The 230,686-nt window shown below is 73.3% G+C and carries 123 protein-coding genes and 10 pseudogenes (1 of these 133 cut by a window edge); 66 read left to right on the forward strand and 67 right to left on the reverse strand.

Annotated elements, in window-relative coordinates; genetic code table 11:
• The 3 genes from IAG44_RS38435 to IAG44_RS38445 form a co-directional block, all read right to left on the reverse strand.
• A protein-coding gene (locus IAG44_RS38435; protein WP_187751677.1) for a ThuA domain-containing protein crosses the window boundary here: on the reverse strand, nucleotides 1-1,282 show its 5' portion. 401 nt of this gene lie to the left of the window's left edge; the window shows 1,282 of its 1,683 coding nt (coding positions 1-1,282); its start codon is at nucleotides 1,280-1,282; the stop codon falls past the left edge of the window.
• Between the two features lie 12 nt (nucleotides 1,283-1,294).
• Nucleotides 1,295-4,099: a PQQ-dependent sugar dehydrogenase gene (locus tag IAG44_RS38440; protein ID WP_187751678.1), complete on the reverse strand. Its 2,805-nt coding sequence runs from the start codon at nucleotides 4,097-4,099 to the stop codon at nucleotides 1,295-1,297.
• Nucleotides 4,100-4,407: 308 nt separating this feature from the next.
• A complete protein-coding gene (locus tag IAG44_RS38445; RefSeq protein WP_187751679.1) occupies nucleotides 4,408-5,421 on the reverse strand; it encodes an ArsR/SmtB family transcription factor in 1,014 nt (337 codons plus the stop codon).
• 359 nt (nucleotides 5,422-5,780) lie between these two features.
• On the opposite strand from IAG44_RS38445, the gene IAG44_RS38450 reads away from it, so the two are divergent.
• On the forward strand, nucleotides 5,781-7,124 hold the full coding sequence (locus IAG44_RS38450) for a VldE C-terminal domain-containing protein (protein WP_187751680.1): 1,344 nt from the start codon (nucleotides 5,781-5,783) through the stop codon (nucleotides 7,122-7,124).
• A gap of 31 nt (nucleotides 7,125-7,155) precedes the next feature.
• Entirely contained in the window at nucleotides 7,156-8,547 is a 1,392-nt protein-coding gene (locus IAG44_RS38455) for a tachylectin-related carbohydrate-binding protein (RefSeq protein WP_187751681.1), read from the forward strand.
• 2 nt (nucleotides 8,548-8,549) lie between these two features.
• Here IAG44_RS38455 and IAG44_RS38460 read toward each other — a convergent pair whose 3' ends face one another.
• The 5 genes from IAG44_RS38460 to IAG44_RS38480 form a co-directional block, all read right to left on the reverse strand.
• Nucleotides 8,550-9,476, reverse strand: a complete 927-nt coding sequence (locus tag IAG44_RS38460; RefSeq protein WP_187751682.1) for a metal ABC transporter permease — start codon at nucleotides 9,474-9,476, stop codon at nucleotides 8,550-8,552.
• Entirely contained in the window at nucleotides 9,473-10,276 is an 804-nt protein-coding gene (locus IAG44_RS38465; RefSeq protein WP_425508550.1) for a metal ABC transporter ATP-binding protein, read from the reverse strand. Before IAG44_RS38465 ends, IAG44_RS38460 begins: the two co-directional genes overlap by 4 nt.
• 137 nt (nucleotides 10,277-10,413) lie before the next feature.
• Complete coding sequence (locus IAG44_RS38470; RefSeq protein WP_187751684.1) at nucleotides 10,414-11,352, reverse strand: metal ABC transporter solute-binding protein, Zn/Mn family; 939 nt, start codon at nucleotides 11,350-11,352, stop codon at nucleotides 10,414-10,416.
• A gap of 121 nt (nucleotides 11,353-11,473) precedes the next feature.
• On the reverse strand, nucleotides 11,474-11,911 hold the full coding sequence (locus IAG44_RS38475; RefSeq protein ID WP_187751685.1) for a Fur family transcriptional regulator: 438 nt from the start codon (nucleotides 11,909-11,911) through the stop codon (nucleotides 11,474-11,476).
• A 507-nt stretch (nucleotides 11,912-12,418) separates the two neighbouring features.
• A complete protein-coding gene (locus IAG44_RS38480) occupies nucleotides 12,419-13,258 on the reverse strand; it encodes a DUF1206 domain-containing protein (protein ID WP_187751686.1) in 840 nt (279 codons plus the stop codon).
• Between the two features lie 149 nt (nucleotides 13,259-13,407).
• Here IAG44_RS38480 and IAG44_RS38485 point away from each other — a divergent pair, with 149 nt between their 5' ends.
• From IAG44_RS38485 to IAG44_RS38495, 4 genes and pseudogenes are all read left to right on the forward strand, one after another.
• Complete coding sequence (locus IAG44_RS38485; RefSeq protein WP_187751687.1) at nucleotides 13,408-14,322, forward strand: Rieske (2Fe-2S) protein; 915 nt, start codon at nucleotides 13,408-13,410, stop codon at nucleotides 14,320-14,322.
• A 220-nt stretch (nucleotides 14,323-14,542) separates the two neighbouring features.
• Nucleotides 14,543-15,763, forward strand: coding sequence for a DUF418 domain-containing protein (locus IAG44_RS38490; RefSeq protein ID WP_187751688.1), 1,221 nt, complete (start codon nucleotides 14,543-14,545; stop codon nucleotides 15,761-15,763).
• A 143-nt stretch (nucleotides 15,764-15,906) separates the two neighbouring features.
• Nucleotides 15,907-16,050: pseudogene (locus IAG44_RS44390) on the forward strand (serine hydrolase); the annotation flags it as partial.
• 35 nt (nucleotides 16,051-16,085) lie between these two features.
• Nucleotides 16,086-16,598, forward strand: a complete 513-nt coding sequence (locus IAG44_RS38495) for a serine hydrolase (RefSeq protein ID WP_281404321.1) — start codon at nucleotides 16,086-16,088, stop codon at nucleotides 16,596-16,598.
• Here the strand turns inward: IAG44_RS38495 and IAG44_RS38500 are convergent.
• From IAG44_RS38500 to IAG44_RS38525, 6 genes and pseudogenes are all read right to left on the reverse strand, one after another.
• Entirely contained in the window at nucleotides 16,576-17,064 is a 489-nt protein-coding gene (locus IAG44_RS38500; RefSeq protein ID WP_187751689.1) for a LysE family translocator, read from the reverse strand. The genes IAG44_RS38495 and IAG44_RS38500 overlap by 23 nt on opposite strands.
• Nucleotides 17,065-17,184: 120 nt before the next feature.
• Nucleotides 17,185-19,491, reverse strand: coding sequence for a C40 family peptidase (locus tag IAG44_RS38505; RefSeq protein WP_187751690.1), 2,307 nt, complete (start codon nucleotides 19,489-19,491; stop codon nucleotides 17,185-17,187).
• 261 nt (nucleotides 19,492-19,752) lie between these two features.
• Nucleotides 19,753-20,259: pseudogene (locus IAG44_RS38510) on the reverse strand (SDR family NAD(P)-dependent oxidoreductase); the annotation flags it as partial.
• A complete protein-coding gene (locus IAG44_RS38515) occupies nucleotides 20,246-20,539 on the reverse strand; it encodes a putative quinol monooxygenase (protein WP_187751692.1) in 294 nt (97 codons plus the stop codon). The pseudogene IAG44_RS38510 and the gene IAG44_RS38515, both read right to left, overlap by 14 nt.
• Complete coding sequence (locus tag IAG44_RS38520; RefSeq protein ID WP_187751693.1) at nucleotides 20,536-23,076, reverse strand: glycoside hydrolase family 32 protein; 2,541 nt, start codon at nucleotides 23,074-23,076, stop codon at nucleotides 20,536-20,538. The genes IAG44_RS38515 and IAG44_RS38520 overlap by 4 nt, the downstream gene beginning before the upstream one ends.
• A gap of 203 nt (nucleotides 23,077-23,279) precedes the next feature.
• Complete coding sequence (locus tag IAG44_RS38525) at nucleotides 23,280-24,242, reverse strand: carbohydrate kinase family protein (RefSeq protein ID WP_187751694.1); 963 nt, start codon at nucleotides 24,240-24,242, stop codon at nucleotides 23,280-23,282.
• A 224-nt stretch (nucleotides 24,243-24,466) separates the two neighbouring features.
• Here IAG44_RS38525 and IAG44_RS38530 point away from each other — a divergent pair, with 224 nt between their 5' ends.
• From IAG44_RS38530 to IAG44_RS38545, 4 genes are all read left to right on the forward strand, one after another.
• Nucleotides 24,467-25,483 carry a sugar ABC transporter substrate-binding protein gene (locus tag IAG44_RS38530; RefSeq protein ID WP_187751695.1) on the forward strand — a complete coding sequence of 339 codons (1,017 nt, stop codon included), beginning with the start codon at nucleotides 24,467-24,469 and terminating at the stop codon, nucleotides 25,481-25,483.
• Nucleotides 25,484-25,566: 83 nt separating this feature from the next.
• Entirely contained in the window at nucleotides 25,567-26,580 is a 1,014-nt protein-coding gene (locus tag IAG44_RS38535) for an ABC transporter permease (RefSeq protein WP_187751696.1), read from the forward strand.
• Complete coding sequence (locus IAG44_RS38540; protein WP_187751697.1) at nucleotides 26,577-27,407, forward strand: ATP-binding cassette domain-containing protein; 831 nt, start codon at nucleotides 26,577-26,579, stop codon at nucleotides 27,405-27,407. Before IAG44_RS38535 ends, IAG44_RS38540 begins: the two co-directional genes overlap by 4 nt.
• A gap of 73 nt (nucleotides 27,408-27,480) precedes the next feature.
• On the forward strand, nucleotides 27,481-28,512 hold the full coding sequence (locus IAG44_RS38545; RefSeq protein WP_187751698.1) for a LacI family DNA-binding transcriptional regulator: 1,032 nt from the start codon (nucleotides 27,481-27,483) through the stop codon (nucleotides 28,510-28,512).
• On the opposite strand, the pseudogene IAG44_RS38550 reads toward IAG44_RS38545, so the two are convergent.
• Nucleotides 28,463-29,228 (reverse strand): annotated as a pseudogene (locus tag IAG44_RS38550) (helix-turn-helix domain-containing protein). The gene IAG44_RS38545 and the pseudogene IAG44_RS38550 overlap by 50 nt on opposite strands.
• A 144-nt stretch (nucleotides 29,229-29,372) precedes the next feature.
• Between IAG44_RS38550 and IAG44_RS38555 the strand changes: the two are divergent.
• From IAG44_RS38555 to IAG44_RS38565, 3 genes and pseudogenes are all read left to right on the forward strand, one after another.
• Nucleotides 29,373-30,052 (forward strand): annotated as a pseudogene (locus tag IAG44_RS38555) (SDR family oxidoreductase).
• A gap of 54 nt (nucleotides 30,053-30,106) precedes the next feature.
• Complete coding sequence (locus tag IAG44_RS38560) at nucleotides 30,107-30,712, forward strand: dihydrofolate reductase family protein (RefSeq protein WP_187751699.1); 606 nt, start codon at nucleotides 30,107-30,109, stop codon at nucleotides 30,710-30,712.
• A gap of 63 nt (nucleotides 30,713-30,775) precedes the next feature.
• Complete coding sequence (locus IAG44_RS38565) at nucleotides 30,776-31,522, forward strand: phosphotransferase family protein (RefSeq protein ID WP_187751700.1); 747 nt, start codon at nucleotides 30,776-30,778, stop codon at nucleotides 31,520-31,522.
• 21 nt (nucleotides 31,523-31,543) lie between these two features.
• On the opposite strand, the gene IAG44_RS38570 is transcribed toward IAG44_RS38565, so the two are convergent.
• A complete protein-coding gene (locus IAG44_RS38570) occupies nucleotides 31,544-31,975 on the reverse strand; it encodes a winged helix-turn-helix transcriptional regulator (protein ID WP_246562408.1) in 432 nt (143 codons plus the stop codon).
• A 100-nt stretch (nucleotides 31,976-32,075) separates the two neighbouring features.
• Between IAG44_RS38570 and IAG44_RS38575 the strand changes: the two genes are divergently transcribed.
• The 3 genes from IAG44_RS38575 (at nucleotide 32,076) to IAG44_RS38585 (ending at nucleotide 35,539) form a co-directional block, all read left to right on the forward strand.
• Nucleotides 32,076-32,942: an alpha/beta fold hydrolase gene (locus tag IAG44_RS38575; protein ID WP_187751701.1), complete on the forward strand. Its 867-nt coding sequence runs from the start codon at nucleotides 32,076-32,078 to the stop codon at nucleotides 32,940-32,942.
• A gap of 126 nt (nucleotides 32,943-33,068) precedes the next feature.
• Nucleotides 33,069-34,505 carry a carboxylesterase family protein gene (locus tag IAG44_RS38580; protein ID WP_187751702.1) on the forward strand — a complete coding sequence of 479 codons (1,437 nt, stop codon included), beginning with the start codon at nucleotides 33,069-33,071 and terminating at the stop codon, nucleotides 34,503-34,505.
• 26 nt (nucleotides 34,506-34,531) lie between these two features.
• Complete coding sequence (locus IAG44_RS38585; protein ID WP_187751703.1) at nucleotides 34,532-35,539, forward strand: alcohol dehydrogenase catalytic domain-containing protein; 1,008 nt, start codon at nucleotides 34,532-34,534, stop codon at nucleotides 35,537-35,539.
• 11 nt (nucleotides 35,540-35,550) lie between these two features.
• Here the strand turns inward: IAG44_RS38585 and IAG44_RS38590 are convergent, their stop codons facing one another.
• Nucleotides 35,551-36,486: a helix-turn-helix domain-containing protein gene (locus IAG44_RS38590; protein WP_246562409.1), complete on the reverse strand. Its 936-nt coding sequence runs from the start codon at nucleotides 36,484-36,486 to the stop codon at nucleotides 35,551-35,553.
• Nucleotides 36,487-36,621: 135 nt separating this feature from the next.
• Here IAG44_RS38590 and IAG44_RS38595 point away from each other — a divergent pair, with 135 nt between their 5' ends.
• The 7 genes from IAG44_RS38595 to IAG44_RS38625 all read left to right on the forward strand — a co-directional run bounded on the left by IAG44_RS38595 (nucleotide 36,622) and on the right by IAG44_RS38625 (nucleotide 42,958).
• The gene (locus IAG44_RS38595; protein WP_187751705.1) at nucleotides 36,622-37,014 is read left to right on the forward strand and encodes an MmcQ/YjbR family DNA-binding protein; all 393 of its coding nucleotides are present in this window, start codon (nucleotides 36,622-36,624) and stop codon (nucleotides 37,012-37,014) included.
• Between the two features lie 41 nt (nucleotides 37,015-37,055).
• Nucleotides 37,056-38,363, forward strand: a complete 1,308-nt coding sequence (locus IAG44_RS38600; protein ID WP_187751706.1) for a replication-associated recombination protein A — start codon at nucleotides 37,056-37,058, stop codon at nucleotides 38,361-38,363.
• Nucleotides 38,364-38,531: 168 nt separating this feature from the next.
• Nucleotides 38,532-39,452 carry a DUF4129 domain-containing protein gene (locus IAG44_RS38605; RefSeq protein ID WP_246562410.1) on the forward strand — a complete coding sequence of 307 codons (921 nt, stop codon included), beginning with the start codon at nucleotides 38,532-38,534 and terminating at the stop codon, nucleotides 39,450-39,452.
• A complete protein-coding gene (locus IAG44_RS38610) occupies nucleotides 39,449-39,985 on the forward strand; it encodes a hypothetical protein (RefSeq protein WP_187751708.1) in 537 nt (178 codons plus the stop codon). The genes IAG44_RS38605 and IAG44_RS38610 overlap by 4 nt, the downstream gene beginning before the upstream one ends.
• Before the next feature lie 53 nt (nucleotides 39,986-40,038).
• Nucleotides 40,039-41,046 (forward strand): AAA family ATPase, encoded by a 1,008-nt coding sequence (locus IAG44_RS38615; protein ID WP_187751709.1) that lies wholly within the window; start codon nucleotides 40,039-40,041, stop codon nucleotides 41,044-41,046.
• The gene (locus tag IAG44_RS38620; protein WP_187751710.1) at nucleotides 41,043-42,404 is read left to right on the forward strand and encodes a DUF58 domain-containing protein; all 1,362 of its coding nucleotides are present in this window, start codon (nucleotides 41,043-41,045) and stop codon (nucleotides 42,402-42,404) included. Before IAG44_RS38615 ends, IAG44_RS38620 begins: the two co-directional genes overlap by 4 nt.
• On the forward strand, nucleotides 42,401-42,958 hold the full coding sequence (locus IAG44_RS38625) for a hypothetical protein (protein WP_187751711.1): 558 nt from the start codon (nucleotides 42,401-42,403) through the stop codon (nucleotides 42,956-42,958). Before IAG44_RS38620 ends, IAG44_RS38625 begins: the two co-directional genes overlap by 4 nt.
• Nucleotides 42,959-42,975: 17 nt before the next feature.
• Here IAG44_RS38625 and IAG44_RS38630 read toward each other — a convergent pair whose 3' ends face one another.
• Together IAG44_RS38630 and IAG44_RS38635 are read right to left on the reverse strand one after the other, a co-directional pair.
• A complete protein-coding gene (locus tag IAG44_RS38630; RefSeq protein WP_187751712.1) occupies nucleotides 42,976-43,497 on the reverse strand; it encodes an SAM-dependent methyltransferase in 522 nt (173 codons plus the stop codon).
• A gap of 47 nt (nucleotides 43,498-43,544) precedes the next feature.
• A complete protein-coding gene (locus IAG44_RS38635; protein WP_187751713.1) occupies nucleotides 43,545-43,955 on the reverse strand; it encodes a Fur family transcriptional regulator in 411 nt (136 codons plus the stop codon).
• 270 nt (nucleotides 43,956-44,225) lie between these two features.
• Between IAG44_RS38635 and IAG44_RS38640 the strand changes: the two genes are divergently transcribed.
• The 8 genes from IAG44_RS38640 (at nucleotide 44,226) to IAG44_RS38675 (ending at nucleotide 55,899) form a co-directional block, all read left to right on the forward strand.
• Nucleotides 44,226-45,746 carry an ABC transporter substrate-binding protein gene (locus IAG44_RS38640; RefSeq protein WP_187751714.1) on the forward strand — a complete coding sequence of 507 codons (1,521 nt, stop codon included), beginning with the start codon at nucleotides 44,226-44,228 and terminating at the stop codon, nucleotides 45,744-45,746.
• Between the two features lie 5 nt (nucleotides 45,747-45,751).
• Nucleotides 45,752-46,744: an ABC transporter permease gene (locus IAG44_RS38645; protein WP_246562411.1), complete on the forward strand. Its 993-nt coding sequence runs from the start codon at nucleotides 45,752-45,754 to the stop codon at nucleotides 46,742-46,744.
• Nucleotides 46,741-49,191: an ABC transporter ATP-binding protein/permease gene (locus IAG44_RS38650; protein WP_187751715.1), complete on the forward strand. Its 2,451-nt coding sequence runs from the start codon at nucleotides 46,741-46,743 to the stop codon at nucleotides 49,189-49,191. The genes IAG44_RS38645 and IAG44_RS38650 overlap by 4 nt, the downstream gene beginning before the upstream one ends.
• Before the next feature lie 21 nt (nucleotides 49,192-49,212).
• The gene (locus tag IAG44_RS38655) at nucleotides 49,213-49,857 is read left to right on the forward strand and encodes a TetR/AcrR family transcriptional regulator (protein WP_187751716.1); all 645 of its coding nucleotides are present in this window, start codon (nucleotides 49,213-49,215) and stop codon (nucleotides 49,855-49,857) included.
• Between the two features lie 127 nt (nucleotides 49,858-49,984).
• On the forward strand, nucleotides 49,985-51,571 hold the full coding sequence (locus IAG44_RS38660; protein ID WP_187751717.1) for an MFS transporter: 1,587 nt from the start codon (nucleotides 49,985-49,987) through the stop codon (nucleotides 51,569-51,571).
• Nucleotides 51,558-52,334, forward strand: coding sequence for a class I SAM-dependent methyltransferase (locus tag IAG44_RS38665; RefSeq protein WP_187751718.1), 777 nt, complete (start codon nucleotides 51,558-51,560; stop codon nucleotides 52,332-52,334). The genes IAG44_RS38660 and IAG44_RS38665 overlap by 14 nt, the downstream gene beginning before the upstream one ends.
• On the forward strand, nucleotides 52,331-54,145 hold the full coding sequence (locus IAG44_RS38670; protein WP_187751719.1) for an ABC transporter ATP-binding protein: 1,815 nt from the start codon (nucleotides 52,331-52,333) through the stop codon (nucleotides 54,143-54,145). Before IAG44_RS38665 ends, IAG44_RS38670 begins: the two co-directional genes overlap by 4 nt.
• Complete coding sequence (locus IAG44_RS38675) at nucleotides 54,142-55,899, forward strand: ABC transporter ATP-binding protein (RefSeq protein WP_187751720.1); 1,758 nt, start codon at nucleotides 54,142-54,144, stop codon at nucleotides 55,897-55,899. Before IAG44_RS38670 ends, IAG44_RS38675 begins: the two co-directional genes overlap by 4 nt.
• Before the next feature lie 63 nt (nucleotides 55,900-55,962).
• On the opposite strand, the gene IAG44_RS38680 is transcribed toward IAG44_RS38675, so the two are convergent.
• Genes IAG44_RS38680 through IAG44_RS38710 form a run of 7 tightly spaced genes read right to left on the reverse strand, consistent with a single transcriptional unit; the run spans nucleotide 55,963 to nucleotide 75,852 of the window.
• Nucleotides 55,963-56,991: a methyltransferase gene (locus IAG44_RS38680; protein WP_187751721.1), complete on the reverse strand. Its 1,029-nt coding sequence runs from the start codon at nucleotides 56,989-56,991 to the stop codon at nucleotides 55,963-55,965.
• Nucleotides 56,992-57,035: 44 nt separating this feature from the next.
• Nucleotides 57,036-57,809: a thioesterase II family protein gene (locus IAG44_RS38685; protein WP_187751722.1), complete on the reverse strand. Its 774-nt coding sequence runs from the start codon at nucleotides 57,807-57,809 to the stop codon at nucleotides 57,036-57,038.
• The gene (locus IAG44_RS38690; RefSeq protein WP_187751723.1) at nucleotides 57,806-58,906 is read right to left on the reverse strand and encodes a cytochrome P450; all 1,101 of its coding nucleotides are present in this window, start codon (nucleotides 58,904-58,906) and stop codon (nucleotides 57,806-57,808) included. Before IAG44_RS38690 ends, IAG44_RS38685 begins: the two co-directional genes overlap by 4 nt.
• On the reverse strand, nucleotides 58,903-59,991 hold the full coding sequence (locus tag IAG44_RS38695; RefSeq protein WP_187751724.1) for a Gfo/Idh/MocA family oxidoreductase: 1,089 nt from the start codon (nucleotides 59,989-59,991) through the stop codon (nucleotides 58,903-58,905). The genes IAG44_RS38690 and IAG44_RS38695 overlap by 4 nt, the downstream gene beginning before the upstream one ends.
• Nucleotides 59,988-61,331, reverse strand: coding sequence for a saccharopine dehydrogenase NADP-binding domain-containing protein (locus IAG44_RS38700; RefSeq protein WP_187751725.1), 1,344 nt, complete (start codon nucleotides 61,329-61,331; stop codon nucleotides 59,988-59,990). The genes IAG44_RS38695 and IAG44_RS38700 overlap by 4 nt, the downstream gene beginning before the upstream one ends.
• Nucleotides 61,328-66,742 (reverse strand): non-ribosomal peptide synthetase, encoded by a 5,415-nt coding sequence (locus IAG44_RS38705; RefSeq protein WP_187751726.1) that lies wholly within the window; start codon nucleotides 66,740-66,742, stop codon nucleotides 61,328-61,330. Before IAG44_RS38705 ends, IAG44_RS38700 begins: the two co-directional genes overlap by 4 nt.
• Nucleotides 66,739-75,852: a non-ribosomal peptide synthetase gene (locus IAG44_RS38710; protein WP_187751727.1), complete on the reverse strand. Its 9,114-nt coding sequence runs from the start codon at nucleotides 75,850-75,852 to the stop codon at nucleotides 66,739-66,741. Before IAG44_RS38710 ends, IAG44_RS38705 begins: the two co-directional genes overlap by 4 nt.
• A 158-nt stretch (nucleotides 75,853-76,010) precedes the next feature.
• Between IAG44_RS38710 and IAG44_RS38715 the strand changes: the two genes are divergently transcribed.
• The 4 genes and pseudogenes from IAG44_RS38715 to IAG44_RS38730 all read left to right on the forward strand — a co-directional run bounded on the left by IAG44_RS38715 (nucleotide 76,011) and on the right by IAG44_RS38730 (nucleotide 80,939).
• A complete protein-coding gene (locus tag IAG44_RS38715; protein WP_281404322.1) occupies nucleotides 76,011-77,654 on the forward strand; it encodes a (2,3-dihydroxybenzoyl)adenylate synthase in 1,644 nt (547 codons plus the stop codon).
• Nucleotides 77,651-79,048 (forward strand): salicylate synthase, encoded by a 1,398-nt coding sequence (locus tag IAG44_RS38720; protein WP_187751729.1) that lies wholly within the window; start codon nucleotides 77,651-77,653, stop codon nucleotides 79,046-79,048. The genes IAG44_RS38715 and IAG44_RS38720 overlap by 4 nt, the downstream gene beginning before the upstream one ends.
• Nucleotides 79,049-79,971: 923 nt before the next feature.
• Nucleotides 79,972-80,579, forward strand: a pseudogene (locus tag IAG44_RS38725) (response regulator transcription factor).
• Nucleotides 80,580-80,726: 147 nt separating this feature from the next.
• Nucleotides 80,727-80,939 carry a peptidoglycan-binding domain-containing protein gene (locus IAG44_RS38730; protein WP_187751730.1) on the forward strand — a complete coding sequence of 71 codons (213 nt, stop codon included), beginning with the start codon at nucleotides 80,727-80,729 and terminating at the stop codon, nucleotides 80,937-80,939.
• Between the two features lie 359 nt (nucleotides 80,940-81,298).
• On the opposite strand, the gene IAG44_RS38735 is transcribed toward IAG44_RS38730, so the two are convergent.
• The 9 genes from IAG44_RS38735 to IAG44_RS38775 all read right to left on the reverse strand — a co-directional run bounded on the left by IAG44_RS38735 (nucleotide 81,299) and on the right by IAG44_RS38775 (nucleotide 93,617).
• Nucleotides 81,299-82,528, reverse strand: a complete 1,230-nt coding sequence (locus tag IAG44_RS38735) for a TIGR02679 family protein (protein ID WP_246562412.1) — start codon at nucleotides 82,526-82,528, stop codon at nucleotides 81,299-81,301.
• Nucleotides 82,525-86,613 (reverse strand): TIGR02680 family protein, encoded by a 4,089-nt coding sequence (locus IAG44_RS38740; RefSeq protein ID WP_187751732.1) that lies wholly within the window; start codon nucleotides 86,611-86,613, stop codon nucleotides 82,525-82,527. Before IAG44_RS38740 ends, IAG44_RS38735 begins: the two co-directional genes overlap by 4 nt.
• Entirely contained in the window at nucleotides 86,610-87,824 is a 1,215-nt protein-coding gene (locus IAG44_RS38745; RefSeq protein ID WP_187751733.1) for a TIGR02678 family protein, read from the reverse strand. The genes IAG44_RS38740 and IAG44_RS38745 overlap by 4 nt, the downstream gene beginning before the upstream one ends.
• On the reverse strand, nucleotides 87,821-89,368 hold the full coding sequence (locus IAG44_RS38750; protein ID WP_187751734.1) for a TIGR02677 family protein: 1,548 nt from the start codon (nucleotides 89,366-89,368) through the stop codon (nucleotides 87,821-87,823). The genes IAG44_RS38745 and IAG44_RS38750 overlap by 4 nt, the downstream gene beginning before the upstream one ends.
• A gap of 129 nt (nucleotides 89,369-89,497) precedes the next feature.
• The gene (locus IAG44_RS38755) at nucleotides 89,498-90,472 is read right to left on the reverse strand and encodes a polyprenyl synthetase family protein (protein WP_187751735.1); all 975 of its coding nucleotides are present in this window, start codon (nucleotides 90,470-90,472) and stop codon (nucleotides 89,498-89,500) included.
• 19 nt (nucleotides 90,473-90,491) lie between these two features.
• Nucleotides 90,492-91,388: a phytoene/squalene synthase family protein gene (locus tag IAG44_RS38760; protein WP_187751736.1), complete on the reverse strand. Its 897-nt coding sequence runs from the start codon at nucleotides 91,386-91,388 to the stop codon at nucleotides 90,492-90,494.
• 103 nt (nucleotides 91,389-91,491) lie between these two features.
• A complete protein-coding gene (locus tag IAG44_RS38765) occupies nucleotides 91,492-92,337 on the reverse strand; it encodes an ABC transporter permease (RefSeq protein ID WP_187751737.1) in 846 nt (281 codons plus the stop codon).
• The gene (locus IAG44_RS38770) at nucleotides 92,334-92,939 is read right to left on the reverse strand and encodes an ABC transporter ATP-binding protein (RefSeq protein WP_187751738.1); all 606 of its coding nucleotides are present in this window, start codon (nucleotides 92,937-92,939) and stop codon (nucleotides 92,334-92,336) included. Before IAG44_RS38770 ends, IAG44_RS38765 begins: the two co-directional genes overlap by 4 nt.
• 147 nt (nucleotides 92,940-93,086) lie before the next feature.
• The gene (locus IAG44_RS38775; protein WP_187751739.1) at nucleotides 93,087-93,617 is read right to left on the reverse strand and encodes a hypothetical protein; all 531 of its coding nucleotides are present in this window, start codon (nucleotides 93,615-93,617) and stop codon (nucleotides 93,087-93,089) included.
• A gap of 282 nt (nucleotides 93,618-93,899) precedes the next feature.
• On the opposite strand from IAG44_RS38775, the gene IAG44_RS38780 reads away from it, so the two are divergent.
• Entirely contained in the window at nucleotides 93,900-95,699 is a 1,800-nt protein-coding gene (locus IAG44_RS38780; protein ID WP_187751740.1) for a trypsin-like serine peptidase, read from the forward strand.
• A gap of 27 nt (nucleotides 95,700-95,726) precedes the next feature.
• Here the strand turns inward: IAG44_RS38780 and IAG44_RS43915 are convergent.
• The 3 pseudogenes from IAG44_RS43915 to IAG44_RS38790 form a co-directional block, all read right to left on the reverse strand.
• A pseudogene (locus IAG44_RS43915) lies at nucleotides 95,727-95,935 on the reverse strand (ATP-binding protein); the annotation flags it as partial.
• A pseudogene (locus IAG44_RS43920) lies at nucleotides 95,904-96,074 on the reverse strand (response regulator); the annotation flags it as partial. The pseudogenes IAG44_RS43920 and IAG44_RS43915, both read right to left, overlap by 32 nt.
• Before the next feature lie 191 nt (nucleotides 96,075-96,265).
• Nucleotides 96,266-96,882, reverse strand: a pseudogene (locus IAG44_RS38790) (FAD-dependent oxidoreductase); the annotation flags it as partial.
• 341 nt (nucleotides 96,883-97,223) lie between these two features.
• Between IAG44_RS38790 and IAG44_RS38795 the strand changes: the two are divergent.
• From IAG44_RS38795 to IAG44_RS38810, 4 genes are all read left to right on the forward strand, one after another.
• Nucleotides 97,224-98,048 carry a class I SAM-dependent methyltransferase gene (locus IAG44_RS38795; RefSeq protein ID WP_246562413.1) on the forward strand — a complete coding sequence of 275 codons (825 nt, stop codon included), beginning with the start codon at nucleotides 97,224-97,226 and terminating at the stop codon, nucleotides 98,046-98,048.
• A gap of 91 nt (nucleotides 98,049-98,139) precedes the next feature.
• Nucleotides 98,140-98,493: a hypothetical protein gene (locus IAG44_RS38800; protein WP_187751742.1), complete on the forward strand. Its 354-nt coding sequence runs from the start codon at nucleotides 98,140-98,142 to the stop codon at nucleotides 98,491-98,493.
• Between the two features lie 292 nt (nucleotides 98,494-98,785).
• A complete protein-coding gene (locus IAG44_RS38805; protein ID WP_187751743.1) occupies nucleotides 98,786-99,463 on the forward strand; it encodes a DUF998 domain-containing protein in 678 nt (225 codons plus the stop codon).
• A 496-nt stretch (nucleotides 99,464-99,959) separates the two neighbouring features.
• On the forward strand, nucleotides 99,960-101,063 hold the full coding sequence (locus IAG44_RS38810) for a hypothetical protein (protein ID WP_246562414.1): 1,104 nt from the start codon (nucleotides 99,960-99,962) through the stop codon (nucleotides 101,061-101,063).
• A gap of 28 nt (nucleotides 101,064-101,091) precedes the next feature.
• Here the strand turns inward: IAG44_RS38810 and IAG44_RS38815 are convergent, their stop codons facing one another.
• The gene (locus tag IAG44_RS38815) at nucleotides 101,092-101,835 is read right to left on the reverse strand and encodes an N-acetyltransferase (protein WP_187751744.1); all 744 of its coding nucleotides are present in this window, start codon (nucleotides 101,833-101,835) and stop codon (nucleotides 101,092-101,094) included.
• Complete coding sequence (locus IAG44_RS38820) at nucleotides 101,835-102,701, reverse strand: class I SAM-dependent methyltransferase (RefSeq protein WP_187751745.1); 867 nt, start codon at nucleotides 102,699-102,701, stop codon at nucleotides 101,835-101,837. The genes IAG44_RS38815 and IAG44_RS38820 overlap by 1 nt, the downstream gene beginning before the upstream one ends.
• A 162-nt stretch (nucleotides 102,702-102,863) precedes the next feature.
• Here IAG44_RS38820 and IAG44_RS38825 point away from each other — a divergent pair, with 162 nt between their 5' ends.
• A complete protein-coding gene (locus tag IAG44_RS38825) occupies nucleotides 102,864-104,330 on the forward strand; it encodes a N,N-dimethylformamidase beta subunit family domain-containing protein (RefSeq protein ID WP_187751746.1) in 1,467 nt (488 codons plus the stop codon).
• Here the strand turns inward: IAG44_RS38825 and IAG44_RS38830 are convergent.
• Together IAG44_RS38830 and IAG44_RS38835 are read right to left on the reverse strand one after the other, a co-directional pair.
• Entirely contained in the window at nucleotides 104,287-105,024 is a 738-nt protein-coding gene (locus IAG44_RS38830; RefSeq protein ID WP_246562415.1) for an HAD family hydrolase, read from the reverse strand. The two genes, IAG44_RS38825 and IAG44_RS38830, sit on opposite strands and share 44 nt — an antisense overlap.
• A gap of 6 nt (nucleotides 105,025-105,030) precedes the next feature.
• Nucleotides 105,031-106,218 carry a serine/threonine protein kinase gene (locus IAG44_RS38835; protein ID WP_246562416.1) on the reverse strand — a complete coding sequence of 396 codons (1,188 nt, stop codon included), beginning with the start codon at nucleotides 106,216-106,218 and terminating at the stop codon, nucleotides 105,031-105,033.
• A 312-nt stretch (nucleotides 106,219-106,530) separates the two neighbouring features.
• Here IAG44_RS38835 and IAG44_RS38840 point away from each other — a divergent pair, with 312 nt between their 5' ends.
• The 4 genes from IAG44_RS38840 to IAG44_RS38855 are packed head-to-tail and all read left to right on the forward strand — an operon-like array spanning nucleotide 106,531 to nucleotide 110,700.
• Complete coding sequence (locus IAG44_RS38840; RefSeq protein ID WP_187751747.1) at nucleotides 106,531-107,826, forward strand: extracellular solute-binding protein; 1,296 nt, start codon at nucleotides 106,531-106,533, stop codon at nucleotides 107,824-107,826.
• Complete coding sequence (locus tag IAG44_RS38845; RefSeq protein WP_187751748.1) at nucleotides 107,816-108,730, forward strand: carbohydrate ABC transporter permease; 915 nt, start codon at nucleotides 107,816-107,818, stop codon at nucleotides 108,728-108,730. Before IAG44_RS38840 ends, IAG44_RS38845 begins: the two co-directional genes overlap by 11 nt.
• A complete protein-coding gene (locus IAG44_RS38850; RefSeq protein WP_187751749.1) occupies nucleotides 108,727-109,557 on the forward strand; it encodes a carbohydrate ABC transporter permease in 831 nt (276 codons plus the stop codon). Before IAG44_RS38845 ends, IAG44_RS38850 begins: the two co-directional genes overlap by 4 nt.
• Nucleotides 109,558-109,602: 45 nt before the next feature.
• Nucleotides 109,603-110,700 carry a radical SAM protein gene (locus IAG44_RS38855; RefSeq protein ID WP_187751750.1) on the forward strand — a complete coding sequence of 366 codons (1,098 nt, stop codon included), beginning with the start codon at nucleotides 109,603-109,605 and terminating at the stop codon, nucleotides 110,698-110,700.
• On the opposite strand, the gene IAG44_RS38860 is transcribed toward IAG44_RS38855, so the two are convergent.
• Genes IAG44_RS38860 through IAG44_RS38870 form a run of 3 tightly spaced genes read right to left on the reverse strand, consistent with a single transcriptional unit; the run spans nucleotide 110,693 to nucleotide 113,360 of the window.
• Nucleotides 110,693-111,664 (reverse strand): mevalonate kinase family protein, encoded by a 972-nt coding sequence (locus IAG44_RS38860; protein ID WP_246562417.1) that lies wholly within the window; start codon nucleotides 111,662-111,664, stop codon nucleotides 110,693-110,695. The genes IAG44_RS38855 and IAG44_RS38860 overlap by 8 nt on opposite strands.
• A complete protein-coding gene (locus IAG44_RS38865; protein WP_246562418.1) occupies nucleotides 111,661-112,218 on the reverse strand; it encodes an NUDIX domain-containing protein in 558 nt (185 codons plus the stop codon). Before IAG44_RS38865 ends, IAG44_RS38860 begins: the two co-directional genes overlap by 4 nt.
• Complete coding sequence (locus tag IAG44_RS38870; protein WP_187751751.1) at nucleotides 112,215-113,360, reverse strand: NAD-dependent epimerase/dehydratase family protein; 1,146 nt, start codon at nucleotides 113,358-113,360, stop codon at nucleotides 112,215-112,217. Before IAG44_RS38870 ends, IAG44_RS38865 begins: the two co-directional genes overlap by 4 nt.
• A gap of 218 nt (nucleotides 113,361-113,578) precedes the next feature.
• On the opposite strand from IAG44_RS38870, the gene IAG44_RS38875 reads away from it, so the two are divergent.
• Nucleotides 113,579-115,225: an NAD(P)-dependent oxidoreductase gene (locus IAG44_RS38875; protein ID WP_187751752.1), complete on the forward strand. Its 1,647-nt coding sequence runs from the start codon at nucleotides 113,579-113,581 to the stop codon at nucleotides 115,223-115,225.
• Here the strand turns inward: IAG44_RS38875 and IAG44_RS38880 are convergent.
• From IAG44_RS38880 to IAG44_RS38930, 11 genes and pseudogenes are all read right to left on the reverse strand, one after another.
• Complete coding sequence (locus IAG44_RS38880) at nucleotides 115,195-116,799, reverse strand: FAD-binding oxidoreductase (protein ID WP_187751753.1); 1,605 nt, start codon at nucleotides 116,797-116,799, stop codon at nucleotides 115,195-115,197. The genes IAG44_RS38875 and IAG44_RS38880 overlap by 31 nt on opposite strands.
• Nucleotides 116,796-117,821, reverse strand: a complete 1,026-nt coding sequence (locus IAG44_RS38885) for a methyltransferase (RefSeq protein ID WP_187751754.1) — start codon at nucleotides 117,819-117,821, stop codon at nucleotides 116,796-116,798. Before IAG44_RS38885 ends, IAG44_RS38880 begins: the two co-directional genes overlap by 4 nt.
• A 26-nt stretch (nucleotides 117,822-117,847) precedes the next feature.
• Nucleotides 117,848-118,525: a class I SAM-dependent methyltransferase gene (locus IAG44_RS38890; protein ID WP_187751755.1), complete on the reverse strand. Its 678-nt coding sequence runs from the start codon at nucleotides 118,523-118,525 to the stop codon at nucleotides 117,848-117,850.
• 21 nt (nucleotides 118,526-118,546) lie between these two features.
• A complete protein-coding gene (locus IAG44_RS38895) occupies nucleotides 118,547-119,554 on the reverse strand; it encodes a methyltransferase (protein WP_187751756.1) in 1,008 nt (335 codons plus the stop codon).
• Nucleotides 119,555-119,664: 110 nt separating this feature from the next.
• The gene (locus IAG44_RS38900) at nucleotides 119,665-121,602 is read right to left on the reverse strand and encodes a helix-turn-helix transcriptional regulator (RefSeq protein ID WP_187751757.1); all 1,938 of its coding nucleotides are present in this window, start codon (nucleotides 121,600-121,602) and stop codon (nucleotides 119,665-119,667) included.
• Between the two features lie 341 nt (nucleotides 121,603-121,943).
• A complete protein-coding gene (locus IAG44_RS38905; RefSeq protein ID WP_187751758.1) occupies nucleotides 121,944-123,122 on the reverse strand; it encodes a cytochrome P450 in 1,179 nt (392 codons plus the stop codon).
• A gap of 24 nt (nucleotides 123,123-123,146) precedes the next feature.
• Nucleotides 123,147-124,373, reverse strand: coding sequence for a cytochrome P450 (locus tag IAG44_RS38910; RefSeq protein WP_187751759.1), 1,227 nt, complete (start codon nucleotides 124,371-124,373; stop codon nucleotides 123,147-123,149).
• Complete coding sequence (locus tag IAG44_RS38915) at nucleotides 124,370-126,481, reverse strand: type I polyketide synthase (protein WP_246562419.1); 2,112 nt, start codon at nucleotides 126,479-126,481, stop codon at nucleotides 124,370-124,372. Before IAG44_RS38915 ends, IAG44_RS38910 begins: the two co-directional genes overlap by 4 nt.
• Before the next feature lie 15 nt (nucleotides 126,482-126,496).
• Nucleotides 126,497-130,681, reverse strand: a pseudogene (locus IAG44_RS38920) (type I polyketide synthase); the annotation flags it as partial.
• A gap of 68 nt (nucleotides 130,682-130,749) precedes the next feature.
• Nucleotides 130,750-138,936 (reverse strand): type I polyketide synthase, encoded by an 8,187-nt coding sequence (locus tag IAG44_RS43925; RefSeq protein WP_187751761.1) that lies wholly within the window; start codon nucleotides 138,934-138,936, stop codon nucleotides 130,750-130,752.
• 17 nt (nucleotides 138,937-138,953) lie between these two features.
• Nucleotides 138,954-146,183 (reverse strand): type I polyketide synthase, encoded by a 7,230-nt coding sequence (locus IAG44_RS38930; RefSeq protein WP_187751762.1) that lies wholly within the window; start codon nucleotides 146,181-146,183, stop codon nucleotides 138,954-138,956.
• A gap of 210 nt (nucleotides 146,184-146,393) precedes the next feature.
• Between IAG44_RS38930 and IAG44_RS38935 the strand changes: the two genes are divergently transcribed.
• Genes IAG44_RS38935 through mhpA form a run of 3 tightly spaced genes read left to right on the forward strand, consistent with a single transcriptional unit; the run spans nucleotide 146,394 to nucleotide 150,093 of the window.
• Complete coding sequence (locus tag IAG44_RS38935) at nucleotides 146,394-147,380, forward strand: FkbO/Hyg5 family chorismatase (RefSeq protein ID WP_223006825.1); 987 nt, start codon at nucleotides 146,394-146,396, stop codon at nucleotides 147,378-147,380.
• A complete protein-coding gene (locus tag IAG44_RS38940; protein WP_187751764.1) occupies nucleotides 147,377-148,534 on the forward strand; it encodes a 3-deoxy-7-phosphoheptulonate synthase in 1,158 nt (385 codons plus the stop codon). The genes IAG44_RS38935 and IAG44_RS38940 overlap by 4 nt, the downstream gene beginning before the upstream one ends.
• Nucleotides 148,535-148,539: 5 nt before the next feature.
• Nucleotides 148,540-150,093, forward strand: coding sequence for a bifunctional 3-(3-hydroxy-phenyl)propionate/3-hydroxycinnamic acid hydroxylase MhpA (gene mhpA, locus IAG44_RS38945; RefSeq protein ID WP_187751765.1), 1,554 nt, complete (start codon nucleotides 148,540-148,542; stop codon nucleotides 150,091-150,093).
• Between the two features lie 44 nt (nucleotides 150,094-150,137).
• On the opposite strand, the gene IAG44_RS38950 is transcribed toward mhpA, so the two are convergent.
• Genes IAG44_RS38950 through IAG44_RS38960 form a run of 3 tightly spaced genes read right to left on the reverse strand, consistent with a single transcriptional unit; the run spans nucleotide 150,138 to nucleotide 153,745 of the window.
• Nucleotides 150,138-151,076, reverse strand: a complete 939-nt coding sequence (locus IAG44_RS38950; RefSeq protein WP_223006826.1) for a TIGR03619 family F420-dependent LLM class oxidoreductase — start codon at nucleotides 151,074-151,076, stop codon at nucleotides 150,138-150,140.
• 45 nt (nucleotides 151,077-151,121) lie between these two features.
• A complete protein-coding gene (locus tag IAG44_RS38955; RefSeq protein ID WP_187751766.1) occupies nucleotides 151,122-152,408 on the reverse strand; it encodes a cytochrome P450 in 1,287 nt (428 codons plus the stop codon).
• Between the two features lie 17 nt (nucleotides 152,409-152,425).
• Nucleotides 152,426-153,745 carry a glutamine synthetase family protein gene (locus IAG44_RS38960; RefSeq protein WP_425508551.1) on the reverse strand — a complete coding sequence of 440 codons (1,320 nt, stop codon included), beginning with the start codon at nucleotides 153,743-153,745 and terminating at the stop codon, nucleotides 152,426-152,428.
• A 195-nt stretch (nucleotides 153,746-153,940) separates the two neighbouring features.
• Between IAG44_RS38960 and IAG44_RS38965 the strand changes: the two genes are divergently transcribed.
• From IAG44_RS38965 to IAG44_RS39010, 10 genes are all read left to right on the forward strand, one after another.
• Complete coding sequence (locus tag IAG44_RS38965; protein WP_187751768.1) at nucleotides 153,941-154,129, forward strand: ferredoxin; 189 nt, start codon at nucleotides 153,941-153,943, stop codon at nucleotides 154,127-154,129.
• Nucleotides 154,130-154,131: 2 nt separating this feature from the next.
• On the forward strand, nucleotides 154,132-155,349 hold the full coding sequence (locus IAG44_RS38970) for an NAD(P)/FAD-dependent oxidoreductase (protein WP_187751769.1): 1,218 nt from the start codon (nucleotides 154,132-154,134) through the stop codon (nucleotides 155,347-155,349).
• 14 nt (nucleotides 155,350-155,363) lie between these two features.
• Nucleotides 155,364-156,176, forward strand: a complete 813-nt coding sequence (locus IAG44_RS38975; RefSeq protein WP_187751770.1) for an acetoacetate decarboxylase family protein — start codon at nucleotides 155,364-155,366, stop codon at nucleotides 156,174-156,176.
• Nucleotides 156,173-157,633: an aldehyde dehydrogenase gene (locus IAG44_RS38980; protein WP_187751771.1), complete on the forward strand. Its 1,461-nt coding sequence runs from the start codon at nucleotides 156,173-156,175 to the stop codon at nucleotides 157,631-157,633. Before IAG44_RS38975 ends, IAG44_RS38980 begins: the two co-directional genes overlap by 4 nt.
• Nucleotides 157,626-158,546, forward strand: coding sequence for a 3,4-dihydroxyphenylacetate 2,3-dioxygenase (locus IAG44_RS38985; RefSeq protein ID WP_187751772.1), 921 nt, complete (start codon nucleotides 157,626-157,628; stop codon nucleotides 158,544-158,546). The genes IAG44_RS38980 and IAG44_RS38985 overlap by 8 nt, the downstream gene beginning before the upstream one ends.
• On the forward strand, nucleotides 158,539-159,384 hold the full coding sequence (locus IAG44_RS38990) for a fumarylacetoacetate hydrolase family protein (protein ID WP_187751773.1): 846 nt from the start codon (nucleotides 158,539-158,541) through the stop codon (nucleotides 159,382-159,384). The genes IAG44_RS38985 and IAG44_RS38990 overlap by 8 nt, the downstream gene beginning before the upstream one ends.
• A gap of 48 nt (nucleotides 159,385-159,432) precedes the next feature.
• The gene (locus tag IAG44_RS38995; protein ID WP_187751774.1) at nucleotides 159,433-160,035 is read left to right on the forward strand and encodes a TetR/AcrR family transcriptional regulator; all 603 of its coding nucleotides are present in this window, start codon (nucleotides 159,433-159,435) and stop codon (nucleotides 160,033-160,035) included.
• A gap of 345 nt (nucleotides 160,036-160,380) precedes the next feature.
• Complete coding sequence (locus tag IAG44_RS39000; protein WP_187751775.1) at nucleotides 160,381-161,856, forward strand: APC family permease; 1,476 nt, start codon at nucleotides 160,381-160,383, stop codon at nucleotides 161,854-161,856.
• Nucleotides 161,850-163,340 (forward strand): aldehyde dehydrogenase, encoded by a 1,491-nt coding sequence (locus IAG44_RS39005; RefSeq protein WP_187751776.1) that lies wholly within the window; start codon nucleotides 161,850-161,852, stop codon nucleotides 163,338-163,340. The genes IAG44_RS39000 and IAG44_RS39005 overlap by 7 nt, the downstream gene beginning before the upstream one ends.
• Nucleotides 163,337-164,059 (forward strand): gamma-glutamyl-gamma-aminobutyrate hydrolase family protein, encoded by a 723-nt coding sequence (locus tag IAG44_RS39010; RefSeq protein WP_246562420.1) that lies wholly within the window; start codon nucleotides 163,337-163,339, stop codon nucleotides 164,057-164,059. Before IAG44_RS39005 ends, IAG44_RS39010 begins: the two co-directional genes overlap by 4 nt.
• 64 nt (nucleotides 164,060-164,123) lie before the next feature.
• On the opposite strand, the gene IAG44_RS39015 is transcribed toward IAG44_RS39010, so the two are convergent.
• The 7 genes from IAG44_RS39015 to IAG44_RS39040 form a co-directional block, all read right to left on the reverse strand.
• A complete protein-coding gene (locus IAG44_RS39015; RefSeq protein WP_187751777.1) occupies nucleotides 164,124-164,693 on the reverse strand; it encodes a MarR family winged helix-turn-helix transcriptional regulator in 570 nt (189 codons plus the stop codon).
• Nucleotides 164,694-164,815: 122 nt separating this feature from the next.
• Nucleotides 164,816-166,177: a polymer-forming cytoskeletal protein gene (locus IAG44_RS39020; protein ID WP_187751778.1), complete on the reverse strand. Its 1,362-nt coding sequence runs from the start codon at nucleotides 166,175-166,177 to the stop codon at nucleotides 164,816-164,818.
• Between the two features lie 38 nt (nucleotides 166,178-166,215).
• Nucleotides 166,216-169,995: a hypothetical protein gene (locus tag IAG44_RS39025; protein WP_187751779.1), complete on the reverse strand. Its 3,780-nt coding sequence runs from the start codon at nucleotides 169,993-169,995 to the stop codon at nucleotides 166,216-166,218.
• Nucleotides 169,992-172,385, reverse strand: a complete 2,394-nt coding sequence (locus IAG44_RS39030) for a hypothetical protein (RefSeq protein ID WP_187751780.1) — start codon at nucleotides 172,383-172,385, stop codon at nucleotides 169,992-169,994. The genes IAG44_RS39025 and IAG44_RS39030 overlap by 4 nt, the downstream gene beginning before the upstream one ends.
• A gap of 120 nt (nucleotides 172,386-172,505) precedes the next feature.
• Entirely contained in the window at nucleotides 172,506-176,504 is a 3,999-nt protein-coding gene (locus IAG44_RS39035) for a DUF6603 domain-containing protein (protein ID WP_187751781.1), read from the reverse strand.
• Between the two features lie 40 nt (nucleotides 176,505-176,544).
• Nucleotides 176,545-176,679 (reverse strand): hypothetical protein, encoded by a 135-nt coding sequence (locus IAG44_RS44395; RefSeq protein ID WP_281404323.1) that lies wholly within the window; start codon nucleotides 176,677-176,679, stop codon nucleotides 176,545-176,547.
• 527 nt (nucleotides 176,680-177,206) lie between these two features.
• Nucleotides 177,207-177,695 (reverse strand): MarR family winged helix-turn-helix transcriptional regulator, encoded by a 489-nt coding sequence (locus tag IAG44_RS39040; RefSeq protein WP_246562421.1) that lies wholly within the window; start codon nucleotides 177,693-177,695, stop codon nucleotides 177,207-177,209.
• Nucleotides 177,696-177,850: 155 nt separating this feature from the next.
• Here IAG44_RS39040 and IAG44_RS39045 point away from each other — a divergent pair, with 155 nt between their 5' ends.
• Entirely contained in the window at nucleotides 177,851-178,492 is a 642-nt protein-coding gene (locus IAG44_RS39045; RefSeq protein ID WP_187745414.1) for an FMN-dependent NADH-azoreductase, read from the forward strand.
• Nucleotides 178,493-178,638: 146 nt separating this feature from the next.
• Here IAG44_RS39045 and IAG44_RS39050 read toward each other — a convergent pair whose 3' ends face one another.
• Nucleotides 178,639-179,637: a quinone oxidoreductase family protein gene (locus IAG44_RS39050; RefSeq protein WP_187751782.1), complete on the reverse strand. Its 999-nt coding sequence runs from the start codon at nucleotides 179,635-179,637 to the stop codon at nucleotides 178,639-178,641.
• Between the two features lie 921 nt (nucleotides 179,638-180,558).
• Here IAG44_RS39050 and IAG44_RS43930 point away from each other — a divergent pair.
• The 6 genes and pseudogenes from IAG44_RS43930 to IAG44_RS39160 all read left to right on the forward strand — a co-directional run bounded on the left by IAG44_RS43930 (nucleotide 180,559) and on the right by IAG44_RS39160 (nucleotide 230,526).
• A complete protein-coding gene (locus tag IAG44_RS43930; protein ID WP_246562422.1) occupies nucleotides 180,559-199,404 on the forward strand; it encodes a type I polyketide synthase in 18,846 nt (6,281 codons plus the stop codon).
• A gap of 121 nt (nucleotides 199,405-199,525) precedes the next feature.
• Nucleotides 199,526-220,564: a type I polyketide synthase gene (locus IAG44_RS43935; protein ID WP_246562475.1), complete on the forward strand. Its 21,039-nt coding sequence runs from the start codon at nucleotides 199,526-199,528 to the stop codon at nucleotides 220,562-220,564.
• A 71-nt stretch (nucleotides 220,565-220,635) separates the two neighbouring features.
• A pseudogene (locus IAG44_RS39145) lies at nucleotides 220,636-226,839 on the forward strand (type I polyketide synthase); the annotation flags it as partial.
• 95 nt (nucleotides 226,840-226,934) lie between these two features.
• Complete coding sequence (locus tag IAG44_RS39150; RefSeq protein ID WP_187751784.1) at nucleotides 226,935-228,341, forward strand: NAD(P)/FAD-dependent oxidoreductase; 1,407 nt, start codon at nucleotides 226,935-226,937, stop codon at nucleotides 228,339-228,341.
• Between the two features lie 21 nt (nucleotides 228,342-228,362).
• Nucleotides 228,363-229,598, forward strand: coding sequence for a cytochrome P450 family protein (locus IAG44_RS39155; protein ID WP_187751785.1), 1,236 nt, complete (start codon nucleotides 228,363-228,365; stop codon nucleotides 229,596-229,598).
• Between the two features lie 118 nt (nucleotides 229,599-229,716).
• Nucleotides 229,717-230,526, forward strand: a complete 810-nt coding sequence (locus IAG44_RS39160) for an AfsR/SARP family transcriptional regulator (RefSeq protein WP_187751786.1) — start codon at nucleotides 229,717-229,719, stop codon at nucleotides 230,524-230,526.
• The last annotated feature ends 160 nt before the right edge of the window (nucleotides 230,527-230,686 follow it).

Consider the following 230,686-nt stretch of genomic DNA (forward strand, 5'->3'; position numbering starts at 1 on the left):
ACACCTCGTCGCCGTCGCCGTGGTTCTGGATGCCGATGTGCCCGGAGGCCAGGGAGCGCGCGGGGTCGGTGTTGGTGAAGTCGTTGATCTTGACGCCGTTCAGGAACACCTGCACGCGTTCGCCCTCCACCAGCGCCTCGAAGGTGTTCCACTCGTCCGGAGGGTTGAGCGCGGCGTCACGGGCGGCGGTGTCCGGCGCCTTGAAGCCGTAGATCGCGCCGGTGGTGCGGTCCGGGGTGTCCGTGGCGTCGATCTGGATCTCGTGCCCCTGGGCGAGCGCCGCGTTCGGATCGGAGCCGGGCGGGAAGCCGAGGACCACCCCGGAGTTGGCGTCCCCGGTCATCCGCCAGTCCAGCTTCAGCGAGTAGGAGCGGAACTCCTTGGCGCTGTACCAGAGCATGCCGAGCCCGCTGTACGCGATCAGGGTGCCGTCGCTGTTGGTGAACCCGCCCGGACCGGCCTGCGACCAGCCGGTGGTGGCGCCGTTGTAGAGGGGCGTGTACCCGTTCTCCGGACGGCAGTCCGCGTCGGCCCGGCCCGCCGTGTACCGGATGCCGCCGAGCACCATCGACCGGACGCCCGGCTCGCTGTAGCTCGCCTGGGTGTGGCCGCTGCCGGTGTAGAAGGAACGGCCGCCCTGGACCGTCTTGCACCAGGTGTGCGGATGGTCGGCCCCCATCCTGCCGCCGGAGTACGTCGACTCGTCCAGAGTGGCCAGCACCCGGGCACTCGACCGCGCGTTGGTCCGGAAGTCGTACCACTCGTCGGTGCGCACCCAGGACGGCCCGAGGTGCTGGGTGGCCGGGTGCGCCCGGTTCTCGACCCGGACGGTGGCCTGCTGGACGGCCGGGTGCGAGGCGAAGTACGCGCCGACCAACTCGCCGTAGAACGGCCAGTCGTACTCGGTGTCGGCGGCCGAGTGGACGCCGACGTACCCGCCGCCGCCCCGGACGTAGGACTCGAACGCGCTCTGCTGGGCGGCGTTCAGCACATCTCCGGTGGTGTTGAGGAACACCACCGTCTCGTACTGGGCCAGGTTCGCGGTGGTGAACTGCGCCGAGTCCTCCGTCGCGGTCACCGTGAAGGAGTTCGCCGCCCCCAGTTCCCGGATCATCCGGATGCCGGCCGGGATGGAGTCGTGCCGGAAACCGGCGGTCTTGGAGAACACCAGGACGTCGTAGGGCGCGTCGGCTCCGCTGGCCGGCGGGCCGGCGCCGAACGCGACGACGGCGAGTGCGGCGACGGCGGCGCCGAGCAGGCGCCGGGTGAACGAGCGTTTCATCTCTGCGGCCTCCTAGGACAGCGTCCACTTCTGGTTGGTACCGCCGTTGCAGCTCCAGATGATCAGACGGGTGCCGTCGGCGGAGGCGGCGCCCTCGGCGTCCAGGCATTTGGCGCCGCCGCGGATGGTGCCGTCGCCCTGCACGGACCAGTTCTGCGCGGCGGAGCCGTTGCAGGTCTCCAGCTGGACCCGGGTGCCGTCGGCCGTGCCGCCGCCGGCGGTCGCCATGCACTTGTCCAGCGCCCGCAGCGTGCTCCCGCTGACCGTCCACTTCTGGTTGGCGCCGCCGTCGCAGGTCCACAGCCGGATCGTCGTGCCGTCGGCGACGTCGACGCACTTGCCGCCGATCCCGGTGAGCTGCTTGCCGCCGCCGCTCGCCGGTGCGCCGAACGTGAACGCGTCGACGTCGAACAGGAAGCCGCTGCCGCCGGAGAACGTCAGATACAGCGTCACGGTGCCGGACGGGACGTTCGTGAGCGCGGTGGAGACCTCCGTGAAGGTGTCCCACCCGCCGGTCACCGGCACGGCGACCGAGCCGATCACGGGTCCGGTCGGCGAACCGGTCCGCACGGACAGCGTGCCGCCCGCGCCGCCGGACGACACCCGCGCGCTGAACCGGGTTTCCCCGCCGAGCGCGTAGGTCTGGAACGCGATCCAGTCGCCGTTGTGGATGTCGCCGACGGTCCGCCCGCCCTCGGCGGCGGCCTTGTCGAACAGGGCCGTGCCCGACTGGGAGGTGCGGTGCTCGGCCTGCCGGTGACGGGGTTGCAGGGTGTGCTGCGTGTGCGTGGTCAGCGCCGGCTGACCGCCCCCGCCGAGGTCGGTGTACTCGGCGTCGAACACCGCGAACAGGTTCGCCGCCGTGTCGTGCTCGCCGTCCGCGGGGATCGCCAGGGTTCCCGAGCACCCGGTGCGCGAGGTGATCTGGTGGCCGTGGTCGTCGTGGCCCAGGATGTAGGTCAGCTTCACCCGGGCGCAGTCGATCGTGCCGTCCTCCGGGTCGGACACGGTGATCGTGTACGGCACGGTGTCACCGAAGGCGAACAGGGCGCCGTGGGGCGGGGTGTTGAGGGTGACCGTGGGGGCGGTGTTGCCGACCGTGACCGTCACGGTGGCGGTCGCGGTGCGGCCGGCCGGGTCGGTCACCGTGAGCGTGGCGGTGTAGCGGCCGTTGGCCGTGTAGGTGTGGCTCGGGTCGGCCGAGGAGGACGTGGCGCCGTCGCCGAAGTCCCAGCGGTAGGTGAGCGCGCCGCCCTCCGGGTCCGAGGAGCCGGACGAGGAGAAGCCGACCGTCAGCGGCGCGAGCCCGGAGGTACGGTCCGCGCCGGCCCGCGCGGTCGGCGCCCGGTTGCCGACCGGGTTGTACTCGATGCGGTACAGCGCGGACTCCGCGTTGCCGCTGCCCCAGCCGGTCCCGTAGTCCAGCACGTACAGGGCGCCGTCCGGGCCGAACGCGGTGTCCATGATCTGGGTGCCGCGCCACGGGAAGTCGTTGATCTGCCCGGCCGACCCGTCGGCGTTGACGTCGGCCACCTTCAGCCAGCGCCTGCCGAACTCGGAGAGGAACACGTGCCCGTCCAGCGCGGCGGGGAACTTGACCGTCGACGGGTTCGCCGCGTCGTAGCGGTACACCACACCGCCCATGGGCGACTCGGACCCGCAACCGAACGGCGCGAACGAGCAGTTGTCGTAGTTGATCCACGCCGGACGGGCGGCGGGCAACTGGGTCAGCCCGGTGTTGCGGGGCGAGTTGTTGACCGGCGCGGCGCAGTTGAACCGGCCCCCGGACGGCCCGGACGGGAACGTGTAGTCGACGTACGTCTCCGCCGTGGTGTTCTTGCCCATGCAGTAGGGCCAGCCGTAGTTCCCGGCCGAGGCGATCCGGTTGAACTCCACCTGCCCGGCGGGGCCGCGGCTGTCGCTGGCCGTGCCCGCGTCCGGCCCGTAGTCGCCCAGGTAGAGGACGCCGGTGGCCTTGTCCACGCCGAACCGGAACGGGTTGCGCAGGCCCATCGCGTAGATCTCCGGCCGGGTCTTGGCGGTCCCCGGCGGGAACAGGTTGCCCGCCGGGATCGCGTACGTCCCGTCGGCGTTCACCTTGATGCGCAGCACCTTGCCGCGCAGGTCGTTGGTGTTGGCGGCGCTGCGCTGCGAGTCGTAGGCCGGGTTGCGGTTCGCGCGCTCGTCGAGGGGCGCGTAGCCGTCCGAGGCGAACGGGTTCGTGTCGTCGCCCGTGGACAGATAGAGGTTGCCGGCCGCGTCGAAGTCGATGTCCCCGCCGACGTGACAGCAGATGCCACGGCTGGTCGGCACGTCCAGCACCGTCACCTGGCTGGCCGTGTTCAGCGTGAAGTCGGCGCGCAGGGTGAACCGGGACAGCCGGTTCACGCCGTTCCACGCGGAGAAGTCGGTTCCGTTGTCCGGTGCGTCACCGCCCGGGGTGGACAGCGGGGGCGCGTAGTACAGGTAGATGAACCGGTTGGTGGCGAACCCCGGGTCCACCGCGACGCCTTGCAGGCCCTCCTCGTCGTGCGTGTAGACCGGCAGGGTGCCGATCACACTGGTGACCCCGTCGGCGGTGGTGCGGCGCAGCGCCCCGCCCCGCGCGGTGTGCAGCACCGAGCGGTCCGGCAGCACGGCCAGCGACATCGGTTCGCCGACCTCTCCGACGCCCCGGGCCAGCTCGACCTGCTGGAAGTCCACGGGGTTCACCGCGTGCGCCGACGCGGGCGAGGGGGCGACGAACGCCGGTACGACGAGGGTCGCGGCGATCAGCACGGCCACCGCGATCAGTCTTCTCACGATCAGTCTTTTCATGACCTCGGCTCCGTCATGAGTGTGGGGTGGTGGGGCTGGTTCAGGGCTGGTTCGCGCCGCTGCTGGTGCGTGGGACAACCCCACGCACACCTCTCCTGGGAGCGCTCCCATCGACCGTTCGTCGTCCTCGACAGCCCGGTGCGGCAGAAGAAGGAGGTCGTTGCGTGGTGCCTGCCGTCGTCACCGCGGCCAGGTGACGTGTTCGGCATGTATGCGACTCATACGACGCGGCTCAATGCGCCAAATCCTTATCGTAGCCTGATTTGATCGAGGTCAGTCAAGAGTGGTGACGGCTTGATGTATGCGACTCATCTGTGGATCTCGGGCGGAGCTGTACGATTTTTCGGCGCGTCGGCACGCAGCAGCGCGGCCCCGAGCGGGGTGAGGGTGTGGAGCACGGACTCGGCGTGCCGGCGGCTGACGAGGAGACCGGCGTCGCGCAGCGCGGCGGAATGCCGGCTCGCGGACGGCGCCGAGACCCCTGCCGCGCGGGCGAGTTCACCGGTGGTGGCGCCCAGGGCCGCCGAGCGCAGGACGGCGGCACGGGTACGGCCGAGCAGCGCCGCCAGCGGTGCGCCGGAGCCGAAGTCCCCCGGGAGCTTGGCGGGTTCGTGGTGGAGCGCGTACAGCAGGACGGGTTCCAGGGCGCTGTCGCCGTAGCTGACCGGACTTCCCCAGCAGAAGTACGACGGGATCAGTTGCAGGCCACGGCCGTCGAGAGGGAAGTCGCGGTCCTCGGGATAGGCCGTGCGCAGGACGGGACGGCGCCACTCGAACGTGGGCCCCAGGTTCTGGAGGACGCCCTCGGCTCCGTGGTCGAGCACGGCACGCGCACGCACGGACCGCTCCGCGTCGATGCGAGCCTGGACGCGGTCGCCGTACGGGGCGATGGCGAGGTCGTAGTAGGCGCGTATCGCCTGGACGAGTTCTGCGCGCAGGTCCGTATCGGCCAGGCGGGGTGCCCATGCCGGGGCGCCGCCGGCGCGGTCCAGCATGTCCACCTCGTCCAGGATCCGCTGTCTCGGCGTGGCCAGGATCGCCTCCAGCCCGGCGTCGAGACCCTGGGCCGCCTCCGGCGGGGTGAGGAAGTCGGGGAAATAGGTCGCGCGGGGGACCAGCGGCAATAAGAGCGCGCGCAACGTGCGCCCGAACCCCGCGGAGTGCAGCCGGGAGCGGACGGCGCGATGCCAGTCGGCGTACGCCCAGCGTCCCCGGCGGGACTGGAGCCGGTACAGGCTCGCGCAGATCTCCCACAACGGGTGCGGGGCGGACGCGATACGGGTCCGCACCAAGTCGGCATCGGTGAAGTGAATACGGAGCATTTGATTCCCCCTGTACGGCCTGGGTTTTTTCGCTGGAACAAAAAAGCCTGGTCGACCATGTTCGCGTCAGCGATGCTCATGCTCGACGCGGTGTGAGGAGCGCAGATCCCGTCGTATACCGGACAGTTCGCCCCGCCGCGCCGACCCTACACGCAACTCGAACCGGGGGAGATTTCCATGCGCGATCGCGTAGCCGCGATGTCCGAAACCGTGGCGGAGTAGCGAACTGACCGGCATGCCCTCCCGGAAAACCCGACCGAAGGAACGCCGTGTTCAGAACGAGAACAAGACCCCAGGCGGACGCGTCACCGACCCCATCGAGCCGGCGGCGTCCGGTCACCGCGCTGAGAGCTTGGACGGTGGGGCTCGTCGTCGCCCTGACGACGATCCTCGCCGCGACACCCGCGACGGCCGCACCGTCCACCCCGGACTTCGGGCCGACCATCGACGCCTACGCCGCCAACGACCCCCAGGACACCTGCGATCCGACCGTCAAACCGGGCACCCTCGGTCTCCGGAACCTGCTCAACGAGGCATACGGCACCCACACGTCCTACTTCACCCGCGCCTGCGACGACGGCGGCCCGAGCGAGCACAAAGAAGGCCGCGCGCTGGACTACATGCTCAACTACAACAACTCCGGCGATCGCGCCGTCGCCGACGACATCCTCACCTGGCTGCTGAAGACCGACAAGTACGGCAACAAGCACGCCAACGCCCGCCGACTCGGCATCATGTACCTGATCTGGAACGACCGGATCTGGTCGTCGAGCCGAGCCGACGAAGGCTGGCGGGAGTACAGCGGCGAAAGTTCGCACCGGGACCACATCCACTTCAGCCTCAGCTGGGCCGGCGCCAGCCAGCAGACAAGCTGGTGGCAGTGGGAGGACCCCGGAAGAACCACCCACAGCGTGACAGGCGACTCGTTCACCGACCTCCTGGCGACGAAGCCCGACGGCACGATGTGGCTCTACTCCAACAACTTCCTGCGCGACGACGGCATCCCCTACGCCAGCAACCGCCAGATCGGCCACGGCTGGAACATCTACGACCGCACCATCCCGGCGGACGTGACGGGTGACGGCTTCACGGACCTCCTGGCGTTGAAGCCGGACGGCACGATGTGGCTGTATGCCAACAACTTCGTGCGGGACGATGGTGTGCCGTACGGCAGTGGTCGTCAGATCGGTCACGGCTGGAACATCTACGACCGGATCATCGCGGCGGATGCGACGGGTGACGGCTTTACGGACCTGGTCGCTCTGAAGCCGGACGGCACGATGTGGCTCTACGCCAACAACTTTGTCCGTGATGACGGTGTTCCGTATGGGAGTGGTCGTCAGATCGGCCGTGGCTGGAACATTTTCGACCGCATTATCGCGGCGGATGCGACGGGCGATGGGTTTACGGATCTGGTGGCGTTGAAGCCGGACGGCACGATGTGGTTGTACTCCAACAATTTCGTGCGTGACGACGGGATTCCCTACGGGAGTAACCGTCAGATCGGCCATGGTTGGAACATTTTCGACCGCATTATCGCGGCGGATGCGACGGGTGACGGCTTTACGGACCTGGTCGCCCTGAAGCCGGACGGAACGATGTGGCTCTACTCCAACAACTTCGTCCGTGACGACGGCATCCCCTACGGCAGCAACCGTCAGATCGGTCACGGCTGGAACATCTTCGAGCGCATCGACGCCTGACGCCGCCCTCCTCACGACTGCTGGAGCAACCGTGCGACCTTTCCGCGTCCCGCCACTGGCCGGACTCCTCGCGACCTTACTTCTCACGGCATCGGCCCTGTTGACCTTCTCCGCCCCGGCGCAGGCCGCCGACACCGTCCCCTGTGACCCCAACGGCACCACCGCCGCCGACGCCGCCATGGCCGACCAGCTCAACAGCCGGCTGACCGGCAGCATGCGCGGCCAGATGAACGCCTACCGCGTCTCCTGCGCCCGGGTCGTCATCGCGACCGTCAAGAGCCGTGACATGCCGGTCCGCGCCGCCCAGATCGCCGTGACCACCACCATCGTCGAGTCCACCATCCGCAACCTCACCTACGGCGACCGCGACAGCGTCGGGCTCTTCCAACAGAGACCCAGCCAGGGATGGGGGACCGTCGAGCAGATCCTCAACCCCGTCTACGCGACCAACCGGTTCCTCGGCAAGATGCTCCAATTCGACTGGCGCAACGACCCGATCGGACAGATCTGCCAGCAAGTCCAAGTCTCCGCTTACCCCACGCGGTATGACGACGCGACCCCGGACGGCGTCGCCATCGCGAACGCCGTATGGTCGATGGCCAGCCCCGAACCCGAAACCCCCGGCTACAGCGTGACGGGTGACTCGTTCACCGATCTGGTGGCGACGAAGTCCGACGGCACGATGTGGCTCTACGCCAACAACTTCGTCCGTGACGACGGCATTCCCTATGGGAGCAACCGTCAGATCGGCCGTGGCTGGAACATCTACGACCGCACTGTCGCGGCGGACGCGACCGGTGACGGCTTCACGGACCTCCTGGCGTTGAAGCCGGACGGCACGATGTGGTTGTACTCCAACAATTTCGTCCGTGATGACGGGATTCCGTACGGGAGCGGCCGTCAGATTGGCCATGGCTGGAACGTCTACGACCGGATCATCGCGGCGGATGCGACAGGCGACGGCTTTACGGATCTGGTCGCTCTGAAGCCGGACGGCACGATGTGGCTGTATGCCAACAACTTCGTGCGGGACGACGGGATTCCGTACGGGAGTGGTCGTCAGATCGGCCACGGTTGGAACATCTACGACCGCATCATCGCGGCGGACGCGACGGGCGATGGGTTCACGGATCTGGTCGCCCTGAAGCCGGACGGCACGATGTGGCTCTACTCCAACAATTTCGTCCGTGACGACGGCATCCCCTACGGGAGCAACCGCCAGATCGGCCACGGTTGGAACATCTACGACCGCATCATCGCGGCGGACGCGACCGGCGACGGGTTCACCGACCTGGCTGCCCTGAAGCCGGACGGCACGATGTGGTTGTACTCCAACAACTTCGTGCGTGACGACGGTGTGCCCTACGGCAGCAGCCGTCAGATCGGTCACGGCTGGAACATCTTCGACCGCATCATCGCCTGACGTCACCCCAGGGTGCCGACCGCGCTCGCAGCGGTCGGCACCTTTCTCAGGCGGGCCGGGGGAACCGCTGTGCGGGTTGCCCAGCGGCGGGTGCGGTAGGTGCCGGCGAGGCGGGAGAGGGCGTAGATGGCGAACGAGATGGTGGTGACGTAGGGGCTGATGGGGATGGAGCTGCCCAGGGCCAGGAGGATGCCGCCCTCGATGGAGACCACGGCGAACACCACGCTGAGCAGCGGCAGCAGGACCGGCGAGGCGGTGACGCGGGCGGCGGCCGCGGCGGGGGTGACGACGAGGGTGAGGACCAGCAGCGCGCCGACGACCTGAACCGACAGCGCCACCGCGAGCCCGAGGACGAGCATGAAGGCGAGCGACAGCCCCCGGACCGGCACACCGCGGGCCGCGGCGACGTCCGGATCGGCGCTGGCGAACGTCAACGGCCGCCACATCACCACCAGCGCGACGAGGACGACCGCGGACGTGCCGAGCAGCCAGGCCATCTGCGGGGTGTCGACGGCGACGATCTGACCGGTCAGCAGACCGAACTTGTTCGCCGCCCGGCCCTTGTAGAGGGCGAGGAAGAGCACACCGAGGCCCAGGCCGAACGGCATGAGGATGCCGATCGCCGAGTTGCGGTCCCGGGCCCGCGCCCCGAGGACACCGATCGCGCCGGCCGCGAGCAGCGAGCCCACGATCGAGCCCGCCACGATGTTCGTGCCCAGGAGCAGCGCGGCCGAGGCGCCGGCGAAGGACAGCTCGCTGATGCCGTGCACCGCGAAGGGCAGGTCGCGCATGATGACGAAGACGCCGGCCAGGCCGCCGATCAGGCCGAGCGCGGCACCGGCGATCAGGGAGTTGCGGACCAGGGCAAGGAGTTCGCCGTAGTTGTCGAAGGCGAAGATCTGGTGCCAGACGCCGTCGGCGAACGTCATGGGCGTACTCCTTCCCGCTCGTCGGCGTGGTGGGGCGGGCCGGCCGGTTCGTCGGGCACGCCGACGACCACCACCCGGCCGCGCACGCGCACGACGTCGATCTGGGTGCCGTAGAGGTGGGACAGCGACTCGGAGTTGAGCACGTCGCCCGGGGTCCCGACGCGGTGACCGCCCGGCGCCAGGTACAGCACCCGGTCGACGAGGTCGAGCACGGGGTTGATCTCGTGGGTGACGAAGACGACCGCCGTGCCGTGGGCGCGGCGCGCGTCGATCAGTTCGGTGACGGCCCGCTGGTGATGCAGGTCGAGGGAGACCAGCGGTTCGTCGCAGAGCAGGACGCGGGGATCGGTGGCCAACGCCTGGCCGATGCGCACGCGTTGACGCTCACCGCCGGACAGCATGCCGAGCGGGACGTCCGCGTAGGCCGAGGCGCCGACCTCCGCCAGGATCTCGTCCACCCAGCGGCGGACGGCGGCCGTGCGCAGCCGGGGTCCGAAGCGGTGCCCGTCGATGCCGAAGCGGACCAGGTCACGGGCGCGCAGCAGCGCCTGCGCGGACAGCTCCGCCTGCTGGGGGACGTACCCGAGGTGCCGGGCGGCCTCGCGCGGGGCGCGGCCGAGGACGGTCAGCGTTCCGGCGGACAGGGGCTGGCGGCCCAGCAGGGCGCGGACCAGGCTGCTCTTGCCCGATCCGTTCGGCCCGAGCACGGCCAGGAACTCGCCCGGCCGCACGTCGAGTTCGAGGTCCTGCCAGACCGTGCGCGCGCCGTAGGACAGGGCCGCGCCGCGCAGACTGATCACCGGGGCGGAGCCGGGGCGCTCGACCTCTTCCTGAGGTGCCTGAGGCACGGAGCCCTGAGGTGCCTGGGGCACGGAACCCTGACGGGCCTGGGGCACGGAACGGCGGGCCCGGGGCGCGGAGGCCATGGCCGGGGGCCTCACTTGTCCAGCGCGCTCGCGAGCGCGTCGACGTTGTCGGTCATCCAGGTCAGGTAGTCCTTGCCGGCGGGCAGGGTCTCGGTGACGGGCACGACGGGGATGCCCGCCGCCTTGGCCGCGTCCTCGGTCTTCTCGGTCTGCGGTCCGGAGGTCTGCGCGTTGTAGACCAGAGCCTTGACCTGCTTGCCGCTGTAGAGCGCCAGGGTCTCCTGAAGGATCTTCGGGGAGACGTCGTCGCCCTCCTCGATCGCCTCGCTGAACTCCCCGGGCGTCTTGTTCACCAGACCGCTCGCCTCGGTCATGTAGAGCGGCACGGGTTCGGTGATCCCGATGGCCTCGCCGGCGTGCTTCTTCTTGATGTCCGCCTCCTTCGCCTCCAGCGCGGCGAGCTTTCCCTTGAAGGCCGCGGCGTTCTTGGTGAAGACGGTGGCGTCCGCCGAGTCGGCCTTGCCCAGCGCCGAGGCGATCCGGTCGGCGATCTTGGCGACGGCGGGGAAGTCGTACCAGACGTGCTCGTTCAGCTCGCCGCCCTTGGGCGCGGTGTGGCCGGAGACCTTGACGGCGTCGATGACCTCGGCGGAGGAGTTGCCGCCGCTCTTGAGCATGCGGCCCACGAAGTCGTCGTAGCCGCCGCCGTTCTCGATGACGACCTTCGCCTTCGACAGGGACAGCTGGTTCTGGGTGTTGGCCTCGTAGGAGTGCGGGTCCTGGTCGGGGTTGCTCATGATCGACGTGATGTCGATCTTGTCGCCGCCTATCCGCCCGGCGATGTCGCCGTAGACGTTGGTGGAGGCGACGACCTCGACCTTCGGTGAGGAGGCGGCGCCCTGCGCGGTGTGCGCGCTGTTGTCGGAGCCGGACGAGTTGCCGCAGCCCGTCAGGAGGGCCAGGGAAGCGCCGGCGAGCAGCGCCAGGCGCCGGGACGGGGACGAGGGCATGGGTTTTCCTCCACGACAGGTCGCAACGGGGTGTGTGACCCTCACGCTAGATGAAAACGAATGTCACAACCGTGGCTGAATCCGATTGATGTGAAAACCCTTGCCAAGGCTTGACGCCCCGCTAAGCGTGCGACGCCCGCCCCTGCGGCCGGCAGCGGTCGCAGATCCCCGTCAGCTCCACGGTGTGCTCCAGCTCGGCGAAACCGGTGGCCGCGGCGACGTCGTCGGCCCAGCGCTCGACGGCCTCCGCCTCCACCGCCAGGCTGAGGCCGCAGTCGCGGCAGACGAGATAGTGCCGGTGCCCGTCCGCGGGCCGGGGCCGGTACAGGCGCTCCCCGGTCCGCTCCCGCACGACGTCCACGTGCCCGTCCCGCTCCAGCATCCGCAGGGTCCGGTACACCGTGGTCAGCCCCACCGTGGCCCCGGCGGCGGTCAGTGCCGCGTGCAACTCCCGCGCGGAGACGAAGCCGTGGCGGCCGTGCAGCGCCTGGAGGACGGCGGCCCGCTGCCGGGTCGACCGCCAGTCCGGCGGGCGCTCGCTCGTCGGCACACCGTGCATGACACCTGCCTCTCGCGTCACTGGGGGGACGTCACAGGCTAATTGAACATGAATTCCATGACTACTGGCGTCCGCGCAGCGAGAGGCCGCCGGAGCGGTTCACGACATCGTCCGGGACGGAACGCCGTACGTACGGACCCGGCCGTCCCGCCGGGCGACCGCCACCCAACTCCCGCGCCGGACGGAGCTGTTGCCGCGGACGTTCGGCGGTGGAGTACCACAGCGCCACGGTCCCGTCCGCAGCCACGGCCGGCGATCAGCCGCCCGGTTCGCGGACGGTCGTCCGGCCGTCGGCGCGCCGCCACAGGGCGTAACCCGTCGGGCCCGGTTGCCACCAAGTGGCGTGCGGCGGGGGCGAGTTCGACGCTGAGTGCGCCACCGGGCAGTTCCAGGCGGCCGATCACCGCGCCCATCGCCGCGTCGAGGACCGTCACGGTGATGCCGGCCTCGCCGACTCGTTCTCGATGACCGCGATCCTCAGGCCGCGGTTCATGCGGTGAGGGGGAGTCAGACGTCGCGCCAGCGGGCGTTGGCGCAGGAGAAGACGCCGAAGGCGATGAGGCCGGTGGCGATCAGGGCCAGGAGCCAGGGGCCCGCCGGGGTGTCGGCGAAGGTCCGCAGGGTGTTGTCGACGCCCTTGGCTCTGCCGGGCCGGTGTTCGACGGACGCGGTGATCGCGAAGCCGCCCGCGGTGGCGAAGACGATGCCGCGGGCGGTGCCGCCGAACACGCCGAAGGCGGAGACGACGTGCCGCGTCCGGCGGGACATCTCCGCCGTCCTGAGGTGCTTCTCGAACCTGCGCCGCAGCGCCCGGACGGCGATCCACAGGCCCGCGGCGGTCACCGCGGCACCGGCGGTGCCGACGATCCACTGCCCGCCGGGCCAGTCCAGCGCCTTCGCCGTGACGTCCTGGGAGCGCCGGTCGGAACTGCCGCCGCCGCTGCCCTCGTCCCCGGCCGCGTAGGAGAGCACGGAGTACGCGACGAAGCCGTAGAACAGGCAACGGCCCGCGGCCGTCGCCCTCTTGCCCGGCTTGTTCCCGTCGGGGCCGGCCTGCCCGAAGGCGGCCTCCGACAGCCGCCACAGGGCCATCCCGGCCAGGGCGGCCCCGAGCAGCCACAACAGCGCCGTCCCGAAGGGCTTCTCGGCGATCTCGGCGACCGCGCCGCCCCGGTCGGCCTGGCCGCTCCCGCCGGAGAAGGCGATCCGCAGGGAGAGGACGCCGATCAGCGCGTAGAGGACTCCGCGGGCGACGAAACCCGCGCGGGCCGCCGCCGCGACCGCCTTGCTGTTCGCCGCGCGACGGGCCTGCCGCTGCCCGCGCGCCGTTGCCGATCCGGTAGCCATGCTCCACCGGATGCCCTCTCAGGGCGAAGCCATCCCAGGCCGTGGCCCGCCGTTCCCGGGGCAGGCCGCGCTGCCGGCGTTCCGCACGGCACCGCGTCGAGCCGGTACGCGAGACGTTTGCCGCAGGCCGGGCGGGAGAACCGGGAGCCATGACAACCGCCCTCAAGTCATCCTCACCGACCGCCCGCCGCGTCGCGCCCCGGCTGTGGAGCCAGTGCCTCGGCGCACTGGAGCGGGTGGAGAACGCCGAAGCGCTCGACCGTGTCGCGGCGCCCCTGCGGAAGGCCGTACGCGCCCTGCCCCTCGGCCCGCTCCGCGACGTGCTCCACGGCCGCCGGCTCGGCCATCCGCTCCACCCGGTCCTGGTGCAGGTCCCGATGGGCGCCTGGCTGTCGTCCGTCGTCCTGGACTTCGTGCCCGGCGCGGGACGGCCCGCCCGGGTGCTCGTGGGCGTGGGCACGCTGACGGCGCTCCCCGCCGCGCTGGCCGGCTGGACGGACTGGGCGCAGCAGGGCGAGCGGGAGATGCGTACCGGCCTGGTGCACGCGGCGGCCAACGTCGGCGCCGTGACGCTGTTCGGCGCGTCGTTCGCGGTGCGCGGACGCCGCCCGGTGGCCGGCCGTTGCCTCGGCGCGGGCGGTCTGGCCTGTGCCGGCGTCGGCGGCTTCATCGGCGGCCACCTCGCCTACCGGCAGGGCGCGGGTGCCAACAAGGCCGCGTCCGTCGTCCACCTGGTCGAGCCCGGCTGGCACCCGGTCGGCCCGGTGGCCCGCCTCACGCCCGGAAAGCCCGAACACCGCATGCTCGGCGAGGTGCCCCTGCTCGTGGTGCGCGGCGAGGACGGCACCGTCCACGCGCTCGCCGACCGGTGCAGCCACCTCTCCGGATCGCTGTCCTCGGGCGACGTCCACGACGGCTGCGTGACCTGTCCCTGGCACGGCAGCGAGTTCCGGCTGTCCGACGGCGCCGTGGTGCGCGGGCCCGCGACCGCGCCACAGCCGCGCTTCGAGACCCGGATCGAACCGGACGGCGTCCTCGCCGTCCGGCTGCCGGGGGCGGGGTGAGCCGGAGAGGGCTTCGAGGGAGCCGGTTGGTCGTCGACCTGCGCACATTCCCCCGGCGGGCTCGTGGCCCTGCCGGGTGAGGAGCGGTGCGAACGCCTACATCCGCCACATCCTGCGCGGACAGCAGGACCGCGTACTCCCGCCCGGTGGGGCTGGCCCCACTACGGACTGTCGGGTGTACCGGTTCGTGTCACGGCGTCGGCGTTCCTAGCGTTCTCGCATGACGAAAACGCTGCGACCGCACTCTCCGCCCCGGTTACTGGATGTCGACGCGCTGCGAGGGTTCGCGTTGTTCGGGATCCTTGTCGTGAACCTTCCGTTCTTCGCGTCGGGTTACCCGTTCCACCTTGTCGCGGATCCGGCGCACGGGTCGTGGCTGGACGACACCGTGGAGTTCGGGGTCCGGCTGCTGTTCGAGATGAAGTTCTACCTGCTGTTCTCGTTCCTGTTCGGGTACAGCTTCACCTTGCAACTGGCCTCCGCGGAAAGAGCGGGCGCGAACTTCAGCGCGCGGTTCGTCCGCCGGCTCGGTGGGCTGTTCGTGCTCGGTGGTCTGCACGCGGTGCTGCTGTTCCACGGCGACATCCTGGCCACGTACGCGCTGCTGGGCCTCGTGCTGCTCGCCGTGCACCGGATCCGGCCGAGGACCGCGCTCATCTCTGCGGGGGTGATCTTCGGGGTCATGGCGACCGCGATAGCCGTGGCCGCGCTGTCCGGCGTCGAGCTGGTCACCGACCAGGGCGCCGCGCTCGCCGACGGCCGCGCGTCGACCGACGCGCTCGACGGCGGCCTGGGTTCGGTGATCGGCGAGCATGTGCGCTCGTTGCCGACGATGGCCGGCAGCCTCGCCGTGCAGGGGCCCCTCGCGCTGGCCGCGTTCTTCGTCGGACTGGCCGCGGGGCGACGGGAGTTGCTGGCGGACGGGATCGGCAGGCACGGCGTCGCGCTGCGCAGGCTGGAGTGGGTCGGGTACCCGGTCGGGCTCGCCGGCGCGCTGGTGTTCGCGATCGGCGGCGGCACCGTGGGGCTGGCCGGGGTGGCGGTCACCATCCTGACCGCGCCCCTGCTGACCGGCGCCTATGTGGCGACCCTGCTGCGGGTGTTCGCCACCCCGCGCGGCGGCCGGCTGGCACGGGTGCTCGCGCCGGCCGGGCGGATGGCGCTGTCGAACTATCTCGGTCAGTCCTTGCTGGGGGTGCTGATCTTCACCGGCGCAGGACTCGGGCTGACCGGGGACACGCCGCCGGCGCTCGTGCCGGTCGTCGCCGTCGGGATCTTCGCGGCCCAGCTGGAGCTGAGCCGGCGCTGGCTCGCGCGGTACCGGTACGGGCCGGTCGAATGGGTGCTGCGGGCCGTCACGAACGCGGAGCTTCCCCGGATGCGACGCCGCGCGCCGGAAACGGCGCTGTCCTCTCCGCCGGGGGAGCCTCGGCATCCATAGGGGGACAGCCCTCAGCAAGGCGCAACCTGAACAGAGAAAGGGCATGAGTGGAGAAGGCACCGGCGAAGCAGAGGCCGACCGATCCGCTCCAGCGGCAGGTGGACGCGATCCACGACACCGGGGCCGTCGGTGTGCACGCCGAGGTGACGTCACCGTCCGCACGGCACCGCGCGTCCGCGGGGACGGCCGCGGTGAACGCCACGAGGCCGATGCCGCAGGACGGCAGGTTCCGGATCGGCAGTGCCACCAAGACCTTCACCGCCACGGTCGTGCTGCAACTCGTCGGCGAGGGACGGATGTCCCTGGAGGACACCGTCGAACGGTGGCTGCCGGCGTGGTCCGGGGCAACGGCAACGACGGCGGCCGGGTCACCGTGCGGGAGCTGGGGCGGCTGGCGATGCGGCACCCTCCCGAGTTCTCCCCGCCGGGCGCCGGCTGGTCGTGCTCCAACACCAACTACGTCCTCGCCGCGATGATCGTCCACAAGGTCACGGGACGGAGCTGGGCACGCGAGACGCGCGACCGGATCATCCGCCCCCTGGGCCTGAGGCACACCAGCACACCCGGCGTCTCCGCGTCCGTCCCGCTCCCGCACGCCCAGAGCTACGCCGCGTTCGGCACCGACACCGGCACCGACGTCACAGAACTCGACGCGATGACGACCACCGTTGCCGTACCCGAACTGGGCGTGAAGTACGGACACGGAACCCGAACCGCCACCGTGTACGTCGCCAGCGACCCCGGCCGACACACCCAGCGAGCCATGACCACACTCGTGGGCCGGGAACTGTGCCGAGCAGCCGTAGGACCGCCTACGCCTCCCTGGCGAGGCTGACGCAGAAGAGGCACAGGGCGAGTCCGGCACTCGCGTCGAACGCCCTGCGGACCGGCCGTCGTTCGAGCCAGAACCTCAGAGATCCGACGAGACCCACGACCAGCAGCAACCAGAGCGTGCCGAGGAACGGCACGGTCCAGGCGTGGGCCAGCCAGGCGGTCCACGGCGCGTCCTGGCCGACGAACTGAGGAAGCAACGAGAGGTAGAAGACCAGGATCTTCGGGTTGGTCGCGTTGCAGAGGAAGCCCCGGCGGTAGGCGATCCACGGCGATGGCCGTGATACCTCGTGCGCGCCGATGTCCGCGTAGTGCCCGCGAACCGCGCTGCGCAGGGATGCGAAGGCCAGCCATGCCAAATAGGCGACGCCGGCCCACTTGACGGCGAGGAACAGTGGCTGGACGCGGACGACCACGCTCGCCACTCCGGCCGTCACCAGCAGTCCTTGCAGAACCGCGGCCGAACTCACACCGAGCGTGGTGGCCGCGCCGTACCTCCGCCCGCGGCACCCAGATCCACACGCGGACGCCCGCTTCTCGAAAGGAGCGGGCGTCCGGGTGTCGTTACGTCACCGTGCGGAGGGCACCGGTCAGGCCCGGGTCTCCGGGTCCAGGGCCGGGGGCCTGGTGCAGTCGATGACTCGGTCCAGCCAGGCCGGGCCCTTGAGGTAGATGTTGCTGATCCATGCCTTGTAGTCCGGCAGGTAGGACCAGACGTCGTTCGTGATGCCTTCCGCCGTCACGGACTGGGCGTGCTTCTGGCAGCCGATCCTGACCGGGGTGGGGCCGTTGAAGGTGTTCTTCACGTCCGACGTGGTGTTGGGGTGGGAGTGGGTGTTCACGCCCGTGCCCCACGTGCTGAACATGCCGTCGGCGCCCGCGCTGGTGCCGCCGCCCGTGCCGGTGTCGGGGTCGAGGGCCGGGGGCCGGGTGCAGTCCATGACGCCGTCCAGCCAGGCCGCGCCCTTGAGGTAGATGTTGCTGATCCAGGCGCTGTAGTCGGGGAGGTAGGACCAGACGTCGTTGGTGATGCCTTCCGCCGTCACGGACTGGGCGTGCTTCTGGCAGCCGATCTTCACCGGGGTGGGGCCGCTGAAGGTGTTCTTGACGTCCGAGGTGGTGTTGGGGTGGGCGTGGGTGTTCACGTCGGTGCCCCAGGTGCTGTTGGAGCCGGTCGAGGTGCCGCCGCCGCAGTCCGGCACGCCGTCCAGCCAGGCCGCGCCCTTGACGAAGATGTTGCTCACCCAGCCGCCGACGTCGGGCAGGTGCGACCAGGCGTCGTTGGTGATGCCCTCGGCCGTCACCGACTCGGCGTGCTTCTGGCAGTCGATGTGGATCGCGGTCGGCGCGGAGAACGTGGTGACCAGCGAGCCCGAACGCGACGGCGTGGAGCGGACGTTCACACTGGTGCCCCAGGTGGAGTGCTCCCCGGAGCCCGTGGCACCGCCGCAGTCGGGCACCCCGTCCAGCCAGTAGCCGCCCTTGACGTAGATGTTGCTGATCCAGCCGCCCAGGTCGGGCAGGTGGGACCAGACGTCGTTGGTGATGCCCTCGGCGGTGACCGACTCGGCGTGCTTCTGGCAGTCGATGTTGACGGCCGTCGGACCGGGGAAGGTGGTGACCACCGAGCCCGAACGGGCCGGTGCGGAGCGGACGTTGATCCCGGTGCCCCACGTCACGTGGTTGCCGGAGCCCATGCCGCCCATGAACCGCAGCCCGCCCGCGTAGTCGGTCATGTCATGGCTGTTGAGGTCCGAGACCATCACGTGGGTGTCGGACTCGCGCGCCTCGACGATCTTCCCCGCACCGAGGTAGATGGCGACGTGGTGCACGGACCGCCGGCCGAAGAACACGAGGTCACCGGGGCTGAGCGCCGAGGTGTCGGTGCCCAGCCGCTGCCCCGGCAGGCTGAAGATGCCGGCGGCCGTGGTGTTGCCCATGACGTCGTAGCCGACCGCCTGCGACCACGCCCACCGCACCAGACCCGAACAGTCGAAGCCCTTGCGGTACGGATCGTTCTTGCTGCGCACGGGGTCCGACTGGTCGACGAAGCCGTACGAGGCCCCGGGTGAGCCGCCGTGACCGCCGCCCCAGCTGTACCAGGTGCCCGCCGCGACCTGCGAACAGGCGGCGTCGATCGCCCGGTTCGCGGCCGGGGAGACCGCCGTGCCGTGCGCCGCGCAGCCCCACGTGTTCGGCCCGTCCGGCGCGCCGTACTGCCACGGCCAGTAGATGTGCCCCATCTCGCAGGGGATGTAGGCGTTCCGTGACAGGTCGACGGGGTAGCGGCACTGCGTGTCGAGGTGGTCGAGGAAGCCGTCCGGATAGGCCCACTGGTGCCACTCGCCGTGGGTTATCCCGTACGACAGGTTCTTCGCGTACTGGTCCCAGATGATGTCGGCGACGGGGGAGTTGTAGGTGAGCCATTCGCTCAGGCTCCACGGCCCGTCCGCCCGGACGTGCAGCACGAGCGCGCTGTCCGTGCGCTCGATCCAGAACACGATGGTGCGGCCCGCGCCCTCGGAGTGGCCCGGCAGTGACACCAGCCGGAACCCGGTGGTGTAGACGTCGGTGGCCTGGACCGGGTTCGAGGTGCCCAGGTACGTGAGCATGCACTTCGCGCCGGGCTTGATCGGGCCCTTGCAGTCGGTGTCGAAGGGGAAGTACTGGGCGAACCGCCACTCGGCCATCGCGGCGACCTGCCAAGCCGCGGGTTCGGCGGAGCCCTTGTCGACGGAGGCGAGGGTGTACGTGAGTTCGTGCGCGTCGTCCGCGCGGGCGGGACTGCTGCCGGTGAACAGCAGGGTGCCGACGGCCATGATGAGGCCGGCGGCGAGGGCCAGGGCACGCTGCCACATGGGCGGGCTGCCCGGCGCCCGTGAGACCTGTTCGGTCATGTCACTCCTTGGTCAAGGGATGCGCGCGCCGGTGGCGGAATATCGACCCCCGATTGACCGGAAACGCGCGCACGGATCATAACGTTGTCGGCTCACGGTCAAAGTGAACGCTGGGTGAGGTCTCCTGACAGGCGGGATAAATCACCCGAGGAGTGTCAAATCGCCCTGTTTTCCTGACGGTTCATCCGGCGGCGAAGCACGCCAGACGGGGGTGGTGCACGAGCCGGACGCCCCCGCCCCCACCCCCGTCACCGGCCTCAGCGCGCGGGTCAGGCCGATGACGCCGTGCTTGGAGGCATGGTGGGCGGCACGCTCGGGCAGCCCGACGAGCCCGCCCAGCGACGAACAGTTGACGATCGCCCCGCTGCCCTGCTCCCGTATCTGCCGCAGCTCGTGCTTCGTCGCCGCCCAGACACCGCGCAGGTTGACGCCGTTGACCCGGTCGAAGGAGTCCGCGCTCTCGTCGGCCGCGTCGGACGGCGGCACCTGGATGCCGGCGTTGCCGAACGCCATGTCCAGCCGGCCGAACTCCGTCACCGCGCGCCGCACCGCCGCCTCCACCTGCCGCTCGTCCGTGACATCGCAGGCGACGCCGATCTCCTCGGCCGCCTCGCGGACGGCGTCCTCGTCACGGTCGACGAGCACGACGGCGGCGCCGGAGCCGGCGAACGCACGGGCGCCGGCCAGACCCATGCCGGAGGCGGCACCGGTGACCAGGGCGACCTGCCCGGAGTACGCGGCCGACGGCCCTCGCTCATGCCGTCGGATCGAGGAACGTCAGGACGGAGGCGTCCTCCTCGATGAGTGGGGCGAGGGTGGTGTTGAACGGGGGGCCGTAGGGGGCCTGGAGGTGGGTCTGGAAGGCGGCCTCGTCGCGGTAGACCTCGAAGATCCAGTAGGCGCGGGGGTTGGTTGCCTTGGTGTAGACGTCGAAGGTGAGGTTGCCGGGTTCCTCGCGGACCTTGCGGGCGTAGTCGCCGATGAGGCGGGCGACCTCGTCCTGGGCGCCTTCGCGGGCGGTGAACTCGGCGAGGAGTGTCTTCGTCACGGTGCGGTGTCCTTGTCGTGGGTGGGGGCGAGGTGCCAGACGGTGGCCCGGTCCAGGTGCGCCGAACCGTTCTCGGCGAAGACCTGGACCCCGTGGCTGTCGGGGTCGGGGAAGATCTGGTCGGTGATGACGGCCTCGCCGCTGCCACCGAAGACCTCGACGGACGACCAGTCGACCAGGATCCGCAGCGTGACCGTGCCGTTCACCGGTTTCAGCGGCGCGGTCTGGACGCCGGGAAAGCTGCCGTCGAAGTCCACGGCGCCGGAGCGGGTGCGGTCGACGTACAGCTCCTGCGCCGCGGTGTCGTAGCCGATGACGGTCTCCTCACCCAGGGAACCCGGGGAGCCCGTGCGCACCTTGATCCCGAACCGTTCGGCGTCCCTGAGGGAGAAGGTGGCCTCGATGTCGAGCGCCTTGCCCTCGGCACCGGGCCCGGCCAGCGCCCGCGACGTGTTCGTCACGGTGCCGGGGGCCGCGGTGACCGGGGAGGGCAGGCGCAGGGACTTCACGCCGTCCACCGGTTCGCTGGTCAGCCGGACACGGCCGTCGACGGTCCGCAGGGCCATCTGCCGGGGAACGCTCTGCGCACCCCGCCAGGGCGAGGTGGGGGTCGCGCCGGCGTAGTCCCAGTTGCTCATCCAGCCGATCATGTACCGCTTGCCGTCCGGGGCGTTCTCCCAGGAGACGGCCGCGTAGTAGTCCTTGCCGTGGTCGGCCCAGCCGGCGCGCTCCAGGACGGAACGGGCGGGGGCGTCGGCTTCGGTGAACCGGTCGGCGAGGACGTGACCCCAGCCGCCGGTGTTCAGGTCGACGAGCTGGATCCGCGCCTGCCTGCCGAGGTAGGGCCGGGTGTCGAAGGAGGCCCAGTCCAGCGCCTCGCTGCCGGAACCGGTGGCCGTGCGCACGACCTGGCCGTCGACGACCAGATTGACGGCCGTCTCCTGCGCGCCGGGCCGGGCCCGGACGTCGGACAGCGCGATCTGGTCGGCGTTGAGGTGACCCCAGCTCCCGGTGTTGTCGTCGACGACCCTGATCCGCGCCTTCCTGCCGGCGAGGTCACGGACGTCCCAGGAGGCCGGCTCCAGGGCCTCGGCGTTCTTGCCGGTGGCGCTGCGCACGACCTGGCCGTCGACGAGGAGTTCGAGCGCGGTGGGGTGCGCGGAGCCGGAGGGGTGGTCGCCGCCGCCGACGAGGAAGTTGACGTACGCCTTGTCGAGGGTGAACTCGGGCGAGGTGAGGGTCCCGGTGGCGGCGTCCCCGGCGCGGAAGGTGTTGACCAGGCCGCCGCCCTGGAAGCCGGTGACCTGCTGCTGGCCGGGCAGGGTGCCGCCGGCCGGCGCCGACCCGAACGCGTCGCCGGTCGCCGTCCAGTCGCCGTAGGTGCCGCCGTCGAAGTCGGCGAGGATCCGGCCGGGCCGGTGCGGGTGCCGGCCGCCGCCGACCTTGAAGTTCAGGTAGGGGCTGCGCACGGTGAACGGCGGCGAGGTGAGCGTGCCGGTGGCGGCGTCCCCGGAGTGGAAGCTGTTGGCGAGGCCCCGGCCGTCGAAGCCGGTGACGGTCTGCTGCCCGTCGAGCGTCCCGGCCGCCGGCCCCGGGCCGAACGCGGTCCCCGTGGCCGTCCACGCACCGAAGTCACCGCCCTCGAAGTCCTGGACGACGGTCCCGGCGGGCGGGGTGTAGATGCCGTCGTCGGCGGCGGTGAACGTCCTGCCGTCGAAGTCGCCGACGAAGTACTGGGCCGCCGAACCGCCCGCGATGCCACCGGGGTTGAGGTTGACGACCAGGACCCACTTGACGTTGTCCGGGTTCCCGTCGACGGCGAGCGGGAACAGGTCGGGGCACTCCCACACCCCGCCCGTCGCGCCGGCCGGGCCGAACTCGCTGAGCTGCGTCCAGTCCTTGAGATTCTTGGAGGTGTAGAACCGCACCTTGTGCTCGGCGGACAGCGAGACCGTCATCAGCCAGCTCCGGGTCGGCGCGTACCACTGGACCTTGGGGTCGCGGAAGTCCTTCGAGCCGATGTCGAGGACGGGATTGCCCGGGTACTTGGTCCAGGTCCGGCCCCGGTCGGTGCTGTAGGCGAGGGCCTGGGACTGGACGCCGGTGGTTTTGTCGTGGCGCGTGTAGACCGCGACCATGGGCGGGTTCTCGGCGGTGCCGAGACCGGAGGTGTTGTGCTCGTCGACGACGGCGCCGCCGGAGAAGACCATCTCCTTGTCGTCGTGCGACAGGGCGAGCGGCAGCTCCTGCCAGTGGACGAGGTCCGTGCTCACCGCGTGGCCCCAGGACATGTCGCCCCACACGTCGCCGCTCGGGTTGTACTGGTAGAAGAGGTGGTACTCGCCCTGGTAGTACACGAGGCCGTTGGGGTCGTTCATCCAGTTCTGCCGCGGCGTGAAGTGGAACTGGGGCCGGTAGGTCTCCGCGTACGGCGCGGTAGCGGCCGCCGCGGACTGCGGGGCGAGCAGCGCGCAGACGGCCGCCGCCGAGGCGACCGTCCGTATACGGGCACGCCGGGAAACACGTCCAGAGCTCATGGCGACTCCTGTGCTGCGGGCTCCGGGCAGCGCGGCCTGCGGCGGGCGGCCCGACGATGTGACGCCCCGGCCCACGATGTCGTCCACACCGCCGGCCGGAGAACATGTCAGCGATGACTTGTGTCAACGCTGACATCGAGTGGCCCGATGATGGACGCCGGCCGGCGGGCGAGTCAACGGTCCGGACGGGATTCGCCCGGCGGTCAGGTGTGATCGGCCGCCGCGAGCGGCGTCACCTGCTCGCGCCACGGCGGGTTCGGGCCGGCGACCGAGCAGGTCAGGGCCGCCACCCGCGCCGCGAACCGGCAGGCTTCCGCGACCTCGTCGAGGCGCAGAGCGGTGAGCCGGCCGCCGAGAAGCCCACGGGCGCCGAGGTGGTGCAACAGCCCGGCGGTGAACGAGTCACCCGCGCCCACCGTGTCGACGACCCGCGTCGCCACCGCAGGCACCGCCACCCGCTCGCCGTCCAGCGAGGCCAGAGCACCACCGGCGCCGCGCGTGAGCACGACCAGCCGCACCCCCGCCGCGTGCCACACGTCGCACGCCTCCTCCGGCGCGGTGCCCGGCAGGAGGAGGTTCAGGTCGTCCTCGCTGAGGCGCAGGACGTCGGCGAGGGAGCACCAGTGGGCCAGCCGGGCGCGGTAGACGTCCGCACGCACCAGCAGGGGCCGGACGTTGGGGTCGATGCTGACGGTGGCCGCCGCCGAGGCCCGCCCCAGGAACTCCTCCACCGCCGCCGCGCCGGGCTCCCTGACCAGGGCCAGCGAGCCGGTGTGCAGGCACGATGTGCCGGACAGGTCGACTCCCGCCAGCTCGCGCGCGGTCCACTGCCAGTCGGCCGTGTTCTGCGCGTGGAAGGAGAACGCCGCCTGCCCCTGGGCGTCCAGTTCGGCCACCGCCAGCGTGCTGGGCTCGGCGGCCTCGACGGCGTCCGAGAGGTCGACGCCGGACGCCTCCAGGCGGGCGCGGAACAGGCGGCCGAAGACGTCGCCGGACAGGCGTGCGAGGAAGCGGGAGCGGGTGCCGAGGCGGGCCAGGGCCACCGCCGTGTTCGCCGGTCCGCCGCCCGGCAGGACCCGCAGGGCGAGTTCGTGCGCGGCGCTCGCGGGCTCGGTGAAGGCGTCGGCGACGCACTCTCCCAGAACGGTGATCTGGCGCGGGCTCATGGGCAGCTCTTCTCTCGGAGCGGTACGGAAGGACCGGACGCGGCGCGGTCGGCGGCAGCGGGGGCGTTGCCGATTTGTGACGGGCGCAAGGCATTGACGTTGCCGGGAGACGGAGTCCATCATCCTCGCCATGCGGTGTCAACGATGACATAAGTCAGCGCTGACACCGGGGGTGGCCTGCCCGCACCCTGCCCTGTGCCGCCCGCTATCCACAGGAGTCGTTCATGTCTCGCAGCACGCGTCCGTCCTCCTCCCTCCTCAGGGCCGCCGCCGTCACGGGCGTCGCGGCCCTGACCCTGACCGCCTGCGGCTCCGGCTCCGGAACGGGCTCGTCCAGCGCCGGTTCGGGCGAGATCAAGGTCGGCCTGATCACCAAGACCGACACCAACCCGTTCTTCGTGAAGATGAAGGAGGGCGCCGAGAAGGCCGCGCAGTCCGAAGGCGTCCAACTCATGACCGCCGCCGGCAAGTTCGACGGCGACAACGCCGGCCAGATCACCGCCGTCGAGAACATGGTCGCCGCCGGGGTGAAGGGCATCCTGATCACCCCCAGCGACTCCAAGGCCATCGTGCCCGCGCTCGCCAAGGCCAAGGCCAAGGGCGTCCTGGTGATCGCCCTCGACACCCCGACCGAGCCGCAGAACGCCGTCGACGCCCTCTTCGCCACCGACAACGTCAAGGCCGGACAGCTGATCGGCGAGTACGCCAAGGCCGCCATGACCGGCAAGGCCGCGAAGATCGCCACCCTCGACCTCGCGCCGGGCGTCTCCGTCGGCGTCCAGCGGCACGACGGCTTCCTGAAGGGCTTCGGCGCCACCGACAAGGACGTCGTCTGCGCCCAGGACACCGGCGGCGACCAGGCCAAGGGCCAGACCGCCATGGAGAACTGCCTCCAGAAGGAGCCCGGCATCAACGTCGTCTACACCATCAACGAACCGGCCGCGCTCGGCGCCTACACCGCGCTCAAGGCCAAGGGCCGGGAGAAGGACGTACTGATCGTCTCCGTCGACGGCGGCTGCACCGGCACCCAGGCGGTCAAGGACGGCAAGATCGCCGCGACCTCCCAGCAGTACCCGCTGAAGATGGCCACCGAGGGCGTCAAGGCGGTCGTGACGGACGCCAAGGGCGGCAAGAAGTCCGGCGGGTACATCGACACCGGCGTCACCCTGATCACCGACAAGGCGCAGACCGGCGTCACCTCCAAGGACACGGCGTTCGGCCTGGAGAACTGCTGGGGCTGAGCCCACCCGCCGTCCCCGCTCAAGGGGACGGCGGCCCCTCGCCCCTGCCGGTACGGAACTCTGTCTCCCGACAAGGACTTCGCATGACCGCCACGTCCACACCACCCTCGCCCCCGGCACCGTACGCCGACCTCAAGGCGCCGACCACGGCCCGCCGACTGCTCACCCAGCCGACCACCGGCCCCCTCGCCGCCCTGCTGCTGGCCTGCGTCTACTTCTCCTTCTCCACCGACCAGTTCCTCACCGGTGGGAACTTCTCGCTGATCGTGCAGCAGGTCATGGTGGTCGGCGTCCTCGCCATCGGGCAGACCCTGATCATCCTCACCGCCGGCATCGACCTGTCGTGCGGCGCCGTGATGGCGTTCGGCAGCATCGTGATCGCCAAGACGGCCGCACAGGGCTCGCTGTCCCCGCTGCTCGCGATCGCGCTGGGCCTGGTGGTCTGCGGCGGCTTCGGCCTCCTCAACGGCCTGCTGGTGCAGAAGATCCCGCTGCCGCCGTTCATCGTGACCCTCGGCATGCTCAACGTGGCGTTCGCCCTGACCCACATCTACTCCGAGGAACAGACGGTCACCAACCTGCCCGGACCGCTGACCGCCCTCGGCGAGACCTTCCCGCTCGGCCGCACCGACATCACCTACGGCTCCCTGGTCACCATCGCCCTGTTCCTCCTCGTCGCCTACGCGCTGAGCAACACCGGCTGGGGCCGCCACGTCTACGCCCTCGGCAACAGCCCGGAAGCGGCCCGGCTCAACGGCATCCGCACCTCCCGCCTCACCATCGGCATCTACACCGTCGCCGGACTGCTCTACGGCATCGCCGCCCTCCTCCTCATCTCCCGCACCGGGGTCGGCGACCCGCAGGCCGGCCAGACCGACAACCTCGACAGCATCACCGCCGTGGTCCTCGGCGGGACCAGCCTCTTCGGCGGCCGGGGCTCGGTCGTCGGCACGTTCATCGGCGTCCTCATCGTCGGCGTCTTCCGCAACGGGCTCCAGCTGATGGGCGTCGCCTCCATCTACCAGACGCTGATCACCGGGGTCCTGGTGATCCTCGCGGTGACCGTCGACCAGATCTCCCGGAAGAAGGCCCGATGAGCACCACGCCCACCCCCGTGCTCCAGGCCCGCGGCCTCGTCAAGCGCTACGGCCAGGTCACCGCCATCGACGGCGCCGACTTCGACCTGCTGCCCGGCGAGGTCCTGGCCGTCATCGGCGACAACGGCGCCGGCAAGACCAGCCTCATCAAGGCCCTCACCGGCGCACTCACCCCCGACGCCGGCGAGATCCGGCTCAACGGCGAGGTCATCCAGTTCTCCGGCCCGCAGAGCGCCCGCGCCCACGGCATCGAGACCGTCTACCAGGACCTCGCCGTCGCGGCCTCCATGGACATCGCCTCGAACATGTTCCTCGGCCGGGAACTGCGCCGCCCCGGCGTCCTCGGCAGCGTCTTCCGCATGCTCGACAAGAAACGGATGCGGCAGGAGGCCGCCGAGCACATGGCCGACCTGAAGATCGGGCTGCGCTCGCTGACCCAGTCGGTCGAGACCCTGTCCGGCGGACAGCGCCAGGCCGTGGCGGTCGCCCGCTCCGTCGCCTGGGCGAGCAGCGTCGTCGTCATGGACGAACCCACCGCCGCCCTCGGCGTCAAGGAGTCGGGACAGGTCCTCGACCTCATCCGGCGGGTCCGCGACAAGGGCATGCCGGTCGTCCTGATCAGCCACAACATGCCGCACGTCTTCGAGATCGCCGACCGCGTCCACGTCCACCGCCTCGGCCGGCGGGCCGCCGTCCTCAAGCCCGCCGACCACTCGATGGCCGAGGTCGTCGCCATCATGACCGGCGCACTCACCGTCGACGCCGCCGGAGGTACCGTCGTCGCGGACTCCGAGGCCGCCAGGGCCGCGGGGGTCCAGGCCACCTGACACCACCTTCGGCACGTCCGCGTTCCGGCCGAGGCCGAGGCCGGAACCGACGAGCAAGGAGACCGTTTCCTCCATGGCAGCGAACCGCCGCCCCACCCTGGCCGACGTCGCCCGCGAGGTGGGCGTCAGCGCCAAGACCGTCTCCCGCGTCCTCAACGAGGACGGGCCCGCCTCCGCGCGGACCCGGGAACAGGTACTCGCCGCCGTGGCCCGGCTGGGCTTCCAACCGAACCTCATGGCGCGCAACATCCGCGTCGGCGGACCCGACACCACCGTCGGACTCGTCATCCCCGACCTCGGCAACCCCTTCTTCGGCGCCGTCGCCCGAGGCATCGAGGACACGGTCGGGGTGCGCGGCCTGACCCTCCTCATGGGCTCATCGGCCGACGACCCCGACCGCGAACGCGCCCTGACGGACAAGTTCCTCGCCCGCCGGATCAGCATCCTCATGGTCGTGCCGTCCGTCGGCGCGAGCCACGCCCACCTCAAGTCCCACCGCGACGCCGGACTGCCCGTCGTCTTCCTCGACCGGCCCGGCGCGGGACTGACCGCCGACAGCGTCGTCAGCACCAACCGCACGGGCGCGCACGACGGCGTCGCCCACCTCGTCGCCCACGGACACCGGCGCATCGCCTTCGTCGGCGACCTGCCGACCCGCCTCTACACCCGCCGCGAGCGGCTGGCCGGCTACCGCGAGGCCCTGCGCGAGGCCGGCCTCCCGGACGACCCCGCCCTGATCACCAACGCCCACGACCAGCACGGCGCCTCGGCGGCCACCGCCCGGCTGCTGGAGCGGGCCGACCCGCCCACGGCCCTCTTCGCCGGCAACAACATCGCCGCGCTCGGCATCGTCACCGAACTCGCCCGCAGCAGACGTAAGGACGTCGCCGTCGTCGCCTTCGACGACGTGCCCCTCGCCGAAGCCCTCGAACCCGCCCTCACCGTCGTCGCCCAGAACCCCGAGGAGATCGGCAGAGCCGCCGCGGCCACCGCCCTCGCCCGCCTCGACGGCGACCGCTCCCGCGCCCGCACCGTCACCGTCCCCACCCGGTTGATCAGCCGGGGGTCGGGGGAACAGCGGCTCGCCGCACGGCACGGGGCATGACGTCCCCTGATCCCGGGCCCTCGGCGGCGCTCAGGTCCTGGGCCCCGATGACGGACAGCAGCTCCAACCGCTCGGCCCCCGGGCTCCCCGGCGGCGCGGTGAACCACAGCAGGCGCTGGCGGCCGTCCTCGCTGAGCAGGTTGTGGCAGTCGAGTGCGATGACGCCGAGCGTGGGGTGGACGATCCTCTTGTGGTCCGTGCGGCGCACCGCGACGTCGTGGGTGTCCCAGAGGGCCGCGAACTCCGGGCTGCGGCGGCGCAGCACGGCGACCGTCCTCGTGACCTCCGGGTCCCGGCCGCGCCGGGCGGCCACTGCCTGGAGGTCGGCCACGAACACCCGGGAGTGGTGCGGGTGGTCCTCGGACGGGTACCTCTCGCGCGGGGACCGGCCGAGCAGGTTTCGGGCCAGGTCGTTCTCCACCAGCGTCTCGTGCAGGTCGGTGATGACCCGTGCCGGGGTGTCGGGCAGCCGGTCCAGGAGCCCGAACAGCGCGGGCGAGGGCGGCCAGGGTCTGGGCCGAGGGCTGCACGCCGTGCTTCCTGCTGCCGTGCTCCAGCTCGGTGTAGTAGTCGGCCGACAGCCCCGCCAACTGGGCGACCTCCTCGCGGCGCAGCCCGGGAACACGCCGGCGCGGACCCTGGGGGAGACCGACGTCGGCGGGGCGGATGCGGTCGCGCCGAGTCCTGAGGAAGGCGCCGAGTGCTCGAAGGTCCACCCCTCCATGGTCGCGCGCACGCCGGGCCGTATCCAGGGGTGGGCAGCCCCTGGGTAGACACAGCCCTGGCTGGGGGCGGGCGACCGGACGATCGTCGAGGACGCAACAAGCACGACCTGATCGCATCCACCACAGGAGTCAGCCATGCCCACCTTCGGAACCGAAGCCCCGGACCGTGTCGCGATCGTCACCGGCGGCTCGCGCGGCATCGGCCGCCGAACCGTCGCCCGGCTGGCCGCCGACGCCGGCGTCCGGGCGATCGCGGTGCGCGCCGACGTCGCCGACGAACACGCCGTCGCGGCGCTGTTCGACACGGCCGAGGCGGAGTTCGGCGGTGTCGACGTCGTCGTCCACGCGGCCGGGCGGGTGCACACGGCGCCGATCGCCGAGCTGGACCTCGCCGTCCTGGACGAGCTGCACCGCACCAACATCCGGGGCACCTTCGTCGTCGTCCAGCAGGCCGCCCGCCGGGTGCGCCCCGGCGGTGCGATCGTGACGTTCTCCACGTCCGTGGTCGGGCTGGCCTTCCCGGACTACGCGCGTACTCCGCGAGCAAGGGCGCGGTCGAGGCGCTGACGCCGATCCTGGCCCGGGAGCTGCGGGGCCGGGACGTCACCGCCAACGCCGTCGCACCCGGCCCCACGGCCACCGACCTCTTCCTGGCCGGCAAGGACGAGGAGACCATCGCCCGTCTGGCCGCCCAGCCCCCGCTGGAACGCCTCGGCACCCCCTCCGACATCGCCGAGGTCGTCGCGTTCCTGGCGTCCCCGGCCGGCCACTGGATCAACGGACAGGTCGTCCGCGCCAACGGCGGGATCGTCTGAGCCGATGAGTTCCCGGGAGTCGGACGGTCTACCTGTCGACGAAGGGAGCGCACCATGCGCAAGGTCATCATCTGTACGTTTCTGACGCTGGACGGCGTGATGCAGGCGCCGGGCGGTCCGGACGAGGACACGCGGAGCGGCTTCGAGCACGGCGGCTGGCAGAAGCCGGTGAGCGACGACGAGGTCGGCGCGGCCATCGCCGGCTGGTACGAGGACTCCGACGCGATGCTGCTCGGCCGCAGGACGTACGAGATCTTCGCGTCGTACTGGCCGACCGCCGACCCCGGCAACCCGTTCACCGACCGGATGAACGGCATGCGCAAGTACGTGGCGTCCAGGACCCTCACGTCCGTCGACTGGCAGAACTCCGCGCTGCTGGAAGGGGACGTCGTCGACGCGGTGCGCGCGCTGAAGGCGTCCGACGGCGGCGACCTCAACGTCGTCGGCAGCGGCGACCTCGCCCAGACCCTCATGCGGCACGACCTCGTCGACGAGTACCGCCTGACCGTCCACCCGGTGATCATCGGCACGGGCAAACGCCTCTTCGCCGACGGAGCGATCCCCACCGGCCTTGAGCCGGTCAGCGTCTCGACGACGAAGGGCGGCACCGTCGTCGGCGTCTACCGCCCGAACGGCAAGCCCGGCTACGGCAGTTACTAGGCGCGGGGTCGCGCGCGGTAAACCCGGCGACGCCGGCGACCGGGCCCGGGATACTGGGCGCCCATGAACGAGGTCAAGGTCGTCGTCGCCCACTCCGAGCGGGCGACGCTGCGTGTCGGTGACGTGTTCCTGAAGGTGGACGCCGATCAGGCGCGGATCGACGTCGAGTTCGAGGCGATGTCCCTCGCGCCGGTGCCGACCGCGGAGGTGCTGTGGCGCAAGCCGTCCGTACTCGCGACCGCCGCGCTCCCGGGCACGACGCTCGGGCGTCTCGGCGGGCCGGTGACCGGTTCGCCGGCGGCATGGGCCGCGGCGGGCGCCGCCATCCGCAAGCTGCACGACGCACCGCTGCCGCCGTGGCCCGGCCGGGCCGGCCGCAGCATCGACGCGCTGACGACGGAACTCGACGACGCGTGCGAGTCCCTGGTGACCAACGGCCTCCTGCCCGCCGACCTGGTCACCCGCAACCGCCGGATCGCCGAGGCCGCGCTGCGACCGTGGACCCCGGCGTTCACGCACGGCGACCTCCAGATCGCGCACGTCTTCCTCGACGGCGACGAGGTCACCGGCATCATCGACTGGTCCGAGGCGGGCCAGGGGGACGCCCTGTACGACCTCGCCACCTTCTCCCTCGGCCACGAGGAGCACCTTGACGACCTCCTCGCCGGCTACGGCACCGACGTCGACCTCGACGTGATCCACGCGTGGTCGTCGCTGCGCAGCCTGCTGGCGGTACGCCCGCTGATCGAGCAGGGCTTCGACCCCTTCGCACCGGGCTGCGAGGTCGACGTGCTGAGATCCCGGATGTGACCGAGCGCGGAACCGGCCCGCCTACCCCTCGTCGGTCTCCTGGTCGGCGGCTTCGTTGGCGCGGTCGATCTCGGCCATGTGCTCCTCCGCCCAGGTCCGCAGCCCCGCGAGGGCGGCTTCCAGGGACAGGCCGAGGCCGGTGAGCCGGTAGAAGACGCGTGGCGGCACGGTGGGTTCGACCCGGCGTGACACGAGCCCGTCGCGGGTCAGGCCGCGCAGTGTCACGGACAGCATCTTCTGGGAGACGCCGGGCATCCGGCGTCTCAGTTCCGCGAAGCGCACCTCGTCCGGTGCGGCGTCGGCGAGTGTCTTGACGGCCATGGACGTCCACTTCGTGCCGATGCGGTCCAGCAACTGCCGCGTCGGGCAATGGGGGTCGAACAGGTCGCCGCGCACCCCGCGACCGGCGGCGCGGGCTCCTTGGCCGGCGGCGCGGGCTTCTCGGGCGGTCACCTGTGGCTCACCACCTTCCCTGAAAGTGCCGTCTAGGAAGCGGCGGGACGGTTACCTATCGTTTGCTGGTCACCAATGGTAACCATCTGAAGGAGCCGCCATGCCCGTCACCACCGCGCACCCGCACCACCTCCGCCGGATCAGGGCGAACGGCGTCCACCTCAACGTCGCGATCGCCGGGGACGGCCCCGCGGTCCTCCTGCTGCACGGCTTCCCGCACACCTGGCAGCTCTGGAGCGGCATCATGGGCCGGCTCGCCGGGCGGTACCGGGTCATCGCCCCGGACCTGAGAGGCTGCGGCGCCAGCGAACGTGCCACCGAGGGGTACGACGCGGGCACTCTCGCCGCCGACGCCGCGGCGCTGCTCGACGCGCTCGGCGAGCCCTCGGCGGCGGTGGTCGGTATCGACGCGGGTGTCGCCCCCGCCGTCCTGCTCGCGCTGCGCCGGCCCGGCCTCGTCCGGCGCCTGGTCGTGATGGAGGCGCTGCTCGGCCGGCTGCCCGGAGCGGAGGACGCCGTCGCGGGCGGTACCCCGTGGTGGTTCGGGTTCCATGCCGTCCCCGGCCTCGCCGAGACCGTCCTGGCCGGCAACGAGGCCCCGTATGTCGACTGGTTCCTCGATTCGGGGACGCTCGGGCGGGGAGTGCCCGACGACATCCGTGCCGCCTTCGTCCACGCGTACACCGGGAGCGAGGCCCTGCGCTGCGCGTTCTCCTTCTACCGGGCCCTGCCCACCAGCGCGCGGCAGATCCAGGACGCCGTCGCGACGGCCCGGCTGACCATGCCCACCATGGCCGTCGGCGCGCACCCCGTCGGCACCGGGCTCGCACACCAACTCGGTCCCCTCACCGACGACTTGGTCGGACACCAGCTCCAGGACTGCGGCCACATCATCCCCCTCGACCGCCCCGACGCGTTGCTCGCGCTCCTCACTCCTTTCCTCGCCGCAGATCCAGATGTCCCCTGACGACCACCAGGTGTCCGCCCTCGGCGCGCCGGTGCGCCCGGATCGAGCCCATGATGAATGAGTGCCGTGGTGCTCACCGTCCGTGAGGTCTGTGCGGCTGCTCGTACCGCTCCGAAGGGATCCGCCATGACCGCTGCCGTGCCCGAGGCCCCGACCGCACCAGGGGTGCGGTCCTGGTGGGGGATCCCGTATGCCACCGCAGAGCGGTACCGCCGTCCCGTGGTAGCGGACTTCGATGCGGACCGCCCTTACGACCGGAAGGGTGTCGTCTCCGTCCAGCCCGACAGCGGGGACTGGCTGGAGGCGGACAGTGGGATGGGGGAGGACTGCCTCAACCTGAATGTGTGGGCTCCCGAGGAGCCGGCCGGGGAAGCTCTGCCGGTGGCCGTCTACATCCATGGCGGCGGTTTCGAGTACGGCGCCAACACGCAGATCACGTCGAACGCCTCCGGCCTCGCCGCGACGGGGCGTGTGGTGGGTGTGTCGATCAACTACCGGCTCGGCGCCTTGGGCGCGGTGTCGCTGTCGCAGTACGGCGGCGCGCTCGCCGAGGCCAGCAACCTGTGCCTGCAGGACGTCATCGCCGCGCTGGCCTGGATCAAGCGGAACATCGCCCACTTCGGCGGCGACCCCGACGACGTCACCGTCTACGGCCACAGCGCCGGCGCCTTCTCCACCTTCGGGCTGCTCGGCGCACCGGCGGCCAACGGCCTGTACCGGCGCCTGGCCGGATTCTCCGGAGGACCTTCGCGCATCCAGCCCGCCTGGTGGGCGGAGGAGCACGCGCACCGGTTCGTCACCGAACTCGGCGTCGCGGACACCCCCGAGAAGCTCCTCGGTCTCGACACGGCCGCGCTGGTGGCAGCCCTGCACAAGGTCACCCCGACCGACATCGGCGTCCGCGGCGGCATGCTGGGCACGAGCATCGGCGTCGTCCTGGACGCCGGACAGCCCGGCGCGGTGCTGCGCGCCCACCCCATGGACGTCCTGGCCTCCGGCACGCACCGGGACGTCGACATCCTGCTCAGCGCGGGCAGCGACGAGATGGGCTGGTGGGTGGCCAACGACCTCGACCGCTTCGACCCGCACACCGTCGAGGCCGTCACCGACGAGATCGCCGGCTGGCGCATCCCCCGCACCCGCGCCCGGAAGATCGTCGACGCCTACGACCGGGACGGCCGCACCCCGGCCGAGGTCCGCGCCGCGTACCTGACGGACTACGCCTTCGCCGTGCCCGCCGCCCGGAGCGCTTTGGCCCACGCCGCCGCGGGCGGCAACGCCCACCTCCTCCTGATCGGCCCGGCGCAGGGCGCGCCCGCCGTGCACGGCACCGAGATGTACGCCCTCGTCGGCCAGGAGCGGCCCGGCCGCAGCGCCGAACAGGCCGAGCGCGACACCCGGATCCGCGACATCGTGCTCGACTTCGCCACCGGCGCACGGACCCGGCTGTGGCCCGCCGTCATCGACCGCCCCGACGCGGAAGGCGTCGGCGACCTCCCCCTCGACGCCGGCGCGCACTACCGGGCCGTCCTCGACCGGTACGAGGGCATCGCCCGCCCCTGACCGCCGACGAAGACAAGGAGCTGGACATGAGCCACCCCACAGCAGCGACGACCATGCGGGCCGTCGTCATCACCCGCCCCGGCGGCCTCGACGCCCTGGAGATCAAGGACGTGCCGGTACCGGCACGCAAACCCGGCTGGGTGCGGATTCGGGTGAAGGCGTTCGGCGTCAACGAATCCGAAGTCACCACCCGCAAGGGCGAGTCGGACGCCGAGGTCACCTACCCGCGCGTGCCCGGCATCGAGGGCGTCGGCGTGGTCGACGAGGCCGACGAGGACAGCGGGCTGCGGCCGGGCCGGCAGGTGGCGACCATGATGGGCGGCATGGGCCGCTCCTTCGACGGCGCCTACGCCCAGTACGTCACCGTCCCGGCCGGGCAGGTCATCCCGTTCGACACCGGCCTGCCCTGGGATGTGGTCGGCGCCCTGCCGGAGATGTTCCAGACCGCGTACGGGTCCCTCGTCACCGGTCTCGACCTGCGGGCGGGGCAGACGCTGCTGATCCGTGGCGGCACCTCCACGGTCGGCCTGACCGCGGCCACCGTCGCGAAGGACCTCGGTGTCACCGTGCTGTCCACCACCCGGCGCCCGGACCGGGCCGGGGACCTGCGGGCCGTGGGCGTCGACCACCCCCTCGTCGACGACGGCGCCCTCGCCGACCAGGTGCGCGAACTGGTGCCCGGCGGTGTCGACGCCGCGCTGGAGCTGGTGGGCTGCTCGGTCCTCGCCGACACCCTGCGCAGCGTCCGCCGGCACGGCACCGTCTGCTTCACCGGAGCCCTGGCCGACCAGTGGACGATCCCCGACTTCTCCCCGTTCATGATCCCCGGCGGGGTGCGGCTGACCAGTTACGCGGGCGAGGCCGCCGACCTGCCGGCCGACGTCTTCGCACGTCAGCTCCAGGCCATCGCGGACGGGCGCCTCAAGGTGCCGGTCGCCAAGGTTTACCGGGGTCTGGAGCAGGTCGGGGACGCCCATGCCGGCGTCGAGTCCGGTGCCACTCCGGGCAAGCACGTCGTCGTGCTGGAGGAGTGAGGAGCGGGCCCTTACGGCGTCGGCGTGCGCTCACGGGCCGCGAACGCGGTCGGCGTGAGACCCGTGCGGTCACGGAAGAAGCGGCCGAAGTTCGCCGGGTCGGTGAAGCCGAGGTGAGCGGCCACGGCTCGCGCCTCCCACCGCGCGGTCCCCAGCAGACGCCGGGCTTCGAGCAGCCGCCGCTCGTCGATGAGTTCCCGCACCCCTTTGCCGGTGGCGTCCCGGGTGGCGCGGCTGAGGGTGCGGACCGAGCGGCCGAGCAGTTCGGCGTAGTCCGCGGCCTGGTGCAGCTCGCGGAAGTGCAGCTCCAGGGCGTCCGTGAACCTCCTGTACGTGTCGCCGCGGCCCGTGCCGGCCGTCGCCGCGTCGACGGGGGTGATGCCGGGGGCGTCGGCGAGGCGCAGCAGGAGCGATTCGAGGAGGCTGCGGCGCAGGGCGTGGTGGATGTCGAGGGGGCGGCGTCCGAGGGCGCGGTGTTCGTCGAGGAGCTGGAGGGCCGTCTGCTGGAGCCAGACGCTGTCCTCGGGGTGCGGGCTGAGCACGGCGGGGGCGTCGTGGGCGGTGAGCGGTGCGAGGAGGCGGGCGGTGTCGGGTCGCAGCACGTCCGGCTCGAACAGGATGAACGGGCCGCGCGCGGCGCCCGGCGGATGCCAGCACTGGGCGTGCCCGGGGCGCACCCACAGCCACTGGCCGGGGGTAATGGTCCGCGTGACGTGGTCGACGTCGTGCCGCAGTTCGCCCTCGGTGACCGCGATGAGGTAGTGGAAGGTGGCGCGGCCCGGCCGGGGAGGGTTCCACGGCCAGTCGTCGTGCTGGACGAAGAAGTCCTCGACGGTGCTCACCTCAAGGCCGTACGGGGTGCCGACCGGGGGCTGGAAACCGTACAGCGGGACCGCGTCCGGTCCGGTCTTGCCGCGTGGGCTCGGGTGTCGCTTGTCGACCATCACGTGTCCGCAGCCTACCGGGCTTGCCGCCGGCTTCGGAGGAAGGATGGGACGTGCCCCCGAGCCCCCCGAGCCCCCCGAGCTCCCGAGCTCTTCGAGCCTTTTGACGCCGCAGCCCCTCACGGAAGACGCCCCCCGATGAACGGACCGACCGAGGCACCCGGCCGCCCCGCCGGAGACCAACTCCAGGACACCGCCCGCCGAACGGCCCTCGCCCTGCCCGGAACGGACCACGGCCACCCGTTCACGGAACACCTGGACGTCTACAAGGTCGCCGGCAAGGTGTTCCTGATCGTCACCGACGACCCGGACGAGCAGATCATCACCGTCAAGTGCACCCCCGAACACGCCCGTGTCCTCGTGCACGGCCACCCCTCGATCACCCCGGGCCGCTACCTCGACAAACGCCACTGGATCTCCCTCGGACCAGGCCCCGGCATCACCGAGCGCCTGATCACCGACGCCGTCGAGGACTCCTACGACCTGGTCGTAGAGCGGCTGCCGAAGCACGACCGCCCCGGCACTCGGTGAACGTCACGCCCCCTGACCCCGCACCCTGAGAAGACAGACCGATGGAACCGACCCTCCCCCTCTTCGACGAGGAGCCCGCCCGCCCCCTGGCCGACCGCCTCCGCCCGACCCGGCTGGAAGACGTCGTCGGCCAGGACCACCTCCTCGCCCCGGACGCCCCACTGGGCCGCATGGCCGCCCAGCGCCGCCTCAGCTCCGCCATCCTGTGGGGCCCACCCGGCGTCGGAAAGACCACCATCGCCCGCCTCCTCGCGGACAGCGGCGACCTGGCCTTCGAACCGGTGTCGGCCACCTTCTCCGGCGTCGCCGAACTACGGAAGATCTTCACGGCCGCACAAAGCCGACGCGGCATCGGCCGAGGCACCCTCCTGTTCGTCGACGAGATCCACCGCTTCAACCGCGCCCAGCAGGACAGCTTCCTGCCCTACGTCGAGGACGGCACGATCACCCTGGTCGGCGCCACCACCGAGAACCCGAGCTTCGAACTCAACGGCGCCCTCCTCTCCCGCACCCAGGTCCTCGTCCTCAAACGCCTCGACGAAGCCGCCCTGACCACCCTCCTCGACCGCGCCGAACACCTCACCGGCCACCGCCTGCCCCTGGACGACGACGCCCGCCGCGCCCTCATCGCCATGGCCGACGGCGACGGCCGCTACCTCCTCAACACGGCCGAACAACTCCAGACCCTCCCGGACACCGGCACCCCCCTCGACACCACCGCGCTCGCCCACCACATCCAGCAGCGCGCCCCGCTGTACGACAAGACGCAGGAGGGCCACTACAACCTGATCTCCGCCCTCCACAAGTCGATGCGCGGCTCCGACCCGGACGCGGCCCTGTACTGGCTGGCCCGCATGCTCGACGGCGGCGAGGACCCCCTGTTCATCGCCCGCCGCCTGGTCCGCTTCGCGAACGAGGACGTCGGCATGGCCGACCCGCACGCCGTCCAACAGGCCCTCGCCGCCTGGGACGTCTACGAGCGACTGGGCTCCCCCGAGGGCGAGTTGGCGATCGCCCAAGCCGTCGTCCACCTCGCCACCGCCCCCAAGTCCATCGCCGTCTACCGCGGCTTCAACGCCGCCCACCGCGCCGCCCGCCGCACCGGCTCCCTCATGCCACCCGCCCACATCCTCAACGCCCCGACCCGGCTGATGAAGAACCTCGGCTACGGCAAGGACTACCAGTACGACCCCGACACCCCCGACGGCTTCTCCGGCGCCGACTACTTCCCCGACACCATGGACCGCGAGACCTACTACCAGCCCACCCGCAACGGCTACGAAGCCCAGATCACCGAACGGCTGCGGCAGTGGGGTGCTCTACGGGCGCGCAGACAGAACAACACCTGATGGCCGAGCTTTGATGAGGAGCCGGTCCTGCTGGCCGAGATCCCCGTCGACCACGTCACTCGCCGCGAACAGGGCCGCACCGGTGTGCGAAGCTGATGATCACATGGGAGGGGTGTGGCAGTGGGGCGGGAAGGTACGGAGGGCGGGCGACGGCGGACGATCGGCGCCGTGCAGGCCGCGTCAGCGGTGTTCGTGGTGGGTGGAGTGGCCCTGGGCGCACTGCTGTTGCGCCCCGGCACGGGACTGTGGTCCGAGGGACGGGGCCCGCTCGGCGGCAACCCCGTCGTCGTGATCGGCCTCGCCCTGCTGTCGCTCCTCGGCGGATTGGCGCTGCGCGAGAAGTACCGGGGACAGATCGCCGCCGCCGGGGAACTCACCCCGGTGGAACAGCGGATGGTCGACGGCGTGAGCCGGATCCTGCCGGCCGCGACGGTGGCCGTCCCCCTGCTCGTCCTGGTCCTGCACCGGTTCTCGTCCGGCAGCGACCGCAAACGCGGTCACGCGCCATTGCCGCTTCCCAGCCCGCGGCAGGACCCGGTCATCACCCCGCCACCCGCACAGCGCGCCGGGGACGCCGACCACGGCATGGACCTCGGGCTGACGCGCATCCTGCTCGTTCTCGGCATCGCCCTGCTCGTCGTGGCCGTCGTGATCGCGGGCTTGCGTCTGTGGCGGCACCTGACCCGCCCGCCGGAGCCCGAGACCACGGCGACGTACGCGACGCTCGACGACGGACAGGAACGCCTGGCCCAGGCCGTGGACTCGGGGCGCCGCGCCCTCCTGGACGGCACCGACGCCCGTGCGGCCGTCATCGCCTGCTACGCCGCCATGGAACAGTCGCTCGCCGGCTCCGGCGTCACCCGGCGTGCCTCGGACAGCCCGCAGGACCTGCTGGAGCGGGCCGTCGCCGACGGCCTGCCCACGGGGGAGGCCGCCGCCGCGCTCACCGCGCTGTTCCGCGAGGCCCGCTACTCCACGCACCCGATGGACGGCGGCCACCGCGACCGGGCCGCGTCCGCGCTCGCCGAGATCGCCGACGGCCTGCGCGCGCGAACGCCGGGACCCGAAGCCGTGACGGGCACCTCGTGAAGGCGCCCGCCCGGATCCGGGCCCTCGTCGACTCCGCGTCGGGCAGGCCCGGTTCGGTCCGCCACTCGCTGGCCGTCCTGGGCGTCGTCGCGGTCGCGAGCACCGTGCTGCTCGCCCTGGCCGACGGCGTCGCCGCTGCCGCCACCGGACTCGCCCTCTGCACCGCCGTCGCGCTGGTCCTGGGCCGGTATGCGGCGGGCGGCGCCGCCCAGGACAGCGGCTACCGCAAGCCGGTGCGCCTGCTGGACAGCCGGCCGCCGGCCCTCGGCGGGTGGCAGCGCATCGTGGCCGACAGCTTCGCGGACGACGGCGAGGCGCACTTCGCCACCGTCATGCGGCCGCAGTTGCAGCGGCTGTTCGCCGCCCGGCTGGCCCAGCGGCACGGCGTGGCGATGTACCGGAACCCGGGCCGGGCCCGGTCACTGGTCGGTGCCGAGCTGTGGCCGTGGATCGACCCCGGGGCGACCGCTCCGCGGTCCACGCTCCCCGAGCCCGTCCTGCGTTCCCTGCTCGACCGTCTCGAAACCCTGTGACCAGCGGCGTCGCAGCCCGCGCGTCCCGACCCCTGCCCCGTGAGGAACCGACCGTGACCAGCCCGCACCCCGCTCCGGACCACGCCACCCTGACGCCCCGGCAAGCGGGCGAACGGGCCGCGGCCGTGCTCGACGAGATCCGCACCGCCGTGATCGGCGACCCGCAGCCGCCGACCCTGGTGATGCTCGGCATCCTCGCCGGCGGCCACGTCCTCATCGAGGACCTGCCAGGACTCGGCAAGACGCTGCTGGCACGCTCCTTCGCCACCACCCTCGGCCTTGACTTCCGCCGCATCCAGTTCACCCCCGACCTGCTGCCCTCCGACGTCACCGGAGCCCCGTTCTACGACCAGCGCACCGCCGACATGGTCTTCAGGCCCGGACCGGTCTTCACCCACCTGCTGCTCGCCGACGAGATCAACCGCACCCCGCCCAAGACCCAGGCCGCGCTGCTGGAGGCGATGGCCGAGTCCCAGGTGACCATCGACGGAAGCACCCGGCCGCTGCCGGAGCCCTTCGTGGTCGTCGCCACCGCCAACCCCATCGAGTACGAGGGCACGTACAGCCTGCCCGAGGCCCAGCTCGACCGGTTCCTGCTGCGGGTCCGCATGGGCTACCTGGCGGCGTCCGAGGAGGCCGGCATGCTGCGCGCCCGGGTCGACCGGGCGACGCCCGAGCCGGTGCTGCGCACGCTCAGCGGACCGGACGAGGTGCTGGCCATGCGGGCCGCCGTCGAACGCGTCGAGGTGGACGACGACCTGCTGGACTACGTCGTCGCGCTGGTCCGTGCCACCCGCGATCATCCGCACATCCAGGTCGGCGCCTCCCCGCGCGGGGGCCTGGCCCTGGTGCAGCTCGCCCGCGCCCGCGCCGTCCTGGACCTGCGGGACTACGCGACCCCGGAGGACGTCAAGTCCGTGGCGGTGCCGGCCCTCGCGCACCGCGTCACCCTCAAACCGGAGCTGTGGGTCCGGCAGATCGACGGCGACGACGTGATCCGCGAGATCGCGCAGTCCGTGCCCGCCCCGCAGACGCTGCCGCGCACGCCGGTCGCGTCATGACAGAGCCTGTGCCGGCCCGCAGAGCGGCCGCCGCCGTTCGACGGGCTCTGGACGGCCGCAACGGCGTGACCGGCCATGAGGTGGCTGCCCAACCTCCTCCGCCGCCTCCGCCCGGCCGGCGCGCCGGTGAACGCGCCCTGCGGTGGGGCACGCTGGCCGTCGTCGCGCTGGTCGCCGCCCTGGTCACCGGGCGCCCCTGGGTGCTCGCTCTCGCCGTCACGCCCCTGGTGCTGCTCGCCCTCGCCCTGCCGAGCGGGCCGCGCCCGACGGAGGTGACGGCCGAGACCGAGGTGGAGCCGCGACGGTGCTTCGAGGGCGAACAGGTGACGGTGCGGATCACGCTGGCCTACGACGGCGCACCCGCCCGCCTGGACCCCGGCATCACCCTCGGCCACGGGATCCGCCTCGACCACCTCGCGGCCGGCCCGCACCGCGTCGACCTCGTCCTGACCGCGCGGCGCTGGGGCCGCTGGACGCTCGGCACGGTCGACGTCGACGTCTACGACGCCGGCGGGCTGACCCGGCGCACCGTGCGCGCCGACCTCGGTGAGATCGCCGTCTTCCCGCTGCCCGAACACGCCGCCCTGACGCCCATTCCGGTCCGGCTGCCGCAACGGCTCGGCGAGCACACCGCCGCGCAGCGCGGCGAGGGCGTCGAGGTCACCGGCGTGCACCCGTACGCGCGCGGCGAACGGCAGCGGCGGATCCACTGGCCGGCCACCACCCGCCGCGGCACCTTGCAGGTCCACCAGTTCGCGGCGGAGCGCACCGCCGACACCGTGGTGCTGCTGGACGTGCTCACCGACCTGGTCGACCCGGCCGGCGGCACGTCCTCGCTCGACGAGACCTTCCGGGCCGCCGCCGGACTGGTCCGCGCCTACCTGCGCACCCACGACCGGGTCGGCGTCGTGTCGATCGGCGGCGCGACCCGCTGGCTGCGACCCGGCAGCGGCCACGGGTACTTCTACCGCCTCGTCGAGAGCGTGCTGGAGGTCCGCAAGGACCGCGCCTACCGCACGGAAGGACTCGGCCCGCTCCCACCGCCCGCACTGCCCGCGGGGGCGCTGGTGTACGTCATCACGCCGCTGACCGACCAGCGGATCTTCGACGTCCTGCACCAGGTGCGCTCACGGGCCAACCCGATGGTCGTGGTCGAGATCCCCGCCGGCGAACCGGTCCTGGAACCCGGCGACACCGCAGGCGAACTCGCGCTGCGGCTGTGGCGGGCCGACCGCGAGGCCATGCGCTTCGCCCTGACGGAACGTGGCATCGCCGTCGTCGCCCACCGCCCCGGCGACACCCTCGACCTCACCCTCGCGCCGCTGCTGCGCACCCGCGTCCACGGGGGAACCCGATGACCTCCACCCCCGCCCTGATCGTCGGACGTCTCACCTCCCGCCTCACCGACCGCCTGCTCGGCACGGCCCTCGCCGTCGCCGCCTGCGACCCGCCGACCGCCCTGCACGCACCCCTGCTGACCAAGCTGTTCGTCGTGGGCGCGGCGGCGGCCGCGTGGTGGGCCGCCCCGATGGTCGACGCCCGCCCCGCCTCGACGTCCATGCGCTGGTGGACCGTCGCGGCCCGCCGCAGGACGACCGTGCTCCCGGCCGCGGCGATCGCGGTCGCCGCGGTCACCGACCCCGCGCCCTGGCTGACCGTCTGCATCGCCGCCCTGCTGCCCGCCTACCTGCTCGTCACCGACCCGTGGACCGCCGGCGCCACCGCCCCACCCGGCCGCCCGCGGGCGACCCCCGCCCTGGCGGCCACCGCCGCGACCGCGGTGGTCCTGCTCGCCGCCGGGGCGCCGCTCGCGGACACCTCCTGGTCCCGGCTACCCGCCTCCCTCGCCGTCACCGCGACCGTGCTCTGCCTGACACTGGCACTCCGCACCCGCCGCACCCCGCCCGGCTGACCGGGCGGGTCCGCCGCTCACTTCTTGCGGGCGACGCCCACGCCGACGGTGGGCTCGTCCCGGATGCGCATCGTGTCGTCGGGGTGCCAGTGGATGGAGGTGCCGCCGGTGCGGTAGATGGCGTCGACGCGCTGGGCGATCTCGGGGTTTTCCATGATGACCTGGGAGAGCATCAGGTGGCTTCCCGGTGCGAGGGGTTCGAGGAGTTCGCGGATGATCTGGTGGGGGTGTTGTTCGTCGGGGACGAAGTGGAGGATCGCGACGAGGCAGAGCGCGATGGGCTGGGTGAAGTCCAGGTGTTCGCGGGCGTGGGCGAGGATCCGGTCGGGGTCGCGGAAGCCGGCGTGCAGGTAGGCGAGATGGCCTTCGGGGGTGCCGTGCAGGAGGGCTTGGGCGTGGCGCAGGACGATGGCCCTCGCACTCAGGTAGCGGGTCGCCCGGTGCATGAACTCGCAGTTGGTCCGCGTGATCTTCTTGGCGCGGGGGAGGAGTCGCATGACTTTCTCGGCGGCGGCGTAGTGGCCTTCCCGTCGAGGCACGAGTCCTGGATGCGGGCCGAGTGCGGGACGCTGGTGTCGATTTCGGGTCAGCTCACGGCGGGCTGGCACCCGGTGCAGACGCCGGTGAGTTCCACGGTGTGCTCGACCGCCGCGAACCCGGAGTCGGCGGCGATCCGTCCGGCCCATTCCTCGACGACGTCGGAGTCGACGGCGCGGCTGAGGCCGCAGGTGCGGCAGATGAGGTAGTGGCGGTGGGTGCTGTCGGGCCGCCATCGGTAGAGCCGTTCACCGGCGCCGGGTTGGGCGACGTCGACCGCGTCCGCGGCCTCCAGGTCGCGCAGCCCCCGGTAGACGGTGGTCAGCCCGATGCGGATGCCGTCGGCGGTCATGCGGGCGTGGAGGTCCTGCGCGGAGACGAAGTCGCGGCAGTTCGCCAGGGCTTCGAGGAGGGCCAACCGCTGCCGGGTGGGCCGTTGTTGGGTGGTTGGGACGCTCACAACCGGGTTCACCCCCAGCGCTGTGCCGGATCGCGGACCCCCTCACCGTAGATGAAAGTGAAAACCATGTCCATGATGACGGTGTGTCACGCGCCTGGCGCGCGAGGGTGACGCGGAACCGCTATTGAAAATGATTGTCGATATGGCTAGGGTCATATACGTCGTATACCCGCGGACGTCGTTCCGTCTGGGTCTGGAACGTGATCAGGGGAAGAGAGCGACGCAGTGATAACTCGGCGTGGCGTACTGCGCGGTGTCACGGGGGCGGCGATGGGGATCGCCGCGGGTGGGGCGTTGGCCGCCTGCGGAGGCGGGGACGAGGCACCCGCCGCCGCGGGGGCGTCGGCCACCCCACGCAAGGGCGGAAGACTGAAGGCCGCGTTCATCGGGGGGAGCGCGGAGTCCACGGACCCCACGCTCGCCGCGAACGTCGGCATCGACTACGTGCGGGCCCGCCTCGTGTGGGACACGCTCGGCGAACTGGACGGCGGCAAGGCGGTGTGGCGGCTCGCGGAGTCCGTCGAGCCCAACGCCGACGCGACCAGGTGGACCGTCCGCGTCAGGAAGGGCGTGACCTTCAGCGACGGCCGCCGACTCACCGCGAAGGACGTGCTGTTCAGCCTCCGCACCCTGGTGGAGAAGCGCAGTCCGCAGGGCGGGTTCATGACCCACCTCGACCTGAAGAACGCCCGGGTGAAGGACGAGCGGACCGTCGAACTGCCCCTCACCATGCCCGACGGCTTCTTCGACCTCGCCCTCGCGCACTCGATGTTCGTCTTCCCCGACGGCACCAAGGACCTGGCCAAGGCCGTGGGCAGCGGCCCGTACACGCTGAAGAAGTGGCAGGCGGGCCGCAGCGGCGTCCTCGTCCCGCGCGCGGACTACTGGGACGGCGACCAGGGCGGCCCGTACCTGGACGAGCTGGAGCTGGTGTCCGTCACGGACGCCGCCGCCCGCCTCAGCGGCCTCAAGTCCGGCCAGTTCGGCTACGCGGGCGGCCTCGGCCTCACCGCCGTCCGCACCGAGCGCGACAACGGCGCGCTGCGCATCGAACTGCCGCCGAAGGACCTCTGGGTCGACCTCACCCTCACCATGAACCGCGCCCTGAAGCCGTTCACCGACGAACGCGTCGTACGGGCCGTGAAGCTGGCGCTCGACCGCGAGTCGCTGGTGCGGACGGTGACCCTCGGTCAGGGCGAGGTCGGCAACGACCTGGTGGGCGCGCACCAGCCGTACTTCGACACCGGCATCGCGCAGACCCCGCACGACCCCGAGCAGGCCAAGAGGCTGCTCGCCGAGGCCGGGGCGGACGGGCTGGCGGTCACCATCCGCACCAGCGACTACGACTACGGCACCGAGGAGAGCGCCGCCGCCGTCGTGCCGATGCTCGCCAAGGCCGGCATCAAGGCCGGCCTCGACAAGGTGCCCGCCGCCGACTACTACAGCGACTTCAGGACCATCCTCGCCACCCCGCTCCAGACCGCCGCCTACCACCCCAACCCGCTGCCCCTGATGATCCGCACGTACTACGGATCCACGGCACCCTTCCCGCTCACCGGGACCAAGGACGCGGCACAGGCGGACCCGCTCATCGCGGCCATGAACCGCGCGACGGACGAGAAGGAACGCGCGGCACGGGTGGCGGACGTCCAGGAGTACCTGCACGAGCACGGCGGCGACGCCCTGTTCGCACGGGTGCCGACGGTGTCCGGGGCGGCCAAGGCCACGCACGGCGTCAAGCCGCGCGGATACGCCGACTACCCCAGCCTGCGGGACGCGTTCGTCGAATGAGCCGGATGAGCCGCATGAGCCGGATGAGCCGCGTGAAGAGCGTGCGGCGGATGCTGCCGAGGCCCGTACGCAGGATCGCCGGAGCCCTGCTGGTGCTGGCGGCGGTCTCGGTGCTGGTGTTCGCCGCCACCGAGGCCGCACCCGGCGACGCCGCCACCGCCCGGCTCGGCCCCGGCGCGGACGCCGCCCAGGTCGCGGGGCTACGGGCCGAACTCGGCCTGGACCGCCCCGCGCCCGTCCGGTACCTCGACTGGCTCGGGCACGCGGTGCGCGGCGACTTCGGCGTCAGCTACGCCAGCGGACGGCCGGTGGCCGACGTGGTGGCCGACCGGCTCGGCAACTCGCTCGTCCTGGGGGTGGCGGCACTGGCCGTGCTGGTGCCGCTCGCCGTCGGACTCGGCCTGTGGACCGGCCTGCGGGCCGGGCGGCGCGGTGACCGGCTGGTCTCCGGGACGGCACTGGGGCTGGCCGCCGTCCCGGAGTTCGTCACCGGGGCCGTGCTGATGCTGGTGTTCGCGGCCGGGCTGGGATGGCTGCCCGCCGTCTCACTGCTCGGCGCGGGGCAAGGGCCGCTGGACCAGCCGGCCGTGCTGGTGCTGCCCGTCCTCACCCTGGTGTCCGTGTGCCTCGCGCAGAACCTCCGGCTCGTCCGGGCCGGCGTCGCGGAGGCGGCCCGGTCCGAGGCGGTGGAGGCGGCGCGGCTCAACGGGGTGCCCGAGCGGAGGGTCGCCCTGCGGCTCGTGCTGCCCGCCGGACTCGGGCCCGCCGTGCCGATGCTGGCCCGCTCGGCGACCTACCTTCTGGGCGGAGCCCTCGTCGCCGAGTCCCTGTTCGGCTATCCGGGCCTCGCCGCGCTCCTGGTCGACGCCACCGCCTCCCGGGACGTCCCCGTCGTCCAGGCCGTCGCCCTGCTCGGCGCCGCGCTCGCCGTGACCGCCAACCTCGCCGCCGACCTCGCCGTCCCGCTCCTCGACCCTGTGCAGAGGCACCCGCGATGACCCTCACGTCCGTACACGTACCCACGGACACCGGCCCTTTGACGGCCGGAGGCCGGGGCGGCGAGCGGCGGTGGCGTGGCCGGGCCGCACTGGCCGTCCTGCTGCTGGTGTGCGCCGTGGCGCTGCTCGGGCCGCTGTTCGCGCCGCACGCCGTCACCGAACCGGTGGACATCCCGTACGCGCCCACGAGCGGCCGAGCACCGCTGGGCACCGACAAGCTCGGGTCCGACGTCCTCAGCCGCCTGCTGTCCGGCGGAGGCTCCCTGGTGCTGACCGGGCTCGCGGTGACCGCCGCGGTGTGCGCCCTCGGGGCGGCGGCGGGCATGACGGCCGCGTACCTCCGGGGGTGGACGGACACCCTCGTCCTCAGGACCGCCGACGTCCTGCTCGGGCTGCCCGCGTTCCTGCTGCTGAGCGTCGTGGTCGTGGCGACCGGGCGCGGCACGGCCGGTGTCGCGGTCGCGGCGGGGCTGATCCTGCTGCCCGAGACGGTCCGGGTGGTGCGGGCGGCGACCCTGCGGATCCTCGGCCAGGACTACGTGGAGGTCGCCGTCGCACGCGGCGAGCGCCCGGCGTCCGTACTGGGGCGGGAGGTCCTGCCCAACCTCGCCCCCGTGCTGGCCGCCGACGCCGGGATCCGCTTCCTGGGCGCGGTGACCGTCGTCGCCACCGCCTCCTTCCTCGGCTACGGGCCCCAACCCCCGGCCGCCGACTGGGGGTTGATGGTCATGGAGAACCGCGACGGCCTGACCCTGCAACCCCTCGCCGTCCTCACGCCCGTCCTGCTCCTCCTGCTCCTGCTGCTGTCCACGAACCTCCTGCTGGACGCCGTCTTCTCGGGGCCGCGGGTGAAGGCGGCCGGACGCCGTGCGCCGGCCCCGGAAGCGCCGGGCCCGGCGGGCGCGCTGCTCGCCGTGCGGGCGCTGCGCGTCGAGACCGAGGACGGACATGCCGTGCTGGACGCGGTGGACCTGGACCTCGGGCCCGGCGAACTCCTCGCCGTGGTGGGCGAGTCGGGCAGCGGCAAGTCCACGCTGGCCCGTGCCGTCCTGGGGCAGGTGGCGGCCGGGCTACGGCACGCGGGCGGCGAGGTGTGGCTCGACGGGCGGGGCGTGCTGCGGCTGGACGAGAGGGAGGTGCGCAAGCTGCGGGCGTCCGTGTGCGGATACGTGGCCCAGGACCCGCGCACCGCGCTCTCGCCGCACCTGCGGGTGGACGCCCAGATCACCGAGGTGCTGCGGGCCCGCCAGGTGCCGAAGGCTCAGTGGCCCGAGGAGGTCGAGCGGTCGCTGCGGCTCGCGGGCCTCGGGCCCGGGTTCGTACGGCGCCGGCCGCACCGGCTGTCCGGCGGCCAGCGGCAGCGGGTGGCACTGGCGGTCGCGCTCGCCGGACGGCCGCGCCTGCTGGTCCTGGACGAACCGACCAGCGCCCTCGACACCGTCACGGCGGCGGCCTTCCTCACCGACCTGACCCGCCTGCGCCGCGAGACCGGCACGGCGGTCCTGCTCGTGTCGCACGACCTCGGCGCCGTCGCCACGGTGGCGGACCGGGTGGTGGTCGTGGAGCGCGGGAGGATCGCCGCACATGCACTGAGCGCTCCGGAGCCGGCGCCGACGCCGGTCGAGGACGGCCCGCCGCCCGCGTCCGAGCCGCTGCTCACCGCGAACGGCGTCCGGCTGCTCCGGCCCGCCCCGGTCCTGGACGGTGTGTCACTGACCCTGGGACCGGGCGACTGCCTGACCGTCGTCGGCCCCTCCGGCAGCGGAAAGTCCACGCTGCTCCGCTGCCTGGCGGGGCTGGAACGGCCGACGGGCGGGGACGTCCACCTCGACGGCCGGCCGCTGGCCCCGGACGTGCGCGACCGGAGCCGGCGCCAGCGGCTGCGGGTGCAACTCGTGCCCCAGGACCCGTACGGGTCACTCAACCCCCGCCACACCGTGGCCACGATCGTCGGCCGGCCGTTGCGGCTGCGCGGCGGAATACCGACGGAGGCTCAACCGCGCGAGGTGGAACGGCTGCTGGGCCTCGTCGGTCTTGACCCGGAACTCGCCGGACGGCAGCCCCAAGCCCTGTCGGGCGGCCAGCGGCAGCGGGTCGCGCTGGCGCGGGCCCTCGCGGCGGGCCCCGACGTGCTGCTGTGCGACGAGGTGACCAGCGCCCTCGACCCGTCCGTGGCGGCCGGCATCACCGCCCTGATCGCCCGGCTGCGCCGCGAACTCGGCCTCGCCGTCGTCATGGTGACCCACGACCTGTCGGTCGCCGCCCGACTCGGCGGACACGTCGCCGTCCTCGACGGCGGACTGATCCGCGAGACCGGCCCGGCGGGCCAGGTGCTGCGCCACCCGGAACACGCGGTGACACGCGCCCTGATCGCGGCCGTGCCACGACAGACCGCCGAGCCGAGACCCGCCGACGCGGCGAAGGGGACCGGGGGAGAGGACCGATGACGGCGAAACTAGGGTGGCCGCATGCCGAGCACGACGACCGACAACAGCGGACAGCGGCCCCGCACCGGGCTGAACCGGGCGGTCGTCGTCACGACCGGACGCCGGGTGGCACAGGCGGAGGGCCTGTCCGCGGTCACCCTGCGCCGGGTGGCGGCCGAACTCGGCGTGACCGCCATGGCCCTGTACCGGCACGTCGGCGACAAGCGCGAACTGCTCGTCGCGATGCTCGACGACGTGGCCGAGCAACTGGTCCTGCCGGACAGTACGGGACCGGCGCGGGAGCGGCTGGTCCTGGCGTTCCGCGCCCTGCACGACCATCTGACGGCCGAGCCGTGGGTGGTGGAAGTGCTGCGGGGCGGCGAGCTGTTCGGGCCGCGCGCGGCACGGTTCGTCGAACACGTACTGGCGCTCCTGGCGGAGGCCGGACTCGGGGACGAGCAGGCGGCGGACGCCTACTGGGCGCTGTGGTGGTACACCTACGGCCACCTGTCGTACCTGCCCGCCCTGCGGCCCGAGGGCCTGCCCGCCCGGCAGGAACTCATGGCCAGGGTCCGCATGGCCGAGCACCCCCGGCTGGGAGCACTGCTGTCCCGGCCGCCGCGCGAGGGCGCGGAGACCGAGGCGTTCGTACGGGGCCTGCGGGCCCTGCTGCGGGGCCTGCTGTGACCACCGAACCTGTGTGATCCGCCCGCGCGCGTGCGGCGGATCCCCCGGACCGCACGCCTGAACGGGCTGTGGTCCGACCCTTTGTATACCTCGTATACCCGTGTCCTGAGCAGGGAGTTTGCTGACCATGACCGAGGACATACCCGGCGGGCGGGGAGGCGAGCGCGGCAACGGCTGGCTGCTCGCCGTGACCTCGCTCGCCGCGGTCCTGATGACGCTCGACATCACCGTCGTCAACGTCGCCCTACCCCAGATCGCCACCGACCTCGACGCCGGACTGACCGGCCTGCAATGGGTGGTGAACGCCTACACCCTCGTCTTCGCCGCGCTCCTGCTGCCCGCCGGCGCGCTCTCCGACCGGACGGGCCGGCGCCGGATGTTCGCCGCCGGGGTCGCCGTGTTCACCGCCGCGTCGGCCGGCTGCGGCGCCGCGCCCGGCGTCGGGACGCTGATCGCCTGCCGGGCGCTCCAGGGCCTGGGCGGGGCGCTGGTGATGTCCACCGCGCTCGCCCTCATCGCCGGCGCCTACGAAGGGCGCCGCCGGCAGTCGGCGATCGGCATGTTCTCGGCGGCGGGCGGCGCCGCGGCCGCCCTCGGCCCGCTGGTGGGCGGAGTGGTCGTCGAGGGAATGGACTGGCGCTGGATCTTCTACATCAACCTTCCCGTCGGCCTGTTGATCCTGGCCGCGACCGCGCTGAAGGTGACCGAGACCCAGGGGCAGGCCGGACCGCCGCCCGCCGGACGGTTCGACCTCGTCGGGCTGCTGCTCGCCGCCGGGGCGCTCCTCGGCGTCAACTACGGCTTGGTCACCGGCCCTTCGGAGGGCTGGACGGACGCTTCCGCGCTGGTGCCGCTCGTGGGCGGGGCGCTGCTGGTGCCCGCCTTCGTGGCGTGGGAGGCCCGGCGCGGTGACGCGGCCCTGTTCGACGTGCGGCTGCTGCGGGTGCCGTCCTTCACCGGCGCGATCGTGCTCAGCTTCGTGTGCCGGGTCGTCAGCTTCGGCGTCCTGCCGTTCCTGATCCTGTGGCTGTCGGGGATGCTCGGGCACAGCCCGCTGCAGACCGGTCTGAGGCTGCTCGCGATGACGGCGTTCATCATGCTGGTCGCCCCGTTCAGCGGGCTCTTCCTCAAGGCGCTGCCGATGCGGGCCGTGATGGCGCTCGGCACGGCGATCACGGCCGTCGGACTGCTGACCATGGCCCGGGTCGGCCCCGACGACTCCTGGCTGGTGATGCTGCCGGGGCTCGTCCTGCTCGGCATCGGCGGGGCGATCGCCTTCCCGCCGCTGATGGGGATCGCCGTCGGCGTCGTACCGCCGCAGCGGGCCGGGATGGCGTCCGGCATGACCAACACGTTCTTCCCGCTCGGCACCGCGACCGGCGTCGCCGTGTTCGGCGTGGTGTTCAGCTCGCGGATCGGCGGCGACCTGGACGACGCGCGCCTCGCCGCGCTCCAGGTGCCCGCCGGGTCCCGGCAGGCGGTGCGGGACGCGGTGGAGGCCGGGCAGTTCGGGCAGGTGGAGCGGATGCTCCCGGCGGCGGCACGGGAACCGGTGCTGGACGCGGCCCGGACCGCCTTCACCGGCGGGCTCGCGCAGATCTGCGCGGTCGCCGCGGCGGTCAGCCTGTTCGCCGCCGTCGCCTCCTGGGTGCTGATCCGCGAGAAGGACCAGCTGACGGCGGGCGCGAAGGAGCCGTCGGATGCCGCTGCCTGACACGAAGCCACAGATGGCGGGGCCTGACCCGGCGTACGACGTCTACGGCGGCGCCGCCGAGTTCTACGACCTGCTCGCCGCCCCCGCCTGGGCGCGCCTCGGACCGCTGCTGGACCGGGCGCTGGCCGGCGTGGACCCGGACGCAGGGCCGCTGCTCGACCTCGGCGCGGGCACCGGCCTGTCCGTCGCGGCCGCCGTGCGGGCCCTGCCCGACGTGCGGGTCATCGCCGTGGAGCCGTCCGCCGGGATGCGCGTCGCGCTCTCCACCCGGCTCGCCTGCACCCCCGGCCTCGCCGACCGGGTCACCGTGGTCGCGGGCACCCTGGACGACGCGGAGCTGCCGCCCCGCCTGTGCGCGAGCGTCGTGCTCGGCGTCGTCGGCCACCTCGACGCCGCCGGGCGCGCCGCGCTGTGGCGGTTGCTCGCCGAACGCCTCGCCCCCGGCGCCCCCGCCGTCGTCGACGTCCTGGACCGCACCGCGCCCCCGACCCGGGCCCCGCTGCGGCTCGCGACCCGCCGCGTCGGGACGCTGACGTACGAGTCGTGGAGCGAGGGCGCCGACGACGGCTGGACCCTCACCTACCGCGTCCGGCACGGCGACACCCTCCTGCGCGCACACACGGTGCCGCTGCCCTGGTCCGGCATCGGCGTCGACGCGCTCGCGCGCGAGGCGGCTACAGCCGGCCTCGACTGCACTCAACCGGCCCCCGACTTCGCGGTTCTGCGTTCCCGGGCCCCCCGACAACTTACGGAGTCACCATGACCGGCGCGGCTCTCGCGGACACGCGAGAGGACACCCCCGACCACCCCGGCAGCCCCACCCCGGCCGCCGGACCCGAGGCCGCCGGGAAGCCGCCCGGCCTCGGTGACCTGCTCGCTCCCGTGCGCGGACGGCTCCTCGGCGCGGTCGTCGCCCAGGCCGCCGCCGCGGTCTGCTCGATGGTCCCGTTCATCGCGGTCGCCGAACTGGCCCGTGCCCTCCTCGCCCCCGGCGGCCCGGACGAGGGCCGCGCCTGGGCGGCGGCCTGGACAGCCGTCGCCGCCCTGGTCGCGCGGCTGGTGCTCTACACCGTCGCCGGCACCCTCACCCACTACGCGGACGCCGACCTCCAGCTCGGCCTGCGCCGCCGCATCGCCCGCCACCTCGGGCGGCTGCCGCTCGGCTGGTTCACCGAGAACAGCTCCGGCGAGGTCAAGAAGGCCGCCGGGGACGACATCTCCACGCTGCACCACCTGGTGGCGCACACCGCGCTGGAGGTCACCGCCGCCGTCGTGGCCCCGCTGACCGCCCTCGGCTACCTCCTCACCGTCGACTGGCGCCTCGCCCTGGTCGCCCTGCTGCCGCTGCTGCTCGGCTTCTGGTTCTTCAAGCAGGCCATGTCCGGCGGAGAGGAGGTCACGGGCCGGTTCTTCGCCTCGATGGGACGCGTCGACGCGGCCGTCGTCGAGTTCGTGCACGGCATCACCGTCGTCAAGGCGTACGGCCGCACCGCCCGCGCCCACCGCGCCTACGACGACGCGGCCGACGACTTCGCCGTCTTCTTCCGCGACTGGATCATGAGCACGACGCGGGCGAGCAGCGCCGCCGGTTTCGCCCTGTCGGGCCCGGCCGCGCTGCTCGTCGCGACCGCGGCGGGCACCCTCTTCGTCACCCAGGGCTGGGCCGACGCCGTCGACATCGTGCCGTTCGTGCTGCTCGGCCCGGCCCTCACCGGCTCGGTGATGGGGCTCGCCCAGTCCGGGCACGCCGTCCAGGGCGGCATGGAGAGCGCCCGCCGCCTCCACGCCCTGCTGGCCACCCCGCCCCTGCCCGAGGCACCCGCGCCCCGGCCCCTCGGACAGGCCGGCCTGGTCGAGCTGTCCGGCGTCCGCTTCGGCTACGACGACACGACCGAGGTCCTGGCCGGCATCGACCTGACCCTGCGGCCCGGCACCGTCACGGCGCTGGTGGGCGCGTCCGGCTCCGGGAAGTCCACCCTGGCCCGGCTCGTGCCCCGCTTCTGGGACGTCACGGACGGCTCGGTGCGGATCGGCGGCACCGACGTGCGCGAACTCGACCCGGCCGAGCTGTACCGGCAGGTGTCCTTCGTCTTCCAGGACCCCCACCTGCTGCGCACCACCGTCCGCGACAACATCCGGCTCGCCAGGCCCGACGCCGACGACACGGCGGTCGAGGCCGCCGCGCGCTCCGCGCAGATCCACGAGCGGATCCTGCGGCTGCCGCGCGGCTACGACTCCGTGATCGGCGACGACGCCGTCCTCTCCGGCGGCGAGTCCCAACGCCTCGCCGTGGCACGGGCGTTGCTCGCCGACGCGCCCGTCCTCGTCCTCGACGAGGCGACGTCCTTCGCCGACCCGGAGTCCGAGGCGGCCGTCCAGCAGGCGCTGTCGGCCCTGACGGCCGGCCGCACGCTGCTGGTGATCGCCCACCGGCTCGCGACCGTGCAGGGCGCCGACCACATCGTCGTCCTGGACGAGGGCCGCGCGGCCGAACAGGGCACTCATGACGAGCTGTTGAGGCTCGGTGGCCGCTACGCCCGGATGTGGGCGTTGCAGAAGGGAGAGGCGCGATGACCGCGCTGCTGATCCGCGTACTGGGCCGGGAGCAGGCGGAGGGGCTGCGCCGCGTCGCCGCCTGGGCGGTGCTCGCCGCCGTCCTCCAGGGCGTGGCCTACGCCCTGCTCGTCCCGCTCCTCACCCGCCTCCTCGGCGACACCCCGGCCGACGCCTGGCCCTGGGTCGCCGCCCTCGTCGTGGCCACCGCCGGCTACGGGGCCACCGCGTTCACCGCGACCGTGCGCGGCAACCGCTTCAGCGCCGACCTCGGACGCACCCTCCACCACCGCGTCGGCGACCAGGTCGCCGGGCTGCCGCTCGGCTGGTTCCACGGCGAACGCACCGGTGAGCTGGGCCAGTTGGCGAGCCAGGGTGTGGTGCAGGTGATGAACGCGGCGGCGAACCTGCTGCGTCCGCTGTGCAACGCCTTCGTCACCCCGGCCGTCGTCGTCCTCGCCACCTTCGCCTTCGACTGGCGGCTCGCGCTGGTCATGCTCGTGGCCGCGCCGGTCGTCGCCCTCGCGTATCGCTGGTCGGGGCGGCTGATGGGGCAGGTGGACCGGCAGGCGCACGCCGCGTCCGCCGAGACCGCCGGCCGGCTCGTGGAGTTCGCCCGCCACCAGCCCGCCCTGCGCGCCTTCGGCCGCACCGCCGAGGACCACGAACTCCTCGACGCCGCCCTGCGCGAGCAGCGCGCGCAGGCCCGCGCCGCCGTCCGGATCGGGGTCCCCGGCATCGCGGGGTTCGCGCTCGCCGTCCAGCTCTGTTTCACCGCCGTGCTGCTGCTCGGTACGGTCCTCGCGGTCGACGGGTCGGTGCCGGCGGGCGAGCTGATCGCCGTGCTCGTTCTCGCCGTGCGCTTCGTCGAACCCCTGGGTGCGGCGGCCGAGTTGGGGGGCTCGCTGCGGATGGCGCGCGGCACGCTGGAGCGGCTGGAGCAGGTCTTCGCCGCGGAGGCGCTGCCGCAGCCGGCCACGCCGGCGCCGCTCCCTCCGGGGGGCGACGGGCACGGCATCGAACTCGACGCGGTCCGCTTCGGATACGGCGAGGGCGACGGCGAGGGGGCCCTCGTCCTCGACGGGCTCGACCTGCGGGTCCCCGCCGGGCGGACCGTCGCGCTGGTCGGCCCCTCCGGCTCCGGCAAGACCACGGTGACGCGGCTGATCGCCCGCTTCTGGGACGTCACCGGGGGAGCGGTGCGGGTCGGCGGCACCGACGTGCGCGACCTGACCACCGACCAGCTGATGTCCAAGCTCGCCGTCGTCTTCCAGGACGTGTACCTCTTCGCGGGCTCCATCGACGACAACATCCGCGCCGGCCGCGAGGACGCCACCGACGACGAGGTACGGGCCGCAGGCCGGCTCGCCCGCGTCGACGAGATCGCCGAACGCCTGCCCGACGGCTGGGCCTCCCCCGTCGGCGAGGGCGGCGCCGCCCTGTCCGGCGGCGAACGCCAACGCATCTCCCTCGCCCGCGCCCTCCTCAAGCAGGCCCCCATCGTCCTGCTCGACGAGGCGACCTCGGCACTGGACGCCGAGAACGATGCAGCCGTCCAACAGGCCCTGTCCGCCCTCACCGCCGACCGCACGGTCCTGGTCGTCGCCCACCGCCTCGACACCATCCGCGACGCCGACCTCATCGCCTTCCTGGAGGCCGGCCGGATCGTCGAACAGGGCACCCACGAGGAACTGCTCGAACTCGACGGACGGTACGCACGGTTCTGGGCGGAGCGGGAGCGGGCTCGGGGGTGGAGGCTGGCGGCGAGTTCCTGAGACGGGAAGACGGGAGAGGGGCGGCACGGTTCAGTACCGTGCCGCCCCTCTCCCGCAGGCGTTTCACTCGGCCGGTGCGCAGCTCACCAGGTGGATGCCTGTCCCGGTGACCCGGCGGCCGGTCACGCGCAGGCCGGCCTGTGCGATGACCTCGTCCAGTTGCCCAGGCGTGCGTTCGCGGCCGCCGAACAGGACCAGGAGCCGCAGGTCCATCGCGGCGGCCACGTCGGCGCGGCGGCCCTCGGTGACGAGGTTCTCGACGATCAGGATCCGGCCGGCGCCCGCGCGGGCGGCTTCCGCGCAGCGGCTCAGGATGCGGACGGCCTCGTCGTCGCTCCAGTCGTGCAGGACCCAGGTGAGGAGGTACAGGTCGGCTCCGGCGGGCAGGGGGTCGAAGAAGCTGCCGGGGTGGACGGAGGCGCGGTCCGCGAGACCGGCGGAGGCCAGGGACCGGCGTCCCTGTTCGGCCGCCTCCGGCAGGTCGAGGAGCGTGCCGCGCAGTCCGGGGCGGGCGGTGAGCAGCCGGGCCAGCAGGGATGCCGAGCCGCCGCCGACGTCGATGACGTGGCCGGTCTCGGGCCACGGGTGGGCGGCGATCACCTCGGGTGCGGCGAACGTGGTGTGCGCGGCCATCAAGTCGGCGTAGGAACGGGCGAGCCCGGGGTCGTCCAGGGTGTCCTGCCACAGCGAGCGGCCGTGCATGACGGGGTAGGCGGGCTCGCCGGTGCGCACGGTGTGCAGGAGGCCGCCGAACGCCTGGTCCATGCGCCCGCCCATGCCGTCCAGGTCGAACCAGGCGCGCAGCCCGAACGGTCCGCTGTCCCTGAGGAGTTCGGCCGCCGGGGTCAGCGCGTACGTGTCCGGCGCCGGCTCGGCGAAGACGCCGCGGCCGGTCAGCACCCGCAGCAGGCGGCGCAGCGCGTCGGCGTCGGCGCCCGCGGCCCGCGCGAGGCCGGGCAGCCGGGTGTGACCGGCGGCGATGCGGTCGGCCAGGCGCAGGGTGGCCGCCACCCTGATCGCCCAGGGCGTGACGAGGTCGGCCAGGGCGGTCAGGTCGACGCGCGCCGGGGCGGCTTGCGGAAGGGTGGTCATGTCACTCCAGTTCCAGCTTCGACAGCGGATTCAGATCAGAGGGGTCAGGGGAGTACCGGGTGGGCCACGGGCGGCGCCACATCGCACGCCGCGAGGACGGCGGTGACGACCTGCCGGGCCTGCGGGACGAGGTAGAAGTGGCCGCCGGGCAGCACCCGGCCGGTGAACGCGCCCGACGTGGCGGTGCGCCAGGCGGCGAGGTCCGCCTCCGTGGCCTTGCCGTCGCGGTCGCCGGTGAAGGCGCCGAGCGGACAGCGCAGCCGGGCCCCGGTGTCCGGGCGGTAGGTCTCGATCAGGCGGTAGTCGGCCCGCACGGACGGCAGGAGGACGGCCCTGATCTCCGGCTCGTCGAGCAGGTCGGCGTGCGTGCCGCCGAGGTGGCGCAGTTCGGCGGCGAGGCCGTCGTCGTCGCGCAGGTGCACGTCCTCCGAGCGCTGCCGGCCCGGACCGGGCCGTCCGGAGACGAAGACGTGCCGGGGGCCGGGCCCGGACGCCTCAAGGCGCAGCGCGGTCTCCCACGCGACGGCGGCGCCCATGCTGTGCCCGAACAGGACGAGGTCCCGGTCCGGCCGGTCGGCCCGCAGCACGGCGGCGACGGCGCCCGCCAGTTCGTCCATGGTCTCGGCCGGGGGCTCCCCGAGCCGGTCCTGACGGCCGGGGTACTGCACGGCGACGAGTTCCACGCCGGGCGGCAGCAGCCGGGCCCACGGGGTGTAGAACGCGGCGGCGCCGCCCGCGTGCGGGAAGCACACGAGGGAGACGCGGGCCGCCGGGCGGGGCAGCGGGCGGCGCAGCCAGCGGGCGGTGGTGACGGTCACGGAAGCTCCACGTGGACGGGAAGTGCGGCGGGCCCGCGGCTCATGAAGTCGCCGGCGCGGCGGAAACGGAAGCCCGGGGCGAGCCGCAGCCCCGGCTGACGCTCGATCAACACCTCGGCGGCGACCCGGAGTTGGAGCCGGGTGAGGGCGGCGCCGAGGCAGGCGTGCGGGCCCTTGCCGAAGGCGAGATGGGCGCGCGGCCCGGGACGGCCGGGCCGGAACGCGTCGGCGTCCTCACCCCACCGCTCCGGGTCGCGGTTGGCGGAGGCGACGACGGCGATCAACCGCTGCCCGGCCCGCACCGGCGTGCCCGCGAGGACGCCGTCGCGGGTCGCGGTGCGCATCTGCCACAGCGCGGGCGGGTCGAGGCGCAGCGACTCCTCGACCGCGTCCGGCAGCCCTTCGGCCCGCCAGTGGTCCTCGCCCAGGAGCCGCAGCACCAGATTGCCCAGCGCCAGACGGAGGTTGGGCACCCCGGCGACGATCAGGAAGTGCAGGAAGGTGACGGCCTCCTCCCGGTCCACCTGCCCCAGCACGCCCGCCAGGGCGGGCCCGTCGACGGCCCGGCGCGCCCACCGCTCGAACGCCGGCCACTCGGGGTGCGCCCGCTGCCCCAGCAGATCGGTGAAGGCGCCTGCCCAGCGGTCGTAGTCCGCCGCGTCCGCGTCCCGAACCCCGCAGAAGGCGGCCAGCACGGCACGGGGGAGTGGCGCGGTGAACGCGGTGACGAGGTCCGCGCCCGGCTCCAACCGGTCGGCCAGCACAGCGGCTTGCTCCCGGACCACGGGCTCCAGCGCCTCCACCACCCGGCGCCCGAAGGCGGGGGAGAGGAGGCGCCGCAGGCGGGTGTGGTCGGGCGGATCGAGCTGGGACAGCGCCAGGTGCCGCTCCTCGGCGACGGAGGTGTTGTTGCGCCGGCTCGACCACATCTCGGGGTCGGCCAGCACCGCCCGGACGTCCGCGTCCCGGACGACCACGTGCCAGCCGGGCAGCGGAGTCGACACCGGCAGCTCACGGCGCAGCGCGGCCAGGCGCGGATACGGGTCGTCGGTGTGGCTCAGGTCGAGGGGGTTGAAGAGGGGAACGGTACTGGTCACAGCCCCTCCCGGCGCACGGCCGCGACCAGGTCGGGCGCGGTGACGGGCTCGGGCGCGGGCCGCCGCACCAGCTCCGGGTAGCCGAGGCGCGCGGTGAGGTCCTGCCAGATCTGGCTGAGGGTGAGGTGGTACTGGCCCGCGCGCATCGGGTCCTCGCCCGACGCGGCGGCGTCCACCATGGCCCGCAGGGCGCGCCGTACGCCGTCCGGCCACACCTCGGCGTACACCTCGCGGTGCGTGGGCGCCTCGGCGGGGCCGACGGGCTGCACGCTGGGCAGGTGCACCAGGCGGTGGGCCTCGGTGTCGAAGTCCAGCTCGCCGTCGTCCCCGCGCGGGGCGGGCAGTGCCGGGCTCCACAGGACCGGGCCGTGCGTACTGGCCAGGGACAGCGTGCCGCCGGTGAAGCCGAGGGTGGCGCGGTGCAGGAGGTGGGTGTGGTTGTCGGGGTCCTCCGGGTCGAGCTGGTTGAGCACGCGCAGCGTGACGGGGACACCGGCGAGGCTGCCCTCCAGGGTGCGGAAGGGGCCGCCGCCGGAGGGGGTGGGGTCGGTCAGCCGCCAGGGGCGCAGTCCGCCGAGCGCCTGGCCGAGGATGTCGATCAGGTCGTAGGAGACGTGGATGGCGCAGGACGCCTCCGCGTACAACAGCTCCTGCCGCTCGGCGAGATGGCGGGCGGCGGCGAGGAAACGGCGTACGGGGGCGAGGTGCGGATAGAAGGTGTTGAGCCGGTACTGGACGCCGTGCCGGCGGGCGGTGCGCAGGCACGCGGCCAGCTCCACCTGGTGGATCGGGTGCTCGTGCAGCACGTGCACACCCCGCTCCATGAGGTGCCGGGCCAGGGCGGAGCCCTCACCGCCGCCGACCCCGTTGGGCACCACCACGCAGGCCAGGTCGGCGAGTTCGGGCACCTGGTCGGGGTCGGTGAGCAGGGGGACGCCGTAGCGCTCGGCGCACGCCTTGGAGCGGGCGCTGCCACGGCCCAGGACGCCGGTGAGGCGGAGCGGGAAGTCCGACTCCCCGGGATTCTGGAAGGCGCTGAGGTAGACGCGGCCGAAACCGGTGCCGCAGACGACGACTCGGGTCACAGGATTCCTTCTTCGACGGGGAGTTCGGCGGGCGGCGCGTCCAGCAGCCGCAGCCCGGTCACGGCGGGTGCGCCGGCGATCCGACGCAGGACCCGGCCGGGATCGGGGAGCTGCGCGAAGTGCAGCCGGCCGGGCGGGAGTTCACCACGCAGGACGGCGAAGGCCGCGTGCGCTGCGGCCGTTCCGGTGAGCGCGGAGGAGTCGGTGCCGGTGAGCACGAGACTCCGCCCGTCCAGCTCGCAGGTCACCGCCTGGTACGGCGTGCGTCCCGCGAGGTCGGTGAGGGAGGCGCGGGACAGCTCGGCCGCCGCGTCGTCGACGCTCAGCCCCGGCGGCAGCCCCGCGCGGTACCGGTCCAGTACCGCGCGGGTGTGCTCGCCGCCGAACACCGTGTACCAGCGCACCTCACCGAACCCGTACCGCCCGGCGACCGCCACGGCCTCCTCCGTCAGATACGGGATCGCCGTCACGGCGCCCGGGAAGTACGGCAGCCGGACGTCACGCTCGACCGCCAGCGCCCCCGCCACCCGGCGCCCGCCCCGCCAGACGGCGGTGACCTCACCACCGGGCCGGGCGAGCCGGTCCATGAAGTCCCGGGCGGCGGCGGGCGGGAAGTGGGGGAACCCACCGACACGCACGGTGAGCGTCGAGCCGGCCGCGCGGTCGGGACGGGGCCCGGACTGCCCTGGGCGGGGGCGGCCCCCGGACCCGGCCGACGCCCCCCGCACGCCATCGAGCCGACCCTCCGAAGCGACCGCCTCCACCACGCCGCCGAGACCACCGGCACGGACGCCTGCACCGGCACTGCCACCGACGCCTGCACCGCTCCCGGCACCGACGCCGCCGACACCGCTCCCGGCACCGGCACTGCCGTCGACACCGCTCCCGGCGTCGGCGGCCTCAGCCACCAGCACCCCCGGCGCCAACCCCGCCAGCCCCGGCATGAGCCCCGCCCCGATCACCGCCGTCCGCCACCGCAACAACCGCTCGTACGGCGCCGGTTCGGCCAGCTCGTCCGTGTCGTTGACGTCGACCACGTCCGCGCCCGCCGCGAGGGCGGCCGACGCCACCAGGTGACCGGTCGCCCGGACCGGCCCGGTGGCGTTGACGACGACCCGGCACTCGGCGCAGAAGGCGCCCAGGGCGCGAGCGTCGCCCACCTCCACCGGGTCCGGCCACAGCTCCACTCCCGCAGGCAACGCCCGCTGCGGCGGGCGCCGTACGCCGGCCCGGACCGGCCCGACGCCGAGCCGCAGCAGCTCGTCCAGCACCGCCCGGCCCACCGCCCCGGCCGCGCCGACGACGCCGACGGCGACCGGGGCGGTGCGGCCGCGGTTCACGGGGTGTCCCCGGCCGCCGCGGCGGCGACCTGGCCGACGTGCGGGGCGCGCAGGCAGCTGAAGTGGTCGCCGTCGACGTCGACCACCGTCAGATCACCGAGGCACACCTCGCGCCACAGCTCGTCCGCCTCCTGCCCGAACCCGGCGAGGAACCGCAGCCGCCCGCGCGGCTGGACGAGGGTGATGTCGCCCGCGTAGGGCTCGACGGTGTGCAGCGAGGCGGCGGCGAAGGCGTGCCGGAACACCCGGTACAGGCCCGGGACCTGGCCCGCGTCGCCCTCCCCGCCCGCGCCCAGCGTGCGGCCGATCGCCGCGAGCCGGTCCGCCTGCGGTACCTCGGCCAGGGCCCGCATCCGGCGGGCCACGGCCTCCAGCCGGGGTTCACCGCGCAGCGCGGCGAAGGCACCGGCCGGCACCCGGCCCGGCGTGGCGTCGAGGACCGCGCGCAGCGCCGCGCCCAGCTCCTGTTCGTCGTCGGGGTATCCGGCGGCCACCGGGTCCGCGCCGAGCACCCGCGCGAAGGCGTGCTCGATCAGCAGCTCGTCCTCGCAGACGAACGCGGGCGGGCTGCTGCTGACCACCGTCAACCGCTCGACGTACGCGCCGTTCTCGGTGAGCTGGCGGGCGATCTCGGTGGCGAGCTGGCCGCCGAGGCAGTAGCCGGTGAGCCGGAACCGGCCGGCCCCGGTCGCCGTCAGCCGCCGCACGTGCTCGGCCGCCAGCCGCTCCACGAACCCGTCCTCCGGGATGCCGGCGCAGGCGTCCGCGTCCCCCACGGCGAGCCCGACGAGCGGCCCGTGCGCGGTGAGTCCGGCGGCCAGTTCCCGGTAGGGGGCCATGGTGCCGATGCCCTCGTGCACCAGCACCTGGAGCACTCCGGCGTCGGGGGCGTCGCCGAGCGGGACCAGCGCGCTGACCGAGCCGCCGGCGCCGGTGTCGTCGGAGGCGTCCGCGCCGCGCAGGAGGCGGGCCAGGTCGGCGATCGTCGGACGGTTCAGCAACTCCCGCAGCAGCGTGTCGAACTGCTGGTCCGCCGCCTGGGGAACCTCCTCGATCAGCCGCGCCGACAACTGGGCGAGGATCAGCGAGTCGGCGCCGAGGTCGAAGAGGCTGGTCGTGCCCGGCACGGCGGCCACGCCGAGCGCCCGCGCCGCGACGTCGGCCAGCCGCTGCTCCAACTCGTCGCCGGGCCGGTCCGATTCGGCTCCGGCGCTGCTCGTCCGCGTCCGCTGGTCGGCGAGCCGGGCCGCCCAGGACGTGAGCGACTTGCGGTCCACCTTCCCGTTCGGGGTGAGCGGCAGCTCGTCGACGACGTGCAGGGCGGCGGGCAGCATGTAGACCGGCAGGCGCGACCCGAGATGGTCGTCGACGCCGTCCGGGTCGAGGGGCGCGCGGTCCGTCTTGAAGCGGACGGCGAAGGCGTGCTGGCCCAGCGGTTCGAGCGCGTGTCCCGGCTGCGGCAGGCACAGCTCGGCCTGTCCGCCCGCCTCCGTGAAGAGCCGCGCCCACTGCTCGCGCGTGACGAAGGTCTGGTCGGTGGCGTCCGTGTGCCGCAGGTCCTCCGCGCCGGTCATCATGAACGCCTGCGAGATCAGGATCTCGTAGTGCTCCCGGGTCGGCTCGGTGACCAGCAGCAGCCCGCCGGGGGTGAGCAGGGAACGCAGCGCGGCCAGGGCGTCCGCCGTGTCACGGGCGTTGTTCAGGACGCCCGCGCACACCACCACGTCGAAGGAGTTCGGGGCCAGACCCTGGTCGAACGGGTCGCCGTCCACGTCGTACAGCCCGTACCGCAGCCGGGGATCGGCGCCGAACCGCTCGCGCGCCTTGTCCAGGAAGAACGGGCTCAGGTCGGTGAACAGCCACTCCACCGGCAGCCCCTCCAGCGCGGCCAGCGCGCCGGCCGTGCTCGCGCCGGTCCCCGCGCCCACTTCGAGCACCCGCAGCGGACGTCCGGCCGGGCGGGCCTCGGCCTCGGCGCGCAGGGCCTCGGCGAGGACGCGGTTGAGGTAGGCGGACATCACGTTCTCGCGGTAGGCCGCGTCGGCGGTCTCCAGCCGGGCGCCGGGGAAGAGCAGGTCGACGGCGGCGATCTCGTCGTCCATCAGGGCGCCCAGCCGGTCGGCGTGGGAGCGGAGGTAGTCCAGCAGCTCCCGGGGCCCCAGGTCGTCGCTCCACAGGGCGGCGATCCGGTCCCAGGCGGCGCCGGGCGACGGGGGCTCGGCGCCGGCGAGGCGGTAGCGCCCGCTGTCCGGCTCCCGCTCCAGCAGGCCCTCCGCATGGAGCACGCGCAGCCAGCGCCGCATCAGACGCCGGTGGCGCGGCGCGGCGGCAGCAGCCGCCACCTCCTTTGCCGTGTGGGCGGTGTCCGGCCCCGTGAACAGGCCGCGCTCCCGCAGCGCGCCCAGCATCGACGCCAGCGACGCCGCGTCGAGGAGCCGGGCGAACTCGGCGATCCGCTCGGGATCGGCCACGGTGTCCTCCACCGCCTGGGCCCGCTGCGCCAGGGCATCCGCCGGCGCGCCGGCCCGGCCGGGCGTGGTGCGGGCGGGCTCCGCGAAGGCGACCAGCCTGCGGTCGAGCGGATCGTCTCCGACGGCCAGCACGGCAGCCGCGCCGACCGCCTCGTGGTCGGTCAACGCCGCCTCGATCTCGGCGAGTTCGATGCGATGCCCGCGGATCTTGACCTGTCCGTCCTCACGGCCGAGGAATTCGAGGTCGCCACTGGGCAGGTACCGCCCCAGGTCACCCGTGCGGTACAGCCGCTCCCCGGTGACAGGGTGGGTGACGAAACGGCGCTCCGTGGTCTCCGCGTCCCCGTGGTAGCCGAGCGCGAGACCGGCACCGCCGATGCACAGCTCGCCCGGCACCCAGTCCGGCCGGGGCCTGAACGTCTCGTCCAGGACGTGGAAGGTCTGGTTGGCGAGCGGCCGCCCGTACAGGATGCTCGGACGGTCCGGGTCGACGGGCTCCTCGATGGGGTGGTGGACGGACCAGATCGCCGCCTCGGTGGCCCCGCCCAGGCTGATCAGCCGCAGCCCCGGCAGCAGCGCCCGCACCCGGTCCGGCAGCCGCACGGGGATCCAGTCGCCGGACAGCAGGCCGAGCCGCAGCGCGCCGAGCCCGGCGACGTCGTCCGCGCCCGCCGTCGACGCCAGGTAGTCGTGGAGCATCTGCAACTGCGCGGGCACCGAGTTCCACAGGGTCACCCGGTGGCGGGCCGCCAACTCGGCCCAGTGCGAGGGGTCGCCGCGGCGCTCCGGGTCCGGCAGTACCAGGGCGCCGCCGTGGGCGAGCGGGCCGAACACGTCGTACACGGACAGGTCGAAGCCGAGCTGCGCGAGCCCGAGCACCCGGTCGTCCGGGCCGACGCCGAAGCGGTCGTCGATGTCGGCGACGGTGTTCAGCGCGGCCCGGTGGGAGACCACGACGCCCTTGGGCTCGCCCGTCGAACCGGAGGTGTAGATGATGTACGCCGGGTCGTCCGGGTCCACCGGCCGGGGCTCGACGGCGTCCGAGGGTTCCAGCGCGTCCACGTCGATCGACGGCAGCCCGTACGCGTCACCGAGCCGGCCTTGCGTGAGGACGGCCACCGCCCCGCTGGACGCGAGCACCCGCGCCCGCCGGGCCGGCGGATGGACGGTGTCGACCGGCACGTACACACAGCCCGCGTGCAGCGCGCCGAGCACGGCCGGAATCTGCTCCCAGCCCTTGTCCATCACGACGGCCACCCGGTCGCCCGGCGCGACCCCGGCCTCCCGCAGCCGGCCGGCCACCGCGTGGGCGTACCCGGCGAGTTCGGCGCAGGTGAGGGTGCGGTCCGGCGCGATGAGCGCCGTCCGGCCGGCGTGCGCGTCCAGGGCGGCGAACACCCGCTCGTGCAGCAGCCCTTGGGGCAGCGGGCGCGCGGTCGCGTTCACCTCGGCGCGCCGGGCCGCCTGCGCGGCGGGCAGCGCCACCGGGTCGGCGGCGGTCCACGGGGCGTCGGAGCCGGCCAGCTCCCGGACGAGGGCGGCGAACGCGGCGAAGGCGTCGTCGGCCAGCCCGTCCGGCAGGACGCCCTCACGGACGTCCCAGCCGAGGAGCACCTCGCCGCCGGACTCCATGACCTGGCAGTCGATCCACACCTGCGGGGTCTGCGTGACGCCGTACACGACCCGCCCCGGGCCGCTTTCCGGCGCCTGCGTCCCCTGGAGGGTGCTGGTGAACACGACCGGCATCAGCGCGGGCGCCGAGCGGCGGCCCGCCTCGCGCAGCACGTCGACGCCGGAGAACAGGCCGTGGTCGAGGTCGTCGAAGAGCCGGGCGCCCAGAGCGCGCGCCCGCTCGGTGAAGGGGGCCGCGGGGTCCGGTTCGACGGCCAGCAGGGTGACGGAGGTGAAGTCGCCGACGACCCGGTCGATGTCGGGGTGCACGGGCCGCTTGGCGAACACCGGCAGGTTGAGCGTGAAGCGCGGCTTGGCGCTCCACCGGCCGATGACCTCGGCGTAGGCGGCCAGGAGCACGGTCGACACGGTCAGGTCGTGGGTGGCGGCCCGGCGCCGCAGTGCCGCCGCCTCGTCGGAGGCCAGCCGGTCCGCCAGCCGGCGGAACCGCACCGCGCCGCCCGGCTCCTCGGCCAGGACCGGGAGTTCGGGCGCGGGCGGCAGCGTGTCGAGCCGGTCCAGCCAGTACGCCCGGTCCCGGGCCCAGCGGGCGCTGTCGCGCAGCCGCCGCTCCGCGAGCACGTGGTCGCGGAAGGAGACGGGCACGGGCACCAGCGGCCGGTCCGGGTCCGTGCACAACTGCTCCAGCTCGCCCAGCAGTCGCTGCACCCCGGAGAAGTCGGTGACGAGCAGGTCGACGGACAGGTGCACCAGCAGCCGCTCGGGGGAGTGGGTGATCCGCACGTCGAACAGCGGCCAGACCGCCGGGTCGTAGGTGCGCTGCGCCAGCTCCCCGCGTATGCGCTCGGCCTCGTCCGCCCGCGCCACGGGCACCGCGTACGGCGGCAGGTCCTTGAGCACCTGCTGCCCCTCGGGGTGGTACACGGTGCGCAGCGCGTCGTGCCGCTCGACCAGCACCCGCCAGGCGTCCGCCGCCCGCTCGGGCGCGACGGTCCCCGGCAGCTCGTACTCCAGGTAGGCGTGGCAGCCGATCCCGCCGTACGCGAACGCGTCCGTGCGGCCCAGCAGGTACGACGACTGCACCTCGGTCAGCGGGAACGGCAGGTGCCGTCCGTCGGGATCGGGGACGACGGGCTCGGCGAACGGGTCGCGCAGATGGGCGAGGACCGCGTCCCGGCCGTCGCGCAGGCGCTCGCGCAGGGCGTCGGTGAGGGCGCCCTGCGGTGCCCGGAAGCGGAGCCTGCCGTCCTCCTCCCACAACTCGACTCCGGCGGCGGTCAGTTCCGACACCAGCTCGGCGGCGCTCACAGTTCTCCTTCTTCCCACGTCCGGTGGGTGGTTTCGGTGGTCTTGCGGGTGTCGTCGACGGCGGCGGCGAGCGCGGCGACGGTCGGGGCGGTGAAGAACGCCCGCAGCGGTACCTCCACGCCGGTGCGCTCGCGCAGCCGGGCGATGAGGCGGGTGGCCAGCAGGCTGTCGCCGCCGGCCGCGAAGAAGCCCTCGTCACGTCCGGCGGGGGGCTGGAGCAGCCCGGTCCAGAGGGCGGCGACGAGTTCTTCGGTGGGGCCCTCGGGCGGGCCTCCGGGATCGGTGCCGGTCGCCTGGGTCGCGGGACGGTCGCCTTCGCGGGCCGAGGCTTCGAGCCCCGTGCCTTCGAGGCCCGTGTTGAGGATCAGCGCGTCCCAGTCGTCCGCCCCCGCCAGCTCCGCCAGCAGGCTCGACTGCCGGTCGGCGAGGGCCCCGGGCAACTCCTCGGGCAGCAGCCCGACGACCGCGTCCCAGGTGAGGCGCAGCCCCTCGGCGTCCTCCATCACCTGGTGGTCCAGCCACACCTGCGGGGTCTGGGACACCGCCCAGTGCGGCGGGGTCAGCAGCCGGGCCCGGTCGTCGTCGATGCCGAGGGCACTGGTGAACACCACGGGCATGGCCGCCGCCCGCGCACCTTGTTCCAGGGCGAGCCGGCGCATCACCCAGACGGCGGAGACCGACCGGTGGTCGAGGTCGTTCCACAGCCTGGCCTGGAGTCCGCGCAGCCGCGCGAGCCAGGACTCGCCGGTCCGTGGGTGGTGGGCGGCGAGCAGCAGCGAGGTGAAGTCGCCGGCGATGCGGTTGATGTGCGGGTGGATCTCCTGCCGGTCGAACAGGGTGAGGTTGACGGTGAGTTCGGGGCTCTCGGCGTGCTCGCCCAGGGCCTCGGCGTAGACGGCGAGCAGGAGCACGGAGGGCGTGACGCCGTAGGCGCGGGCCTGTTCCCGCAGCCGTTCCCACACGTCCTTCGGGAGGTGGGTGGCCCGGCGTTCGAACCGGGGACGGCCGACCTCCGACGGGTCGCGCACCAGCGGCAGCCGGGGCGCCGGCGGCAGCGACGGCAGCCGCTCACTCCAGTACGCCTGATCGGCCGCCAGCGTCTTGGGAGAGGGCCGGGCGGAGGCGAGGTAGTCGCGGAACGTCACGTCCAGCGGCGGGAGTTCGGCGTCCGGGTCCTCGCACAGCTGCCGCAGCTCGGTGAAGACGATCATCATGCTGAGGCCGTCCAGGATCAGGTTGTCGAGGCTGACCCCGATCCGGACCCTGCCCTCGCCGTACCGCACGGCCCGGACGTCGAACAGGGGCCAGCGGGCGGGGTCGAGGGTCTGGTGGGACATCTCCTCCCGCATCACCGCGAGCTGGTCCTCGCCCTCGGCGACCGGGATCGTGAACTCCGGCACCTCGGCGAGGACCTGCTGCCGCCCCTCCTCGTCGAAGACGGCCCGCAGCATCGGATGCCGCTCGATCAGCCGCCGCCAGGCCCGCTCGACGACGGCGACGTCCGTGCCCTCCTCGTCGGTCTCGCTGTAGTAGTGCGAGCCGACCCCACCCAGGTCGAGGCGGTCGGTGCGCCCGATCCAGTACGCCTGCTGCACGTCCGTCGCGGGGAACGGGTCGTGCGCGTGCTCCGGATCGGGGACGAGCACGGGCGCCCGTTCCTCGACGCCGAGGGTGAGGGTGGCCGCGTAGTCCTTGAGCACGGGACGGGTGAACAGGGCGGCGATGCGCGCCCCTTCGACGCCGGCCTCGCGCAGCCGGGCCACGAGACGGGTCGCGAGCAGGCTGTCGCCGCCGAGGGCGAAGAAGTCGTCCTCCCGGCCGACCTGTCCGGCGCCGAGGAGGTCGCTCCAGGCGGCGGCGAGGAGCTGTTCCGCCGCGCCGGCGGGCCGCTCGCCGCGTTCGGGCGCGGTGTCGAGTCCGGCCGCCCGGTCGGCGAGCGCGGTGCGGTCCACCTTGCCGTTGGCCGTCAGCGGCAGGCCCTCGGGCAGCGGCACGAGCGCGGAGGGCACGGCGTGCGCGGGCAGGTGGTCCGCGAGCCGCCGCTCCACCTCGACGATGTCCAGTTCGCCGTCGGGCACGAGGAACGCGGTCAGCCGCTGCTGTCCGCGCGGACCCGTCGCGACGGTGACGGCGCGGGCCACGCCCGGCTGGGCGAGCAGCGCCGCGTCGACCTCGCCGAGTTCGGTGCGGTGACCGCGGATCTTGAGCTGGTGGTCGCGCCGGCCCAGGAACTCCAGGAGCCCGCCGGGACGGTAGCGGCCCAGGTCGCCGGTGCGGTACCAGCGTCCCCCGTCGTGCGTGACGAACCGGTCGGCCGTGCGCTCCGGGTCACCCCGGTAGCCGGTGGCCACGCCGGCGCCGCCGATCCACAGCTCGCCCGGCACCCAGTCGGGGCAGTCCTCGCCGTGCGGGCCCGCGACCCGGAACCGCTGGGCGCGCAGCGGGGTGCCGTACGGCACCGAGGGCCAGCCGCGCGGGGCGCCGGCCGTGGCGTCGAAGTGGTTGGACCAGATCGCCGCCTCGGTGGCGCCGCCCATGGCGATCAGCCGGCAGCCGTCCCCGGACGCCTCGGCGAGCCGGGCGGGCAGGTCGAGCGGCACCCAGTCCCCGGAGACCAGCGCGAGCCGCAGCCGGGGCGGGGCCTGCCCGGCGGAGGCGGTCAGGAGCATGTCGAGGAGCATCGGGACGGTGTTCCAGACGGTGACGTCGTGACGCGCGGTCAGATCGCGCCACCGCTGGGCGTCCCGGCGCTCGTCCTCGCCGACCAGCACCAGCGCGCCGCCCGCGCCGAGGAGCCCGAACACGTCGTAGACGGACAGGTCGAAGTCCAGCGCGGAGACCGCCAGCACCCGGTCGCCGGGTCCGACGCCGTGCCGTGCGGTGATGTCGTCGACGGTGTTGGCCGCCGCCCGGTGGGTCACCTCGACGCCCTTGGGCTCACCGGTGGAGCCCGAGGTGAAGATGACGTACGCGCAGGAGTCCGGGTCGGCCGCGACGGGTGCCGCGAGCGGCGCCGGCAGCTCCCCGGCGAGGAGTTCGGCGTCGACCACGCAGCGGGCGCGCGACGCGTGCAGCACGCGGGCGCGGCGCACCGGCGGCTGGTCGACACCGACCGGCACATAGGCGGCGCCCGCCGCCAGCACGCCCAGGACGGCGGCGATCTGGTCCGGCCCCTTGGGCAGCGACACGGCCACCGTGTCGCCGGGCTCGATCCCGCGCTCGCGCAGCGCGGCGGCGATCCGCAGGGCGTGCGCGCTCAGCTCGCCGCGCGTCGCCGCGCCGTCCTCGCCCCACAGCAGCGCGGGGGCGTCAGGCTCGGCGGCGGCCCGCTCGAAGAACGGCACGTGCAGGGCGTGTCCGTCGCCCGGGAGCCCCGTCGCGTTGGCCTCGTCGCGGACCGCCCGCTGCCCGGCGGGCAGCAGTTCGGGGCGCGGCGCCTGCCAGTCGCCGTCGGCGAGACGGTCGAGGAGCCGGCCGAACGCGTCGGCCATCGTCTCGACCAGCCCCTCGGGGAACAGGTCGCGCACCGCGTCCCACTGGTGGCGCAGCGATCCGCCCCGGCCCTCGTAGACCTGGAGGTCCAGCCACACCTGCGGGGTCTGGCTCACGCCCCACACCCGGGGCGGGAAGCCGTCGGGCGCGTCCATGGACACGCCGTCGTCGACGCCGAGGGCGCTGGTGAACACCACGGGGACGGTCGCGTCCCGCTCACCGCGCGTCCGGGCCAGCTCGCGCATCACCCACACCGCCGACACCGAGCGGTGGTCGAGGTCGCGCCACAGCCGCTCCTGCAGGCCGCGCACCCGGGTCAGCCAGCTCTCGCCGGGCTCCGGGTGGTGGGCGGCGAGCAGCAGGGACGTGAAGTCGCCGAGCACCCGGTTGATGTGCGGGTGCACCTCCTGCCGGTCGAACAGGGTGAGGTTGACGGTCAGTTCAGGGCCCTCGCTCCACGCGCCCAGCACCTCCGCGTACGCGGCGAGGAGCAGCGTGGACGGGGTGATGCCGTGCTCGCGCGCCCGTTCCTTCAGCCGCGTCCAGCGCTCGGCCGTCAGCTCGCCGGGCGTGCGCGTGAACCGGGGCCGGTCGAGCAGGGCCGGATCCCGCGCGAGCGGCAGGCGGGGCGCCGGCGGCAGCGACGGCAGCCGTTCGAGCCAGTAGGCCCGGTCCGCCTCCAGCGCCTCGGGCGCCGGCCGCACCGAGGTGAGGTAGTCGCGGAACGTCAGCTCCACCGGCGGGAGTTCGGCGTCGGGGTCGGCGTACAGGGTGCCCAGTTCGGTGAAGACGGTCATCATGCTGAGGCCGTCCAGGATCAGGTTGTCGAGGCTGACGCCGATCCGGGTGCGGTCGTCGCCGTGGCGTACGGCCCGGACGTCGAACAGGGGCCAGCGGGCGGGGTCGAGGACCTGGTGGGACATGTCCTCGCGCAGGGCGGCGAGCTGTTCCTCGCCTTCCGCCACGGGGATGGTGAACTCCGGTACCTCGGCGAGGACGTGCTGCCGGCCTTCCTCGTCGAAGACGGCCCGCAGCATCGGATGCCGGTCGATCAGCCGCCGCCAGGCCCGCTCCAGACGGGGGAGGTCGACCGCGACGCCGTCGAACTCCGAGTAGTAGTGGGAGCCGACCCCGCCGAGCCGCATCTCGCCGGCCCGGCCCAGCCAGTACGCCCGCTGCACGTCGGTGGCCGGGAACGGCTCGTGGGCGCGCTCCGGGTCGGCGGCGAGCCGGGTCTCCGGCCCGCTCTCGCCCAGGGTGAGCGTGCCGGCGTAGTCCTTGAGGACGGGACGGGTGAACAGGGCGGCGATCCTCGCGCCGCGCACCCCGCGCTCGCCGAGCCGGTGCAGCATGCGGGTGGCGAGCAGGCTGTCGCCGCCGAGGGCGAAGAAGTCGTCCTCCCGGTGCACGGCCTGGACGCCCAGCAGCTCCCGCCACACCTCGGCGACGCGTTCCTCGACCCCCGGCGCGGGCCGGGTCCCGGACGTCGGGGCCGCCTCGGCCCGGCCGGTGTGCCGGGCGAGCAGGTCGCGGACGGCACGCCGGTCCACCTTGCCGTTCGCGGTCAGCGGCATGAGCGGCAGGACGACCAGCCGGTCGGGAACCATGTACGAGGGGAGCAGCCCGGCGACCGCGTCCCGGACCGCGCCCGGCTCGCACGGCGCGGCCCGTGGGTCGCGCACCGCCCGGATGAGCAGCGCCGGTTCCTGGTCGCGTACGGCGGTGTCCGCGTCGGTGAACCCGTGGGCGCGCAGCAGTTGCTCCCACGCCGGGGCCGGCAGCAGGGGGCTGCCGGCGGCCCGCCGGGCGGGGTCGGCGTCCGCGAAGGCCCGGGTCGGCAGGGCGGCGCAGATCAGGCCGAGCGGCGGCAGGGCGCCCTGTTCGACGGCGAGCAGCAGCCCGCCGGGCGCCAGCAGGGCCGCCGCCTGGGCGACTCCGGCGGCCGGGTCGTCGAAGGCGTGCAGCGAGCCGAGGGCGAGGACGGCGTCGAACGCCCCGGGCAGGTGGTCGGGCAGCACGCCGTGCGGGAGGGCCTGGTAGCGGACCGGATGTCCGGCCAGCCGCTCGCGCGCCCGGTCGAGCAGGGTGGCGGACGTGTCGAGGAGGGTGAACTCGACGGCGTCGTCCGCGAGTTGGCGTATCACCCGCTGTGCGCCGAGGCCGCCGCGCGCTCCGACGACCGCGACCCGGGGCGCACGCCCCAGCTCCCGCGCGAGCCCTCGCAGGGCGTCGGCACAGTCCTCGGCGGCCGGCGCGCTCGCGGGCAGCGCGTCCAGGGCCGCTTCCGGGGCAAGGACGGGATCGTCGAGGAGTTCGAGCGGGTCGCGTTCGCCGGTGAGCATGGCCCGCAGGTCGGGCAGGTGCAGCAGGAGACGGTCGAGGACGGGTTCGAGGCGGGTTCCGGCGACGCGCCGTGCCACGGCCTGCTCGTCGGCGTCGGCCGGCGCGGTGCGTCCGTGGCGGCCCAGCCAGTCCCGCCAGAGGTCCCTGACCCCGCGCATCCGCGCGTCCGGTCGCAGGCCGGGGGTGAGGATCCGGCCGAGGACGTGGGCGACGACCTCCGTCTCCAGCGGATCCGGGCGCGCGGCCGACACCGAGGTCCGCACGCCCGCGTCGGCCGGCTCGGTCGCGCGCGTCGCGGGCGCGCAGGCGGCCACGAGCATGTGCCGCTCACCGCCGGTGACCGCCGCGACCGCCCGGCCCACTCCGGGCGCCCGCTCCAGCGCGGCCTCGACCTCGCCCAGCTCCACCCGGTGACCGCGCAGCTTGACCTGCGAGTCGGCGCGGCCCAGGAACTCGACGACGGCACCCGGCCGGTAGCGCGCGAGGTCACCGGTGCGGTACCAGCGTCCGCCCTCGTGCGTCACGAACCGGTCGGCCGTGCGCTCCGGGTCGCCCAGATAGCCGTCGGCCACCCCGGCGCCGCCGATCCACAGCTCGCCCGGCACCCAGTCGGGGCAGTCCCGGTCCCGGGCGTCGACGACGCGACAGCGCACGTTGCGCAGGGGAGTGCCGTACGGGATCGCGGCCCAGTCCTGCGGCACCGCCCCGCCGGTGATCTCGCACACCGTGGAGTGGATCGCCGTCTCCGTGGTGCCGCCGAGCGCGACGAACCGGCAGCCGGGCGCCCGTCCGGCGAGCCGGCCCGGCAGGTCGACGCCCACCCAGTCGCCGCCCAGCAGGACGACGCGCAGCCCGGCGAGCCCGTCCCCGCCGCTGCTCAGCAGCATGTCGAGGACGGAGGGCACGCAGTTGAGGACGGTGACGCGGTGCCGGGCCATCAGCGCGTGCCAGCGTGCCGCGTCCCGGCGCTCCTCCTCTCCGACGAGGACCACCGCGCCACCGGCGGAGAGCGGTCCGAAGAGGTCGTAGACGGACAGGTCGAAGTCGAGCGCGGACAGCGCGAACGTGCGGTCGCCCTCGCCGATGCCGAAGCGCTGGTCGAGGTCGTCGACCGTGTTGCGGGCGGCGCGGTGCGGGACGACGACGCCCTTGGGCTCGCCGGTCGACCCGGAGGTGAAGATGACGTACGCCGGATCGCCGTCCGCCACCGTCACCGCCTCCTTGACCGGCGCGTGCGCCGACGCGGCGGACACGGTCAGTGCCGCCACGCCGTCGGGCAGCGGCTCGGCGGCCTCGTGCACGAACGCGGCACGGACACCGGCCGTGCGCAGGACGCGGTCGCGGCGGGCCGGCGGATGGGCGGACCCGACCGGCACATAGGCGGCGCCCGTGACCAGGCAGCCGAGGACGGCGGCGATCTGGTCGGGCCCCTTGGGCAGGCAGACCGCGACCCGGTCGCCCGGTCCGACGGCGTGCGCGGCGAGGGCGGCGGCGATCCGCCGGGCCCGGTCGGCGAGTTCGCCGTACGACAGAGAGTCGCCCTCGCCCCACAGCAGCGCGGGCCGATCGGGCTCGCGGTCGGCGCGGTGCAGGAAGTCCTCGTGGAGGAGCAGCCCGGTGCGCGGGCCGTCCGTGTCGTTGGCCCGCGCGCGGGCCGCCCGCTGGTCGTCCGGCAGCAGGTCCGGGACGGGCTCGCGCCACGGGGTGTCGGACGCCGCGAGCCGGTCGACGAGCGTGCGGTACGCGGCGAACATCGCGTCCAGCATCCCGTCGGGGAACGCCTGCTCCAGCGCGTCCCAGTTGACGAGGAGCCCGCCGTCCAGCTCGGTGACCTGGGCGTCGAGCCACACCTGGGGGCCCTGGGAGATGATCCACACGGGCCGTCCGAAGCAGGCGCGCACGTCCTCGGAGAACAGCTCGCCCAGGTTCAGGGCGCTGGTGAACACGACGGGTGCGAGGACCCGTCCGCCGTCGGGCTGGGCCCGGTTGAGGTCGCGCAGGACCTCGACGCCGGAGTAGGAGGCGTGGGCGGCGTCGTCGAGGAACCGTTCCTGCGTGGCGCGGGCCCGGTCCTGGAAGGAGGCGGTGCCGCAGACGTCGGCGGCGAGCAGGACGGATCCGGTGAAGTCGCCGACGAGCAGGGGCACGTCGGGGTGCAGCGGTTCGCGGTCGAACAGGGGCACGTTGAGGAGGAAGCGCTGCTCGGCGCTCCAGGCCGCGAGGACCTCGCAGTAGGCGGCGGCCAGCGCCATGGCCGGGGTGACGCCGTGCCGGTGGGCGCGGGCGAACAGGGCCTCGCGCTGCTCGGGCGGCAGCCAGTGGTGGCGCCGGGTGACGCGGGGGTGCTCCGCCGTCGACGCGCCGGGCAGGACGGGCAGGGCGGGGGCGCCGGGCAGGTCCGGCAGGCGGGCGGCCCACCAGGCGGCGTCCCGCCTCAGGTCGCGCGCCCGGTCGGCGGAGGCGGCGCGGTCGGCGAGGTAGCGGCGGTAGCTGTAGCCGATGGGGGAGAGGGGGCCGGTGCCGCGGTAGAGCGTGGCCAGGTCGGCGAGCAGGACCCGCAGGCTGAGCGCGTCGGCGGCGAGCATGTCGAGGTTGAGGTGCGTACGGGTGCGGCCGTCCGGCAGCAGGGACAGCTGGACGTCGAAGACCTCGCCGTCGCCGACCCGCAGCATGCGGTGCGACAACTCGTCGCGCAGCCGCTCCAGCCGCCGGGCGGCCTCGTCCTCGGGCAGTGCGCGGAGGTCGTGCACGCGCAGTCCCGGCCACTCGGCGGCGGTGGGGGTGTGCTGGCGGCCGTCGTCGCCGAACACGGCACGCAGTTGCGCGTGCCGGGCGAGCAGGGCGCGTACGGCCTGCTCCAGGCGCCGCGGGTCGACGCCCTCGCCGTCGAACTCGTTGTAGAAGTGCGCGGCGACACCGCCGAGTTGGTGTTCCTTGCCGCGCCCGACCCAGTAGGCGTGCTGCATCAGCGCCAGGTCGAAGGGCGAGGTCTCGTCGGCGGATATCTCAGGGGCCGGGGCGGCGGCGGGGGTGACGTCGTCGGTACATCGCTCGGCGGCGAGCGCGCTCCAGGCGTGCAGGGTGGGTGTGCGGGCGAGTTCGGCGAACGTCAGGCGGATGCCGTCCCGGCGCAGGGCGCCGGCCACGGTCATCAGGCGGATGGAGTCGAGCCCCTGCTCGATGAGGTTGTCGCCCGCGTCGACGTGCTCGGCGTCGGGGCCGAGCCAGTCGGTGAGCAGCGGGCGGATCGATCGCAGCGGATCGCGTTGTGACACTTCGTTACCAGCCTTGCCTGTGGGGTGCCCGGGAGGCCGGGACGGCGCGGATACGGAGCGATGGCATCCAGTTATTGAAAATGGTATTCATTTCCTACAATACTTTCGGGGCCGGGAACAAGTCCCCGGCGAGAACGTCACAGAAGGGATGGATCCACGTGCTCGACGGCTGTACGCCCTGGCCCGATGAACTCGCCGCCCGCTACCGGGCATCCGGCCACTGGCGAGGGGAAACGTTCGACCGGCTGCTGCGCGCCTGGGCCCGCGCCCACCCGCACCGCACCGCCCTCGTCCACCGCGAACGGCGGCTGAGCTACGCCGGTCTTGAGGCCGCCGCCGACCGTGTCGCGCGCAGGCTCGCCGGGCTCGGGATCGCGGCCGGGGACCGGGTGGTCCTCCAACTGCCCAACATCCCCGAGTTCTTCGCCGTGTTCTTCGCCCTCCAGCGGCTCGGCGCCGTGCCCGTCCTGGCGCTCCCGCTGCACCGGCGCAGCGAGATCGTCCACCTGTGCCGGCTGTCCGAGGCCGTGGCGTACGTCGTCCCGGACGTCCACCAGGGCTTCGACCACCGGGAGTTGGCCGCCGAGGCGCTGAAGGAGGCCCCCGGCCTGCGGCACGTCCTGGTCGTGGGCGACCCGGGCCCCCACACCCCGCTCGACGGGCCCGGCACCGACGTGCCCGCCGGCCCCGACGACCCCTCGGACGTGGCGCTGCTGCTCGTCTCCGGCGGCACCACCGGCCTGCCCAAGCTGATCCCGCGCACCCACGACGACTACGCGTACAACGTCCGCGCGAGCGCCGAGACGTGCCGCTTCGGACCGGACACCGTCTACCTCGCCGCGCTGCCCGTCGCCCACAACTTCGCGCTCGGCTGCCCCGGCGTCCTCGGCGCCCTGCACGCGGGCGGCACGGCGGTCCTCACCGACGAACCCGACCCCGACGCCGCCTTCGCCCTCATGGAACGCGAACGCGTGACCGCGACCGCCCTGGTGCCCCCGACCGCCCGCATCTGGGCGGCGGCGACCGAATGGGCCGAGGCGGACCTCACCGCGCTGCGGCTCCTCCAGGTCGGCGGCGCCCGCCTGCTGCCCGAGCACGCCCAGCAGGTGCGCGACGCCTTCGGCCCCGTCCTCCAGCAGGTGTTCGGCATGGCCGAGGGCCTGCTCAACTACACCGAACCCGACGCCCCGCAGGACGTCGTCCTGCACACACAGGGCCGCCCGCTGTCCCTGGACGACGAGATCCGCGTCGTCGACGAGCACGACCGCGACGTCCCGCCCGGCACGACCGGACGGCTCCTCACCCGCGGCCCCTACACCCTGCGCGGCTACTACCGCGCCGACGAGCACAACGCCACCGCCTTCACCGCCGACGGCTACTACCGCACCGGCGACCTCGTACGGCGCACCCCCACCGGCCATCTGGTCGTGGAGGGCCGCGTGAAGGAGCAGATCAACCGCGGGGGCGACAAGGTGGCCGCCGCCGAGGTCGAGGAACAGCTCGCGCACCACCCGGCGGTCCTCGACACGGCCGTCGTGCCCGTCCCCGACGACCTGCTCGGCGAACGCACCTGCGCGTTCGTCGTCCCCAGGCCCGGCGCCACCGCGCCCGGCAGGAACGAGGCCGCCGCCTTCCTCCGCGAACGCGGCCTGGCCCCGTACAAGGTCCCCGACCGGATCGAGACGCTCGACGCCCTCCCGGTGACGGCCGTCGGCAAGACCGACAAGAAGGCACTGACGGAACTCGCCCGCAAGCTCGCCGCCGGAGGTTCGGCGCGCAAGGAAGGGAACCCCCGCTCATGACCAGCCCCACCACGATCGCCGGTACGTCCTGGGAGGGCTGGGCCGAAGCCCTGCCCCCGTCGTGTCCCGAGCACGTCGTCGAATCCCCCGCCGACCCGGCGGAGGCCGCCGTGCGCCTCGCCGGCTCCGGCCTCGGCGGCGAGTACGTCGTCTACGAACGGGCCGGGACCTGGACCTACGCCGCCGCTCCCGCCGCGACGCTCACCCTGGACGCCGAGTCGGTCGTCGCACGCTGCGGGAACCAGGCGGTGGTCCAGCCCCTCGGCGCGGCGCCGCTGGAGCAGGTCGCCGAGGCCCTGGCCCGGCTGCCGCACCAGGACTGGCGGGTGTACGGCTGGGCCGCCTTCGAACTCGCCCACCTCCTGCACGCCGACACCGGGAACCCCGGGGACGCCCCCCTGCTCCACCTCATGCTGCCGGCCATAGAGGTCACCCTCACCCCGGGCACGGCACGCATCCGGACGGCCGACCCGGAACACCTGCCGCTCCTCGCCAAAGCCCTGGCCGGTTCCACGAGTTCGGCCGGCACGGGGCTCACCGACGCGGAGAACCTGGTGCGGTCCGCGCCGGGCCCCTACCGGCACGCCGTCGCCCGCACCGTGGCCGACATCCAGGCCGGGCTCGTCCAGAAGACCGTGCTCTCCCGCCCCCTGCCCCTCCCCTCGGCCCCCGATCTGGGCGCCACCTACCTCACGGGCCGCCGCGCCAACACCCCCGCCCGGTCCTTCCTGCTCGACCTGGGCGGCTGGCGGGCGGCGGGCTTCAGCCCCGAGACCGTCGTCGAGGTCGAGGCGGCCGGCCGCCGCGTCTCCACCCAGCCGCTCGCCGGCACCAGAGCCCTCGGCACGAACGCCGAGGACACCGCGCGGCTGCGCGCCGAACTCCTCGGCGACCCCAAGGAGATCCACGAACACGCGCTCTCCGTGCGCCTCGCCGTCGACGAACTCACCGCGATCTGCCGCCCGGGCACGGTCGTCGTCGAGGACTTCATGACGGTCCTGGAACGCGGATCGGTCCAGCACCTCGCGTCCCGCGCCGCCGGACAGCTCGCCGAGGACCGCAGCCCGTGGGACGCGTTCGCCGCGCTGTTCCCCGCCATCACCGCCACCGGCTGCCCGAAACCCGAGGCCCTGCGCACCATCAGCCGCCACGAGAGCGAACCGCGCGGGCTGTACGCCGGAGCCGTGTTCACCGCCGACGCCGCCGGCTCCCTCGACGCGGCACTCGTCCTGCGCACGGTCTTCGAACGCGACGGCCGCGGCTGGCTGCGCGCGGGCGCCGGGATCATGGGCCAGTCGACCCCCGAGCGCGAATGGGAGGAGACCTGCGAAAAACTCCGCAGCGTCGCCCCGCACCTGCACCTGCGCCCGGAGACACCGCCCGCGCAACCATGACGAACGCCGGGCCGGTCCGGTGTCTACGGGGACGAGGCTGATCGTCACGACGGTCGGCAGGAAGCCGGAGGCGGTCCGCGCGGTGAGGGCGGCCGGCAGCACGATCAGCACCGGCCAGGCCGCGCCGTTCTCCCGCCTCCTCGCTCCCGGCCGCCGCGCTCCTCCTGCCCCCCCGGACGCCGGCCCCCGCCGCACCCACCTTCCGAACAGTGACCCTCGGTGGACGTGCGCCCGCCCGGCCCCCCGCTGAGGGAGGACCGGGCGGGCGCTTCGGTCACGTCGGGCGGTTACCCGGCGACGACCGTCCCCGTCAGCGGTGCGTACCACGTCGATCTTGAGCTTGGTGCCGTCACCGCCGTTCCAGCAGCGGGCGTTGACGCCGAGTGTGCTGCTGCGCGGGACGAAGTCCTGCGTGGCACTTGGTGGGCTTGTGGCTCTTCGGGCCCCAGACCAGGTGCCAGCTCGCCTTCGCGGCGGAAGCCTCGGTCTGCGAGGTGGCGCCGCTACCGCGAGCCCGGTGCCCAGCGCCACGGTGGCCGTCGCCAGGGCGAGGCTCTTTCGTGCCGTCATCGTGTCGAATCCTTTCCCGGACCACGGCCGGGTTCCCCCGTCGGGCCCCCGTGTCGACCGTGTCCGCGCGGCGCCCCGGGCCGCGTCCGGCAGCGGGTTGAACTCCCCGCAGGCCCGCGGCGGTAGGCGCCTGGTTCCTGCGTCTTTCGCGGTACCGCGGGAGTTTGACGTCCCGCCACCCGCCCCGCGGTTACGCTGCGGCAATGCGGATCCGTCCCCCGGTCCGGGCCGGCCCGGCAGCCGACGCGCTGATCGCCGCGGCGCTCGCCGGCGTGGCCGTGCTCCTCGGGCAGGAAGCGGCTGACTCTGCCCACCTCCGCGCAGGCCGCGGGCGAAGGGGGAGACGCATCGGGATGACCAGGGTGCTCGTCGTCGACGACCAGTTCCTGATCCGCGCCGGACTGGTGGGGCTGCTGCGCGCGGCACCCGGCATCGAGGTGGTCGGCGAGGCGGGCGACGGCGAGGAGGCCATCGCCCTGGCCGCACGGACCCGTCCCGACGTGATCCTCATGGACATCCGGATGCCCGGCATGAGCGGCGTCGCGGCCACCGAGAGGATCCTCGCCGACGCGCCGGACCCGCCGCCCCGCGTCCTCGTCCTGACCACCTTCGACCTGGACGAGTACGTCTACGGCGCCCTGCGCGCCGGCGGGGGAGACGCGCTCTTCGCGCCCAGCGTCACGCGCCGCCTGGTCGAGGCGTTCGCCCAACGGGCCGCGCACACCGGACGGACGAACCCCCGCCCGATCTGGGCGCGTTGACCGCGCGCGAGGTGGAGGTGCTGCGGCTGACCGCCAGAGGGCTGTCCAACCTGGAGATCGCCGGTGAACTGTTCATCAGCGAGGCGACCGTCAAGACGCACCTCAACCGCACGATGACCAAACTGGACCTGGGGAGCAGGGCGCAGGCCGTGGTGGTGGCGTACGAGACGGGGTTGGTGACTCCACGGGGCGCGCGCTGACGGGGGCACTGCTGCGTACGCGGGGTTCCGGCACCGCCCACCGCGTCGGGGGCGACCGCGCTGACCGCCGTCCCGGCGACGGCCGCGCCCACGGCGACCCAGGCCGACCAGGGGAACCAGGCGTGGTACTGCGGGTACGACAACCGGGTGACGCCGCCCACCATCCGGCAGGGGAACAGCGGCAACACCGTCCGTGAGGCCCAGTGCCTGCTGGTGTTCCGGGGCTACAGCGTGGGTCCGTCCGGCATCGACGGGATCATCGGCCCCATCACCTGGAACCGGCTGCGCAACGGCTGCCGACGACCACGAGGACCGCCGACCTCCTTCCGCGAGGGGGGTCGGTTTCGCAGAGGAAGGTGAGCCATGACCGCATCGGCCCGCCGCAAGAACGTGTACGCGATGGCGGCCCTGCTGGCCGTGACGACGACGGCCGGCCTGACCGGGGCGGATCCGGCCGGGGCGGCCCCTCCTACGGCGGCGAACGTCACGCACGCCGAACCCGCCCAGTGCCCGTACACCGGGAACCATCCCGTCCTCGGACCGGGGACGAGCGTCAGCCCTCCGGCGCTGCGGCACCTGTACTGCCTGCTGGGGGCGTGGGGGTACGAACTCCCGCCGTTGGACGGGATCTACGGCCCGCGCCTGGCCGCCATCGTCAGGTCGGAGACATGGGACGCGCTGCACGCGGTGCCCGAGAACTCATGCGTGATACCTCGTCGTCACGGTGCGAGGTCGGACAGAAGGGCGTCCAGGACGGTCTCCTCCTCGATGCGCAGGCCGAGTTCGCGGAGGGCCGGTGCGAGGGCCGGGTCCCACGGGGCGTCGGTGGGGGTGCCGGTCAGGGGTGGGGCCAGTGGGACGGCGGCGGCCGCGGCGCGGTAGTCGGCGGTGGTGTAGCGCCAGGGGCTCCAGGGGACGTGGCGCAGCAGGGTGCCGGCGATGCGCAGGCCGCCCCAGTCGAAATCGCCGTGGTAGCGGAGCCGGGATCCCCGGGCGTGGAGGTGGCGCAGCAGGGTGAGGGCGGCGGCTGAGGGCTGGCCCTGGAGGCAGACGAGGGGTGGGCAGAGGGGGCCGTGGAGGTCGGCGGCGGTCGCGAGGACGGCGGGGTTCTCGCAGACGTGGACGACCGCCGGTGCCGTGCTCGGCGGGGTGCGGGTGAGCTGGCGCAGGGTCAGGACGGCCGGCTCGCCCGCGTCGGTCGTCCAGTCGAGCGCGGGCGTGCCGCGCAGGCCGAGGGTGAGGACGGTCGAGGAGAGCGCGTCCCGCAGCAGACCGGCCGACGCCCACGCCTCACGGCGCCACTCGGCACCGGACCCGTCCGGGAAACCGGTGAGGGCACGGACGCCGGAGTGGACGAGTGTGGCGAGCGGGGTCCCGTCGTCGAGGGCGTGGGCGTCGCCGAGGAGGTCGGCGGCGAAGGCGGACAGGGACACGGCCGGGACGGCGGGCAGGGCCCGCAGGACGGTCACGGCGTCGGCGAGGAGGGCCCGCGCCGCCGGCGGGGTGCGCGCGAGGCGGCGGACGAGGCCGTCCCCGCGCAACCGGCCGGCCCAGTCCGCGAGTTCGGGCGGGAGCGCGGCGAGCGGCGCGTACGCGTCCTGCCAGGCGCTCGCCTCCCGGGCGCGGACGTCGGCGAGGCGGGGGACGGGGCCGGTGAGGGCGGTCACGGCCGGGGCGAGCCCGCCGGGGCTGATGCCGGAGCGGCGCAGGACGGCGTCCACCGCGTCCAGACGCACGGTCAGCGACCGTCCGGCGCCCGGGGCCCGGCCCAACAGGCGCTCGGCGGCGGCCCGTTCGGCGGCGGAGGGCGCGGCCAGGGTGACCGGCCCGGTGAGGGGTTCGTCCCGCTCCATGCGACGGCGTACGCGCTCGACGAGCCAGCCGAGCCCGGGGTCGCCCAGCAGGCGGCCGAGCCGGACGCGGTCGACACCCGGGCCGGGCGCGCTCACGCCCACAACCGGTCCTGGCCGGGACCGGCGTCCTCGAAGACCGCCGGCCGGTGCTCCGGTTCGGTGCCGCGCAGGCGCTCGGTCCCGTCCCACTCCCAGCGGGTCACCAGGACCGCCGCGATCTCGTCGACGCGGGAGAGCTGGGCGATGGCGATCCCGGGGACCTGCGGATAGCAGGCCCACTCGCGCTCGGACGTCATCACCACGTCCAGGTCGAAGGCGTGCAGCAGGCCCAGGCACTTGGCGCGCGAGTCGTCGTCCACGCCCGCGAACGCCTCGTCGAGGGTGACCAGGCGCGGGGCGTCGGGGGCGGCGGTGGCGTAGTGGGAGGAGGCGGCGGCGAACAGCGGGACGGACATGGCGAGGACGCGTTCCCCGCCGGAGGCCGGTCCGGTGGCCGGGACCCAGGTGCCGTGCTGGTCGCGCTCGACGCCGAACTCGTGCCAGGCGCGGTAGTCGAGCGCCGCGGTGAGGACGTCCAGCCAGCCGCCCGCCGCGTCGTCGCTCTGCCGGCGGGCGATCTCGGCCTGAAGGAACTCCCCGACCTCCGCCCGCTCCTCGGGCGCCCACGCGTCCGCCGACTGCCGCAGCCGCTTGCGCGCCTGGGCAAGACCCGCCGGCGCCTTGCGCGAAGGACGCCACACCAGCCGCAGCCGCATCCCGGTGGACGTGGGCCGCTCCTCCAGCTCGGCGTTCATCGCCGCCACCTGCCGCTCGGCCGCCTGGATCAGCTCCTGCAAGGTCCCCGCGACCTCCGTCAGCAGGTGGGTCTCCAGGATCTCGCGTTCGTGCGCGGACAGGATGCGCGCCAGCTCCGACACCTCCGTGGCGAGCGCCCCGGCCAGTTCGGGAACCGTCCGCCGGCGGCCCTGGTAGACGATGTCGACGACCATGCCGTCCTCCACCATGGTCGCGGCGGCGGTGTGGCCGCCGCGCGAGAGGGCGTCCTGGAGCTTCTTGTACTCCTCGCTGAGCCGTTTCTGCACCCGCTCCCAGGCGCCGTCGGAGTCGTCGGTGGCCGAGAGCCGCGCCTCGACGCTCCGGGCGAGCGCGATCGCCGGGGTCGCCGCCCACGGGCCGCCGTCCAGCGCGGGTACGGCCGTCTCGGGCAGGGCGACGGCCAGCAGACCGGTGCCCGCGAACCGCTGGAGCGCGGCGACGGCCTCCGCGCGGGAGGCCGCGGCCTCGCGCACGCTGTGCTCCAACTGCTCGATACGGCCCTCGGCATGGCCGACACGGCGGCCGGCGGCGGTGTGCTCCTCGCGCGCGCGGCGCTGCTCGCGCTCGCACGTGACCAGCGCCTCGGCGGTGGCGGCCAGCAGCCGCTCCAGTTCGGCGACGGCGGTGCCGACCGTGGCCCGCAACGTGGTGTGCCGTTCGTCGGCGGCGGTCGCGAGCCGGGCCGACTCCTCGGCCCGCAGGGCGAGTTCGGCCACCCGCGCGCCCGCGCGCTCAGCCTCCGCGCGCTCGTCGGCCACGGCCCGCCCGGCGTCGGCGCGCTCACGCAGCGCGGGCCACAGGGCGGCGAGGACGGCGGTGTAGTCGCCCAACGCCCGGCGCACGGCCGCGAGTTCCGTCCGGTCGGCGGGCAGGTTCACGGCGGCGGCCGTGTCGGTGAGTTCGACGGCGGCCTCGGCATCGAGGCCGGTCGCCGCCGCGAGTTCCGCAGCGCGTTCGTCCTGGCGTGCGCGGGCCCGGTGAGCGGCCTCGGCGGCGGCCGACGCCAGCGCGTGCGCGTGCCGCAGGGCGGCGTCGTCGGGGACGGCGGCCAGCTCGGCGTCCAGGGTGCGCCGACGCCGGGCCACCTCGGCGCGCTCGGCCGCCACCGCGTCCAACTGGCCCGCCAGCGTGCCGAGTTCATCGCGCAGGACGGCGATCCGGGCCCGGCGCGCCTCCTCGCGGGCCCCCTCACCGACGTACGCGGCGGACGGCTTCGACCAGCTGCCGGTCAGCGCGCCGACACGGAAGCGGCCGTCCACCGCCACCCACGTGTCGCCGAAATCGCCGGAGCCGAGGCCGATGGCCGCCAGGAGACGGGCCACCGTCCGCTCGCCGACCGCCGCGGCCCGTGGATCACCGTGGTCCACGGCCGGACGCAGCACCTCGGCGAGGGTGATCCCGGGGAGCGGATCGCCCGGCGACAGCAGCACGTCGTGTCCCTGCGCGCGCAGCGCGGTGCCGTCCGGGCACACCCAGGCGTCCAGCAGCCCGGACGCCTCCAACGCCGCCTCCAGGCCCGCGCGTTCACCGGCGCCGACCTGGTCGCGGAAGTCGACCAGACGCCACAGCGGCGCCCCGGGAACACCGTCGCGGACACCGGGAGTACGCGTGCGGGGTGCCGTGGGACCGGGCTGGCCGCCCGCCTCCAGACCGGCCAGCTCGCGCGCGGCCTCGGCGCGCCGGGCGTCCAGGTCGGACAGCCGCCGGCCGAGGACGGCCGCCTCGTCGGCCAGGTGCGCGGCGCGGGAGCGATGGGCGTCGGCGGTGTGCACGTGCGCGGGGGAGGGGCCGCGCAGGTGCGTGACCCAGTCCTGGAGGTCGTCAAGGAGGCCCGCCGGGTCGGCGGGCGCCAACTCCGTGCAGACCGCGAGGTGTTCGCGTAGCGCGGTGAGGAGTTCCCGGCCCGCCTCGGCGGCGGCGGACTCCGCCTCGGCCTGCCGCGCGGCGGTGTGCCCGGCCTCCGTCTGCGCCTCGTCCAGCCGACGGGCGGCGGCGCGCCGTTCGGCGGCGGCCTCCTCGGCACGCGCCGTCAGCTCCTCGACGTGGTCGAGGGTGCGCTGCCTGCGCGCCACCGACTCCCCGGCCGCGCGCCGCAGTTCGGGCTCCGGCGCGCCCTCGGTGCGCAGGTCACCGTCGAGGCGGGCGGCCGAGGCCGCCTTCCGCGCCTGGCCGAGCGTGTCCGCGACCTGCTCCTCGGCCGCCGTCAGCCGCCGTCCGGCCGTCCCGAAGCGGCCCAGGGCACGGGTGTGCGCCTGGGCGGCCTGCTCCCGGTCCCCCTCGGCGCGGCGCAGCTCACCGGCCGTACGGCGGGCCTCGGCCGCCGCCTGCTCCAGCTCCCGGGCACTGCGCATCTGCGGACCCTCACGCAGCGCGGCGTCCTGCGCCGTGAGGCGCGTGGCGCTCTCCTCCAACTCGGCGATCCGCCCGGCGATCAGCTCCCGCTCCTGCTCGGCCTGCGTGCGGTCGGCCTGGGCCTGGGTGAGGTCGCGGCCCAACTGCTCGTAGCGGGCGTGCTCGTGACGGGGCAGCCGGGCGCGGCGGCGGGCGGCGACCCGGGCGTAACGGCGGTAGTGGTCCAGGAACGCGGAGGCCGCCCGCTCGGCCTCGGTCGCCGCCCGCAGCTCCTCCTTCTCCTCGTCCAGGGACCGGAACGCCTCGGCCACGTCCGCGATCACCGCCTGGTCCATCGGCGGCAGCGCCTCGGTCAGGGCACGCGACAGCGCCGCCTCGTTGGGCCGCTTCGACAACTGCGGCTGGCGCAGCTGCACGAGCAGGTCCACCAGGGCCGCGTACCGGCGCTCACCCAGCCCGAACAGGGCCTCGTCCACCGCCCGGCGGTACGCCGTGGCCGTGTCGTACACCATGCCGCGCCCGGCGACCGCCTCCGCGAGCCGGTCGCGCGAGAGCGCGGTGCCGGTGGCGTCGAGCAGGCTGAGGTCAGCGCCGATCCGCTGGTCGGTGACGGCGTACCAGTGGCGGGCGATACCGCGCCCCTCCACCGCCTTCAGACCGCAGGCAAGCGTGAGGAAGTGGTCGCGTCCGTCGGCCTCGTCGCGGCGGCCGAACTCGATCCAGGTGTAGCCGAGCCGTTCGGAGTGCGGATGCTGCCCGCCCAGCAGCAGGTTCCACTCCATGCGCTTGCCCGGGTCCGCGTCCGGCTCCACCCGCCGCGCGGACAGGTCACCGTCCAGCAGGAACGGCAGGGTCAGCGCGAGGACCTTCGACTTGCCGGTGCCGTTGTTGCCCCGCAGCAGCAGCCTGCCGTCGCGGAACCAGAACTCCTCGGTGTCGTAGTAGAAGAGGTCGACCAGTCCGATGCGCAGCGGACGCCACCGGCCGGGCGCGGGAGGGGGCAGGACGGTCACTGCTGCTGCGCCTTTCGCGGAGATTCCTTGACGACGGTCTCGCCGACCGCGTACCGGGCCAGCGCCGGCAGCGGGGCGACGCCCCCGGGGACGACGGCGACCAGACCGAGCGCGGTCAGCTTGGCCAGCGCCAGCTCGACCAACTCGCCCTCGGCTCCCGGCTGCCGGGCGTTCTTGGACCAGAACCCGCCGTGCTCCACGGCCAGTTCCCGCACCCGGGACTCCAACTCCTCGCGGCTCACGGTGCTGTCGGAGGCGGCGAGGTGTTCGGCGAGCAGCAGCGTGACGTGACCGTGCGTGCCCTGCTCGGGCATCCGGACGTCGGTCAGGTCGTCCATCGGGTCGACCATGGCGATCCCCTCGGCCCGCACCTCCGCGACCAGCCCGGTCAGTTCGGTGATCCGGGCGGCGATGAAGGCCCGCTGCCGGGTCAGGTAGGCCAGCTCCTCGTCGGTGAGTTCGGCGTAGTACAGCACCGGATCGTCCAGCAGACGCCGGGTCAGCCGCTGGCGGATGGCGCGGAAGCGCAGTTCGTCGCTGTCCAGGGCGCTCTCGGCGGTCAGTTCGGCCAGCCGCTCCTCGAAACCCTCGGCGGTGATCAGGGACGGGCCGCGACGGGCGGCCAGCAGACCGGCCAGGACGCGGCGCCGCACGTCGTAGAGGACGTCGCCGGCCCCGCTGACGTAGGCGTCCTCGTCGCCGGCCACCCGCCGCAGCACCCCGTGGCGCAGGAGGAGGCGGACCACCGCCGCCAGATCGAGGCGTTCGTCGCGCCGCTCCAGCGTGAACGCGATACCGGCGGCGGCGAGATGGGGATCGGCGGCGTCCAGGACCACCTGCTCGGCGAGCCGGCCGAGCGCGATCTGCGCCTCACCCCGCTCCAGCGCGGCCAGCGCCAGGCACAGCAGCACATAGCGGCGCCGGGTGAAGGGGACGCGGGCACGGGACGCCTCGCGCGCCGGATGCGTGGCGTCGGCCAGGGTGCCGGGCGTCCGGCCCAGCCGGGCCGCCTCCGCGTCCACCCGCAGCGGCCAGCCGGTGTTGCGGTCGAACCAGTCGCGCAGGTCACCGGCGTGCCGGCGCACCAGCCGGAACTCGTCCGCCTGCGGACCGTCCGCGAGCAGCAGCGGCTCCTTCAGCAGGGCGCGGGCGGCCTTGTGGAACTCGGCGGTGCGCCGGCCCTCCAGCACCTCGCCCAGCGACGCGGTCATCGCCGGCCTTCCGCGGGGGTGATCTCGACGGTGTGGTCGGGGCCGCGGAAGACACCGCCGGGGGTGCGGATCTCGGCCGTCGTCCCGTCGGACAGGGCGGTGAGCCGGATCTCCATCGTGCCGTCGTTGCTGGTCGCGGTGGTCGTCCTCGTGTCGGGCCGCCAGGTGGCGAGGGCGTCGCCGAGCAGTTGGAGGAAGAGGCGGAAGGCGAGCGGGTCCAGTTCGCCGAGCGCGGACAGCCGGGTCGTGCCGCCGGTCGCGAGGCGGGCTCGGGCCGCCGCTATCTCCTCCGTCTGGCGCGCGGCGATCTCGGCGAGGTGGCGCCGCTGCGCGGAACGGTCCTGCACCCGGCGGGCCTTGCCGCGCCGCTCGTAGCTGCCGGTGCGGCGCAACTGGGGGCTGATCCGCAGCGGTTCGGCGCCGGCCCAGGAGGTGGACGCGGGCACCGGGCGGGCCGTGCGCCCATCGAGGGTGGCGGCGTCGACGGTGAGGTGACGCGCCGGGTACAGCCCGAACGCCGCCCGCCACAGACGGTGGCGCGCCGCGTCGTCGGGGGCCTCGGCGAACCAGCGGGCCAGGGCGCGGAAGTCCGCCGAGCGGTCCGAACGTCCGGCCCGCCGCTCGTTCAACTGCCGGACCACCGCCAGGAGTTGCGGGATCGCCCCGAGGGCGCGGCCCCGCAGCAGCCTCGCCTGCGACTCGCGGCCGTCCGCCGACACGAACCAGGCGGCGAGCCCCGACCACTTCGCCGTCCACCGCTCGTACGCCCGCGCCTCGGCGCTGTCGGCCTCGTCCGGAGCGGCGTCGGCCGCCTCCCGGGCCGCCGCGAGACGCAGCAGCGCGCCGACCCGGTCGTCGTCCTCCAACTCGCCGATGAGCGCCGCGATCCGCCCGCCCAAGGTGATCAGGTCCTGGATGAACCGCTCCAGGTACTGGATCAGCCGGTCCTTGTAGGCGAGGAACACCTCGATGTCCACGTCGTGCAGGTCGATCGTGCGCTGGAGGGACCCCATGAACGCGCGCGCGTTCTCCGCCAGTGCCTCGAAGCGGGCGGTCAGCGTGGACAGCGCCAGGTGCGCCTTCGCCGCGTCCGGCTCCTCGGCGATCACCACGAGGGTTTTGAGCTGCGTGACGATGTCGTGCAGGGCCACCGCCTGGAGCGCGCCGCGCCGCCCCAGCGCCTCGTCGTACACCGACAGCGCCTGCTCCGCCGCCTCCCCGGCCCGGGTGAGCTGGTAGATGAAACGCTTGCGGTAGAAGTCCTCCACCGCCGTGACCCGTGACGTGTCCGGATCCGCCCGCAGGTTCCCCCATCCGACCAGGCGGTCGAGGGCGGTGGCCACGGCGTCCGGGTCGGCCGGGCGGTGCTCCGGCGCCAGCGCCGCATACACGTCCTCCGGCCGCAGGTGCACCGCGAAGCGCTCCTTGGCCACGAGGAACGCGCTCATCACCCGGCGGTAGAGGGGGGCGTTGGGCGCGGTGAGGTGGGCGAAAGGGGCGTATCCGGTTGCGGTGCGCGGGGGTTCGGGAGGCGTCGACGTCATCGTCCGTGCATTCTCCCTTACGCGTTCACCGGTCCCGTAGCTGTGGTCATATTGTCACTCACGGCGATCTGGGGTCCGGCTCGTGCTGGGGGGAGTTGAGGCGGCCACCGCGCCGGTCCCCGTCCCCGCTCAGTACTGACGGTCGGCTGCTGACGTGGCCAGTTCGGCGAGCCGGGTGGAGCGGGGCAGGCCGGTGAGCTCGGCGCGTGCCTGTTCGGCGCAGGTGGATGCCATCCGGGCCGCCTTGGCGAGAGCGCCGGTCCGGGTCAGCACGGCGAGGATGTCCCGGTGCGCGGTGACGGGGTCGGTGCCGCCGTGGAACAGGGCGGTGAGGCGGTCGCGGTCGGTTTCGTCGGCGGCCTCGTAGGCGAGCAGGACGGGCAGGGTGGGCTGGAGGTTGGCGACGTCGCTGATGGCCGTCTTGCCGGTGATCCGGTCCTCGGCGGTGTAGGGGAGCAGGTCGTCACGGATCTGGAAGGCCATGCCGAGCTGTTCTCCGTACCGGCGCAGGGCCTGGTGCTGCCGCGGGGGCGCTCCGGCGAGGATCGCCCCGGCCTGGCAGGCGGCGCCGGTCAGCGCGGCGGTCTTGGCCCGCATGACGTCCAGGACGGTCGGTACTCCGCAGGTCAGGTCGCCGCGGATCTCGGTCTCGCGCATGAGGCCCTGGCACATGTGCCGCAGGGCGTCGACGGTGACGCGCGCCGCGTGCAGTACGGGCTCGGCGGGTCCGCAGGAGAGGAGGGCCGCGAGTCCGGCCATCGACAGTCCGTCGCCCGCCACCAGGGCTTCGGCCAGGCCGTACTGTTCGATGGTGGAGGCGCGCCCGCGACGCACCGGGTCCTGGTCGATGATGTCGTCGTGGACGAGGCTGGCGACATGGAGGCATTCGATGCCGGCGGCGAAGGCCAGCACCTGGTCGGCGGTGCCGCCGACGGATTCGGCCGACTCCATGCACAGGACGGGGCGCAGGAGCTTGCCCGTCGGGAACAGCGCGTCCAGGCAGGCTAACTCCAGCAGGCTGTCCCCGCTGCCCACCCGGCGCAGCAACTCGGCTTCCAGGAGCGGGATGTGTGTGCCGTCGGCTGAGGTCACGGCTACGGACATGACGGGTTCCTTTCGATGGTCAGCAGGGGATGACGGCGTGCATGACGGGGCGCCACACGTCGAGGAAGTGGCCCAGGGGCGGTTGGACCGGCCGGTGCAGCACGTCCTGTCCCGCGGCCGGGACACCGGCCGCGAGCAGCATGAAGTGCTTGCTCACCGCGCGGGTGAAGGGGCCGACGGGGGTGCGGTCCAGTTCAGCGGCCAGGGCGGGCAGCCGGTCGGTGACGCGCGCGGCCTCGAACGCGACGAGGTCGGCCATGGGCGGTGTCCACCGCTTCGCCTTGACGTCCTCGGGGCGCACCCCGAACCGGTCGAGATCCTCCAGCGGGAGGTACAGGCGGCCGTCGTCGAGGTCCTGCGACAGGTCGCACAGTACGTCGGCCAGCTGGCACAGTTCGGTGAACTCGCGCACCAGCGGCCGCACTTCGGAGAGTTCGGTACCGGCCATGGCCCACATGACGCCGTAGAACGTGCCGGCGCCGACCTGCACGGACCACCGGCACAGTTCCGCGTACGTGGCGAAGTCACGGAAGTCGACGTCGCGCCGCATCCCGGTGAACATGTCCTCGATCAGGGACAGCGGCATGCCCAAGGTCCGGTAGGTGTGCGCGGTCGCGTGCAGGACGGGATCGTGGGAGCCCTCGGCGCCGAATGCGGCCCAGGTGGCCTCCGTGAACTCGGCGAGCCGACGCCGGCGGTCCTCCGCCGGCCCGGTGTCCGCACAGGCGTCGGCACGGTACCCATGCGCCGTCAGCGCCGCCACATGAGGCCGTGCCGCTGCGGGCGTGATGCGCAGCGCGGCCCAGCCGGCGCGCCCTCCGTCCAGACCGGATGCCTCTCGCGCGCACACCATGTAGCAGTGCCGAAGGACGGGATCGGTGATTCCCGCCGCGTCCAGCCATCGCCTCACCAGCATCTGTGAACTCGTTTCCGCTCGACCGGCTCCCTTCCGGGGCCAGGGATTTGCTGCGCGTGCGTTCCTGCCGGGGCTCTTGTGAGCCGTCGCGCCGGGGCGTCGCTCAGCGGGGTGTCGACATGGTCCGGGCCGCGGGGCGCGCGGTTCGTCGGTGCCTGGGCGGCCACGGCGGACGCCAGGGTCGCCGTGCGGTCAGGGCGTCTTTGGTGCGGCGGTGGAAGGCGAGCAGGCCCAGGAGCGCGGCGCCGGCGAACCACAGGATCTGGACGGCCAGATCGCCGGGCAGGGGCCGGTGGGTGAAGCCCGCGGCGGTGGCGGCCTGCATCGTGCCGTAGGTGGGCAGGAACCGCACGGCCGCGCTCTTCGTGCCGCCGCCGGCCAGGGGACTTTGCAGGCCGACGTCGACGAGGCTGGTCATGACCAGGGCGAACATGCCCTCCACCTCCCGGCGCAGCAGGGAGCCGAAGACGACGCCGAGCGCGCCGTAGGTCATGGCTCCGCAGAACAGGGCCGCGGCGAGCTGCACAGGCTGGCGCGGGCTCCAGGCCGCGCAGATCACCGCGGTGGCGTAGACGGCGATGCTGCCGGAAGCCAGGGTCAACGACGTGGTCTTGGCCAGGACGAGATGGACGCGGGGGTAGCCGGCCATGGCCAGGCGGCGGTCGAAGCGTCCGCCGTTGAACGTGACGGCGAACATCATGAACCCGGTGATCAGGGTGACGGCGTTGAGGGCACCGGTGATCTGCGTGATCTGGTTGCCGGCCGGTGCCAGGAGCCGGCCGGTCGCGCGCAGCCTGAAGGTCACGTGCTGGCTGGGGATGACGGCGTGCGCCAGGCTGATCCAGGACGGGATGAACAGGGCGACCAGGACCATCGCGAGCCTGTTGCGGGCGTGCTCGATCAGGTCGAAGCGGGCCGCTGTCACGTACAGACGCAGGTGCCGCTTCACGCCGGCACCCCCGTTACCGGGTGCAGAAGGCCGACCTCAAGTCGCCATAACTCGTCCAGGCGTTCGGCGTCGTAGGCCAGGTGCGAGACGACCAGCACGGAGCGGCCCGCGTCCCGTAACCGTGCCGCCAAGTCCCAGAAACGCCGGTAGGTGTCCCAGTCGAAACCCTGGTAGGGCTCGTCCAGCAGCAGCACCTGAGGGTCATGCATCAACGCCAGCGTCAGGTTCAGTTTCTGACGGGTCCCTCCACTGAGCCGGCCGGCCCGCTCGTCGGCGTACTCCGTCAACCGCAGCACCTCCATGACCTCCTCCGCGTGCCGCAGATCCGACAGCCCCAGCGCCGCACGGAAGAACTGCAGGTGCTGCCGCACGGTCAGGGCGTCGTTGAGCACCACGTCCTGCGGGCAGTAGCCGAAACGGCCCTGATGACGGACCGTGCCCCCTAACGGGCGTAACTCACCGGACAGGATCTTCAACAGCGTCGACTTCCCCGCACCGTTCTCCCCGACGATCCCGGCCAGCACCCCGGGCCGCAGATCAAGGTCCAAGCCCCGCAGGACCTCCCGACGTCCGTACGCGTGACGCACATCCCGAACCTCCACTGCACCCCCAGGCCCGAAGACGGCGGCACGCTCCGACTGCTGACCACTCGCCTTCACCGCAAGGCTAGGCACCACGCACGCCCGAAGCCGGGGCAAGATCGCCGATTAGCCCGTCCGAGTGAAGGCCGCGTCGTAAACCGCGCTCGGTCAGAACGGTCTCGTCTGGTTCGACATCACTCTTCTTGACAGCTCTTCGTTCAGAAGCAGTGACTCGACATTCCCCGGAATTTCCGTACCACCGTGCAGGGCGAGGGAATCCCAGTCGTCGGCGTCGGTGACTCCCCGGTAGTCGCACACGAGCGCGAGGGTGGGCGTCGACACCTCGGACACGGCCGCCACGACGGCGGATTCGAACGTCCGGGCCTCTTCGGCGGTCAAGCCGTCCAGCCAGAACGTCTGGACTTCGCAGCCGAACGGTTGGTACTCGTACGAGGCGACGACATTGGTGTCGGCCGAGAACCACCAATTGATGGTGACGGACGGAATCCTGAGTCTGATGACCAGATCAAGTACTTTGAAATCAAGGGGAACATCATCACCGTCGACGTTGATCACACTCATCGCCTTGGTGGTCGGGTGCGCCAGAGTGACGCCGTACCGACCGAAAACAGCCACCTGGTCGGAAAGCACCGACTCGGCGCCCCTCTCCCGGTACCAGCGAATGAATCCGTCTCCCACGTTTACCTCTTCGGTAGATTGCCGCCGTGGCGAAGCAGCCTCCGACCGTACCTCTTCGGCTGCGTCTTGTCCCAGGTGAAAGGGGCGAGCGTCCAGGGTCTCGGGGTACAGCTTTGGGGCATGGGTGACGGCACATCCACGGCCCCCCATACTGCTGACTGAATGTCAGCTCGCGACGATTTACCGCTTTCTTGGCGCGAGTTGACCGGAATCGAAGGTTGGGTGGATAGCGTCGCGGTGTTTGTCGTTCGGTGTGGTCCTTGAGATGAGAAGACGGTCCTCTTGCGTTTCAGACATGGATGGCTGTCGGTTGTGGTGCTCGGGCTGAGTGCGGGCACGCTGGGCGCCGGTCCGGCATCCGCCGCCTCAGGACCGAGCCTGCGTGAGGAGGAGCGGTACTGGACGGCGGACCGCATGGTTGACGCCGTTCCCGCGGAAGCCGCGCCGCATGCCGTTCCGTACACCCTCGACGGCAAGACCGCCGTCCGGACGCCCCCGGCCGGTACCCCCGACCCCGAGCACTTCGCGGGGCACCCGACGGTCGGGACGTTCTTCTTCGACAGCAGACCGCTGGGCGGCAGGAGCACGTTCTGCACGGGGGGCGTAGTCCACACGGCGGCCAAGGACATCGTCCTGACGGCCGGTCACTGTGCGCTCGGCATGGTGAAGGCCACGCACCGGATCTTCGTGCCGAAGTACGTCAGCGGTAAGCCGGCGACCGCGCAGCCTTACGGGGTCTTCCCGGTGACGCGGCTGTACATCGACCCCCGGTACGAGGCGAACACCAAGAAGCCCGTCTCCGACCTCGATCTGGCGTTCGCGCAGGCGGGTCCCGACGGCCGGGGCAGGAAGATGGAGGACGTCACGGGGGCGCTGACGTTCACCCCGTCCACCGGATACACGCGCAAGGTCACCGTCCTCGGCTATCCCAGCGCCGACAGCGTCAACCCGCAGCACGCTCCCATCCGTTGCCCCGTCGTCACCACACGGCTCGCGGGGTTCGCCCAGCTGAGCATGGCCTGCACCGGCTTCTACGGCGGCGTTTCCGGCGGACCCTGGATCGAGAACTACGACCCCGCTCACGGAACCGGCAAGGTCATCGGCATCACCGGCGGCTACAACGGCGGCGGCAACGACACCGACGACCACTGGGTGAGCTACGCCCCGCTCTTCGGCAAGGACGCCAAGGCCCTCTTCGACGACGCCGCCGCCCACCGTGCGGTGAGCCCGAGGCCGCCGTACCAGCCGCCGACGTCCACCCCGCAGCCGCTCGTCTTCACCCGCGCCACCTGGAAGCACGCGGTGGGGATGACGGCGGGCTACTACACGGGCGGCTCCCGCCACATGGACCTGATCGTGCGCTGGGACGACGGTGAGGTCACCCTCTACCAGGGCGGCAACGACCCCGCGCACCCCTTCGTCGCCGAGTCCCGGCTCGCGGCGAGCAAGAGCATCTGGACCAAGGCCGTCTCCATGACGACCGTCAACACCGGCGGGACGACGGACGGACTGGCCGTGCGCTGGACCGACGGCGAGATGACTCTCTACCCCGGCGTCGACACCAAGGGCTTCCACGACGAGCGCCAACTCGCCCCACCTGGCACCGCTTTGTGGCGTGACAACGCCCGCCTGATGACCGGCGGACGCTTCACACCCGACGGCAACCGCGACGACCTCCTCGTCACCTTCAAGGACGGCCACGTCTCCCTCTTCACCGCCCTCACCGCGAACGGCCTGCGCAAGCAGACACCGATCACCCCCACCAACACCGTCTGGCCCCACGCCGGCCAGCTGACCACCGGCTCCTTCACCGGCGGTCCCACGGATGACGTCCTCGTCCGCTGGAGCGACGGCGAAACCACCCTCTACCCCGCCCTCACCGCCGGCAGCCTGCCTCCCGAAACCCAGCTCCGCCCCGCCAACTCCCCCTGGAAGGACGCCGCTGTCGTCACGGCGGGCGCCTTCACCGCCGACACCAGCGCCGACGACGTCCTCGTCCGCTGGAGCGACGGCCGGCTCAGCCTGTTCACGGACGTCGACGGCAACGGCCTTCACACCGAGACACCCCTCACCGCGAAGTGAGGGGTGAGCACGTTGGGTTGAAGCGCGTCACACGGGAGCGGGGACCCGGGGCAGGCGGAGTCGGAAGCAGGCGCCGAGGGTCTGGGGGTGAGGGTGAGGGTGCCCTGGTTGCGGTGGGCCAGGTCGCGGGCGATGGCGAGGCCGAGGCCGGTGCCGCCGTCTTCGCGGGAGCGGGCGTCGTCGAGGCGGACGGCGTTGTCGAGGAGGTTGCGCAGGAGGCGTTCGTGTTCGTCGGGCGCAGACCTTGTAGCCGTTGAGGCCGGGCAGCATCAGGTCCAGGACGACGAGGGAGTAATCGCCGGTCCGGGCCGTCCACAGATCCTGGCGTCCGTCATGGGCGAGGTCCACCTCGTCTTCGACCACGAGAATGCGCATGCGGTGCAGCCTCGCACAGCCCCGGACCGCCTCCCTGACCGTCCGGTCAGGTTGGATCAGCGGCCGGTCAACGAGGTCCGGGCACGCCCGGGGGGTTCCGCCGCCGCGACCGGGGTGGTTTCCGCCGCCGTCCCCGCCCGCCGGCACGCGCCGGGCCCGGCGAAAGCCGTGGTCGTCGTCGCGCCCCTGGCGCTGACCGTCGCGGTGAGTTCCGGGGCCCAGCCGTCGAGCTCCCGCGCGATGCGCGCGGTCGCGGCGGAGGGGGCGGAGAAGTCGACGGTGGCGAACCAGTCCTCCGGTCTGGACAGTGCGACGTAGGCGTGCAGCGTGGCACCGTTCTCCCGGTGAGCGGAGATCTCCTTGCCCGGCGAGGGCGCGAGCATCGACCCGTCGCCGACCACGCGTGACGCGCCGGCGTGCCGGGTGTCGGCGTCGAACAGGTACGTCTCGACGAACGAGGTGCCGGTGTACTCGGGTGTGGCGTCGGAGAGCTGGGGACGCACCCGTGACCAGGAGCCGTCCGCGCCGACCAGCAGACTTGTCACGGCGGCGGTGCCGTCGGCGAACCGGACCTCATGCGGCCCTCGCCGAGGGCACGGGTGCCGATCACCTTGTGCCCCCATCGGAGGGTGCCGTCGTGTTCGACGAGCCGCATCGCCTGGCGGCCTTCGAGGACGATCGCGCGGAACTCGTCCATGAGACCGGCGGACTCGAGGGCGAGCTGCCCGTTGTGGTCGTGGATGTCGAGCATCCCGCCCTGCGCGGGTGCGGCCGGGGAGGAGCCGGCCTCGTAGACCGTGACCGGGATCAGGACCCCGAGTGATCTCCGGCGGCCGTCGCCGAGACGGTGTCAGGACCCGCTTACAGACCGTCGACATCGGACCGACCCTCCCCGACGGACGACCGCCAGCCGGCCGACAGCGTGTCACGCCGCTTCTCCTCTTATCGCTCTCTCTGCCTATTGCTCCTCCTCGGTGGGTCCGTCGCACGGGTCGCGTGTGCGCGCCGACCGTCATGAGGTCCCGGCCTAGGCTCCGCTCCGCGCTCGTCGTCTTCGCCTCGATGACACCCCCCGACAGCGCCGGAGCAGGCCAGGCAGCAGGGCCCGGCGGGCTTCGGACGAGCTGTCAGTACCGAGAATCCCCCCCCGTGACGGAGTTGCCCGTGTCCCCGTACCTCTTCGACAACTCGGCCCCGCAGGGGGCTGATCGTTTCGCCGCCCTGGAGGCGGCCTACGACGCCGTCTCGCGGCGACAACTGGAACTCACCGGTCTCGCCGCCGGCTGGCGCTGCCTGGAGGTCGGCGGGGGCGGTGGCTCGCTGGGGAGTTGGCTGGGGGAGCGGGTGGGGCCGGGCGGCGAGGTGACCGTCACCGATCTGGATCTGCGCTGGGCCGTCCGGGGCGAGCGGCCGGACCAGGTGCGTCTGATGCGGCACGACATCGTCCGCGACCCGCTCCCCGAGGGCGCCTACGACCTTGTCCACGCCCGGCTGGTGCTGATGCATCTCCCGGACCGGCACCAGGTGTTGAACCGGCTCGTGACGGCCCTGCGTCCCGGTGGGTGGCTGGTGCTGGAGGACTTCGACTGCACGCCTGTGCGCGTCCTCAGCGACCCGGGTGGCGGCGCGGGACCGCTCTTCGAGAAGGTCCACGGGGCGGTGATGCGCCTCCTCGCCGGGGCCGGAACCGACCTCGGCTGGGGACGGCACGCACGCGGAGCGATGGCCAAGGTCGGCCTGACGGATCTCACGGAGTCGGAACACACGGAGGAGTGGCACGGCGGGGGCACCGAGATCTCCCTGCACCGCCACAACGTCGCCCAGACCACCGACCGTCTGACGTCCGACGAGGGCATCTCACCCGACGAACTGGCCCGCTTCGACACGCTGTTGGAGAATCCGTCCTTCGCCGTCAGCGCCTACCCGCTGATCAGCGTGCGAGGCCGCCGCCCACACCGGATGCTGTGCGTCTGATGACGCGTCCGGCCCGCTCCGGCCGGAACGAGGGGGAGCAGGCCCTCGCGGGCGGGACCCCGGCTGAGCCACGGCTCGCGGACGGGGCCAGGTGGACCTCGGGCAGGTCGAGCGGACCCTCGGCGGGGCCCCGATCGACGGCCGGCGGGCCCATGGGTGGGCCGCGTTCGAACTGGGCGCCGCGCTCACCGGCGCCGACCCGGGCACGCTGCTGCGGCTGGTCGCGCCGATGGACGAGGTCCTTGCCCGGTTCACGGACCCGGGCACCTGGCGGACACGGCCCGGCTCCCGCGCGCCGCCGACGGCGGTGCGGCCCCGGCACCGGCCGGGCGGATCGCGCTGCCTCTGGACGACACCGGCGACTACCGCACCACGGCGGAGGCGGATCCTTGCCCAACGAGCCGGAGTTGTGCTCGGAGCGCAAAACACCCGTCGCATCCGGTGACGAGGTGCGGGGCGGTCATCAGCTCCAGACCGGTCACGGTGGTCGATCCGCGCGGCACCATCACCCGGGCCCGGTTCGACGAGGTGGCCCTGCGGCAGTGCCACCGGTTGGAGCGCGTGGAGCACGTCCACACGGCGGCGCTACTTGTGATGACACGCGTTCCGCGGACTCCTGTTCCCCGACCGCGGTAGGGGGTCTGCCCCACCCTTTCCAGGGGGCTTGTCGGAGTGCTTGGGGCCGGCGCCGCATGATCATCTGTTCCCACGTCATTCGTGTGGTGAAAGGTGGACAGGTGAGAGTCCGGATCGGGTACTCGGCATGGATCGTCGGCGTGGTGCAGTTCTTCGTCATCCACCTGATCGTCGAGTCGGCGTGGGCCAGGCCGTACAGCTGGGCGCGGAACAACATCAGCGACCTGGGCAACGTGCACTGCGCTGTGCAGCCGGATCCTGAGCCGCGGTACATCTGTTCCCCCGAGCACGGCCTGATGAATGTCTCGTTCGTCGCGCTGGGAGCGCTGCTCGTCGTCGGTGCCGCCCTGACCGGTAGTGCCCTTTGGCGCCGGGGACGGGCCGCTGCCGTGGCGCGGATGCTGCTCGCCGCTGCCGGCGTGGGATTCGTGCTGGCCGGGCTGGCACCGGCGGACGCCGACGAGAACCTGCACATCCTGGGTGCCCTCTTCGTCATGGCGGCGGGCAACATCGGCCTCGTCGTGGCGGGGTCCGGCCTGGCGGAACACCTGCCGGCCACCCTGCGGTGGGGCACCAGCCTGCTGGGAGTCACCGCGCTCACGGCCTTCGGACTGTTCCTCTCCCACCACTACCTCGGCCTGGGCATGGGAGGCATGGAACGGGTCGCCGCCCTTCCCCTCCTGGTCTGGGCGCTTGCCGTCGGCGCCCATGGCCTCGTCCGGCGGGCGGGCCGTATGCGGGAGACGGTACCGGCGGGGCGTCTCAGCCACGCCGGTTGAGAGCCCTCGGCCGCAGGGGGAGCGGAGTCTGGCCGGAAGGGGCCGTCACCGGGTGCGGGGGTCTGCCGTTCACTTCTCGCAGGAGGGGGCGGACGAGAGGTGCAGCCGGTGCAGCGGTCTTCGCGGTATGTCCTGGTCGTCGCCGCGGCGGGCGTTTGTGGGCTTGCGGTGGCGGCGGTGCATGGGTTCACCTCGTTGCCGTTTGCCATGCTCGTGTACGTCGATGCGGTGGCCGGGTTCTGTTGGCTCGTCAGTGTCGTTCTGCTGATGCCGGGCCGGAGGGACAGGGAGGGGGCCGGCGAGGGGGTGGCGGGGCGCCGGCAGCAGCGTGCCGTGCGGTACGTCGACGACGGTGACGCGCTCGGCCGGTCCCGGTGGGGTCGGCACGGGCGTTGATTCGGCCAAACTCCCTTTACCGCGAGGTGAGTTGGGGTGTGCTCTGGGACGATGGCCGACGAGCAGCCCCGTCGAGGAACGTCGAGGAACGGAGTCCCGGGTGACGGATCGGCGTGTGAGTTCGGCCGTCATGACGCACCCCGTGCGCCTCGACCAGGCGAAGGACCTGATGGCCCGGCTGCGGCTCGACCGTCTGGCTCTCGACCCGGATCCGGAGGGCCCGCCCTCCGCCCTGCGCACCGCCCTGGTCGCCTGGTCGTCGGCGGGGAAGGGGGCCGGTCATCACCTGGTCGTGCAGGACGACATCGACGCGCCCGCCGAACTGGTGGAGATCGTCGCGCGGGCAGCCGACCGCTTCCCCGACGAGGCACTGGTCTTCTACACCAACTGGCACGCCCGCAACGGCGCGGCCTCCCGTCTCGCGGCGCTGGCCGGTGCCGCCTGGGTGCGGGCCGTCCCCGACGAGTTCACGCCCTCGCTGGCCGTGTGCCTGCCGGCCGAGACCGCCGTCGCGTTCCGCGACTTCGCCCGCGACAGCGACGAACGCCACGACGACGAACTGTTCTCCGTGTTCTTCCGGGGCCGGGGCCAGGGGCGGATGGGCCTGCTCGCCGTGCCGAACATCGTCGAGCACATCGGCACCAGCAGCATCAACGGCCACGCCACGCAGGGCATCCGGCTCGCCGTGTGCCCGACCTCGGCCGCCGACGCCGCGCCGCTGCTCGCGCGGGGCCGTGTCCTGGAGGACCCGGGGTGGGTCCCGTACATGCGCTACGGGGAGGGCTACATCCGGCTGGCCGGCCAGGAGCTGCGCCCTGACGGCGGACGCGGCCACCTGCGCTGGCGCGAGGCCCTGCCGGACACGGGGCTGACGGAGGAACTGGTCGACACCGCCAAGGACGCGCACCTGCCGCAGCCCCTCGCGGCGGAGGTCGCCCGCACGTTCGGCAGGCCCTTCGCCGAGGAACTGTGGACTCACTGCCTGCTGCTCGGCCGGCAGGCCGCCCATGCGGCCCGCCGTCTCGGCGGGGCCCCGGACGATGTGCCCGCCGACGCCCTCGACCGGTTGCGGGACTCCGCCGTCACCACCGCGGGCCCCGCCGGACTCCCGCCCGAACGCCGCCCCGAGGCGGGACCGGACGAGGTCCACGCGATGAAGGAGCTGGCCTGGAGCGCGGTCCGAGCGGGCGGACAACTCCCGTGAACCGACACCCGCGTACCGACCCCGCGAACTAGACCTTGTGGACGATCCACACCGCCGGCTCCCAGTACGCCCCCCGGTCGAGAGAGCGGTCCACCCGCAGCGGCGCGAGGCCGCCGGGGAACACGTACTCCCCGTCCTCCGGGAACGCGAGGCCCGTCCACTCCTCCCACTCGGCGACCGTCCCCGTGATCCGCGAGGAGTGCGCGGAGGCCGCCGCGACCGCGCCGCCCGCACCGACCTGCGTGCGGATCCACGGGTCGAACGGGGTCCCGTCGTCGCGGGTCCACGCCGTGTACCGGTCGATCGGCGTCAGGGCGTAGCGGTCCTTCCAGGTGGGCCGCACCGGGACCAGGACCGCGCCGAGCCCGGCGCGGCGGGCGGTGCCTGTCATCGCGTCCAGCAGCACCTTCGACAGGCCCCGGCCCTGGTGGTCCTCGGCCACCTCGATGCCGAGGGCGACGAGCGCGCCCGGTGCGCGGCCGGCGTCGCGGTCGGCGAAGGCCCGCGCGATCGAGTCGTCGAGGCCGGGGCCCAGGTCCGGTGCGGTGCCGTCCCAGGTGCGGGGCAGGGAGCGGCCCGCGCCGGCGATCACGTCGCGTTCGTCGTCGTACAGGAGGAACTGGAACTCCGGGAAATCCGTGAACAGCCGGTTCCAGTAGTCGCCGTTGATGTCGCCGTGCAGGTTGTACTCGGGGACCACGCCGGCGAACCGCTCGGGGACGCGGTCCCACAGGCCGGGCCGCTCCGAGTGCCGGACCAGGGCCAGGGCCATCAGCGCTCCCCGGGTTCGGCGGGGACCTCGACGTCCCAGACGACGACGATCGGCAGGCCGTCCCAGGCGGCGCGGGCCGCGTCCGCGATGACCTCCTCGTAACCGCCGGGCGCGAGACGCCCGTTGAACAGCGGCTCGTGGCAGGCCCGCACCCGCAGCCCCGCCGCGTGGAACGCCGCGAGATAGCTGCTCGGCAGATGGACGTGGTTGCGGACGAAGGCCAGCTCGGAGCCGCTGACGAAGTGGCACTGCCCCTGGAGGGCGATCACGAACGGGTGCATGTCCGTGACGACGATCCGCCCGCCCGGCCGCACCACCCGCGCCAACTCCGCGACGCCCGGGGTGAGGTCGGGCAGATGGGTCATGGCCAGCGAGCAGATCGCCAGGTCGACGCTGTCGTCGTCGAGCGGCAGCCGCTCCAGGTGCCCGGCGCGCAGCTCGGCCCGCGGGGCGTGCGCGCGGGCCTTGTCCAGCATCTGCGGGGACTGGTCCACGCCGATGACACGGTGCCCGCGCCCGAGGAGCGCCCGGGTCTGGCGCCCGGTGCCGCAGGCGGCGTCGAGGGCGACCCCGGGCGCGATGCCGTCGAGGATCTGGGCGACGACCGGTTCCTCCACCTCGATGTACGAGCTGGGCAGCGAGTCGTACACCGCCGACCAGGCCGCGTACCCCTGCGCGGCGTCGAGTTCGCTGACGGCGGCGCCGCCGTCCGGCAGTTTCTCCTCGCCCGGCTCGGCGAGCGCGAAACGCCGGATGTCCGCGACGCGCTCCCGGACGAAGGTCTCGTCGCCGTCCACGGCGTTGCGCAGGAGCGCCAGCCCCTGGATTCCCAGCACCAGTTCCCGTACGCGGAATTCACCGCTCATGCGAACCCCTCACCGATGTCACGCCGTCACTGTCGGATTCCGCACTACCCACCGGGGTGGCCCGGAATACGGAATCCCGTCCCGGCGGCCGAAAAAGGGTTCCGAATGGCCGGTTGGCGGCGCCGTTGCCGGACACACCGGTGACTGCCTAGCGTGAACGGCATGATCGAAGGATATGCGGGACGGGAAAGTGTCACCCTGGGCGGCGAGTTGACCTTGCACATATCGACCGACGCGCCCGGATTCCGGCTCCGTTTCTACCGGCTCGGCGACACGCTGGATCTTGTCGGGGAGAGCGGCGAATTCCCGGGAACCCTTCACCCGGCGCCCGCGCATCCCGACGGCACACCCGGCCGTGCCTCGCCCTGCGACGACTGGGACTGGCCACCGCTCACCCTTCCCGTCCCGGACGGGTGGACGCCGGGAATCCACCTGGTCGAATTCGTGGAGTGCGACGAGAACATGGCCCCGCCGCCCCTGGACCTCGCGCACCTCGAAGGGCCCGCGCGGGAGTTCTTCGTCGTGCGCCCCCGCGTCCCCGGCAGCCGCTCCCGCGTCCTCTACAAGAAGTCCACCTTCACCCGGCACGCCTACAACCGCGCCGACGGCCCCGGCCCGGAGCGTGCCGCCAGCCTCTACGACCACCCCGTCCACCGGCCCGGCGGGGCGGGTGAACCCCGAGGTCACAAGGTCAGCTTCCACCGGCCCGGCGGAGTGATCGACCTCGCCTACTGGGACGCCCCGTTCATCGGCTGGCTGGAGCGGCACGGCTACCGCGTCGAGTACGCCACCGACCTCGACCTGCACGAGGACCCCGCCCTGCTCGCCTCCTACGACCTGCTGCTCAGCGTCGGCCACGACGAGTACTGGAGCGAGCGGATGCGCGAGCACGCGCGGGCGTTCGTCCGCGCCGGCGGGAACATCATGTTCCTCAGCGCCAACACCTGCTGGTGGCGCGTGCACCTCACGGACGGCGACACCGCGTTCGTCTCCGACACGGACCACCACGTCGGCGAGGAACACCCGCACCTGCCCGCCGCCGACCAATGGTGGACGCCCGCACCCGACGGCGTGGGAAATCCCGAGAATTCCCTCACCGGAGTGAGTTTCCGGAACGGCGGAATGTGGGCGGCCACCGAATGGCCCGGCGACCGCCCTCGCACCGGATACACCGTCCAGCACGCGGACCACTGGATATACGAGGGCACCGGATTACGCGACGGAAGCGGCGGAGAAACGCCGGACCGGCTCGGTGCGGGAACTCCTCTCATCGGGTACGAGTGCGACGGCGCCGCCTATGCTCTCGACGACACCGGAATAGCCTGGGCCACCGGCGAGGACGGAACCCCGGACGATTTCCTCATCCTCGGAATTCACGTCCTCGAACCGGTGCACGAGGATTTCCACCACCCCCGGTGGGGGCACTGGAACACGGTGGTGCGTGAACCGGGCATCACCAGCCCCCGCGCCGCCACCATGGGCCTGCACACCGCGCCGGGCCCCGTCGGCGGCACCGTCTTCACCGCCGGCACCACCGACTGGCCCGTGGTCTGCGGCCGTGAACAGGACCCGGCCGTCGTCCGGGTCACCCGCAACCTCCTCGACCGTCTGGGCCGTCGCCGCCGATAAGTTCCCGCAGCCCGGCGATCCGCGCCGCCCCCCGAGGCAGGGGCGGCGCGATCCCGTCCACGGCCCGGTCCGGGCGCCACAGGTGCACCGCCCGCATGCCCGCCGCCAGCGGACCGAGCACGTCGGGCACCCACATGTCGCCGACGAACAGCACCCGTGACGCGCCCAGGCCGCACCGGTCGAGCACCGCGCGGTAGATCAGCGGATGCGGCTTGCGCGCCCCCGTCCGCGCGGACCCCACCACCACGTCGACCACGTCACCGAGGCCCACCTCGGTGAGGCGGTCCTCCAGGTCCCAGAACCAGTTGGAGCACACCCCGACGAGCAGCCCGCGCCGGCGCAGCGCCGCCAGCGACTCCCGGGCGTCCGCGAAGAGCGCGAGCCGCACCGCCTTCATCGCCCGGTCGAGGTCCGCGACGAGCGCGTCCAGCGCCTCCTCCGGCACCCCGCAGGACCGCGCCCTGCGCCGCAGCCGCTCGTGCTCCCAGGCCACGTACGCTCTCTCGTCGGCCGAGTGCGCCGTGTGCTCCTCGCCCTCGGCGGGGCCGACCGACCACTGGTCGCCCCACCGCAGGCCCTGGGCGGCGAGCCCCCGGCGCGCGAACACCCCCTGATGGTCCGGCGGCAACGGCTCGACCATCCGCACTAGCGTCCCGTAGAAGTCGAGGACGACCGCCTCGACCCCGTCCGGCACCACCGCCTAGAACCGGCCGTACCGGCGCGGGAAGTAGTCCTCCAGGGTGCCGTCGCGTTCGATGTCGACGGTCGCGCAGTGCAGGCCGCCGCCGAACGGGCCCACCGCGCGGAACGGCACCGGCACGATCTCGAAGCCGTAGGAGGAGAGCTGTTCGGCGAGGCGCACCTCCTTCTCCTCCACGCACAGCGTGTTCGCGTCGAGGTTCAGCATGTTCCCGGCGAGCCAGGGACTGCAGAACGACAGCTTGGGCGGGTGGTCCCAGCTCGCGGGCTGCACGGCCTCGACGATCTCCCAGTCGTTCAGCTGGAAGAACTCCATCAGCTCGGCGTCCGCGAGTCGTTCGCCGCAGTGCAGGACCAGGCCGGGACGCAGCGGCACCCAGGTGGCGTCGATGTGCAGCGGATGGGTGTTGGTGGAGGTCACCGCGTGCACCCGGTGGTCCGGGAAGTGGCGGCGCAGCCAGTCGTAGCCGCCGCGGTTGGTCACGAACGACAACTGGACGAAGAGGTCCTTGCCGAACCGGGCGACGTCCGCCGCGTCGAACAGGGGCTCCGCCTCGGTGAGCACCAGGTCGTAGTCGCGGACCCGGGCCAGCTGGGTCTCGGTGGGCAGGTCGTTGTAGGTGTCCCAGAACCCCGCCTTGTACGAGGCGTCCGTCAGTCTCGGCTTCGGCGCGGCCTCCCAGCGCATCCGGGGGTCGGCCTCGAAGAGCCGCTGGAGCACCGGCCGGTAGCAGAGGTATTCGAACCAGCGGCTGCGGTACGACATGGTCGCTTCGAGGACTTCGTTGCCGACGGTGAGCAGCAGGTCACGCGGCGGCATGCAGCCGAACATCGACTCGTGCGTCCACTCCGGGGTGGAGACGGATCGCGTGAAGTCCACGGGCGTCGGGCGGTCGACGCGGATGCCGCGCCGGCGCAGCAGGTCCGCGAAGTCGTCGAGCTGCTGGTCGGCCTCGGCCACCATGTCCGCCGGCATCGGGCCGTAGGTGCCCAGCGGGAAGCCGTCGTCGGGATAGTCCCGGCGCACCGCGTGCTCGGGCGCCTGCACCACCGTGCCCTCGGCCCGGCCGACGATCACATGCCGCAGCGGGTCCCAGCCGTTCCACGCGTTGACCCGCACGGGCCGCTCGGCGGCGGGGGAGTGGGGGGCGGAGCTGTCGTGTGCGGGAGCCGTCCTCTGCTCGGTCACGTACAAACCCTTCGATGGGGGACGTGGAGTACCGCAGGGGTCAACCTGCGGTCGGAAACCCGTCACCGTCAAGAGCGACTTGGCCGCTAACCAGGTGGTTTGCGCCAGGGTGGCCAGTGCGCGGCCCCACCACCGCCGCCCCCGGCGGCAACGGCGCAGGCCGGGCCGGGAGCGTTCACCCTTGCGGGTGACACGAACCGGCGTCTTCCGGCCGAAACCTCGCGCATCGGCGCGGATCCGCGACCGGCGGGGTAAGGACTTGACCGTCCCCGAAGGCCCGTCCACCCCGCCGCGTCCCACTCGGAGGAACCCATGAGACCGCGCCTGCCACGCCGTTCCGCTCTCCTGGGCGCCCTCCTGCTCGCCGTGGCCGGTTGCGGCTCGGGTACGGACGACGGGCCGGGCGGACAGACGGGCGGCGGCGGAAAGCTGACGGTGTGGCTGACCGTGGACGCCCGCGAGAGCTGGCCCGAGCTGGTCGCCTCCGCCAACAGCCGCTTCACACGGGCGCACCCCGGCGTCAAGGTCGACGTCCAGTACCAGCAGTGGACGACGAAGAACCAGAAGCTCGACGCCGTCCTCGCCGGCCGCAAGGTGCCCGACGTCGTCGAGATGGGCAACAGCGAGACCACCAACTACCTCGTCAACGGCGCCTTCGCCCCCCTGGACCCGAAGACCTTCGACCGGTCCGGGCAGTGGCTGCCCGCCCTCGCCGACGCCTGCCGCCTCGACGGCCGGACCTACTGCGTGCCCTACTACGCCGGAGCCCGCGTCGGCATCTACCGCACCGACTACTTCCAGGACGCCGGCCTCACCCGCGCCCCCCGCACCTACCCGGAGCTGATCTCCGCCCTCGACCGGCTCAAGGCCCGCTACGCACCCGAAGACCCCGGCTTCTCCGCCCTCTACCTCCCCGGCCGCTACTGGTCCGCCGCCATGGCCTTCGTCAAGGACGCCGGCGGCGAACTCGCGGTCGAGAAGGACGGCCGCTGGCAGGGCGCGCTCTCCTCACCGAAATCCGTCGCCGGGCTCACCACCTGGAAGAAACTCATCGACGACTACTACGTCGGCGACCGGGCGAAGGACAACGGCGACCAGCCGGCCGTCGTCGGACAGGGCAAGGTCGGCGTCTTCTACGGCAACACCTGGGAGGCGGGCGCCGCCGCCGACGCCAGGTCCGGCGGCGATCCACGCCTCAAGGACAAGTTCGCCACCTTCGCCTTCCCCGGACCGTCCGGCGAACCGCTCCCGCCCTTCCTCGGCGGGTCCACCCTGGCCGTCCCGGTGAAATCGGACCGCCAGGAACTGGCCGCCGACTGGATCCGCGTCTTCACCGACCGCACGTCGCAGCAGCAGCTCATCGCCGCCGACACCCTCCCCAACAACACCGTCCAGCTCGCCGACGTCGCCACGGACGGCGACAACGGACCGGCCGCCCAGGCCGCCGCCCGCGGCTGGGTCACCCCCCTCGCCCCCGGCTGGACCTCGGTGGAGAAGTCCAACATCCTGCCCGAGACGCTGGAACGCATCGCCACCGGCAAGGCGTCCGTCGAGGAGGCCGCCCGCGAGGCGGACCGCAGGATCGACGCAGTGATCAATGAGCGGTGATCCGGGCGCGCGCCGGCGCCGCCCCCTGCTGCCGTACCTGCTGATCGCCCCCAGCTTCCTCGCCCTCCTGGCCGTCCTCGGCTACCCCCTGGCCGACATGGTGACCCTGTCGTTCCAGGACATGACCCGCAAGGAGCTGTTCAGCGGCGAACAGCCGCCCTGGGCGGGGCTCGAACAGTTCCGCACGATTCTCAGCGACGGGTTCTTCTGGACGGTCGTCGCCCGCACCGCCGCGTTCACCGCCGTCTGCGTGACCCTCACCATGGCCTGCGGCCTGCTCGTCGCCCTGCTGATGCGGGGCACCTCGCCCTGGGTGCGGGCGGTCATCGCCGCGGTGCTCGTCGCCGTGTGGGCCATGCCGGTGATGGTCGCGGCGGCCGTCTTCCGCTGGCTCTTCGACGCCGACTACGGCGTCGTCAACTGGCTGCTCAGCCGGCTGCCCGGCGTCGACCTCGCCCGGCACAACTGGTTCACCGACCCCTGGCAGGGCTTCGCCGTCATCACCGCCGTCGTCGTCTGGGGCGCCCTGCCGTTCGCCGCGGTCAGCCTGCACGCGGCGCTCACCCAGATCCCGCCCGAACTGGAGGAGGCCGCCCGCATCGACGGGGCCCGGCCCGCGCAGGTCTTCCGGTACGTCACCTTTCCCGCCGTCAAACCCGTCTTCGTGACGGTCACCACCCTGATGGCGATCTGGGACTTCGGTGTCTTCAACCAGATCTGGCTCATGCGCGGCGGCCAGCCCGAACGCGAGTACTACCTGCTCGGCGTGTACTCGTTCATCGAGTCGTTCGCCGTCAACCGCTACAGCACCGGCGCCGCGATCGCCCTGGTCACCATCGTCCTGCTGCTCGGCGGGGCCGTGGTGTACCTGCGGCAGATGTTCCGGCTCGGGGAGGTGGAATGAGGCCCCCGAAACGACGTGGCCGGCGCCTCGACGCCCTCGGCCTCCTCGTCGCCGCCGTCCTCGGCTTCCCCGTCTACTGGATGGTCCTCACCGCGTTCCGGCCGGCCACCGACATCCTCAGCCTGCCGCCCGAGTTCTGGCCGAGCGACCCCACCCTCGCGAACTTCACCCGCGCCATGGGCACCGAGACGTTCTGGGCCAACGCCCGCTCCAGCGCCGTCATCGGCCTGGGCACCGTCGCCGTCTCGCTGCTGGTCGGCACGCTCGCCGCGTTCGCCCTCGCCCGCTTCCGGTTCGCCGGGCGCAAGGCGTTCGTCGTCGTCATCCTGACCGTGCAGATGATCCCGCTCGCCGCCCTCGTCATCCCCGTCTACCTGCTCCTCAACGACGCCGGCCTCACCGACAGCCTCGTCGGCGTGATCATCGTCTATCTCGTCTTCACGCTGCCGTTCGCCGTGTGGATGCTGCAGGGCTTCATCGCGGCGATCCCCGTCGAGCTGGAGGAGGCGGCGATGGTCGACGGCTGCGGGCGGCTCGGCGCGTTCGTCCGCGTCGTCCTGCCGCTGCTCGGCCCCGGGCTCGTCGCCACCTCCGTCTTCGCGATGGTGCAGGCGTGGAACGAGTACGTCCTCGTCTACGTCCTGCTCTCCACCCCGGAGAAGCAGACCCTCAGCATCTGGCTGGTCTCCTTCCAGACCAGCTTCGGCACCGACTACGGCGGCCTGATGGCCGGCGCCACCCTGACCGCGCTGCCCGTCGTCGTGTTCTTCCTGGCCGTCCACCGCAAGATCGCCGCGGGGCTCGCCGTCGGAGCGGTCAAGGGCTGACCGCCACCGGCGCGAGCCACCGCCCACCACCCACAGGAGAGCCCCGTGACGTACGACCGCCTCGACCTCGTCGCCAAGCTCTACCAGCCCTCCGGCTGGCCCCGGATCCTCGAAGCCGCCTCCGGCTCGCCCACCGGCGCCCCGCTCGTCGTGGACCTCGACCCCACCACCTTCTGCGACCTCGCCTGCCCCGAGTGCATCAGCGGACGCCTCCTCAACCAGGGCCGCTTCACGCCCGACCGGCTGGCCGCCCTCGCCCGGGAACTCGTCGACCTGTCCGTGCGGGCCGTCGTCCTCATCGGCGGCGGGGAACCCCTCGCCCACCGCGGCACCCGCGGCGTCTTACGCATCCTCGGCGAGGCGGGCCTGGCCGTCGGCGTCGTCACCAATGGGACGATGATCCGGCAGAACCTCGCCGAACTCGCCCGGTACGCGTCCTGGGTCCGCGTCTCCGTCGACGCCGGCACCGCCGGGACCTACGGCAGGTTCCGCCCCGACCGCAAGGGCCACAGCGTCTTCGACAAGGTCATCGCGAACATGCGGCTGCTCGCCGCCGAGAAGACCGGCGCCCTCGGCTACTCCTTCCTCGTCATGTCCCGCGAGGAACCCGACGGCACCACCGTCACCAACCACCACGAAGTGCTGCGCGCCGCCGAACTCGCCCACGACATCGGCTGCGACTACTTCGAGACCAAGGCGATGTTCGACGACGACCACCACATCGTCCAGGTGCCCCGCGCCACCCTCGACTCCGTCGACCGGCAGCTCGCCGAGGCCGCCCGCCTGCAGAGCGACCGCTTCCACCTGGTGAACTCCTCCACCCTCACCGCGCTGCGCGGCCACACCGGACCCGTCCAGCCCAAGGCGTACCACCGCTGCCGGGTCACCGAACTGCGCACCCTCGTCACCCCGTCCGGCGTGTACGTGTGCTCCTACCACCGCGGCAACCCGCTCGCCCGGATCGGCGACGCCGTCACCGACGACCTCGCCACCATCTGGCGCACGTCCGACCGAGGCATCGTCGACCCGAGCCGGGACTGCCGGTTCCACTGCGCGCGCCACCGCACCAACCTGGAGCTGGAGCACATCGGCGAGGGAGCCGGCGCGAGGCCGCTCACCGAGGACTACGACCCCTTCATCTGACCTCCACCACCGGCACCGGCTCCCTCCTGACGCCGGACGCCGCCGTGGTCGGGATCACCCGGGCCGCCGGATGCGACACGCCCAGCGCCCGCGCCAGCCGCGCCACCGTCTCCCGCACCTGGGCCGCCGCGCACACCCCGACCAGCGAACCGCCCCCGCCCGCTCCGCTGAGCTTCAGCGGCAGACCGGCCTCGCGCAACGCGACCTCCCGCAGCTCCTCCAGGAGCGGCGTCGACATCCGCTGGTGGTCCCGCATGGCCGCGTGCCCGTCCGCCATCGCCGCCCCGAGCGCCGCCAGATCCCGGCCGCGCAGCGCCTCCCACACCCGCCCCGACACCTCGTCGGCCGCGGCCCGATAGGCCGCCAGCACCGGATCCCCGGCCGCGAGCTGCGCCCGCACGTCCCGGATGTGGTGCCCGGTGTCCTTGCGCGTCCCCGAGTCCACGACGACCACCGCCCACTCGCCGGGAAACTCCAGCCGCTCCCGGACGACGGGCAGCCCCGTCTCACGCCCCTCCAACAGCAGCGCCCCGCCCTGCACGACCGCCAGATGATCCATGCCGCCCCCGTGGAACACGGCGAACTCGAACTCGTACGCCCACCGCGTCAACGTGGCGTCAGAAACCCGCCGCCCCTGCACCGCGGCGTCCGTGAACGCCCGGAACAGCGCCACGATCCGCGCCGTCGACGACGACAGACCGCTCGCGGCGGGCGCCTCACTGCGCACCGTGACGGCCGGCGGACCCTCGTCCAGCGCGGGCACCCGCGCCCGCAGGAACGCCCACACCTCCTCCTCCCAACCGCCGCCTTCTCCGCCGGAAGCGGGCTCCGCCACCACCTCCACGGTCGTCATCAGCCCCAACGCGAGACTCACCGAGCGACCCCCGCCGAGCCAGTCCAGATCCTCACCGGACAGACACGCCCGACAGGGCACCACCGCACGTACCGGATCTATGGCGTTCACCGTGCTTGGAACCTTCCTTCCGCGCGGAACCTCTCGAACAGGGACAGCACCACCGCCGTCGGCGGGTGCAGGGGGTGGGGCGGGGTGGCGAGCGGGGCGAAGCGGGCCTGGCGGACCTCGTCGGCGCCGGGGGCGAGGGTGCCGGTCCAGCGCCGGGCGACGAAGCACAGGGCGAAGCAGTGGGTGACGTCGCCGTTCGGGTACGTCAGGGTGTGCACGCCCGGGTCGGAGAGCGAGGCGAACGCCTCCAGGTCCTCGCGCGCCACCCGCAGCCCCGTCTCCTCAAGGAGTTCGCGCGCGGCGGCGTCGGCGAAGTCGCCGTCCTCCTCGCAGGCCCCGGCCGGCAGCTCCCACACGCCCGAGTCGGCGCGCTGCTGGAAGAGGCCGCGCCCCGAGCCGTCCAGCAGCAGCACCTGCGCCCCGGGCACGAGGAGTTTGCGGGAGCCGACCCGCTGCCGCAGCGACCAGATGTAGGAACCGGCGTAACCCATCGCGTACGTCTCACCCTCGCCGTGGTCCGGCCCCGCGGGGCCCTTCGGCGCGCAGCCTGTCACGCCCCGTGCGTCTGCCGGGCGAACCAGCGGGGCGTGGCGTCCGGCGTCTCCAGGAGCCACCGCACGTACCGTTCGACGCCCTTCTCGACCGGGATCCGGGCCTGCCAGCGCAGCAGGTCGCGGCAGCGCTCGGTGGCGGCGTACCCGCCCAGCGGGTCCCCCTCGGGGCGTGGAGTGACGATTCTGCGCGCGCCCGGGAAGTACGGGGCGATCAGATCGGCCACCTCGCGGACCGACGTCGGCCGGCCGGTGCCGACGTTGACCGTCCGCCCCGCCATCCGCTCCTCCGTCAGCGCGAGCGCGGTCGCCTCGGCGATGTCGTCGACGTGCACCAGGTCACGGACCTGGACCCCGCCGCCGTTGAGCCGCATCGGCCGGCCAAGACGCGCCTGGAGCGACAGCCAGGGCACCATCCACGAGTGGCTGTCCGGCTTGGGGATCTGCGGCTCGCCGTACACGGAGAAGTAGCGCACCACCGCGTACTCCGTCCGCGCGGACGCGCCCAGCATCAGCCGGGTCTGGTGCTCCGCCCACAGCTTCGAGTTGGCGTACACGGACATCGGGAACAGCGGCTGGTCCTCGTGGAACGCCTGCGGCCCCTCGACGCCGGGCAGCCCGTCCCCGTACACGGACGCCGAGGACACCAGCACGAGTCTTCGCACCGGGAAGCGGGCCGTCTGTTCGAGGACCACCTGGGTGCCCTCGACGTTGGAACGGAACGCGAGGTCGGGGCGCCGGGTGCAGGCGGCGACGTCCGCGTAGGCGGCGGCGTGGACGACGAAGTCCGCGTTACGCAGCAGCGGTCCGACGGTCCCGGCGTCGCGGACGTCGCCGACGACCAGCCGGGCGCCGGCGCGGGCCACCCCGAAGGTCTCGTGACCGGACTCGGGGTAGGCGTCCATACGGTCCAGGACGGTGACGGTGGCGCCGGTGGCGTGCAGCAGCGCGACGAGTCTGCTGCCGACGAGGCCGGCGCCGCCGGTGACGACGACGCGGGTGCCGCGGAGTTTGTCCAACCGGGTGTGGACGCTGTCCTCGGTGGGCTCGGCCTCGGTCTCGACGGGGGTGGGGGCGTCCGTGGCGGGTGGGCCGGTCGTGGTGGTCCGGGCGGTGGCGGCGGTCGCGTGAGGTGGCACGGGCATGGCTGCCTCTTTCCTGGTCCGGGGGGAGAGGAACGCGGTGTACGGGCCCTGGCGCGCCGGCCCTCAGCATCCACGGACCCCTCACCGGCCTGCCAGAGGGCCATTTCGGCACTCTTGCGGGGCTACACCACCACCCGTACTGTCCAAAACCGGCTGGCGGACACGGGTGCCCGACGCCGTCCGGGACGGCTCGGAGCACGTCGGGGCGAGGAGGATGAATGGCGCGGCAGCGGCTGAGCGCGGTGGTCATGACCCATCCCCGACGCCGCGAGGCGGCCGAGAAGCTGGCCCTGAGCGCGCCCGACGGCCTCTTACGGGTCGTCATGGACCCCGATCCCACCGGCACTCCGTCGGTTCTGCGCACCGCGCTCGCCGCGTGGTCGGCCGTCGAGGACGGCGCCACACATCAACTCGTCATCCAGGACGACATGGTGTTGTCCGAATCCTTCTACGAGAGGGTGCGGTCCGCGATCGAGGCCCGGCCGGACGCGGCCCTCGCCCTCTTCGCCCTCTGGGACTCCAGGAACGGAGCCGCCGTCAGGATGGGCGCCCTCGCGGGCGCGCGCTGGGCCGGCGCCGTCAACGAGTACTTCCCGTGCGTGGCCATCGTGCTGCCCCGCGCCCACGCCGAGGGCTTCGCCGCCTACGGCCGCACCCGGCTCGGCGGCTGGCCCGACGACATCCTGATGCACCGCTACCTGCGCGACCACGGCGTGCCCCGCTACGTCGCGATCCCCAACCTCACCGAGCACGAGGACCGCGGCTCGATCTCCGGCAACGCCTTCCGCGGCCCGCGCCGCTCGGTCTGCTTCCTCCCGGACGACCTGCCCGGCGACGAGGCACGGACCCTCACCGGCCTGACCGTGCTGCCGTTCTTCAAACACGGCGTCGCGCAGTGTGCTGTCCGCGTACCCGGTCCCGGCCCCGAGCACTGGTTGCACCTCGACACCGAGCAGTACCTCGAGGGTGCCGGGCTGCCGCGTGCCTTGCTGCGCCCACCCGGCAGTGGCCCGGCGGAGCCGGATGTGCGAGGGACGTGGCTGACGGCGCTGGCCATGGGGTACGAGGCGGCTCGCATCGGCCTCATGGCGCCGCCTTCGGCGTCCGGCGCGTACGCCGAGGCTCTGGCGACGATCGGGCCGGGCGGCATCAGCAACACCGCCACCGAGGAGCACATCGCACGCCGCCGCGAACCCCTCGTCGAGGTGGCGCGCCGCGCGCTCGACGCCGGACGCGAAGTCGCTGGGCGACGCCCCCGTCCCCACCCCCGCCGGCCCGGCGGTCTCGTATGGCGGGGCGCGGACACCCCCCTCGGCGAACACCTCGCCCGCCGCCTGGCCGACCTGCACGAACCGTCGGACGCCGTGATCGACCTGACCCCCCTCCGCTCCGCCGCCCCCTCGCTGACCATCCGGCCGCACGGCTCACCCACCCCGTACACCCTGAACGTCGGCGAGGTCTACGGCCCCGGCTGCTCGCACCTCACCCCCATCGGCCGCCTGGTCTGGGACGCCCTGCGCAGCCATCCCCTCACCGTCGAGGGCGACCCCGACTCCGAGGTGCACGCCGTCCACGTCCACGACCTGGCCGACGCCATCGCCGCCGTGCTCCACACCCGGCCGGACACCCACACCCTCACCGCCGGCCCCGGCAAACCGTCCACGGCAGCCGACCTCGCCCGGTCCGTCCACGACGCCGTCCGCCCCGTCCCGATCCTGACCGCCCCCCGATCCCACCCCGGTTGGCACACCCCACCCGACCACCCACGCCCTCCCGGCTGGACCCCGTCGACCGGCCTGGCCCGCGGACTCCACGCCTTCGCCCAGTGGCTCGCCTACGAGGGAATCCTGCTCGCCCCGAACTGACCACCTGGCGACGGCGGCAACGGTTCGATGCTCATCCGGTGGCGGAAGAAATTGTGCGGGTCCCAGTGGGTCTTCACCCGTCGGAGCCGGTCGTAGTTGTCCTTGTAGTAGAGGGTCGACCACGGCACACCGGACCGGTTGAGCCGGGGGTCGAGCATGTCGGAGTCGGCGTAGTTGACGTAGCAGCCGTCGGTGGAGTCGTCGGGGACGGGCGCGCCGCCGGTCCTCGCGAACAGCTGGGTGAAGATGTCCCGGCCCCAGGCCATGTTCGCGTCGTCGGTGCGGGGGTCGACCCACCAGTTCTCGATGCGCATCTTCATCACGGAGTCGCGCTGCGCCGAGGCGGTCTCGTCGGAGCCCACGGCGTTGATCCGGCCGCCGAACGGCATCAGCATGACGATCGCGCCGGGGCTGTGGGTGTCGGGTCTGGTCAGGTTGCGGTACAGGGCGGTCCGCTGGTCGGAGGTGAAACCCCGGCGGAGGTACGCGGACTTCGTGATGCCTCGCACGGACGGGATCGGCTGGTTGCCGATCACGGTGGTCACGTGCCGGGTGGCCTGGAGCCACGCCAGTTCCTCGACGGCGTCGAGCACCTGGGGCGAACCGGCGAGCGCGGTGCCCTCGAAGACGTCGGACAGGAATCCTCGCAGCAGCCCGGCCGCGTCGGGCAGCGCGGCGTCGACCTGGCTGAGCAGGGCCACGGGGCCGCTGGCGCGGTGGTTGAGCACCAGGATGCTGGACAGCTCCGCGCCGCGTGAGCCCGGCCGGCTGTTCGCCTCGTTCCAGGCACCGTAGTTGGCGACGAGCCGGTCGAAGTCGGCCTCGGTGAGCTGGTCCCAGGGCACGGCGCACTGGCCGAGCAGCACCCTGCTGGGCGGGGCCACCAGCAGCTTCGACGGGTCGGTGCCGCCGCGGCCCGGTGTCCGGAACCAGTAGCGCGTGACGACACCGAAGTTGCCGCCGCCCCCACCGGTGTGCGCCCACCACAGATCCCGGTGCGGGTCGTCGGGCTCGCGGGTGGCGACGACCGCGGCCACCTCGCCGTCCGCGGCGACGTGGACGACCTCGACGGCGTACAGGTGGTCGACGGTCAGCCCGAGGGTGCGGGAGAGCATGCCGTAACCGCCGCCGCACACGTGTCCGCCGACGCCGACGGAGTAGCAGATACCACCGGGGATCGTCACGCCCCAGTGCCGGTAGAGCCGTTCGTAGACGTTGAGGAGCAGGGCGCCGCTCGACACCATGAACGCCTGCCGGTCCGCGTCGAACGCGATCTCGTCCAGTTGTGAGAGGTCCAGGACCACCTCGACCTCGGGGTTGTAGACGAAGTCCTCGACGCAGTGGCCGCCGCTGCGCAGGGAGACCCGCTTTCCGGCTGCGAAGGCGTCGCGGACGGCGGCCACCGCGTCCTCGGTGGAGGTGATCAGCCGGATCATTTCCGGTTTGCCGACGAACCGCTGGTTCGTGCCGGACGTCAGGTCCGGGTAGCGAGGGTCGTCCGGGGTGACGATCACCGCGCGGTCCGTGGAGTCGCTGTGCATGATGGCGAACAGTCCTTGTCGGGTAGTGGTCATTTCCGGCCGGTGATCATGGACACCGAGCCGGCCAGGTGCTCGACCCGCAGGTCGTGGAAGCCGGCGTCGGCAAGCCAGCGCCGGCCGTCCGCGCCGGTGTAGTCGGAGCCGCCCGGGGTCTCGATGAGCATGTGCAGGCTCACCAGCAGCGGCAGTGGGTCGCCGCTGCGGTCGTCGTCGATCAGCGCCTCCCGCAGGATCACCGTGCCGCCCGTGGGCAGCGCCTCGTGGGCCTTGCGCAGCAGCATCCGGCGGGTGGGCACGTCCCAGTCGTGCAGGACATGGCCGAAGGACAGCACGTCCGCCCGGGGCAGCGGGTCGGTGAAGAAGTCGCCCTCGGTGAACGCGATCCGGTCGGTGAGACCGGCGGCGCCGACCGCGTCCGTGAACCGCGGTCCGACCTGCGGCAGATCGAAGCCGACGGCGGTGAGGTGGGGGTGGCGTCCGAGCAGCCGGATCAGGAAGGCGCCTTCCGAGCAGCCGATGTCGGCGACGGTGGTGTGCCGCGCCCACGGGAAGCGCTCGGCCAGGGCGAGCGTGGGCCCGAGCGACATGCTCGACTGCATCTGCTGGAACCGTCGTACCCGGTCCGGGTCGTCGTAGATCGCCTCGAACGGGTCGGTGGTGGAGTCCTTGCCGTTGTTCTGCGGCTTGCCGGTGCGCAGCGCGTCCGTGAGCGTCTGCCAGGCGGGATACCACTCGGTGCCGGCGAACTCGAAGAAGTGCCCGAGGTAGCTGTCCGGGCGGGCGCGGTCCAGGTGCAGCGCGGCGATCGGCGTGTTGTCGTAGACGCCGTCCTCGCGCGCCAGCACCCCGAGGGCCACCAGGGCGTCGAGGAAGTCCAGCGAGCCCCGGCCGTGCAGGCCGAGACGGGACGCCAGTTCGCCGGCCGGGGCCGGCCCGCGTGCGGCCAGGTCGGTGCTGACGCCCAGCTCGACCGCCGAGAAGAGCACTTTGGACGCCCAGAACCCCATGCCGAGGCGGATCAGTGCGGGGGCGTCCAGGCCGGTCGTGTCGCCCATGGTGGTTCCTCTCCTGTCGGCGGTGGTCACTTGGCCGTGCCGCTGAACAGCGCCATGCAGCCGCGGACCTCGAGGGTGAAGTCGGCGAAGATCTCCGACAGGAGCCCGGCCAGGTCGGTCAGGCTGTCCTGCTGGTTGTGGAAGATCCCGTCCTGGTTCAGCCGGCGGAGCTTGTACCGCGCCTGCGGCCGGTGCGGGACGCCCTGGCCGAGCACCGTGCAGCCGACGGCCCTGCCACCGGGACGCAGCGCGTACGCGGCGTTGTCCAGCACGCCGCGCTTGGCCGGCAGGTCACCCGGGACGCAGTGCAGCACGAGGTTCAGCCCGACCGAGTCGGCCGAGTTCTCCTCGATGCCGGCGTCCGCGAGCGGGTCGAGCGCGTTGGCCAGCACGGTCCGCGGCGCGTACCTGGCGAGCCGGTGCGCGCTGAACCTGAGCGTGTTCTCGTTGAGGTCGAGCAGGGTCAGCTCCGGCCGCGGGACCGGGAAGGCGGCCCGGTCGGGGCAGTGGCCGGAGCCGACGCCGATCTCCAGGTGGCGCGGGCCGAGCGCGGCCTGGTACCGGCGCAGGATCTCGTCGTGGTGACAGCCCCACACCCAGCGGGTGTTCGCGGGTATCAGCCGGTCGTACTTGCGCAGCAAGCGGTCGTCGTACCGCGCCGCGCCCGCCGCGACATCGTCCGCCACGGCCGTCGGATCGGACATCGGTGATCCCTCCAGTGGTGTTCAGACCGCGGTGGCGTGCACGGCGAAGAACCCGGCCGCCCCGGGGAGTTCCTGGAAGCCGGTGACGGTGAAGCCGCCGTCCGACAGCAGGCTCCGGTACTCGGCCCGGGTGCGCTCGCGCCCGCCCAGGTTGACGAGCATCGTGAGGTCGTTCAGGTACGAGGCGGTGGCGGCGCCCGCAGTGGCCCGGTCGGGCAGCACCGGAGCGATGATCATCAGCCGGTTGCCGGGCCGCATCGCGGCCCGGCAGCGGGCCACGATCCGCGCACAGTGCGCGTCGTCCCAGTCGTGCAGGATGTTCTTGAGCAGATAGAGGTCGCCGGTGGCGGGCACCTCTTCGAAGAAGTCGCCGTGCCGCACGCTCGCCCGGTCGGCGACGCCCGCGGCCCGCAGGGTCCGCTCCGCTTCGGTGGCGCCCTGGGCGGTGTCGAAGACCGTGCCGCGCAGGTGCGGGTGACGGCCCAGTACCGCCGCCACCAGCGTGCCGTCACCGCCGCCGACGTCGACCACTTCGGTGGCCGAACCGAAGTCGACGTGCGCGAGCAGCGCGGGCACCAGCGTCCGGCTGGCCTGGCCCATCGCCGCGTTGAACCGGGCGTGGTCCTCGGGGTGCCGCTCCAGGTAGCCGAAGAGTCCGGTGCCCATGAACGCGTCGAAGGCCGGCGCACCCGTCCGCACGCTGTGTGTCATGCCCCGGGAGCCTTGCCACAGGCCCTCGTCGCCGAAGACCGCCGCGGCCTGGCCGTAGGAGTCGGGTGCGTCGTCCCGCAGCAGTGCCCCCGCCTCGGTCAGCGCGAAGCAGTCCTGTTTGTTCTCGGTCAGCAGGCTCAGCGACACCAGGGCCCGCAGCAGTCGCCGGGTGGCGGCCGGGTCGGTGCCGGCCGCCTCCGCTATCTCCTCGCAGGGCCGTGGTACGTCGGTGATGTGGTCGGCGATTTTGAGCTTCGCCGTGGCGGTCACCGCGGCGGAAATGGTGTTCCCCCACACCATGCCGAGCAAGAGGTGCATCGGTGCTGAGTTCTCGTGTTCCGTGGACACCGCCGGTCTCCCGCTTGTCTGTCGGTCGGTTGGTGTCGTGCCAGACGAAACTACAATCCGGGGTGCGGTGTTCCGTACCCCTATACGAGATCCGCCACCCCAGTAATTTCGGTCGGCAGTTCATCGCGGCGGCTTATTCCGAGTTTGCGATAAGCATGGGTCAGATGCTGTTCCACCGTGCTACGGGTGATGTGCAGTTTGCGTGCGATTTCCGGATTGGTGTAGTCCTGTGCGGCGAGCGCGACGACGCGTCGTTCTCCGGTCGTGAGGGTGGCCATGGCGGGATGCGCGACCGGGGCGGGGACGACCGTGCGCGGAGTGCTCGTCAACTTCTCGTAGAGCCCCGTCGCCCCGCAGTCCCGAGCCAGCTTCGCCGCTTTGTGATGGAGCGCCCAGGACCGGCGGTGCCTGCGCAGCTGCGATTCGACCAGGCTCAGATCGGCGATCGCGTAGGCCAGTTCCAACCGGTCACCGCACTGCTCCAGAAGCTCGATGGCCTCGTGCAGGATCTGCCGGCGCTGCTCCGGCCGGCTCACCGCGGCGAGTTGCCGCAGCGCCGCGCCCCGGGTGCGCGCGTCGCTGTTGCCGAGCCTGGTCAGCTGGTCGGCGACCAGCCGGCGGGCCGCCGTCACGTTGCCCTTCCGCAGCCAGGCCCGCGCCGCGCCCAGCCGCCACGCCTCCAGCCCCGGCACGTCCATGCCCCACGCGGCCATCAGCTCACCGCAGAGCAGATAGTCGGCCAGCGCCTCGTCCGCGCGGCCCACGGCGAGCAGATGTCCGCCGCGCGCGGCGAGGTAGTGCACGCCGTACCGGGTCTCGAACAGGGCGTCCGGCACGGGCTGGGCGAGGTGGTAGGCGGCGGCGGTGTGGTCGCCGACGGCCGTGGCGGCCGCCACCCGGACGCTGAGCGGCGCGCCGATCAGCGCGCCCCACCCCGCCGGCGAAAGCCCCTCGAAAGACCGTTCCGCCAGGTCGGCGGCGGTGGCCAGCTCGCCCCGCCGCAACGCGAGCAGCGCCGCCGACGACTGGAGCAGGGCGCGGAGCGTGGCGCACTCGGACGCCGCCACCGCCTCCAGCAGCCGGCCCGACCACACCGTGGCGCGGGACAGCTCGTCGCTGTAGGTGAGCACGTCCAGCGCCACCAGCGCCGTACCGAACGCGGTGCGGTTGCGCAGCCGCGGGTGGATCGTCTCCAGCAGTTGTCCGGCCTCCGTCACGGCCCTGTCGTGCCCGCCGCGGGTGAGCACCTCGGCCAGCGTGCGGGCGCCGCTCACCATCCGGCCCGCGGTGCCGAGCGGCGGGGCGGCCGACGGCAGGCCCGCGGGGCGGATCACGCCCGGGTAGGTGGTGGCGATCCAGGACATGGCGAAGCGCTGGTAGTCGCTGCCGTCGTCGGCCGTGGACCGCAAGCGGACCGTCAGTTCGGTCGCCTCGGCGGTGCGGCCGTGCCAGAGCAGCTGCTTGACCAGCATCGTCAGCCCGAGCGGGGCGATGTCGCCCTGGCGGGCACGGTCCATCAGCTCGGGCAGGTGACGCAGCGTGCGCTCCGGGTTCCGGGACCACTCGGTGTCCGCGAGTTTGGCCCGTAGCCTGGATTTCGGCACCGCGTCCAGGTGGAACATCTGCGCCCGGCGCAGGTATGCCACGGCGAGTTCGAGATCGTCCTCGCCCAGTGCGGCCTCGGCGGCGCGCTCCAGCACCGCCGCGGCCCACGGTAAGTCCGTGTCGTCGCCGCCACCGGCGCGCAGCAGATGCGCCGCGACGACACCGTCGGGCTCGCCCCGCTCGTAAAGGGCCTCGGCCACGCGCAACCGCAGCACGCGGTACCAGACGGAGTGCAGGGAGGCCAGCACGGCGGAGCGGGCCGCCGGGTCGTCGAACCGGCCGTGCCTGATGAGGCCGTCGTGGGTCAGCAGGGTCAGTGTGCTGTTCACGAACTCCGGCGCGAGCCGCGTGACCTCGGCGATCAGCTCCACGGAGGTGTCCTCGTCGTCGAGCAGCGCCACCACGCCGGCCACGGCCGCCCGGTCGGGATCGACCAGCCAGACGGTTGGCCGGTCGGAGGGGGGCGGCGGCCCGGAGTCCTGGCCGACACAGGTCAGGTGCCGGCCTCTGGTCGTCTGCTCGATATTTTCGCTACCGACTTCAATTTCCGCCCGAACTGATGACACACGGGAATTAAGCATGTGACTCCGAACCTGTTTGCACAGTTTTCTTCGGAAGGCCGGTGAAAAGGCCGTATGGCGCGAAAGGCACTACCCGAAACTATCCCCCGTGTCATATAGATTGACATAGAAATGATTGGAAAGGGAAGCGGATCCCGAAAGGGCATCGACGACTGCCCGAGAGGGCCCTCCCCTCACCACGCGACGGGCAGGCTGTTCAGCCCGCGCAGCCGCATGCCGGTGTTCCACCGCAGTTCCCCGGGCGCCGCCGCGATCCGCAAGCCGGGCAGCCGGTCCAGCAGCACCGTCAGCCCCACCTCGAGCTCCATCTGCGCCAGCGGCGCGCCGAGACAGCGGTGGATGCCGTGGCTGAAGCCGAGGTGGGTGGCCTCGTCGCGGTGGAAGTTCAGCTCATGGGGATCCGTGAACACCCGCGGGTCCAGGTTGGCCGCCGCCAGCACCGGAATCACCCGCTCTCCGGCCCGCACCAGCACCCCGGACAGTTCGACGTCCTCGGTGGCGTAGCGGGGGAACTGCGCGAACGCGGCCAGCGGGACCACCCGCAGCAGTTCCTCGACCGCGCCCCGCACCAGCGACCGGTCGGCCAGCAGGTCGGCCCACCGGTCCCGGGTGAGCAGGGTGTAGACGAAGTTGGCGAGCTGCCGCGCGGTCGTCTCGTAGCCGGCGATCACCAGGAACACCGCCATGCGCACCAGTTCCGGCTCGGTGAGCCGGCCGTCGGCCTGCGCGGCCACCATCATGCCGAGCAGGTCGTCGGCCGGATGCCGCCTGCGGTGGTCGAGCAGTTCGGCCATCTGCCGCTTGATGTCGGCGAAGTGCCGCCGGCCCCGCTCCGGAGAGAGCGCGGTGTCGGACATGAAGGCGTCGGCGTTGACCTGGAACGCCGGCCGCTCACCGGCCGGCACCCCCAGCAACTCGCCGATCACCTCGATCGGCAGCGGCTTGCCGAAGTCCGACAGCAGGTCGGCGGGCGCGCCACGGTCCACGAACTCGGTCACCAGCCGGTCGGCGATCTTACGGGTCCGCTCGCGCAGTTCCTCGGCACGCCGGATGGTGAAGGCGCCGGCCACCACCCGGCGGACACGTGTGTGGTCGGGCGGGTCCATGCTGAGAATGCCGTCGTCGATCACCTCCGGCGTGCGGCGCGGCTCGTCCTCGCCGCTGGCGAGCCTCCGGCTGAACCGGGGGTCGGCCAGCACCAGCTTCACGTCCTCGTAGCGGGTGAGCAGCCAGGCGGGGCTGCCGTAGGGCATGCGGACCCGGGTCACCGGATCGTCGCTCTGCAACGCGAGGTAGCGCGGGTCCAGGTCCAGCCGCTCGGGTTCGCCGAACGGGTACGGGGTTTCCGTCATGGTCACTGCTCCTCGGTGGAGTCGTTACGGGATCTCGCAGCGCAGCGAGGTGATGCCGTGCAGGAAGTTGCTGCGCAGATAGACCGGATCGCCGACCCGGATGCCGGGCACCCGGCGCAGCAGCTCACCGAACAGCGCCGTGAGCTGGATACGGGCGACCATGGCGCCGAAGCAGTGGTGGGGCCCTCCGCCGCCGAACCCCACATGCGGGTTGGGGGAGCGGCTGAGGTCGAACGCCGTCGCGTCGGCGAACACCCGCTCGTCCCGGTTGCCCGACAGATAGAACATGACCACCTTGTCCCCGGCCGGGATCTTCGCGCCGCCCAGCTCGACGTCACGGGTGGCGGTCCTGCGGAACGTCAGCACGGGGGAGGCCCAGCGGACGAACTCCTCGACGGCCGTCCTGGCCCGGTTCCCGAAGTCCGCCGCCAGCCACTCGCGTTGGGCCGGGAACTCGGTGAGCGCCAGCATGGCGTGGCTGATGGTGTTGCGGGTGGTGTCGAAACCCGCGGTCACCACCAGGCTGAAGAACGCGCCGATCTCCGCGTCGGTCAGCCGCTCGCCGTCGATCTCGGCCTGCACCAGGCTCGTCATCAGGTCGTCCTCGGGACGGGCGCGGCGCGCCGCGGCCAGCTCCCGGCCGGTCCCGACGACGAAGTCGACCGCCTCCGCCACCACCGCCATCGGGTCGCGGCCCTGGGACACCGAGGGTTCGTGCACCGAGAGCGGCACGTCGGCGGCGGTGGCCAGGGCGTCGTGGAGTTCCTGGGGGACGCCCATCATCTCGGCGACGGTCCAGACCGGCAGTACGCGCGAGACCTCGGCGACGAAGTCGCAGTCCCCCGTCCGGATCAGGTCGTCCACGATGCGCCGGGCCTGGTTCTCGATCTGGCCCTGGACGAGGGCGAGCCGCCTGGGGGTGAAGGCGGCGAGCACCAGCCGGCGCAGCTGGGCGTGGCGCGGGTCGTCCATCGCGATGAACGACTGGTTGGCCCGCAGGATCTCCGGTGGGAAGTCGTCGAGCAGCATGCCCTGGCCGGAGCAGAAGGTGGCCGGGTCCCGGCTGACGGTGAGGATGTCCTCGTGCCGGACGACCGCCCAGAAGCCGTCCCCCACCCGGTCGGACAGGACGCCGGCCTCGGGCAGGACCGGGTGCCGGCGCACCGGCTGCCGCCGCAGTTCACGGAACGTCTCCTCCTGCCGGGCCGCGGTGCCGGCCCAGAACTCGCCGGTGAACGGTGTGTCGGTCATACCGGCACCTCGTCTTCCCGCCCGAGCCAGAACGCCTGCCGTTCGAACGCGTAGGTGGGCAGCGAGACCGTCCGGGCGTCGAGACCAGCGAACGCCGCGCGCCAGTCCACCTCGACCCCGTGGGTGTGGGCCACGGCGAGCGCGTCGAGCACGCGGCCGTGCCGGTGGGCCGAAACGACGACGGTGTCGGTGTCGGCGTCGGTGTCGGCGAGCGCACCGACGACCGGGTCGGGGCCGAACTCCACGACGAGGCAGTCGCCCAGCCCGGCCGACTCCCGCAGCCAGCGTTCGGGGTCGAACGCGTCCGGTGGGATCGACCCGTCGTCGGCCATGCGGTGGCCGATCACGGCGGCCGGCCTGACCCCGCAGGCGAGCCAGGACCGGGCGAGGTCCGCCATCCGCGTCACCTCGGCGTCCGGAAAGGCGAAGACGACCTTGCGCCGGGCCGCCCGCGCCCACACCGCTCCGGGCCGGCCGTCGGCCAGCGCCGCCAGCCCGCGGCGCAGCTCCTCGGCCGTGTCGCCGAGCACGGCCGCCCGTACCGGGAACACCGTGCGGGTCGTCGCCAGCGACCACCCGACGTCCTTGGCGGTGTGCCGGTCCGTCAGATGCTCCAGCAGACGGCGGGCCTGGCGCCGCAGCGCCCGAGGCGTACGGGCCGACAGCACCCAGGGCACCGGGTGGTCGGCTCCCGCGGGCGGCTCCTGCACCGGCGGGGCCTGCTCGAGGATCGTGTGGACGTTGGTGCCGCTCACCCCGAACGCGGACACCCCGGCGCGACGGGGCCGCCCGGTCTCCGGCCAGGGCGCCGCCTCCGCGACCAGACGCACGGCGCCGTCGCCCCAGTCCACCTGGTCGGTCGGCCGGTCCGCGTACCGGGTCGGCGGCAGGGTGGCGTGCCGCAGCGCGAGGACGGTCTTCATCAGCCCGGCCATACCGGCCGCGACCTGCGGATGGCCGATGTTGGCCTTCACGGACCCGAGCCACAGCGGCCGTTCACGCCGCGCGCCGTAGGCGGCGACGAGCGCCCCCGCCTCGATGGTGTCGCCGAGCGGTGTGCCGGTGCCGTGCCCCTCGACGAGGTCGACCTGCGCGGGCGACAGCCTCGCGTCGGCCAGCGCCTTGCGGATCATGCGGCGCTGCGACGAGCCGTTCGGCGAGGTCAGGCCGTTGCTGGCGCCGTCGTGGTTGACCGCGCTGCCCCGCACCACGGCCAGCACCTCATGTCCGTGGCGCAGCGCGTCGGACAGCCGCTCCACGACGAACACCCCGACCCCGTCGGCCCAGCCCGCCCCGTCGGCCACGGCGGAGAAGGACTTGCAGCGGCCGTCCGGGGCCATCGCGCCGTGCCGGCTGTACTCGAGGAAGATCGCCGCGTCGGCCATCACGGTCGCCGCGCCGACCAGCGCCAGCGAGCAGTCCCGCTGCCACAACGACTGCCGGGCCATGTGCAGCGCGACCGGCCCGGAGGCACAGGCCGCGTCGAGAGCGAGGCTCGGTCCCTCAAGGCCGAGGGTGTACGAGACACGGCCGGCGGCGACGCTGGTGATCGCCCCGGTCATCCGGTGGTCGGCGCCGCCGTCGGGAAACGCCTCGGCGGCGCTGCCGTACGGCTGGTGGGCCACCCCGAGGAAGACACCGGTGTCGGTGCCCCGCAGCGACGTCGGATCGATGCGGGCGTTCTCCACCGCCTCCCAGCAGGTTTCCAGCAGCAACCGCTGCTGCGGGTCGATCATCTCCGCCTCGGCCGGCCCGATGCCGAAGAACTCGGCGTCGAACAGGTCGGCGTCGGGCAGGAAACCACCGGCCCGCACATAGGTACGTCCCTCGACGCCGGGCGTCGGGTCGTGCAGGCCGTCGATGTCCCAGCCGCGATTGCGCGGGAACTCCGTGAGCGCGTCCCCCCTTTCCATGATCAGTCGCCACAGCTCGTCCGGGGTGGACACCCCGCCGGGCCAGCGGCAGCCCATACCGATGATCGCCACCGGCTCGCGTGCCTCCGACTCCAGCTCGCGCATCCTCGCGGTGGCGGCCTGAAGGTCGCCGGTCACCCGCTTCAGATACGCCCGGAGCCGGTCCTCCGTGCTTGCCGCGCTTGTGCTCTCCATGGGCTTACCTCCCGGTCACAGTTCCGCGTCGAAGCCGTCGATGAGGGTGAACAGCTCCTCGTCGGTGGCCGCCTGCACGTCGGCCCGGTCCACCGCCGTCGGGGCGGCCAGGGCGGACGCGAGCGTGCGCAGACGGTCGACCACGCCGGGCCGTTCGGCGTCGTCGAGCTCCGCCAACAGGGCGTCGAGCCGGTCCAGTTCGGCGTACACCGAGTCGGCCGGCCGGTGCGGTGGCGGGGCGAGTTCCGCGTGCAGGTACTCGGCGAGGGCGACGACGTTCGGCTGGTCGAAAACCACGCTGACGGGCAGCGTCAGGCCGGTGGCCGCGTTCAGCCGGTTGCGCAGCTCGACCGCGAGCAGTGAGTCGAGCCCCAGCTCCCGGAAGGCCCGCGCGGGGTCGACCTCGACCGTCGAGGTGTGTCCGAGCACGGCGGCGATCCTCGTCTGGACCAGCTCGATCAACGCCTGCCGCGCGTCGGCGTCGCTGAGCCCGGCCAGCAGTTCCTTCCCGTCCTCGCCCGGGGTGACCCGCGCGCGGATCAGCCCCGTCAGCAGCGCGGGTACGCGCTCGGGCGTGGCGGTCCGGTCGACCGCCAGCAGGACGGCCTCGGGGCCGGCGCTCCCCAGCAGCTCGGCCTTGCGTTCCGTGCTCAGCGGGACCGTGCCGGACCGGCCGTCGTCCCCGAAGATCACCACCCGCGCGGGCAGGCCGTCCGCCGCCCGGTGTCCCGCGAGCGCCGTGAGGAAGGCCGCGCCGCTCGCCGTCGCGGCCTCCCCGATGCCCGGCAGCAGCGCGGAGAGCGGGCAGGCGAGCAGGAACAGCGCCGGTTCGAGGCCGAGGGTCAGTTCGTGCAGGCGCCAGGCGGGCTCGATCGCCGCGCGAACGGCCTCGCCGAACCCCTCGGCGGTGAGAGCGCTGAGGACCCCGTCGGACACCCGCCCCATCGTGTACACGACGCCGGTCAACGGCCGGGACAGCCCCGCGACGGTCTCCGCCAGCCGCTCGACGTCGGTCACCTCGGTGAGGTGCCGCGCGCCGCGCGCCCGCACATGGTCAAGGAGCGCCGGCTCCGGCGTGCCGACCACGAGGACGGTGCCGGCCGGGTCGAGCACCGTGTCGTCGGCGGTGCCCGGGGCCACCGGTTCGAGGCGGGGCACCAGCACCTTCCCGTCGCGGACGGTCACCTCCGGCTCGCCGCAGGCGATCGCCGCTCGCGCCGCCTCGGCGACGTCGTCGCCGTCCACCCCGTCCAGCAGCACGATCCGGTCCGGATTCTCCTCCTGCGCCGCGCGTACCAGGCCCCGCACGGCGGCGGACGCCGGGTCGGTGCCACCGGTGGTGGCCACGACGAGGCGGGCGCCGTCCCGTGGCCGGCCGGTGAGCCATTCCTGTACGCCGGCGAGGACCCGGCCGGCCATGGCGCAGGCGCGGTCGACCGGCTCGCCCGGTTCGGTGCGGGCCGTCAGCACGGTGACGTCGTCCGGCCCCGGGGCGCCGCGACGAGCCGGTACCCACCGGAGCGCGAAGGCCGATTCGAGCACCGGGGCGGCGGCGGTGAGCACCGGAGAGTCGAGCCAGTAGTGCTCGCGCTGGAAGGCGTAGGTCGGGACGGGCACCGCGCTCGCCCCCGGCAGCGTGCCGCCCCAGTCGACGGCGACACCGCTCACGTACAGTTCCGCGGCCGAGGTGAGCAGCCGCCTCATGGACCCGTCGTCGCGGCGGAGCGTCCCGGTCATGGTCACGTCGTGGGCGGCCGCCGTCACCGGGGTCAGCACCGGGTGGGTCGAGACCTCGACGAGGACCCGGTGGCCGGACGCGACCAGGCGGTCCGCCGCCTCGGCGAAACGGACCGGCTCGCGCAGGTTGCGGTACCAGTACTTCTCCGTCAGCTCCGGCCCGTGGAGCCATTCGCCGGTCACCGTGGACAGCATCGGCACCTCGGCGTCCTGGGCCGCCACCTCGCCCAGCTCGACCATGAGCCGGTCCCGTATCTCCTCGATCTGCGGTGAGTGGGAGGCGTAGCGGACGGGCAACACCGTGGCCTGGACGTCGCGTTCCTTGTAGTGGGCCACGACGCCCTCCACCGCGTCCGTCGGCCCGGCGATCGTCACCACCGCCGGCCCGTTGACCGCCGCCACCGTCACCCCGGGCGGCAGCGACGCCTCGACCTCCTCGGCCGGCAGGCGGACCGACGCCATCGACGCGCTCCCGGCCAGCGTGCTCAGGACCCGGCTGCGTACGGCGACGATCCGCGCCGCGTCCGCCAGCGTCAGAGCCCCGGCCACGCACGCCGCCGCGATCTCCCCCTGGGAGTGCCCCACCACAGCCGTCGGTGTGACGCCGAGAGCGCGCCACACCTGCGTCAGCGACACCATCATCGCGAACAGCGCGGGCTGCACCACGTCGTCCCGGTCCAGCGACGGCGCCCCTTCGGCGCCCCTGACCACGTCCAGGACCGACCAGCCGCACCAGGGCGCCAGCGCCTCGTCGCAGCGGGACATCCACTCGGCGAACACCTCGGACGTCGCCAGCAACTCCCGGCCCATACCCGCCCACTGGCCGCCCTGGCCGGGATACACGAACACGACGCCCGCCCCGGCCGGACCTGCCTTGCCCCGCACCACGTTCGGCGACTCGTCGAACCAGGCCGTCGGCGGCTCGGCCGTACCGATCACCACCGCGCGGTGTTCGAACGCCGTGCGGGACATCAGTGAGTAGGCGACGTCGCTGGGCCGTAGTTCATGATGCTCGGTCAGGAAGTCCGTGAGTTTCGATGCCTGTGCGCGTAGTGCCTCGGGTGTTTTCGCGGACAGCAGCCAGGGCACGACGGCCGGTTCGGCGCCCTCCCTGTCGTGCTGTGGTGAGGGTGGTGGTTCTTCGATGATGACGTGGGCGTTGGTGCCGCTGACTCCGAACGAGGACACTCCGGCCCGGCGTGGTCGTCCGGTCGTCGGCCAGGGGATGTTCTCGGTGAGCAGTTCCACCGAGCCTTGTGACCAGTCCACGTGGGGGGATGGTTCGTCGATGTGCAGTGTGCGGGGGAGGACCTGGTGGGTGAATGCCATCAGCATCTTGACCACTCCGGCGACTCCGGCCGCCGCTTGGGTGTGCCCGATGTTCGACTTCACGGACCCCAGACGCAATGGCGTCGAACGGCCCTGCCCGTAGGTGGCCAGCAGTGCTTGGGCCTCGATCGGATCGCCCAGGGTCGTCCCCGTGCCGTGGGCCTCCACTACGTCGATCTCGTCCGGCTTGAGTCCGGCGTCGGCCAACGCCTCCCAGATCACCCGCTGTTGGGCGGGGCCACTCGGTGCGGTCAGTCCGTTGGAGGCGCCGTCCTGGTTGATCGCCGTTCCCCGGACCACCCCGAGGATCCTGCGGCCGGCCCGGACCGCGTCCGACAACCGCTCCACCAGCAGCACACCGACGCCCTCGGCCCAGCCGACACCGTCCGCGCCCGCGCCGAACGCCTTGCACCGGCCGTCGGGGGACAGACCGCGCTGGCGGCTGAACTCGACGAACGTCATCGGTGTCGACATCACCGCCGCACCGCCGACCAGGGCCATGTCGCACTCGCCGGACCGCAGGGAGCGCACGGCCAGGTGCAGCGCCACCAGGGAGGAGGAGCAGGCCGTGTCCACGGTCAGCGCCGGGCCCTCAAGACCCAGCAGGTAGGCCACCCGCCCCGATGCCACGCTGCCCGCACCGCCCGCGGCGAGCAGACCCTCGACGTCCTCGGGGGTGGGCGAGAGACGGGTGACGTGGTCCAGGTACATCAGCCCCGTGTAGGTGCCGGTGCGGCTGCCGCGCAGCGAGAGCGGGTCGATGCCCGCGGATTCGACCGCCTCCCACGACACCTCAAGCAACAACCGCTGCTGCGGATCCATCCCCAACGCCTCACGCGGACCGACCCCGAAGAACCCCGCGTCGAAGAAACCCGCCTCATGCAGGAACCCCCCTTCCCGCGCATACGACCGACCACGGCGATCCGGATCCTCGTCGAACAGACCGGCCAGATCCCAGCCACGGTCCACCGGGAACCCCGACACCACGTCCCGGCCCTCCGACACCACCCCCCACAACCCCTCCGCGCTCTCCACCCCGCCCGGATAACGGCACCCCACCCCCACGATCGCCACCGGCTCGTGCCGGTCGGCTTCGGCCCTGGCGAGGCGTTGTCGGGTCTCGTGCAGATCGGCGGTGACCTTCTTCAAGTACTGCAAGGTTTTGTTGTCCGTCATGGGACTGTTCCTCCGGCTCAAGCGGATCAGGCTGAGGGGCTACCGAACTCCGCGTCGATGAACGCGAACACCTCCTGCTCGTCGGCGTCCGCGAGTCCGTCTCGCACGTCGCCGGTCGCGGTGCCGGCGTGCTCGCCCTGCCACCGGGCGAGCAGCGCCTGGAGGTGGGCGGTGACCCGGGTCCGCGCCGCCGCGCTCACATCGAGGGCGTCCAGCACCCGCCCCAGGTCCTCGATGCCGTCGAGCACCACCTCGGCGGGGGCGTCGGCGCTCGGTTCCAGTTCCGCGGCGACGAACTCGGCGATCCGCGCCACGCTCGGGTGGTCGAAGGCGAGCGTGGCCGGCAGCCGCAGGCCCGTCGCCGTGCCGAGCCGGTTGCGCAGCTCGACCGCCGTCAGCGAGTCCAGGCCGAGCTCGTTCAGCTCGCGCTCGTCGGAGTCGGGCAGTTCGTCGTAGCCGAGGACGAACGCCACGTGCCGACGGACCTCGGCGGCGATCATCCGGTGGCGCTCGGGCGGCGCCGCCGTCGCGAGCGACCGCCGCAGCGGGAGGGCGTCCGGGGGCTGCGCACCGGCCGTCCGGCGCGTCGGCGCGCCGACCAGTTCGCGCAGCACCGACGCGTCGAAGCCGCTCCTGCGGGCCGCGCCGGCGTCGAACCGCATCGGCGCCAGGACCGGCCGCCGACTCGACAACGCCTGGCCGAACAGCCGCAGCGCCGCGTCCGTGTCCAGCGTCAGCATGCCGGACCTGGCCATGCGGGCGAGGTCGCCCTCGGTCACATGGGCGGTGACGCCGGTCCGCTGCTCCCAGGTGCCCCAGGCCAACGACTGCGCGGGCAGGCCCAGGGCGGCCCGGTGCCGCGCCAGTGCGTCCAGGAACGCGTTGGCCGCCGCGTAGTTGGCCTGGCCCGGCGACCCGAACACCCCCGCGCTCGACGAGAACAGCACGAACAGGTCCGGCCGGTCCGCCAGCGTCAACTCGTGGAGCCACCAGGCCGCGTCGGCCTTCGGGCGCATCACCTCCCGCAGCCGCTCCGGGTTCAGCGACCCGATCACCCCGTCCGCCGACACCCCGGCCGCGTGCACCACGCCGCTCACCCGCCGGCCCAACCCGCCGATCACGGTGGCCAGTCGCTCCCGGTCGCCCACGTCGCAGGCCAGCACCCGCACCCTCGGTCCCAGCCCCAGGTCCGTCGCCCGACGGGCCAGCACGGTGATGTGCGGGACGCCCCATTCGAGGAGCCGTCCGACGATCACGGAGCCGATGCCGCCCGTGCCTCCGGTCACCAGGACCGTGCCGTCCCCCGGGAGGTCCGGCGGGGTGGGTCCGGGATCCGGGGCCACCGTCCGCAGCCTCGGCGCGAACAGCCGGCCGGCCCGGACGGCGAGCTGAGGTTCGCCGGTGGCGAGCGCCGTGGCCAGGATCCCGGTGACGTCGCCGTCGGTGTCCACCAGGACGAAGCGGCCCGGCTGTTCGGTCTGGGCGGAGCGGACCAGGCCCCACACGGAAGCGGCCGCGACATCGGTGATCTCCTCACCCTCGACGCTCAGGGCGCCGCGCGTGACGATCACCAGCGGGGCGTCACCGGGGCCCGGGTCCTGGAGAGCGGCGAGGACGAGCTCGGTCGCGGTGCGCGCGGCGTCCACGACGGACGGCCCGGAGGGGACGGCGAGCACGGTGACACCGTCGGTGGACACGGCCGGGGCGGCGGACACGGGGGCCCAGCCGACCTCGTACAACGCGCCGGGGACCGCGTCGGCCGGTGCGGGTGGCAGGGCGCGCAGGGTGAGCGCGTCGACGGACAGCAGGACGGCGCCGGACTCGTCCCACACGGTGAGCGTGACCGTGTCGTCGGAGACCCGGGCCACCCGGACCCGGGCGCGGCCGGCCTCGCGGTGGGCGGCCGAGACCCCGTGCCAGGAGAAGGGGACCCGGCCGTCGGTCCCGGAATCGTCGAGCAGGGCGAGGGCGTGCTGGGCAGCGTCGACCATGGCCGGGTGGAGGCCACCACCGGGCGCGGTGCCCGCGACCCCCGGCAGGGTGAGTTCGGCGAACACCTCGTCGCCACGGCGCCACGCGGCGGTCAGTCCACGAAACGCCGGGCCGTAGTCGAACCCCCGCTCGGCCAGCAGGTCGTAGAGGCCGCCGGTGTCGAGGGCGGCGGCGCCGGGCGGCGGCCAGACCGTGGCGGGCGCGGCTGTGGGGGCGACGTCGTGGAGCAGTCCGGTCGCGTGGCGTACCCAGTCGGCGTCCGGCGCTTCGGGACGGGCGTGCACCTCGATCGGCCGGCGGCCTGCCTCGTCGGGGGCGGTCACGACGATCCGCAGCTCGGCCGGGACCGTCAGGGGCGCCTCGACGGTCAGTTCCTCGACGGCCGGGCAGCCGACGGCCCTGCCCGCGGTGAGCGCGAGGTCCAGGACCGCCGCGCCCGGCACCACGACGCCGCCGAACACGACGTGGTCGTCGAGCCAGGCGGTGGCGGAGGTCAGCCTGCCGGTGAGGACCAGGCTTTCCGGCATGTCGATCGCGGCGGTGAGCAGCGCGTGCCCCACTGCGCTCTGCTCGGTCTGCTCGGTCCGCCGGCCGGGGGCCAGCCAGTACCTCCGGCGCTGGAACGGATACGGCGGCAGGTCGACCGTGCGGCCGCCGGGCGTGACGGCCGTCCAGTCCACCGGCCGGCCGTGGACGTACAGGTGCGCCAGTGCCGTCAGCAGCGTGCGCACCTCGGGCCGGCCGCGTCGTGCCACGGCCACGACCGGCACGTCGGCGGGGCCGGCCGGGTCGTCGTCGGTGGCGAGGCAGTCCGCCGCCGACGCCGCCAGCACCGTGTCGGGACCGAGTTCGAGGAAGGCGTCCACGCCCTCGGCCCGCAGGGTGCGTACGGCGTCGTGGAACCGGACCGCCGCGCGCAGTTGCCCGACCCAGTAGTCGGGTGTGCAGAGGTCCGCGGGGTCGGCGAGCGTGCCGGTCACCCCGGACACCAGGGGCAGCCTCGGCACCTGGTAGTCGATCCGCTCGGCCACCGCCCGGAACTCGTCGAGCACGGCGTCCACATGGGGGGAGTGGAAGGCGTGGCTCACCCGCAGCGGGCGCGTGCGCCGGCTGCGGGCCCGCAGCTCCGCCACGAGGGGGGCCAGCACGGTGCCGGTGCCGGACAGCACCACGGCGTCCGGCCCGTTGACGGCGGCGACCGACACCTGGTCCTCGTGCCCGGCCAGCAGCGCGCGCACCTCGTCCTCGGTCGCCCGCACCGCCACCATGGCGCCGCCGTCCGGCATGGCGGCCATCAGCCGTCCGCGCTCGCCGACCAGCAGGCAGGCGTCAGCCAGCGACAGCACACCGGCGACGTGGGCCGCCGCCACCTCGCCGATGGAATGGCCGGCCAGATGCGTCGGCCGGACGCCCCAGGACGACAGCAGCCGAAACAGCGCGACCTCGACGGCGAACAGCGCCGGCTGGGCGATGGCGGTGTCGTCCACCGGTGTCGTGTCGGTGAGCAGGGCCTCGCGCAGACCGAGGTGCGGGAAGTGCGAGCAGATCTCGTCCAGCGCGCGGGCGAACACCGGATACGCCTCGTACCACCGCCCGGCCATGCCGGCCCGCTGCGCGCCCTGCCCGGTGAACAGGAACGCCAGTCCGCCGGGCCTGGCGGCGCCGCCGTGGATCACGTCCTCGGTCGGGGTGCCGTCCGCCAACGCGACGAGGCCGTCCCGCGCGCCGGTCACCACGACCGCGCGGTGCGGCAGGCTCGTACGGGTCGCCGCCAGGGTGTGGGCGAGCTCGGCGGGCGCGAAGTCGTCCCAGCGCGCGGCGAGTTGCCGGGCCTGTTCGGTCAGGGCGGCCGCCGAGTGGGCGGACAGCACCAACGGCGACACGGCGTCGGGCCCGGTGCGCGCGGCCCCGTCCGGGCGGGGCGGCGCTTCGAGGATGACGTGGGCGTTGGTGCCGCTCACCCCGAAGGACGACACCCCGGCCCGCCACGGCCTGCCCGCCCGCGGCCACACCGTGTTCTCCGTCAGCAGTTCCACCGAGCCCCGTGCCCAGTCCACGTGGGGCGACGGAACCTCCGCGTGCAGCGTCCGGGGCAGGACGCCGTGCGCGAAGGCCATCAGCGTCTTCACCACTCCGGCGACACCGGCCGCCGCCTGGGTGTGCCCGATGTTCGACTTCACGGAGCCGAGGTACAGCGGCGTCGAGCGGCCCTGCCCGTAGGTGGCCAGCAGTGCCTGGGCCTCGATGGGATCGCCCAGGGTGGTGCCGGTGCCGTGGGCCTCCACCGCGTCGACGTCGCCCGGCTCCAGCCCGGCGTCGGCCAACGCGTCCCGGATCACCCGTTGTTGGGCGGGGCCGCTGGGCGCGGTCAGCCCGTTGGAGGCGCCGTCCTGGTTGACGGCCGAGCCCCGGACGATCCCGAAGATCCGGCGGCCGTGCCGCCGGGCGTCCGACAACCGCTCCACCGCCAGCACTCCGGCACCCTCGCCCCAGCCGACGCCGTCCGCGCCGGCCCCGAACGCCTTGCACCGGCCGTCCGGCGCCAGCCCCCGCTGTCGGCTGAACTCGATGAACGCCTTGGGACTGCACATGACCGTCGCCCCGCCGACCAGCGCCAGGTCGCATTCGCCGCCGCGCAGGGCCTGCCCGGCGAGGTGCAGCGCCACCAGCGAGGACGAACACGCCGTGTCCACCGTCAGGGCCGGACCTTCGAGGCCCAGCGCGTACGCGACCCGGCCGGAGGCGACGCTCGCCGCGCCACCGGTCGTCGCGTAGCCCTGGAGTTCGTCGGGCACGGCGGCCGGGTCGTCGGCGTAGTCCAGCAACGCGATGCCCGTGTAGACGCCGGTGCGGCTGCCGCGCAGCGAGGCCGGGTCGATACCGGCGGATTCGACCGCCTCCCACGACACCTCGAGCAGCAACCGCTGCTGCGGGTCCATCCCCAACGCCTCACGGGGGCCGATCCCGAAGAACCCCGGGTCGAACAGGCCGGGGCCGTCGAGGAAGCCGCCTTCCCTGGCGTAGGTCCGGCCGGGCCGGTCGGGGTCGTCGTCGAACAGGTCCGCCAGGTCCCAGCCACGGTCGCGGGGGAACCCGCCGATGACGTCCCGGCCCTCGGACACGACGTCCCACAACTGCCCGGGGGTCGCCACCCCACCGGGGAAGCGGCAGCCGATCCCGACGATCGCCAGCGGCTCGTCGCTCGGCACACCCCTGGCCGGCAGCCCGGCCCGCGCCTCTCCCGCACCGGCCGGTCCGCCTTCGAGGAAGCGCGCGAGCGCGGCCGGAGTGGGGTGATCGAACACGAGCGACGCGTCCAGGCGCAGGCCCGTCGCGGCGGCGAGCCGGTTGCGCAGTTCGACCGCGCCCATCGAGGTCAGCCCGGCCTCGCTGAAGGCCCGGTCCGGGTCGACCGAGCCGTCGTCCGTGCCCGTCAGCACGGCGGCACAGTGCCGCAGCACCATCCCGAGCAGGTCGGCCGGTTCCCGGGCCGCCGGCTCCCGCGCCGATGGCGTCGACGGCGCTGCGGGTGACGTCGGTGACCCGCCGCCCAGCCAGTACCGGCGACGCCGGAACGCGTACGTCGGCAGCTCCGCCCGGGGCGCCGGCGGCAGCAGCGCGGCCCAGTCGACATGACCGCCCCGCACATGCACCTGGGCGACGCCGGTGAGGAACGCCGACTCCTCGGGCCGGCCCCGGCGCAGCAGCGGCACCCCCAGCACATCGTCGCGCCGGGCCGACTCCTGCGCCATCGCGGCGAGCACGGCGTCCGGGCCCAGCTCCAGGAAGGTCCGCACGCCGAGCCCTTCCAGCGTCCCCACGGCATCGAGGAACCTGACCGGCGCGGTCACATGCCGCAGCCAGTGATCGGGGGAGCCGAAGCTGTCCGGATCGGCGACGTCGCCGGTGAGCGTGGAGACGACCGGGACGGCGGCCCGGCCGACGGTGAGAGAGACGAGCGCCGACCTGAACGGCGCCAGCATCGGGACCATCAGCGGCGAGTGGAAGGCGTGGCTCACCCGCAGTCGCCGGGTCCGCCGCCCCGACGCGGCGAAGGCGCCCGCGGCGGCCAGGACGGCCCGCTCGTCACCGGACAGGACCACGGACCGGGGACCGTTCACGGCCGCCAGCGCGACCCGGTCGTCGAGGACGGCCAGCGCCTCGGCCTCGGTCGCCTCCACCGCCACCATCGCACCGGCCTCGGGCAGCGCCCCCATGGCCGACGCCCGTGCGGTGACCAGCCGCGCCGCGTCGGGCAGCGACAGCACCCCGGCCACGTGGGCGGCCGCGATCTCGCCGACGGAGTGCCCGGCCACCGCGTCGGGAGCCATGCCCCAGGACTCCAGCAGCCGCGCCATCGCCACCTGAAGCGCGAACACCGCGGGCTGCGCGTGCTCGGTACGGTCCAGGGCGCCCGGCGCCCCGGTGAGCATGCGCGCGTACGGATCGCCGTCCATGTGCGGGGCCAGCTCGGCGCACACCTCGCGCAGCGACGACGCGAACAGGGGGAAACGCGCGGCGAGTTCGCGGCCGGCACCGGGGCGCTGCGCGCCCTGCCCGGTGAACAGCCAGCAGGTGTCGCCGGGCACCGGCCGGCCCACGACGGCGGCGCCGTCGCGCAGGCCGCGGACCAGGTCGCCGGTCGAGGCGCCCAGCACCACCGCGCGATCCCGCAGCAGCGCCCGGTCGGTCACCAGCGCCCGGGCGACGGCGGCCGGTGAGACCGGGTCCCTTGAGGACACCCAGTCCGCCAGCGCGTCGGCCTGGCCACGCAGGGCCGCCTCGCCCTCGGCGGACAGGATCCACGGCAACACCCCCGGTACGGGGGCGGGTTCCGCCGTCGCGGCCGGCTCGGCCGGCTCGGGCGCGGCTTCCAGGATCACGTGCGCGTTGGTGCCACTGACCCCGAACGAGGACACGCCCGCCCGGCGCGGCGCGCCGGTCACCGGCCACGGCACGTGCTCGGTCAGCAGCTCCACCGCGCCCGACGACCAGTCCACATGCGGCGACGGCTCGTCGGCGTGCAGGGTCCTGGGCAGTTCCCCGTGCTCCAGCGCCATGACCATCTTGATCACACCGGCCACCCCGGCGGCGGCCAGGGTGTGCCCGATGTTCGACTTCACGGAGCCGAGGTACAGCGGCGTCGAGCGGCCCTGCCCGTAGGCCGCCAGCAGTGCCTGCGCCTCGATGGGGTCGCCGAGGGCGGTGCCGGTGCCGTGCGCCTCCACCACGTCGACGTCCTGCGCGGTCAGGTCCGCGTCGGACAGCGCGTCCCTGATCATGCGCTGCTGCGCGGGCCCGCTCGGCGCGGTCAGGCCGTTGGACGCGCCGTCCTGGTTCAGCGCGGAGCCACGGATCACCGCCCACACCCGGTGGCCGGCCCGCATCGCGTCCGACAGCCGCTCCAGCACCAGCACGCCGACGCCCTCGCCGAAGCCGGTGCCGTCCGCGCCGGCCCCGAACGCCTTGCACCGGCCGTCGGGGGCGAGGCCCCGCTGGCGGCTGAACTCGACGAACGTCGTCGGCGACGACATCACCGTCGCGCCACCGGCCAGCGCCACATCGCACTCGCCGGACCGCAGCGAGCGCACCGCCAGGTGCAGCGCCACCAGCGAGGAGGAACACGCCGTGTCCACCGTCACCGCGGGGCCCTCGGTGCCGAGCACGTACGCGACCCTCCCGGAAGCCAGGCTGCCCGAGCTGCCCAGGCCCAGGAAGCCGTCGAGGGCGGCCGGGGCGTCGAACAGGGAGGTGCCGTGGTCATGGACCAGGCCGGTGAACACGCCTGCCCGCCGTCCGGCCAGCGTCGAGGGATTCACGCCGGCCCGCTCGACCGCCTCCCAGGACACCTCGAGGAGCAGCCGGTGCTGCGGGTCCATGGCCAGCGCCTCGCGGTCGGAGACGCCGAAGAACCCGGCGTCGAACTCCGTCGCGGTGGACAGGAATCCGCCGCGTTCGGCGAAGGGCGGGCCGCCCGCCTCCGCGTCGGCGAGGCGTAACCGGTCCAGGTTCCAGCCCCGGTCGTCGGGGAAGCCGCCCAGGGTCTCGCCGCCCGTGGCGACGAGGCGCCACAGGTCTTCCGGCGAGCCGATGCCGCCGGGGAACCGGCAGCCGATGCCGACGATCGCGACGGGCTCGCGGATCTTGCGCAGCTCGTCCCTGGCCGAGCGCAGCTCTCCCGTCACCTGGTTGAGGAGGCGGCGGATCTGGTCGTGGCTCATCTGGTGCCCCCTACTGGTCACGAGATGCCGAACTCTCGGCTGAGCAGTTCGGCGACTTCCCTGTCGTCGAGCGCGTCGAGACCGTCCGACGCGGACGGCTGAGGGGCGAACAGGGCGGACCACAGGTGGTCGGCGAGCCGCGCGGGATCGCGGTGCTCGAACACGATGGTGGTCGGGAGGTTCAGTCCTGTCGCCCGGTTCAGACGGTTGCGCAGGTCCACCGCGCCCAGTGAGTCGAAGCCCTGGTCACGGAAGCTGCGCGCGTCGTCCACGGCGTCGGCGGACCGATGGCCGAGCGACGCGGCGACACAGTCCCGGACCAGGGTCCCCACCGCCCGGCGCTGGGCCTTCTCCGGCGCGTCCGCCCACCGCGCCAGCGGATTCTCCGGTGGTCCGGCGGCTTCGGCCGTCGGCGAGAGGCCGGCGAGCAGCGGCGTGGGCCCGAGCGCGGACCAGTCCGCGTCGACCACCGCGATCCGGGTCTCCGCACGGTCGAGGGAGGCGGCGAGGGCCCGGATCGCGGGTCCGACGGGCAGCGGGACCAGACCGGCCCGGCGCAGCTCCCGCTCGGCACGCGGTGCGACGATGCCGTCGCCGGTCCACTGTCCCCACTCGATCGCGGTCGCCGGCAGACCGAGGGAGCGGCGGTACTCGGCGAACGCGCTGAGGAAGGCGTTGCCGGGCGCGTAGTTGGCCTGCCCCGGCAGTCCGCAGACCGCCGCGATCGAGGAGAACATCACGAAGGCCGACAGGTCGTGGTCCCGGGTGAGTTCGTGCAGATGGACCGCGCCCAGCGCCTTCGCCCTGAGCGCGCGGGCGATACGGTCGCGGGTCAGCCGGCCGAGCGTGGTGTCGTCCAGCTCCGCCGCCGTGTGGACGACGGCGTCGAGCCGGTGCCCGCGCAGCGCCGCCGCCAGGTCGTCGCGGTCGCCGATGTCGCAGGCGGCCACGGAGACCCTGGTGCCGGTGGCGGTCAGCTCCGCGACCAGGCCGGCCGCTCCTGGCGCCGCCTCACCGCGACGGCTCAGCAGCAGCAGGTGCTCCGCGCCCGTCGCGGCGAGCCACCGGGCCACATGGCCGCCCAGCGCACCGGTACCACCGGTGATCGCGACGGTGCCCCGGGGACGCCAGGACCGCACCACCGGCGTCGCGGACAGCGGGGCGCGCCGCAGCCTTCTGGTGGTCACGGCACCGCCGCGCACGGCGAACTCGTTCTCCCCGGCCGGGTCGCTGATCGCGTCGACCAGGGCGAGGTGGTCGGCGGCGGTCGGAGCCGTCGGCATGTCGACGACGCCGCCCCACACCTCCGGGTGCTCGGCCGCCGCCACCCGTCCAAGTCCCCAGAGCAACGCCTGTGCGGGGGAGACCGTGTCGTCCACGGCACCGGCCGTGACACACCACAGTTCGGTGCCGCCGAGGGCCTGTACCAGTTCGACGGTCGCGGCGAAGCCGGGCGGCGGCTGCTCGGAGTCGAGTCCGTCGCCGAGGGCCAGCAGGGACAGCACCTTCCCCGCGCCGTCGGCGGGCAGGGCGCGGAAATCCGGCCGGCGTGGATCCACCTCCAGCACGGTCGCGGTGCCGCCACGACGGGAGACGGCGTCGGTGAGGCCGGTGAGCGGGCCGTGACCGGGCGGCACCAGCACCGTCCAGTGCCCGGTCCGGCCCGGCGTGCCGGTCGCCGGGACCCATGCGATCCGGTGCCGCCACGCGTCGACGGTGGACTCGGCCGCCCACTCGTCGCGCCACGCCCGCAGCCTCGGCGCGAGCAGTTCGAAGGCGTCCCGCTCGGGCCCGGACAGCCGGCCGCCCCGCTCCCGCACCAGTTCCCAGAACCGGCCGTCGTCGGCGGCCGGGGCGGGGTCGAGCCAGTAGTGCTCGCGCTGGAACGCGTAGGTCGGAACGGGCACCTTCACCGCGCCGGGCAAGGCAGCGGCCCAGTCGATGTCCACGCCGCCCACGTGCAGTTCCGCCGCCGCGGTGAGCAGACGCGCGAGCCCCGCGTCCCCCCGGCGCAGGGTGGCGACCGCCGTCACGTCGTGCGCGGCGACGATGGCTCCCGACAGCACGGGACGGGCGGACACCTCGAGAAAGAACCGGTGCCCGGACTCGGCCAGGGCGGTCACGGCCGGGGCGAACAGGACGGGCTCGCGCAGGTTGCGGTACCAGTACTGTTCGGTCAGCTCGCCGCCGGACACCCAGTCGCCCGTTACCGTGGACAGCATCGGCACGTCGGTGTCGCGTGCTCGCACCGGGCCCAGTTCCGCCAGCAGCCGGTCGCGGATCTCCTCGATCTGCGGGGAGTGCGAGGCGTAGTCGATGGGCACGGTCTTCGCCGGCACGCCGCGCTCCTCGCACCGCGCGAGCACCGTGTCGAGGTCGGAGAGGGTACCGGCCACGGTCACCATCGAGGGGCCGTTGACCGCCGCGACCGTCACCGTGGACGGCAGCACCTCGGCGGCCTCCTCGACGGACAGCCCGACCGAGGCCAGGGAGGACCGGCCCGCGAGGGTACGCAGGACCCGGCTGCGGACCGCGACGATCCGCGCGGCCTCGGACAGCGTCAGCGCCCCCGACGCGTAGGCGGCCGTGATCTCCCCCTGGGAGTGCCCCACCACCGCGGCCGGTGTGACGCCGAGACCGCGCCATACCTGCGTCAGCGACGCCATGACCGCGAAGAGCACCGGCTGCACCACGTCGTCCCGGTCCAGCGACGGGGCGCCGTCGGCGCGGCGGATCACATCGAGCAACGACCAGCCGCACCAGGGCGCCAGCGCCTCGTCGCAGCGGGACATCCACTCGGCGAACACCTCGGACGTCGCCAGCAGTTCCTCGCCCATGCCGATCCACTGGCTTCCCTGGCCGGGATAGACGAACACCACCCGGGGAGCCACCGGGGCGGCGACACCGCGCACCACGTCGGGCCCGTCGAGTCCGGCCGGTGGTTTCGCGCCGCCGATCACCACCGCGCGGTGCTCGAACGCCGTGCGGGACATCAGTGAGTAGGCGATGTCGCTGGGCCGTAGTTCCTCGTGTGCGGTCAGGAAGGCGGTGAGTTTCGATGCCTGTGCGTGCAGTGCTTCGGGTGTTTTCGCGGACAGCAGCCAGGGCACGACGGCCGGTTCGGCGCCCTCCCTGTCGTGCTGCGGTGAGGGTGGTGGTTCTTCGATGATGACGTGGGCGTTGGTGCCGCTGACTCCGAACGAGGACACTCCGGCCCGGCGTGGTCGTCCGGTCGTCGGCCAGGGGGTGTTCTCGGTGAGCAGTTCCACCGAGCCCTGTGACCAGTCCACGTGGGGGGATGGTTCGTCGATGTGCAGTGTTCGGGGGAGGATGTTGTGGGTGAATGCCATCAGCATCTTGACCACTCCGGCGACGCCGGCCGCCGCCTGGGTGTGGCCGATGTTCGACTTCACGGACCCCAGACGGAGTGGTTGGGAGCGGCCTTGTCCGTAGGTGGCCAGCAACGCCTGGGCCTCGATGGGGTCGCCCAGGGTGGTGCCGGTGCCGTGGGCCTCCACCGCGTCGATCTCGTCCGGCTTGAGTCCGGCGTCGGACAGTGCCTCCCAGATCACCCGTTGTTGGGCGGGGCCGCTGGGTGCGGTCAGTCCGTTGGAGGCGCCGTCCTGGTTGATCGCTGTTCCCCGGATCACCCCGAGGATCCTGCGGCCGGCCTGGACCGCGTCCGACAACCGCTCCAGCACCAGTACGCCGACGCCCTCGCCGAAGGCGGTGCCGTCGGCGCCCGCCGCGAACGGTTTGCACCGGCCGTCGGGGGACAGGCCGCGCTGGCGGCTGAACTCGACGAACGTCATCGGTGTCGACATCACCGTCGCGCCGCCGACCAGGGCCATGTCGCACTCGCCGGACCGCAGGGAGCGCACGGCCAGGTGCAGCGCCACCAGGGAGGAGGAGCAGGCCGTGTCCACGGTCAGCGCCGGGCCCTCGAGACCGAGCGTGTACGCCACGCGGCCGGAGGCGACGCTGCCGGCCGAACCGGTCTCCAGCATCCCTTCGACCTCGTTCGTCGCCGGGCTCGGCAGGCGTCCGTAGTCGTTGCGCATCAGCCCCGTGTAGGTGCCGGTGCGGCTGCCGCGCAGCGAGAGCGGGTCGATGCCCGCGGATTCGACCGCCTCCCACGACACCTCAAGCAACAACCGCTGCTGCGGATCCATCCCCAACGCCTCACGCGGACCGACCCCGAAGAACCCCGCGTCGAAGAAACCCGCCTCATGCAGGAACCCCCCTTCCCGCGCATACGACCGACCACGGCGATCCGGATCCTCGTCGAACAGACCGGCCAGATCCCAGCCACGGTCCACCGGGAACCCCGACACCACGTCCCGGCCCTCCGACACCACCCCCCACAACCCCTCCGCGCTCTCCACCCCGCCCGGATAACGACACCCCACCCCCACGATCGCCACCGGCTCGTGTGTCGATGCCGTCGGGCCTGACGGCACGGCGGGTCCGTCGCCGGCCAGCCGCCGGTCGAGGAAGGCCGCCAGCGCACCGGGTGTCGGATGGTCGAAGACCAGTGACGACGCCAGCGACAGGCCGGTCTCGGCGGCGAGCCGGTCGCGCAGTGCGACGGCGCCCACCGAGGTCAGACCGGCCTCGCGCAGTGCCCGGTCGGGTCGGCACGGGTCGGCGAGTACCGCGGCGCACTGGGCGAGCACCATGTCCAGCACCAGGCTCGGGCGCTGTCCGGGCGGCGTGTCACGCAGCCGCGCCGCGAAGTCGCCCCGCCGCGGCGGTTCCACGGCCCAGTCGCCGGACCCGGCGACCAGGACCGGTTCCTCGTGGCCCAGCGCGAGATCGAAGGCGTCGGTGGTCCGGCGGTCCGACAGCCGGGCCGCCGGCAGGTTCAGGAAGAGGGCCGGCAGCCCGGACGCGCGCCGCTCCCGGGCCAGCGCGGCCGGCACATCACCGTCGGTGCCTTGCCCGATGAGCACGAAGTGCCGTACGGCGGCGGTGCGCGCGAACTCGTCCAGGGCGAACACCGTGTCGATGTCGTCCCCTGCATCCCCTTCGCCGAGGTGGACGACGGCGGACACCTCGGGCGCCTGGTCCAGGTCGGGTACGACCACCGCCCGCGCGCCGAGCCGCCGTATCTCCGTGGCCAGGCCGTGGTCCCCGGCCACCAGCACGAACTGACGGACCCGGTGTGCCTCGACCAGGTGCCGGGTCAACAACCGGCTCAGCGGGGTGTCCACGGCGGACAGCAGGACCACGGGCCCGAGTGCGGTTCCCGGCGTCGCCAGCACGGTGATGGCCCGCGGCGCCGACAGGGCGCCCTGGTGCACCACCAGCTCCGGCTCGCCCGCGCCGAGGGCTTCCGCCAGCGGCTCGGGGTCGCCGGGCTCGACCCCGAGTACCGTCACCTGGGGCGAGCCGGCCGACCGGAGCGCCGCGCGCGCCGCGGCGGCGTCGACCCGGGACCCCCGTACCACCACCAGGAGCCGTGCCGCGTCCTGCCGCCACGCGCGCACATCGGCGGCGACGGAGCCGGCCAGCCGTCGCAGAGCGGCGGCCCGGCTCTCGCCGGTACGGGCACCGCCCTCGGCGACCAGCACCACGGCGTCGTGCGGCGTGCCGTCCGGTTCCCCGGCGCCGACGGTCCTGATCTCGCCCGGCACGGCGGCGGGCACCTCCGGCAGTGCCCGCAGGCCGATTCCGCGCAGTCCGCGGTGGGTCGCGGCGTTCACCGCCCACAGCCGGGCCGGTGCCGTGAGCAGCCGGTGGCGCATGATCTTGCCGGACGGCGTCCGGGGCACCGCCGCCACCTCGTACAGTTCCTCCGGCACCTTCGCCCCGGACAGCCGCTCCCTGCACCGCCCCAGCATGGCGTCGGGGTCCGGCCGGTCGGCGGCCGGCACGACGAACGCCACCGGCACCTCGCCGAGCGCGTCGTCGGGCCTGCCGACCACCGCGACGTCCGCGACGCCCGGCACCGTGCGCAGCACCGCCTCCGTCTCCGACGGGTGAATGTTCTCGCCGCCCCGGATGATCAGCTCCGAGATACGGCCGGTGACGCGCAGATAGCCGGCCTCGTCGCGGCGGGCCAGGTCGTCGGTGTGGTACCAGCCGTTCCGCATCGCCTGGGCGGTCTCCTCGGGCCGGCCGTGGTATCCGGCGAACAGGCTGGGGCCGCGCACCCACACCTCGCCCTCGGCCCCGACCTCGACGTCCGCACCGGTCCTGGGATCCACGACGCGCAGGTCGAGGCCCGGCACCGGCAGTCCGCACGAGCCGGGCACCGGGTCGCCGTCCGGCCAGTTCACGGCCATCAGACCGCAGGTCTCGGTGCTGCCGTAGCCGTCGAGCAGGCGCTGCCCGAAGGTCTCCTCGAACGCCGTCCGCAACTCGGCCGAACTCACCGACCCGGCGACGAGACACCGCCGCAGCCCCCAGTCCCGGGCCGGCATGTCCCGTGCGGCGGCCACCAGTTGGTGATAGGTGGCCGGCACCCCGGCGAGAAAGGTGTACGGCCGGGCCGTCAGCTCGTCGAGCACGTCGGCCGCCGTCAGTCCGTCCAGGACATGCGCGCTCGCGCCGACCGCGGTCACCCCGATCACGCAGAACACATGGGCGAGGCTGTGGAACAGCGGCGTCGGCCACAGCACCTCGTCGTCCGCCGACAGCCCGAGAATGGCCGCGTAGCACGCCGCCACCGACCACAGGCAGTTGCGCTGGGTGGACAGCACGCCCTTGGGCCGGCCCGTCGTACCGGACGTGTACAGCATCCACGCCACGTCGTCGAGGCCGAGATCGTCCCTCGCGGGCGTCTCGGGATCGGTGGCGCACAGCGTCTCGAAGGACAGCAGACCCGCGTACGGCCGGTCCCCGGTGACGATCACCCGCAGGTGCCGGCGGCCGGCCAGCAGCGGGCGCACCTGGTCCACGTGTGCCGGATCCGTGATCAGCACCGTCGCCCCGGAGTCGTCGAGCAGGTAGGCCAGCTCCGCCCCGCCGCACAGCGGGTTGAGCGGCACGCCGACGCCGGCGGCGCGCACGATCGCGAGATAGCTCTCGACGTTCTCCACCCGGTTGCCGAGCAGGATGGCCACCCGGTCGCCGGGCCGCACCCGCAGCCGGGTGAGATGCCCGGCGAGCACCCCGGTCCTGCGGTCCAGCTCCGCGTAGGTGACCGCGCGCCAGGCGTCCCTGAACGCGACCTTGCCGCCCTGCCGGGCCGCATGCCCCGCGAGCAGCACCGGCAGTGGCTTGACCAGTTCGGTACGGAACACCTCATCACGTCCTTTACGCTGCGCACCCGATACGGTCCATCTAACAATGAATCCGCAGCTCCATCTCCCCAGTACCTCCCCTATCCCACCCCTAATGATCGGCTCAGACTCGCAGGCGGCCGTCGGGCGCCGAGTGGGCGTGTAGCGTTTCGATGCGAGAAGCCGGCTTGGAATGCTGGTTTCGGTAGCGCTTGAAGGGTGACCGCATTCATGCACGATTCCTTGGAGATCGCTTTCCGAAAGTCCGGGGACACACCGACAGAACGTCCGGGCAGACATGTACTCGCGGCGATCGGATACGGCGAAACGCCGGTCGCGCCCTTCGTCGCCGATCACGGCGGCATCGAGCTGGAGCTGCCCATGGTCGCCGCCGGCGACGGCTTCACCGAGTTCTGGACCACGAACAAGCAGGTCAAGGCCGGTCGGATGGGCGAGGTGTGGTACGCCCACGACGGCGAGCACCTGCTGTGCGCCGGTCGCATACCGCCCGCGCCGCGCTACGCCGACCAGACGGAACACGCCTATCTCGGCGTCCTGCGCACGATTCGCGAACTCGGCTATCCGCACCTGAACCGAATATGGAACTTCATCGGCCGGATCAACGAGGAAAACGCCGAGGGAATGGAGACGTACCGAGATTTCTGCCTGGGTAGAGCGCGGGCCTTCGAGCGTTCGGGAATACCGGACGAGAAACTGTGCGCGGCAACAGGAGTGGGGGCCACGAAGGACGGCGTGTCATTCTATTCGCTGAGCCGCAGGGAAAACGTCCACACCCATCTCGAAAATCCGCGGCAAGTAGCCGCCTACCGTTACCCGGCGCGCTACGGTCCGAAATCCCCCAGCTTCTCGCGGGCCACCCATGTGCGCGACGCCGGCCACCTGTACGTGTCGGGCACGGCGAGCATCATCGGGCACGAGACCGTGCACCACGGCCTGATCGAGCGGCAGTGCGAAACCGCGCTGGGCAATATCGCCCAGGTCATCGGCGACGCGAACACCGCACGGCACGGCCTGTCCCGCGGTTACCGGCTGACCGACCTGGACCTGATCAAGGTGTACGTACGGCACGAGGAACACGTGGAGCTCGTGCGCGAGCTGTGCGGCGCCGCGTTCTCTCCCGACGCCGAGATCGCGTTCTTCACCGTGGACATCTGCCGGTCCGACCTGCTGGTGGAGATCGAGGGTATTGTCCGATGACCGATGTCGCCCTCTCCCCGCCCTGGACGCGGCTGCCCGCCGCGCAGCAGCCCGGCTGGGCCGATCACCCGTCGCTGCCCGGCGTCCGGGACCGGCTGGCCGAGGCCCGGCCGCTCGTCGGCCTGGACACGGCCCTGCGACTCGCCGACGAACTGGCCGCGGTGGCGGCGGGCGAGGCGCTGGTGCTCCAGGCCGGCGACTGCGCGGAGAGCTTCGACGAGCTGTCGCCGGCCCATACCGAGGCCAAACTGGACGTGCTCGACGCCGTCGCGGACCGGATGGCCGAGCTGGCCGGGAGACCGGTCGTGCGGATCGGGCGCCTCGGCGGCCAGTTCGCCAAGCCCCGGTCCGCCCCCACCGAGGTCGTGGACGGCCGGGTGCTGCCGGCGTTCCGGGGCCACGCGGTCAACTCCGCCGGCCCCGACCCCGCCGAACGGCGGCCGGACCCGAGGCGGCTGCTGTGCGCGTACACCGCGAGCGATCTCGTGCTCTCCCGGCTGACGCGGCGCCCGCATCCCCTGTGGGCGAGCCACGAGGCGCTTCTGCTGGACTACGAGGCACCGCTGGTCCGGTTCGAGAACGGCCGCCGCTATCTGTCCTCGGCCCATCTGCCGTGGCTCGGCTACCGGACCAGCCAACCGGACCACGCCCACGTCGCGCTGCTGGCCGGGATGGCGAACCCCGTCGCGGTCAAGATCGGGCCGAGCACGACGCCCGAGCAGGCGGTGCGGCTGTGCGCCGTGCTCGACCCGGACCGGCGTCCTGGCCGGCTGACGCTGATCGCCCGACTGGGCCGCGCGCAGGTGCGGACCAGGCTGGCGCCGGTCGTCACGGCCGTCCTGGCCGCAGGCCATCCCGCCGTGTGGCTGTGCGATCCGTCGCACGGCAACACCTTCAGCCTCGACAACGGTGTCAAGACGCGGCGGCTGGCCGACATGGTGGCCGAGGCCCGGACCTTCCACGACCTGCTCACCGAGTGCGGCGCCCGTCCGGGCGGCCTGCATCTGGAGCTGGCCGCCGACGACGTGACCGAGTGCGTCGGCGGCGGGATCGAGGAGGCCGATCTCCGGCTGCGCTACCGCTCCCTGTGCGACCCCCGGCTCAATCCCGGCCAAGCCCTGCTGCTGCTCGACCGGCTCTTCCACGAGAGGTGAGGACCATGACCGACATCGATGTGGTGGTGGTCGGCTGCGGGCCCACCGGTCTCACCACGGCCATCCTGCTCGCGCAGCGCGGCCGGCGGGTCGTGGCCCTCGACCGGCACCGTGAGCCGTATCCGTTCCCCCGCGTCGTGCACATCGACGGCGAGACCGCGCGGCTGTTCGCCGCCGCGGGGCTCGGGGACGCCCTGCCGAAGATCTGCGACGCCGCCGAGGAGTACGAGTTCCACAACGCCGCCGGTGAGGTACTGCTGCGGTACGAGGCGCCGAACGTGCCCGCCGAGTCCGGCTGGCCCCGGTCGCTGATGATCCATCAGCCCACCCTCGAAGCCACCCTGGCCGACCGGGCCGCGCGACTGGAGACCCTGCGGGTGAGCCGCGGCCACGCGGTGACGGGAATCGAGGACCGCGGGGATCACCTGCTGGTGTCGGTGGAGGGCCGGGAACCGCTCACCACGCGCTGGGTGATCGGCGCCGACGGGGCGAACAGCTTCGTCCGCGAGCACATCGGCGCCACGACGACCGACCTCGGCCCCGACGGCGACTGGCTCCTGTGCGACGTCGTCCCGCGCACGCCGCGCACGTTCGTGCCGAACAACCTCCAGATCTGCGACCCGGCCCGGCCGACGACTCTCGTCGCGGGCGGGCAGGGGCACCGCCGGTGGGAGTTCATGCGGATGCCGGGCGAGGACCGGGAACTGCTGGGCCGTGCCGAGACCGCGTGGCGGCTGATGGCCCCGTTCGGCATCACGCCGGACAACGCGGACCTGGTGCGGCACATGGTGTACACGTTCCGGGCACGCTGCGCCGACCGGTGGCGCGGGGGGCGTCTGCTGCTCGTCGGGGACGCCGCGCACCTCATGCCGCCGTTCGCCGGACAGGGCATGTGCTCCGGCATCCGGGACGCCGCGAACCTGGCCTGGAAACTCGACCTCGTGCTCGGCGGACAGGCCCCCGACGACCTGCTCGACAGCTATCAGGGCGAACGCGAGCCCCACGTCCGGCACATGACCGGCCTGTCGATGGCGATGGGCGAGGCCATCACCCTCACCGACCCCGAAGAGGCCGCCCGCCGCGACGCCGCCCTGCTCTCCGGCGAGCGGACGATGCCCCGGATGTTCTTCAACCCCCTCGACTCCGGCCTGATCCGCCGCGGCCCCGACGGCACCGCCGTCGCCCCGGCCGGCGAACTCATGCCCCAGGGCCGGGTCACCGCCGGCCGCACCGGTCGCTTCGACGACGTCGTCGGCCGCGGCTTCGTCCTGCTCTGCGCCGCCGACCCCCACCGTTTCCTCTCCGCCGCCGCCACACGGTTCCTGCGCCGCGTCGGCTGTCATGTCGTCCAGCTCCTCCCGCCCTCCGCCACCCCACGCGAGGACGCGGTCCTGGACACCGACGACGTCTACCTCCCCTACCTGGCACGCAACGGCGCCGCCGCCGTCCTCGTCCGCCCCGACTTCTACGTCTACGGCGCCTGCGCCGCTCTCCCGGACCTGTCCGCCCTGGTGACGGAGTTGCGAGACCGACTGGGAGCGATGACGGCCGAGGAGTGACATCGAGCCGTCCGGGCCGCGACGCGGGACCTCGGCCGGCGCCGTCAGGCGGTCAGGGACTCCACGCGGCGCATCACCTCGCGGCAGAACGCGCCCACCCCGTTCGGGTCGTCGGTGAACTGCGAGGGCTTGACGCAGAAGGTGGTGAACCCCTGGGCCATCTGCTCGGGGACGGTTTCGAGGGCCTGCGCGAGGTCGGCGCAGGAGGTGTCGTCGGGGAAGACGGCGCGGGTGCTCCCGATCATCTCCAGGTCGGCGATGTCGCGGCCCGCGGCGGCCAGGGCGGTCGCCAGCGTCCGCATCTGCTCGGGCGTCACCTTGCCCAGCGGGTTGAAGGCGTGGCCGTACCGGACGATCCTGCGGACCATCGCGTCGTGCATGCCCGCGCCGCCGAAGCACAGCCGGGGGCCGTCCGGCCGGTGTGCCTTGGGCTCGAAGTAGACGTCCTGGAAGCGGTAGTGCTCGCTCTCGTGGGACACGGGGGAGGGGCCCCACAACTTCGCCCAGATCTCCAGGTGTTCGTCGAGGAGCCTGCCGCGCCGGGAGAACGGGACGCCGAGTGCCGCGTACTCGTCCCGGCTCCAGCTGACGTTGGGCAGCACGGTCAGCCGGCCCTCGGAGAGGAGGTCGAGGGTGCCGAGCTCACGGGCCAGGAGCAGGGGGTGCCGCAGGGGAGCGATGACCGCCGACGCGGCGAGCCGCAGGCGATCCGTGACCGCGGCGATCGCGCTGAGCAGCACGAGCGAGTGGGGCCACGGGGTGCGGGGGTCCTGGTTGCCCGGCAGGGCGTAGTCGCGGGGGTTGCCCATCACGCCGGCCGCGCCCGCGTCGGGGCCGAGCACGATGTGTTCGCTGATCATGACGGAGTCGAATCCGGCGTCCTCGGCCTCGCGGGCCCAGCGGATCACGGCCGGCAGGTCCGCGCGGCCTGCGGTCATGGTCCAGTTCTCGCTCAGGACGAGCTGCATGCGGGGAGCGGTCATCGTGGTGATCCTCCAGGGGGCGGGAGCGGTGCTGTTCGTCCGGGGTCAGGCGAGCGTGACCTCGACCGGCAGTTTCTTGATGCCGTTGACGAAGTTGGAGCGCACGCGCGGGACGTCGCCGGTCAGCCGGATGCCGGCGACGCGCGGGATGAACTCCTCGAACATGATGCGGATCTCGGTGCGGGCGAGGAGGTTGCCCAGGCACAGGTGGGGGCTGCCCTTGCCGAAGGTGACGTGGTCGTTGGCGGCGCGGGTGACGTCGAAGTCGTACGGATCGCCGAAGACGTCCTCGTCGCGGTTGCCGGAGGCGTACCACATGACGACCTTGTCGCCCTCCTTGACCTGCTTGCCGCCCAGTTCGACGTCGCGGGTCGCGGTGCGGCGGAAGTGGTAGACGGGGGAGGCCCAGCGCAGGAACTCCTCCACCGCGCCGGGGATCAGGGACGGGTCCTCCTGGAGGCGGGCCAACTGCTCGGGGTGCTGGAGGAGGGCCAGCAGGGAGTGGGAGATCGTGTGGCGGGTGGTCTCGTTGCCGGCCACGACGAGGAGCAGGAAGTAGTTGTCGAAGTCCTGCGGCGAGAGCGGCACACCGTCCTTCGGGACGGTGTTCACCAGCTTCGACACCAGGTCGGTGCCGTCGCCGCCGCGCCGCTGCCGGGCCAGCTCACGGCCGTACTCGAAGACCTCCAGCGAGGCGGGGGAGCGGAAGGGCAGGTGCCGGTACTGCTCGCTCTCCGCGCTGTCCAGCAGGACGTCGGCGTAGTCGGGGTCGGTGTTGCCGATGATGCGGTTGCCCCAGTCGATGAGCTGCTGGTTGTCCTGCGGCGGTACGCCGAGGAGGCGGGCGAGGACGTTGATGGGGAAGTCGGCGGAGACCTCCTTGACGAAGTCGAAGCTCCCCTTGGCGAGCGCCGCGTCCAGCGTGGTGGCGGTCAGGCCGCGCAGGAAGTCGGTGTAGCCGCCGATGACGCTCGCGCCGAACTGGCGCTGGAGCAGGCCGCGCAGGGCGCGGTGGCGGACGCCGTCCAGCTCCAGGATGGAGGCGCGGGTCCTGATCTGGTCGTCGTCGACCTCTTCGAGGTTGACGAACCTCGTGGAGGTGAAGGTCTCGGCGTCGCGGTCGACGCGGGCGATGTCGGCGTGCCGGGTCACCGCCCAGAAGCCGGAGTTGGGGGCCTGTTCGGGCTGCCAGTGCACCGGGTCCTGGTGGCGCAGGGTGTGGAACATGCGCCACGGGGTGATCCCGTCGGTGAAGTTGTCCAGGTCGGCGAGGTCGATGTCCGCCAGCGGCATCGGCTCGGTCACGGCGGCGGTCGGGGTCTCGGTCGTCATCGCGGGGCTCCCAGTCGTCACAGGTGGTAGGCGTACTCGGTGAACTCCCAGTCGGTGACGTGCCGCCCGAAGCGTTCGGTCTCGTCGCGCTTGTAGGAGAGGTAGGAGGCGGTGAAGTCCTTGCCGAGGACGTCGGTCAGGTCGGTGTCGGCTTCCAGGGCGTCCAGCGCGGCCGGCAGGCTCATGGGCAGCACGGCCGACCTGGCGGTGTCGTAGCCGTACCCCTCCAAGGGGGCGGGGGGCTCCTCGCCGGCCAGCACCCCGAGCAGCGCGGCGGCGATCGTGCCCGCGATCAGCAGGTACGGGTTGGCGCCGGCGTCGCCGAGGCGCAGTTCGAAGCGGGCACCGGGGCCGCGTTCGGGCGGGATGCGGACCATGGCGCTGCGGTTGTCCAGGCCCCAGTCGATCAGCCAGGGCGCGAGGGTGTCCGGGCCGAAACGCTTGTAGGAGTTCACGGTCGGGTTGGCCAGGGCGGCCAGGGCCGGGGCGTGGGCGAGGACGCCGGCGACGGCGTGGCGGGCGGTGGCGGACAGCCCGTACGGCCCGGCGGGGTCGTCGAAGGCGTTGCCGCCTTCCTCGGTGTCGCAGGACAGGTGGAGATGGAAACCGGAGCCGCCGGCGTCGTTGAACGGCTTGGCCATGAAGGTGGCGAGTCTGCCTTCCTTGCGGGCCAGTTCCTTGATCGCGGACTTGAAGCGGAAGGCGCGGTCCGCGGCCGACAGGGCGTCGGAGTGGGTGAGGTTGATCTCGAACTGGCCGCCGTCGTACTCGTGGTTGCCGCCGGTCACGCCGATGTTCATGTCCCGCAGCAGGCGCAGGGTGCGCAGCAGGTGGTTGTCGCCGTCGGCGCGCAGACCGGCGGTGTAGACGACTCCGGCGGCGCCCGAGTAACGCTTCCAGCCGCTCGGGGAGGCCGGGTCCTCCTCGCAGAGGAAGTACTCGAGTTCGGGGCCGGCCACCGGACGCAGGCCGTGCTCGGCGCACCGGTCGAGGACGGTGCGCAGCAGATCGCGGGGTGACTCGGGCGCGAAGAGGCCGGTGGCCGGGTCGGTGACGTCGGCGAGGCAGGAGGCGACGCCGGGTTCCCAGGGGAGGGGGAGCAGGCTGTCCAGGTCCGGCCGCACGGTGATGTCGGGCAGGCCGGCGTCGAGACCGCCGGGGACGGGGACCGTGTCGCCCTGGGGGGTGGTGTGGTAGACGGCCCGGCAGAAGGCCAGGCCGTGAGCGCACGCCGACGGCAGGTGGTCCAGCAGGATGTCCCGTGCGCGGTCGGTGCCGATGAGGTCGGGATAGGTCACGCGCACCACGTCGATGCCCTCGGCGGCGAGCCGTTGCATGTGCTGACGGAGGTTGGGGTCTGGGGCTGCGCTCACCGATGTCTCCTCGGATGGCTTGTTTGGTGCCAAACGGTATGAGGACCCGGGGTGCCCGGCAAGAGGGGTGCGGAAAAAAATTATCCACATGGATAGGTATTGACCGGAGGGGAGCGGCTTCCTACGTTGTTTGAAGCCAAACGAATAGGAGGGCCGGTCATGAAGGTCGTCGTCGACATGAACAAGTGCCAGGACCACGGCCAGTGCGTCTTCGCCGCCCCCGAGGTCTTCTCCATGGACGACAGCGGCCGCCTGGCCTACGTCGCCGACCCCGACGACGCGCTGCGCGACGAGGTCGAGGAAGCCGCCGACGTGTGTCCGCTCCAGGCCATCCGCATCGAGGACTGACCGTGACGCCGAGAAGCGCACGCGTCGTCGTGGCCGGCGCCTCCATGGCCGGCCTGCGCGCGGCCGAGCAACTGCGGGCCGCCGGCTGGACCGGGGCCATCACGCTCGTCGGCGACGAGCCGCACATGCCCTACAACCGGCCGCCCCTGTCCAAGGAGGTCCTGGCCGGCAAGGCCGCCTTCACGTCGCTCTCCTTCCGCCCCCGGGCGAGCGTGGCCGACGTGCAGTGGCGGCTGGGCACCAAGGCCGTCGCCGCACGGCTCGCGCGGAACACCGTCGAACTCGACGACGGCGAGACGCTTTCGTACGACGGTCTGGTCGTGGCCACCGGAATGCGGCCCCGGCGCCTGAGCTGCCCCGGCCCGCTCGTCGGCCGGCACACGGTCCGCACCATCGACGACGCACAGAGCTTGCGGCAGGCCCTGACCAGGCCCGCAGTCCGGGTGGTCGTCGTCGGAGGCGGCTTCATCGGCTGCGAGGTCGCCGCCACCGCCGTCGCCCTGGGCGCACGGCAGGTGACGGTCGTCGACCCGCTGCCCCTGCCGATGGCCGGCCCCCTCGGTGAACTCCTCGCCGGGGCCCTGCTGAAGCGCCACGAAGAGCGCGGCGTGCGCTTCGCCCTCGACGCGGGCGTGACCGGCTTCACCGGCGACGACCACGTCACCGGCGTCGCTCTCGGCGACGGCACCGTCCTGCCCGCCGACGTGGTGGTCGAGTCGGTCGGCTCGGTCGCCAACACCGAGTGGCTGGACGGCAACGGCCTCGACCTGAGCGACGGCGTCCTCACCGACGAGCACCTGCGCGTCGGCGGACGGCCCGAGGTGGTGGCCGTCGGCGACGTCGCCCGCTTCCCCAACGCCCGCTACGACGGCGTACCGCGCCGCGTGGAGCACTGGTGCATCCCCACGGACACCGCCAAGCACGCCGCGAAGACCCTCGTCGCCCATCTCACCGGCTCGACCGCCGGCCTGCCCCCGTTCGCGCCGCTGCCCACCTTCTGGAGCGACCAGCACGACTTCCGCCTCCAGTCCTTCGGGGCCCCGGCGCTCGGCAAGGAGGACGTGCGCGTCCTCGAAGGCGTCCTCGACGGCGACGTCGTCGTCGGCTACCACACCGGCGGCCGGCTGACCGGCGTCGTCGCCCTCGGCGGCCAGGCCGCGGCGGTCGCCGCCTCCCGCTACCGCGCCGAACTGCTCAAGCAACCCGCTCCCACCGCCTGAGGACCTTGCTGATCATGACCACCGTCCGTGGATTCCTCTTCCCCAAGACGGCGAGCGGAGCCTCGTCGCTGATCCCCGCGCCGCCCTGGCGGTACTCCGGCGACCTGCTCACCGTCGAGTACCGCACCGATCCCGCGCGAGTGCGTGAACTGCTGCCCGAACCACTGGAGTTGGCCGAGGAGGACCCAGGCGCGGTCGCGCTGATCTGGGCCGACTGGCAGTCCTGCTCGGCGTCCGGCGCGGAACTGCTCGATCCCGTGCTCTCGCAGTACAAGGAGGCGTTCGCGGTCGTCCGCTGCCGGTACCGGGGACGGACCTACTCCCGCTGCGTCCACATCTGGGTCGACAAGGACTTCGCGATCGCGCGCGGCCTGCACCAGGGCTACCCGAAGAAGCTCGGCTCGATCCACCAGACCCGCCCGCACCCCTACGGGCCCGCCCCGCGCATCGAGGCGGGGGCCCGCTTCGGCGCCACGCTCGCCGCCGCCGACCGGCGCCTCGCCCAGGCGGTGGTGACGCTGCGGGAGCCCGCCGAGACGAACGGGTTCGTGAACGGGCACCCGATGGCCCATCACCGCTGGCTGCCCTCCATCGAGAAGGGCAAGGGGCTGGCGCTCGACGAGCTGATCGAGTCCGGTGCCGCCTCCTTCGAAGGAGGCCAACCGTGGGTGGGGGACGCGGAGTTGGAGCTGTTCGAGGCGCCCACCGAGGAACTGGCCCGGCTGGAGATCCGGGAACCGATCGCCGCGTACTACCGGCAGGTCGGCGTGGTGTGGGACGGCGGACGACTGCTGGAGTCCGGAATGTCGACGGAGGTCGGATCATGAGCAGCGCCATCACAGTCGCCGGCGTCCGGGTCGACACCCGGCACTGGATCGGCGGCGAACGCGTCGCCTCCGCCGGGACGTTCACCGACCACTCGCCCATCGACGGCGGTGTCCTCGGCGAGATCGCCCGGGGCGGCCCCGCCGAGGCCGAGGCCGCGGTCGCCGCCGCCCGCGCCGCCTTCCCCGCCTGGGCCGCCACCCCGCGCGCCGAACGCGCCCGCATCCTGCACGCGATCGCCGACGGGGTCGACAAGCGCGTCGAAGAGCTCGCCATCGTCGAGACGACCGACAACGGGGCGCTCCTCAGGTCGCACCGGCACGGTGTCATGCCGCGCGTGGCCCACAACTTCCGCTTCTTCGCCGACTGGCTGCTGAAGCTGGACCACGAGGACTTCGAGACGCGCGGCCACACCAACCACGTCACCTGGGACCCGGCCGGGCCCTGCGTCCTGATCACCCCGTGGAACGCCCCTTTGATGCTGGCCACCTGGAAGGTCGCCCCCGCGCTCGCCGCCGGGAACACCGTCGTCCTCAAGCCCGCCGAATGGTCCCCGCTGACCGCCTCCCTCCTCGCCGACATCGCCGCCGAGGCCGGCCTGCCCGCCGGGGTCCTGAACGTCGTCCAGGGCTACGGCTCCGAGATCGGCGACGCGCTGACCTCGCATCCGGACGTGCGCCGCATCAGCTTCACCGGTTCGGTCCCCACGGCGAAGCGCATCGCGGCGTCGGCGGCGGCCAACCTGACCCCCCTCAGCCTCGAACTCGGCGGCAAGTCACCCCTGTTGGTGTTCGCGGACGCCGACCTCGACCTGGCGGTGGACCTCGCGGTGGAGCAGTTCGACAACGCCGGTCAGGTGTGTCTCGCGGCGACGCGCATCCTCGTCGAGGAGACGGTCGCCGAGGAGTTCACCCGGCGGTTCACCGAGAAGGCGGGCACGCTGAAGCAGGGGGACCCGCGCGACGAGGCCACCGACATCGGGCCCAACATCCATCCCCGCCAACTGGAGAAGATCGACGGCTTCGTGCAGCGGGCCGTGGCGGCCGGCGCCCGCACGGTCGTCGGCGGCCACCGGCGGGACGGCCAGTACTACGCGCCGACCCTCCTCACCGACGTCGACCAGGACGCCGAGATCGTCCAGGAGGAGGTCTTCGGCCCGGTCCTCACGCTCCAGACCTTCGCCGACGAGGAGGAGGCGGTGCGCCTCGCCAACGGCACCCGCTTCGCTCTGGCCGCCACCGTCGCCACCGGCGACCCGGAGCGCGCCGAACGCGTCACCGGGCGGCTCGTCGCGGGCACGGTCTGGGTCAACTGCTTCTTCGTCCGCGATCTGCGGGCCCCCTTCGGCGGCTCCCGGCTCTCCGGCGTCGGCCGCGAGGGCGGCACCTGGAGCTTCGACTTCTACTGCGACGTCAAGAACACCGTGACCGCCCCCGGCGGCTGGAGGGACCATGGGTGAGATCGTCGGGGCGGGCCTCCTCGCCCACGTCCCCACCATCGTGCTGCCCGAGGAGACCCGGCTGGAGCTGAACGAGGGCAAGGAGATCACCCTCGTCACCGGCCTGCGGCAACTCCGCGAGGACGTCTTCGAGCGCGACGACTACGACACCGTCGTCGTCCTGGACTCCCACTGGGCCACCACCGTCGAGTTCGTCGTCACCGCCCAGCAGCGCCGGGCGGGCCTGTTCACCTCGGAGGAACTGCCGCGCGGGATGTGCAGGATGCCGTACGACTTCCCCGGTGACCCCGAACTCGCCCACAGCATCGAGAAGTTCGCGGACAAGCACGGCACCTGGATCACCGCGATCGACGACGAGTACCTGCCGATCTACTACGCGACCATCAACCTCTGGAAGTTCCTCGGCGAGGGCCTGCCCGACAAGCGGTGGGTGACCATCGGCGTGTGCCAGACCGGTGACATGGAGGACCACCTGCGGCTCGGCCGGGCCCTGGCGGACGGGATCGCCGCCACCCCGGGGCGGCGCGTGCTGCTGATCGCCTCCGGAGCCCTCTCGCACACGTTCTGGCCGCTCAGGGAACTGCGCGACCACGAGGCCAGCGACCCGGCGCACATCTTCACCCCCGAGGCGCGCGAGGCCGACCACGAGCGGATCGCCTGGTTCAAGGCGGGCCGCCACGACCGCGTCCTGGACACCATGGACGCGTTCTGGAAGCACAAGCCGGAGGCGAAGTTCTTCCACTACCTGATGATGGCCGGCGCCCTCGGCGAACGTGCCTGTGCGGCGAGGGCCCGTCAGTACGGCGCGTACGAGAACTCGATCGGCACCGGTCAGGCACACCTCTGGTTCGACCGCCCCGAGGGCGGCTGGACCGCGTCCCCCACCCCCGTACAGGAGTCCGCCCATGCCTGAGTACCGCCGCATCCTGCTCGACGGCGCCGCAGTCCAGGTCACCGTCGACGGTGACGAACTGGTCGCCGGTGACGGCCGCCGCGTCAAGACCGAGGAGGCGCGGCACCTGCCCCCGGTCGTCCCCTCCAAGGTGATCGCCGTCCACCTCAACCACCGCAGCCGGGTCGACGAGTTCCGGATCGATCTCCCCGGCACGCCCACCTACTTCCACAAGCCGACCTCGGCCCTCAACTCCCACGGGGGCGCCGTCGTCCGTCCCGAGGGCTGCAAGTGGCTCAACTACGAGGGCGAGGTCGCCATCGTCATCGGGAGGACCGCGCGCAACATCTCCCCGGCCGAGGCGGGCGAGTACATCGCGGGCTACACGATCGCCAACGACTACGGCCTGCACGACTTCCGTGACACCGATGCCGGTTCGATGCTCCGGGTCAAGGGCTCCGACACCCTCTGCCCCCTCGGCCCCGGCCTGGTCACCGACTGGGACTTCCACGGCAAGCGCCTGCGCACCTATGTCAACGGCGAGGTCGTCCAGGACGGTTCGACCGACGAGATGCAGTGGGACATGCACTACCTCGTCGCCGACATCGCCCGCACCATCACCCTCTTCCCGGGTGACGTCCTGTTGTCCGGCACCCCTGCGGGCTCCCGCCCCGTCCAGCCCGGCGACATCGTCGAGGTCGAGGTCGAGGGCATCGGCAGGCTCACCAACCACATCGTCACCGGCCCGGCCCCGGTGCGCACCGACGTCGGCGCGCAGCCCACCGAATCGGAGGAGGTGCTGTCCACCGCGCTCGGCGGCGACTGGGAGTTCCGCGGAATCCGCCCGCCGAAGCGGTGACGCTCCGCGGCGGTCTGCCGGGTCCGGCGCACGGGTAGGGTCGCGTCCATGAGCGATTCCTCCGAGAAGCCCCCCGTGAGGCCCCGCAAGCGCGTGGACTACGGGACCGGCCGTGAGGCCCTGCTCAACGCGGCCGTGCGCGTGGTGGCCCGGGGCGGGCTGCGCAAGCTCACCTATCGCGCCGTCGCCGAGGAGGCGGGTGTCACGCACGGGCTCGTGGTGCACCACTTCGGTTCGCGGGACGCGCTGATCGAGGCGGCCCTCGAACACGCGGTGCGCACCAGCGCGAGCACGAGCTCCCTGGAGCCCGGCACGGGCGACATCGCGGACTTCGCGGCGGGACTGGCGGACATGGTCACGCGCGAGCCGGCCATGCAGACGTTCCAGTACGAGCTCATGCTCGAATCCCGGCGCAGGCCCGAGCTCCTTCCGCAGATCCGCGCGCTGTACGACGAGTACTTCCAGGCCACGGAGAGGGAGCTGTCCCAGAGCCTGCCCGAAGGCACCAGCCCGGCCCTGACCCGGCTCGTCTTCGCCGCCTTGGAGGGCCTTGTGCTGCACCAACTGGTCCTCGACGAGCCGGACGTCACCGAGGCCGCGCTGAAAGAACTGCGATCCCTGCTGACCCGGCAGCCGGTGGCCGGGAACTAGGGCCCTCCGCGCACCGGCAGGCCGGAGCGGGCCCCTTCGCACGGCGCCGGGGGCCCGGCTGATCCGCGACCCCACCCTGAGCGTGCGGCAACTCGACTTCGGGCCGGCCGCCCCCCCTCCACCACACCATGCTCGGCAAGGACGCCCCCGACCACACCCGCCGACGCGCACACCGAGTTCCTGCGCACGGTCACCCGTCTCCCCGTCCGCTTCCGCTGACCCTCGCGGAAACAGCCGCCCGAAACCCCTTGCCAAACGGATAGTTCGCGCCCACGATGAGGCAACTCGTTTGGCCTAAAACGAAATTCCCGCCCCCTCCCCGCTCCCCCCGGCAGGTGAATTCGAGTGGACAGTCAGACCGCGGTCGCCACACAGACCGCTGACGACGCATCCGTGACAGGCAGACTCAAGCCCAACTCCCTCGGTGTCCTCGGCATCCTCTTCTTCGTCCTCTCCGCCCAGGCGCCCCTGACCGGCATCGCCGGGGCCGTGCCCATCGCCATAGCCATCGGCAACGGCGCCGGCGCCCCGGCCACCTATCTCGCGGCCGGCGTCATCGTCCTGCTGTTCTCCGTGGGCTTCGTCGCCATGGGCCGCCACGTCGTGGACGCCGGCGCCTTCTACACGTACATCGGCAAAGGGCTCGGACGCTCGGCCGGCTCCGGCAGCGCCGCCGTCGCGCTCTTCGCCTACTGCGCCGTCCAGGCGTGCATGTACGGGCTGTACGGAAGCATCGTGAGCGGCGTCGTCGAGCGCCACACCGGGACCCATGTGGCGTGGTGGGTCTGGGCCCTCGTCACCATGGCGGTCGTGCAGGTCCTCGGCGCCTCGGGCATCGAGATGGGCGCCAGGATCCTCGCCGTGTTCGTGCTCGCCGAGTTCAGCATCCTGATCGTCTTCGCCCTCGTGACCCTCTTCAAGGGCGGCGGCCCCGAAGGGCTCGGCCTCGCGGACAGCTTCGCGCCGTCCGCCGCGCTCCAGGGCGCTCCCGGGGTGGCGCTGATGTTCGCCGTGGCGTCGATGTTCGGCTTCGAGGCCACCGCCATCTACGGCGAGGAGGCCCGTGAACCCCACAGGACCGTCCCCCGGGCCACCTACCTCTCCGTCGCGGTGGTCACCGGATTCTTCGCCTTCACCTCATGGATGCTGGTCTCCGCGCACGGTCCGTCCCGTGCCACGGCCGAGGCGGGCCAGGCACTGGAGAGCGGCGACGCCGCCGCCTTCGTGTTCGCGCCGATCGCCGCCCAGTTCGGCGGCTGGGTCGATGACGTGCTGCCGGTCCTGCTGGCCACCTCCCTGTTCGCCGGCCTCCTCGCCTTCCACAACTCCGCCAACCGCTACCTGTTCTCCCTCGGCCGCGAAGGGCTCCTGCCGCACCGGCTGACCGCCCTCAACCGGCGTCACTCGCCCTGGGCGGCGGGCACCGTACAGACCGCGATCGCGGTGCTGCTCGTGACGCCCTTCGCGGTCCTCGGCAAGGACCCGGTGCTGACCCTCTTCTCCTGGTTCAGCGGAGTCGCCGTCCTCGGCATCATGCTGCTGTACTTCCTGACCTCGGTCTCGGTCATCGTGTTCTTCCGCCGCTCCGGCGCCGACACCCGCCCCTGGAACACCCTCATCGCCCCCGCCCTGGGCGCACTCGGCATCGCCGGTGCCATCTGGCTCATCGTCGCCAACTTCACGACCCTCATCGGCGGCGACCGGACCACGGCCCTGTGGCTCCAGGCCACCGTCCCGGCGGTGCTGATCCTCGGCGTCGTTACCGCCCGGCTGACCCGGCCCAGGGCAGCGGCCACCCATGAAACGGAGAGCGCGTGCTGAACGCCACCCACGAGGAACTGCTGCGCCGAGCCAAGGCACTCGACCTGCCCACGCGACACCACATCGACGGCGACGACGAGGCCGGGGGCGGCGGATCGTTCGCCGTGGTCTCCCCCCGTGACGGCCAGACCCTGGTCCACGTCGCCGACGCGCACGAGGCCGAGGTCGACCTCGCCGTCGCGGCGGCGCGCCGCGCCTTCGACACCGGGCCGTGGCCGCACCTGGCGCCCGCCGAACGCGGCCGGGTCCTGCTGCGGATCGCCGAACTGCTGGAAGAACGGCGCGAGGAACTGGCGCTGACCGTGAGCCTGGAGATGGGCAAACCCGTCACCGACGCGTACGCCATCGAACTGCGCGCCGCGATCAACACCTTCCGCTGGTACGGGCAGCTCGCCGACAAACTCACCGACGAGTCCCCCCACACCGCACCGGACGCGCTCGCCCTGATCACCCGGGAGCCGACCGGCGTCGTCGGCGCCGTCGTACCGTGGAACTTCCCGCTCACCCTGGCGAGTTGGAAAGTCGCGCCCGCGCTCGCCGCCGGCTGCACGGTCGTCCTGAAACCGTCCGAGTCCTCCCCGCTGTCCGCCCTCCTCCTCGGCCGCGCCGCCACCGACGCCGGACTGCCACCGGGCGTCCTCAACGTCGTGACCGGTGACGGGCCGACGGCCGGCCGGGCGCTCGGCCTCCACCCCGACGTCGACGTCCTCGCCTTCACCGGCTCCACCGCCGTCGGCCGCCACTTCCTGCGCTACGCCGCCGACTCCAACCTCAAGCGCGTCTGGCTCGAACTCGGCGGCAAGTCACCCAACATCGTCCTGCCCGACGCCCCCGACCTGGAGAAGGCGGCGGCGACCGCGGCCTGGGGCATCTTCTTCAACCAGGGCGAGATGTGCACCGCGCCCTCCCGGCTGCTGGTCCACTCCTCCATCGCCGAACAGGTCACGGAGGCCGTCGTGGCGCGGGCGCGCGAGCTGCGGGTGGGCGACCCGCTCGACCCGGCCACCGAGATGGGCGCACTCGTCGGCGACAGCCACCTCGACAGGGTCCTGGAGCACGTCGCCTCCGGCCTGGAGGAAGGGTCCCGGCTGCGCACGGGCGGGGGCCGGGTCCTGGCCGAGACCGGCGGCAGCTACCTGCGGCCCACCGTGTTCGACCGGGTCGGCCCCGGCACGCGGCTGGCCCGCGAGGAGATCTTCGGCCCCGTCCTGTCCGTGCTCACCTTCGACGACCTCGACGAGGCGGTCCGGCTCGCCAACGCCACCGAGTACGGCCTCGCCGCCGGCCTGTGGACCTCCGACCTGTCCACCGCCCACAAGGTGTCACGCGCCCTCAAGGCCGGCACGGTCTGGGTCAACTGCTACGAGGAGGGCGACCTGACCGTCCCCTTCGGCGGCGTGAAGCAGTCCGGCAACGGCCGCGACAAGTCCGTCCACGCCATCGAGAAGTACACCGAACTGAAGACCACCTGGATCCAGCTGTGACCCGTACGCACCCGCGCCCCCTGATCGCGATTCCGGCCCGGTTCGCCGCCACCACGTCCGCGCTCCGTCATGCCGCCGAGGTCAACGCCCGCGCGCTGGTCGAGGCCGTGTGGCGGGCCGGGGGAGAGCCGGTGAGCATCCACCCCGCCGACCCGGCCGCGGCCGGCGTGGCCGGCCGGCTCGCCCGCTTCGACGGCGTGCTCCTCCCGGGCGGCGGAGACCTCGCCCCCCACCGCTACGGCGCCACCGACACCCACGACAGCGTCTACGACGTCGACGACCTCCAGGACGCGTTCGACCTCGAAGTCGCCCGCCGCACCCTGGACTTGGGACTACCGCTGCTGGCGATCTGCCGCGGGCTCCAGGCGGTGAACGTCGCCCTCGGCGGCAGCCTGGAACAGGACATGGGCGGCCCGGACCGCGAACACCGGCACCTCGTGCACCCGGTCACGATCCAGCGCGGCACGCTGCTCGCACGGGCCACCGGCGCGGAGAAGACGGACGCCTCCTGCTACCACCACCAGCGAGTCGACCGCGTCGGCGTCGGGCTCACGGTCACCGCGCGGGCCGCCGACGGCACCGTGGAGGGGCTTGAAGCGCCCGGACACCCGGGGTGGTTCACAGCGGTCCAGTGGCACCCCGAGGACACCGCGGACCGGGACCCGGCCCAGCAGGGCCTGTTCGACGCCCTGGTCGACGCCGCCCACGACAGTGGCTGACAGGGCACGGCTCCTTCCGGCGTCCGTGACTGCCCCGGGCTCCCTCGTCCGGGACCGGTGCGGTTCAGCTCTTCCGGCGGCCGCTGCGGCGTGGTGCCGGGGCGGCACCGCCCAGCAGGTCCTGGCGGCGCTCCTCGCCGTTCTCCTCCACCTGGAGTACCACCCGGCGCAGTCCGGCGGCGACGGTCCGGCAGTCCGCGTCGCTGAGCTGACCGGTGACGAAGGCTTCCTCCTCGTTGAACGCCGGAAAGAGGCGCTGCATCAGCTCTTCGCCTTCGTCGGTCAGGCTCAGGAGCACCAGCCTTCCGTCGGTGGGATGGCCTGCTCGCCGCACGAGCCCTCGCCTCTCCAGCGTCCGGGCGACGCCTGTGAGCGTGCCCTTGGAGATCCCGGCCTCCTCGGCCACGTGCCGCGTCTCCGACTCGCCCCAGATCCAGATGACCCAGAGCACCACGAAGGCGGTCCAGGTCAGGTCGGCGCCGCGCAGCACGGAGTTCTCCAGGTGCTGCCGCACCGCCGAGGCGGCGCGATAGATGTTGGCGACCACGGCCATCTGGTCGTGCCGGACGGGGATACCGCCGAGCCTGGCCGCGGCCAGCTTCTCGGCTTCGGCGATGGATCGATGGCCGGGCACGAGCACGCTCCTTCGGGCCGCCTGCGAAGGCGTGAGACCTTGGAATTGTTCGGATCCAAATCATACGGTGCGCGCCGAGGGCCGTGTCCCCTGGTGACGGGGGACACGGCCCTCGGTCGTCGTCAGTCGCGTGTGATGCGCCAGTGCGACTCCACCACCCGGTCGCCCGGCACCCACACGTACGGGATCCGGCGGTCGCCGTCATGTTCGTAGGTGCTGGCGTAGAGGTAGCCGCCGTAGTGCGTGTTGTTGAGCCCGATGGTGTCCTGGTCGGAGAGCACCCCGTAGTTCTTGATCTTGATGTCCCCCGTCACGTTCAGATCGCATCGCTCGATCAGCTCGGTGTTGCTGTTGATGGAGAGCTGCACGCCGTACGGGCCCCGCAGTTCGCGGATCCGGACGTAGTGGCTGTCGCTGACGGCGTTGACCTGGCCGTTGGCGTTGAGGGTGCTGTCGACCGTGAGGTCGCCGTTGATCTGGGCGGAGCCCCCGGAGTACAGACCGCTCTCGGCGGTCAGGGAGCCGTCCACGGTGAGACTGGCCAGCGCGGAGATGTCGCCCCCGACCGTCAGACCGCGGCCGACTTCGGCCGAGGTGCCCACCGTGAGGGAGTTCCCCACCGACGCGTCGCCGCTGATCTCCAGTGCGGACCTGCCCGATATCCCGCCCTCGACCGTCAGCGCGTCCAGCGTCGGGTCCTTCACCGTGAGGGTGAGGACGGCGTACTGATGGATCGTCGAGAAGCCGCTGCCGACGTCCTCGGGGGACATGGACGCCTCCAGCGTGAAGGTGGTGTCCATGGCGAGGGACCCCGGGGGCAGGGTGCAGAACGTGTTGGGGCCCTCGTAGACGGGTTTGTCGGATTCCCCGTCGAACAGGCGGTAGCGGGAGCCGTTGCTCTCCCACGAGAGATACGGGGTGGCGCTGCTGGAGAACTTGGTCTTCGGGACGGTGGCGCTGTCGTCGTCGCGGGCCAGGAAGGCGTTCAGGTAGAAGACGGGCTCCGTGACGGTCAGCGGTACGGTCCGGCGGTGGGGTGTGAAGTCGTCGGGGTCCGACGAGGTGTCGGAGTGCTCGGTGATGTGGAGGTCGAGGGTGCCGGTGCTGTCGACGAGTTCGCCACTGATCCCGAGGTGCAGCGTGCCGTCGAACGGTTCGCTGTCGTCGCCCTGGTTGTGGAAGATCGCCCGGTAGTACAGGGCGTCACCGGCCAGCCCCAGATGCTGGGCGGACACCTGGACCAGGGACCCCGTGCTCCAGTCGCCGTCCGAGGAGAAGACCGGCTTCGGGTCGCCGGTGAAGTACGCGCCGCCGCTCTTGGCGTCGCCGGGCACGGCGATCTGGATCCAGTCGCAGTAGGTGTCCTCCGCTCCCTTGGTGACGGTGATCGTGATCCGGCCCTGGGAGTTGGTCCCCGAGGTGCCCGCCTGGAGAGGCGCTGGACTGGTGGCGATGCGGTAGGTGAGCAGGGGTTGATCGGACATGCGGACCTCCTGATGCGTACGTCTTCACGTCACGGCTGTCAGCCGTCGGACTCAGGGAGTTCGGGATCGAGGAGTTCGGGCTCGGGCAGTTCGGGATCGGGGAGCAACTGGAGCAGCCCCTCTTCGAGCGCGGGCGGCCGGTCGGGGAACTGCGCGCCCGCCGGCGCCGCGGCCAGCTCGCACGACGTCCAGCCCCCCACCGCCGGACGCAGCCAGGACCAGGCGCCGTGCCGGGTACTGGGCCGCGGGAAGGCGACGGCGCCGTCCTCCCCGCTGCCGCCGACGACCGGCCCGAACCGGAACAGCGTCTGGAGCCGCCGCAACGCCCCGTCGACATGCTGCTGCGCGACGGCGACGGAGACCGTCGGGGTGATGCCGGTGACGGCGTGGACGCTCGCGCGCGGATCGACCAGCAGCAGCAACCGCGTGGGCGCGCTGTCACCGAACGTCAACTGGAGATAGTTGCCCGCGGTGCCCGGCGGACCGATCCGGACGATGAGGTCCTGACCGTCGCCGGGGGCCGTGACGCTGTCGAAGCGCTCGAAGTCGTAGCCCCCGCCGGGCGCGGCCCGGAAGAAGCCGATCAGACCGTCGTCGCGGGCGGCCTGGTCGCCGAGGCGGACGGCGAACGGGTCGGCGGTGAAGGCGGGCGCCGGCGGGGCGAGGCTGGCCTGCCAGCCGGTGGCGCGCAGCGGCGGACCGTCCAGCGTCAGCCGCAGCCGGGCCTGGACGAGCGCCAGCGGCCGTCCGACGAGCGCGGACAGCGTCTGGTCGGTGCGGCGGCCCAGCGGATCGGTGGTCCACAGGGTGGAGTCGATGACGTCGAGGAACGCGCTGAGGTTCGCCTCGCCGCTCAGCCGTCGCGAGCGCAGCAGACCGGCGATCACCGGGGACAGCGCCGCCACCTCGTCCAGGGTGGTGAGGGCACCGTCGGGCGGGGGTTCCCACTGGCCCCGGCGGGTGCCGGTGCCGTCGGTGAGGGTGCGGAAGCCGCCCAGGAACCGGCCCTCGGGGCCGTACAGCAGCAGCCCGCCGTCGAGATGGTTGGGCAGCAGCCAGCCGGCGACGGGGCTGGGGTCGGCGGCGGTCTCCACCGCCCGGGTGCCGGTGGCGGCGTCGAGGAGGTCGAAGTCGAGCCGGGCGGGCTGGAGCGGGCGCGGGGGCAGTTGGGCGACGGCGGCGACGGTCGGGGTGAGCGAGGACTCGGCGGCCAGGGCGGTGTCGATGACCAGCGGGAAGTTGCGGAAGTCGTGCAGCCCGCCCTGCTTGAGGTCGGGGCTGACCACCTCCAGGACCCGGCCGAACTTGTCGTAGAGGAAGAGGTCCGCCAGATGGATCTGGCCCTGCCGGGTCGGCTGGAACGGGGCGCTCTCGCCGCCGGGCAGATACGGGACGCTGGTGACCCGGCCCCGGTACCGGGCCGGCAGGCCGTCCTCGGTCGCGGCGTCGGGGAAGCCGGCGAGGCCCGCGACCTCGGAGAAGTGCCGGTCCTGGGCGGTGGGGCGGCGGAAGGCGCGGGTGTCGCGGGCCGCGATCCGCTCGTTGAAGCCGGTCAGTTCCTGGGCGAGGATCCCCCAGTCGCCGATCGCGCCCAGCCAGCCGTCGAGCCGGTCGCGCTGGACGTCGGAGCCGTGCCGGGTGACGAACTCCTTCAGCCGGGCGGCGAACAGGGTGCGCGGATGCGGGCTGAGGGCACAGACGCCCATCACGGCGACCTGCTTCGGGGCGGGCGCCGAGCCGGGGACGTAGCGGTAGTCGGTGCCGTCGAACACCCAGCAGCTCTGCCCGCCGACGGCGTGCGGAACATGGCTGTAGGAGGTCCGCCACTCCATGAACAGCGGCTCCCAGGGCTGGCGCCAGGGCTCCACGCCCAGCGCGGGCAGGGTGCCGGTGTAGTCGCCGGGGCGGTGCGCGGCGAGGGCGGCGCCGACCTCGGCCGTGGACAGCCCGCCGCTTCCGGCGAGGGCGGCGGCGTTGCCGGGGTCCAGCAGGAAGTACTCCGCGAGCAGCCCGGACACCTCGGACGGCAGCCCGGCGAGGCCCGCAAGCGCCGGCATCGGCGCCGCGGTGAGGGTCCGGCCCCCGACCGTGAGGGCGCTGACCGGCGCGGCCGGGCTGTCGTCGGTGAGCGGCCGGGTGGGCACGGGCCGGTCGGTGACGACGGCGTCGGACGGCGGCATGATCCCCGACACGCTCACCACGGGGTTGACGGCACGCCAGTACGCGGGCCGGGGCACCGCCTTGAGCGAGGCGCCCTCGGGCAGCCCCCTGGCCGCGGCGAACGCGCTGATCCCGGCCGTCAGCGCGGCCTGGGCGTCGGGGTGGCGGGCCGTGGTGTCCGGCTGGGGCACCCGCGCCGCCAGGGCCCGCGCCTGGGCGGTCCGCTCCCGCACCGTGTGCGCGAGGGAGCCCGCGCGGGCGGGGTCCAGTTCGGCCTGGAGGTCGTCCTGGTCCGGCGCTCCCACGGGCGGCGGGTCCAGGATGCCGAGGAGACCCTGCTTCAGCCACAGGGAGTTGAGCCGCCACTGGAGGTCGTACACCTCACCGAGGAGGTCGTCCAGCCGGCCCTGGTCGTCGTTGAGGGTGGACAGCCAGGCGGGCGCGACGAACGGCGGTGGCGGTGGGCCGTCCGGCTTCTGGTCGGCCGGCGGCGGGGTCACCGTCCACCGGTATCCGCCCGACGAGGCGCCGAACGACGCCGCGTGGATCGCGCGCCGGACCCGTTCGTCGCCGCCCTTCTCGTCGGCGACGGCCAGCAGATCGTGCAGGAACGCCCGCAGCAGCTGGACGTCCTCGGCGGCGGGGCGGGCGCCGGCGGCCTTCAGGGCGTGCGCGGCGAGCGCGGTGAACGCGTCCTGGGTGGTGGCGCCGAGGGCGACGTTCAGCGCCTTGCTGTCCTTCACGGTGTGCAGGGGGTCGGGGGAGGGCGGGTCGGGCGCCGCCGGGTCCCACGCGACGCTCAGCGCCAGGCCCTGGTAGAGGCTGCGGACGGCCGGGGTGACGTCGCCGTCCAGGACGGGGTTGCCGGTGAGCCGGGGGTCCTGCCAGCCGAGCCGGGCCAGGAGAGCGGCGTAGGTGGTGTCCGGCGGGGGTGTGGCCAGGACGTCGGCGTCCGGGTCGGAGTACCAGCCGACGACCTGGTACCCGAGGGTGTCCGCCACGGGCACGTCGGAGAGGTCGTCGAGGAAGGAGAACACGTTGGTGTTGTGCGGGGTGTAGGTGGTGAAGTACGGGTCGCCCGTGCCCATCGCGGTGAGGAACAGCGGGTCCCGCCCGGCCCGTTCCGACCACGGGGTCTCCTCGGTGTGCGGGAAGGCCAGCCCGATCGGGACCTGCACCGACCTGGACGTCCGGGCGCTGCGGTAGGGGTCGGGGCTGGCCCGCCAGGCGTCCAGGGTCTCGGCGCCGACCAGATAGGGGCTGGACTCTTCGAGGACATGTCCGTGCTGGGCGGCGTACGAGGTGTGCGGGCAGTCGCTCTCGATCACCCAGGCCCTGACCCGGCGCCGGGCGCCGCCGCTGAACCGGGTGACCAGCCACCGGTTGGGCAGCAGCGGAAAGGTGACCTCGCCGGTGGCCGGATCCTGCCGGCCGTGGCGCAGTCCGCGCGGCAGCGTCCAGTGCAGATGCACCCCGGTGTGCCGGAACAGGGGGTCGTCGCTCTGGCGGTCCCCTTCGTCCGGCTCGGGGCTGATGTAGTCGCGCAGGGCCAGGTAGTTCTGCCGCCAGGTACGGAATCCGTCCCGGCGCAGCACCGCCTCGGTCACCACGAGCGCGTCGAGACCGACCGGAACGACAAGAGCGGGGCGCGTGCTCATACCGGGTCTCCTCCGGTCGCCGGGAACCGGTCCCCGTCCGGACCGTCGAAACGGATCGCCTCGGGCACCTTGACCAGTTGCAGGGCGAGATCGGCAGGGCCGACCGTCCCCACGGAGGTGCCGTGCGCGCGGTCCAGGGCGCCGCCCAGCGCGGTGACCAGCGAACCGACGTCCAGGACGCGGACGTTCGGATCGGCGGAAGGCCGCAGGTGGCGCAGGACGTCGAAGGTGACGTCCGTGCCCAACTGCTCGCCCAGCGGCAGCCGGGGCCCGGCGTCCGGCAGCAGACTGCGCAGCGGGATCCGCCCGTCGTCCTCGACCCCGAAGCGGAACCCCTCCTGGGGCTCGGCGAGTTCGACGGTCGCGGGCACCCCGTTGAACAGGCACAGCAGCACGGACGACGACAGATGCTCCATCCGCAGCACCGGCAGCGGCACGCCCGCCGCGTCCACCGCCCGGACGGCGAGATGGGGCCAGCCGGAGACGAGGGCGGAGCGCAGGAGCAGGCCGGAGACGGTACCGAGGGAGCCACCGGGGTCGCCGGGATCGCCGGGGTCTTTGGGGTCGTCGGGTCCGGCGTCGCGCAGCGTGTCCCGGTGCCGGGCCGCCGCCTCCGCCACCTCAGCCCGTACCACCGCGGCCACGATCTCGTCCTGGACGGTGTCCCGGCTCGACTGCGCGCCGATACCCAGCGCCCCGCCGATCAGCGCGTCCCGCCAGTTCGGGTCGGTGTGGAAGAAGCGCAGCGACTCCGGGGGCAGCATCCGCGCGTCCGGTACCAGCCGGGTGAACGGCACCGGGATGAGCAGCAACAGCCGGGCCAGCCAGTCCACGACCGGCGTGAGGCGTTCCCGGAGTCCGGTGTCCTCGTGCAGCGCCCGCGTGACGGCCGTACGGACCGTGCCGGAGTTCAGGAAGGCGGTCAGTTCCTCGCTCGGATCGCCCGGCACGGGCTCGGGCGCGGGTGGCGACCAGGGGTCACGGGACTGGGCGGGCGCCGCCCCCAGGGTGCTCAGCAGCGGCCCGTCGAGCAGCGCCCCGAACGCAGCCCGCGCGGACGAGTTCCCGTCCCCGGCGGGCAGATGGCTGCTGGTGTCCTGGTGGTAGAGGGTGTCGACCAGATCGTGCGTGGCCCGCTTGAAGGCGATCAGGTGCTGGACGTACGCCGCGTCGGCCAGCGCCAGCGACCGGCCCGTCTCGAACGCGGTGGCCAGCGACACGTCGAAACTGCCCCAGGCGGGGTCGTAGGCGAGCAGGGCGTCCGCGCTGGTGGCGGTCGCCACCCGGTCCACGGGCGCGGGCAGCACGGGGGTGAGGGGTCCCCGGTACCAGCCGAAGGTCCGTTCGCCCGACCGGGTGCGGTACGGCAGCGGCACATAGCCGTCGCCGAGCCGCCGGGCCACCTGCCGCCGGGCGGCCGGGGTGCCGTCACCGTCCCGGTACGGGGAGGGCAGCCGCAGCCACATCTCCTCGCGGGTCGCCGCACGCGAGGAGTCCGGAGTGAGGGTGAGCCCTTCGGCCAGCGCCCGGAAGTGCGCGGCGCCGTCCGGGTGTGCCCAGAACGACCAGCTGCACAGCGACAGCAGCGCCACCGACGTACGGCCCCGGAAGTCCGGGGCGCCGGGCCCGAGAAGCGGTTCGTGGCCCTCCAGGGAGACCAGGTGGACGATGTTCTTGGTGCGGTCCTGCGGGGGCGAGCCGGGCGGCTCGGCGGCCGGGAAGCGGTGCGCGACGAGCACCGCGAACAGCCCGTCCTCCTGGATGCCCAGGATGGGCCGGTCCCCGGTGTTGGCGCCCCGGCAGTGCGCGAGATACGGCAGCTCCGCCAGCCGGGGCGTCACCTCGGGGAACACGGCGGCCGGGATCCGGATGACCTCGCACGGATCGTCCGGCTTGACGTCGGACTCCAGCGGCGGCGCGGGCTTGAGCACGTCCGGGTCGTCGGCGAGGAAGGCGCCCACGGTCGTCGACTCGGCGCGGGTCGGGGAGGCCGTCCCGCCGATCAACTGGTCGTCGGTGAGCACCAGCAGCGCCAGCCACGGAGTGCTCCGGTCCGCGCCGCTCAGCTCGCGCTCCCACGGCAGCATCGGATCGCCGAGCACCAGATGCGGCAGCACCTCGGCGAACCGTCCCTCGGAGGAGTCCGGGGGCTGCCGGGCCACCACGGCGGTCGTGTCCACGGCGACCTGCGGTGCGCGCACGGTGAAGCGCTGCACGGCCCGGAATGTCCCGCCGACCGCCTGGGCGCTCGCCTCGGGGCCGGTGCGCAGGGCGTGCGTGGCCTCGATGCGGTAGTCGCCGGCGGGGAGGGCGGGCAGGTAGTGGTCGTGCAGTTCGACGTCACCGATCGGGATGGTGTCCCGGGCGGGGTGCTGCGGGCTCGCGCTCACGTCCGGCTCCGATGCTCGGCTGCGGGTACGGGGAGGGGTGCTCGGGGGTGGGCTTCGGCGCCGGCGGCTCTCGGCCGGGGCCTTGCGGTCGGGGCCCTGCGCCTGTGGGCCCGTCGCCCGTCATCCGGGGTTCTGCACCAGCGGCGCCCGGTGGTAGAGGTGCGCGGCCCCCGCCGCCAGCGCGGTCAGTCCGTCGCACGGGTCCTTGAACAGACCGGCGTCGGCCAGTGCCGCGCACACCTGGTCGCGCCCGGTGCGGGCCGGACCCCGGTCGGTCTGCCCGATCCGCGCCACGCACGAGTCGTCAGCCACCGAGACGTAATCGCGGTCGGCGACGGGGGAGGAGGACAGTGGGGCGAGGCCGGGCGGGATCTCGTCCGCGCTGTAGTCGCTGAGCGGGAACACCCCGCGTGAGCCGGCCAGTTCGGGCCGGGGCGCCTGGACGTCGTAGCCGACCGGGCGGCCGGGCAGCACCTCGGCGCCGGGCGCGTGCGGGGTGTGGCTGAAGGGGGAGGGCGGGGCGCCCCACAGGGACGCGGGGAGGTTGTGGGTGCGGGCGGTGGCACTCCAGCCGTCCATCGGCGCGGGCGCGCCCTCGAAGTACAGCCGGAGCCGGTGCTCGCCGGTGAGGCCGGTGCGGTTCATGGGGCGGACGTCGACGCCGGGGGTGTCCTCGGCGGCGGGGGAGGACAACGGGTCGTCGCCGAGCCGCAGATGACTGGCCGGCACCGCGGACTGGGTGAAGAACCGCAGGTCACGGGCGCGGACGTACCACACTTTGCCGCTGTTGCCGGGGTCGTCGCCGGTGTCCTCGGCGGTCTTGTCGAGGCCGCTGACCGGGCCGATGGTGATGACGTCGGCCGGTTTCGGCAGCATGCTCGCGAAGCCGTCCCAGTCCAGCGCCTCGGCGTCAGCCCCGGACGGGCCGGGACCGAAGCCGATGGTCTTGGAGAAGCCCACGAAGTGCGCGGTGACCGAACCGCCGGTCGGCGGTCCCCACAGCTCCAGATCGGCCCCGACGGTCACACTGAACGTCTTGTGCACGATCCAGACGTTGAGGGTGTACGAGGCGCCGATGCTCACCGAGATCCGGGCGGTGAAGAAGAACGGCCGCCAGGACAGCAGCACATCCGCCTGGGCCGTGAACCAGGCCCGGAAGTCCCCCTCGTGGAAGACGACGCTCAGCCGCCCCCCGGCCATCGCGCACGACGGCGTCACCGCGAGGTACGCCTGCGCGGTGATCGTCAGATTGCCGCTCACCGCCCAGTTGATCCCGAGCCGAGGCACGTCCGGGTAGCCGGCGGGCTGCTGGAACGACGGGTGATAGCCGCCGAGAGTGACCACGAACTGCCCCGCGTTCGGGTGCGACCCGAACCACACCGACGCGGCGAACCCCCCGGTGAGATGACACTCGGGAGTCAGCACGTACGACACCGGCGCAAGCTCAGCCGCCAGCTCGAAACTCCCCGCCAGGGGCCGGATCACCGCCTCAAGACCCAGTTCCGCGTACACGTAGGTACGGGTCGCGGACTCGGCCGGCATCGGCAGCTGGAGCGTCGCGATGCCCAGCACGGCCAGCGCGAGTTCGTCACCGAACTCGGCGGCCAGCAGCACCTTGGAGTTGACCACCTCGGCGACGCTGAACTCGATCCCCAGGGCCAGCCAGTACGCCCCCTGGCGCGGCGCGATCCACTTCCGCGCGGGACTGCCGACGACCGCGGGCGTCCGCCCCTCCAGCACCTCCAGCATCCCGGACGGCTTCAGATTCGCGTCCGGCCCCTGCTTGTTCAGGGCGAGCAGCGGGAACCCCGACACCTCACGCGGGGTCGGCAGCGTCAGCTCCCGGTTGAACCCGAACCCCGCCATCAGCCCCGTGATCAGGATCGGCGGCGCCGCCACGATCGGCGCCTCGACCTGAGCGAACACGAACAACGACGGCTGCCCGTTCGTGAGCTGCGCGTACGAGCCGACCGCCGCGAGCGAGAAGTCCGGCACGGCGACGGTGGCCGTCCCGTCGTACTGGAACGCCACGCCCTTGTCCAACTGGTCGTCGGGAAGGTGCAGCAGCGCGCCCTCGATCTCGATCGGCGGCGCGACATAGCCGATACCGACGCCGTCGAGGCGGAACGCGGGCGCGAACTTCTCCAGCGACGAGCCGACGGCCAGGCCGTCGAGCGACATGACGAGAGGGCCGAGCTGGATGCCGGCGTCGAGGCCGAAGAGCAGGGTGTTGTGCTGGTAGATCACGCCGACGCGGTTGATCTGGACCACGCCGATGGTCTTCTGAACGGTGATCCAGACGCCGGCGGAGGAGCGGGGCGGGGTGGTGGTGGGGGTGTTGGTCTGGGCGGGGGTGCTGGGGGTGTTGGGGGTGCTTGGGGTACTGCCGGTCGGGGTGGGGCTCGCGGGCAGGCCGAGGGCGACGGGTGTGCGCTCCTGACCGATCCGCAGGTCGGCGAGCGCGGCGGGGCCTGCCTTCAGCCCGCCCGCCGGTAACTCCACGACCCGCGCCTTGGCGAGCAGGGCGTTGGCACTGCCGACGGCGGCGGGGGCGATCACGCCGGAGGAGTACAGGACTTGCAGATTGTCGACGGCGAGACTGCCGCCGATCTCGGCGAGGAACCCTCCGACCAGCGGAAGTTCCGCGAGGTCGATCCCGGCGGACAGGTCGATGCCGACGCAGAACTGCGCGGGGCCGCCCTGCGGCTTGACCCGGACGAATTTCGCGTCCTTCAGCTCGACGTGCAGACTCTCGGGGATGTCGGCGGCGAGATCGGCGGAGAAGTGGGCGACCCAGTCGCGCAGGGTGACTTTGGTGTCCGTGTTCTCGGGGCCGTGGTAGGTGGCGATGAGGAGGTCGGTGCCGGTCTTCTCGTCGTCGAGGGTGATGTCGAAGGTGAAGTCGTCGACGGCCAGTTGTCCGCCGTAGCGGGTCGCGGTGCCGTCCCGGGTGATGGTCAGGCCCAGGGAGGCGGTGATCCCTTCGGCGATCGTCATCCGCCCCTGACAGAGGAAGTCCACGGCCTTGGTGCCGGTGGTGTACGACAGCCAGAGGCTGGTGAGTTCCAGGGACTTCAGCGGTTCGGGGACGTCGGGAAGGCGCAGGGCGCCGATGACGTCGCCGATGCCGATCTCCCCGGCCGCGAGTCCGCCGCTGAAGGCCCAGCCGCCGGTGGCTCCGCCGTTCTGGGCGGCGGAGACCGTGATGTCCATGGAGTGGCCGAGGGAGATGGTGCCCGAGGCCATGGCCACGAACTTCGACGCCGGGTCGTAGTACAGGGACAGGGACAGCTCCGTCAGGGCGAACGGACCGATGTCCCAGCCGTCCCTGACGGTCATGGAGACGAAGTACCCGTCGCCGAGCAGGGCGTCCACGCGCAGTTCGCTGATGGTCAGCGACGGGGGTATCTCGGCCACGGGGATGCCGAACGAGCCCAGCAGCGAGCGGGCGTTGAGCGGCTTCCCGTCATGCAGTGTGCCCTCGACGGTCAGGTCCGGCAGCCACAACGCGATGTCCAGCGCGAGTCCCCTGAGGTCCAGCGCGGCGACGATCGCCATGGACGTCACGTCGTAGGCGGCCGGTTCGACGCCGTCCTTGCGGGACAGGCGGTAGTCGAATCCGGCGACGTCGCGGGCCGCGAAGTCGAAGGCGTGCAACCCTTCTCGCGCGCTCTGCCACAGGGACGCGTCGCCGAGGAGTCCGCCCAGCTTGTCCAGTTCACCGGTGAACGCCCCGGGCTTGCGCGGGCGTACCTCGGCGGTGAGGCGTCCGTCCCCGCCGTCGGTCACGGTGGCCACCACGTCGGTGACATCGAGGGCGCCGCTCAGGATCAGGCTGACGGTGCCGTCCGCCGTCACGGTCACGGTCACGCCGGTCACCGCGAGGGTGACACGACCGCCGGCCGGCCAGGGGGTGGACGAACAGGTGAGGGCGAGCGTCAGCGTGGTGTGTCCGCCGTCGATCTCCGCCGTGCCCGAGCCCGCCGCTCCCTGACAGGTGCCGTTCGGGAACGTGGCCAGCATGTCCGTCAACGGGGTGGGGAGCGCGGTGTCCGTGGTGCGCAGGGCCGGTGGCTGGGTCAGGTCCGTGAGATGTGCCTTGAGAGCATCGAGATCCATGGAATTCCCTTGGCCGAGTCGCGGTACCGGTGATGTCCGGCTAGCGGAAACGGGAGCCGTCTCCCATGATCTCTTCGGCTTCTTCCGGGGTCACATCATTTCCCTTGAATTTCAGGATGGCCCAGTTGAACGTGAGTTGGCTCTTCGGAATGATCCCGGTGTTCTGGCCGGGCATCTCCGCAGGCGTAACCATTCCGCAATCCCCCCACCGGATTGTGCGCCACCCTGGCCCGCCACAGGCTCTCTGCTGACCGACGGAACGCGCAAGACTCCAACGGGCCAGGGGAGAAGATTTCGGACATGTGACGGAAGATCCGGGTTGCGTCGGACGGCACCCCGTGGGACAGGGCGGGCGAGGATCCGCTCAGGCGGTCGGGCCTTCACCAGGCAGGTGAACTGGAGCACTTGGAACGGTGCGCGGCTGAAGTACCGGCAGTCGAATACGCCGGAGATTCCGGCGCGGCGAATAAAGCGGCACTGGCCGCTGCTACGGCGACCAACGGTTTGATCGTCGAGGACGCGATGGAATCACGTCCGAAAAGCGGTCGACGCATGAAATCTCCTCGCATCGGCCAGGCCATTTCCTTTTCCTTGGCCCTGCGGCACAGCATGCCGAGGGTCCAGTCGCGGCATCGGGCGGCTCGCCGGACGGGGTGTGGCCTTGCTGAGGTGAGTCGGTCCAGTGCCGTCGTCCGCGATGGCTCAGTCCTTGAGGGTGCTCCGCTGGGCGGTGAGCGCGACGCGGGTCAGGAGGTCTCGGAACTGGGTCCGTTGTGCGTCGTCCAGTTCCGCGAGCAGGTGTTCTTCGGCGGCTGCGACGTCGGTTCGCATGCGCAGCAGTTGGGATCGGCCTTCGCCGGAGAGGATCACGTGGCGGGCCCGCCGGTCCTTCGGGTTCGGGCGTCGTGACAGGAGGCCCTGTTTTTCCAGGTCGTCGAGGAGGTAGGTCATCACTGTGCGGTCGAGGCCGACCTGGCCGGCGAGTTCGAGTTGGGTGGGGGGTGTGTCCCCGGCCTCGGCCAGTGCCACGAGTACCAGGTAGGCGCGTGATCCGCCGGGCAGGGTCTCGGAGGCGTCGGCCGCGGCGCGCCGGAGGGCTCCCGAGATCATGCGGATGGCCCAGACCAGGTCGTTGTCCAGGGCGAGGCACTCGGTGCTGCTGTTCGCTCGGTCGCGGGGTGCGGAGGGCATCCCGTCACCGTAGCACTTTCCCGCACCACGGCAGATGGTCTGACATCCAGAACATCTTTCCCGCATGGCGTTGCCCGGAGGTTCTTTCTTGTCAGTAGATGTTCTGCTGTGCATACTATCTGCATCACGGCAGAACTACCGGAGGTACCCGCACCATGAAGCTGTTCCGTCTCGACGCGAGCATCCGCACCGAAGGCTCGATGAGCCGCGCCCTCGCCGACACCGCCGAACAGGCGTGGCTCACCCAGCACCCGCACGGCACCGTGATCCGGCGCGACCTCGGCGTCCAGCCGCTGCCCGGCGACACATGGACCCTGCTCGCCCACGAAGTCGTCAACCCGGACGCACCCGCCCCGCGCGAGGCGCACGAACTCCTCGACCGGCTCGGCACGGAACTCCTCGAAGCCGACGCGTTCCTGTTCGCGGTACCGATGTACAACTGGAACGTCCCGGAACAGGTCAAGACCTGGATCGACCTGATCCTGAAGCACCCCGTGGCAGGGGTGCACGGCAACTGGCCCCTCACGGGCAAGCCCGCGATCCTCACGCTCAGCCGGGGCGGCGGCTACGGCCCCGGCACCCCGAAAGAGGGCTGGGACCACGCCACCCCCTACCTGCGCCGGATCCTGGCCGACGTCCTCGGCCTCGACCTGCACATCGCCGAGGCAGAACTGACCCACGCGTTCTGGGACCCGAAGATGGAGTCCCTGCGAGAACTGGCCGAACAGTCGATGAAGACAGGCCACGAACAGGCCGCCGAACACGGGACACGAGCCGCCCAACTGACCGGGGCCTGACCACCCCCGGGCCCGTCCCGCAGATCACCGCACCCCCGCACCGATCTGCGGGACGCGCCGCGCCGGTCTGCCGAAGTGGAATCCTGAGCGATGAGCAGGCCGGGGCCTACGGGACGTTCGCCCACCTTCTTGGCGAACGTGGTCAGCTACTTCACCGCCCTCGACGTCTCAGTCTCCAATACGACGAGCAGCTTGCCGGTGGTGCGCCGGGCCTCCAGATCGCTGTGGGCCTGAGCGGCCTCGGACAATGCGTAGCGGCCCGTCACGGTGACCTCGAGCGCCTTGGAGCGCACCCACTCGAACACATCGGTGGCCCGTCGGAGCAGTTCGGACCGATCGGCGATGAAGTCCCCGAGGCTGGGCCGGATCAGGGTCAGCGAACCGCCGCGGGCGAGCCGGATCGGGTCGAACGGCGGCACGGCACCACTTGCCGCGCCGAAGAGCACGAGATGGCCGCGGGGCCGCAGGCTGGCGAGGCTCGCGTCGAAGGTGTGCGCGCCGACGCCGTCGAAGACGACCGGCAGTCCCTGACCGCCGCCCAGCCGCCTCACCTCGGCCGCGAGATCGTCGACCGCGGAGGAGAGGATCACCTCGGCGGCCCCGGCGCGCTTGGCCAGCTCGGCCTTCGCCGTGGTCGACGTCGTGCCGATCACCCTGCCGCCGAGATGGGTGATGAGCTGGGTCAGGAGCAGCCCCATGCCACCGGCGGCCGCGTGCACGAGCACCGTGTCGCCCCGCTGGACCGGGTAGGCGTCCTTGACGAGATAGTGCGCGGTCATGCCTTGGAGGAGCACGGCGGCGGCCGTCTCGAAGTCGATGTCGTCGGGCAGCGGCACCAGCCGGGAGGAGTCCACGACGGCCCGCTCGGCATACGTGCCGGGAATCTCCACCCAACCGACCCGGTCCCCGACCGCGACGTCAGCGACGCCGGGTCCGACCTCGACGACCGTGCCGGCGCCCTCAGCGCCCGGGGTGAAGGGCAGCGGGAGGCTGTACCGGCCCTCGCGGTGGTAGACGTCGAGGAAGTTGACCCCGGATGCGGCGACCTCCACGACCGCCTCGCCCGGACCCGGCCGCGGCTGGTCCACCTCGACCTCCCGCAGCACCTCGGGACCGCCCACTTCGTTCACCTGTATCGCTCGCATGACCCCTCCAATAACGGTTCATCCCCCACCAACTCCGTTGACGGCGATCCGATTCCCGGCAAGCAGACCAGCCCGCCACCCCCGCCCAGAGCGGGGACGCCTGCTGTGCGCCCGGGTCCGGGACAGGAGCCCGAGGCCGTCAAGGGGCGACGAACGCACCCCCCGCCGCTTCCGCTCGCCCGGGGCATGGACTCCCGCCGGATCGGGGCGTACGGCACTCCGCAGGAGGCGCGACGGCGGTGCACACGGCCCGTGACGACCGCCGGGCCGGCCACCGGGTCGGCGCGGTGGCGAACTTGGAGGGCCGTCTCGGCCCGCGCCCGACGCCGGCGGCCTCGACCGCTGCCGCTGTTCCGCACCGACGGATTCGACGGCGCCGCCCGGACCGGGTCGTCCTGGGCGGGCCTTCCCTTCCACCGCGTGCTGCTCCCCGACGCGAACCACTGGGCGTTCACCGGCCACGGCTCGCCCGTCCCTCGACCCCAGACTTCCGGCCTCGTGACAGCGACGGCGCGGACCGCGCCTACCGGGATCCGCTCGGTGGATGGGCGAGCGTGCGCGGCATCGAGGACGAGCTTGGCCCGTTCGCTGGTGGCGGCGGGCCGTGACCCGGCCGTGGATGCGGGGATTCAGGCCCGCTGGAACGCCTCGATCCGGCGCCTATTTCTTCAGATCGATTTCCGGCGTGTGTCTTTTCGGGGGATCGCTCATGCGTCGCTCAAGGATCGCTCTTGAAGTGATCCTGAATTGCTGAGCGATGGATTTCCGGGGGTGGTCGGTGTGGCTGGCAATGGCGCTCTGACCTGCAAGTTCATCGTGAAAAGTGCGTGGAAAGGGAATGGAAACGGCGGGTTGTAAGGTCCGTTTGGGAGCCGCCGGAATGGGGCCTCGATTTATGTCCGCCGACCGAGGGTGCACGCCATGTCATCTAACGACCCGATTGCGATCATCGGCCTGTCGTGCCGACTCCCCGGCGCCCCGGACGCCGAGGCGTTCTGGAAGCTGCTGAGGGAGGGCGGGGACGCCATCACCCGGGACTCGACCCCCGGCTCCCAGGGCCCGGCCGTCCCCGAGGGCCCCCGCCGGGCCACCCTCCCCGCGGGCCTCCTGCCCGAAGTCGACCGCTTCGACGCGGAGTTCTTCGGCATCTCCCCCCGCGAGGCCGCCGCGATGGACCCCCAGCAGCGGCTGATGCTCGAACTGAGCTGGGAGGCGCTGGAGAACGCGGGCGTCGTACCCGGCACCCTCGCCGGACAGGACGTCGGCGTCTTCGTGGGCGCTGTCTGGGACGACTACGCGACGCTGCTGCGCCGGCAGGGCGCGGACGCGCTCACACACCACTCGATGACCGGCGTGCAGCGCGGCATCATCGCCAACCGGGTCTCGTACACCCTGGGCGTGCGCGGACCCAGCATGGCCATGGACACCGGACAGTCCTCCTCCCTGGTCGCCGTCCACCTGGCCTGCGAGAGCCTGCGTCGCGGCGAGTCCGCGCTCGCGATCGCGGGCGGCGTCAACCTGATCCTCGCGCCGGAGTCCACCGACGCCCTCACCGCGTTCGGCGGCCTCTCCCCGGACGGCCGCTGCCACACCTTCGACGCCCGCGCCAACGGTTTCGTACGCGGCGAGGGCGCCGCCGCCGTCATCCTCAAACCCCTGGCCGCCGCCCTGGCCGACGGCGACAGCGTGTACGGCGTCGTCCGCGGCAGCGCCGTCAACAACGACGGCTCCGGCGAGGGACTGACCGTACCCAACGCGGACGCGCAGCGCGCGGTGCTGGAGCGGGCTTATCTGCGGGCGGGGGTCGAACCCGCCGAGGTGGGGTACGTCGAACTGCACGGCACCGGCACCAAGGTCGGCGACCCGGTCGAGGCGGCGGCGCTCGGGGCCGCGCTCGGGATGCGGCGGCCGCAGGAGGCGCCGCTGCCGGTCGGGTCGGTGAAGACCAACATCGGGCATCTGGAAGGGGCCGCGGGGATCGCGGGCCTGGTGAAGGTGCTGCTCGCCTTCCGGCACCGGCAGTTGCCGCCGAGCCTGCACTTTGAGACGGCCAACCCGGCCATTCCGCTGGGGGAGTTGAACCTCGCGGTGCAGCGTGAGCCGGGGGTGTGGGCGGGCGACGGGCCGATGATCGCGGGGGTCAGCTCCTTCGGGGTGGGGGGCACCAACTGCCATGTCGTGGTGAGCGAGTTGGCGGGGGCGATCTCTTCATCGGAGGGGGCGCCCGCTTCAGCCGTCGCGCCCGAGGAGTCCCCCTCGGACGGGCGCCGGGTGCTGCCCTGGGTCGTCTCCGGGCGGTCCCCCGAGGCCGTGCGCGCACAGGCCACGCGACTGCTCGACCTGGTCGCCGGGCGACCGGAGCTGTCGCCGGCCGACGTCGGTCTCTCCCTGGCCACCACCCGCACCGCCTTCCGGCACCGTGCCGTCGTCCTGGGCACCGAACTCGCCGATTTCTGCGCCGGGTTGACGGCACTCGCCGCCGGTGAGGTCACCGCCGGGGTGATCGAGGGGGTGGCCGGGGCGTCCGGGGAAGTGGTCTTCGTCTTCCCCGGGCAGGGTTCGCAGTGGGCGGGGATGGCTCTCGAACTCCTCGACGAGTCACCGGTGTTCGCGCAGCGCATGGCCGAGTGTGCTGAGGCTCTGTCGGCGTATGTCGACTGGTCGCTGTTCGACGTCCTGCCGGACGAGGCGATGTTGGCCCGGGTGGATGTGGTCCAGCCGGTGTTGTGGGCGGTGATGGTGTCGCTGGCCGCGCTCTGGCGCTCCCACGGCGTCGAGCCCTCCGCCGTACTGGGACACTCCCAAGGTGAGATCGCCGCCGCCGTGGTGGCGCAGGCGCTGTCCTTGGCGGACGGCGCCAAGGTCGTCGCGCTGCGGGCGCGGGCGCTGGTCACCCTCTCCGGGTCCGGCGGGATGGTGTCCGTCCCCCTGGCGGCGGACGAGGCCGGGGAACTGCTGCCGGAGGGCGTCTCGGTCGCGGCTGTCAACGGGCCGTCCTCCGTCGTCGTGGCGGGTGATCCGGCCGGGCTCGACACGGTCCTCGCGCGGGTCGAGGGCGCGCGGCGGGTGGGGGTGGACTACGCCTCGCACTGCGCCCATGTCGAGGCCGTGCGCGACGAGTTGAGCGAGGCGCTGGCCGGGGTCGAGGCACGGCGGCCCGCCGTCCCGTGGTGGTCCTCGGTCACCGGCGAGTGGGTCGAGGAAGCCGTGGACGCCGGGTACTGGTACCGGAACCTGCGGCAGACGGTGCTGTTCCAGCCCGCGGTGGAAGCCCTGTTGGGGGCCGGGTACAAGGCGTTCGTCGAGGTCAGTCCGCATCCGGTGCTGACGGCCGCGGTGCAGGACACGGTCGTCGCGGCGGGGGAGTCGGCGGTCGCCGCCGGGACGTTGCGCCGGGGGACCGGGGGACTCGAACGGTTCCTGTCCTCGCTGGCCGAACTCAACGTCCGTGGCATGGAGGTCAGTTGGGGGAAGGTGTTCCCGGGGGCGCGGCGGGTCCCGCTGCCGACGTACGCGTTCCAGCGGCACAGCTACTGGCTGGACACGACGGGCCGGGCGGACGCGGAGGCGGTCGTACCCGCCGCGCCGCGCGGAGCGGCCGAACAGCCAATCGCCGGACAGTCGACCCCCGGCCAGCAGATCGCCGAACAGCCGACCCCCGAACGGCTGTTGAGCCTCGTCCGCGCGCACGCCGGAGTCGTACTCGGCCACCCCGCCCCGGGCACGATCGCCACCGACCTCACCTTCAAGGAACTCGGCTTCGACTCCTTCATGTCGGTCGAACTGCGCAACCGGCTCGGCGCGGCGCTCGGCCGTACGCTCCCCGCCGGGGTGCTGTTCGACCACCCGACGCCCCAGGCGCTCGCCGCGTCGCTGGCGGAGGCCAACTCCTCCGTACCGACGGTGACATCGGCCTCGGCCTCGGACGAACCGATCGCGATCGTCTCGATGAGCTGCCGCTTCCCCGGCGGCGCCGGCTCCCCCGAGGAGCTGTGGCGGATCGTCGCGGACGGCGTCGACGCGATCGGCGAGTTCCCGTCCGACCGGGGCTGGGACCTCGACGCGCTCTACGACCCCGACGGCGAGCGCTCCGGCACGAGTTACACCCGGTCCGGCGGTTTCCTGGACGACGTCGCCGGGTTCGACGCGGCCTTCTTCGGGATCAGCCCCCGCGAGGCCCTGGCCGTCGACCCGCAGCAGCGACTGCTCCTGGAGACGACCTGGGAGGTCTTCGAACGCGCGGGCCTCGACCCCGAGTCGCTGAGGGAGAGCGACACCGGCGTGTTCGTCGGCGCCATGGCCCAGGACTACATGCCCCGACTCCAGGAACTCCCGGTCGAGTTCGACGGCTACGGCCTGACCGGCAGCACCGGCAGCGTCGCCTCCGGCCGGCTCTCCTACGTCCTCGGACTGCGCGGACCGGCGCTGACGGTCGACACGGCGTGCTCGTCGTCCCTCGTGGCCCTGCACCTCGCGGCCCAGGCGCTGCGCCAGGGCGAGTGCTCGCTCGCGGTGGCGGCCGGCGCCACGGTCATGTCGACGCCGGGCATGTTCGTCGAGTTCTCGCGCCAGCGCGGGCTCTCGGCGGACGGCCGCTGCAAGGCGTTCGGCGCGGGCGCGGACGGCACCGGCTGGTCCGAGGGCGTCGGTGTGCTGCTGCTTGAGCGGCTGTCGGACGCGCGGCGCAACGGGCACGAGGTGCTGGCCGTCGTGCGGGGCTCGGCCGTCAACCAGGACGGGGCCTCCAACGGCCTCACCGCGCCGAACGGCCCGGCCCAACAGCGCGTGATCCGGCAGGCGTTGGCGAACGCGCGGCTGCAACCCGCCGACGTGGACGCCGTCGAGGCGCACGGCACCGGCACCACCCTCGGCGACCCGATCGAGGCACAGGCCCTGCTCGCCACCTACGGCCAGGACCGCCCCGCCGAACAACCCCTGTATCTCGGCTCGTTGAAGTCCAACATCGGCCACGCCCAGGCCGCCGCCGGCGTCGGCGGTGTCATCAAGATGGTCCAGGCCATGCGGCACGCGACCCTGCCCAGGACGCTGCACGCCGACGAACCGTCCTCGCACATCGACTGGACGTCCGGCGCCGTCGAGCTGCTGACCGAGGAGCGGGACTGGGCAGCGCACGACCGCCCGCGCCGCGCGGGCGTCTCGTCGTTCGGCGTGAGCGGGACCAACGCCCACGTCATCCTCGAAGAGGGCGATGCCCCGGCCATCGAGCGGGACGACGACGAACTCCCCATGGCCCTCTGGCCGTTGTCCGCGCGCACGGAGAGCGCGCTGCGCGGTCAGGCCCGGAAACTGCTGGACCACCTGACGTCCCTCCCGTCCTCCACCGGGGACCTCGGCCATGCCCTGGCCACCACCCGTTCCGCCTTCCCGCACCGCGCCGTCCTCGTCGGCGGCGACCGCGCCGAATTCGAGGCGGGACTGCGCGCGTTGGCGGCCGGGGAGGAAGCTCCCGGCCTGACACGCGGCACTGCGGTCCCGTCCGCCGGCGCTGTGTTCGTGTTCCCAGGGCAGGGTTCGCAGTGGGTCGGCATGGCGATCGAACTCCTCGACGAGTCACCGGTGTTCGCGGAGCGCATGGCCGAGTGCGCCGAGGTTCTGTCGGCGTATGTCGACTGGTCGCTGTTCGAAGTGCTGTCGGACGAGGCGATGTTGGCGCGGGTGGATGTGGTCCAGCCGGTGTTGTGGGCGGTGATGGTGTCGCTGGCCGCGCTGTGGCGCTCCTACGGCGTCGAGCCCGCCGCCGTTCTGGGTCACTCGCAGGGTGAGATCGCGGCGGCCGTCGTGGCCGGGGCGTTGTCGCTGGCGGACGGCGCGAAGGTCGTCGCCCTGCGCAGCCAGGTGATCCTCGCCGAACTCGCCGGCAAGGGCGGCATGGCGTCCGTCGCCCTCTCCCACGACGAGCTGGCCCCCCGACTCGCCGAGTGGGAAGGGGAGTTGTCCGTCGCGGCGGTCAACAGTCCGACCTCGCTCGTCGTGAGCGGCGCGGACGGGGCCCTGGACGAACTGCTGGAGCGGCTGGCCGGCGAGGGGGTCAGGACCCGGCGGGTGCCGGTGGACTACGCCTCGCACTCCGCCCAGGTCGAGACGGTGCGCGAGGAGCTGCTGGCCGCGCTGGACGGGATCGAACCCCGGTCCGCCGCCGTGCCCTTCTGCTCGGCCGTCACCGGCGAGGAGTTCGACACCGCCGGACTCGACGCCGAGTACTGGTACACCAACCTGCGCGCCACCGTCCGATTCGAGCCCGCCGTACGGACGTTGCTCGGGCACGGGGTGTTCATCGAGATGAGTCCGCACCCCGTGGTCGTGCCCGGGATCCGGGAGACCGTGGAGAGCGCCGAGAGCCCGGCGGCCGTGCTCGGCTCGCTGCGGCGCGAGGACGGCGGGCGGCGCAGGTTCCTGGCCTCGCTCGCCGAGGCGTACGCGCACGGGGTGCGCCTGGACTGGGCCGCCGTGCACCCCGGGGCCTCGGCCGCCGGGGTCCGGCTGCCCACCTACGCCTTCGAACCGGAGCGGTACTGGCTCCAGACCGGCCCGGTCCGGCGCCACACGGACGGCGGCTCCGACGACTGGCGGTACCGCGTCACCTGGCGCGCACTGCCCACCGTCGACGACCAACGACTCGACGGCACCTGGCTGTTGGCGATCCCCGAAGCGGACGACACCCTCGACCACGCCCTCGTCGACGCCTGCGCGGACGCGCTCACCGGGGCGGGCGCGACGGTCGTCCGCTGGAACGGAGCCGGTGAACCGCCCGCCGGCCTCCTCGACGCCGAGGCGTCGCACGCTCCCCTCGCCGGCATCCTCTCGCTGCTCGCCCTGGACGAGCGGCGCCCGCTCGACACGGCGGCACCCGCCGGGTTCACGAGCACCCTCGCGCTGCTGCGCGCCGTGGCCGACACGGACGTCCCCGTCTGGCTGGCCACCAGCGGCGCCGTCGCCGTGCGCCCGGACGAACCGCTCGCCAGTCCCGCACAGACGCTGGTCTGGGGGCTGGGGCGGGCGCGGGCGCTGGAGCGGCCACAGGCGGGCGGCGGGCTGGTCGACCTGTCCGCAGGGGGGCTCGACGCACTGCCCGGCGTGCTCGCGGGAGCCGGGCACGAGGACGAACTCGCGCTGCGGGACGGACGGTTGTACGTCCGCCGGCTCGTGCGCGCCAGCGCCAGGACACACCCGGAGCAGCCGTGGCGGACCCGGGGGACCGCGCTCGTCACGGGCGGCACCGGGGCGCTCGGGGCGCACGTCGCCCGATGGCTCGCCGGTGCCGGGGCCGAGCACCTGCTGCTCACCAGCCGGCGCGGCCCCGACGCCGAAGGCGTCGCCGAACTGTGCGCGGAGATCCGCGCGGCGGGCGCCGAGGTCACCGTCGTCGCCTGTGACGCCGCCGATCCGGATCAACTCGCCGCGCTGCTCGACTCGTTGCCGGCGGACCGGCCGCTGCGGACGGTCGTCCACGCGGCCGGCACCCTGGTCGAGGCGCTGCTCGGCGACATGACCGACGAGCAGGCCGAACAGGTCCTGCGGCCCAAGGCCGAGGGTGCCCGCCTGCTGCACGAGCTGACCCTCGCCCGGGGCATCGAGCTGGACGCGTTCGTGCTGTTCGCCTCGGGCTCCGGCGTGTGGGGCAGCGCCCGCCAGGGCGGCTACGGCGCCGCCAACGCCTACCTCGACTCCCTCGCGCGACTGCGCCGCGACCAGGGGCTGCCCGCGACCTCCGTCGCCTGGGGCTCCTGGGGCGGGGGCGGCATGGGCGGCGTCGACGGGGCGGAGGACACCTGGCGCAAACTCGGTGTGCTCCCCATGGACCCCGCGCGGGCGATCGCCGCGCTGGCCTCGGCGCTCGCCGGCGGTGAGAGCACGCTGACCGTCGCCGACATCGACTGGAGCCGCTTCGCCCCGGTCTTCGCCTCCGCCCGCCCCCGCCCGCTCCTCGCCGACCTGCCCGAGGCCCAGCGGGCACTGGAATCCGACGAACCCGGCGCCACGGACGGCGAGTTGGCCCAGCGGCTCAGGCAACTGCCGCCCGCCCGCCGGACCGAGGAACTGCTTGACCTCGTCCGGGCCGCCGCCGCGGCCGTGCTCGGGCACGCCGACAAGCGCACCCTCGCCCCCGAACGCCCCTTCAAGGAAGCCGGGTTCGACTCGCTGACCTCCGTCGAACTCCGCAACCGCCTCGCCACGGCGACGAGCCAAAAACTCCCCGCCGCCCTCCTCTTCGACCACCCCACCCCCCTCGCCCTGGCCCGCTTCCTCGACACCCGCCTCTTCGGCGCCGACGAGCGGCCGGCCGGACTCGCCCCCGTCGTACCGGTCGCGGCCGGGAACGACGAACCGATCGCGATCGTCGGCATGAGCTGCCGCTTCCCCGGCGGGATCGGCTCCCCCGAGGAGCTGTGGCGGATCGTCGCGGACGGCGTCGACGTCATCGGCGAGTTCCCCACCGACCGGGGCTGGGACCTCGACGCGCTCTACGACCCCGACCCCACCCACCCCGGCACCTCCTACACCCGGCGGGGCGGATTCCTCCACGACGCCGCCGAGTTCGACGCCGACTTCTTCGGGATGAGCCCGCGCGAGGCGGTCGCGACCGATCCGCAGCAGCGGCTCCTCCTGGAGACCACGTGGGAGGTCTTCGAACGGGCGGGCGTCAACCCCGAATCCCTCAGGGGCAGTTCGACCGGCGTGTTCGTCGGCGCCATGGCCCAGGACTACGGCCCGCGCATGCACCAGGCCCCGCAGGAACTGGAGGGCTACCTCCTCACCGGCAACATCGGCAGTGTCGCCTCCGGCCGCATCTCGTACACCTTCGGCCTCGAAGGCCCGGCCATGACCGTCGACACCGGGTGCTCCGCCTCGCTGGTCGCCCTGCACCTCGCGGCCCAGGCGCTACGCCAGGGCGAGTGCGCGCTGGCCGTGGCCGGCGGGGTGACCGTCATGCCGACGCCGGGTGTCTTCGTCGAGTTCTCGCGCCAGCGCGGCCTCTCGGCGGACGGCCGCTGCAAGGCGTTCGGCGCGGGCGCGGACGGAACGGGCTGGTCCGAGGGCGTCGGCATGCTGCTCCTGGAGCGGCTGTCGGACGCACGGCGCAACGGGCACGAGGTGCTGGCCGTCGTGCGGGGCTCCGCCGTCAACCAGGACGGCGCCTCCAACGGCCTCACCGCACCCAACGGACCCTCCCAGCAACGCGTCATCCGCCAGGCGCTCGCCAACGCCCGGCTCCAGCCCTCCGACGTGGACGCCGTCGAGGCGCACGGCACGGGTACGACGCTCGGTGACCCGATCGAGGCGGAGGCGCTGCTGGCCACCTACGGTCAGGACCGCCCCGCCGAACAGCCTCTGTATCTCGGCTCGTTGAAGTCCAACATCGGCCACACCCAGGCCGCCGCCGGGGTCGGCGGTGTCATCAAGATGGTCCAGGCCATGCGGCACGCGACCCTCCCCAGGACGCTGCACGCCGACGAGCCGACCCCGCACGTCGACTGGACGTCCGGCGCCGTCGAACTCCTCACCAGGGCCCGGCCGTGGCCCGAGACCGGCGGCCCCCGCCGCGTCGGCGTCTCCGCGTTCGGCGTCGGCGGCACCAACGCCCACGTCATCATCGAGGAGCCGCCCGGCACGCGTGAGACACCCGCCGAGGACACGGAGTCCCAGGTGCCCGCGCCCGTTTCGGTCCTGCCCTGGGTGCTCTCCGCCCGCACCGACGCCGCGCTGCGCGAGCAGGCCGGACGGCTGCGCGACCACCTCCTCGAACACCCCGCGCTCACCCCGGCCGACGTCGGCTTCTCGCTGGCGACGACGCGCGCGGCGCTGCCGCACCGGGCGGTCGTCATGACCGCCGAACCCCTCGACACGCTGGCCGAGTTGGCACGCGGCGAGGCCGACACGGCCGTGACCGGGGTGGCCGGCGAGGACGGCCGGGTGGTGTTCGTCTTCCCGGGGCAGGGTTCGCAGTGGGTGGGGATGGCTCTTGAACTCCTCGCCGACGCACCGGTGTTCGCCGAGCGGATGCGGGAGTGCGACGAGGTTCTGTCGGCGTACGTCGACTGGTCGCTGTTCGACGTCCTGTCGGACGAGGCGATGTTGGCGCGGGTGGATGTCGTTCAGCCGGTGTTGTGGGCGGTGATGGTGTCGTTGGCCGCGCTGTGGCGCTCCTACGGTGTCGAGCCTGCTGCCGTTCTGGGGCACTCGCAGGGTGAGATCGCGGCGGCTGTCGTGGCCGGGGCGTTGTCGCTGGCGGACGGCGCGAAGGTCGTCGCCCTGCGCAGCCAGGCGCTGACCGTGCTGTCCGGGCGCGGCGGCATGGCCTCCGTGGGGCTCACGGTCGACAAGGTCGAGGAACGGCTGGGGAGTTGGCGCGGGCGGCTGTGGGTGGCCGCCGTGAACGGCGCCGGGTCGGTCGTGGTCTCCGGGGACGACGACGCCGTCGAGGAGTTCGTGGCCGAGCTGTCCGCCGAAGGGCTGCGGGCCCGCCGGGTGCCCGTCGACTACGCCTCGCACTGCGCGCATGTCGAGGAGGTCGAGGCACGGCTGCTGGCCGAGCTGGAGGTCCGACCCTTGGTCCCCGACGTGCCGTTGCTCTCGACCGTGACCGGGCAGTGGTTGGACGGGGCCCCCATGGACGCCCGCTACTGGTACACCAACCTGCGGCAGACCGTGCGGTTCGAGGAGGCGACGCGGGCCCTGCTGGAGCAGGGGTACCGCACGTTCGTCGAGGTGAGCGCGCACCCGGTGCTGGCACAGGCGGTACTGGAGACGGCCGAGGACATGGCCGCGCCGGCGGTCGCCGTCGCCTCGTCCCGGCGTGACGAGGGCTCCCTGGCACGGGTGCTGACCTCGCTGGCCGAACTGCACGTGCGCGGCGTCGAGGTCGGCTGGGAGCGGGTGTTCCCCGGCGCCCGCCGGGTCCCGCTGCCCACCTACGCCTTCCAGCGCCGCAGTTACTGGCTGACGCCCGCGACGACGGCCGCCCGCCACCCCCTCGCGCTGACGGCGACCTCGCTCGCCGACTCCGGCGAGATCCTGCTCACCGGCGAGTGGTCGCGGCGCACCGCGCCCTGGCTCGGGGACCACGCCGTCTCCGGCACCGTCCTGCTGCCCGGCACCGCCTTCGTCGAACTCGCCGTCCAGGCAGGCGACTCGGCGGGCTGCGGCCAGGTCGCCGAACTCACCCTGCACGCCCCGCTGACCCTGCCCGCCGACGCCACGGTCACCGTCCAGGCCCTGGTCGGCGCCCCCGCCACGGACGGCCGCCGCACCCTGGTCATCCACTCCCGCACGGGCGCCGAAGGCCCCTGGACCCGCCACGCGAGCGGCGAACTGGCCCAGGACGCAACGCCGTTCGAGACAACCACCGGCACCTGGCCGCCACCCGGCGCGGTCCCGGTCACGACCGAGGGCTTCTACGACCGCCTCGCCGCCGAGGGCTACGAGTACGGCCCCGCCTTCCAGGGCCTGCGCGCCGTCTGGCGCGACGGCGCCGATCTGCTCGCCGACGTCGCCCTCCCCGACGAACTCCGCCTCGACGCGGGCGCGTTCGCCCTGCATCCCGCGCTGCTCGACGCCTGCCTGCACACCATGGCGGCCGGCGGCAGCCTCGCCGACGAGGACGGCATACGCCTCCCCTTCGCCTGGAGCGGTGTCACCGTCCACGCGTCCGGCGCGACAACTGTCCGCGTCCGCGTCACCCGACTCGCGGGCGACACCGTGTCGGTGACGGTCACCGACCCCGAGGGCGCCCCCGTCGCGACCGTCACCGCCCTCGCCCTGCGCCCGCTCTCCGCAGCCGCCCTGCGCGCCGCCGACCACCAACAAGAGCACCACGACGCGCTGTTCACGGTTCAGTGGACGGCGCAGACCGACCCCGACCCCGCCGCCGAGACCGTCCGGATCTACGACGACAGCGCCGAACTGCTCGCCGCCATCGGCACTCCGGACCTCACCGGAACCGTCCTGTGCACACCCGCCGCCGAACCCGGCGACCTGCGCACCCGCACGACGGCCGTACTGGAACTCCTCCAGGCGTGGGTGGCCGCCGAGGTGCCCGCCCGGCTCGTGATCGTCACCCGGGGCGCGGTCGGCGTACGCGACGACGAGGACGTCACCGACCTGGCCGGCTCCCCGCTGTGGGGGCTGATCCGGTCCGCACAGACCGAGCACCCGGGCACGTTCGCGATCGTCGACACGGACGGCACCCCCCGCTCCACGGCCCGCCTCGCCGCCGCCGTGGCCCGCGAAGAACCCCAACTGGCCCTGAGAGAGGGCGAGTTGTACGTCCCGAGGCTCGCCAGGGCCGCCGCCGACCCGGACGGCGCCCCGGCGCCCGCCTGGAACCCGGACGGCACCGTCCTGATCACCGGCGGCACCGGCACCCTGGGCGGGCTCGTCGCCCGCCACCTGGTGGCCGAACACGGCGTGAAACACCTCCTGCTGGCGACCCGACGCGGACCGGACGCCCCGGGCGCGGCCGAACTCCGTGCCCAGCTCGACGAGTTGGGCGCCCATGCGACGATCGCCGCCTGTGACGTCGCCGACCGCGACGCCCTGGCCACCCTCCTCTCCGGCATCCCCGCCGCGCACCCGCTGACGGCGGTCGTCCACACGGCGGGCGCCGTCGACGACGGCATCCTCACCGCACAGAACGCGCACCGCCTCGACACCGTCCTGCGTCCCAAGGCGGACGCGGCACTCCACCTCCACGAACTGACCCGGGAGGCGGACCTCGCGGCGTTCATCCTGTTCTCCTCCGCGTCGGCCACCTTCGGCACTGCGGGCCAGGCCAACTACGCGGCGGCCAACACCTTCCTCGACGCCCTCGCCCACCACCGCCGCCACCACGGCCTCCCGGCGGTCTCGCTCGCCTGGGGCTACTGGGCCGAGGTCAGCGAGCTGACCCGGGGCCTCGGCGACGCCGACGTCGACCGGCTCGCCCGCACCGGCGTCCTGCCGCTCTCCGCCGAACAGGGCGTCGGCCTCTTCGACGCGGCCCGGCGGCGCACCGACGCGCTGCTGGTCACTGCCCGTCTCGACCTGTCGGCGGTGCGCTCGGCGACCGGCCCGGTGCCGGCCCTCCTGCGCGGCCTCGTCCGGACCCCCGCCCGAGGCCGGGCCGCCGCCGGAGCCGGAACGGCCGTCGCCCCGACCGGACTGCGCTCCCGCCTCGACGGCCTTAGCGCGGACGAACAGACCGCGCTGGCCCTGGAGTTGGTCCGCACCCAGGTCGCCCTGGTCCTCGGGCACGGCGGCGCCGACGACGTCGACCCCGAACGGGCCTTCAAGGACAGCGGATTCGACTCCCTCACGGCCGTCGAACTCCGCAACCGCCTGAACGCGGCGACCGGACTGACCCTCCCGGTCACCCTGGTCTTCGACCACCCCAACCCGGCCGCTCTCGCGGGCGACCTGCTGGTCCGCCTCCTCGGCCGGCCCGCCGAGAAGGCCGCGCCGGTCCAGTCCGGGCCCGCCGACGAACCGATCGCGATCGTCGGCATGGCCTGCCGCTACCCCGGCGAGGTGCGCAGTCCCGAGGACCTGTGGGAGCTGGTCGCGGAGGGCCGCGACGTCGTCGCCGGATTCCCCGAGGACCGCGGCTGGGACCTCGACGCGCTCTACGACCCCGACCCCGACCACGCCGGCACGGCCTACACCCGGCAGGGCGGATTCCTCTACGACGCCGCCGAGTTCGACCCCGGCGCCTTCGGCATGAGTCCCCGCGAGGCGCTGGCCACCGACCCCCAGCAGCGGCTCCTCCTGGAGACCACCTGGGAGGCGTGCGAACGCGCGGGCATCGACCCGACCGGCCTCAAGGGCAGCGCGACCGGCGTCTACGTCGGCGTCATGTACAACGACTACGCCTCCCGCCTCCAGGAGGTCCCCGACCACGTCGAAGGCCAGCTCCTGACCGGGAGTTCGGGCGCCGTCGCCTCCGGGCGGCTCGCCTACACCTTCGGGCTCGAAGGCCCCGCGGTGACCGTCGACACGGCCTGCTCGTCCTCCCTCGTCGCCCTGCACCTCGCGGCGCAGGCGCTGCGGCAGGGCGAGTGCACGATGGCCTTGGCCGGCGGGGTGACCGTCATGGCCTCGCCGGGCATCTTCGTCGAGTTCTCCCGCCAGCGCGGACTCGCCCCCGACGGCCGCTGCAAGCCGTTTGCCGCCGCTGCCGACGGCACCGGCTGGGGCGAGGGCGTCGGCGTCCTCGTCCTGGAACGGCTCTCCGACGCACGGCGCAACGGGCACGAGGTGCTGGCCGTCGTGCGGGGCTCCGCCGTCAACCAGGACGGCGCCAGCAACGGCCTGACCGCCCCCAACGGGCCTTCCCAACAGCGCGTCATCCGGCAGGCGTTGGCGAGCGCGCGCCTTGAGCCGGCCGAGGTCGACGCCGTCGAGGCGCACGGCACCGGCACCACCCTCGGTGACCCGATCGAGGCGCAGGCCCTGCTCGCCGCCTACGGCCAGGACCGTGAACAGCCGCTGTACCTCGGCTCGTTGAAGTCCAACATCGGACACACCCAGGCCGCCTCCGGCGTCGCCGGGGTCATCAAGATGGTGCAGGCGATGCGCAAGGGCGTCCTGCCCAGGACACTCCACGTCGACGCGCCCACTCCGCACGTCGACTGGAGCGCCGGGTCGGTGGAACTGCTGACCGAGCCGCGGGAGTGGCCGGCCGCCGGGCGTCCGCGCCGGGCCGGGGTGTCGTCGTTCGGGGCCAGCGGGACGAACGCGCACGTCATCATCGAGGAGGGCCCCGCCTACGCCACGGCACCGGCGCCCGCCGCCACGGGATTCGTGCCCTGGGTGTTCACCGCCCGCACCGACCAGGCCCTGCGCGCCCAGGCCGCCGCCCTCGCCGACGCCCTCCGCGAGAACGCCGAACTCCCCCTCGCCGACGCCGGATTCACCCTGGCGACCACCCGTGCGGTACTGGACCACCGTGCGATCGTCGTAGCCGACGACCGGGAGGGATTCCTGCGCGGACTCGACGCGGTGAGCGCGGGCGAGGGTATCACCGGCACACCGAACGGACCGGGCCGGACAGTGTTCGTCTTCCCGGGGCAGGGTTCGCAGTGGGTCGGCATGGCGATCGAACTCCTCGACGAGTCACCGGTGTTCGCGCAGCGCATGGCCGAGTGCGCTGAGGTTCTGTCGGCGTATGTCGACTGGTCGCTGTTCGAAGTCCTGTCGGACGAGGCGATGTTGGCCCGGGTGGATGTGGTCCAGCCGGTGTTGTGGGCGGTGATGGTGTCGCTGGCCGCGCTCTGGCGTTCCTACGGCGTCGAGCCCGCTGCGGTACTGGGTCATTCGCAGGGTGAGATCGCGGCGGCCGTCGTGGCCGGTGCGTTGTCGCTGGCGGACGGCGCGAAAGTCGTCGCCCTGCGCAGCCAGGCGCTGGTCACCCTCTCCGGCTCCGGCGGGATGGTCTCCGTCCCGAGGTCGGTCGCCGAAGTGGGCGAACTGCTGCCGGACGGGGTGGCGGTGGCGGCGGTGAACGGACCCGCCTCCGTCGTCGTCGCCGGTGACCCGGCCGGGCTCGACGCGGTGCTCGCCCAGGTCGAGGGGGCCCGGCGGATCGCCGTCGACTACGCCTCGCACTGCGCCCACGTCGAGGCCGTGCGCGAGGAACTGGCGGTCGCGCTGGCCGGGGTCGAGGCGCGGGAACCCGCCGTCGGCTGGTGGTCCACGGTGACCGGGGCCTGGGTCGAGGAGGCGGTGGACGCCGGCTACTGGTACCGCAACCTGCGGCAGACGGTCCTCTTCCAGCCAGCCGTCGAAGCCCTCGCGGACCTCGGACACGGTGTGTTCGTCGAGGTCAGCGCGCACCCCGTGCTCACGGCGGCCGTACAGGACACCGTCGAGGCGCGGGAGCCGGCCGCCGTCGCCCTCGGCACCCTGCAACGCGGGAACGGGGGCACCGGCAGGTTCCTCACCGCGCTCGGCGAAGCCTATGCGGCAGGCGCCCGGGTCGAGTGGACGGCCGCCTTCGGGCCCGGCGCCCGCCGGGTCGAGCTGCCTACGTACGCGTTCCAGCACCAGCGGTACTGGCTCGCCCCGACGCGGCTGCGCGACACCGACCCCGACACCGCGCTCCGCCACCCCATGCTGCACTCCGCGACCCTGCTGCCCGGATCCGGCCGCCTCCTGTGCACGGGACGGCTGTCGCTGCGGGAGCACCCGTGGCTCGCGGACCACGGTGTCGCCGGCACGGTCCTGCTGCCCGGCGCGGCCTTCGTCGAACTCGCGATCCAGGCCGGCGACCAGGTCGACTGCGGCCGCGTCGACGAACTCGTCCTGGAAGCACCGCTGTTGCTCGACCAGGACGGCGAGACCAGGCTGCACCTCGAACTCGGCGCCCCGGACGACGCCGGCCGGCGCACCCTGAGCGTCCACGCCCGCGCCCGCGGCGAGGAACGCTGGACCCGGCACGCCACCGGCACCCTGAGCCCCGCCGCCGACCCCACGGGCGAACCCCTCACGGCCTGGCCCCCGCAGGGCGCCGCACCGGTCGACGCCGAGGGCTTCTACGCCGGCCTCGCCGCGCGCGGCTACGACTACGGGCCCGCCTTCCGGGGCGTGCGCGCCGCCTGGCAGGCCGAGGGGGAGGCGTTCACCGAAGTCGCCCTGGACGCCGAACTGCGGGAATCCGCCGCTAAGTTCGGACTGCACCCGGCCCTGCTGGACGCCGTCCTGCACGCCGTGGGACTCGGCCCCGCCGCCGCGGGCGACGGTGAGGCGCTGCTGCCGTTCTCCTGGCAGGGCGTGACGCTGCACGCGGCCGGCGCCGACGCGGCGCGGGTGCGGGCCCGGTTCACCGGACCCGACACGGTCGAACTGACCGTCGCCGACGCACAGGGACAACCGGTCGCGGCCGTCGAAGCGCTGACCGTACGCCCGGTCGCCCTCGACCGGCTCGGCGGCGGGTACCGCGCGGACGACTCCCTCCTGCGCGTCAGGTGGCAGGAGCACCGCACGTCGGAGCGGGCCGAACTCACCGGCCGGCACGCCCTGTCGGGCACCGCCGACCCCGAACTGCGGTCCATGCTCCTGGAGATCGGGGTGAGCGAGGACCCCGCGGGCGCCGACGTCCTGGTCAGCGCACCCCGGGCCGGCGCCGACCCCGGGCAACTCGTCCGTGAGACCGTCGAGTTGATCCACGAGACCCTGCAGGGCTCGGCCCGTCTCGTCCTCGTCACCCGGGGCGCGGTGGCCACCGCCGCCCAGGAGGACATCCGCGACCTCGCGACCGCCGCCCTCTGGGGCCTCCTGCGCACCGCCCAGTCCGAGCACCCGGGCCGCTTCCGGATGATCGACCTGGACGACACCCCGGCCTCCACGGCGGCCCTCACCGCGGCGCTGGCCGTCGAGGAGCCCCAACTCGCCGTACGCGACGGCGTGTTGCGGGTCCCGAGGCTCACGCCCCCCGGCGCCGAGGGCACGCTCACCCCGCCCACGGGCACCGGCTGGCGGCTCGACGTCACCGAGGCCGGGACGCTGGAGAACCTGGCGCTGCTGCCGGCCCCGCAGAGCGCGGCCCCGCTGGCACCGGGCGAGATCCGGGTGGCCGTCCGCGCCGCCGGACTCAACTTCCGGGACGTCCTCATCGGGCTCGGGATGTATCCGGGCGCGGGGATCATGGGCAGCGAGGGCGCCGGTGTCGTCGTCGAGACCGCGCCGGACGTGACCGGACTCGCCGTCGGCGACAAGGTGTTCGGGCTGTTCCTCGCCGGGTCCTTCGGGCCGGTCGTCGTCGCCGACCACCGGATGGTCGCGCGGATGCCGCACGGGTGGACGTTCGCGCAGGCCGCCTCCGTACCCGTCGTCTTCCTCACCGCCTACCACGGGCTCGTGGACCTCGGGCGGCTGGGCGCGGGCGACCGGGTCCTCGTCCACGCCGCGACCGGCGGGGTCGGCACGGCGGCCGTCCAACTCGCCGCCCACCTGGGGGCGGAGGTGTACGCGACCGCCAGCCCCGCGAAGTGGCCCGCACTGCGCGCGCTCGGCGTGCCGGACACCCACATCGCCTCCTCGCGCGACCTCGACTTCGAGGACCGCTTCCGCACACTGACCGGCGGCAAGGGCGTGGACGTCGTCCTCGACTCCCTGGCCGGGGAGTTCGTGGACGCCTCGCTGCGGCTGCTGCCGGGCGGCGGGCGGTTCGTGGAGATGGGCAAGACCGACCTGCGGGACCCGGACGCCGTCGCCGCCGCCCACCCAGGCGTCGTCTACCGGGCGTTCGAGCTGATCGAGGCCGGGCCCGAGCGGATCGGGGAGATGCTGGGCGAACTCCTCGCCCTGTTCGACAGCGGGGCGCTGCGGCCGGCGCCGGTCACCGCGTGGGACGTGCGCAGGGCCCCCGAGGCCGTCCGGCACCTCAGCCAGGCGCGGCACATCGGCAAGCTCGTGCTCACCCTTCCCGCCGCGCCCCACGCCGACGGCACCGTCCTGGTCACCGGCGCCACCGGCGCCCTCGGTTCGGCGCTCGCCCACCACCTCGTGACCGCACACGGCATCCGGCACCTGGTGCTGGCCGGACGGCGCGGGATCGACGCGCCGGGCGCGGCCGCACTGCGGGACGAACTGACCGCCGCGGGCGCCGACGTGCTCTTCGCCGCCTGCGACACCGCCGACCGGGACCAACTGGCGGCGCTCATCGAGGCCATCCCCGGCGAGCACCCGCTGACCGGTGTCGTCCACGCGGCCGGAGTCCTCGACGACGGGCTCATCGAGTCGCTGACCGGCGAACGCATCGACGCCGTGCTGCGGCCGAAGGCCGACGGCGCCCGGCACCTGCACGAGCTGACCAAGGACATGGACCTGTCGTTCTTCGTCCTGTTCTCCTCGGCCGCCGCCGTCCTCGGCAGCCCGGGACAGGCCAACTACGCCGCCGCCAACGCCTACCTGGACGCGCTCGCCCAGCACCGCCGGGCGCACGGACTGCCGGCCACCTCGCTCGCGTGGGGCCTGTGGGAACGGCGCGGCGGCATGACCGGGCACCTCGCCGACGCCGACCTCGCCCGGATGGCCCGCACCGGCATCCTCCCGCTCGGCACCGAGGAGGGGCTGCGGCTCTTCGACGCGGGACGCGCGGCCGACGAGGCCGTCCTCGTCCCGCTGAAACTCGACACCCGGGCGCTGCGCGAGAACGGGCCCGACGCCGAACTCTCCCCGCTGCTCAGGGGATTCACCCGCCCGGCGGCCCGCAGGACCGCCGCCGCGAGCGCCGCGCCGGCCACCGCGGGCGGACCCACCCTGGCCGAACGCCTGGCCACCATGACCGAGGGAGAACGCGACCGGACCCTGCTCGACCTGGTGTGCGCGCACACCGCCACCGTCCTCGGCCACGACCGGCCCGAAGCGGTCGGCCCCGCCCAGCCGTTCAAGGAACTCGGCTTCGACTCCCTGACCGCCGTCGAACTCCGCAACCGCCTCGGCACCGCCACCGGCGTACGGCTCCCCGCCACCCTCGTCTTCGACCACCCCACCCCGCTCGCGCTCGCGGCGCGGCTGCGGTCGGAACTCGTCGTCGACGACGGCCCGGGAACAGCCTCGCTCGAGGCCGAACTCGACCGGCTGGAGGCGTCGTTCGCGGCGGCCGTCGAACCGGACACCGACGCCTTCGCGGCCCGGCTGCGGGCGCTGCTGAAAAAGGTCGAAGGCACCCCCGAGGCCGCCTCCGACGCCCTGGACGCCTCGGACGATCTCTCCGACGCCACCCACGACGAGCTCTTCGCGATCATCGACGGCGACTCCGACGACTTCTGAGCCCCCGTCACATCCCCGGCCCGCGCGGGCGTTCACCCCAGCGCCCGCGCGGCCCCGCAGACCTTCCCCCCAGCGCAATCGACGCCGATCGCTGACCACCCCCCAGTTGGACGAGGCAGACATGGCTACTGAACAAGAGCTGTTCGACTACTTGAAGAAGGCGACCACCGATCTTCGTCAGGCCCGGCGTCGGGTACGGGAGCTGGAGACGGCGGGCGAGGAGCCCATCGCGATCGTCTCGATGGCCTGCCGCTACCCCGGCGGCGTCAGCACCCCCGAGCAGCTGTGGGACCTGGTCGCGAGCGGCACCGACGCGATCGCCCCGTTCCCGGCCGACCGGGGCTGGGAACTGGAGTCCCTGTACCACCCGGACCCGGACCACATCGGCACGTCGTACGCCAAGGAAGGCGGATTCATCGACGGCGCCGGCGACTTCGACGCACCGTTCTTCAAGATCTCGCCGCGCGAAGCCCTCGCGATGGACCCGCAGCAGCGTGTACTGCTCGAAGTCACCTGGGAACTCCTGGAGCGGGCGGGCCTCGACGCGGACACGCTGCGCGGCACGAAAACGGGCGTCTTCACCGGCATCAGCCACCAGGACTACGCCCTCGGGCTGCCGCCGTCCGAGGAGGTCTCCGAGGGCCACCTCATGACGGGCAACGCGATCAGCGTCGTCTCGGGGCGGGTCGCCTACAGCTTCGGCTTCGAGGGCCCCGCCGTCACCGTCGACACGGCGTGCTCGTCGTCCCTCGTCGCGATCCATCTGGCGGCGCGGGCGCTGCGCTCCGGGGACTGCTCGATGGCCGTCGCCGGCGGGGTCACCGTCATGGCGACACCGAGCGCGTTCACCCGCTTCAGCCGCGAGCGCGGACTCGCGCCGGACGGCCGCTGCAAGGCGTTCGGCGCGGACGCCGACGGCACCGGGTTCAGCGACGGCGTCGGGGTGCTGCTCCTGGAGAAGCTGTCCGACGCACGCCGCAACGGGCACGAGGTGCTGGCGATCGTCCGGGGCTCCGCGATCAACCAGGACGGTGCCTCCAACGGCCTCACCGCGCCCAACGGCCCCGCCCAGCAGCGCGTCATCCAGCAGGCGCTCGCCAACGCCCGGCTCCAGCCGGCCGACGTGGACGCCGTCGAGGCGCACGGCACGGGTACGACGCTCGGTGACCCGATCGAGGCGCAGGCGCTGCTGGCCACCTACGGTCAGGGCCGCCCCGCCGAACAGCCCCTGTATCTCGGCTCGTTGAAGTCCAACATCGGCCACACCCAGGCCGCCGCCGGGGTCGGCGGTGTCATCAAGATGGTCCAGGCCATGCGGCACGCGACGCTGCCGAGGACGCTGCATGCCGACGAGCCGACGCCGCGCGTCGACTGGGAGGCCGGCGCCGTCTCGCTGCTGACCGAGGCACGGCCCTGGGAGAGCGCGGGCGGGGTGCGGCGGGCCGCCGTGTCCTCGTTCGGGATCAGCGGGACCAACGCGCACCTCATCCTCGAACAGGCCGTGGAAGACGGGGCGGAAGAAGGGGCGGTCGAGGAGCCGGCGGCCGGGCGGCCGTTCGGCGCCGTCCCGTGGCTGCTGTCGGCCCGGGACGCGGGCGCGCTGCGGGAACAGGCGGCCCGACTGGCCGCGTTCGTGGCGGAGCGGCCCGAACTCGCCCCGGCGGACGTGGCGTTGTCCCTCGCCATCACCCGTACGGCACTCGACCACCGGGCGAGCGTCGTCGCGGCCGACCGCGAGGGGCTGCTCGCGGGGCTGACCGCACTGGCCGCCTCCGGCACCGAGCGGCCGACGGCCGTCACCGTGCCGCGCGTCGCCTGGGTGTTCTCCGGCCAGGGCTCCCAACGGCCCGGCATGGGCCGCGAGTTGTACGAGCGGTTCCCGGCGTTCGCCGAAGCGCTCGACGAAGTCTGCGCCGTCCTCGACCCGTTGCTGGGGACGTCGATACGGGAGGCGATGTTCGCGCAGGCGGACACCGGGGACACCGGGGACACCGGGGACACCGGGGACACCGGGGACACCGGGGACGCTGAGGACGCCGGGGACCGCGACAGGAGCCAGGGGGACACCAGCGCCTCCGAGCACCCCGCCGCCGACACCCCCGTCGACAACAACACCCCCCTCGACAACACCGCCCTCGCTCAACCCGCCCTGTTCGCCTACCAGATCGCCCTGGCCCGCCTCTGGCAGTCCTTCGGACTCACCCCCGACGCGGTCGCCGGGCACTCCGTGGGCGAGTTCGCCGCCGCCCACATCGCGGGCGCCCTCTCCCTCCAGGACGCGGCGCGCGTCATCGCCGCCCGGGGTCGCCTCATGGCCGCGCTCCCGGCCGGCGGCGGCATGACGGCGGTCGCCGCGAGCGAGGACGACATCGCCGCCGACCTCCCCGAAGGCGTCGCGGTCGCCGCGGTGAACGGCCCGAACGCCACGGTCCTCGCCGGCCCCCTCGGCCCCCTCGCCGACTTCGCGGAACAGCTCCGCGCCCGTGGCGTCCGCACCCGCGCCCTGCGCGTCAGCCACGCCTTCCACTCACCGCTCGTGGAACCGATGCTGGCGGAGTTCGGCGCGGCCCTGGCCGACGTCACCTGGCAACGCCCGCGCGTGACCTTCGTGTCGGCGCTCACCGGCACCCCGGTCACCGACGAACTCGCCACCGCCGGCTACTGGACGCGGCACGCCCGCGACACCGTACGCTTCGCCGACGCCCTCGGCGCGCTGCGCGAGCAGGGCGTCTCCGCGCTGCTCGAAGTCGGCCCGGACGGCACGCTGTCGGCGCTCGCCGGGGACACGCTGCCCGTCACCGTCCCCTCCCAGCGCAAGGACCGGGGCCAGGAGCAGTCCCTGACCGAGGCGCTGGCCCGGCTGTGGGAGCACGGCGCCGCCCCCGACTGGACCGCCTTCCTCACCGGCTCCGGCGCCCGCCGCGTCCCGCTGCCCACCTACCCCTTCCAGCGCGAGCGCTACTGGCTCGACCCGGTCACCTCCCTGCCCGGCCGCCCCGGCTCGCTCGGCCTGTCCGCCCCCGAACACCCCCTGCTGGGCGCGGCGCTGGCCCTCGCGGACGGCGACCTCCTGCTCTTCACCGCCCGGCTGTCGACCCGCACCCACCCCTGGCTCGCGGACCACTCCGTCGCCGGCACCGTCCTGCTGCCCGGCACCGCGTTCGTCGAACTCGCCCTGCACGCGGGCGACCGCGCCGGCTGCCCCCGGCTGGACGAACTCACCCTGGTCAGCCCCCTGACGCTGCCCGACGGCGAGGCCGTACGCCTCCAGGTCGTGGTCGCCGCGCCCGACGCCTCGGGCCGCCGTGTAGCGACCGTGCACTCCCGCCCGGAGGACGCGGCCGACGACATCCCGTGGACCCTCAACGCCACCGGTTTCCTCACCCCCGCGCCGAGTTCACCCCCGGACACGCTGACCGCCTGGCCGCCCCAGGGCGCGACTCCCGTGCCCGTGACGGACTTCTACGACCGGCTCGCCGCCGCCGGCTACCACTACGGCCCCGCCTTCCAGGGCCTGCGCGCCGCCTGGACCCTCGGTGAGGAGACGTACGCCGAAGTCGCCCTCCCCGCCGAACACCGGGGCCAGGCAGGGGCGTTCGGCCTCCACCCGGCCCTCCTGGACGCCGCCCTGCACGCCACGGCGGTCGGGACGACCGAGCACGCCCGCCTGCTCCCCTTCGCCTGGAACGGCGTCACCCTGCACGCCGCCGGAGCCGACGCCCTGCGCGTACGGGTCACCCCCCTCGCCGCCGACACCGTCGAGATCCTGGTCACCGACGCCACCGGCACCGCCGTGGCCTCCGTCGACACGCTCACGACCCGCCCCCTGGACACCGGGGACCTCACCGACACCCGCCACGCGGACGCGCTGTTCCGCGTCGAATGGACCAAGGCCCCGGCACCGCCCGCCACCGAGGCCACCTGGGCGATGCTGGAGGCCCCGGACACCGCCCTGGACACCGCCGACCGCTACCCCGGCCTCCCCGAACTGACCGCGGCCCCGGCCCGCTACGACGCCGTCTACGTCCCCTTCGCCGCCGCCGAACTGTCGGCCCCGGCCGCGCACCACACCGCCCACCGGGCGCTGCGGCTCGTACAGGACTGGCTCGACGCGGACGGTGAGCGACTGGCCGACTCCCGCCTCGTGTTCGTCACCCACGGCGCCGACGACCCGGTCAACGCCGTCGTCTGGGGCCTCGTGCGCGCCGCCCAGTCCGAACACCCCGGCCGCTTCGCCCTGCTCGACGTCGACGAGGAGCCGACCGCCGCCGTCCTGGCCGCCGTCGCGGCCACCGACGAACCACAACTGCGCTGGCACGACGGCGAGGTGCAGATTCCCCGGCTCACCCGCGCGCACACCCCCGCCCGGCCGCCCCTGGACTGGGACCCGCAGGGCACCGTCCTGATCACCGGCGGCACCGGCGGCCTCGGCTCCCTCGTCGCCCGGCACCTCGTCACCGAACACGGCGTCCGGCACCTGCTGCTCGCCGGGCGGCGCGGCGCCGACACCCCGGGCGCGCCCGAACTCGCCGCCGAACTACAGGAGTCGGGCGCCCACGTCACCCTCGCCGCCTGCGACGCTGCCGACCGCGACGCGCTCGCCGCCCTCCTCGCGGACATCCCCGGCGAGCACCCGCTGACCGCCGTCGTCCACACCGCCGGCGTCCTCGACGACGGCATCGTCGAATCGCTCACCCCCGAACGCCTCGACGCCGTCCTGCGCCCCAAGGTCGACGCGGCCCTCAACCTGCACGAACTCACCGACGACCTCGCGGCGTTCGTCCTGTTCTCCTCCGCGTCCGGCCTGCTCGGCGGCCCGGGACAGGCCAACTACGCCGCCGCCAACGCCTTCCTGGACGCCCTCGCCCGCCACCGCGCCGCCGCCGGACTGCCCGCCGTCTCGCTCGCCTGGGGCGCCTGGGCCCCAGGCGCCGGCATGACCGCGAACCTCGACACCACCGACGTACGGCGCATGGAACGCGGCGGCATCCTCCCGCTCGACCCCGAACAGGGCCTGGCCCTCTTCGACACGGCCACCGCGCTCGGCGAACCCGCCCTCGCCCCCGTACGTCTCGACACCGAAGCGCTGCGGGCCTCCGGCGACGCGGTGCCCGCACTGCTCAGCCGGCTCGTCCGCGCCCGGCGGCGCACCGCCGACAACCTCGCGGGAACGCCCGCCGCCGACCTCGCAGCCGACCTCGCCGCGCTGACGGAGACCGAGCGCGAGGCACGGCTCGGCGCGCTCGTGCGCGCCCACGTCGCCGAGGTGCTGGGCTACCCCGACCCCGGCTCCATCGGCGACGACCGGGCCTTCAAGGACCTCGGGTTCGACTCGCTGACCGCCGTCGAACTACGCAACGCGCTCTACGCCCGCACCGGACTGCGGCTGCCCGCCACACTCGTCTTCGACCACCCGACACCCGGCGCGCTCGCCGCCCACCTCGGCACGCAGCTCCTGGGCTCCCCGGCCGTGCCCACCGCCGCCGTCCGCACGGCCGGCACCGACGAGCCGATCGCCATCGTCGCCATGGGCTGCCGCTTCCCCGGCGGCGTCGCCTCGGCGGACGGCCTGTGGGAACTGGTCGCCCAGGGAGTGGACGCCATCTCCGGCTTCCCCACCGACCGGGGCTGGGACGTCGCCGCCCTCTACGACCCCGACCCCGACCGGCTCGGCCACTCCTACACCCGCTCCGGCGGATTCCTCGACGACGTCGCCGGGTTCGACGCGCCCTTCTTCGGGATGAGCCCGCGCGAGGCCATGGCCACCGACCCGCAGCAACGGCTCCTCCTGGAGACGACCTGGGAGGTCTTCGAACGCGCGGGCCTCGACCCCGCCACCCTCAAGGGCAGCCCGACCGGCGTGTTCCTCGGCGTCATGTACAACGACTACGCCGCGAAGCTCCCCGACACCTTCCAGGGCCACATCTCCAGCGGCAGCGCGGCCAGCGTCGCCTCCGGCCGCATCTCCTACACCTTCGGGCTCGAAGGCCCGGCCATGACCGTCGACACGGCCTGCTCGTCCTCCCTGGTCGCCATCCATCTCGCCGCGCAGGCCCTCCAGCAGGGCGAGTGCACGATGGCGCTCGCCGGCGGTGTCACCGTCATGTCGACCCCGACCACCTTCGTCGAGTTCTCCCGCCAGCGCGGCCTCTCGGCGGACGGCCGCTGCAAGGCGTTCGGCGCGGGCGCGGACGGCACCGGCTGGTCCGAGGGCGTCGGCATGCTGCTCCTGGAACGACTGTCGGACGCACGGCGCAACGGCCACGAGGTCCTGGCGATCGTGCGAGGCTCGGCCGTCAACCAGGACGGGGCCAGCAACGGCCTCACCGCGCCCAACGGCCCCGCCCAGCAGCGCGTCATCCGCCAGGCGCTCGCCAACGCCCGCCTGGAGCCGGCCGACGTGGACGCCGTCGAGGCGCACGGCACCGGCACCACCCTCGGCGACCCGATCGAGGCTCAGGCGCTGCTGGCCACCTACGGCCAGGACCGCTCCGCCGAACAGCCCCTGTACCTGGGCTCGTTGAAGTCCAACATCGGCCACACCCAGGCCGCCGCCGGGGTCGGCGGTGTCATCAAGATGGTCCAGGCGATCCGGCACGGCCTGCTCCCGAGGACGCTGCACGCGGACACCCCCAGCCCCCATGTCGACTGGTCCACCGGGGCGGTCGAACTCCTCGCCGAGTCCCGGCCGTGGCCCGAGACCGGACGGCCGCGCCGGGCCGCCGTCTCCGCGTTCGGGGTGAGCGGCACCAACGCGCACCTGATCGTCGAGGCGCCGCCCGCCCCGCAGTCCCCTGTGGCCGCCCCCCGGCCGGCCCCCGCGGTCCCGGTGCCCTGGACGCTGTCGGCCCGCACCCCGGACGCACTGCGGGCGCAGGCCGGCCGACTGCTGGCGCTCCTCGACTCCCGGCCGGCCCCCGACACCGTCGACCTCGGCCACGCGCTGGCCACCACCCGGTCCGCCTTCGACCACCGGGCGGTGCTCGTCGGCCGTGACCTGGCCGACTTCCGGCGGGCGCTCGCCGCGCTGGAAGCGGACACGGTCGACGCCGGCCTGGTCCGAGGGACCGCACGGGAACGGGGCAAGGCCGCCTTCGTCTTCCCCGGGCAGGGTTCGCAGTGGGTCGGCATGGCGATCGAACTCCTCGACGAGTCACCGGTGTTCGCGCAGCGCATGGCCGAATGCGCCGAGGCCCTGTCGGCCTACGTCGACTGGTCGCTGCTCGACGTCCTCTCCGACGAGGAGATGCTGGCCCGGGTCGACGTGGTCCAGCCGGTGCTGTGGGCGGTGATGGTGTCGCTGGCCGCGCTGTGGCGGTCCTACGGCATTGAGCCCGCCGCCGTACTGGGTCACTCGCAGGGTGAGATCGCGGCGGCCGTCGTCGCCGGAGCGCTCTCGCTGGCGGACGGCGCCAAGGTCGTCGCCCTGCGCAGCCAGGTGATCCTCGCCGAACTCGCCGGCAAGGGCGGCATGTTGTCCGTCGAGCTGCCGGCCGAGGACACCGAGGCGCGGCTGGCGCCCTGGAGCGCGCGGATCTCGGTGGCGGCCGTCAACAGCCCCGGGGCCGTGGTGGTGGCCGGTGACCCGGACGCCCTGGACGCACTCGCCGCCGCCTGCGAGGCCGACGGCGTACGGGCCCGCCGGGTGCCCGTCGACTACGCCTCGCACTCCGCGCACGTCGAGGCGGTCGAGGCCGGCCTCGTCGCCGAACTCGCCGGGATCGAGCCCAAGCCGTCTGCCGTCCCCTTCTACTCGGCGGTGACCGGCGAACCCCTCGACACGACCGAACTCACCGCCGGCTACTGGTACCGCAACCTCCGCGAGCCGGTCCGCTTCGACGCGGTGACCCGGGCTGCCGCAGGCCAGGGGCTCACGCACTTCGTCGAGGTGAGCCCGCACGCGGTGCTCACGGCCGCGCTGCAACGGACGCTGGAGGCGGCCGGCGCCGAGGCCGTCGTCGTCGGAACGCTGCGGCGCGGCGACGGCGGTACGGCGCGGCTGCTCGCCTCGCTCGCCGAGGCGCACGTCAGCGGGCTCTCGCCGGACTGGGCGACGGTGTTCGCCCCGCTCGCGCCCCGGCCGGCCGCGCTGCCGACGTACGCGTTCCAGCACGAGCGGTACTGGCCCGAGGCCGGCGCGGGCACCAGGGCCGACGTCGCCTCCGTGGGGCTGCGCGCCGCCGAACACCCCTTGCTGGGCGCGGCTGTTCCGCTGCCCGGGGACGACCTCGTCCTCGTCGGCCGGCTCTCCCTCGCGACCCACCCCTGGCTCGCCGACCACGCCGTCCGGGACACCGTGCTGCTGCCCGGCACCGCCTTCGTGGAACTGGCGCTGCACGCCGGGGACCAGGTCGGGCTCGCGCGGATCGCCGAGCTGACCCTGGAGGCCCCGCTGGTCCTCGACCCGGCCGGCGCCGTCCAGATCCAGGTCACCGTACGCGCCGCCGACGCCGCCGGGAACCGCCCGCTGACCGTCAACTCCCGTACGGCGGACGGCGATCACGACACCCCGTGGACCCTGCACGCCACCGGCACCCTCACCGCCGGCCCCGGCACCCCGGCCGACCTCACGGCCTGGCCGCCGCCCGGCGCCGAGCCCATCGCGACGGACGGCCTGTACGACACCCTCGCCTCGTCCGGACTCGGGTACGGACCCGTCTTCCAGGGCGTGACGGAGGTCTGGCGCACGGGCGACGACCTCTACGCGGAGGTCCGACTCCCCGTGGAGCCCGGCGCGTTCGGCATCCACCCCGCGCTCCTCGACGCCGCCCTGCACCCCTACCTCTTCACCGACCGCGGCGACGGCATCTCCCTGCCCTTCGCCTGGACCGGCGTCACCCTGCACGCCACCGGCGCGACCGCACTGCGCGTGCGCCTCACGGCGGACGGCCGCATCGAGGCCGCCGACGAGACCGGCGCCCCCGTGCTGACCGCCGACTCCCTGCGCACCCGCCCGCTCCCCGACACCCCCCTCACCGGCGTCCGCCGCGACGCCCTGTTCACCCTGGCCTGGCAGCCGGCCCCGCCCCCCGGCCCGACCCCGCCCGAAGCCGCCATGATCGGCGCCGACCTGGGCATCGCGGCCCACGACGACCTGGCCGCGCTGCTCGCCGCGGGCCCGATCCCGCCGGTCGTCCTCGCCCCGGTCACCGGCACCGGCGTCCAGGCCGCCCTCACCGACGCGCTGGCCCTCGTCCAGCAGTGGCTCGGCGACGAACGCCTCGCCGAGTCCCGGCTGGTGCTGCTGACCGAGGGCGCCGTGGCGACCGAGGAGGGTGAGGACGTCACCGACCTCACCGCCGCCGCCGTACGCGGTCTGCTGCGGTCCGCGCAGTCCGAGCACCCGGGCCGGATCGTCCTCGCCGACGTCGACGACCCGGCGACGGCGCTGCCCCTGCTGCTCCCGTACGTCACCGGCGCCGAGACCGAACTCGCCGTGCGCGCCGGCGCGGTGAAGGTCGCACGGCTGGTCCGCGCCGCCGCACCGACCGCGCCGCCCGCACCCGTGTGGGACCCCGAGGGCACCGTCCTGATCACCGGCGGCACGGGGCTGCTCGGCTCACTCGTCGCCCGGCACCTCGTCGCCGAGCACGGGGTGCGCCGCCTCGTCCTGACCAGCCGGCGGGGCATCGACGCGCCCGGCGCGCGCGAACTCCGCGCCGAGCTGGGCGAGTCGGGCGCCGAGGCGGTCGTCGCCGCCTGCGACGCCGCCGACCGGGACGACCTGGCCCGCCTCCTCGCCGAGCACCCGCCGACCGCCGTGGTCCACACCGCAGGCGTCCTCGACGACGCGGTCGTCGACTCGCTCACCCCGGACCGGCTCGCACCCGTGCTGCGCCCCAAGGCGGACGCGGCGCTCAACCTGCACGAACTCACCCGCGACCTGGACCTGTCGGCGTTCGTCCTGTTCTCCTCGGCCGCCGCCGCGTTCGGCGCCCCCGGACAGGCCAACTACGCCGCCGCCAACGCCTATTTGGACGCGCTCGCCGCGCACCGCAGGGCCGCCGGGCTGCCCGGCGTCTCCATCGGCTGGGGGCTGTGGGCCGAGAGCAGCGGCATGACCGGGCACCTCGCGGAGGAGGACGTGGCCCGCCAACGCGCCACCGGCGCCCTGCCGCTCAGCAACGAGGACGGACTGCGCCTCTTCGACGCCGCCGTCCACGGCCGCGCCGCCCACCTGGTCGCCGTGCCGCTGGACCTCGGCGTCCTGCGGGCCGCTCCCGAAGTGCCCGCGCTGCTGCGGGCGTTGGTGCGCACCCCGGTGCGGCCCACCGCCCGGTCGGCCGAGGCCGGCGGCGCCTTCGCGCGGCGGCTCGCCGCGCTGTCCGCGCCGGAGCGCGAGCACGCGCTGCTGGATCTGATCCGCCGTCATGTGGCGGCGGTCCTCGGCCACTCGGGACCCGAGGCCATCGACGAGACCAGCGCCTTCAACGAGCTGGGTTTCGACTCGCTGACCGCCGTCGCCCTGCGCAACCAGCTCACCGAGGCGACCGGCGTCCGCCTCCCCGCCACCCTCGTCTTCGACCATCCCACCCCCACCGCCCTCGCCGCCCACCTGCGGACCCTGCTGCTCGGCGGTGCCGAGGACGGCGCCGACAGCCGCGCGGCAGCCGCCGTCGCGGACGACGACCCCGTCGTCGTCATCGGCATGGCCTGCCGCTTCCCCGGCGGAGTGCGCAGCCCCGAGGACCTGTGGCGGCTGGTCGTCACCGGCACCGACGCGGTCGGCGCGATGCCCACCGACCGGGGCTGGGACATCGACGGCCTCTACGACCCCGAGCCGGGTCGCCCCGGCACCTTCTACGCCCGCGAGGGCGGATTCCTCTACGACGCTGCCGACTTCGACGCCGCCTTCTTCGGCATCTCACCCCGCGAGGCGCTGGCCATGGACCCGCAGCAGCGGCTCCTCCTGGAGAGCTCCTGGCACGCCTTCGAGCACGCCGGGATCGACCCGGCGACCGTACGCGGCAGCCGCACCGGCGTCTTCGCGGGCGTCATGTACCACGACTACGGCTCCGGGCTCACGGCCGTGCCCGACGACGTCGAGGGCTACCTCGGCGGCGGCACCTCCGGCAGCGTCGCCTCCGGGCGTGTCTCCTACACGCTCGGCCTCGAAGGCCCGGCGATCACCGTCGACACGGCCTGCTCGTCGTCCCTGGTGACCCTGCACCTCGCCGCGCAGGCACTGCGGCAGGGCGAGTGCACGATGGCCCTGGCCGGCGGGGTGACCGTCATGTCCACACCGGGCACCTTCGTCGAGTTCTCCCGCCAGCGCGGGCTCGCGGCGGACGGCCGCTGCAAGCCGTTCGCCGCCGCAGCGGACGGCACCGGCTGGGGCGAGGGCGTCGGCATGCTGCTCCTGGAGCGGCTGTCGGACGCGCGCCGCAACGGCCACGAGGTCCTGGCGATCGTGCGGGGCTCGGCCGTCAACCAGGACGGCGCCTCCAACGGGCTGTCCGCCCCCAACGGCCCGGCCCAACAGCGGGTCATCCGCCAGGCGCTCGCCAACGCCCGGCTCAAGCCGTCCGACGTCGACGCCGTCGAGGCGCACGGCACCGGCACCACCCTCGGCGACCCGATCGAGGCACAGGCGCTGCTCGCCACCTACGGCCAGGACCGTGAAGAGCCGCTGTGGCTCGGCGCGTTGAAGTCCAACATCGGCCACACCCAGGCCGCCGCCGGGGTCGCCGGCGTCATCAAGACGGTCCAGGCCCTGCGGCACGGGGTGCTGCCGATGACGCTCCACACGGACGCGCCGTCGCCGCACGTCGACTGGTCCGAAGGCGCGGTCGAACTCCTCACCGAGTCCCGGCCGTGGCCCGAGACCGGGCGGCCCCGGCGGGCGGGCGTGTCCTCGTTCGGCGTGAGCGGCACCAACGCCCACGCGATCCTGGAACAGGCGCCGCAGACGGCGGAGCCCGCCACCGCCGCACGCGTGGTCACCGACGGCCCATGGCCGCTCTCGGCCCGCTCCGAGCAGGCGCTCGCCGAGCAGGCACGGGCCCTGGTCGCCCACGCCGACGCGCACCCGGAGACCCCCGGCGGGGACCTCGGACTCTCGCTCGCCACCACCCGCTCGGCCCTCACCCACCGCGCCGTGGCACTCACCGACCACCGGGCGGCCCTTCTGGCGCTCGCGGACGGCGAGTTGCCGGCGGGGCTCGTGCAGGGCATCGCCGATGTGCGGGGACGGACGGTGTTCGTCTTCCCGGGGCAGGGTTCGCAGTGGGTCGGCATGGCGGTCGAACTCCTTGCTGATTCCCCGGTGTTCGCGGAGCGGATGCGGGAGTGCGGCGAGGCTCTGTCGGCGTACGTCGACTGGTCGTTGCTCGATGTCCTGTCGGACGAGGCGATGTTGGCCCGGGTGGATGTGGTCCAGCCGGTGTTGTGGGCGGTGATGGTGTCGCTGGCCGCGCTGTGGCGCTCCTACGGTGTCGAGCCCGCCGCCGTTCTGGGTCACTCGCAGGGTGAGATCGCGGCGGCTGTCGTGGCCGGGGCGTTGTCGCTGGCGGACGGCGCGAAGGTCGTCGCCCTGCGCAGCCAGGTGATCCTCGCCGAACTCGCGGGCAAGGGCGGCATGTTGTCCGTCGAGCTGTCCGTGGCGGAGGCCGAGGCGCGGCTGATCCCGTGGAGCGAGCGGGTGTCGATCGCGGCCGTCAACGGGCCACGGTCCGTGGTGTTCGCCGGGGACCCCGACGCGCTCGACGAGATCCGCATGGCGGTCGAGGCGTGCGGGCGGCGGGCGCGGCCCGTTCCGGTCGACTACGCCTCCCACACCGACCACGTCGAGGCCGTCGAGGAAGAATTGGCGGCACGACTGGCGGGGATCGCCCCGCGCGCGGCGGACATCCCGTTCTTCTCGACCGTGACCGCCGACTGGCAGGACGGCACCGGGCTCGACGCCCGGTACTGGTACACCAACCTGCGCCGCCGGGTCCGCTTCGAGGAGAGCGTGCGGGCGCTGGCCGGGCAGGGGTTCGGGTTCTTCGTCGAGACCAGCAGCCACCCGGTGCTCACCGCCGGCATCCAGGAGACGGCCGAAGGCGTGGTCGCGCTCGGGACGCTGCGGCGCGACCAGGGAACGCTGGGCCGCTTCCACGGATCGCTGGCCGAGGCGTACGTACGCGGTCTCGACTGCGACTGGACGCCCGCCTACCCCGGTGCGCGGCGGGTCGCACTGCCGCTGTACGCCTTCGAACGCAAGCGGTACTGGCTGGAGTCGGGCCCGGGGCGGACCGAGCGGTGTGACAACGAGTGGCGGCACCACGTCAGTTGGCAGCCGCTCACCGAGGACGGCGGCAACCGGCGGACACAGGACGGGACGTGGCTCGTCGTCCAGGGCGAGGGCGACCACTCCTGGACGAAGGCGCTGCTCGGGCCCGACACCGTTCCCGTCGTCGTCGACCCCGCGACCACCGGCCGCGCCGAACTCGCCCGGCTGCTCGGCGCGGTCGACGTCACCTCGCTCGCCGGGGTGGTGTCGCTGCTCGCCGACGACCAGCGGCCGCACCCGGACCATCCGGCCGTGCCCGCCGGGACGGCGGCCACGCTGGCGCTCGCCCAGGCGCTGGGCGACCTCGGCAAGGACGCGCCGCTGTGGCTGGTCACCCGGGGCGCGGTCGCCGTGGCGGAGGGGGACGGGCCCGCCGAGCCCGGCCAGGCGCAGGTCTGCGGGCTCGGGCGCAGCCTCGCCCACGAGTATCCGGAGCGCTGGGGCGGGTTGCTCGATCTGCCCCGGGACCTCGACGAGTTGGGGGAGCGCGGGCTCGGTGAACTGCGCGGGCTGCTGAGCCGGTCGGACGGCGAGGACGAACTCGCCGTGCGGGGCTCGGGGGTGTACGTGCGACGACTCGTCGAGGCCACGCCGGCCGCCTCTGCGGCCGCCCCCTGGACCCCCACCGGCACCGTCCTGGTCACCGGCGGCACCGGCGCCCTGGGCGCCCACGTGTCCCGCTGGCTCGCCCAGGCCGGTGCCGAGCACATCGTCCTGGCCAGCCGCAGGGGCGAGGACGCTCCCGGCGCCGCCGAACTCCGCGCGGAACTCGAGGAGTCGGGCGCCCGGGTCACCCTCGCCGCCTGCGACACGGCGGACCGCGACGACCTGTCCCGCCTCTTCGCCGCCCACCCCCCGACCGCCGTCTTCCACACGGCGGGCGTCCTCGACGACGGCGTCCTGGACCAGCTGGACACGGCCCGCCTCGCGACCGTGTTCGCCCCGAAGACCGCCGCCGCGACCCACCTCCACGAGCTGACGAAGGACCTCCCGCTCACCGCGTTCGTCCTGTTCTCGTCCGCCGCCGGTGTCCTCGGCAGCGCCGGACAGGCCAACTACGCCGCCGCCAACGCCTACCTGGACGCGCTCGCCGAGCGGCGCAAGGCCGACGGGCTGCCCGCGACCTCCGTCGCGTGGGGCGCGTGGGGCGGGGGCGGGCTGGCCGCCGACGCCGGGGTCGTCGAGGACCGGCTGCGGCACAGCGGCGTCCGCCCGATGGCGCCGCAGCGGGCGATCCGCGCGCTCCGAGGGGCGCTCGACGGCGGCGACACCACGCTGCTCGTCATCGACGTGGACTGGAGCCGGTTCACCGACACCGGTGGTGCGGCGCCCGCCTGGGCGCGGGCGCTGCCGGTGACCAGGCCGGCCACGCGGGATGAACCCGGCCGGGAGCTGGGCGCCCTGGGGCAGAAGCTCGCCGCGCAGTCGCCCGCCGACCGCACCCGCACCCTCCTCACCCTGGTCCGCGCCCAGGCCGCCGCCGTCCTCGGACACGAGGGCGCCGACGCGGTCCCGGCCGGACGGGCCTTCAGGGAACTCGGGTTCGACTCGCTGACGGCCGTGGAACTGCGCAACCGGCTCGCGTCGGTCACCGGTCTGAAGCTGCCCACCACCCTCGTCTTCGACCACCCCTCCGCGGCCGAACTGGCCGCCCACCTCGGCGGGCAACTCCTGGGCGACACAGCCGAGTCGGGCCCGGCGCCGACCGTCGTCGCCGACGCAGCCGAGCCCATCGCGATCGTCGCCATGAGCTGCCGCTTCCCCGGCGGCGTACGCACCCCGCGCGAGCTGTGGGAGCTGCTGGCGGCCGGCGAGGACGCGATCGGTGAGTTCCCCACCGACCGGGGCTGGGACCTCGACGCGCTCTACCACCCCGACCCCGACCACCTCGGCACCACCTACACCCGGCACGGCGCGTTCCTGCACGACGCCGCCGAGTTCGACGCCGAACTCTTCGGGATCAGCCCCCGCGAGGCGCTGGCCATGGACCCGCAGCAGCGGCTCCTCCTGGAGACCGCGTGGGAGGCGTTCGAGCGGGCGGGCATCGACCCGAGCGCGCTGAAGGGCTCCGCGACCGGCGTGTTCGTCGGCACCAACGGCCAGGACTACGTCAGCGGACTCGCCGAGATCCCCAGCGGCGCGGAGGGCTACCTGCTCGCGGGCAACGCGGCGAGCGTCGTCTCCGGGCGGCTCGCCTACACCTTCGGGCTCGAAGGGCCCGCGGTGACCGTCGACACGGCCTGCTCGTCGTCCCTGGTCGCCCTGCACCTCGCGGCGCAGGCGCTACGGCAGGGCGAGTGCACGCTCGCCGTCGCGGGCGGCGCGTCCGTCATGTCGACGCCCGCCTCCTTCGTCGAGTTCTCCCGCCAGCGGGGACTTGCCGCCGACGGCCGCTGCAAGCCGTTCGCGGAAGCCGCCGACGGCACCGGCTGGGGCGAGGGCGTCGGCCTCCTCGTCCTCGAACGCCTCTCCGAAGCCGAACGCAACGGCCACGAGGTCCTGGCGATCGTGCGGGGCTCCGCCGTCAACCAGGACGGCGCCTCCAACGGCCTCACCGCACCCAACGGACCGGCCCAGCAGCGCGTCATCCGCCAGGCGCTGGCGAACGCCCGCCTGGAGCCGGCCGACGTGGACGCCGTCGAGGCGCACGGCACCGGCACCACCCTCGGCGACCCGATCGAGGCACAGGCGCTGCTGGCCACCTACGGCCAGGACCACTCCGCCGAACTGCCCCTGTATCTCGGCTCGGTGAAGTCCAACATCGGGCACACCCAGGCCGCCGCCGGGGTCGCCGGCATCATCAAGGCCGTCGAGGCGATGCGGCACGGCATGCTGCCGGCCAGCCTCCATGTGGACGAGCCGAGTTCGCACGTCGACTGGACGGCCGGCGCGGTGACGCTGGTCACCGAGAACACCCCGTGGCCCGAGACCGGACGGCCCCGGCGGGCCGGGGTGTCCTCGTTCGGGGTGAGCGGGACCAACGCGCACGTGATCCTGGAGAACGGCCCCGAGAGCGCGACGGCCGAACCCGCCGACGTCCAGGGGATCCTCCCGTTCACGCTGTCCGCGCGGACAGAACCGGCGTTGCGGGCACAGGCGCAACGGCTGCTGGAGCACGTCGCCACGGCCCCCGCCCTCCCCGACACCGCCCTCTCCCTCACCCAGACCCGGGCCGCCCTCGACCACCGCGCCGCCTTCACCGCCCGCGACCACGAGGAACTGGCCGAGGCCCTGACCGCCCTCGCCGAAGGCCGCACCCCGGCCGGCGGCGTCACCGGCGTCGTGCGGGGCGCCCCCGAAACCGCCTGGGTCTTCTCCGGGCAGGGCGCCCAACGCCCCGGCATGGGACGCGAGTTGTACGAACGCTTCCCCGTCTTCGCCGAAGCCCTCGACGCGGTGTGCGCGGAGACCGACCGCTGGCTGCCCAGCCCGCTGCGCGACAGCCTGTTCGACCTGACCGACGCCGGCGCCGAGGCCCTGCGGGACACGGCGCTCGCCCAGCCCGCCCTGTTCGCCTTCCAGGTCGCCCTCGCCGAACTGCTGTCGTCGTGGGGCCTGCGGCCCGACGCGGTCGCCGGGCACTCGGTGGGCGAGTTCGCCGCCGCGCACGTCGCGGGCGTGCTGAGCCTGCCGGACGCCGCCCGGCTGGTGTGCGCGCGGGGCCGGCTGATGTCCGCGCTGCCGGCGGGCGGCGGCATGCTGGCCGTCGAGACCGACGAGGCCACCGCGGCCGCCCACCTCCCCGACACCGTCGCCGTCGCGGCGGTCAACGGCCCCACGGCCACCGTGCTCTCGGGCGACCTGACCGCCCTCGCCGCACTGGAGGACCGCTTCAAGGCGGCCGGCCTGCGCACCCGCAGGCTGCGGGTCAGCCACGCCTTCCACTCCCCGCTCATGGAACCGATGCTGGAGGAGTTCGCGGCCGTCCTCGCCGAGGTCACCTGGGCCCGGCCGCAGACGCGGTTCGTGTCCACGCTGACCGGCGGCCCGGTCGACGAGGAACTGGCCGATCCGGGGTACTGGACCCGGCACGCCCGCGAGGCCGTACGGTTCGCCGACGCCATGGCCACCCTCGCCGGCAGCGGTGTCGGCGTCCTGCTCGAACTCGGCCCGGACGGCACCCTCTGCGGCATGGCGGGCGACGCCTTCCCGGCCGCCCTGCCGGCCCAGCGCAAGGACCGGGGCGAGGAACGCGCCCTCCTCGGCGCGGTCGGCGGACTGTGGACCCACGGTGTGGCGCCCGACTGGCCGGCTGTGTTCGCGGACACCGGCGCCCGCCGCACCGGCCTGCCCACCTACCCCTTCCAGCGCGAGCGCTACTGGATCCGCCCCGCCACCGCCCCCGCCGGCGACATGAGCGCGGCCGGACTCGCCGACGCCGACCACCCCCTGCTCGGGGCGGCCGTCCAACTCGCGGGCACCCAGGGCGCGTTGTTCACCGGAAGCCTCTCGCTGCGCACCCACCCCTGGCTCGCCGACCACGCCGTCGGCGGTGTCGCGGTGCTGCCCGGCACGGCGTACGTCGAACTCGCGGTGCGCGCCGGGGACCAGGTCGGCTGCGGCCGGGTCGACGAACTCACCATCGAGGCACCGCTGACGCTGCCCGAACGCGGCTCGGTCCAGCTCCAGCTGATGGCCGACGCGCCCGACGCGGACGGCCGCCGCTCCCTCCACCTGTACGCCCGCCCCTGGGACCCCGAGCGGGAAGGCGAGTGGACCCGGCACGCGACCGGCGTCCTGGCCCCCCAGGCGGCGGCCGAGTCCTTCGACCTGACCACCTGGCCGCCGCCCGGCGCGACCCCCGTCCCCGTCGACGACCTGTACGACCGCGTCGCCACCACCAGCTTCGGCTACGGCCCCGCCTTCCAGGGCTTGCGCTCGGCCTGGGTGGCGGGCGAGTCGGTGTACGCGGAGATCGCCCTCCCCGACGACCACAAGGTCGGCGCCGACCGCTTCGGCCTGCACCCCGCGCTCCTCGACGCGGCCCTGCACACCCTGGCCCTGCGCCCCCGCCCCGACGACCAGCCCTACGTCGACCGCATGCCGTTCTCCTGGAACGGCGTCACCCTGTACGCCACCGGCGCGGACGCGCTGCGGGTACGGCTCGACGGCGGCGCGCCCGACCTGGTGTCGCTGGCCGTGGCCGACGCGTCCGGCCGTCCGGTCGCCGCCGTGGAGTCCCTGCGGCTGCGCCCGGTCGGCGGCGACCTGGTGCCACGGGCGAGCGAGGCCCGCGCCCCGCTGTACCGGGTCGACTGGACCGCACTGCCCCTGGCCGAGGCGGCCGCCGTCACCTGGGCCCACGCGGACGATCCCGGCGCGTGCGACATCGCGGTGGCGGTGTACGAGAAGGCGTCGAGTCCGCACGCCGCCGTGCACCAGGCCCTCGCGGCCGTACAGACCTGGCTGGCCCAGGACCCGCCCCGGCAGAGCCCGCTGGTGTTCGTCACCCGGAACGCCGCCGGACCCGACCCGGCCGACCTGACGCACGCGCCGGTGTGGGGCCTGATCCGCTCCGCGCAGAGCGAGCACCCCGGCCGCTTCCTCCTCCTCGACCTGGACGTGGCGCCCGAACCGGACGTCCTGGACCGGTGGCTGCCGCTCGTCCTCGCGGCGGGCGAACCGCAACTGGCCCTGCGCGGCGGCACGCTGCTCGCGCCGAGGGTCGCCCCCACCGGCACGGACGACCTGCTCCCCGTCCCGGCGGACACCGACGCCTGGCGCCTCGACATCGTCGAGGGCGGCACCGTCGAAGGGCTCGCCCTGGTGCCCGACCCGCGCGGTGCGGCCGACCTCGCGCCGCACGAGATCCGGGTGGCGATCCGCGCCGCCGGCATGAACTTCCGTGACGTCCTGGGCACGCTGGGCGCCTACCCCGGCGACGCCCCCGTCATCGGCATCGAAGGCTCCGGCATCGTCACGGAACTCGGCGCCGACGTGACCGGACTCGCCCCCGGCGACCGGGTCATGGGCCTGTTCTCCGGCGCCTTCGGTCCCCTCGCGGTCACCGACTTCCGGATGGTCGCCCCGATCCCGGCCGACTGGACCTACGAGACGGCCGCGTCCGTACCGGTCGCGTTCCTCACCGCCTACTACGGCCTCGTCGACCTCGGCCGCCTCCAGCCGGGCGAACCGGTCCTGGTGCACGCGGCGGCGGGCGGCGTCGGCATGGCCGCCGTCCAGCTCGCGCACGGGCTCGGCGCCGAGGTGTACGGCACGGCGAGCCCCGGCAAGTGGGACACGCTGCGCTCCCTGGGCGTCCCGGACGAGCGGATCGCGTCCTCCCGCACGCTGGACTTCGAGGACGCCTTCGCCCCCGCCGGCCTCGCGGTCGTCCTCAACTCCCTCGCCGGGGAGTACGTCGACGCCTCGCTCCGCCTCCTCGGGGACGGCGGACGGTTCCTGGAGATGGGCAAGGCCGACATCCGCGACGGCGCCGGACTGCCCCCGGGGGTCTCGTACGCGGCCTTCGACCTCATGGACGCCGGGCCCGAGCGCATCCAGGAGATGTTCCGCGACGTGCTCGCCCTCTTCGCGGCGGGGACGCTGACACCGCTTCCGCTGGCCACCTGGGACGTACGGCGGGCCAAGGACGCGTTTAGGACGATGAGCCAGGCCAGGCACGTCGGGAAGATCGTCCTGACCGTGCCGAGGCCCCTCGACCCCGAAGGGACGGTCGTCGTCACCGGCGCGGCCGGCGGTCTCGGCGCGGCGCTCGCCCGGCACCTCGTCGACCGGCACGGCGTCCGGCGGCTGCTGCTGCTCGGCCGCAGCGGCGGCGAGAGCCCCGCGGCCCGACGGCTCCTCGCGGACCTCGCGGAGGCGGGCGCCGAGGCCACCTTCGCGGCCTGCGACACGGCGGACAAGGAGGCGCTGGCCGCAGTCCTGAAGACGCACACGCACACGCACCCGCTCACCGCCGTCGTCCACTGCGCCGGCCTCCTGGACGACGGGATCGTCGAATCCCTGACCCCCGAGCGCGTGGACCGCGTCCTGCGGGCCAAGGTCGACGCCGCCCGCAACCTGCACGAACTCACCGCCGGCGCCGACCTCGCCGCGTTCGTCCTCTTCTCCTCCGCCGCCGGCGTCTTCGGCAGCCCCGGACAGGCCAACTACGCGGCCGGCAACGCCTATCTGGACGCCCTCGCGCACCAGCGCAGGCGGGCCGGGCTCGCCGCGCACTCGCTGGCCTGGGGCCCGTGGACCCCCGACGACGGCATGACCAGCACCCTCTCCGAGGCCGACCGGGTCCGCGTGAGCCGGGGCGGCATGGAGACCCTGTCCGACGCGGAGGGCCTGGCCCTCTTCGACGCCGCCCTCACCGCCGAACCGGCGCTCGTCCTGCCCGTCCGGCTGAGCGCCGCGAACCTGCGGGAACAGGCCCGCGCCGGCACCCTCGCCCCGCTGCTGCGCGCCCTCGTCACCACCCCCGTCCGGCGCACGGCACAGAGCGCGCCCGCACCGGCGGCCGGCGGCCCCGCGCTCGCCGAACGGCTGGCCGGACTCGACCGCCCGCAGCAGGAGGTACTGCTCCTCGACCTCGTCCGCGCGGAGGCGTCCGTGGTCCTCGGGCACGGCTCCGCCGACGGGATCGACGCCGAACGCGGCTTCCTGGACCTGGGCTTCGACTCGCTGACGGCCCTGGAACTGCGCAACCGGCTCGGAACGGCGGCCGGGCTGCGGCTCACCGCCACGCTGATCTTCGACCACCCGACGCCGGCCGCGCTCGCCCGGCACCTGCGCGAACAACTCGCGCCGGAGCAGGCCGAGCCGACCGTGACCCCGGCCCCCACCCCCGTCCAGAGCCTGGTCGACGACATCGACGAACTCGACCAGATGGAGCTGGACCACCTGATCCAGCTGGCCCTCGAAGGCGACGACCTCTGACCGGCGTCCGCCCACCATCCAGGAGACACACGATGGCTGCAAGCAACCAGAACGACCAGGTGGTGACGGCGCTACGGGCGTCGCTCAAGGCCAACGAGCGCCTGCGCCGCCAGCACAAGGAACTGTCCGAGGCCGCCCGCGAGCCGATCGCCGTGATCGGCATGGGCTGCCGCTTCCCCGGCGGCGTCACGAGCCCCGAGGAGCTGTGGGACCTGGTGAGCGCCGGCCGGGACGTCCTCGTCCCGTTCCCCGCCGACCGGGGCTGGGACCTGGAGGCGCTGTACGACCCCGACCCGGACCGGCCGGGCGCGTCGTACGTCAAGACCGGCGCGTTCCTCACCGGGGCCGCCGAGTTCGACCCGGTGTTCTTCGGGATCTCACCCCGTGAGGCCGCCGCCATGGACCCCCAGCAGCGGCTCGCGCTGGAGACGGCGTGGGAGGCGGTCGAGCGGGCCCGGATCGTGCCCGCCGCTCTGCGCGGCAGCGCGACCGGCGTGTTCGTCGGGGCCTCCGACCAGGGATACGGGATGAGCCTGTGGCCGCCGCCGCCGGAACTGGAGGGGTACCTGCTGACCGGGGGCGCGTCCAGCGTGATCTCCGGGCGGATCGCCTACACCTTCGGGTTCGAGGGACCGGCCGTCACCGTGGACACGGCCTGCTCGTCGTCGCTGGTCGCCCTGCACCTGGCGGCACAGGCACTGCGGTCCGGGGACTGTTCGCTGGCGCTGGCCGGGGGCACCTCGGTCATGGCGACACCGGGGCCGTTCACCGAGTTCTCGCGGCAGCGCGGGCTCGCGCCCGACGGACGGTGCAAGCCGTTCTCGGCCGCCGCCGACGGCACCGGCTGGGGGGAAGGCGTCGGCATGCTGCTCCTGGAGCGGCTGTCCGACGCCCGGCGCCACGGGCACGAGGTGCTGGCGATCGTGCGTGGCAGCGCCGTCAACCAGGACGGCGCCAGCAGCGGGCTGACCGCGCCCAACGGGCCCGCCCAGCAGCGGGTCATCCGGCAGGCGCTGGAGCGGGCCGGGCTCGCGCCGGCCGAGGTGCACCTGCTCGAAGCGCACGGCACGGGGACCGCGCTGGGGGACCCGATCGAGGCACAGGCCCTGCTCGCCACCTACGGACAGGACCGCGAGGAGCCGCTGTACCTCGGGTCCGTGAAGTCCAACATCGGTCACACGCAGGCCGTTTCGGGGATGGCCGGGGTGATGAAGGCGGTCATGGCGCTGCGCCACCGGGTGCTGCCGGCGACCTTGCACGCCGACGAGCCGTCGCCGGCCGTCGACTGGGAGTCGGGGAAGGTCACCCTGGTCACCGAGAGCATGCCCTGGCCCCTTACCGAGGGGCCCGGACGGGCGGCCGTGTCGTCGTTCGGGGTGAGCGGGACCAATGCGCACGTGATCCTGGAGGAGGCACCGGCGGCCGAGCCGGCCGGGGCTTCGGGTGAGGCGGCCGGTGCCGAGGAGGCGGTGTCTCAAGCACCCCTGGAATCAGGGGAGTTCGCGACGCCGTTCCCCTGGCTCCTGTCCGCCCGTGGCGACGCCGCCCTGCGTGACCAGGCCGCGCGCCTCCTCGCCCACGTCGAGGCCCGCCCCGCCGCCGTGGACGCCGTCGGCCGAGCCCTCGCCACCACCCGCACCCTCTTCGAACGGCGCGCCGCCCTCACCGCACCCGACCGCGCCGGACTGCACGCCGCCCTGACCGCCCTCGCGGCCGGCGAACGGCACCCGGCCCTGGTCACCGGCGCCGCCCGGAGTGCCCGCACCGGCTGGCTGTTCTCCGGCCAGGGCTCCCAGACCCCGGCGATGGGCCGGGAACTGTACGCCCGTTTCCCGGTGTTCGCGGAGGCCGTCGACAAGACGTGCCAGCTCCTCGACGCCGAACTCCCGCGCCCGCTGCGGGAGGTGATGTTCGCACCGGCGGGCAGTGCGGAGGCGGCGCTGCTGGACCGCACCGAGTTCACCCAGCCCGCGCTGTTCACGGTCGAGGTCGCCCTGTTCCGGCTGCTGGAGTCATGGGGGCTGCGACCGGACTTCGTGCTCGGGCACTCGGTCGGCGAGATCGCCGCCGCGCACGTCTCGGGCGTCCTCACCCTGGAGGACGCGTGCACGCTGGTCGCCGCGCGCGGCCGGCTCATCCAGGCGCTGCCCGCGCGCGGCGCCATGGTGTCGGTGCGCGCGAGCGAGACGGACGTCCTGCCGCTGCTCGCCGGAGCCGAGGACCGGATCGGCATCGCCGCCCTCAACGGGCCCCGCTCGACGGTCGTCGCGGGCGACGAGGAGACCGTCCTCGCCGTCACCGCACAGCTCGCCGGACGCGGACACAAGACGCGGCGGCTCACCGTCAGCCACGCCTTCCACTCCCCGCTGATGGAACCGATGCTCGCCGAACTCGCCCAAGTGGTCGCCGGGTTGACGTTCTCCGCGCCGCGCATCCCGCTCGTCTCGACCGTCACCGGCGACCTCGCCAGTGCCGCCGCCCTCGCCGACCCGGCGCACTGGACGCGCCAGGTCCGCCAGGGCGTCCGCTTCCACGACGGACTGCGCACCCTTCAAGCGTCCGGCGCGACCCGCCTCCTCGAAGTGGGCCCCGGCGGCGCGCTCACCGCCATGGCCCGCGAACTGCCGGGACTCCACGCGGTCCCCGCCCTGCGCAAGGACCGTCCCGAACCGCAGACGCTGCTCGCGGCGGTGGCCGAGCTGCACGTGGACGGCGCCGCCGTCGACTGGTCCGCCGTGTATCCGCCGGCGCCCCCGGTGGACCTGCCCACGTACGCCTTCCAGCACGAACGCCTGTGGCCGGCCGCGGGCCGCGCGCACCGGGGCGACGTCGAGGCGGCCGGACTCGACACCCCCGACCACCCGTTGCTCGGCGCCAGCACCGAACTCGCCGACGGGGGAGTGGTGTTCACCGGCCGGCTGTCGCTGCGCACCCACCCCTGGCTGGAGTACCACGCCATCGCCGGCACGGTCCTGCTGCCCGGCACCGCCTTCCTGGAGATGGCGCTGCGGGCGGGCGAGCGGGTCGGCTGCGAGCGGGTCGGCGAACTCGTCGTCGAGGAACCCCTGATCCTCACCGCCGACGGCGCGACCCTGATCCAGCTCGTCGTCGGCGACCCGGACGGCCGGGGCGCCCGCACGGTCCGGATCTCCTCCCGCCCGGCCGAGGGCGCGGACGGCCTGCTGTGGTCCTCGCACGCGAGCGGAGTCCTGCTGCCGGACCCGCCGCCCGCGGCCTTCGACTTCCGCGAATGGCCCCCCGCAGGCGCCGAACCACTTCCGGTGGACGCGCTGTACGACCGGTTCGCCGACCGGGGCTACGCCTACGAGGACGCCTTCCGAGGTCTGAAGCACGCCTGGCGGCGCGCCGACGAGACCTACGCCGAAGTCGAACTCCCCGAGGAACAGCGGGCGTTGGCCGAACGCTTCGGACTGCACCCGGCGCTGCTGGACTCCGCGTTGCACGCGGTGGGCCTCGGCGGCGACGGCGGCCAGGAGACGGTCGCCCCCGTGGTGTTCTCCTGGTCCGGCGCCGCCCTGCACACCCCGGGCGCCACCAGCCTTCGGGTACGGCTCACCCGGGTCGCCCCCGAAGAGGTCTCCCTCGCGGTCGCGGACGCCTCCGGCCGGGCCGTCGCCGAAGTGGACTCCCTGGTGCTGCGGCCCATCGCCACCGAGCAGTTGACGAAGGCGCGCGCCGCACGGCACCCCGCGCTGTTCGGCACGGAATGGGTACGGGTGCCGACGGGTGCGGGTGCGGGTGCGGGTGCGGCCGTCGACGCGGTGCTGGTGCCGTGTCTGGACGCCGACGGGCCCGCCGAGGCGACCGGGAAGGCGCTGGCGGAACTGCGGGCGGCCCTCGCCGAGGAGCACGGCAGGCTGGTCTTCCTGACCCGGGGCGCGGCCGGACCCGGCGCCGCCGACCCCACGCACGCCGCCGTCTGGGGCCTGGTCCGCGCGGCCCAGAGCGAACACCCCGGCCGCTTCGTCCTGCTGGACGCCGACCAGGAACCCGACGCCCGCCTCCTCGCCGCCGCCCTGGCCACCGGCGAACCCCAACTCGCCCTGCGCGACGGCGTTTTCCACGCCCCCCGGCTCACCCCGCTCCCGGTCCCCGAACCGGCCCCGCTGCTCGACCCCGCCGGGACGGTCCTCATCACCGGCGGCACCGGCGGACTCGGCCGCGCGCTGGCCCTGCACCTCGTCCGGCGCCACGGTGTGCGCAAGCTGGCGCTGCTCAGCAGGAGGGGGCCGCAGGCGCCGGGCGCCGCCGAACTCGTCGCGGAACTGGGCGAGTCGGGTGCCTTCGCCGAGGTCATCGCGTGCGACGCGGCCGACCGGGACGCCCTGGCCGCCGTCCTCGCCGGCCTCCCCGACCTGACGGCCGTGTTCCATCTGGCGGGGCTGCTCGACGACGCCGTCGTCACCTCGCTCACCCCGGACCGCCTCGACGCGGTGCTGCGGCCCAAGGCGGACGCGGCGCGGCATCTCCACGAGCTGACCGGGCAGTTGTCGGCGTTCGTGCTGTTCTCCTCGGCCGCCGGCACCCTCGGCACCCCCGGGCAGGGCGCCTACGCGGCGGCCAACGCCTACCTCGACGCGCTCGCCGCGCACCGCACGGCCCAGGGTCTGCCCGCGTCCTCTCTCGCCTGGGGGCTGTGGGCCCAACCGGACGGCATGGCCGGGGAGTTGGGCGACGCGCACCTGGAGCGGATCTCCCGCGCGGGCATGACTGCGCTCACCGAACAGGACGGGCTCGACCTCCTCGACAGCGCCTGCGCGAGCGGCGAGGCGGCCGTCCTCGCCGCCCGGCTGGACTTCGCCGCCCTGCGCGGCCTGGCCGCCGCCCGCCCCGACGCCTTCCCCGCCCCCCTGCGCGCCCTCGTCCGCACCCCACGCCGCCGAAACGCCCGCACGCAGCACCCGGAAGGGAGCGCCGGTCTGCTGCGCCGGCTGCGCGCGCTGACCGAACCGGAGCGCCACGGCGCCCTCGTCGACCTGGTCCGGGCCGAGGCCGCCGCCGTCCTCGGACACGGCGGGGCCGAAGCGGTGCCCGCCGAGGCGGAGTTCCTGGAGCTGGGCTTCGACTCGCTGGCCACCGTCGAACTGCGCAACCGGATCGCCGAGACGCTGGGAGTGCGGCTGGCGACGACCGCGCTGTTCGAACACTCGACGCCGACGGCGCTGGGGGGTCTGCTGCTGACGGAACTGCCGGAGGGGGCGGCGGAGGAGCGGGTGGGGGAGGAGAGGGCGCTTCCTGCGGAGGCCCCGGCCCCCGGGCTCCCCATGCATACCTCGGCCCCCGGAACCGGGGCGGGCACTCCGGCCCCGGCAAGTGGCCCGCAGAGGGGTACAAGGCCCGCCGGGCTCCCCGCGCACACCCCGGCCTCCGGTACCGGGGCGGGCATTCCGGCCCGCAGGACCGGGACGCGCCCCGAACCCCGCCCCGCTTCCCCCGCCCTCGTCGGCCTCCTGGAAGACGCCGTGGCCAAGGACCGCTTCGCCGACTACCTCGGCCTCCTCATGACGGCCGCCGAACTGCGCCCCTCCTTCGACCTCGCCGACGCCCCCGACCTCGCCCCGAAACCCCTGGTGCTGGCGAGCGAACCGGAGACGCCGGCCCCCGGGATCATCGCCTTCCCGTCCATGCTCGCGGTGTCGGGCCCGCACCAGTACGCCCGGCTCGCGGCGGCCCTGCGCGGCAAGCGCTCCCTGACGGTCCTGCCCCAACCGGGCTTCCTCCCCGGCGAATCGCTCCCGACGAGCGTCGAAGCCCTCGTCGAGGCCCACGCGTCCTCCGTACGGAGCGCGGCCGGCGAACGGCCGTACGTGCTGCTCGGCCACTCCTCCGGCGGCATGGTCGCGCACGCGGTGGCGGGCCGGCTGGAGGCGGACGGCGCCGGGCCCGCGGCGGTCGTGCTCGTCGACGCCGTCCTCTTCGGGGACGCGGCGCTCGACGGGCTCGGGCGGGGTCTCGCGGACGGAATGGTGGCGCGCGAGCGGTCCGGCGCGCCGATGAGCGAGGACCGGCTGCTGGCGATGGGCGGCTATGTACGGCTCTTCCAGAGCTGGCGGCCCCGGGCGCTGACGGCGCCGACGCTGCTGGTGCGCGCCGCCGAACCGCTGCCGGGCACCCCGCCGCACAGCGGCTGGCGCTCCTCGTGGCCGCTGGAACACACCTCGGCCGACGCCGCCGGAAATCACTTCACGATGCTGGAGGAACACGCTCCGGACACGGCGGGAGCCATCACGGAATGGCTCGGATCAATTCTCTGAACGACGCGGTTCCACGCCGTGGAACAGGCGGCGAAAACAAACTGGCACGCCCTGTAGTAATGCGGTGGCGACGGGAAAGAAAAGTGGTGGATGAAATGGCGGACAAAGGCCGGATACGCCATGCCGTGGTCCTGGGCGGCGGCCTCGCCGGGCTGCTGGCGGCGACGGCGCTGACGCGGCACGCGCAGCGGGTCACCGTCGTCGAACGGGACCGGATGCCCGAGGGCCCGCAGCCGCGCAAGGGCACCCCGCAGGCCCGGCACGCGCACATGCTGATGTCCAGCGGGGCGGAGGCCATCGACCGGCTGGTCCCCGGCTTCACCGGGCGGCTGCTCGGGGCCGGCGGCCACAAAGTCACCGTACGCACCGGGGTGTTGTCGTGCACCGCGAACGGATGGCTGCCCCGCGAGGGGGAGTTGCAGTACATCATCACCGCGGGTCGGCCCCTGCTGGACTGGACGCTCCGCGAACTCGTGCTCGCCGACGAGCGGATCACCCTGCTCGAAGGCGTCGACGTGACCGGACTGACCGGCGACGCGCAGCGGGTCACCGGAGTCACCCTGCGCTCCGAGAGGGGCGACGCACCGAGCGAGCTCGAGGCCGACTTCGTCGTCGACGCCACCGGACGCGGCTCCAGCGCCCCGGGCTGGCTCGCCCGGCTCGGCGTCCCCCAGGTCCGCGAGGAGAAGGTGGACACCGGACTTGCCTACGCGACCAGGGAGTTCAAGGCCCCCGCCGCCCTCGCGGACCTCGTCGTCAACGTCACCGCAGACCCCGGCGACGCCCGCCCGGGACAGGCCGGCGCGCTGCTGCCGATCGAGGACGGCCGGTGGATCGTCACCCTGTCCGGGCTGAAGGGCTCCCGACCGCCCACGGAGGAAGGGGAGTTCATGGCGTTCGCGCGGGGCCTCAGGCATCCCCTGCTCGCCGATCTGATCTCGGCGGCCGAGCCGATCGGCGGCATCCACCAGTCGCGCTCGACCGTCAACCGCCGCCGCCACTACGAGGAACTGCCCGTCTGGCCCAGCGGGTTCCTGGTCGTCGGCGACGCGGCCGGCGCCTTCAACCCCGTGTACGGGCACGGCATGAGCGTCGCCGCCAAGACGGCCCTCGCCCTGCGCGCCGCCCTCGACCGGCACGGACCGCACCCGCGGCGCCCGCAGGCCCTCCAGGAGGCGGTCGCCGCCGCGGGGCAGGACGCGTGGTCGCTCGCCGTCAGCCAGGACCAGCGCTACCTCCCGTCCGACGAGGGCCGACCCGGGCTCGCCGCACGCCTGCTGCGCCGTTACATGGCCCGCTTCAGCCGCGCCTCCGCGAGCCGTCCCTCGGTCGCCGCCGTCGCCGCCGACCTCTTCACCCTCTCCGCCCCCCTGTCGCGGGTGACCGCGCCGAAGACCGTGCTCGCCACCCTCCTCGGCCCCACCCGACCGCCGCTGACCGAGCCCCCGCTGACCGAGAGCGAACGCAAGGCGCTCGCCGAAGTCACCGGCGTTTCCTACTGACTTGGCCCGAGGAGCCTTCCCATGACCGTCGTAGAGCCCCTTTACAGCCCCGGCTACTTCCACGATCCCTATCCCCGCCTCACCCAGGTCCGCGAGGCGGGCCCCGTCCACCACGTCAAACGCCCGGACGGCCTGGAGGTCTGGCTGATCACCCGGTACGCCGAGGCCCGCGCCGCCCTCGCCGACCACCGGCTCTCCATGGACGGCCACCGCATCCAACAGGCTCTCGGCGCCTTCGCGTACGGCTATCTCGACCCCGAGAACGACGCCCCGCACACCCTCCTGTCCAGCGACCCGCCGGACCACACGAGGCTGCGCCGGTTCGTCAACCGGGCCTTCACCTCACGCCGGATCTCCGGCCTGCGCCCCCGCGTCCAGGCCATCGTCGACGCCCTCCTCGACAAACTGGAGGGCCAGGAGACCGCCGACCTCATCGAGACCTTCGCCACGCCCGTCCCCATGGAGGTCATCTGCGAACTCCTCGGCGTCCCCGTCGCCGACGCGGAGGACTTCAAGGACTGGACGGCCGCCCTGTTCCTGCCGCCGTCCGGCAAGGAACAGGACCCCGCGACGGAAGCCATGCGCAACCTGCGCGCCTACCTGACCCGCCTCATCGCGGACAAGCGCGCCGCCCGCGACGCGGGCACCGAGGACGACGACCTGACGACCGCCCTCATCGGTGTCCGCGACGGCGACGACGACCAGCTCTCCGAGCACGAACTCGTCAGCATGATCGTGCAGTTGCTCATCGCCGGCCACGAGACGACCGTCAACGGCATCGGCAACGGCGTCTTCAACCTCCTCAGCCACCCCGACCAACTCGCCGCGCTGCGCCGCGATCCCACGCTCATCACAACGGCCGTCGACGAACTCCTGCGCTACGACGGCCCGTTGGAGACCGCCATCCTGCGCATCGCCACCGAGGACATCCCCATCGGCGACCAGGTCGTCCCGGCCGGCGCCTTCGTGAAGATCGTCCTCGCCTCCGCCAACCGCGACCCCGCGCACTTCACCGACCCCGACCGGCTGCTCCTGGACCGCAAGGAGAACCGGCACATCCAGTTCGGGCACAGCGTCCACAACTGCCTCGGCGCCCACCTCGCCCGCACCGAGATGGAGATCGCCATCGGCTCCCTGCTCACCCGCTTCCCCGGCCTGCGCCTGGCGGTCCCGGCCGACGAGGTGCCGTGGCGGGAGATCATGATCATGCGGAGCCTGGCCCGGCTCCCGGTCGCCCTGGGCGACCCGGCTGTGTAAACCCCCTGGCCGATGCCGTGAAAGGCCGTGAAAAGACGACGGAAGCAGGACGGAAGCGGCCACTCCTACGCTGACGGTGTCCGGCCTCCCCACGGGGCGGACACCGGAAGGCGGTTCAATGGAACAGGACTTGACGGTCACCCTCCTCGGCAGGCTCTCCGTCACCCGGCACCCGGGACAGCGCGCCAGCGCCCCCACCGCGCCCAAGGAACGCAAGATCCTGGCGCTGCTGCTGCTCGCCCAGGGCCGCACCGTGCCCATCTCCACCCTCGCCGAGGAACTCTGGGCCGCCGCCCCGCCCCGCCGGGTCGCCGCCTCGCTCCAGACCTACGTCCTCAACATCCGCGGCCGTCTCTCCCGCGAACTCGCCCTGCCCGGTTCCTGGGTGCGTGACCGGCTCGTCGTCACCAGCAACGAGGGCTACCGCTTCCGCACCGACGACTGCCACCTCGACCTCGCCGAGTACACCCGCCTCGCGGACCTCGGCGAGGCCGCCGCCGAACGCGGTGACACCGAGGACGCCGTACGGCTGCTGCGGGCCGCCGAGAACCTGTGGTGCGGACCCGTCCTGCCCGACCTCGAACACGGGCTGCCGCTGCGGGCGGAGAGCGTCCGGCTCGAACAACGCCAGCTCGCCGTACAGGAGTCACGCATCGAGGGCGAGCTACGGCTCGGCCGACACCGGCAGTTGGTGAGCGAACTGTCCATGCTGACCCTGCGCCACCCCTACCACGAGCGCTTCCACGAGTACCTGATGCTCGCCCTGTGCGCCTGCGGCCGTACGGTCCAGGCGCTGGAGGTGTACCAGCGGCTGCGCCAGTCACTGGTGGGGGGCATCGGCATCGAACCGTCCGCCCGCATCCGGCGGCTGCACGAGGACGTCCTGTGCGCCCGCGTACCCGAGTCGGCGGCTCCCGGCGATTCCTGAGAGCGCTGGCCTTGTTCGTCCGCACCACTGGACCGTTCCGTCCAATAACCGTCTGGAAATCGCCCCGGTGGGCCCGGCGCGGGTATTTTTCCCAGGGGTGTAACAAAACTGCCTGGGACCGACTCCACGACCGTGGAGTGATTGCCTGGCATCCGTGTGG

Origin of the sequence: Streptomyces roseirectus (assembly GCF_014489635.1) — a bacterium.
Taxonomy (GTDB): domain Bacteria; phylum Actinomycetota; class Actinomycetes; order Streptomycetales; family Streptomycetaceae; genus Streptomyces; species Streptomyces roseirectus.

Bases quoted from the DNA above. Each gene is read 5' to 3' on its own strand.
- IAG44_RS38880 (WP_187751753.1), bottom strand. From the start codon at position 116,799: ATGACCACTACCCGACAAGGACTGTTCGCCATCATGCACAGCGACTCC.
- IAG44_RS43935 (WP_246562475.1), top strand. From the start codon at position 199,526: ATGGCTACTGAACAAGAGCTGTTCGACTACTTGAAGAAGGCGACCACC.
- IAG44_RS39035 (WP_187751781.1), bottom strand. From the start codon at position 176,504: ATGGATCTCGATGCTCTCAAGGCACATCTCACGGACCTGACCCAGCCA.
- IAG44_RS38470 (WP_187751684.1), bottom strand. From the start codon at position 11,352: ATGCCCTCGTCCCCGTCCCGGCGCCTGGCGCTGCTCGCCGGCGCTTCC.
- mhpA (WP_187751765.1), top strand. From the start codon at position 148,540: ATGACCGACATCGATGTGGTGGTGGTCGGCTGCGGGCCCACCGGTCTC.
- IAG44_RS38575 (WP_187751701.1), top strand. From the start codon at position 32,076: ATGCCCGTCACCACCGCGCACCCGCACCACCTCCGCCGGATCAGGGCG.
- IAG44_RS38965 (WP_187751768.1), top strand. From the start codon at position 153,941: ATGAAGGTCGTCGTCGACATGAACAAGTGCCAGGACCACGGCCAGTGC.
- IAG44_RS38995 (WP_187751774.1), top strand. From the start codon at position 159,433: ATGAGCGATTCCTCCGAGAAGCCCCCCGTGAGGCCCCGCAAGCGCGTG.
- IAG44_RS38545 (WP_187751698.1), top strand. From the start codon at position 27,481: ATGGCAGCGAACCGCCGCCCCACCCTGGCCGACGTCGCCCGCGAGGTG.
- IAG44_RS38825 (WP_187751746.1), top strand. From the start codon at position 102,864: ATGATCGAAGGATATGCGGGACGGGAAAGTGTCACCCTGGGCGGCGAG.
- IAG44_RS38885 (WP_187751754.1), bottom strand. From the start codon at position 117,821: ATGGGCGACACGACCGGCCTGGACGCCCCCGCACTGATCCGCCTCGGC.
- IAG44_RS39050 (WP_187751782.1), bottom strand. From the start codon at position 179,637: ATGCGAGCGATACAGGTGAACGAAGTGGGCGGTCCCGAGGTGCTGCGG.
- IAG44_RS38870 (WP_187751751.1), bottom strand. From the start codon at position 113,360: ATGCCCGTGCCACCTCACGCGACCGCCGCCACCGCCCGGACCACCACG.
- IAG44_RS39160 (WP_187751786.1), top strand. From the start codon at position 229,717: ATGGAACAGGACTTGACGGTCACCCTCCTCGGCAGGCTCTCCGTCACC.
- IAG44_RS38680 (WP_187751721.1), bottom strand. From the start codon at position 56,991: ATGACCACCCTTCCGCAAGCCGCCCCGGCGCGCGTCGACCTGACCGCC.
- IAG44_RS38905 (WP_187751758.1), bottom strand. From the start codon at position 123,122: ATGACGGAAACCCCGTACCCGTTCGGCGAACCCGAGCGGCTGGACCTG.
- IAG44_RS38480 (WP_187751686.1), bottom strand. From the start codon at position 13,258: ATGGCTACCGGATCGGCAACGGCGCGCGGGCAGCGGCAGGCCCGTCGC.
- IAG44_RS38950 (WP_223006826.1), bottom strand. From the start codon at position 151,076: ATGACCGCTCCCCGCATGCAGCTCGTCCTGAGCGAGAACTGGACCATG.
- IAG44_RS38670 (WP_187751719.1), top strand. From the start codon at position 52,331: ATGACCGGCGCGGCTCTCGCGGACACGCGAGAGGACACCCCCGACCAC.
- IAG44_RS38640 (WP_187751714.1), top strand. From the start codon at position 44,226: ATGGGGATCGCCGCGGGTGGGGCGTTGGCCGCCTGCGGAGGCGGGGAC.
- IAG44_RS38440 (WP_187751678.1), bottom strand. From the start codon at position 4,099: ATGAAAAGACTGATCGTGAGAAGACTGATCGCGGTGGCCGTGCTGATC.
- IAG44_RS38760 (WP_187751736.1), bottom strand. From the start codon at position 91,388: ATGCTGGTGAGGCGATGGCTGGACGCGGCGGGAATCACCGATCCCGTC.
- IAG44_RS38910 (WP_187751759.1), bottom strand. From the start codon at position 124,373: ATGACCGACACACCGTTCACCGGCGAGTTCTGGGCCGGCACCGCGGCC.
- IAG44_RS38980 (WP_187751771.1), top strand. From the start codon at position 156,173: ATGAGCAGCGCCATCACAGTCGCCGGCGTCCGGGTCGACACCCGGCAC.
- IAG44_RS38620 (WP_187751710.1), top strand. From the start codon at position 41,043: ATGACAGAGCCTGTGCCGGCCCGCAGAGCGGCCGCCGCCGTTCGACGG.
- IAG44_RS38560 (WP_187751699.1), top strand. From the start codon at position 30,107: ATGCGCAAGGTCATCATCTGTACGTTTCTGACGCTGGACGGCGTGATG.
- IAG44_RS38585 (WP_187751703.1), top strand. From the start codon at position 34,532: ATGAGCCACCCCACAGCAGCGACGACCATGCGGGCCGTCGTCATCACC.
- IAG44_RS38675 (WP_187751720.1), top strand. From the start codon at position 54,142: ATGACCGCGCTGCTGATCCGCGTACTGGGCCGGGAGCAGGCGGAGGGG.
- IAG44_RS38565 (WP_187751700.1), top strand. From the start codon at position 30,776: ATGAACGAGGTCAAGGTCGTCGTCGCCCACTCCGAGCGGGCGACGCTG.
- IAG44_RS38815 (WP_187751744.1), bottom strand. From the start codon at position 101,835: ATGGCCCTGGCCCTGGTCCGGCACTCGGAGCGGCCCGGCCTGTGGGAC.
- IAG44_RS43925 (WP_187751761.1), bottom strand. From the start codon at position 138,936: ATGAGCCACGACCAGATCCGCCGCCTCCTCAACCAGGTGACGGGAGAG.
- IAG44_RS38755 (WP_187751735.1), bottom strand. From the start codon at position 90,472: ATGTCCGTAGCCGTGACCTCAGCCGACGGCACACACATCCCGCTCCTG.
- IAG44_RS38505 (WP_187751690.1), bottom strand. From the start codon at position 19,491: ATGACCGAACAGGTCTCACGGGCGCCGGGCAGCCCGCCCATGTGGCAG.
- IAG44_RS38650 (WP_187751715.1), top strand. From the start codon at position 46,741: ATGACCCTCACGTCCGTACACGTACCCACGGACACCGGCCCTTTGACG.
- IAG44_RS39020 (WP_187751778.1), bottom strand. From the start codon at position 166,177: ATGTCCGATCAACCCCTGCTCACCTACCGCATCGCCACCAGTCCAGCG.
- IAG44_RS39040 (WP_246562421.1), bottom strand. From the start codon at position 177,695: ATGCCCTCCGCACCCCGCGACCGAGCGAACAGCAGCACCGAGTGCCTC.
- IAG44_RS38490 (WP_187751688.1), top strand. From the start codon at position 14,543: ATGACGAAAACGCTGCGACCGCACTCTCCGCCCCGGTTACTGGATGTC.
- IAG44_RS38935 (WP_223006825.1), top strand. From the start codon at position 146,394: ATGCACGATTCCTTGGAGATCGCTTTCCGAAAGTCCGGGGACACACCG.
- IAG44_RS38645 (WP_246562411.1), top strand. From the start codon at position 45,752: ATGAGCCGCATGAGCCGGATGAGCCGCGTGAAGAGCGTGCGGCGGATG.
- IAG44_RS38840 (WP_187751747.1), top strand. From the start codon at position 106,531: ATGAGACCGCGCCTGCCACGCCGTTCCGCTCTCCTGGGCGCCCTCCTG.
- IAG44_RS38460 (WP_187751682.1), bottom strand. From the start codon at position 9,476: ATGACGTTCGCCGACGGCGTCTGGCACCAGATCTTCGCCTTCGACAAC.
- IAG44_RS39155 (WP_187751785.1), top strand. From the start codon at position 228,363: ATGACCGTCGTAGAGCCCCTTTACAGCCCCGGCTACTTCCACGATCCC.
- IAG44_RS38975 (WP_187751770.1), top strand. From the start codon at position 155,364: ATGACCACCGTCCGTGGATTCCTCTTCCCCAAGACGGCGAGCGGAGCC.
- IAG44_RS43930 (WP_246562422.1), top strand. From the start codon at position 180,559: ATGTCATCTAACGACCCGATTGCGATCATCGGCCTGTCGTGCCGACTC.
- IAG44_RS38600 (WP_187751706.1), top strand. From the start codon at position 37,056: ATGGAACCGACCCTCCCCCTCTTCGACGAGGAGCCCGCCCGCCCCCTG.
- IAG44_RS44395 (WP_281404323.1), bottom strand. From the start codon at position 176,679: ATGCCCGGCCAGAACACCGGGATCATTCCGAAGAGCCAACTCACGTTC.
- IAG44_RS38915 (WP_246562419.1), bottom strand. From the start codon at position 126,481: ATGGAGAGCACAAGCGCGGCAAGCACGGAGGACCGGCTCCGGGCGTAT.
- IAG44_RS38485 (WP_187751687.1), top strand. From the start codon at position 13,408: ATGACAACCGCCCTCAAGTCATCCTCACCGACCGCCCGCCGCGTCGCG.
- IAG44_RS38540 (WP_187751697.1), top strand. From the start codon at position 26,577: ATGAGCACCACGCCCACCCCCGTGCTCCAGGCCCGCGGCCTCGTCAAG.
- IAG44_RS38990 (WP_187751773.1), top strand. From the start codon at position 158,539: ATGCCTGAGTACCGCCGCATCCTGCTCGACGGCGCCGCAGTCCAGGTC.
- IAG44_RS38535 (WP_187751696.1), top strand. From the start codon at position 25,567: ATGACCGCCACGTCCACACCACCCTCGCCCCCGGCACCGTACGCCGAC.
- IAG44_RS38625 (WP_187751711.1), top strand. From the start codon at position 42,401: ATGACCTCCACCCCCGCCCTGATCGTCGGACGTCTCACCTCCCGCCTC.
- IAG44_RS38530 (WP_187751695.1), top strand. From the start codon at position 24,467: ATGTCTCGCAGCACGCGTCCGTCCTCCTCCCTCCTCAGGGCCGCCGCC.
- IAG44_RS38875 (WP_187751752.1), top strand. From the start codon at position 113,579: ATGGCGCGGCAGCGGCTGAGCGCGGTGGTCATGACCCATCCCCGACGC.
- IAG44_RS38580 (WP_187751702.1), top strand. From the start codon at position 33,069: ATGACCGCTGCCGTGCCCGAGGCCCCGACCGCACCAGGGGTGCGGTCC.
- IAG44_RS38895 (WP_187751756.1), bottom strand. From the start codon at position 119,554: ATGCACCTCTTGCTCGGCATGGTGTGGGGGAACACCATTTCCGCCGCG.
- IAG44_RS38845 (WP_187751748.1), top strand. From the start codon at position 107,816: ATGAGCGGTGATCCGGGCGCGCGCCGGCGCCGCCCCCTGCTGCCGTAC.
- IAG44_RS38960 (WP_425508551.1), bottom strand. From the start codon at position 153,745: ATGCAACGGCTCGCCGCCGAGGGCATCGACGTGGTGCGCGTGACCTAT.
- IAG44_RS38595 (WP_187751705.1), top strand. From the start codon at position 36,622: ATGAACGGACCGACCGAGGCACCCGGCCGCCCCGCCGGAGACCAACTC.
- IAG44_RS38520 (WP_187751693.1), bottom strand. From the start codon at position 23,076: ATGAGCTCTGGACGTGTTTCCCGGCGTGCCCGTATACGGACGGTCGCC.
- IAG44_RS38665 (WP_187751718.1), top strand. From the start codon at position 51,558: ATGCCGCTGCCTGACACGAAGCCACAGATGGCGGGGCCTGACCCGGCG.
- IAG44_RS38940 (WP_187751764.1), top strand. From the start codon at position 147,377: ATGACCGATGTCGCCCTCTCCCCGCCCTGGACGCGGCTGCCCGCCGCG.
- IAG44_RS38890 (WP_187751755.1), bottom strand. From the start codon at position 118,525: ATGTCCGATCCGACGGCCGTGGCGGACGATGTCGCGGCGGGCGCGGCG.
- IAG44_RS38525 (WP_187751694.1), bottom strand. From the start codon at position 24,242: ATGAGCCCGCGCCAGATCACCGTTCTGGGAGAGTGCGTCGCCGACGCC.
- IAG44_RS38655 (WP_187751716.1), top strand. From the start codon at position 49,213: ATGCCGAGCACGACGACCGACAACAGCGGACAGCGGCCCCGCACCGGG.
- IAG44_RS38660 (WP_187751717.1), top strand. From the start codon at position 49,985: ATGACCGAGGACATACCCGGCGGGCGGGGAGGCGAGCGCGGCAACGGC.
- IAG44_RS39150 (WP_187751784.1), top strand. From the start codon at position 226,935: ATGGCGGACAAAGGCCGGATACGCCATGCCGTGGTCCTGGGCGGCGGC.
- IAG44_RS38850 (WP_187751749.1), top strand. From the start codon at position 108,727: ATGAGGCCCCCGAAACGACGTGGCCGGCGCCTCGACGCCCTCGGCCTC.
- IAG44_RS38955 (WP_187751766.1), bottom strand. From the start codon at position 152,408: ATGACGACCGAGACCCCGACCGCCGCCGTGACCGAGCCGATGCCGCTG.
- IAG44_RS38475 (WP_187751685.1), bottom strand. From the start codon at position 11,911: ATGCACGGTGTGCCGACGAGCGAGCGCCCGCCGGACTGGCGGTCGACC.
- IAG44_RS38745 (WP_187751733.1), bottom strand. From the start codon at position 87,824: ATGACCGCGTCGCTGGGCGAGGTGCTGGAGGGCCGGCGCACCGCCGAG.
- IAG44_RS38985 (WP_187751772.1), top strand. From the start codon at position 157,626: ATGGGTGAGATCGTCGGGGCGGGCCTCCTCGCCCACGTCCCCACCATC.
- IAG44_RS38820 (WP_187751745.1), bottom strand. From the start codon at position 102,701: ATGAGCGGTGAATTCCGCGTACGGGAACTGGTGCTGGGAATCCAGGGG.
- IAG44_RS38720 (WP_187751729.1), top strand. From the start codon at position 77,651: ATGACCAGCCCCACCACGATCGCCGGTACGTCCTGGGAGGGCTGGGCC.
- IAG44_RS39025 (WP_187751779.1), bottom strand. From the start codon at position 169,995: ATGAGCACGCGCCCCGCTCTTGTCGTTCCGGTCGGTCTCGACGCGCTC.
- IAG44_RS38445 (WP_187751679.1), bottom strand. From the start codon at position 5,421: ATGCTCCGTATTCACTTCACCGATGCCGACTTGGTGCGGACCCGTATC.
- IAG44_RS39045 (WP_187745414.1), top strand. From the start codon at position 177,851: ATGAAGCTGTTCCGTCTCGACGCGAGCATCCGCACCGAAGGCTCGATG.
- IAG44_RS38750 (WP_187751734.1), bottom strand. From the start codon at position 89,368: ATGACGTCGACGCCTCCCGAACCCCCGCGCACCGCAACCGGATACGCC.